Origin of the sequence: Zobellia sp. OII3 (assembly GCF_002211465.1) — a bacterium.
GTDB lineage: Bacteria > Bacteroidota > Bacteroidia > Flavobacteriales > Flavobacteriaceae > Zobellia > Zobellia galactanivorans.
Window position 1 is genome coordinate 1 of the sequence record NZ_MWRZ01000009.1, and the last position, 183,524, is coordinate 183,524.

Annotated in this window: 164 protein-coding genes, 2 tRNA genes, 1 other RNA gene and 1 pseudogene; 92 read left to right on the top strand and 76 right to left on the bottom strand. The window is 43.3% G+C overall.

All coding sequences use genetic code 11. The annotated features are described in order from the left end of the window. The 8 genes from B4Q04_RS22760 to B4Q04_RS18395 all read left to right on the top strand — a co-directional run. A partial coding sequence (locus tag B4Q04_RS22760; RefSeq protein WP_088697672.1) for a beta strand repeat-containing protein occupies window positions 1–2,756 on the top strand: 2,756 nt, incomplete at its 5' end. 60 nt (window positions 2,757–2,816) lie between these two features. Then, a complete protein-coding gene (locus tag B4Q04_RS18365; RefSeq protein WP_088697673.1) occupies window positions 2,817–4,805 on the top strand; it encodes a gliding motility-associated C-terminal domain-containing protein in 1,989 nt (662 codons plus the stop codon). A gap of 50 nt (window positions 4,806–4,855) precedes the next feature. Next, window positions 4,856–5,764 carry a type IX secretion system membrane protein PorP/SprF gene (locus tag B4Q04_RS18370; RefSeq protein WP_231854789.1) on the top strand — a complete coding sequence of 303 codons (909 nt, stop codon included), beginning with the start codon at window positions 4,856–4,858 and terminating at the stop codon, window positions 5,762–5,764. A gap of 61 nt (window positions 5,765–5,825) precedes the next feature. After that, entirely contained in the window at window positions 5,826–12,161 is a 6,336-nt protein-coding gene (locus B4Q04_RS18375; protein ID WP_088697674.1) for a gliding motility-associated C-terminal domain-containing protein, read from the top strand. Between the two features lie 188 nt (window positions 12,162–12,349). Continuing rightward, the gene (gene idi, locus B4Q04_RS18380; protein ID WP_088697750.1) at window positions 12,350–12,895 is read left to right on the top strand and encodes an isopentenyl-diphosphate Delta-isomerase; all 546 of its coding nucleotides are present in this window, start codon (window positions 12,350–12,352) and stop codon (window positions 12,893–12,895) included. After that, the gene (locus B4Q04_RS18385; protein ID WP_013992012.1) at window positions 12,879–13,286 is read left to right on the top strand and encodes a 6-pyruvoyl trahydropterin synthase family protein; all 408 of its coding nucleotides are present in this window, start codon (window positions 12,879–12,881) and stop codon (window positions 13,284–13,286) included. The genes idi and B4Q04_RS18385 overlap by 17 nt, the downstream gene beginning before the upstream one ends. 32 nt (window positions 13,287–13,318) lie before the next feature. Beyond that, window positions 13,319–14,281: a type I phosphomannose isomerase catalytic subunit gene (locus tag B4Q04_RS18390; protein WP_013992011.1), complete on the top strand. Its 963-nt coding sequence runs from the start codon at window positions 13,319–13,321 to the stop codon at window positions 14,279–14,281. Between the two features lie 82 nt (window positions 14,282–14,363). Continuing rightward, window positions 14,364–14,633, top strand: a complete 270-nt coding sequence (locus B4Q04_RS18395; RefSeq protein ID WP_013992010.1) for a hypothetical protein — start codon at window positions 14,364–14,366, stop codon at window positions 14,631–14,633. A gap of 44 nt (window positions 14,634–14,677) precedes the next feature. On the opposite strand, the gene B4Q04_RS18400 is transcribed toward B4Q04_RS18395, so the two are convergent. Continuing rightward, window positions 14,678–15,379 carry a DUF4369 domain-containing protein gene (locus B4Q04_RS18400; protein ID WP_088697675.1) on the bottom strand — a complete coding sequence of 234 codons (702 nt, stop codon included), beginning with the start codon at window positions 15,377–15,379 and terminating at the stop codon, window positions 14,678–14,680. 207 nt (window positions 15,380–15,586) lie between these two features. Between B4Q04_RS18400 and rpiA the strand changes: the two genes are divergently transcribed. The 3 genes from rpiA to B4Q04_RS18415 are packed head-to-tail and all read left to right on the top strand — an operon-like array spanning window position 15,587 to window position 18,853. Beyond that, window positions 15,587–16,261, top strand: coding sequence for a ribose-5-phosphate isomerase RpiA (rpiA, locus tag B4Q04_RS18405; RefSeq protein WP_088697676.1), 675 nt, complete (start codon window positions 15,587–15,589; stop codon window positions 16,259–16,261). A gap of 47 nt (window positions 16,262–16,308) precedes the next feature. Next, window positions 16,309–17,877 carry a protein adenylyltransferase SelO gene (locus B4Q04_RS18410; protein ID WP_088697677.1) on the top strand — a complete coding sequence of 523 codons (1,569 nt, stop codon included), beginning with the start codon at window positions 16,309–16,311 and terminating at the stop codon, window positions 17,875–17,877. Window positions 17,878–17,887: 10 nt separating this feature from the next. Then, entirely contained in the window at window positions 17,888–18,853 is a 966-nt protein-coding gene (locus B4Q04_RS18415; RefSeq protein WP_088697678.1) for an aldo/keto reductase, read from the top strand. A gap of 73 nt (window positions 18,854–18,926) precedes the next feature. On the opposite strand, the gene B4Q04_RS18420 is transcribed toward B4Q04_RS18415, so the two are convergent. The 4 genes from B4Q04_RS18420 to B4Q04_RS18435 all read right to left on the bottom strand — a co-directional run bounded on the left by B4Q04_RS18420 (window position 18,927) and on the right by B4Q04_RS18435 (window position 23,894). Then, window positions 18,927–19,394 (bottom strand): hypothetical protein, encoded by a 468-nt coding sequence (locus tag B4Q04_RS18420; RefSeq protein WP_123772399.1) that lies wholly within the window; start codon window positions 19,392–19,394, stop codon window positions 18,927–18,929. Between the two features lie 71 nt (window positions 19,395–19,465). Beyond that, entirely contained in the window at window positions 19,466–20,782 is a 1,317-nt protein-coding gene (locus B4Q04_RS18425; protein ID WP_088697680.1) for a DUF819 domain-containing protein, read from the bottom strand. Between the two features lie 31 nt (window positions 20,783–20,813). Beyond that, on the bottom strand, window positions 20,814–21,617 hold the full coding sequence (locus tag B4Q04_RS18430; protein WP_088697681.1) for a Cof-type HAD-IIB family hydrolase: 804 nt from the start codon (window positions 21,615–21,617) through the stop codon (window positions 20,814–20,816). A gap of 27 nt (window positions 21,618–21,644) precedes the next feature. Further along, window positions 21,645–23,894, bottom strand: a complete 2,250-nt coding sequence (locus B4Q04_RS18435; RefSeq protein WP_013992002.1) for a penicillin-binding protein 1A — start codon at window positions 23,892–23,894, stop codon at window positions 21,645–21,647. Between the two features lie 104 nt (window positions 23,895–23,998). Here B4Q04_RS18435 and B4Q04_RS18440 point away from each other — a divergent pair, with 104 nt between their 5' ends. Beyond that, window positions 23,999–24,769 carry a S1/P1 nuclease gene (locus tag B4Q04_RS18440; RefSeq protein ID WP_013992001.1) on the top strand — a complete coding sequence of 257 codons (771 nt, stop codon included), beginning with the start codon at window positions 23,999–24,001 and terminating at the stop codon, window positions 24,767–24,769. Between the two features lie 186 nt (window positions 24,770–24,955). Here B4Q04_RS18440 and B4Q04_RS18445 read toward each other — a convergent pair whose 3' ends face one another. Further along, window positions 24,956–25,555 carry an alpha-ketoglutarate-dependent dioxygenase AlkB family protein gene (locus tag B4Q04_RS18445; RefSeq protein WP_013992000.1) on the bottom strand — a complete coding sequence of 200 codons (600 nt, stop codon included), beginning with the start codon at window positions 25,553–25,555 and terminating at the stop codon, window positions 24,956–24,958. Beyond that, window positions 25,555–26,424: an AraC family transcriptional regulator gene (locus B4Q04_RS18450; protein ID WP_013991999.1), complete on the bottom strand. Its 870-nt coding sequence runs from the start codon at window positions 26,422–26,424 to the stop codon at window positions 25,555–25,557. The genes B4Q04_RS18445 and B4Q04_RS18450 overlap by 1 nt, the downstream gene beginning before the upstream one ends. 241 nt (window positions 26,425–26,665) lie before the next feature. Here B4Q04_RS18450 and B4Q04_RS18455 point away from each other — a divergent pair, with 241 nt between their 5' ends. Beyond that, window positions 26,666–27,250: a hypothetical protein gene (locus tag B4Q04_RS18455; RefSeq protein WP_013991998.1), complete on the top strand. Its 585-nt coding sequence runs from the start codon at window positions 26,666–26,668 to the stop codon at window positions 27,248–27,250. Between the two features lie 69 nt (window positions 27,251–27,319). Here the strand turns inward: B4Q04_RS18455 and B4Q04_RS18460 are convergent, their stop codons facing one another. Beyond that, the gene (locus tag B4Q04_RS18460; protein WP_088697682.1) at window positions 27,320–27,673 is read right to left on the bottom strand and encodes a hypothetical protein; all 354 of its coding nucleotides are present in this window, start codon (window positions 27,671–27,673) and stop codon (window positions 27,320–27,322) included. Beyond that, the gene (locus B4Q04_RS18465) at window positions 27,670–28,311 is read right to left on the bottom strand and encodes an MOSC domain-containing protein (protein WP_013991996.1); all 642 of its coding nucleotides are present in this window, start codon (window positions 28,309–28,311) and stop codon (window positions 27,670–27,672) included. Before B4Q04_RS18465 ends, B4Q04_RS18460 begins: the two co-directional genes overlap by 4 nt. A gap of 204 nt (window positions 28,312–28,515) precedes the next feature. On the opposite strand from B4Q04_RS18465, the gene B4Q04_RS18470 reads away from it, so the two are divergent. Beyond that, complete coding sequence (locus B4Q04_RS18470; RefSeq protein WP_013991995.1) at window positions 28,516–30,114, top strand: solute:sodium symporter family transporter; 1,599 nt, start codon at window positions 28,516–28,518, stop codon at window positions 30,112–30,114. A 60-nt stretch (window positions 30,115–30,174) separates the two neighbouring features. Continuing rightward, window positions 30,175–30,984, top strand: coding sequence for an inositol oxygenase family protein (locus tag B4Q04_RS18475; protein ID WP_013991994.1), 810 nt, complete (start codon window positions 30,175–30,177; stop codon window positions 30,982–30,984). Window positions 30,985–31,038: 54 nt separating this feature from the next. On the opposite strand, the gene B4Q04_RS18480 is transcribed toward B4Q04_RS18475, so the two are convergent. Both B4Q04_RS18480 and htpG read right to left on the bottom strand, forming a co-directional pair. Further along, window positions 31,039–31,413, bottom strand: coding sequence for a hypothetical protein (locus B4Q04_RS18480; protein ID WP_013991993.1), 375 nt, complete (start codon window positions 31,411–31,413; stop codon window positions 31,039–31,041). A gap of 535 nt (window positions 31,414–31,948) precedes the next feature. Beyond that, a complete protein-coding gene (htpG, locus tag B4Q04_RS18490; protein WP_013991990.1) occupies window positions 31,949–33,838 on the bottom strand; it encodes a molecular chaperone HtpG in 1,890 nt (629 codons plus the stop codon). 438 nt (window positions 33,839–34,276) lie between these two features. On the opposite strand from htpG, the gene B4Q04_RS18495 reads away from it, so the two are divergent. From B4Q04_RS18495 to B4Q04_RS18510, 4 genes are all read left to right on the top strand, one after another. After that, window positions 34,277–34,933 (top strand): TetR family transcriptional regulator C-terminal domain-containing protein, encoded by a 657-nt coding sequence (locus B4Q04_RS18495; RefSeq protein ID WP_013991989.1) that lies wholly within the window; start codon window positions 34,277–34,279, stop codon window positions 34,931–34,933. Window positions 34,934–34,969: 36 nt separating this feature from the next. Further along, on the top strand, window positions 34,970–36,280 hold the full coding sequence (locus B4Q04_RS18500; RefSeq protein ID WP_088697684.1) for an ABC1 kinase family protein: 1,311 nt from the start codon (window positions 34,970–34,972) through the stop codon (window positions 36,278–36,280). Window positions 36,281–36,388: 108 nt separating this feature from the next. Then, window positions 36,389–37,396: a 3-oxoacyl-ACP synthase III family protein gene (locus B4Q04_RS18505; protein ID WP_013991987.1), complete on the top strand. Its 1,008-nt coding sequence runs from the start codon at window positions 36,389–36,391 to the stop codon at window positions 37,394–37,396. Window positions 37,397–37,616: 220 nt separating this feature from the next. Next, window positions 37,617–37,976, top strand: a complete 360-nt coding sequence (locus B4Q04_RS18510; protein WP_088697685.1) for a CoA-binding protein — start codon at window positions 37,617–37,619, stop codon at window positions 37,974–37,976. Between the two features lie 62 nt (window positions 37,977–38,038). Here B4Q04_RS18510 and B4Q04_RS18515 read toward each other — a convergent pair whose 3' ends face one another. Then, on the bottom strand, window positions 38,039–39,517 hold the full coding sequence (locus B4Q04_RS18515; protein WP_088697686.1) for a sodium:solute symporter: 1,479 nt from the start codon (window positions 39,515–39,517) through the stop codon (window positions 38,039–38,041). Window positions 39,518–39,574: 57 nt separating this feature from the next. Between B4Q04_RS18515 and recR the strand changes: the two genes are divergently transcribed. The 10 genes from recR to ftsY all read left to right on the top strand — a co-directional run bounded on the left by recR (window position 39,575) and on the right by ftsY (window position 46,741). Beyond that, window positions 39,575–40,195, top strand: a complete 621-nt coding sequence (gene recR / locus B4Q04_RS18520; protein ID WP_013991984.1) for a recombination mediator RecR — start codon at window positions 39,575–39,577, stop codon at window positions 40,193–40,195. A gap of 82 nt (window positions 40,196–40,277) precedes the next feature. Further along, complete coding sequence (locus B4Q04_RS18525) at window positions 40,278–41,630, top strand: dihydrolipoamide acetyltransferase family protein (protein ID WP_088697687.1); 1,353 nt, start codon at window positions 40,278–40,280, stop codon at window positions 41,628–41,630. A 293-nt stretch (window positions 41,631–41,923) separates the two neighbouring features. Further along, window positions 41,924–42,700, top strand: a complete 777-nt coding sequence (locus tag B4Q04_RS18530) for a 3'-5' exonuclease (protein ID WP_013991982.1) — start codon at window positions 41,924–41,926, stop codon at window positions 42,698–42,700. A 17-nt stretch (window positions 42,701–42,717) separates the two neighbouring features. Continuing rightward, the gene (locus B4Q04_RS18535) at window positions 42,718–43,329 is read left to right on the top strand and encodes a fumarylacetoacetate hydrolase family protein (protein WP_013991981.1); all 612 of its coding nucleotides are present in this window, start codon (window positions 42,718–42,720) and stop codon (window positions 43,327–43,329) included. After that, window positions 43,329–43,667, top strand: coding sequence for an Hpt domain-containing protein (locus B4Q04_RS18540; protein ID WP_013991980.1), 339 nt, complete (start codon window positions 43,329–43,331; stop codon window positions 43,665–43,667). The genes B4Q04_RS18535 and B4Q04_RS18540 overlap by 1 nt, the downstream gene beginning before the upstream one ends. Further along, entirely contained in the window at window positions 43,667–44,917 is a 1,251-nt protein-coding gene (locus tag B4Q04_RS18545) for a competence/damage-inducible protein A (RefSeq protein ID WP_088697688.1), read from the top strand. Before B4Q04_RS18540 ends, B4Q04_RS18545 begins: the two co-directional genes overlap by 1 nt. A 67-nt stretch (window positions 44,918–44,984) precedes the next feature. Then, the gene (gene rpmB, locus B4Q04_RS18550) at window positions 44,985–45,221 is read left to right on the top strand and encodes a 50S ribosomal protein L28 (RefSeq protein WP_013991978.1); all 237 of its coding nucleotides are present in this window, start codon (window positions 44,985–44,987) and stop codon (window positions 45,219–45,221) included. An 11-nt stretch (window positions 45,222–45,232) separates the two neighbouring features. Continuing rightward, window positions 45,233–45,415: a 50S ribosomal protein L33 gene (gene rpmG / locus B4Q04_RS18555; protein ID WP_013991977.1), complete on the top strand. Its 183-nt coding sequence runs from the start codon at window positions 45,233–45,235 to the stop codon at window positions 45,413–45,415. Window positions 45,416–45,451: 36 nt separating this feature from the next. After that, window positions 45,452–45,604: a DUF4295 domain-containing protein gene (locus tag B4Q04_RS18560; protein WP_013991976.1), complete on the top strand. Its 153-nt coding sequence runs from the start codon at window positions 45,452–45,454 to the stop codon at window positions 45,602–45,604. Window positions 45,605–45,784: 180 nt separating this feature from the next. After that, the gene (gene ftsY, locus B4Q04_RS18565) at window positions 45,785–46,741 is read left to right on the top strand and encodes a signal recognition particle-docking protein FtsY (RefSeq protein ID WP_013991975.1); all 957 of its coding nucleotides are present in this window, start codon (window positions 45,785–45,787) and stop codon (window positions 46,739–46,741) included. Here the strand turns inward: ftsY and B4Q04_RS18570 are convergent. Then, window positions 46,731–47,831 carry a serine hydrolase domain-containing protein gene (locus tag B4Q04_RS18570; RefSeq protein WP_088697689.1) on the bottom strand — a complete coding sequence of 367 codons (1,101 nt, stop codon included), beginning with the start codon at window positions 47,829–47,831 and terminating at the stop codon, window positions 46,731–46,733. The genes ftsY and B4Q04_RS18570 overlap by 11 nt on opposite strands. Before the next feature lie 120 nt (window positions 47,832–47,951). Between B4Q04_RS18570 and rimO the strand changes: the two genes are divergently transcribed. The 4 genes from rimO to B4Q04_RS18590 all read left to right on the top strand — a co-directional run bounded on the left by rimO (window position 47,952) and on the right by B4Q04_RS18590 (window position 53,051). Continuing rightward, entirely contained in the window at window positions 47,952–49,253 is a 1,302-nt protein-coding gene (gene rimO / locus B4Q04_RS18575; RefSeq protein WP_013991973.1) for a 30S ribosomal protein S12 methylthiotransferase RimO, read from the top strand. A gap of 221 nt (window positions 49,254–49,474) precedes the next feature. Further along, entirely contained in the window at window positions 49,475–50,623 is a 1,149-nt protein-coding gene (gene dgoD / locus B4Q04_RS18580) for a galactonate dehydratase (RefSeq protein WP_410543978.1), read from the top strand. Window positions 50,624–50,694: 71 nt separating this feature from the next. Further along, window positions 50,695–52,017: a GntP family permease gene (locus B4Q04_RS18585; protein ID WP_088697691.1), complete on the top strand. Its 1,323-nt coding sequence runs from the start codon at window positions 50,695–50,697 to the stop codon at window positions 52,015–52,017. 35 nt (window positions 52,018–52,052) lie between these two features. Beyond that, window positions 52,053–53,051, top strand: coding sequence for an SMP-30/gluconolactonase/LRE family protein (locus B4Q04_RS18590; RefSeq protein ID WP_088697692.1), 999 nt, complete (start codon window positions 52,053–52,055; stop codon window positions 53,049–53,051). A 70-nt stretch (window positions 53,052–53,121) separates the two neighbouring features. Here B4Q04_RS18590 and B4Q04_RS18595 read toward each other — a convergent pair whose 3' ends face one another. The 9 genes from B4Q04_RS18595 to B4Q04_RS18635 form a co-directional block, all read right to left on the bottom strand. Next, window positions 53,122–53,607 carry a hypothetical protein gene (locus tag B4Q04_RS18595; protein WP_013991969.1) on the bottom strand — a complete coding sequence of 162 codons (486 nt, stop codon included), beginning with the start codon at window positions 53,605–53,607 and terminating at the stop codon, window positions 53,122–53,124. 102 nt (window positions 53,608–53,709) lie between these two features. Further along, window positions 53,710–54,075: a hypothetical protein gene (locus tag B4Q04_RS18600; protein ID WP_088697693.1), complete on the bottom strand. Its 366-nt coding sequence runs from the start codon at window positions 54,073–54,075 to the stop codon at window positions 53,710–53,712. Between the two features lie 44 nt (window positions 54,076–54,119). Then, window positions 54,120–55,580, bottom strand: a complete 1,461-nt coding sequence (locus tag B4Q04_RS18605) for a potassium/proton antiporter (protein ID WP_088697694.1) — start codon at window positions 55,578–55,580, stop codon at window positions 54,120–54,122. Window positions 55,581–55,766: 186 nt separating this feature from the next. Further along, window positions 55,767–56,819 carry an ACR3 family arsenite efflux transporter gene (arsB, locus tag B4Q04_RS18610; protein ID WP_013991966.1) on the bottom strand — a complete coding sequence of 351 codons (1,053 nt, stop codon included), beginning with the start codon at window positions 56,817–56,819 and terminating at the stop codon, window positions 55,767–55,769. Then, the gene (locus B4Q04_RS18615; protein ID WP_088697695.1) at window positions 56,812–57,438 is read right to left on the bottom strand and encodes a low molecular weight phosphatase family protein; all 627 of its coding nucleotides are present in this window, start codon (window positions 57,436–57,438) and stop codon (window positions 56,812–56,814) included. The genes arsB and B4Q04_RS18615 overlap by 8 nt, the downstream gene beginning before the upstream one ends. 35 nt (window positions 57,439–57,473) lie before the next feature. Next, entirely contained in the window at window positions 57,474–57,941 is a 468-nt protein-coding gene (locus B4Q04_RS18620; RefSeq protein ID WP_013991964.1) for a DUF6428 family protein, read from the bottom strand. 50 nt (window positions 57,942–57,991) lie between these two features. After that, on the bottom strand, window positions 57,992–58,321 hold the full coding sequence (locus B4Q04_RS18625; RefSeq protein ID WP_013991963.1) for an ArsR/SmtB family transcription factor: 330 nt from the start codon (window positions 58,319–58,321) through the stop codon (window positions 57,992–57,994). Between the two features lie 98 nt (window positions 58,322–58,419). Continuing rightward, window positions 58,420–59,352 carry a DUF6929 family protein gene (locus tag B4Q04_RS18630; RefSeq protein ID WP_088697696.1) on the bottom strand — a complete coding sequence of 311 codons (933 nt, stop codon included), beginning with the start codon at window positions 59,350–59,352 and terminating at the stop codon, window positions 58,420–58,422. Between the two features lie 161 nt (window positions 59,353–59,513). Further along, the gene (locus tag B4Q04_RS18635) at window positions 59,514–60,023 is read right to left on the bottom strand and encodes a GNAT family N-acetyltransferase (protein WP_013991961.1); all 510 of its coding nucleotides are present in this window, start codon (window positions 60,021–60,023) and stop codon (window positions 59,514–59,516) included. A 210-nt stretch (window positions 60,024–60,233) separates the two neighbouring features. On the opposite strand from B4Q04_RS18635, the gene B4Q04_RS18640 reads away from it, so the two are divergent. Then, a complete protein-coding gene (locus B4Q04_RS18640; protein WP_013991960.1) occupies window positions 60,234–60,839 on the top strand; it encodes a DUF4337 family protein in 606 nt (201 codons plus the stop codon). 34 nt (window positions 60,840–60,873) lie between these two features. Here B4Q04_RS18640 and B4Q04_RS18645 read toward each other — a convergent pair whose 3' ends face one another. Together B4Q04_RS18645 and B4Q04_RS18650 are read right to left on the bottom strand one after the other, a co-directional pair. Then, window positions 60,874–61,920, bottom strand: coding sequence for an MBL fold metallo-hydrolase (locus tag B4Q04_RS18645; RefSeq protein ID WP_088697697.1), 1,047 nt, complete (start codon window positions 61,918–61,920; stop codon window positions 60,874–60,876). A gap of 38 nt (window positions 61,921–61,958) precedes the next feature. Continuing rightward, a complete protein-coding gene (locus B4Q04_RS18650; RefSeq protein WP_088697698.1) occupies window positions 61,959–64,424 on the bottom strand; it encodes a M14 family metallopeptidase in 2,466 nt (821 codons plus the stop codon). 150 nt (window positions 64,425–64,574) lie between these two features. Here B4Q04_RS18650 and bshC point away from each other — a divergent pair, with 150 nt between their 5' ends. Next, window positions 64,575–66,176 carry a bacillithiol biosynthesis cysteine-adding enzyme BshC gene (gene bshC, locus B4Q04_RS18655; RefSeq protein ID WP_088697699.1) on the top strand — a complete coding sequence of 534 codons (1,602 nt, stop codon included), beginning with the start codon at window positions 64,575–64,577 and terminating at the stop codon, window positions 66,174–66,176. Window positions 66,177–66,187: 11 nt separating this feature from the next. On the opposite strand, the gene B4Q04_RS18660 is transcribed toward bshC, so the two are convergent. From B4Q04_RS18660 to B4Q04_RS18670, 3 genes are all read right to left on the bottom strand, one after another. Next, a complete protein-coding gene (locus B4Q04_RS18660) occupies window positions 66,188–66,730 on the bottom strand; it encodes a pyridoxamine 5'-phosphate oxidase family protein (RefSeq protein ID WP_013991956.1) in 543 nt (180 codons plus the stop codon). A gap of 182 nt (window positions 66,731–66,912) precedes the next feature. Further along, window positions 66,913–67,800 (bottom strand): DUF4249 family protein, encoded by an 888-nt coding sequence (locus B4Q04_RS18665; protein ID WP_088697700.1) that lies wholly within the window; start codon window positions 67,798–67,800, stop codon window positions 66,913–66,915. Window positions 67,801–67,803: 3 nt separating this feature from the next. Then, entirely contained in the window at window positions 67,804–70,275 is a 2,472-nt protein-coding gene (locus B4Q04_RS18670) for a TonB-dependent receptor (RefSeq protein ID WP_236631048.1), read from the bottom strand. Between the two features lie 597 nt (window positions 70,276–70,872). Between B4Q04_RS18670 and guaA the strand changes: the two genes are divergently transcribed. From guaA to B4Q04_RS18695, 4 genes are all read left to right on the top strand, one after another. Continuing rightward, window positions 70,873–72,405, top strand: a complete 1,533-nt coding sequence (gene guaA, locus B4Q04_RS18680; RefSeq protein ID WP_013991951.1) for a glutamine-hydrolyzing GMP synthase — start codon at window positions 70,873–70,875, stop codon at window positions 72,403–72,405. Between the two features lie 2 nt (window positions 72,406–72,407). Then, window positions 72,408–74,576 (top strand): LysM peptidoglycan-binding domain-containing protein, encoded by a 2,169-nt coding sequence (locus tag B4Q04_RS18685; protein ID WP_013991950.1) that lies wholly within the window; start codon window positions 72,408–72,410, stop codon window positions 74,574–74,576. A 94-nt stretch (window positions 74,577–74,670) separates the two neighbouring features. After that, window positions 74,671–75,075, top strand: a complete 405-nt coding sequence (locus B4Q04_RS18690) for an OsmC family protein (RefSeq protein ID WP_088697702.1) — start codon at window positions 74,671–74,673, stop codon at window positions 75,073–75,075. Further along, window positions 75,063–75,611 carry a DUF922 domain-containing protein gene (locus B4Q04_RS18695; RefSeq protein ID WP_236631049.1) on the top strand — a complete coding sequence of 183 codons (549 nt, stop codon included), beginning with the start codon at window positions 75,063–75,065 and terminating at the stop codon, window positions 75,609–75,611. Before B4Q04_RS18690 ends, B4Q04_RS18695 begins: the two co-directional genes overlap by 13 nt. A gap of 36 nt (window positions 75,612–75,647) precedes the next feature. Here B4Q04_RS18695 and B4Q04_RS18700 read toward each other — a convergent pair whose 3' ends face one another. From B4Q04_RS18700 to B4Q04_RS18715, 4 genes are all read right to left on the bottom strand, one after another. Further along, a complete protein-coding gene (locus tag B4Q04_RS18700) occupies window positions 75,648–76,178 on the bottom strand; it encodes a hypothetical protein (protein WP_013991947.1) in 531 nt (176 codons plus the stop codon). A gap of 185 nt (window positions 76,179–76,363) precedes the next feature. Continuing rightward, window positions 76,364–76,918 (bottom strand): hypothetical protein, encoded by a 555-nt coding sequence (locus B4Q04_RS18705; protein WP_088697704.1) that lies wholly within the window; start codon window positions 76,916–76,918, stop codon window positions 76,364–76,366. A 41-nt stretch (window positions 76,919–76,959) separates the two neighbouring features. Next, window positions 76,960–77,244, bottom strand: a complete 285-nt coding sequence (locus tag B4Q04_RS18710; RefSeq protein ID WP_013991945.1) for a hypothetical protein — start codon at window positions 77,242–77,244, stop codon at window positions 76,960–76,962. Between the two features lie 36 nt (window positions 77,245–77,280). Beyond that, window positions 77,281–77,931, bottom strand: coding sequence for a hypothetical protein (locus B4Q04_RS18715; RefSeq protein WP_088697705.1), 651 nt, complete (start codon window positions 77,929–77,931; stop codon window positions 77,281–77,283). A gap of 244 nt (window positions 77,932–78,175) precedes the next feature. Between B4Q04_RS18715 and B4Q04_RS18720 the strand changes: the two genes are divergently transcribed. Further along, window positions 78,176–80,254, top strand: coding sequence for a tetratricopeptide repeat protein (locus tag B4Q04_RS18720; RefSeq protein WP_088697706.1), 2,079 nt, complete (start codon window positions 78,176–78,178; stop codon window positions 80,252–80,254). Between the two features lie 7 nt (window positions 80,255–80,261). Then, a complete protein-coding gene (locus tag B4Q04_RS18725) occupies window positions 80,262–81,008 on the top strand; it encodes a LytR/AlgR family response regulator transcription factor (protein WP_013991941.1) in 747 nt (248 codons plus the stop codon). Between the two features lie 34 nt (window positions 81,009–81,042). On the opposite strand, the gene B4Q04_RS18730 is transcribed toward B4Q04_RS18725, so the two are convergent. Next, window positions 81,043–81,912: a hydroxypyruvate isomerase family protein gene (locus B4Q04_RS18730; RefSeq protein ID WP_013991940.1), complete on the bottom strand. Its 870-nt coding sequence runs from the start codon at window positions 81,910–81,912 to the stop codon at window positions 81,043–81,045. A gap of 9 nt (window positions 81,913–81,921) precedes the next feature. After that, window positions 81,922–81,975, bottom strand: a pseudogene (locus tag B4Q04_RS23185) (hypothetical protein); the annotation flags it as partial. Between B4Q04_RS23185 and B4Q04_RS18735 the strand changes: the two are divergent. The 3 genes from B4Q04_RS18735 (at window position 81,962) to yidC (ending at window position 85,849) form a co-directional block, all read left to right on the top strand. Then, the gene (locus B4Q04_RS18735; RefSeq protein ID WP_046287303.1) at window positions 81,962–82,195 is read left to right on the top strand and encodes a DUF3820 family protein; all 234 of its coding nucleotides are present in this window, start codon (window positions 81,962–81,964) and stop codon (window positions 82,193–82,195) included. The pseudogene B4Q04_RS23185 and the gene B4Q04_RS18735 sit on opposite strands and share 14 nt — an antisense overlap. A gap of 58 nt (window positions 82,196–82,253) precedes the next feature. Further along, window positions 82,254–83,870: a CTP synthase gene (locus B4Q04_RS18740; RefSeq protein WP_013991938.1), complete on the top strand. Its 1,617-nt coding sequence runs from the start codon at window positions 82,254–82,256 to the stop codon at window positions 83,868–83,870. A 128-nt stretch (window positions 83,871–83,998) separates the two neighbouring features. Next, a complete protein-coding gene (gene yidC, locus B4Q04_RS18745) occupies window positions 83,999–85,849 on the top strand; it encodes a membrane protein insertase YidC (RefSeq protein ID WP_013991937.1) in 1,851 nt (616 codons plus the stop codon). A gap of 363 nt (window positions 85,850–86,212) precedes the next feature. On the opposite strand, the gene B4Q04_RS18750 is transcribed toward yidC, so the two are convergent. Beyond that, entirely contained in the window at window positions 86,213–87,583 is a 1,371-nt protein-coding gene (locus B4Q04_RS18750; RefSeq protein WP_088697707.1) for a fasciclin domain-containing protein, read from the bottom strand. Between the two features lie 228 nt (window positions 87,584–87,811). On the opposite strand from B4Q04_RS18750, the gene mnmA reads away from it, so the two are divergent. Continuing rightward, window positions 87,812–89,002 carry a tRNA 2-thiouridine(34) synthase MnmA gene (mnmA, locus tag B4Q04_RS18755; protein ID WP_088697708.1) on the top strand — a complete coding sequence of 397 codons (1,191 nt, stop codon included), beginning with the start codon at window positions 87,812–87,814 and terminating at the stop codon, window positions 89,000–89,002. A gap of 24 nt (window positions 89,003–89,026) precedes the next feature. Further along, entirely contained in the window at window positions 89,027–89,968 is a 942-nt protein-coding gene (locus B4Q04_RS18760) for an NAD(P)H-dependent flavin oxidoreductase (protein ID WP_088697709.1), read from the top strand. A gap of 69 nt (window positions 89,969–90,037) precedes the next feature. Here the strand turns inward: B4Q04_RS18760 and B4Q04_RS18765 are convergent, their stop codons facing one another. From B4Q04_RS18765 to B4Q04_RS18815, 11 genes are all read right to left on the bottom strand, one after another. Then, window positions 90,038–93,448 (bottom strand): HEAT repeat domain-containing protein, encoded by a 3,411-nt coding sequence (locus tag B4Q04_RS18765; protein WP_088697710.1) that lies wholly within the window; start codon window positions 93,446–93,448, stop codon window positions 90,038–90,040. A 78-nt stretch (window positions 93,449–93,526) separates the two neighbouring features. Continuing rightward, window positions 93,527–93,751, bottom strand: a complete 225-nt coding sequence (locus tag B4Q04_RS18770) for a putative signal transducing protein (RefSeq protein WP_088697711.1) — start codon at window positions 93,749–93,751, stop codon at window positions 93,527–93,529. Between the two features lie 102 nt (window positions 93,752–93,853). Continuing rightward, window positions 93,854–94,369: a DinB family protein gene (locus tag B4Q04_RS18775; RefSeq protein ID WP_013991931.1), complete on the bottom strand. Its 516-nt coding sequence runs from the start codon at window positions 94,367–94,369 to the stop codon at window positions 93,854–93,856. 25 nt (window positions 94,370–94,394) lie between these two features. Next, complete coding sequence (locus tag B4Q04_RS18780; RefSeq protein ID WP_013991930.1) at window positions 94,395–95,414, bottom strand: DUF3500 domain-containing protein; 1,020 nt, start codon at window positions 95,412–95,414, stop codon at window positions 94,395–94,397. 144 nt (window positions 95,415–95,558) lie between these two features. Further along, entirely contained in the window at window positions 95,559–96,092 is a 534-nt protein-coding gene (locus B4Q04_RS18785; RefSeq protein WP_013991929.1) for a hypothetical protein, read from the bottom strand. 292 nt (window positions 96,093–96,384) lie between these two features. Then, complete coding sequence (locus tag B4Q04_RS18790) at window positions 96,385–97,716, bottom strand: DUF58 domain-containing protein (protein ID WP_088697712.1); 1,332 nt, start codon at window positions 97,714–97,716, stop codon at window positions 96,385–96,387. A 2-nt stretch (window positions 97,717–97,718) separates the two neighbouring features. Continuing rightward, window positions 97,719–98,717 (bottom strand): AAA family ATPase, encoded by a 999-nt coding sequence (locus B4Q04_RS18795; protein WP_013991926.1) that lies wholly within the window; start codon window positions 98,715–98,717, stop codon window positions 97,719–97,721. Beyond that, complete coding sequence (locus tag B4Q04_RS18800; RefSeq protein ID WP_088697713.1) at window positions 98,695–99,918, bottom strand: DUF4350 domain-containing protein; 1,224 nt, start codon at window positions 99,916–99,918, stop codon at window positions 98,695–98,697. The genes B4Q04_RS18795 and B4Q04_RS18800 overlap by 23 nt, the downstream gene beginning before the upstream one ends. Beyond that, window positions 99,911–100,651: a DUF4129 domain-containing protein gene (locus B4Q04_RS18805; protein WP_088697714.1), complete on the bottom strand. Its 741-nt coding sequence runs from the start codon at window positions 100,649–100,651 to the stop codon at window positions 99,911–99,913. The genes B4Q04_RS18800 and B4Q04_RS18805 overlap by 8 nt, the downstream gene beginning before the upstream one ends. A 2-nt stretch (window positions 100,652–100,653) precedes the next feature. Continuing rightward, entirely contained in the window at window positions 100,654–101,526 is an 873-nt protein-coding gene (locus B4Q04_RS18810; RefSeq protein ID WP_088697715.1) for a hypothetical protein, read from the bottom strand. Further along, complete coding sequence (locus tag B4Q04_RS18815) at window positions 101,523–102,482, bottom strand: stage II sporulation protein M (protein WP_088697716.1); 960 nt, start codon at window positions 102,480–102,482, stop codon at window positions 101,523–101,525. Before B4Q04_RS18815 ends, B4Q04_RS18810 begins: the two co-directional genes overlap by 4 nt. A gap of 32 nt (window positions 102,483–102,514) precedes the next feature. Between B4Q04_RS18815 and B4Q04_RS18820 the strand changes: the two genes are divergently transcribed. Together B4Q04_RS18820 and B4Q04_RS18825 are read left to right on the top strand one after the other, a co-directional pair. Beyond that, window positions 102,515–103,231 (top strand): RDD family protein, encoded by a 717-nt coding sequence (locus B4Q04_RS18820; protein WP_013991921.1) that lies wholly within the window; start codon window positions 102,515–102,517, stop codon window positions 103,229–103,231. 60 nt (window positions 103,232–103,291) lie between these two features. After that, window positions 103,292–103,909: a trimeric intracellular cation channel family protein gene (locus B4Q04_RS18825; protein WP_013991920.1), complete on the top strand. Its 618-nt coding sequence runs from the start codon at window positions 103,292–103,294 to the stop codon at window positions 103,907–103,909. 13 nt (window positions 103,910–103,922) lie between these two features. On the opposite strand, the gene B4Q04_RS18830 is transcribed toward B4Q04_RS18825, so the two are convergent. Further along, window positions 103,923–104,636 carry a peptidylprolyl isomerase gene (locus B4Q04_RS18830; RefSeq protein WP_236631050.1) on the bottom strand — a complete coding sequence of 238 codons (714 nt, stop codon included), beginning with the start codon at window positions 104,634–104,636 and terminating at the stop codon, window positions 103,923–103,925. Here B4Q04_RS18830 and B4Q04_RS18835 point away from each other — a divergent pair. Both B4Q04_RS18835 and B4Q04_RS18840 read left to right on the top strand, forming a co-directional pair. Continuing rightward, window positions 104,635–105,279 (top strand): NUDIX hydrolase, encoded by a 645-nt coding sequence (locus B4Q04_RS18835; RefSeq protein ID WP_088697718.1) that lies wholly within the window; start codon window positions 104,635–104,637, stop codon window positions 105,277–105,279. The genes B4Q04_RS18830 and B4Q04_RS18835 overlap by 2 nt on opposite strands. A gap of 25 nt (window positions 105,280–105,304) precedes the next feature. Then, a complete protein-coding gene (locus B4Q04_RS18840; RefSeq protein ID WP_013991917.1) occupies window positions 105,305–106,120 on the top strand; it encodes a lysophospholipid acyltransferase family protein in 816 nt (271 codons plus the stop codon). Here the strand turns inward: B4Q04_RS18840 and B4Q04_RS18845 are convergent. Next, on the bottom strand, window positions 106,117–106,767 hold the full coding sequence (locus tag B4Q04_RS18845) for a hypothetical protein (protein ID WP_013991916.1): 651 nt from the start codon (window positions 106,765–106,767) through the stop codon (window positions 106,117–106,119). The genes B4Q04_RS18840 and B4Q04_RS18845 overlap by 4 nt on opposite strands. A 4-nt stretch (window positions 106,768–106,771) precedes the next feature. Beyond that, complete coding sequence (locus B4Q04_RS18850; protein ID WP_013991915.1) at window positions 106,772–107,266, bottom strand: RNA polymerase sigma factor; 495 nt, start codon at window positions 107,264–107,266, stop codon at window positions 106,772–106,774. A gap of 326 nt (window positions 107,267–107,592) precedes the next feature. On the opposite strand from B4Q04_RS18850, the gene B4Q04_RS18855 reads away from it, so the two are divergent. Then, window positions 107,593–108,918, top strand: a complete 1,326-nt coding sequence (locus B4Q04_RS18855; protein WP_088697719.1) for an NAD(P)/FAD-dependent oxidoreductase — start codon at window positions 107,593–107,595, stop codon at window positions 108,916–108,918. Here the strand turns inward: B4Q04_RS18855 and B4Q04_RS18860 are convergent. Further along, window positions 108,903–110,597 carry a glycoside hydrolase family 13 protein gene (locus B4Q04_RS18860; protein ID WP_088697720.1) on the bottom strand — a complete coding sequence of 565 codons (1,695 nt, stop codon included), beginning with the start codon at window positions 110,595–110,597 and terminating at the stop codon, window positions 108,903–108,905. The genes B4Q04_RS18855 and B4Q04_RS18860 overlap by 16 nt on opposite strands. A 222-nt stretch (window positions 110,598–110,819) precedes the next feature. On the opposite strand from B4Q04_RS18860, the gene B4Q04_RS18865 reads away from it, so the two are divergent. After that, window positions 110,820–111,320 (top strand): hypothetical protein, encoded by a 501-nt coding sequence (locus B4Q04_RS18865; protein ID WP_088697721.1) that lies wholly within the window; start codon window positions 110,820–110,822, stop codon window positions 111,318–111,320. A gap of 12 nt (window positions 111,321–111,332) precedes the next feature. Here the strand turns inward: B4Q04_RS18865 and xerD are convergent, their stop codons facing one another. After that, window positions 111,333–112,229 (bottom strand): site-specific tyrosine recombinase XerD, encoded by an 897-nt coding sequence (xerD, locus tag B4Q04_RS18870; protein ID WP_088697722.1) that lies wholly within the window; start codon window positions 112,227–112,229, stop codon window positions 111,333–111,335. A 243-nt stretch (window positions 112,230–112,472) separates the two neighbouring features. Here xerD and B4Q04_RS18875 point away from each other — a divergent pair, with 243 nt between their 5' ends. The 3 genes from B4Q04_RS18875 (at window position 112,473) to B4Q04_RS18885 (ending at window position 114,268) form a co-directional block, all read left to right on the top strand. Further along, window positions 112,473–113,060 (top strand): porin family protein, encoded by a 588-nt coding sequence (locus B4Q04_RS18875; protein WP_158499711.1) that lies wholly within the window; start codon window positions 112,473–112,475, stop codon window positions 113,058–113,060. A 93-nt stretch (window positions 113,061–113,153) separates the two neighbouring features. Then, complete coding sequence (aroQ, locus tag B4Q04_RS18880; protein WP_013991909.1) at window positions 113,154–113,570, top strand: type II 3-dehydroquinate dehydratase; 417 nt, start codon at window positions 113,154–113,156, stop codon at window positions 113,568–113,570. Between the two features lie 179 nt (window positions 113,571–113,749). Beyond that, on the top strand, window positions 113,750–114,268 hold the full coding sequence (locus B4Q04_RS18885) for an outer membrane beta-barrel protein (RefSeq protein WP_013991908.1): 519 nt from the start codon (window positions 113,750–113,752) through the stop codon (window positions 114,266–114,268). A 17-nt stretch (window positions 114,269–114,285) separates the two neighbouring features. Here the strand turns inward: B4Q04_RS18885 and B4Q04_RS18890 are convergent, their stop codons facing one another. The 5 genes from B4Q04_RS18890 to B4Q04_RS18910 all read right to left on the bottom strand — a co-directional run bounded on the left by B4Q04_RS18890 (window position 114,286) and on the right by B4Q04_RS18910 (window position 118,038). Next, a complete protein-coding gene (locus tag B4Q04_RS18890) occupies window positions 114,286–114,576 on the bottom strand; it encodes a DUF3817 domain-containing protein (RefSeq protein ID WP_013991907.1) in 291 nt (96 codons plus the stop codon). Window positions 114,577–114,679: 103 nt separating this feature from the next. Further along, on the bottom strand, window positions 114,680–116,071 hold the full coding sequence (gene lpdA / locus B4Q04_RS18895; RefSeq protein WP_013991906.1) for a dihydrolipoyl dehydrogenase: 1,392 nt from the start codon (window positions 116,069–116,071) through the stop codon (window positions 114,680–114,682). 164 nt (window positions 116,072–116,235) lie between these two features. Beyond that, complete coding sequence (locus B4Q04_RS18900) at window positions 116,236–116,763, bottom strand: DUF1572 family protein (RefSeq protein ID WP_088697723.1); 528 nt, start codon at window positions 116,761–116,763, stop codon at window positions 116,236–116,238. A 55-nt stretch (window positions 116,764–116,818) separates the two neighbouring features. After that, entirely contained in the window at window positions 116,819–117,322 is a 504-nt protein-coding gene (gene msrB / locus B4Q04_RS18905; RefSeq protein ID WP_013991904.1) for a peptide-methionine (R)-S-oxide reductase MsrB, read from the bottom strand. Window positions 117,323–117,492: 170 nt separating this feature from the next. Then, window positions 117,493–118,038 carry a dihydrolipoamide dehydrogenase gene (locus B4Q04_RS18910; RefSeq protein ID WP_088697724.1) on the bottom strand — a complete coding sequence of 182 codons (546 nt, stop codon included), beginning with the start codon at window positions 118,036–118,038 and terminating at the stop codon, window positions 117,493–117,495. Between the two features lie 197 nt (window positions 118,039–118,235). Between B4Q04_RS18910 and glgB the strand changes: the two genes are divergently transcribed. The 4 genes from glgB (at window position 118,236) to B4Q04_RS18930 (ending at window position 124,877) form a co-directional block, all read left to right on the top strand. After that, the gene (gene glgB / locus B4Q04_RS18915) at window positions 118,236–120,137 is read left to right on the top strand and encodes a 1,4-alpha-glucan branching protein GlgB (protein ID WP_013991901.1); all 1,902 of its coding nucleotides are present in this window, start codon (window positions 118,236–118,238) and stop codon (window positions 120,135–120,137) included. Window positions 120,138–120,237: 100 nt separating this feature from the next. Beyond that, a complete protein-coding gene (locus B4Q04_RS18920; RefSeq protein ID WP_088697725.1) occupies window positions 120,238–122,637 on the top strand; it encodes a glycoside hydrolase family 31 protein in 2,400 nt (799 codons plus the stop codon). Window positions 122,638–122,672: 35 nt separating this feature from the next. Beyond that, window positions 122,673–123,485, top strand: coding sequence for a M48 family metallopeptidase (locus B4Q04_RS18925; RefSeq protein ID WP_013991899.1), 813 nt, complete (start codon window positions 122,673–122,675; stop codon window positions 123,483–123,485). A gap of 66 nt (window positions 123,486–123,551) precedes the next feature. Next, the gene (locus B4Q04_RS18930) at window positions 123,552–124,877 is read left to right on the top strand and encodes an MFS transporter (protein WP_088697726.1); all 1,326 of its coding nucleotides are present in this window, start codon (window positions 123,552–123,554) and stop codon (window positions 124,875–124,877) included. Between the two features lie 43 nt (window positions 124,878–124,920). On the opposite strand, the gene B4Q04_RS18935 is transcribed toward B4Q04_RS18930, so the two are convergent. Genes B4Q04_RS18935 through B4Q04_RS18950 form a run of 4 tightly spaced genes read right to left on the bottom strand, consistent with a single transcriptional unit; the run spans window position 124,921 to window position 127,895 of the window. Beyond that, on the bottom strand, window positions 124,921–125,643 hold the full coding sequence (locus B4Q04_RS18935; protein WP_088697727.1) for a head GIN domain-containing protein: 723 nt from the start codon (window positions 125,641–125,643) through the stop codon (window positions 124,921–124,923). 34 nt (window positions 125,644–125,677) lie between these two features. Further along, window positions 125,678–126,769, bottom strand: a complete 1,092-nt coding sequence (locus B4Q04_RS18940) for a hypothetical protein (RefSeq protein WP_088697728.1) — start codon at window positions 126,767–126,769, stop codon at window positions 125,678–125,680. Beyond that, a complete protein-coding gene (locus B4Q04_RS18945) occupies window positions 126,750–127,307 on the bottom strand; it encodes a hypothetical protein (RefSeq protein WP_088697729.1) in 558 nt (185 codons plus the stop codon). The genes B4Q04_RS18940 and B4Q04_RS18945 overlap by 20 nt, the downstream gene beginning before the upstream one ends. 3 nt (window positions 127,308–127,310) lie before the next feature. Next, window positions 127,311–127,895, bottom strand: coding sequence for an RNA polymerase sigma factor (locus tag B4Q04_RS18950; RefSeq protein WP_013991894.1), 585 nt, complete (start codon window positions 127,893–127,895; stop codon window positions 127,311–127,313). A 202-nt stretch (window positions 127,896–128,097) separates the two neighbouring features. On the opposite strand from B4Q04_RS18950, the gene lon reads away from it, so the two are divergent. Next, the gene (gene lon / locus B4Q04_RS18955; RefSeq protein WP_046287299.1) at window positions 128,098–130,548 is read left to right on the top strand and encodes an endopeptidase La; all 2,451 of its coding nucleotides are present in this window, start codon (window positions 128,098–128,100) and stop codon (window positions 130,546–130,548) included. After that, a complete protein-coding gene (cmk, locus tag B4Q04_RS18960; RefSeq protein WP_088697730.1) occupies window positions 130,548–131,240 on the top strand; it encodes a (d)CMP kinase in 693 nt (230 codons plus the stop codon). The genes lon and cmk overlap by 1 nt, the downstream gene beginning before the upstream one ends. A gap of 54 nt (window positions 131,241–131,294) precedes the next feature. On the opposite strand, the gene B4Q04_RS18965 is transcribed toward cmk, so the two are convergent. Continuing rightward, window positions 131,295–131,675, bottom strand: a complete 381-nt coding sequence (locus B4Q04_RS18965) for a LysM peptidoglycan-binding domain-containing protein (protein WP_013991890.1) — start codon at window positions 131,673–131,675, stop codon at window positions 131,295–131,297. Window positions 131,676–131,945: 270 nt separating this feature from the next. On the opposite strand from B4Q04_RS18965, the gene rpsA reads away from it, so the two are divergent. The 9 genes from rpsA to ppk1 all read left to right on the top strand — a co-directional run bounded on the left by rpsA (window position 131,946) and on the right by ppk1 (window position 140,569). Beyond that, window positions 131,946–133,778 (top strand): 30S ribosomal protein S1, encoded by a 1,833-nt coding sequence (gene rpsA / locus B4Q04_RS18970; protein WP_013991889.1) that lies wholly within the window; start codon window positions 131,946–131,948, stop codon window positions 133,776–133,778. A gap of 230 nt (window positions 133,779–134,008) precedes the next feature. After that, entirely contained in the window at window positions 134,009–134,548 is a 540-nt protein-coding gene (gene pyrR / locus B4Q04_RS18975; protein ID WP_013991888.1) for a bifunctional pyr operon transcriptional regulator/uracil phosphoribosyltransferase PyrR, read from the top strand. Window positions 134,549–134,550: 2 nt separating this feature from the next. After that, on the top strand, window positions 134,551–135,477 hold the full coding sequence (locus B4Q04_RS18980; protein WP_013991887.1) for an aspartate carbamoyltransferase catalytic subunit: 927 nt from the start codon (window positions 134,551–134,553) through the stop codon (window positions 135,475–135,477). A 7-nt stretch (window positions 135,478–135,484) separates the two neighbouring features. Then, entirely contained in the window at window positions 135,485–135,817 is a 333-nt protein-coding gene (locus B4Q04_RS18985) for a hypothetical protein (protein WP_013991886.1), read from the top strand. Further along, entirely contained in the window at window positions 135,814–136,287 is a 474-nt protein-coding gene (locus B4Q04_RS18990; RefSeq protein ID WP_013991885.1) for a DUF3291 domain-containing protein, read from the top strand. The genes B4Q04_RS18985 and B4Q04_RS18990 overlap by 4 nt, the downstream gene beginning before the upstream one ends. A gap of 7 nt (window positions 136,288–136,294) precedes the next feature. Then, window positions 136,295–137,200, top strand: coding sequence for a ribonuclease Z (locus B4Q04_RS18995; protein ID WP_088697731.1), 906 nt, complete (start codon window positions 136,295–136,297; stop codon window positions 137,198–137,200). 69 nt (window positions 137,201–137,269) lie between these two features. Next, the gene (pdxH, locus tag B4Q04_RS19000) at window positions 137,270–137,917 is read left to right on the top strand and encodes a pyridoxamine 5'-phosphate oxidase (protein ID WP_013991883.1); all 648 of its coding nucleotides are present in this window, start codon (window positions 137,270–137,272) and stop codon (window positions 137,915–137,917) included. 60 nt (window positions 137,918–137,977) lie between these two features. Beyond that, window positions 137,978–138,463: a SixA phosphatase family protein gene (locus B4Q04_RS19005; RefSeq protein WP_088697732.1), complete on the top strand. Its 486-nt coding sequence runs from the start codon at window positions 137,978–137,980 to the stop codon at window positions 138,461–138,463. Then, a complete protein-coding gene (ppk1, locus tag B4Q04_RS19010) occupies window positions 138,464–140,569 on the top strand; it encodes a polyphosphate kinase 1 (protein ID WP_013991881.1) in 2,106 nt (701 codons plus the stop codon). A gap of 40 nt (window positions 140,570–140,609) precedes the next feature. On the opposite strand, the gene B4Q04_RS19015 is transcribed toward ppk1, so the two are convergent. Then, complete coding sequence (locus B4Q04_RS19015; protein ID WP_013991880.1) at window positions 140,610–141,191, bottom strand: tRNA-(ms[2]io[6]A)-hydroxylase; 582 nt, start codon at window positions 141,189–141,191, stop codon at window positions 140,610–140,612. 178 nt (window positions 141,192–141,369) lie between these two features. Between B4Q04_RS19015 and B4Q04_RS19020 the strand changes: the two genes are divergently transcribed. From B4Q04_RS19020 to B4Q04_RS19050, 7 genes are read left to right on the top strand one after another with little or no spacing between them, the layout of a single operon-like run. Further along, the gene (locus B4Q04_RS19020) at window positions 141,370–142,227 is read left to right on the top strand and encodes an EboA domain-containing protein (RefSeq protein ID WP_013991879.1); all 858 of its coding nucleotides are present in this window, start codon (window positions 141,370–141,372) and stop codon (window positions 142,225–142,227) included. A 1-nt stretch (window position 142,228) separates the two neighbouring features. Then, window positions 142,229–143,137 carry a TatD family hydrolase gene (locus B4Q04_RS19025; protein WP_013991878.1) on the top strand — a complete coding sequence of 303 codons (909 nt, stop codon included), beginning with the start codon at window positions 142,229–142,231 and terminating at the stop codon, window positions 143,135–143,137. Next, window positions 143,137–144,039, top strand: coding sequence for a UbiA-like protein EboC (gene eboC, locus B4Q04_RS19030; RefSeq protein WP_088697733.1), 903 nt, complete (start codon window positions 143,137–143,139; stop codon window positions 144,037–144,039). The genes B4Q04_RS19025 and eboC overlap by 1 nt, the downstream gene beginning before the upstream one ends. Before the next feature lie 34 nt (window positions 144,040–144,073). Then, window positions 144,074–145,234: a 3-dehydroquinate synthase gene (locus tag B4Q04_RS19035; RefSeq protein WP_088697734.1), complete on the top strand. Its 1,161-nt coding sequence runs from the start codon at window positions 144,074–144,076 to the stop codon at window positions 145,232–145,234. 1 nt (window position 145,235) lies between these two features. Continuing rightward, on the top strand, window positions 145,236–146,429 hold the full coding sequence (gene eboE / locus B4Q04_RS19040) for a metabolite traffic protein EboE (protein WP_088697735.1): 1,194 nt from the start codon (window positions 145,236–145,238) through the stop codon (window positions 146,427–146,429). 3 nt (window positions 146,430–146,432) lie between these two features. Beyond that, window positions 146,433–147,812, top strand: a complete 1,380-nt coding sequence (locus B4Q04_RS19045) for an alkaline phosphatase family protein (RefSeq protein WP_013991874.1) — start codon at window positions 146,433–146,435, stop codon at window positions 147,810–147,812. After that, complete coding sequence (locus B4Q04_RS19050; protein WP_088697736.1) at window positions 147,809–148,171, top strand: transmembrane 220 family protein; 363 nt, start codon at window positions 147,809–147,811, stop codon at window positions 148,169–148,171. Before B4Q04_RS19045 ends, B4Q04_RS19050 begins: the two co-directional genes overlap by 4 nt. Here the strand turns inward: B4Q04_RS19050 and B4Q04_RS19055 are convergent. Beyond that, on the bottom strand, window positions 148,160–149,983 hold the full coding sequence (locus tag B4Q04_RS19055; protein WP_013991872.1) for a DNA polymerase III subunit gamma/tau: 1,824 nt from the start codon (window positions 149,981–149,983) through the stop codon (window positions 148,160–148,162). The genes B4Q04_RS19050 and B4Q04_RS19055 overlap by 12 nt on opposite strands. Before the next feature lie 125 nt (window positions 149,984–150,108). On the opposite strand from B4Q04_RS19055, the gene rnpB reads away from it, so the two are divergent. Then, an RNA gene (gene rnpB / locus B4Q04_RS19060) (RNase P RNA component class A) lies at window positions 150,109–150,418 on the top strand. 9 nt (window positions 150,419–150,427) lie between these two features. Here rnpB and B4Q04_RS19065 read toward each other — a convergent pair. Genes B4Q04_RS19065 through B4Q04_RS19075 form a run of 3 tightly spaced genes read right to left on the bottom strand, consistent with a single transcriptional unit; the run spans window position 150,428 to window position 152,443 of the window. Next, window positions 150,428–150,982: an RsmD family RNA methyltransferase gene (locus B4Q04_RS19065; RefSeq protein ID WP_088697737.1), complete on the bottom strand. Its 555-nt coding sequence runs from the start codon at window positions 150,980–150,982 to the stop codon at window positions 150,428–150,430. After that, window positions 150,982–151,815 (bottom strand): DUF3822 family protein, encoded by an 834-nt coding sequence (locus tag B4Q04_RS19070; protein ID WP_088697738.1) that lies wholly within the window; start codon window positions 151,813–151,815, stop codon window positions 150,982–150,984. The genes B4Q04_RS19065 and B4Q04_RS19070 overlap by 1 nt, the downstream gene beginning before the upstream one ends. Then, window positions 151,790–152,443 (bottom strand): hypothetical protein, encoded by a 654-nt coding sequence (locus B4Q04_RS19075; RefSeq protein ID WP_088697739.1) that lies wholly within the window; start codon window positions 152,441–152,443, stop codon window positions 151,790–151,792. Before B4Q04_RS19075 ends, B4Q04_RS19070 begins: the two co-directional genes overlap by 26 nt. A gap of 101 nt (window positions 152,444–152,544) precedes the next feature. Here B4Q04_RS19075 and B4Q04_RS19080 point away from each other — a divergent pair, with 101 nt between their 5' ends. From B4Q04_RS19080 to B4Q04_RS19105, 6 genes are all read left to right on the top strand, one after another. Beyond that, window positions 152,545–153,984: an ATP-dependent RecD-like DNA helicase gene (locus B4Q04_RS19080; protein ID WP_046287298.1), complete on the top strand. Its 1,440-nt coding sequence runs from the start codon at window positions 152,545–152,547 to the stop codon at window positions 153,982–153,984. Window positions 153,985–154,088: 104 nt separating this feature from the next. Beyond that, the gene (locus tag B4Q04_RS19085) at window positions 154,089–154,658 is read left to right on the top strand and encodes a DUF4126 domain-containing protein (RefSeq protein WP_013991867.1); all 570 of its coding nucleotides are present in this window, start codon (window positions 154,089–154,091) and stop codon (window positions 154,656–154,658) included. A 106-nt stretch (window positions 154,659–154,764) separates the two neighbouring features. Continuing rightward, on the top strand, window positions 154,765–155,478 hold the full coding sequence (gene kdsB / locus B4Q04_RS19090; protein ID WP_201723417.1) for a 3-deoxy-manno-octulosonate cytidylyltransferase: 714 nt from the start codon (window positions 154,765–154,767) through the stop codon (window positions 155,476–155,478). Then, window positions 155,469–156,170 (top strand): HAD family hydrolase, encoded by a 702-nt coding sequence (locus B4Q04_RS19095; RefSeq protein WP_088697741.1) that lies wholly within the window; start codon window positions 155,469–155,471, stop codon window positions 156,168–156,170. The genes kdsB and B4Q04_RS19095 overlap by 10 nt, the downstream gene beginning before the upstream one ends. Window positions 156,171–156,174: 4 nt before the next feature. Continuing rightward, the gene (locus B4Q04_RS19100) at window positions 156,175–157,302 is read left to right on the top strand and encodes an iron-containing alcohol dehydrogenase family protein (RefSeq protein WP_236631051.1); all 1,128 of its coding nucleotides are present in this window, start codon (window positions 156,175–156,177) and stop codon (window positions 157,300–157,302) included. 78 nt (window positions 157,303–157,380) lie between these two features. Further along, window positions 157,381–157,920 carry a 1-acyl-sn-glycerol-3-phosphate acyltransferase gene (locus B4Q04_RS19105; protein ID WP_013991863.1) on the top strand — a complete coding sequence of 180 codons (540 nt, stop codon included), beginning with the start codon at window positions 157,381–157,383 and terminating at the stop codon, window positions 157,918–157,920. A 116-nt stretch (window positions 157,921–158,036) separates the two neighbouring features. On the opposite strand, the gene B4Q04_RS19110 is transcribed toward B4Q04_RS19105, so the two are convergent. The 4 genes from B4Q04_RS19110 to gcvT all read right to left on the bottom strand — a co-directional run bounded on the left by B4Q04_RS19110 (window position 158,037) and on the right by gcvT (window position 161,221). Then, a complete protein-coding gene (locus B4Q04_RS19110) occupies window positions 158,037–158,747 on the bottom strand; it encodes a YebC/PmpR family DNA-binding transcriptional regulator (protein ID WP_013991862.1) in 711 nt (236 codons plus the stop codon). A 150-nt stretch (window positions 158,748–158,897) separates the two neighbouring features. Then, the gene (locus B4Q04_RS19115) at window positions 158,898–159,185 is read right to left on the bottom strand and encodes a 4a-hydroxytetrahydrobiopterin dehydratase (RefSeq protein WP_013991861.1); all 288 of its coding nucleotides are present in this window, start codon (window positions 159,183–159,185) and stop codon (window positions 158,898–158,900) included. Between the two features lie 90 nt (window positions 159,186–159,275). Continuing rightward, a complete protein-coding gene (locus B4Q04_RS19120; protein ID WP_088697742.1) occupies window positions 159,276–160,103 on the bottom strand; it encodes a sugar nucleotide-binding protein in 828 nt (275 codons plus the stop codon). 32 nt (window positions 160,104–160,135) lie between these two features. Further along, window positions 160,136–161,221: a glycine cleavage system aminomethyltransferase GcvT gene (gene gcvT, locus B4Q04_RS19125; RefSeq protein WP_088697743.1), complete on the bottom strand. Its 1,086-nt coding sequence runs from the start codon at window positions 161,219–161,221 to the stop codon at window positions 160,136–160,138. Window positions 161,222–161,363: 142 nt separating this feature from the next. Between gcvT and B4Q04_RS19130 the strand changes: the two genes are divergently transcribed. Then, a complete protein-coding gene (locus tag B4Q04_RS19130) occupies window positions 161,364–162,980 on the top strand; it encodes an aminopeptidase P family protein (protein ID WP_088697753.1) in 1,617 nt (538 codons plus the stop codon). 36 nt (window positions 162,981–163,016) lie between these two features. Here B4Q04_RS19130 and thrC read toward each other — a convergent pair whose 3' ends face one another. The 3 genes from thrC to thrA are packed head-to-tail and all read right to left on the bottom strand — an operon-like array spanning window position 163,017 to window position 167,682. Next, entirely contained in the window at window positions 163,017–164,312 is a 1,296-nt protein-coding gene (gene thrC, locus B4Q04_RS19135; RefSeq protein WP_088697744.1) for a threonine synthase, read from the bottom strand. Further along, window positions 164,312–165,235 (bottom strand): homoserine kinase, encoded by a 924-nt coding sequence (locus B4Q04_RS19140; RefSeq protein WP_088697745.1) that lies wholly within the window; start codon window positions 165,233–165,235, stop codon window positions 164,312–164,314. Before B4Q04_RS19140 ends, thrC begins: the two co-directional genes overlap by 1 nt. Window positions 165,236–165,237: 2 nt before the next feature. Continuing rightward, on the bottom strand, window positions 165,238–167,682 hold the full coding sequence (gene thrA / locus B4Q04_RS19145; RefSeq protein WP_088697746.1) for a bifunctional aspartate kinase/homoserine dehydrogenase I: 2,445 nt from the start codon (window positions 167,680–167,682) through the stop codon (window positions 165,238–165,240). 377 nt (window positions 167,683–168,059) lie between these two features. Here thrA and B4Q04_RS19150 point away from each other — a divergent pair, with 377 nt between their 5' ends. Beyond that, a complete protein-coding gene (locus B4Q04_RS19150) occupies window positions 168,060–169,613 on the top strand; it encodes an NAD(P)H-hydrate dehydratase (protein WP_088697747.1) in 1,554 nt (517 codons plus the stop codon). Window positions 169,614–169,689: 76 nt separating this feature from the next. Here the strand turns inward: B4Q04_RS19150 and B4Q04_RS19155 are convergent, their stop codons facing one another. Both B4Q04_RS19155 and B4Q04_RS19160 read right to left on the bottom strand, forming a co-directional pair. Then, the gene (locus B4Q04_RS19155) at window positions 169,690–170,091 is read right to left on the bottom strand and encodes a hypothetical protein (protein WP_013991853.1); all 402 of its coding nucleotides are present in this window, start codon (window positions 170,089–170,091) and stop codon (window positions 169,690–169,692) included. Between the two features lie 202 nt (window positions 170,092–170,293). Beyond that, entirely contained in the window at window positions 170,294–172,840 is a 2,547-nt protein-coding gene (locus B4Q04_RS19160; protein WP_013991852.1) for an ATP-dependent Clp protease ATP-binding subunit, read from the bottom strand. Between the two features lie 259 nt (window positions 172,841–173,099). On the opposite strand from B4Q04_RS19160, the gene gyrA reads away from it, so the two are divergent. Continuing rightward, window positions 173,100–175,640: a DNA gyrase subunit A gene (gyrA, locus tag B4Q04_RS19165; protein WP_013991851.1), complete on the top strand. Its 2,541-nt coding sequence runs from the start codon at window positions 173,100–173,102 to the stop codon at window positions 175,638–175,640. A gap of 43 nt (window positions 175,641–175,683) precedes the next feature. Next, window positions 175,684–176,946 carry a tetratricopeptide repeat protein gene (locus B4Q04_RS19170; protein WP_013991850.1) on the top strand — a complete coding sequence of 421 codons (1,263 nt, stop codon included), beginning with the start codon at window positions 175,684–175,686 and terminating at the stop codon, window positions 176,944–176,946. Between the two features lie 375 nt (window positions 176,947–177,321). Here B4Q04_RS19170 and B4Q04_RS19175 read toward each other — a convergent pair whose 3' ends face one another. Continuing rightward, window positions 177,322–178,074, bottom strand: a complete 753-nt coding sequence (locus B4Q04_RS19175; protein WP_013991849.1) for a C40 family peptidase — start codon at window positions 178,072–178,074, stop codon at window positions 177,322–177,324. Between the two features lie 24 nt (window positions 178,075–178,098). Further along, a complete protein-coding gene (locus B4Q04_RS19180) occupies window positions 178,099–179,271 on the bottom strand; it encodes an acetyl-CoA C-acyltransferase (RefSeq protein WP_088697748.1) in 1,173 nt (390 codons plus the stop codon). A 120-nt stretch (window positions 179,272–179,391) separates the two neighbouring features. On the opposite strand from B4Q04_RS19180, the gene B4Q04_RS19185 reads away from it, so the two are divergent. From B4Q04_RS19185 to B4Q04_RS19200, 4 genes are all read left to right on the top strand, one after another. After that, window positions 179,392–181,440, top strand: coding sequence for an HD family phosphohydrolase (locus tag B4Q04_RS19185; RefSeq protein WP_013991847.1), 2,049 nt, complete (start codon window positions 179,392–179,394; stop codon window positions 181,438–181,440). Window positions 181,441–181,624: 184 nt separating this feature from the next. Further along, a tRNA-Ser gene (locus tag B4Q04_RS19190) sits at window positions 181,625–181,708 on the top strand. A 34-nt stretch (window positions 181,709–181,742) separates the two neighbouring features. Next, window positions 181,743–181,817, top strand: a tRNA-Pro gene (locus tag B4Q04_RS19195). Between the two features lie 229 nt (window positions 181,818–182,046). Beyond that, window positions 182,047–183,333, top strand: coding sequence for a site-specific integrase (locus tag B4Q04_RS19200; RefSeq protein WP_088697749.1), 1,287 nt, complete (start codon window positions 182,047–182,049; stop codon window positions 183,331–183,333). Window positions 183,334–183,524 lie beyond the last annotated feature (191 nt).

Consider the following 183,524-nt stretch of genomic DNA (forward strand, 5'->3'; position numbering starts at 1 on the left):
CAAGTGCTGGCAACCAGGCCATCACGAACTTGGCCGACCCAACCGCTCCACAGGACGCGGCCACTAAGGCTTATGTCGATGCCTTGGATACGGACGATGCCGATGCTGATCCAAATAATGAGATCCAAGATCTGAGCCTTACGGGGAATATCCTAAAGGTCACGAATAATGCAGGTGCCACGGATATCGATTTGTCCCCATACACGAATACGGATACGCAGGACCTGTCGATTGACGCTACGGGAAAAACGATTTCCTTGGTAGATGGCGGTTCGGTAACGGTCGATACGGATGATGCCGATGCTGATCCAAATAACGAGATACAAGATCTAAGCCTTACGGGAAACATCCTAAAGGTCACGAATAATACGGGTGCCACGGATATCGACTTGTCCTCATACACGAATACGGATACACAGGACCTGTCGATTGACGCTACGGGAAAAACGATTTCCTTGGTAGATGGCGGTTCGGTAACGGTCGATACGGATGATGCCGATGCCGACCCAAATAATGAGATACAAGATCTAAGCCTTACGGGAAACATCCTAAAGGTCACGAATAATACGGGGGCCACGGATATCGACTTGTCCGCATACACGAATACGGATACACAGGACCTGTCGATTGACGCTACGGGAAAAACGATTTCCTTGGTAGATGGCGGTTCGGTAACGGTCGATACGGATGATGCCGATGCTGATCCAAATAATGAGATACAAGATCTAAGCCTTACGGGAAACATCCTAAAGGTCACGAATAATACGGGGGCCACGGATATCGACTTGTCCCCATACACGAATACGGATACACAGGACCTGTCGATTGACGCTACGGGAAAAACGATTTCCTTGGTAGATGGCGGTTCGGTAACGGTCGATACGGATGATGCCGATGCCGACCCAAATAACGAGATACAAGATCTAAGCCTTACGGGAAACATCCTAAAGGTCACGAATAATACGGGTGCCACGGATATCGATTTGTCCGCATACACGAATACGGATACACAGGACCTGTCGATTGACGCTACGGGAAAAACGATTTCCTTGGTAGATGGAGGTTCGGTAACGGTCGATACGGACGATGCCGATGCGGACCCGAACAACGAAATCCAGGCCTTGACCTCTACGGATGGCTCTGTGACCTTGAGCGAGACCGATGGGGACTATGATTTGGAGGTCAACTTTCCGGCCAATAACGATAACAGCGCGACCAACGAACTTACCGATTTAAGCTTGGCAAGTGATATTCTGACGTTGACAAACCCGGCTACTCCTGCGAACCAAGTAGATTTAAGTCCTTATTTAGACAACACCGATAATCAGAATATTGAAGACCTTGCAATTAATACAAGCTCGAATATACTTACTGTTGGTATTGAAAATGGTACAGCGCAAACCGTAGACTTATCACATTTGGACAATCCGGGAACGGACAACCAAAATATTCAAAACTTGACCTTTTCGGGAACAACGTTAACGGTAGGTATCGAAGGCGGTAGTTCTGATACCGTGAGTCTGGCCGCCCTGGCCGATAATCAAAGTATAAAAGGTTCCGGGCTATCGGGAACTACCCTGACCATTGGAATAGAAGATGGTAGTTCTGAGACGGTAAACTTATCGAGCCTGGCAAACACCGATAACCAACAGATCAGCCTATCGGGAAACATCATCACCTTGGCGAATGGCACCAGTGCGGATACTACGGTTGATCTTACCGATTTTAGGGATGATCAAAATTTGGGCAGTGCGGTAGTGGTGCCCAATCAATCCGTAGAGATACAGATAACTGATGGCTCGAATACCACTATCGACATTCGGGATGCCGATGCCGATCCTACAAACGAATTGTCGGACTTAAGCCTGACGGGCTCGACACTCACCCTGACCAATCCGGCCACTTCGGGGAATAGCGTTGACTTGAGCGCTTTGGCCGATCACGACTGGTATGAAGTCGGGGGTACATCTGCTCCAGATGCCATTACCGATGATATTTTCACCGAGGGTAATGTTGCTATTGGAAAAACATCTATAACCAATAATAGGGCTTTAGACGTCGAGGGGAACATTGAGCTTAACGATTATCTGTTTATGAACGGTAAGGAGGTCTTAAGAGATTCCGATACTTGGTTGCGTATAAATCATAACAGTGGATTTACGAACGGAATCCTTACAAATTCTTATTTAAGGGTAGATAACAGGGTAACGATCAATGAAGGTGGTGGAGATTATGATTTCAGGGTAGAAGGTACGTCAGACACCCATTTATTATTTACTGATGGTCTGAGTAATGAAGTAGGTATCGGAACAAATTCACCGGATGCTAAGTTAGATGTAGAAGGTGGAACCGTACGTTTTTCTGATTATGGATCTAATGCTGTAACCGGTAATGCCACATCACTATTAGGTGTTGAGGCAGATGGTGACATTGTTGAAATAAATTCATTAAAGGCCTCAAAGGTTTTCTATCCTCCATCCATTGAAGTAGATGCTTCTACAAACGGTACGGGAAGAACCATAAACTTACACGATCAGTACATAGCTCAATTCGGTTCACCAATGGTAGCTAGTACTTCGGCACCGTCAGCTATTCCAACATATGCGAATAACGAATTGTATTACTATGTCACTTATTACGATACCGCCGTTTTTGCCAATGTTTCGGTCGATGAATTTGGCGTCATGACCTATGATGTTATTGCCCAACCCGCAAGTTACAACTCATTGATAAACGTAGTTTTTGTTGTTAAATAATAAACAAGATAAGCAGTCGATTTGAAAGCGAAATCTACATATAAAAAACTTGTCCTCAGTATGGTTTTTACCTTATTGGGGCTTGTGGTATCTAATGCTCAGTATGTATTACAGGCTCCGCCGGATTCGGCAGAAGAGACCCGAACCAATTTTCGTTGGTATGAGGCACAAGATACGGGTACGGTTCTAAGTACCGAATCGTTTTTGGAAGTAACCGATCAGGGAGTCTATTTCGCGACCTATGATGGTACTTTATGCGGTAAGAACGCGACGAGTTATTTTATTGTGACCAATTGTAATTCCCCTTACAACGAGGTTACACTTGATATCAGTGACAATACGGCCCACCTTTCTCCTGGAGCTTCGGTTAGCTGGACACCTCCTTTGCCGGGTGACCAAAATGCCCCGATGGTGATTGCTACCAAAACACTCGAACGGTATGTTGCCACCATTACCAAGGCGGGAAACGCCAAGAATTTGCCCAGCTTTACCGTAGTCTGTATCGATGAATCGGCCATTCTGGTAGATGATTTGGTTACTGTAGACGAAGACGATTCGGTAATTGTAGATATTTTTGCAAATGATAGTGAGTTGCCGACCGAAGGGAGGCTTACGACTACCAATCCGACAAACGGTACCGTTAATGTTGCTAACAACGGAACACCTAACGACCCCACCGATGATATCGTAACGTATATTCCTAACCCCGATTACAACGGTCCCGATTCTTTTAATTATTCGGTCTGTAATATCTATGGCGATTGTAGTACGGCTACGGTAACGGTCGATGTGCTTCCTATTTTAGATGCTATTGATGATAGCTTTGCAACGACACAAGATGCCCCTATAGCATTGGATATTCTCGGCAATGACAATGACCTTCCTTCCGCAGGAAGCCTAACCTCAACCGACCCTTCCAATGGAACTTTGACCCGCAATGATGGCGGAACCCCCAATGACCTATCGGATGATATATGGAACTATACGCCAAACACAAATTTTAACGGTAGCGATTCGTTTACCTATACCCTTTGCGATACGGTCGGTAATTGTGATACCGCTACGGTAAGCATTTTGGTTACCAACGCTATCGACCTTGATACCGATAACGATGGTATACTTGATAGTTTTGAGGACTTGAATCTAGATGCCGATAACGATCCGGCAACGGACCCCACCGATACCGACAACGATGGTATTCCCGATTATTTGGATATCGATAGTGATAATGACGGAGTCCCCGACAATGTTGAGGCCCAGACTACGCTTGACTATGTGGCGCCAAGCGGAGAGGATTTCAACGGAAATGGGGTTGACGATGCCTATGAAACAAATGGATTATTGGGCATTATCCCGGAAGATACCGACAACGACGGTATTCCCGATTACGTTGATGCCGATAGTGATAATGATAATGTACCTGATAGTATTGAGGCTCATGACCACGATAGAAATGGTATTCCCGATGTAACCTTTATCGGTTCTGATAAGGACCGTGATGGCCTTGATGATGGCTATGAGGGAGAAACCATTATTGATATCGATGTCAATGACGAAATCGACGATCCGTACAATGATCTACTGAATACAGATGGTGATGGGGAGGTCGATTATAGGGATACCGATGATGATGATGATGGTATTCAAAGTAAGGATGAAGACATTAATATTGATGGAAATTACGCCAATGACGATACCGATGGCAACGGAATACCTGAGTACTTAGAGCCTAATGTTGAGGAAGACCCTATTGAAGTGTTTAACGTGGTAACGCCCAATAATGATGGGGCACATGATTTTCTTACGATTACAGGCCTGGAAAAATATCCCGATAATTCCATCCGGATCTATAACAGATGGGGTGTTTTGGTCTATACCACACAGGCTTATAATACCGAGGGCAACGTGTTTGACGGTACCTCCCAAGGAAGGGTGACCGTTGATACCGATAGAAAACTGCCGGTAGGTACCTATTTCTATATTTTAGATTACAAGGATGCTAAAGGGGAGCAGCAATCCCTTTCAGGATATATATACATTAACCGATAGTAGTAACGATGATCCCAAATCTCATAACAACCGCTCGTCAATTTGGTGTAATGCTAGCCCTGCTATTAGTGGCAAGTATTCAAAATGCCATTGCACAACAAGATTCCCAATACACCCAATATATGTACAATACGGTAAGCGTGAACCCCGCCTATGCAGGTTCCCGTGGCCATGTAAGTACGGCTCTTTTGCATCGTTCGCAATGGGTCGGGCTAGATGGGGCGCCAACCACCCAAACGTTTAATCTACATTCGCCTATCGGGTATAGGGGCGTGGGGCTGGGCCTGTCCATAGTAAACGATAAGATCGGTCCCACTTCAGAGACCTATTTTGACATAGATTTTTCATATACGGTATATACTTCTACCGAAGGAAGGTTAAGCTTCGGCCTTAAGGGGAGTGGCCATTTATTGGATGTTCGCTTTTCAGAACTCAACCAGTATACAAGTGATGCAAGTCTCCAGAACGATATCGAAAATAAGTTTTCGCCCAATATAGGGGCAGGGGTCTATTACCACAATGAAAGGTTTTATGCGGGACTTTCCGTACCGCGAATTTTACAGACGCTCCACTTTAAGGATGGGCCTGACCCCTCTACCGCAAAAGAACAGATGAACTTTTATTTGATTACTGGTTACGTGTGGGATCTAAACGATAATGTCAAGTTTAAACCGGCTTTATTGACCAAGTTGGTAACAGGTGCTCCCTTACAGGTAGACGTTTCGGCCAACTTTATGTTTAGCGAAAAGTTTATTCTAGGGGCCGCCTATCGTTGGGATGCCGCGTTTAGTGGTATGGTCGGCTTTAATATTTCGAAAAAATTCTTGATTGGCCTGGCCTATGATCGAGAAGTTACCGAGTTGGGTGCGGCAATCTATAATTCGGGTTCTTTTGAGGCCATCTTGCGATATGACTTTATAAGCACTAAGGGGAATTTAAAATCTCCCCGCTTCTTTTAGGGTTTTACAAAAAACACATCGATTTATAATATCCCGTATATATAACTTAAACGTTTAGTAAATGCGTGTTCGAAGAAAAAGAAATTCCCACTTTTTTGGTGAGTACCTCAGGTATTATAGTTTTCTAATGCTGCTGTTTTTGTCTATGGGGCAGTCCTTATGGGCTCAGCCTTCAAACGATAATAGGGCCAATGCCATTCCCCTTTCCTTAAATAGTTGCTCGGCCGATGCGGCCTATACGACATTAAATGCTACGCCCGATGGCAGTGCGGGTTCTTGCTGGCCCTCGGGACCTAATGCCAATGTATGGTTCAGTTTTGTGGCGAGCGCCACGGGTACCATACAGATCAACTTGGACAGGGGAACCATAACAGGTGACATGACGGGTGATATGCGTTATGCCATGATGGCCCTCTGGGACGCTACGGGTACGACCCAGATTGCTTGTAGTTCATTTGACACCGTTAGCGACGATATTTCGATTTTGGCCAACGGACTTACTCCTGGCGATACCTACCTTTTTTCCGTAGACCGCCATTACGGCACACCATCCGGTGCCGAGACCTTTAAGTTATGTCTTAGCGATACCCCGACCAACGATTACTTGGAAGGGGCCATAAATATCGATTCCTTTATGAACGGGTGTTCCGGGGATGCGGTCTTTTCCACTCTTGGGGCATCCGCTGATCGAAATGCAGGTTCGTGCTGGTATACGGGTCCCCACAGAAATGTTTGGTTCGAGGTTACCGCCCCGGCAACCGGAAATATTGAGGTAAAACTGGATAGGGGCGATGAAAAAGGAACCCTGCAGACCGCTTATTTGGCCTTGTGGGACAGTGATGGTGTTACCGAATTGGCCTGTAATACCCATAGGACGGGCCGTCATTACGATGATATTTCCCTTCTGGCCACGGGACTCACCCCTGGCAACACCTATTATGTGTCGGTCGATAACCGATACATTCACGCCCTCGATACGTTTTCCCTCTGCCTGAGCGATCAGGCAACGAACGATTACTACCAAGGGGCGACCGATATAACGGGCCTAATAGGTACCTGTTCTCCCGATGCGGCCTACACAACATTGGGTGCTACCTTTGATCAAAACACGGCTTCGTGCTGGACAGACTTGGTCAACCACAACAAATGGTTCAGTTTTGTAGCCCCTCCTTCAGGCAAGATCGATATAAGAATGGATAGGGGAGATAGTAAGGGAACCCTTCGCCATGCCTATATGGCGCTTTGGGAAAATGATGCCGTTACCGAATTGGCGTGTACCACCTATTCGGATCCGGAAGATGATTTGAGAATCCGGCACTGGGGCCTTACACCGGGGGAAATCTATTATCTCACGGTCGATAACAGGTATATTACTACGACCGATACCTTTACCCTGTGCCTAGACGCCTTGAACGGTCCCGATACCGATGGCGATGGCGTAGGCGACGTAGTTGATCTAGACGATGATAACGATGGTATTTTAGACACAACGGAAGGTTGTGAAAACACAAACCTGTCCGGCACGGTCGGTATGGGGAATCCTATTACCGATGCTACCTACGCTCTCGTGGGAACCGATGTAAGCTATACGGTTAGCAAAGTTGCAAGTACGAACATATATACCTATGATACGGGCTTGAACGGTCATGGTATCCGAATAGAAGGGCAAGCGGGAGACACGGGAAGTTTGACCTCAACTTATGGCACGCCTATCGAAAATGTCTTTTTTAAGATGACCGATTTCGATAATGGCACCCAATACACCATTGAGGTTTACGATGAGAATAATGTAATGTACGACCTAGATGTGGAGGGTCTCGTGTTGGTCGGCTCGGGTATTACTCAAACAGGAAATACCTTTGTGGCCGGTAGTTTTGATTCGGATGGCAACGATCCGGCAGACGATGTTAACGGGGCCATTTACTTTTATTTTGAAAGACCGGTGAGCCGTATTGTATTGAACTTTGTCCATAGCTCGAACACATCGACACGATTTATACAGCCGACCTTTTGTCTTGCCGATTTTGATAATGACGGTATTTCCGATCACAAAGATTTAGATAGCGACGGCGATGGCATTCCCGATAATGTAGAGGCACAGTCCACTCAGGCATATCAGGCTCCGAACCCTGATGATGAGGCGACATATCGTGCCAATAACGGTGTAAACTCGGCTTACTTAGGGGGTGTTTCACCCGTAAATACCGATACCACGGATAATCCAGATTATTTAGACCTCGATTCCGATAACGAAGGAGGAAACGATACCATGGAGGCGGGTATAACCTTGGCGAACAACGATGTGGATGATGATGGTCTCGATGATGCTATCGATACCGACCTTACGGGCTACACAGATCCGGGAGGCACTATAGACGACCCTACAATCGGCTCGGTTCAACTTCCCGATGAAGACCACGATGTGCATTCAGGCGGTGATGTTGATTTTAGGGATGCTACCGATGATAGACCCGATAACGATGGGGATGGTATTGCAGATGAGGTAGACCTTGATGACGACAACGACGGTATTTTGGATACCGATGAAAATGTTTGTGCCCATATCGTAACAGGGCAAAATGTACGTTCCAATGTAAATACCTTGCAAAATTCCAATGCCGTGCTGGAAGCTGGCGTCAAGTATATTTTGGATATTCAAAATGTATCGGCGGCAGGCATTCTCACCGGGAAAGCTGTCGATGGGCCTTTTGCGGGTCAAACGATCAATATCTATTTGACCAATACAACTAGCGGAGGGGCGACCCTCAATGGGGTAACGGCGGTCTACAATTCCGACTTTACCTATCATCCTGCCAATTCCGCGGCAACGGGAGGTTTGGTAAATAGCGGATTTTATGTTTTTTATGGTATTGTTGATGTGAACGCTAACGGTACATATGAGGATGGCGTTGATGAGCTATTGGGGCCCGTTGACCCCCTGGTTCCGGGTAGTATTCCAATAGCGACTACGAGCGGACCTTTATATTTTTATTATAACGATGGCATATACGGAGACAATTTAGCGAGTGTTGATTACGGCGTAAAAGTCGAGAACTGTGACACCGACGGTGATGGTATCCCGAATATATTTGACCTCGATTCCGATAACGACGGAATCTTTGACGGGGTTGAAGCGGGCCATGGTCAGGTTGATGCCGATACCGATGGTCGAATTGATGGAACCGCCGTTGATTTTGGCAATAACGGGCTGTTCAACGGTATTGAATCCGACGATACACAAGGGGCTACGGTTACGTATACCCTTGCCGAAAGCCCCGATGATACGGATTCTATTCCCAACTATTTGGATTTAGATAGTGATGGCGATGGTATTCCCGATAATGTGGAAGCGCAGACCACCGCGGCCTACCTAGCTCCAAACGGAACCGTAGATGCCAATGGTGTAGATATGGCTTATCCGTCCGGACTTGTTCCTACGAATACCGATGGTGCCGACAATCCCGATTATCTAGATCTTGATTCCGATAATGAAGGTGGAGACGATACTACCGAAGCCCGCATCGTACGCAATGGCTTGGATGTCGATAATGACGGTCTTGACGATGCCCTCGATGCCGATACCTCGGGATATACGGATCCCGGAGGAACTATAGACAACCCGCTAACGGGGCCTCTGGTATTGCCGGACGGGGACAGCGACGCAGGTTCGGGCGGTGATGTGGACTTTAGGGACACTACGGACGATAGGCCCGATAACGATAACGATGGTGTAGTGGATGCCGAAGACTTGGATGATGATAACGATGGCATACTTGATACCGATGAAGGCTGTGGTAATTTTATTATCAACGGCTCTTTTGAACAGGACAATTTTACCGATGCCACTGCTTTTCCCGACGGGTTTACAGGGGCCAATGGAACCTTTATAGGAACCACGTACAATACCAATAGCCTGACCGGATGGACCTATACCCAAAACTTGGATGGTTGGGTCAACGGAGGATCCTTCGGGGCAGGTACGTTTGCTCCGGCCATTGACGGCTCGCAATATTTAGATTTAGTAGGAAACAACAATGTTACCGGTGGGGTTTCGAACGAAATTACACAAGAGGTCACCCTGGTACAAGGGGAAAGTTATACCTTTTCTTTCTACTGGGGCGAAGATATCGCACACTTAAGCGGCCAGACGGTAACCTTGGATTTTGATATTATCGATGCGAACGGTGTGCCTATTTTAGATGAAACCTTGACCACTATCGCTACCGGGGAAGTAGGTGGCCAGGTCGGGCCTAAAAAATGGTTTTATGAAGAACGCACTTTCGTAGCGTCGACCGATGAAATTACGGTACGTTTTTCCGCGCAACCTTTTGCAACGAATGCATCTTCCGGGGCGGCATTGGATCTAGTGAGCCTTAAGTACAGCACACCTACGGATTGTATCGATACCGATAACGATGGTATCCCCGATGCCTTTGATTTGGATAGCGACAATGACGGAATTTATGATGCCGATGAGGCAGGCCACGGGGCCCCACTCTCAAATGGGGTGTTGACCGGTACGGTTGGGGCAGATGGTATTCCCGACAGTGTTCAAGACGACCCCGATAACAGGACCGTGAATTATACGGTTTTAGATTCCGATACCGACGGTAGTATCGATGCACAAGAATTGGATGCCGACAATGATGGCTGTTTTGATGTGGAGGAAGCTGGTTTTACCGATGGCGATGCCGATGGCCTTTTGGGAAGTTCGACCTTAACGGTCGATGCCAACGGATTGGTTACCTCGGCTAGCGATGGCTATACGGCGCCTCAAGATCGTAATGGAAATGGTATTCCCGAATATAGGGAAGCTACATTAAGTCCGGTAATAAGCACCCAACCATCGGAAAGTAGTGTATGTTCGGGGGAAACGGCTTCCTTTTCGGTAGTGGCCACAGACGTAGACCAGTACCAATGGCAAATGTTCGATGGTAGCCATTGGACCGATTTGACCGATGGAGGCCTCTATTCCGGTACGGATACCCATACGCTTGAAATCGCTAACACCACTATAGGTGAGAGCGGAAATCGCTATCGCGTGGTAGTCTCAAATTCCTTGCGGGTTTGTAGTGTTTTAAATTCCGATGAGGCTGTTTTGAACGTTGAGACCACTCCTAGCATAAGCATAGATGATGCCAGTGAAGTTGAAGGTGGTTCCATTGTCTTTCCGGTCACCCTATCAAGCGTGGGCTGCCTTGAACAGGATATAACCCTGACCCTTGCTTTTACGGATGGAACTGCCGATACGGCCGATTATACGAACAATACCGTTCAGATAACCATACCGGCTGGTAGTCTTACGGGAGAAGTGAACGTTCCTACGACCCAAGATGAAATTCTTGAAGACGACGAAACCTTTACAATTTCGATTTTAAGTGTCGATGCAGGAAATGTCGCCGATTTTTCCGATACGGCCATAGGTACCATTTTAGATGATGATTTTACGGATATTGATAGTGATAACGATGGTATTTTAGACAGTGTGGAAGATTTGAACGCCGATGGCGACAACAATCCATCGACCAATCCTACCGATTCGGATGGCGATTCGTTACCCGACTACTTGGATATAGACAGTGATAACGATGGTATACCCGATAATGTGGAGGCCCAGACCACGGCGGCCTACATAGCGCCTAGTCTTGTCGATGCCAATAACAATGGCTTGGACGATGCCTACGAAAACGGTACTGAACTAGGGCTGTACCCTGTAAACACCGATGGCACTGACCAACCTGATTATTTGGACCTGGACAGTGATAATGATCATGTGCCAGATGCCATAGAAGCACACGATAGGGACCATGACGGCATGGCCGATGTTTCGTTTATCGGTTCCGATAAGGATGACGACGGACTTGACGATGGTTATGAAGGTTCGGAAACTATAGACGATGATGTGAACGATGAAATGGATCGTCCATTTGACCGTCTACCGAATGCCGATGGCGACGATGAGTTGGATTATCGGGATACGGACGATGATAATGATGGAATTCCCACCCAGGATGAAGATACCAATGGAGATGGAAACTATGCCAACGACGATCAAAATAATAACGGCGTTCCCGATTACCTGGAGGAACCCTATATTGAGGTAGTGGTCTATAACGTAGTAACGCCCAATGGCGATGGCGCACACGACACATTGACCATTACGGGGCTCGATGTACGGCCGAACAACAACATCCAAATTTATAACCGATGGGGTATCTTAATATTCTCCACTGAATCGTATGGAACAAGGAACAATTATTTTGAAGGATATTCTACGGCCAGGCTTACGTCTGGGAAGGAAGAAAAATTGCCAAATGGGACCTATTTTTATATTTTAAATTATGAAGATACCACTGGAGAGCATAAGACGATTTCAGGCTATATTTACCTGAACTGATACGATTTTTGCAAATGGAATTAAATAAAGGCCCTTGGACTTCGGTTCAGGGGTTTTTTGTTTTTTTTAAGGAGAATTGGGAGATCTATAACCATAATTTATCAAGCTCTTGGTTCGATACTAATGGAAAGGTGCTATTTTTGTGGAGGAAGGAAGTTAGTCGTACCCATCAAAGAAAAACATTGCTATTGAAAGAGGAAGAAGTCATCTTAGTAGACCAAGACAATAACCCGATAGGAACCATGCCTAAAATGGAAGCGCACGAGAAAGCCGTGCTCCATAGGGCATTTTCGGTTTTTGTCATGAACGATAAAGGGGAAACCATGCTACAGCAGAGGGCGGCCCACAAATACCACTCCCCCGAACTTTGGACGAACACCTGTTGCAGTCACCAACGGGTAGGTGAGAGCAATATAGAGGCCGGAAAAAGAAGGTTGCAAGAAGAGATGGGCTTTGTAACGGAACTCAAGGAACTTTTTTCCTTTATCTATAAGGCGCCTTTCGACAATGGCCTTACCGAACATGAGCTAGACCACGTAATGATGGGCAGCTATAACGGTGAGCCAAAGATCAATCCAGATGAGGTGGCCGACTGGAAGTGGATGAAACCCGAGGCCATCAAAAAAGATATAGCCCAAAACCCCGATTTGTACACAGCTTGGTTCAAGATTATTTTTGAAAAGTTCTATGATCATATCGGACAAAACCCAACGGAAGATGAGAGTAAAGGTTAGTAGAAAAGCCCATTTCAATGCGGCCCACCGCCTATATCGTAAAGATTGGAGCGATGAGAAAAATACCCAGGTCTTCGGAAAGTGTAACAACCCCAATTACCATGGACATAACTATGAATTGGTGGTTAGCGTTACAGGCAAAATAGACCCTGAAACGGGTTTTGTAATGGATATGAAGGTCTTAAAAGATTTGATAGCTGAAAAAGTAGAAGACGCCCTAGACCATAAGAACCTTAATATTGAAGTTCCTGAATTTAAAGACCTCAATCCCACAGCTGAAAATATATCCATTATTATTTGGAATAAATTACGGCCCCACATCAATCCAAATCATGATTTGGAAGTCGTGTTATATGAAACCCCTCGAAATTTTGTGACCTATTCCGGTTAAAGCGAAAATTAAACAACTATAAAAAAAACGCTATGTATCCCTTAAAATTCAACCCTATTTTAAAAGAACGCCTTTGGGGCGGCACCAAGCTTAAAGACGTTTTGGGCAAACCTATTGAAAACGATATTACCGGTGAAAGTTGGGAGCTTTCCACCGTGTCGGGAGATATTTCCGTAGTGGCCAATGGAGATTTGGCAGGTACCTCATTACAAGACCTAATAGAAAAAGAGCCCGAGAATGTTTTGGGGAAAAGTGTTTACGATAGGTTCGGAACCGACTTTCCTATCCTTATCAAGTTTATCGATGCCAAACAGGATCTGTCCATTCAATTGCATCCTAATGACGAGTTGGCCAAAAAACGTCACAATTCCTTCGGAAAAACAGAAATGTGGTATGTGATGGATGCCGATGACGACGCCAGCCTTATCGTTGGTTTCAACAAAGATGTTACCAAAGAAGAATATGCCAAAAGTCTCGAAAACGATACCCTATTAGACCTTTTGAACTATGAAAAGGTAAAAGAGGGCGATACCTTTTTTATCAATACCGGAAAGATTCACGCCATAGGTGCAGGTGTATTGTTGGCCGAAATTCAACAGACTTCCGATATTACCTACCGTGTTTTTGATTTCAATAGAAAAGATAAGAACGGAAACCTTAGGGAATTACATACCGAACAGGCATTAGATGCCATTGATTACACCAAAAAAGATGATTTTAAGGTGAAGTATAGTCAAGAGAAGAATACGGTGAACGCCATGGTAGATTGCCCTTATTTCAAAACCGACTTTCTAGACTTGAATGCCGGCTTGACCCAAGATGTTAGCGGCCGCGATTCATTTACTATTTTTATGTGTGTGGGCGGTTCGGCTACCATTGCCAATGAGAACGGTTCGGTAGAATTGAAAAGAGGTGAGACCACCCTTTTGCCCGCGGTTTCGAATACCATAAAAATCACCACCGAGGGGGCTAAGCTCTTGGAAGTGACCATTTAATGCGACAAATTACCTTTGGCTTTGTATATTTTCTGCATAAATTGATTATAAATAGCTTATTTTTGCGTAAAATTTATTAAAAATGGCAAGTGTAAAAGAATTAAAGAAAGATATTAATAATGTCTTGGGAGACATCATTGAAGCGGTATACATTGTAGAAGCTGCCAATGCCGACCAAGAATCGAAAGAGGGAGCCAAGGTTATTGACGAGGCTATCGAAACTTTTGATACCTTGATCCAAAAGGTAAACCAAAGAGGTGTTGACAATAGAAAGAAACACTTAACAGAGGTGCGTCAAGAATTGGAGAAGAAAGCCGGTGCCCTTGTAGAAAAGGTGAACAAATTAGGCTAGACTTTCTAGAAGTTAAATGAAAAAGCCCGCATTTGCGGGCTTTTTTACTTTTTAAGGGTTTCCAAATAGGTTTTTAATTGCTTGCCGTATTTCGATTCCGCGACTTCGGGCGCTAGTGAACCGTAAATGGAATCCAGATACTTTACATTGGCATCGGGAACTTCATTTAAGGCGATGTAAGGCGCTATATAAGAGTCTTTGTTGTTCAGTGCGTAATTCAAGGAAAAGGCATAACTACGCTGCAGGTTGCGGTTGCTCAATCGCTGCATCGAGTCTAATTGTACCGAGTCTAGAACCTTGTTCGGGTCGTTGGCCAATCGAACGATCTCTAAGGTCTTCATATTGAACTTCGACATCATTTGTCGGTATTCTTCCAACTTTTTTTGGGTTTCCGAGCCTTCAATTTTGGCTTTGGTATCAAAGGTGTTCCAAGTCGTGTTGATCGTAATGGTACCCGGTTCACCAAAGAAGGTAATTCGGTCATTGATATCGTTGGCGTCTTTTTTGTCTAAGTAGAGATAGAAAATTTCCGGACTTTCAAGTTCCGTTGTAAAGGAAAAATTGCCGTCACCGTCTATTTGTAGCGAATCTATGGTGGTTAAAACGGAATCGGGCACGTGTTGAAGGTAGAGTGTTCCTTTTTTCAGTCCCTTTACATTTCCGGTAACGTTCATGGTGTTTTCGGTAGGCCCTCCACAAGAAAGCAATAAAAGGATAATAGCACTTAAAAAAAATATGTTCTTCATCGTCGTTTTTTGGTAGCGCAAATATCTGTATTTTTTTTGGTTTCCTTAAGAAGCTATTTTTTAAATCGATGAGTTTTTCTGTAATAGAAGCGTACTTTTGTATCGGTATATCGTAAGAGAACAGTTCGTATTACGACGAATAAGGGTTGAGTTTCTGTAAATAGCTATATACGTTCTTGCCCCTTTAATTTTAATAATACATATTGAATGAATATTGAAAAAGAAAAATGGAATGCTGCCATTGCTTCGGCAGAGTATGTAAAAAACGGAATGCTTGTTGGCTTGGGGTCGGGATCTACCGCCGCTTTTATGATAGCCGAGCTCGGTAAGCGGGTGGCAGGCGGACTCATAATGAAGGGGGTGCCTTCGTCGAATGCGACGGCCCGATTGGCCAAGCAAGCGGGTATATCCTTAATTTCCTTGGAAGATGCGGGAACACTCGACATAAATATTGACGGGGCAGATGAGTTTGATGCTCAATTACGGTTGATAAAAGGTGGGGGAGGTGCCATGCTCCGTGAGAAAATTTTGGCCCATAATTCACGTTTCAACCTGATTATAGCCGATTCGGGAAAAGAAGTCGATCGTTTGGGGAAATTCAAACTTCCTTTGGAAACCATTCCTTTTGCTACCCAAAACATTATGGAAGAACTAGGGAAAATGGACCTGCATCCACAGCTGCGCATGAAAAATGATGAGGTCTATAAGACCGATGAGAACAATTGCATTGTAGATGTCGATATTTTTCAAAAGGATGATCTAGAGGAATTGAACCGGACACTTATCCAAATTCCAGGGGTGGTCGAAACCGGACTCTTCCTGTCTACTACCGATTTGGTATTGATGGGCAAGGGGCAGACGGTTACTTCTTTTAAAAAGTAAGTTTTTCCTATCTTAAGAAGAAATAAGGGGACTATAAAACGAAACGGATGAAATTCAATATACAAGATACCTTCAATAAGGAACTACCGGCCGATCCTATTACTATAAATAGCAGAAGGCAGGTAGAAAGGGCCTGTTTTTCGTACGTGACGCCAAAACATACGGCCCGGCCGTCATTGGTTCACGTGTCCCCTGAAATGGCCGAAGAGCTAGGGCTGTCAGAAGAAGATATCCGAAGTGAAGAATTTCTAAAGGTATTTACGGGCAATACCGTTCTCGACGGAACAGCCCCGTACGCCATGTGTTATGGAGGACATCAGTTCGGCAATTGGGCCGGGCAATTGGGCGATGGAAGGGCCATTAACCTTATGGAAGTGGAACACAACGGAAAACATTGGGCCTTGCAGTTAAAAGGTGCCGGTGAAACCCCGTACTCAAGAACAGCCGATGGCCTAGCGGTTTTACGTTCGTCTATTCGAGAGTATTTATGCAGTGAGGCCATGTACCACCTTGGGGTACCTACAACACGCGCACTGTCATTGGCCTTGTCGGGCGACCAAGTGCTTCGCGATGTGCTTTACAATGGCAATCCTGCCTATGAGAAGGGGGCTATTGTCTGTCGGGTTGCTCCTTCTTTTCTTCGTTTCGGAAACTATCAGATTTTTGCGGCAAGGGAAGATACCGCTACTATGGGAACATTGGTAGATTATACCATAAAACACTTTTTTCCGGAATTGGGGGCGCCTTCCAAAGCAAGCTATGTTCAATTTTTTCAGGCTGTGGCAGATGCTACCCTAGAGATGTTGGTGCACTGGCAACGTGTGGGCTTCGTACACGGTGTGATGAATACCGATAATCTATCTATTCTTGGTTTGACCATCGATTACGGCCCATATGGATGGTTGGAAGGTTATGACCATGGATGGACACCCAATACCACGGACCGCCAGCATAAACGATACCGGTACGGGAACCAGCCCAATATCGGTCTGTGGAACCTATATCAACTGGCCAATGCGATTTTCCCCTTGATCGGGGAAGCCGAACCTTTAGAAGCCGTTTTGGAAGGATTCAAGACGAAGTTCGAGCAGAAATATAGGGATATGATGAAATCTAAGATCGGACTGTATAAAGCAGATGATCTTGACCCACATTTACTCGATGATTTAGAGGAAAACCTACAGCTGACCGAAACCGATATGACTCTGTTCTTTCGGAATTTGGCCAATTTTAAAAAGCAAGTAACAGATTCAGGCGCATTTATGGAAGTGGTGGGAGAGGCCTTCTATGTGCCCGACGAGGTAAGCGGTGAAGTACTCGAAAAATGGAAAGTCTGGTTTGCCACGTATCAGAGTCGTTTGGGCCAAGAAGAACTGTCCGATACGGAACGAAAGCAAAAAATGAACTCCGTAAACCCTAAATACGTGTTGCGTAACTATATGGCGCAATTGGCCATAGATGCTGCCGATAAAGGAGATTATGCCTTGATCGACGAACTGTTCGTACTTTTGAAAAAGCCCTATGACGAACAACCGGAACAAGAAAAATGGTTTGCCAAACGCCCTGATTGGGCAAGAAACAAAGTAGGCTGTTCTATGTTGTCGTGTAGCTCTTAGAATAGAACCAATGACAAAGGAAAAACCTAAAACAGAAATCGGCTTGGGAATGGCCGCTTTGGGCCGCCCGGAATATATCAACATTGATTCTGGCGAAAGGGATAAGTCAGAGTTGGCCTTTCGGGCCAATGCTTTAAAAGTATTGGATGATGCCTATGGAAAAGGAGTGCGTTATTTCGATACCGCCCCGTCTTACGGAAAGGGCGAAGAATTTTTAAAGGCTTGGAACGATGGCCGAAAGCATACAGACGTAGTTTTCGGAACCAAATGGGGCTATACCTATGTCGCCAATTGGCAATTGGGCTATGATGGTCCCCATGAAGTAAAAGAACACTCTCTAGGGAAGCTTACGGAGCAATGGCAGGTTTCTAAAGAACTGCTTCCCGCCTTGCGGTACTATCAAATCCATTCCGCCACTTTTGAAAGTGGGGTACTCGAAAACCAACCGGTGTTGGAAAAGCTATTGGAAATAAAAAGAACGACCGGACTCAAAATCGGTATTTCCACCAGTGGGCCCGATCAAAGGAAGGTCATTGAAAAAGCACTTCAAATAAGCATAAACGGCGATGTGGTCTTTGATAGTTTTCAAGTTACCTTCAATATGCTTGAACAGGCCACTTTGCCCATTCTGCGGAAGGTGCAGGCACAGGGGAAGAAATTGATCATAAAGGAAGCCTTGGCCAACGGTCGCGTATTTTCCAATGAAAGATACCCTCACTACAAATCTCTCTATACGACATTGCAGACCCTGGCCGAACGTTACCAAGTAGGTATTGATGCCATCGCACTTCGTTTTGTGATGGATTATCTTCAACCGGACTATGTGCTAAGCGGAGCGGCCGATATAAATCAATTGGACCAAAATTTAAAGGCGAATACCTTCACATTAGATGAAGAAGAACTAGCGGAACTTACCAAGGCAAAAGTAGATTCTACGGCCTATTGGAAAGAACGCAGTCAGTTGAGTTGGGATTGATGTTTGAATGAATAAGAGGTAAGGGTGATTGTCGATATCTAGTCATTCATAATTATTGGTGTCAATTTGGTTTTTAGTTCTTCATATTTTTTTGTGTAATAACTTCCAGATCTAGTAATTCTTTAGCTTCCTTAAGTTGGGCAATAGCTTGTTCCCTAGTTATTTTTTTATCAGGATTTTTAATCTCTCCCAGTTCCAAAGCTGTTTCATAATCTATCAAAACAGGAAGAAGTCCATATCCTTTAAACTGGGCATACATCTTGTAACCACTTTTTTTGTTTCCGTAAGTCTTTAATTTGTCGATTACGATTGGTTTTCCTGCCAAAGTATGGGATACTCTTTGCCCATTTTGAGAGATATAAGCGAATCCTAGGTCCGAGCTTGGAATACCTAGGGTTAAAGTGTCTCCAATATTGATTTTATATCCGCTTTTTGTTTTATAGTTTTTATACTCTGACTTTTTCGTGAGATTACCGAATTCGGCTGTTTGTGAATATGTAATCGAAACCATAAAAAGCAAAAAGACCGTTAAGTTTCTCATTTTTGTAATGTTGGAGAAAAACATATTTTAAAAACTTAAACTTGAGCTTAAACTTGAGCTTAAACTTGAATTTAAAACGAAGAAGCCACCTCCATCAAATAAGCACACAGCAGTGCTCCACCCGTACCTACAACATAACCAAAAACAGCAAGAAGTACCCCCACGGAAGTTAAGGATGGGTGAAATTCCGCAGCGACAACGGGAGCCGAAGCGGCACCACCTACATTAGCTTGACTACCTACCGCCAAAAAGAAGAAAGGAGCTTTTATGAGTTTGGCGACCAAGATCAATAGAAGGGCGTGAATGGAAATCCAAATAAAACCAATAGCGATCAATCCGGGGTTTTCAAGTACTTTTCCGAGGTCCATTTTCATACCTATGGTCGCTACAAGGAGATAAATGAACATTTGGCCAATTTTGCTGGCACCGGCACCTTCGTAGTTTTTAGCCTTGGTAAAGGATAGGGCTATACCAGCTGCCGTGGCAATAATCACCATCCAAAAGAAACTGGAACCCAAGAAAGACAGAAAGCTTTTTTGGTTGCTTACACTTTCAAAAGAATTCGTCAATATATCGCTAATATTATTTCCAAAGAAATGCGCAATACCCGTGGCGGTAAAGGCAAAAGAGAGCATCATCAAATAATCCGTTAAGGTAGGTACGCGGGAGATTTTTTTGGTAAAGGCAGTGACTTTTACTTTTAAGGTTTCAATGGCGGAGGTATCTGCCTTGAGCCATTTGTCAATTTGTTTGGTACGACCTACACCCATTAGGATAATGCCCATCCAAATATTGGCGACAACAATATCTACCAGCACCATAGCACCATATTTTTCAGGCGTATATTTAAAGATTTCGTACATGGCGGCCTGATTGGCCCCACCACCGATCCAACTGCCGGCAATGGTTGAAAGTCCTCTCCATACCGCATCAAAATCGTTTCCGCCTACGGTATCGGGGGAAAAAATCGATACGATCAAAATGGCAATTGGTCCGCCAATAATAATTCCCACGCTACCCGTTAAGAACATAATCAATGCCTTTGAGCCTAAGTTGGCAATGGCCTTTAAATCGATACTCAAGGTCATTAGCACCAAGGCCGCAGGCAATAGATAGCGACTGGCTACATGGTAAAGTCTTGAGCTGTGGGCAATGATTTCACCCGCCTCGTTTACCGTATGCCACTTTTCTGCAATAATGCCTGTAGAGGCGAGAATACCCGGCAATAGATAACACATGAGTACGGCGGGAACAATGCCGTAGAATTTGCTCCAGAAGCCTTTTTCCTTAGATGAGCCATAAAAAATGAAGCCTAGGCAGAGCGCCAATAATCCAAAAACAACGGTGTCATCGGTTATTAGTGGAGCGGGCAATAACGGTTCGGTCATATGATTTTGGAATGCTTTTTTTCAAATATAATCAAATTACCAGATGCTTTCGAATATAGTGTGCCACACCGTTTTCGGTATTGGGCAGGGTTACCGCATTGGAAATGGCCTTTACTTCCTCCCGGGCGTTACCCACGGCTACCCCACAGCCACTGTTTTGCAGCATTTCAATATCATTGTAATTGTCGCCAAAGGAAATTACATGTTCCAATGATTCATCTTGTCGCAACAACGATTGTATGGCCGATAGTTTAGAAACTGATTTTGGGGCTATTTCGATCAAAGTATCGTTGGAACGATAGAGGTTGAGGTAGGAGCCTAGTTCTTCTTCAAGAATGGGGTACAGGGCGTCGGCATTGGTTTTGGTACTCATGAGCATTATTTTATGGGCCCCCAGTTCGCGGTCTTTCCAATCGGAAAGGGTTTCCGGTGTGGGTCTGAAAACCGGTGTGGTCTTGGTGTACCTGATCTCTTTCTGTACCCGTTCAGAGTCTGTGGGTACATACCATTCGTTCTTGTGGTACAGGCCCAGTTGGGTACCGTTGGCCTTGGCCAACCCGTATATTTCATCAAGGTGGTCCGTGTCGATATGCACCGAAGAAAGTTCTTGGTCGCCATCGAGTATCAGGGCGCCATTGTAACAGATGATAGGTTGGTCTTCTATACCAAGGTCTTGTTGTAAATAAGTCATGGCGCTCGGCATTCTTGCGGAGACCAAGATGATTCTCATTTGCGTTTTTATACGGCGTATTTCGGCAATGGTTAGCTCGGAAACATCACTTTTTGAGGTTAATAAGGTACCATCTAAGTCTGAACAGAGTATTTTGTAATTCAAGGGTTCGGTATTTAAAGTTTGTTGGGTTTAATTTCCTTTTCTAAATTTTTTGGTCTTCTTTTTATCCGGATTTTTAAAGAGACGCTTGAAGAAACCATCGCGTTTTACCGGTTCGCAGTCTAGCATTTCCAAGATGGCCGGATTGGGTCTTTCGAACTGGGCCTTTGTTATTTCGTTATAATACGGATGCTTGTTCATTTCTTGCATCCACTTGGCAAAAATAGGCAATGCCGCGTTGGCCCCTTGTCCTAGACTTGTACTTTTAAACCCGATTTCATGATGGTCGAGTCCCACCCAGGTGACATGCACCAGTTTGGGGGTGATGGCCACGAACCATGCATCTTTGTTGTTTTGGGTGGTTCCGGTTTTTCCGGCAATGGCATTGTTCAATTTATAGGTAGAACGTATTCGGGAAGCCGTACCCCTGTCGATCGTGCCTTTCATCATCTCGATCATAATCTGTCTCGTTTCCTCTGAAAAAGCGGTCTTTCTCGCCCGTTTCGGTTTGAATTCCATTAAAACGGAGTCCTTTTTATCCGTTATTTTTTCGATGAGATAGGGAAGAACGGCCTTGCCATCGTTGACATAACTGGCATAGGCACCGGCCAATTCGTTCAAGTAAATTTCGCCGGTACCCAGGGCTAATGAGGGCTGCTCGGGCAATTTTGAGAAAATACCCATATTTTTGGCCATGGTCAATACATTGCTGATGCCGGCCTTTTCCAAGACCTTTACGGCTACGGTGTTTACCGAATGGCTCAGGGCTTCCTCCATCGAATAGTTGAGGTAGGTTTCGTCTTTTTTTCCGGAGTTGCTGGGCGACCACCCCTTTAGGTTTTCATAGGCCACTTCTTCAGCGGAAAAATAGGTGCAGGGTAAAATGCCCGTTTCAAGTGCTGTGGTATAAACAATGGGTTTAAACGTAGAGCCTACCTGTCGTTTGCTTTGGGCAACATGGTCGAATTTAAAATGTTCGAAATCTATACCCCCGATCCAGGTTTTAACGGCACCGGTCTTTGGGTCAAGGGCCAATGAGCCGGTGTTCAAGAATTTCATGTAATGCGTTATACTATCTATACTGCTGGCTTGAACGGTTTTTTCACCGTCCCAGTCGGTCAAGACCATTTGCTTCTTTTTGCTGAGCGAATCGATGATCTGTCCATGTTCGAGACCCTGCTTTTTTAGTTTTTGGTATATGCCTGATTGCTTGACGACCTTTTCAATCAGCTTTTTGTTGGTACGCCAGGGTGCGTTCTTGCCATAGCTTTTTTCAAAACGGCCTTGAAGCGACTGCATGTGTTCGCGCATGGCCTCTTCGGCCCAGAACTGCATATTGTAATCGAGGGTGGTATAGACTTTTAGTCCCGAGGTGTAAATGTTGTAGTCATGGCCTTCTTCCTTTTGTTTTGCGTTCCATTTGAGCAGTTGCTTTCTTACCTCTTCCCTAAAGTATGGGGCTAGACCGGCATTGTTGTCAAAATCGCGGTAGTCGAGTTTTAGCGGTTTATCGGTAAGGCTATCTTTCTCTTCGTTCGAAAGGTGATGGTTGTTCGCCATGGCCTGAAGTACCAGGTTCCTTCGTTCGAGACTTCTTTCAGGAAATATACGGGGATTATAGCCATAGGTGGCCTTTAGCATTCCGACGAGAACGGCACCTTCTTCTACGTTAAGATCTTTGGCTTGCTTGTTGAAAAATTTAAGGGATGCACTTTCAATGCCAAAAGTATTATCGCCAAAGGAAACGGTATTCAGGTAATGGGTAAGGATCTCTTCCTTGGTGTAGATGTCTTCCAGTCGGGAAGCGATTACCATCTCTTTTATCTTATCGACTACAATATTTGTTTTTTTTCTGTCCCTACGGGGATATAGATTCTTGGCAAGTTGCTGGGTGAGGGTGCTACCGCCACCTGCCGATTGGTCTTGCATAAGTATCGTCTTTACGGCAACACGGCCCAAACTTTGGTAGTCAATGCCCGAATGGTCGTAAAAACGTTCGTCTTCTATCGATACAAGTGCGTTGCGCAGATGTTCCGGAATAGCCTCAAAAGCAATAGGCTGTCTATCGTAAAGGTAAAACTTGCCAATGAGCACACTATCTGCCGTGTATACTTCCGATGCCCTTTGGTACTGAAAGTCCGAAAGCTCTTCCTTGTTAGGAATCGAGCCCCATGCGCCCCAATAAATACTTAGTATGAATACAAAGAAAAACAGCACCAAGGCAAGTGTCGCCAATAAGGTATATCTTAGGAAAGGGGACTTTATTCTTTTTAAAACCAAATCGATAAATTTTAGATGCAATATCAAATTAAAAAATGAAACCCTTGGGCTTCTTAACAATAGATTAAACTCTAATTTTCTACTTTTGTCCGTAAATTTTGTCCATGGGAAAAATAGTATTCTTTTTGTTCTTTATAACCTTCTTTTCTAACGCAAACGAAGGTGAATGGTCTAAAACCGGACACCGGACCGTTGGCGAGGTAGCAGAGCAACACCTTTCAAAAAAAACCAGGAAAGCCCTGAAAAAATTATTGAACGGTAGAGACCTTGCCTATGTATCTACGTTTGGAGATGACATTAAGGCCGACAGAGCCTTCAAAGAATTCAGTGCTTGGCATTACGTAAACATTCCGGATGGAAAGAGGTATTCCGATATCGAGCCCAACAAACATGGCGATATTGTAGTCGGAATACAGAAGTGCGTTGAAATTATAAAAGACCCGAACGCCAAAAGGGAAGATAAGGTGTTTTACCTTAAAATGTTGGTCCACTTGATCGGTGATCTGCATCAGCCCCTACATGTAGGCCGCTTTGAAGATAAAGGGGGAAACGACATTCAGGTGCAATGGTTCAACAAGGGGAGCAACCTTCACAAAGTTTGGGATTCTAACATGATCAACGACTACGGTATGAGCTATACCGAATTGGCTTCAAGCTTGCCCAAACTTTCAAAAAAGCAAATAAAACAGATTCAAGAAGGGACTATTTACGACTGGGTAGGGGAGTCCCAAGATATTGCCCAACAATTGTACGGTTCAGTGGAGGCAGGCGAAAAATTATACTATCGCTATAGTTATGATTGGTGGGGCACCGTTGAAGACCAATTGCAAAAGGGCGGACTGCGTTTGGCCAAGGTCTTGAACGGGCTTTTTTAAAATGTAGTCGACCATTTATCAAAAAAAACTGGAATTCAACGAATGCTTATACCCCGCTCGTCTATTTGAAGTTATATTTATGTAGATGGTTGCGAGGAAATTATTCGGCGCCCGACGTTTAAAGACAGTAACCTTCCCATAGCTAAAGGGCAAAAAAAATCGGTCATTACAAAATGGCCGATTTTTTTATGTGATAATTCTAAAGGTCAGGTTGATACGGGCACCGATAGGTTTCGCCGTTTTCGGTATTTGGTGCAGCCACGCTTCTTGTGTAGGGCCCTTCATCAATAAAAGGCTTCCGTGTTGCAATAAGAGCTTTTGTTTTAAACTTTTGTCCGTTCGGTGTTTTAAGTGGAAGAAACGTTCTTGCCCTAAACTTACCGAAGCAATGATCGGGTGTTTGCCCAATTCTTTTTCATTGTCGGCATGCCACCCGTTGCTATCCTGACCATTGCGGTACAGGTTTAGTAGGCAGGAGGTAAAGCTTGTTTCGGTTTGGGCCTCTACTTTCTTCTTTATTTTTAAAAGGGTATCTGTATATGCATGGGGAAGCATCACCAAATTTGAATATGAATAGGGCTTTCCATTGTTGCCGTACAACGCCGTGAGTCTGGGTTGGGCGTAGCGTTTACCAAATACGGAGATATGGTCTTGCTGCCATGGCGTTTCTTTATAAAGCAAGTCAAAAGAGCTGTCGGCTTCCGACCGTTCCAAGAAATCAGGATAATAGACGATATCACTATCGGGCAGATTTAGGTAGATCTCTTCCGGAACCAGCCTTTTCATTATTTAAGGACCGTTTTCAACTCGTTTCTATACTCCGATGGGTTTTGCCCGGTAAAGGCCTTGAACTGCTTGTTAAAGTGCGAAAAGTTGTTGAACCCGCTTTCGAAACAAACCTCGGTAATACTTAAGGGCTGTTCGGCCAGAAGCTTAGACGCATGTACCAAACGATACTCGTTTACGAACTGAACAAAGGTCTTATTGGTAATCTTTTTAAAGTAACGGCAGAAAGACGGTACCGTCATGCTTACTAGGTTGCTGATTTCATCTAGCGTAATCTCTTCCTTGAAGTTATTCTTCACGTAGTTGAAGACCACATTGATGCGGTCGTTGTCCTTTACTTCGGTCTCCATTGAAAAACCTTCGGCATTGAGAATCTTGAAATCTTTGGAGTTGCCCAGTTCGTTCAGTATGTTCAATATGGAAAGTAAACGCTGAAAATGGGTCTGGTACTCTAAAATCTGCATTTTCTCACCAATCTTTCTTTTGGTCTTTCCGGAAAAGGCAATACCGCCCTTGGCCATTTCAAAAAGGGATTGGATCTTTTTCATCTCGGGAATATCAAAAAAGTCGTTTCCCAAAAAATCCTGCTTCATCTGAATAATGGTCTCACTCTCGTTGCCCGTAAGCTTATCGGTAAAGCCACAATGGGGTAGGTTGCTTCCTATTAATATAAGGTCGCCGTTGGAGTAGTACGAAACATGGCTCCCGATCTGTCTTTTTCCCGATCCACCGTTTACGTGAACCAGCTCTATTTCAGGGTGGTAATGCCAGATGTTGTTTTTGTTGTTCTTGGTCGCATCAAAGCGTTGATACGTGTAAGAATGCCCAAAACTGGGTTCAATAGCCTCAAAAGCAGGTTTTTGATTCATCTACTGGGGTGTTTATATGGCAAAATTAAACAAGGTTGTTTCTTCCTTTCTTTGCAAAATTAACCAAAATATATTCAATATTACCCTTTGGGGTCTTTTAGTATGTAAGCGATGTTAAAATAGCATAGTTATTGGCCAATTGTGGAGTAGTAGGAGCCGAATTACGGCGGTATGTTTGTAGTGTAATATTAAACCAATATTAATCGACCTGTTTCACGACAGGTTACAAAACAACAACGACATGAGAAAAGTAGTAAGAACAGCAGCAATGATCGCATTATTATTCAGCACGACTGTTGGATTAGCGAGTGAGCCTAAACTGAGCGTTGTACCTAATGAAAATGTAAAAAGTTTCGTATACGAGCTTGATTCCCAATCAGGGAGCACGACTATCAAGTTCATCGATGCGGAACAGAACGTTATATTCTTTGAAAAAGTTGAAAAAGGGGCTTATGCCAAGAAATTCGACTTGTCTAACCTTAAAGATGGTCTATATTTCTTTAAATCGGAAGATGAATTAAAGACGATATCGTATACTATCAGCATTGAGGGTAGCACTGTGAAGGTTATCGATAGGAAAGAAAACAGTAAGCCAGTCTTTAGGGTAAAAGACGGTAGAGTGTATTTGAACCTATTGAACCTCGATAAGAAAGACGTTAACATACAAGTTTACGACAGTAGTAACAGATTGGTTTTCTCGGAAAAACGGGAAGATGAAATGACTATTGAAAAAGCATTTGATTTTACCAAGGCCTATTCCGGTGATTATACCGTAGTAGTAAGGGATAGCAAAGAAACCTACTACAAGGAGATATCGGTAAATTAAGATTGTTTAAGTTGAGTTGAGTTAAATTGTCCCTAAGGTGGTTGAGAACCTTAGGGGCTTTTTTTATGGCTATAGGTAGCTGTAGGCCCAGTACATTAGAACAAACTGCAAAGGCAGTCTTGCCCACAATACCCATTTGGGAATGCCGGCTGAAGCCTTTTTTTCTGAAAGCATATAGAAATGTACCAGTAAGAAAACGGCCAACATTAAAATGAGCCCATAAATGGCATAGTTTTTTGAAAAAGGGAAACACACGCCCAGGCCCATACCTATTTCGGCCACACCGCTCAGTTGTACCAAAAGCCTATGATTGGGCAAGTAACGGGGCATGATTGCCATATACACCCTAGGTTTGATAAAGTGCATTATTCCGGCCAATACGTAAATTGCTCCCATTACGTAGAGGTGCCATGTGTAGCTCATGGTTTAGCTTGATATTTCTTCAAACGTTCACGTTTGTACTCTGGCAAGGCTAGGTTGGTCAATGCTAGCTCCAATATTTTCGGGTCTTTTTTGCGCATGAACAAAAGCTGAAAAAAATCCTTTACGGTAAGTTCGTTTGTAGATTGCTCTATCAAAATGAATTGCTCTCCTTTTCTGACTTCCCCTTCTTCAAGAATGCGAACGTAGGTGCCCGGATAGCCATAGTCGATATATTTTTTTAAAATGCCTTGGTCGTTAAACCGGATCCCAAGTTTGTAACAAGGTTCCCTTGGTTGGGAAATTTGAACAAGGGCGCTTCCTATTTTATAGATGTCGCCTATACGAACGATAGATTCGTCAAGTCCGCTTACACTAAGGTTTTCACCGAACATTCCCCATTTCCATTCCAGATCCGGATATAATTTTTTCCAGTAGTCGTAATGGTCTACCGAAAACAGAAAACAGGCCTTATTGATGCCGGCATGGTGCTTTCGGTCAATGACCGAATCTTTGGCTACATCGGTCTTTCCTAAAAATAGGGGTTCTTCTACCGGGGATTTGAATATGCCGGTCTGCTCATTTTTGCCGTTCCATATAACCGTGGTGGGGCGTCCGATATTGGTAGAGATGATTTCCATTGCTTAAAGGTAGAAAACCTATCTGTAAAAATAGAATCGTATCGATTACTTGTTTTTTGTACTTAGAGGAAGGAGTGGAAGAATTTATTTTCGTCTGCGCACACGAAAATTTTGATAATGTGCTAGATTATTCACTTAAATTCTGTTAATTTGACATTCGGTGGCTTATCGCGCCTTATATAAATTAGGATATTACCCCCATTTATGGCATTATTAACATTTTTATTGTTTACAGGATTTGTAGCCTTTTACGCCACTTACAAGCTTAGACGCGACAAGCTGAATACCAAGGACGGATACTTTTTGGGAGGTAGATCGTTGACCGGGGTGGTCATAGCGGGCTCTTTGCTTTTGACCAATATATCTACCGAGCATTTGGTGGGGATGAACGGGTCGGCTTATCGTAATGGGGCAATCATTGTAGCCTGGGAGGTAACTTCGGCCTTGGCCTTGGTCATAGCTGCCCTATATTTTGCGCCGCGCTACCTGAAAATGGGCTTGACCACCATTCCGGAATTTTTGGAAAAACGCTTTGACGGACTCACACGGACCTTAGTGGCCCTTCTTTTGATCATCTCCTTTGTGGCGACCTTGCTGCCCATTGTTCTATACACTGGAGCATTGAATATTGAAGCTATCTTCGATATCTCGGAACTCTTGAACGTGACAACGAGCGAAGGAATATGGATAACGATTTTAATTGTAGGAAGCATTGGTGCGGTCTACGCTATTTTCGGCGGATTGAAAATGGTCGCCTATACCGATACCATTAACGGCTTTGGGCTTTTGGTAGCCGGTCTTCTGGTGCCCACACTGGCCCTATTGGCCATTGGGGACGGAAACATTCTCGAGGGGATGTCGACCGTTTTTAGGCATAGTCCTGAAAAATTCAACGTCATTAGTCACGAATCGGGAGTAGGAGAGGGGGCGCGTTCCGCTATTCTGCCCTTTGAGGTTTTGTTTACGGGCCTTATGGTCAACCAAATCTATTTCTGGACCATGCACCAATCTATTATTCAACGGGTGCTGGGGGCGGTCAATCTAAAGGAAGCCCAAAAAGGACTACTATTTACTGGACTGCTGAAGATATTGGTGCCCTTGGTGATTGTGTTGCCCGGACTTATAGGGTTTTATTATTTCGGAGAGAGCCTGTACGATAATCCAGATAACGTATACCCGCTTTTGGTGAAGAAAGTATTGCCCCTCTGGCTTACGGGCTTTTTTGTTGCCGTAATGATGGGGGCTATCTTAAGTACTTTTAACAGTGCCTTGAACAGTGCCGCCACGGTTTTTAGCCTTGATATATTTAAAAAATACATTCAAAAGGATGCCAATGAGAAGAAGTTGGTGGTCATTGGTAAAAGTACCTCCGCCATTCTCGCTATATTGGCCATTGGCATTGCCCCCTTTGTGGCCAATGCCCCGGATGGGCTGTACCAGTTGCTACAACAGCTGAACGGTATATTCTTTATTCCTATAGCCAGTGTGATCATTGCGGGTTTCCTTTTTCCGAGAGTAACGGCTGCTGGCGCCAAGGCAGGCCTTGGCTTTGGTCTGTTGTTCTACGTGTTTATGTATTATGTGCTTGAGGTCAACCTTCATTTTATCCATATTTGGGGTATTGAATTCGTTCTGAATATCGCCATTATGCACATTGTATCGGCCTTAACCCAAAAAGAAGAAAAGTTTATTATGAAAGACGCGGGCGTGTTAAACCTAAAACCATGGAGGTTTGCCAAGCCCTTTAGTTTCTTTCTTATACTGTTTACGATTATTTTGTACCTTGTTTTAGGCAATGTCTAGCACATAATCGAGATAGAAAGAGTACTGTAACAGAGTGAGTTTAATGCTAAATTTTTAAAAATGGAAAAAACGTTCAGGGATTATGAGGCTGTAGACGTATCGGCCGCTGTGAAAGAGCATTACAGGAAAATGCGGAAGAATCAGACTGTTGATTATGTTCAGCGTATGCAAAAGAAATATTTGACATATGATAAACCTATGGATCTATGGGAAGCCATGGGCCATTTAAATAAGTTGATCGATGTGAGCGATCCCGATTTGGATCTACCTAACGTACAGCACTTGATTCAGAGCGCCGAGGCCATTAGGGAAGACAATCGCCCCGATTGGATGCAGCTGACAGGGCTCATTCACGATTTAGGGAAGATAATGTTCCTTTGGGGCAGTGATGAAGATGGTACAAGCCAAGACGAGCAATGGGGTACCGTTGGCGATGTATTTGTGGTCGGTTGTAAATTGCCCGATACCTGTGTCTATCCCGAATTTAACGAATTGAATCCCGATATGGCCGATGACCGTTACAATACCCCTACAGGTATTTACCAAGAAGGTTGCGGACTTGACAAGCTAAACCTTGCCTGGGGGCATGATGAATATCTTTATCAGGTGCTTTCAAACCATAAGGAAAACACATTGCCCAAAGAAGCCATGGTCATGGTCCGGTACCACTCCTTTTACCCTTGGCATACCGGAGGAAGCTATAAGGAACTCTTGAATGAAGGGGATAAGGAGTATTTAGAACTGATTAAAGATTTCAATAAATACGACCTTTACACCAAATGCCAAAAAATATACGATTTGGAAGAGGTGCGCGAATATTACCAGCCCATAGCTGAAAAATACTTGGGTAAGGGACCTATTTTCTGGTAGGTCCATAATTATATACAATAGCAATGGTCATTCAACCTAGGGGCGGAATGGCCGTTACCTTTTTATTTCAAGTACTTTGATGATGACGGTGTTCTCTCCGATATTTTCAAGGTCGTGAATTGTTTCCTTTTTGCTACAGGTCCAATAGAATTGATCGCCTTGGTCAAAGCGTAAAAGCCCGATCTGCCCATTGACATTTCTTGAAACCAAGAGTCCGTCTGTAAAGCACGTACAGCTATAATCGTTAGCGTGTTTTCTAAAGGGGGTTCTTTCCCCGGGCTTTAAAATTATCTCGCTTAAAACAAGTTCGTCATTTTCAAAAAGGGTATCGCCAATTTTCGTACTGAAGGTATTCTGTTTAATTTCATTCAGTTTCTTTTTGTCCCAAGAGTCAAAATTGCCCTTGGGGTTTAGTTCTGTTAGTACCATACAAAGTAAGATTTAGATAAGTAATAGGTTTTCGTTAGAGATTATGGGGCACTCTATAGATGTAAAATGTTTGTTGAGGTTCAGTGAGATTGAGTTTCGCAAAAGACAACGATTGCAAAGAATGCTTAGGCTCTTGCTGCGTTTGCACCTGCTTTGGCCATAAAATAAACCAAAGTTTGCTTCAAAGATTCGTATTGAAAAAGGCTAGACGGGGCGAATGCATCTTGCCGACCTAAAATAGAAATGGGTCGAAAGATTTTGGGCTTGGCCCTTTTGTTATTTTTTGGGGTTTTCCAAAAGTCTGATGGCCAAGGTGTTTCTTGCAATTTAAAAGTTTTCATTCTTTATATTCTTCTTTTAGCGGCACCTATAGTAGGTATTTTTTCTTTGATTCTTTTATAGAGATAGACTTCAAAATCTTGGGTTTTTTTGGGGCCTATTTCAAATTTTTGGGGAAGATATGAATTTTAACAAGAAAAAACGCCCGATTGCGATACTCTGCAATCGGGCGTTTTTGTAAGTGTATAATTTGGTGTTACTTCACCATTTCGTAACTGCGTTTGATAAAGTTTGTCAATTCCTCACCTTTTAATAATCCTTTTGAAAGCCGTGCCAAATCTATGGATTGATTGATCAACCGTTCGCGTTTTTTGGCGGTTTTGGTGTTCAATATCTCACCTACGAGCGGGTGATTGGTGTTTACGATAAGGTTGTACATATCGGGCATTGACCCCATAGCGAACATACCGCCACCACCGGTCTGCTGCATTTCTTTCATACGGCGCATAAATTCCGGCTCGGTAATGATAAAGGGTGAAGCATCACTGTCCATAGCCTCAAGTTGAACGGTATAGCTCTTATCGGTAATTACCTCTTCAAGATTCTTTTTAAGGGTCTCCTTTTCCTCGTCCGATAATTTAGAGATTTGGGCATCCTCTTTTTTGATCAGGTTGTCCAAATGGTCGGCATCTACACGGGCAAATGAAAGTTTCTCTTTTGAGGTTTCCAATTTTTGCATCAAATGGGCAATGATTGGGGAATCCATCAAGAGTACCTCATAACCTTTTGCCTTTGCAGCTTCAATATAACTGTGTTGGGCAACCTTGTCGGAGGCATAAAGAACAACGAGTTTATCGTCTTTATCGGTTTGATTTTCCTTTATTTTTTCCTGTAGTTCCTCAAAAGTATAGTAGGCACCGTCTACAGTAGGATACAGTGCAAATTTGTCAGCTTTTTCAAAGAATTTGTCCTCACTGAGCATTCCGTATTCAATAACGATCTTGATGTCGTTCCACTTTTGCTCAAATTCCTCGCGGTTGTTCTTGAACAATGAATTCAGCTTATCGGCGACCTTTCTCGTTATGTACGAAGAAATTTTCTTGACGGCACCGTCGGCTTGTAGGTATGATCTGGAAACGTTCAAAGGAATGTCGGGCGAATCGATTACACCGCGAAGCATGGTCAAGAACTCGGGCACGATGCCTTCAACGTTATCGGTAACAAAAACCTGGTTTTGGTACAACTGAATGCGGTCTTTCTGTACATTGAGGTCGTTGGTCAACTTAGGGAAGTATAAAATACCGGTAAGGTTGAAGGGGTAGTCTACGTTCAGGTGAATGTTGAACAAGGGTTCTTCGAATTGCATTGGGTACAACTCGCGGTAGAACTCTTTATAGTCTTTGTCCTCTAGGTCGGCGGGCTGCTTGGTCCAAGCCGGATTAGGGTTGTTGATGATATTGTCTACTTCTTGGGTAGGTGCGGGATCGTCTTCCTTGGCACCTTCCGGTTTGGGTAAAGTTTCCGTTTTTGTACCGAACTTGATCGGTATCGGCATGAACTTATTGTACTTGTTTAGAAGTTGGTTGATGCGGCTGTCTTCCAAAAACTCGGTCGAGTCTTCCGCAATGTGTAGGATGATTTCCGTACCGCGTTCTTGTCGGCTGCCGGGCTCCAAGGTAAAATTGGGTGATCCATCACAGCTCCAGTGTACCGCCTCGGCATCTTCCTTAAAGCTTTTGGTGTTGATCTCAACCTTGTCGGCTACCATAAAGGCCGAATAAAAACCTAAACCGAAATGACCTATAATTCCGGTTTCCTTGGCGCCGTCCTCATATTTGTTCAAGAATTCCTCGGCACCTGAAAAAGCAAGCTCGTTGATATATTTCTTGACCTCGTCCTCGGTCATACCGATACCCTGGTCTATAACGTGTATTTTTTTTCCTTCCTTATCGACCTTTATTTCGATCATCGGGTTGCCGTACTCTACCTTGGCCTCGCCTATAGAGGTCAGGTGCTTCAGTTTAAGTGTTGCATCGGTCGCGTTCGACACCAGCTCCCTTAAGAAGATTTCGTGGTCACTGTACAAAAATTTCTTGATCAGCGGAAAGATATTTTCCACCGAAACGTTGATTTTACCTGTTGCCATATACTATAATTTTAATAAGGTACTCGCCGTAGCTTGACCTATAGTTTAATATTTGTTTTGGTTCTTGAGCATAAAGGAACCACAGTAGTAATTACCTAGATGGTGCCTGTCAAAAAAAATACCACATACGGTAAGAGTGACAAACTGGCGCATTCCACTCTTCCATACTTTGAAGAAATGGCATAATTGTCTTTTTGTTTAATTATTTTTGGAAATAGTTAAACATTTTGTATATTTGGTCATGGATGTGATTAAGATTGCTATGAGAAAGAGCGTTTTAGTTTGGATCACGTTTAAATTAATTATTGTTAGGTTGTTTAAGAGCGTGTTTTCTTCGGAAAGCACGTTTTTTAAATTAGAGTAGAATAAGAATTGGTATACCCTTAACAGTAGTTAAAGCTTTTAAGGCGTAACTTTATGTAATAAAATTCAAGAATCGTGGCTAAGACAAAGACAAATAAAATTACGGAAGATCGCATCATTGAACTCTATATGGACTACGTTCTCGAGCATGAGGCAGTACCGAAATCGATATACAAGTTCTGTAAGGAAAACAAAATTGCCGAAACCGATTTCTATGCGTTTTTTGGTTCGGTGGAAGCCCTGCAGAAAGCAATATGGAGCAAATTTTACGCCCATACCGAAGCACTTTTGAACAAGAACGACGAATACGAAAGCTTTACGAACAAGGAAAAGATGTTGACCTTCTTCTTTACCTTTTTTGAGCTGTTGAGCCTAAACCGAAGCTATGTGCTGCTTACTTTGACCGAACATCGGAATGCACTCAAGAATTTGGCACAGTTGAAAGATTTACGGCACTTGGTGAAGGGTTTCGCTACTGGTTTGATCGATGAGGCCAATTCGGAGAAAAGCTCCAAGATCACAAAGTACAATCCGAAGATATTTTCTGAAGGGGCGTGGTTGCAGTTTCTGTTCGTATTGAAGTTTTGGATGGGTGACAGTTCCCCTGGTTTCGAAAAAACCGATATGGCCATTGAGAAATCCATCAATACCGTTTTCGACATCTTTGATCATACGCCATTGGAAAATATAATCGATTTCGGCAAATTCTTATATAAGGAAACCATGGCATAGCCGGGTGGTTTATTATTCTCGCCTTAACAACAACATATGAAGACACTTGATAGTATACTCACGGGGAAGATAGAAAGAGCAGGCAAACTGGTTAAGACGGGTGTAAAGATCGGTGGAAACTATGTGAAGTACTACGGAAAAAAATTGGTCAACCCCGAGCTGGGGAAAGACGAACTCAACGAAAACAATGCCGAAGATATCTATGACGGGCTTAAAAGCCTCAAGGGTAGTGCATTGAAGGTGGCCCAGATGTTGAGTATGGAAAAAAACTTACTGCCGAGGGCCTATGTCGACAAGTTTTCGCTATCTCAATTTTCGGTGCCACCACTGTCGGCACCACTGGTCAGAAAAACGTTTAAGAAATATCTGGGCAAGTACCCTGAAGAACTTTTCGATACCTTTGAAAAAGATAGTGTGAACGCGGCCAGCATCGGTCAAGTGCATAAGGCTACCAAAGATGGCAAAGCCTTGGCGGTCAAGATACAGTATCCCGGTGTGGCCGAGAGTATTTCAAGTGATTTGGCCTTGGTAAAGCCCATAGCCATCAGAATGTTCAACTTGCAGGGGAAAGATTCGGATAAGTATTTTAAGGAAGTAGAGAACAAGCTAATCGAGGAGACCGACTATCTGCGCGAAATTGAACAAAGTATAGAAATTACCGAGAGATGCTCGGCCATCAAGAACCTTAAATTTCCTAAATACTATAAAGAACTTTCCAGTGAGCGTATTATCACCATGGATTGGATGCAGGGGCGGCACCTAAGTGAATTTACCAACAAGGAATTTGATCCGGAAGTCGGTAATAGTATAGGTCAGACTCTCTGGGATTTCTATATGTTCCAAATACACGGTTTGAGGAAGGTTCATGCCGATCCACATCCCGGTAACTTTTTGGTAAGCGAAGACCATACTTTGATCGCTATAGATTTCGGGTGTATTAAAGAGGTGCCCAAGGAGTTTTATGTACCTTATTTTGAGTTGGCGCAAAAACAGAACATTGAAAATGATACGGTTTTTATGGAAAAGCTGTACGAGTTGGAAATATTGACGGAAACCGATTCACCCGAAGAATTGAAATTTTTTAAGGCTCTCTTTAAAGAAATGCTTTCGCTTTTTACCTCGCCATTCAATGAGGAGTATTTTGATTTTGGTTCCAATGATTTTTGGGAAAAAATAGCCGATTTGAGCGAACGCTATTCGAAAGACAGTCAAATACGGAAAATGAACGGGAATAGGGGGTCTAAGCACTTTCTTTATATGAACCGGACTTTCTTCGGTCTTTACAATCTTCTCCATGACCTTAACGCGAAAATCGAGGTCAATAGCTTTAAGCGGTACTTATCTTAAATATCGGAAGATCAAAATCATCTTATAATTTTTGCATATCTTAGAAATTTACGGGTTACTTTGCAATACGGTGAAAGCGTTTGCTTTTAAATTTTTAAAAAATCTTCTATGTATAATTCAAAAATAACGGGACTAGGATATTTTGTGCCCGAAAACGTAGTGACCAATGACGACTTGGCCAAGGTAATGGATACCAATGATGAATGGATCCAAGAACGTACGGGTATAAAAGAGAGAAGGCATGTGCTCAAAGGTACCGATACCACGACCACAATGGGTGTTAAAGCGGCAAAAATAGCTATTGAACGGGCCGGTATCGACAAAGATGATATCGATTTTATTGTTTTTGCCACCTTGAGTCCCGATTATTATTTTCCTGGTCCCGGTGTACTGGTACAGCGCGATTTAGGTATAAAGACCGTGGGGGCCTTAGATGTTAGGAATCAATGTTCCGGCTTTATCTATGCCTTAAGTGTTGCCGATCAGTATATTAAGAGTGGTATGTACAAAAATGTCTTGGTTATCGGTTCGGAACTGCATAGCCATGGTCTTGATATGACTACTCGAGGTAGGGGTGTTTCGGTGATTTTCGGTGATGGTGCGGGTGCCGCCGTGCTCAGTAGGGAAGAGGATAATTCAAAAGGTATTCTTTCTACACATTTGCACAGTGAAGGCCAACATGCCGAAGAGCTTTCCTTGATAGCACCGGGTATGGGTAAGCGCTGGGTTACCGATATCATTGAAGATAACGACCCAAATGATGAGTCTTATTTTCCGTATATGAACGGACAGTTCGTATTTAAAAATGCGGTGGTACGGTTCAGTGAGGTAATTATGGAAGGCTTGAAGACTAACGGGCTGGCCCCTGAGGATATTGATATGCTTGTGCCGCATCAGGCCAATTTGCGTATTTCCCAGTTTATTCAAAAGAAATTCAAACTCTCTGATGATCAGGTGTATAACAACATCATGAAATATGGCAATACTACTGCCGCATCCATTCCTATAGCCCTTACCGAGGCATGGGAAAAAGGAAAGGTCAAAGAAGGCGATTTGGTGGTCTTGGCAGCTTTCGGTAGCGGCTTCACTTGGGGCAGTGTTATCATCAAATGGTAAGTAAATAGAAATTTACGGCACACACAAAACCCCGATGTCTCCATCGGGGTTTCTGTCGTTGATGCTGCTATACTAAACACTAACCATTAACTATAAACATATAGCTTTATCACCGACCAATATTATTGAAAGGTTATAAACATCATAACGACTTTTAATAAGACGCACAAATGTTACAAAGGTTACAACATGTATTAAACTTTAACATCATATTTAACATATGAAAACTACCCTGGTATTCGGAGCCTCGCTCAAAACGAATCGTTACAGTAATCTGGCGGTAAATCGCCTAGTAGACCATAACATCAAAATAGAAGCATTCGGCCTTCGAAAAGGTAAAATCAGGGGTATACAAATAAAGACCAATTTAAGCGAAATTCAAAACATTCACACCATTACTTTGTATATCGGCCCAGCGCGCCAGCCTGAATATATCGATAAAATCTTACAAATAAACCCGAAACGCGTAATATTTAATCCGGGCACTGAAAACCCTGAGTTTTACAAAATACTGGAATCCAAAGGGATTGAAGTGGTCGTGGCCTGCACCTTGGTCTTGTTGGCGACAGGTCAATATTAAATATCCGACAAATGGGGTGTCCGATTTTTCGGATGAAACTTTAACATTTCATAATTTGATATTTAATCGATTTTAATAGAGTCATTTCTTTTGCGAATGGCCCAGAGTCCTAAAAATGTCAGTAATCCGTTCAAGGGTAATAGTTCATAACCTACTTGGTATCCTCCCAGGTAGTCCGCCGGTAAATTGGCTAGGCCTAAGATGCATAGAACGGAGAGTAAGGCTATGAGCCATACATAGTTGTCCTTAATGGCGAACTTGGTGAGTATTCCAAAGGTAAATAAGCCCAGTAAAGGGCCGTAGGTGTAGGTCGCGACCGTCAATAGTCCGTCAATAACATTGCGGTCTAGAATGTATTTGAAGAGTATAACGGTTACGATTAAAAGAAGGCTCATGCCAACGTGGGTGGTCTTTCGAATTCGGTTCTGATCTTTTTCTTCTTTTTCGTCAATGTTTAAAAAATCTACGCAGAACGAGGTGGTCAAAGAGGTCAGTGCACTATCGGCGCTGCTATAGGCCGCGGCAATGAGTCCGAGCATAAAGGTGATGGCCACAACGCTGCCCAGGCCGCTATTCAGTGCGATTTCAGGAAAAAGAAGGTCGGACTTCGGTTGGCCGTCCATTAAGGGGGTGGCAATGTTGAATTTGGCGGCATAGATGAACAATAGCGCCCCTAGCAAGAGAAAGACAAAGTTTACGATAACCAATACAACGCTAAAGGAAATCATGTTTTTTTGTGCGTCCTTAAGCGATTTGCAGGTGAGGTTCTTTTGCATCATATCTTGGTCAAGACCCGTCATACAAATGGTAATGAACATTCCGCCAAAAAATGACTTCAGAAAGTGGTTCTTGTCAAAGAAACTATCGGTAAACAGGATTTTGTTGTATTGTTTTAGCTCTTCCGAAGCTAAAAATTCAGTAAATCCCCAATCTAGCTTTTGATTGATAAAATAGATGCTCAAGCCTACTGATAAGAGCATGAATGCCGTCTGAAGGGTGTCGGTCCATACAATGGTTTTGATTCCTCCCCTAAAGGTGTATGTCCATATGAGTAGAATAGATAGGATTACCGTGATCTCAAAAGGAACGCCAAGCTCGTCAAAAACGAATTGCTGTAAAACTATGGCTACCAGAAAGAGCCTGAAAGCTGCCCCGAGAACCCTAGATATAAAGAAGGATACGGCCCCGACCTTGTAACTGACCGTTCCAAAACGTTTTTTTAGATATTCATAAATGGAGGTTACGTTAAGTTGGTAGTATATGGGGAGCAGTACAAAGGCGATAACGAAATATCCGGCCAAATAACCAAAGACCACCTGCATATAGCTGAATTCGGAGGTCTCTACCCAACCAGGTACCGATATAAAGGTTACACCTGAGAGTGAGGCCCCTACCATACCGAAGGCTACCAAGTACCAAGGTGATGATTTGCCGGCTTTGAAAAAGTCAACGTTCGAGTCGTTTTTCCCCGTAAAGTAAGATATGAGCAAAAGCAAAAGAAAATAAACACCGATCAAGATGAGAATGTGGGTGGCGGTCATGTAATAAAATTTCAAACCAAAGTACAAAAAGTAAAAATAGTACGTAATTTTGTAATCATGGATTTTTCATCAAAGCTTCTGGAAAATGCGGTATACGAAATGTCACAGTTGCCGGGTATCGGTAAACGTACGGCGCTTCGGTTGGTACTACATTTGTTGAAACAACCGGGCGAACAGACCGAAAGATTATCCAATGCCTTGCTGCATTTGCGAAATGACATTAAGTTTTGTGAAAATTGCCATAATATTTCAGATGTGGCACTTTGTGAAATTTGTGCCAACCCCAAGCGGGATAGAAGCCTGGTTTGCGTTGTAGAGGATATCAGGGATGTAATGGCTATTGAGAATACCAGTCAATACAGGGGGCTATACCATGTTCTTGGTGGAAAAATATCGCCTATGGAAGGTGTAGGTCCCCAAGACCTTACCATTGCCTCTTTGGTGGAAAAGACCAAAAAAGGAGAGGTAAAGGAGCTTATTTTTGCCTTGAGCTCTACTATGGAAGGCGATACGACCAATTTTTATATTTACAAGCAATTGAAGGGACTTGATGTCAGTACTTCTACCATTGCCCGGGGGATCGCCGTGGGTGATGAACTTGAGTATGCCGATGAGGTCACGCTGGGGCGAAGTATTTTAAATAGAATTCCCTTTGAAGGTTCCTTGAAGGCGAATTAAAAATGTTGGAAATTTAACAAATAGGTGCTTTTTTTGGTATTTTTGCGACCAAAATAGCTTAAAAGCAGTATAAAATAAGAATATGTCAAAGTTTGAACTGAAATTACCGAGAATGGGTGAGAGTGTTGCCGAGGCAACGTTGACCTCTTGGTTGAAAGAAGTTGGGGATACTATTGAATTGGACGAGCCTATTTTTGAAATAGCCACCGACAAGGTGGATTCGGAGGTTCCTAGTGAGGTGGAAGGTGTTTTGGTAGAAAGGTTCTTTGAGGTAGACGACGTGATCAAGGTTGGGGAAACGGTTGCGATAATCGAGACCGAACAGTCGGCCAATACGGAAGCTGTGGTTGTCGATAAGACGAGCGATAAAGCAGAGGAATCTGCGGCTATGGTAGAGGAGACGGTAAAAGTGGCCAAGGAAGTGGCCAGTGCACCTGTCCATCAAGCTCCAAAGGCCGTATCGGGAGAGCGCTTTTACTCACCCTTGGTGAAAAATATAGCGAAACAAGAAGGTATCTCAATGGACGAACTCGATACCATTAAAGGTACGGGTAACGATGGAAGGGTCACCAAAAACGATATTCTCGATTATTTAAAGAACGGTAGGGTAAAAGCTGAAGAGCCTGCTGCTGCGGTCGCTACAGAGGTAAAAAAAGAAGCCCCTTCAGTGAATTCGGTGCAAGCGGTAAAAGAGCCGGTTGCGGCGGCTACCATAAAGCAATCCGTTGATGCGGAGGTCATTCCCATGTCGCGTATGGGGAAATTGATAGCCAAGCATATGGCCGAGAGCGTGTCGACTTCGGCGCATGTACAGAGTTTTATCGAGGTAGATGTGACCAATATCGTAAACTGGCGTAACAAGGTTAAGGCAGATTTTGAGAAAAGGGAAGGTGAAAAACTGACGTTTACCCCCATCTTTATGGAAGCTGTGGCCAAGGCATTGAAAAAGTATCCCATGATGAACATATCTGTAGATGGCGATACGGTTATCAAAAAGAAAAATATAAACATTGGTATGGCTGCGGCCCTGCCGGACGGTAACCTTATCGTTCCGGTCATAAAAAATGCCGACCAATTGAATTTGGTAGGTATGGCCAAGGTGGTGAACGATTTGGCCTTTAGGTCAAAAACGAATAAATTAAAACCCGATGAGGTGCAAGACGGTACCTATACGGTAACCAATGTCGGAACCTTTGGCAGTGTGTTCGGTACGCCTATTATCAATCAGCCGCAGGTAGGTATTTTGGCCTTGGGGGCGATTCGGAAGATTCCGTCGGTAATAGAGACCGCTGAAGGTGATTTTATAGGGATTCGCAGTAAGATGTACCTTTCCCATAGCTATGATCATAGGGTGGTAAACGGGGCCTTGGGCAGTATGTTCGCCAAGGCGGTGGCCGACTACTTGGAAGGTTGGGATGTAGATAGGGAAATCTAGTGTATTGAAGTCTTGTCGGTTGGTTCTGGGGCTATCTGTGCTATGGGCGGTCCGGGTGTCCGCAAGAAGATGGCCTTAAAATGATGCGGTACGGTCCGTGGCTTGTGATTTGTATTCCGGGTGAGGTGTAGGGTAAATCCTTGTATTTGATTTGTACATATCTGTAACTCGCTTGTTTGTGTGGTAATTGTCGGCCTTTCCGGCTATAGCGGTCCTTAATCGGGCAAGAAAACCGAAGATATATTTTCTCTAAGCTCGTTAAAGATTATATTTGCTTAAAAAATTGCAAAAACATGGAGCTTAATCTTACGCGTCCCATTTGTTTTTTTGATTTGGAAACTACGGGTACCAATGTTGCCAAAGACCGAATTGTAGAAATATCTGTGTTGAAAGTATACCCTAACGGGAATAAGGAAAGCAAGACTTGGTTGGTAAACCCTGAAATGCAAATACCGGACGAGGTCGTCGCCATACACGGTATTTCAAATGAAAAGGTGGCCAATGAGCCTACTTTTAAGGAGTTGTCCAAGACCATTTACGCGATGATAAAGGACTGTGATTTGGGCGGATTCAATTCTGATCGTTTCGACATTCCCTTATTGGCAGAAGAAATGCTTCGGGCCGAAATCGACTTCGATATGAAAAGTATGGTCTCGATAGATGTGCAGACTATTTTCCATAAGATGGAAAAGCGTACCCTTGCCGCGGCCTATAAATTCTATTGCGGGAAGGATTTGACCGATGCGCATAGTGCGGAGGCCGATACCCAGGCTACCTATGAGGTGCTTTTGTCGCAGCTAGATCGATACCCCGAGCTTGAGAACAACGTAAAAAAATTAGCTGAATTTTCCACGCATCGGCAGTTTGCCGACTTTGCCGGCTTTTTGGGCTATGATGAAGATGGTGTTGAGGTGTTTGCCTTTGGTAAGCATAAGGGTAGGAGGGTGTTGGATGTTCTTGAAAAAGAGCCGGGCTATTTTGGGTGGATTCTTAATGCCGACTTTCCCCTGTATACCAAAAAGGTATTAACGCAGATCAAATTGAGCCAACTGAACAATAAACTAGGGTAAGGCTTAAATCGGTACACATGAAACTTATTTGTATAGGGAGGAACTATGCTGCGCACATTGCCGAATTGGCCAATGAACGCCCTGAAGAACCGGTGGTGTTTATCAAACCCGATTCCGCAATCCTGCCCAAAGAACAAGATTTTTATATCCCTGAATTCTCTAACGATGTCCATTACGAGGTTGAAGTATTGGTCAAGATCAACAAGGTGGGCAAGCATATCAATGAAAAGTTTGCGCATAAATATTATAGTGAAGTAGGCTTAGGTATTGATTTTACGGCTAGGGACCTGCAATCAAAACTGAAGGAAAAAGGCCTGCCGTGGGAAAAGGCAAAGGGGTTTGACGGAGCAGCCGTTATAGGTGAATGGCTTCCGAAAACCGATTTTGAAGATTTGAACCGTATAAATTTTTCGCTGTTCAAAAATGGTAAAGAAGTACAAAAGGGAAATACAAGTCTCATGCTCTGGAAGATAGATGAACTTGTGGCTTATGTTTCCCGGTTTTTTATGTTAAAAAAAGGCGATATAATTTTTACCGGAACGCCTTCCGGTGTTGGAAGAATTGAAGCAAATGATTACCTTTCGGGTGTTCTTGAAGGGCATGAGCTTTTTCATTTAAAAGTAAAATGATGATTTACAATCTTGATAAAATCAATGAGATGGCTGAAGGGGATGAGGATTTCATCAACTCTGTAATTTCAGTATTTTTAGAAGAAGTGCCACAAGATCTAGAGGATCTTGAGATTGCACTGAACGATCAAAACCATGACCAAGTATATAAATTGGCCCATAAAATTAAGCCTAATGTGGATCTTTTGGGGATGGAGCAGACCCGTGCCGCTGCATTGCAAATAGAGACCTTAGGTAAGGCCGGGGCAAATATTTCGGAGATACAGGAGGTCTTTCCCTTGCTAAAAAAAGATATACACCAAGTCGTATCGGAGTTGAAGAAAGATTTTAGTATTTGATGTTTGCCGAAATCATTACCATTGGCGACGAAATCCTAATCGGTCAGATTGTCGATACCAATTCAGCCTTTATTTCTAAGGAGCTGAATAAAATCGGGGTCTCGGTATATCAGATTACTTCGGTTCAAGACGATAGGGAACATATTCTTCAGGCTCTTGAAGAGGCCAAGGGTAGGGCTCAGGTGGTTATCATGACCGGAGGGCTCGGGCCGACCAAAGATGATATTACCAAGCACACCCTTTGTGAGTTTTTTAATGATACCTTGGTGGAAGACGCGGGTGTGCTAGCCCACGTGGAAGAACTTTTTGAAAAGTATATTTCATCTACTCCTATATCCGATATGAACAGGATGCAGGCCTTGGTGCCTTCTAAGGCGACCGTGCTTCACAATGCGCTCGGTACGGCACCGGGAATGTGGTTTAAGGATGAAGGTGTGGCCTTTGTTTCCTTGCCGGGGGTACCCTATGAAATGGAGAATTTGATAGTAAATCAGGTCATTCCTAAAATCATTAAGGATTTTGAGCGCCCATACATCCTGCATAAGACCATAGTAACTTATGGCTTGGGAGAAAGTGCCATTGCCGAGAGATTGGAGCAGTGGGAAGACCATCTTCCCCCCTTTGTCAAACTGGCCTATCTGCCCAATTTGGGGAAAGTCAGGTTGCGCTTAAGTGCTAAAGGGCCAGATAAACAGGTCTTGGTCGATGCGGTAGAGAAGGAGGCTCAAAAACTGCCGGCACTCATAGGCGACATCATGTATGGAACCGAAGACGAGGAAACCTTGGAAGAATTGGTGGCCAAGACCTTAACGGGCAAAGGCCTGACCTTGGCTACGGCGGAAAGCTTCACCGGAGGAAAGATCGCAGGGCAACTGACGGCCTTGCCGGGGGCTTCAGCCTACTTTAAGGGCAGTGTCGTGAGTTATGCCACGGAAACAAAGATAAACGTTCTAAAGGTGCCCAAGGATGTAGTGGATAGATATTCCGTGGTCAGTGCCGAGGTGGCCGAGGCCATGGCCAAAAACGTAAGAAGTTTGTTAAAAACCGATTATGCCATAGCAACCACAGGTAACGCCGGCCCGACAAAAGGGGATTCGGATGCCGAGGTCGGAACGGTCTTTTTGGCCATTGCAACACCGACAGGTGTTCACGCCCAAAAATTCAATATGGGCAACCATAGAAATCGTATTGTGGAGAAGTCGGTAAACAAGGCTTTAGAGCTGTTACAAAAAGAAATTTCAAAAATCTGAAATATTCTTTTGTCCATCCCATAAAAATGATATAAATTTGCACCCTGTTTAAAGAAAAATCAGCGCGATGTCAAAAGTTTGTGAAATTACGGGAAAGAGAGCGATGTTCGGTAACAATGTATCGTTCTCTATCAATAAGACCAGAAGAAGGTTTAATGTCAATCTTTCTAAGAAACGTTTTTATATTCCCGAAGAAGACCGATGGGTAACTTTGAAGGTTTCAGCAAAAGCGTTGAAAATTATCAACAAAAGGGGTATTTCTGCGGTTTTGAAAGAAGCGAAGGCAGAAGGATTGGTAAAATAAGCTAGAATACGATGGCAAAGAAAGGAAATAGAATACAGGTTATTTTGGAATGCACCGAACATAAAGATTCGGGCATGCCAGGTACTTCAAGGTATATCACTACCAAGAACAAAAAGAACACTCCCGAAAGAATGGAGATTAAAAAGTTCAATCCTATTTTAAAGAGGATGACAATCCATAAGGAGATTAAATAAGTTTTCGTATCAACGGGGACATAAAAGAAATTAGTCATGGCAAAGAAGACGGTAGCAAGTTTACAGACAAGTTCAAAAAGATTGACAAAAGCCATTAAAATGGTGAAATCGGCAAAAAGTGGTTCTTACACTTTTGTTGAATCCGTTATGACCCCAGAAGCGGTCAACGAATGGTTGTCTAAAAAGTAAGATACTTTTATAGTATGATGAAGCCTCTTCGTAAAGAAGGGGCTTTTTTTGTTGCTCCTATACCGAGATGAGAAAAGCCCCCGTTTAAACATGGATCGTTTTAAAGCCATGGTAGTGCCAATTAAAGTAAAAACTTCCGCCTTACTTTCTTATCTTTGAGCCTATTAATACAAAGAAAACATGAGTTTGTTCAAGAATATATTTTCTTCAAAGAAAAAGGAAAGCCTTGACAAGGGCTTGGAGAAATCTAAAACTTCCTTTCTCTCTAAGCTTAGCAAAGCGGTTGCCGGTAAGTCTAAAGTAGATGACGATGTACTCGATAACCTAGAGGAAGTTCTTGTTTCTTCCGATGTCGGGGTTACCACGACCTTAAAAATTATTGACCGCATCGAGGCTCGTGTCGCCAAGGATAAGTATATGGGTACCGACGAGCTCAATACTATTCTTCGCGAAGAAATATCCGGTCTTCTTTCCGAGACCAATTTGGGGAACCAAACCGAATTTTCAGTACCACAAGATAAAAGGCCCTATGTCATTATGGTGGTAGGTGTAAACGGCGTGGGGAAGACCACGACCATTGGTAAGTTGGCCTATCAGTTTAAGAAGCAGGGCTTAAAAGTGGTTTTAGGTGCAGCCGATACCTTCCGTGCTGCGGCCATCGATCAATTACAGGTGTGGGCCGATCGTGTTGACGTTCCCATCGTAAAACAAAAAATGGGCAGTGATCCGGCTTCTGTCGCTTTCGATACCTTGAGTTCGGCCGTCAAGCAAGATGCCGATGTCGTGATTATCGATACGGCAGGACGACTTCATAATAAGGTGAACTTGATGAACGAGTTGACGAAGGTCAAACGGGTAATGCAAAAAGTGGTCGATAATACACCCCATGACGTTTTGTTGGTGCTCGATGGTTCAACCGGGCAGAATGCTTTCGAGCAGGCCAAACAATTCACCAAGGCCACTGAAGTAACCTCGTTGGCGGTTACCAAATTAGACGGTACCGCAAAAGGCGGTGTGGTCATCGGTATCTCCGATCAATTTCAAATTCCCGTCAAGTATATTGGCGTCGGAGAGGGAATTGAAGACCTGCAGGTGTTCAACAAGCATGAATTTGTAGACTCCTTCTTTAAGGTATAACGGCGTTTAATTTAGCCCACAGTTCATTATCGAAGCTTGAGAGTCCTAATTGGTTTTCCCCAGCACTTTCGCCGCACCTAACAATAACCAGACCTTGGCTGGGAACGACGTAGATTTTCTGGTCGTTGGCACCTAGGGCCGCAAATAGGTCGGAGGGGGCATTGGGTATCAGTTCGCTCGATACCACTTCTTGGGAGGTCGTACCCATATAACTTTGTTTTCCGTTTAACCACCACAAATAGCCATAGCTTTTATTCAGTTCTTGGGAGGTATCGGTCATTTGGTCGAAGTAGGTTTTGCTTACGATCGAACTCCCGTCCCAACTCCCTTTGTTCAGGGCGAGTAGTCCGAAGCGTGCCATGCTTCGGGTGGTACTGTTGTATAGGTTCAAGCCTAGGGCTTTGGTCCAATTTCCCCGCATTCCGATACGGTCTTCAAGTTTGGTTTTTCCATAGCTCTGAAAGTCCATTCCCGTACTTTGGGTCAGAATATTTTGAAGAACGATAAAACCGCCCTGATGGTAGGCCCAACGGGTGCCGGCATCTGCAGTATACTCCAAACAACTTGGGGTGGTACAGACCCACGGTATGTAGTCGCCCACATGGTCGGTCAAGCCGGTGGTCATGCTTAAATGGTGCTGTACGGTAATCAGGTTTTCCTTTTCTATAGGTAGTGAAGTCCAATTCGTTCCGAGATAATCGGAGGTTTTGTCGGTAATATGGAGCAGGCCTTCCTCTTGTGCAATACCGGTGATGGTCGCCGTCAGGCTCTTGGCGGCGGAGAACCAGGTCCATTGGCTATCGGCCGTATGGCCATTGAAGTATTTTTCAAGAACGATACGGCCGTCTTTCAAAACCATAAAACCCTTGGTCCGGTTTACGTCTAAATACTCATATAGACTTTCTATTTCCGTTTCGTTCCAAGCGAGTTGGGCAGGGGTGAGTGTATCCCAAGTGGTACTTGAAATGGCTGGGAAATACATGCCCTGTGGAACTGGGTCGATTTCGACTTCGGATTCTACCTTGTCGTAGGAACAACTAAAAAGAAACAGTAAAAGGAAGCTTAATACAGAGTTGGTGATATATTTCATGACCTCGATTTCTTATAGGACGTCAAATGGCTATTAAAGTTTAACGCAATTCAACAAGAAATCGTACCAAAAGGAAGCTGTTCGTTCATCTTGTTGTATTTTTGCGGTCAATTTCCAATTATGAGAACAAAATCGCAGAAGCAGAATAAAATCAATGTAGTTACTTTGGGATGCTCGAAAAACGTGTATGATTCCGAAGTGCTCATGGGGCAGTTGCGTGCCAACGAAAAGGAAGTGGTTCATGAGGAGGAAGGTAATGTTGTTGTAATAAATACTTGCGGCTTTATCGCCAATGCAAAAGAGGAAAGTGTCAATACGATTCTGGAATATGTTCAGAAGAAGGAGGCCGGTGAAGTAGATAAGGTATTCGTGACCGGATGCCTAAGTGAACGCTATAAGCCCGATTTGCAAAAGGAAATTCCGAATGTAGACGAGTATTTCGGCACCAGTGAACTTCCTAATTTGTTGAAGGCCCTTGGCGCCGATTATAAGCACGAGCTTATAGGGGAGCGTTTGACGACCACACCAAAAAACTACGCCTATTTAAAAATTGCCGAAGGTTGTGATCGACCTTGTTCGTTCTGTGCCATTCCTATTATGAGGGGTAAGCATAAGAGTACGCCCATTGAAGACTTGGTGACCGAAGCTGAAAAGTTGGCCGCCAAGGGTGTCAAGGAACTGATTCTCATTGCGCAAGACTTGACCTATTACGGTCTTGACCTCTATAAAAAGCGCAACTTGGCCGAGCTATTGCAAGCTTTGGTAAAAGTTGAAGGTATTGAGTGGATCCGATTGCATTATGCCTTCCCGACGGGCTTTCCTTTAGATGTTCTTGACGTAATGAAGGAAGAACCTAAGATCTGTAATTACTTGGATATTCCCCTGCAGCATATTTCAGATTCCATCCTAAAAAGTATGCGTCGCGGTACAACACAGGCCAAAACGACAAAGTTGCTAAAAGAATTTAGGGCGGCGGTACCTGAAATGGCCATTCGTACCACTTTGATCGTGGGTTACCCTGGGGAAACCGAAGAAGATTTCCAAACCCTAAAAGAATGGGTGGCCGAAATGCGCTTCGAGCGATTGGGCTGCTTTACCTATAGCCATGAAGAGAATACCCACGCCTATACCTTAGAAGATGATGTTCCCGAAGAGGTCAAGCAAGAAAGGGCTAACGAGATCATGGAGCTGCAATCACAAATTTCATGGGAGTTGAACCAAGAAAAAATCGGACAGACCTTCCGTTGTATTATTGACCGCAAAGAAGGAACGTACTTTGTCGGACGAACGGAATTCGATTCCCCTGATGTAGATAACGAAGTCCTTATTGATGCTTCAAAATACTATCTGAAACAGGGAGAGTTTGCAAATATAAAAATAACCGATGCCGCAGATTTCGATCTTTACGGCGAGCCGGTATAATGATATGTCCTAGAAGTAGGGACTTTTTTGAAAAGAATTGAAAACCTGTCTTGAACGAGACAGGTTTTTTTATGGCCCGGTCTCTGGGCTTATTTTTAAACGTACTAATTACACTTCAATATTATTCACTACTTTAGGGGAAACCAATCGTAACGGTGAGAACTGCTGCTTATGGTGAGATAAAAATAACCCTAGAACTTTAGTTGAATAGTATGGATGACTTGCGAATCGAAAAAATAGAACTTTTTAAAGTACCGCCACGTTGGCTTTTTCTCAAAATAACCACGAAAAGCGGAATCATAGGTTGGGGAGAGCCGGTTGTAGAAGGCAAGGCCGCTACGGTCGAAGCCTGTGTTAACGAATTGTCACAGTACTTTATCGGTCGTTCGGCCAATGATATAGAAGATATTTGGCAGACGCTTTATGGGGGTGGTTTCTACCGCGGCGGGCCTATTCTTATGAGCGCCATTTCAGGGATAGACCAAGCACTTTGGGATATAAAAGGCAAGCACCTTGGTGTTCCGGTATACGATCTTTTAGGGGGGGCGGTACGGAAGAAAATGAAAATGTACTGCTGGATAGGAGGGGATCATCCCGAAGTTGTTCTAGAGCAGGCAAGGGAAAAAGTAGAGCAAGGCTACAAAGCCGTAAAAATGAATGCTACGGGAGCCTTTGCATGGATCGATTCCTTACAGAAAATTAAGACTGTGGCCGATAATATCCGATTGCTTCGGGAGGAGTTTGGCGATACTTTGGATATTGGACTCGATTTTCACGGAAGAATACACAAAGGTATGGTCAAACGTCTGATCGACGAACTGGCGCCTTACAACCCTATGTTTATCGAGGAACCGGTGTTGAGCGAGAATAATGAAGCCTTTGATCATATTTATCCGTATACCAGTATTCCAATAGCAACCGGCGAACGTATGTTTTCCCGTTGGGATTTTAAGGAACTTTTGCATAGGGGAACGGTAGATATCATTCAGCCCGATTTAAGCCATGCCGGGGGAATCTCGGAAGTGCGCAGAATCGCGGCCATGGCGGAAGCTTACGACGTAGCCTTGGCGCCACATTGCCCCTTGGGCCCAGTAGCGCTTGCCTCATGCCTGCATGTTGATTTCAATTCCATAAATGCGGTAATCCAAGAAAGTAGTTTGGGTATTCATTACAACAAAGGTTTTGATCTGTTGGATTATATGGACAACCCCGAAGTGTTCGATGTAAAGGATGGCTATATAGAACTCCTGAAAAAACCGGGCCTTGGGGTAGAAATCAACGAAGAGAAGTTGAGGGAAGGCCAGAAAATTGGTCATAACTGGGCCAATCCTGTCTGGAGAAATGAAGACGGTAGTTTTGCCGAATGGTAAGAAATAATAACTTAAATATCAGTTTTAGAATGATTTAGTACTTAAATTAATCCAACTTTAACCAACCACCTATGCTTTATCTTGTAGCTTTAATTTGTGCCCTGACCTTTATAATCATGGGCATTGTCCGATGGAAAATCCATCCGTTTTTTGTGCTTTTACTGGCTGCCATTGGCTACGGATTCATCACCGGAATGGGCGTAGAGGCTATTATAGACTCCGTAAACAACGGTTTTGGTAGCATCATGGGCAAAATCGGACTTATTATTTTCTTTGGTGTGGCCATAGGCACCGTACTCGAAAAATCAGGAGGGGCTATGGTCATTGCTACGCGTATGATCCAGCTTATTGGCGAGAAATCCATTCACTTGGCCATGATGCTAACCGGCTATCTTCTTTCAATTCCCGTTTTTGCCGATAGTGCCTTTATTATTATGAATTCATTGAACAAGGCCCTTTCCGAAAAGGCCAAGGTTTCTTATGCCGGTACTACCGCGGCCTTGGCATTGGGCCTGACCGCCACCCACGTCATGGTACCGCCGACACCCGGACCAATTGCCGCGGCCGGTATTTTGAATGCGGAATTGGGGAGTGTTATATTATGGGGATTGATCGTTAGCTCCTTGTCTTTGGTTAGCTGCTATTTTTTTGCGACCAAAATAGCTTCCAAAGTACATGTGCCCATCCGGATGGAAGTTGCTCCCGATGTGGTACATCGACCCAAATTATCGCTTTCCCTGTTGTGTATTATAGTACCGATTATTCTGATCGTTTTAAAATCGATTTTTGATTACCCCGAACTTCGTATGACAGGCATGGCGGTATATCCGGTCATTGCTTTTTTGGGTACTCCTGTAATAGCATTGCTGATAGGGGTGGCTTTGTCTTTATTGCTTCCTGAGAAATTAGATGCCCAAGTCTATTCAGCAACAGGTTGGTTGGGCGATTCGTTGCGTATTGCGGCACCTATTATTTTAATTACGGGCGCAGGGGGCATTTTTGGTGCCATGCTTCAAAACTCGGGTTTCGCCGAGTTGATTACCGAAAGCTTTTCGGGTATGTCCATAGGTTTATTTTTTCCTTTTTTGTTGGCAGCTTGTTTGAAGACTACCCAAGGTTCCTCTACCGTGGCCTTGATAACAACGGCTTCCATTGTCGCACCTATGATGCCCGCCTTGGGCCTAGATGAAACTTTTATGAAAACGATGACGGTTTTGGCCATTGGGGCCGGTTCTACCGTAGTTTCACACGCCAACGATAGCTTCTTTTGGGTGTTTACCACATTAACGGGAATGGATGTCAAGCAAGGAAACCAGATACAGACGGTTGGAACCTTGGTATTAGGTACCTCGGCCATGACCTTGATATTCTGTATTTCACAACTCATGGGCTAGGTTTCAGGGGATAATCGATTTTAAATAAATTGGACATGAAAAAAATTTTTGTAATTGTTTTAGTGATGGGGCTTCACACCGCACTTGTTTCACAAGAAAGGGAAGACCGTTTTTCTGTTGAAATTCTAGATAGTGAGGCATTACAGCTTATAGATGCGAATGCCAAAATTGAAGTTATAGGAAGTGGGTTTACATGGACGGAAGGCCCCTTGTGGATTGCGGATGGCGATTACCTCCTGTTTTCCGACATCCCGAACAATACCGTGTTTAAGATCGATGCCTTAGGAAATACTAGCGAATACCTCAAGCCGTCAGGTTATTTGGGTAAAAGCGATTACGGGGCGGAGCCTGGTTCGAACGGATTGCTGTTGAGCCCGAAAGGAGAGCTTGTGTTGATGCAGCACGGGGAACGACGGGTAGCCAAAATGAAAAGTGGGTTGAACGCTCCTAAGGCAGATTACGAAGCAATTGCCGATTCATTTGAAGGAAAGCGCTTTAACAGCCCGAATGACGGTGTTTTCGATGCCGAGGGGAATCTCTATTTTACCGATCCGCCATATGGGTTGCCCCAACAGATGGACGACCCCCAAAAAGAACTCGATTTTCAAGGGGTGTATTGTTTGAAAAACACAGGGGAAATCGTTTTGGTAGATAAATTATCAAGACCGAATGGCATTGCGGTAAGTCCCGATGCTTCCAAATTGTACGTGGCGGTTTCCAATCCCGAACACGCCGTATGGTACCAGTACGATATTTTAGCGACGGGAAGGGTCGAAAACAAAAGGATTTTTTACGACTTAACCCCAATGGTAGGTCAGGAAGGGCAACAAGGCCTGCCCGATGGTATGAAAATGCACAGCAAAGGCTATCTGTTTGCTACGGGACCCGGTGGGGTTTGGATTTTTAATGAATCGGGAAAACCGGTGGCCAAAATCCATACCGGTGAAAAAACGGCGAATTGTGCTTTCGGAAAAGGTGAAAAAATACTCTACCTGACGGCCGATGATTATATATTTAAGGTTTCGCTTAAATAAAACGTGATATCTATTTATACAAAAGCCCCCCGGAACGTCGGGGGGCTTCGTAGTTGGGAATACTTGCGGGCTATACTAAGTCATTGACTATTTTGGCCCATTTTTCGGCGGTTTGCAGCTCTCCGTTCAGTTGTAGGTTATTATGGCTGTTGAAAAGCTCAAAAACGACATTGCGACGGTCGGCCGGACGGGTAGTGAAAACCAGTTCGATTCGTTCGATGACCTGCTCTACCTTTCCTTTATTTCGGAACGTCTTTCCAATTCTAGAGGCTTTGCATGACTTTACGTCTTTCAGGTCTACCGAAAGTTTTTCAGAGGCGTCCCTTTCTTCCTTATAGAAAAAAACAACCTTTTTATTGGTGTCCATTCCTATTATAAAATCGCCCAAATACTCGTGTTCGTGTATTTTGCAGTTTTCTTGTTCCGCAAAATCGCTTAGGGAACGGAGCATTGCTTTTTCTTTTTTCTTGACACTTCTGGTAACCAAAACAAAGGGGATTACACATACTAATACGGATATGGCCCCGACAAGGGACGTACCTAAATCTAAATTCATTTTTTTAAGTTTTTAAATGGATAAATGGGGCAGTGCGTGGAGCAAGCCCGATGGTAATGGGTCAAATCAAAGATTTGACATGGGGTACTTAAAAAAAAGGATTTACCAGAAGTAATGAAAAGGGAATATCATATCCGATTTTCGATAAGAAATAAGCAAGTTTCTCGAAAAACGGGTGTATTGGGTGAGTTTGCTTTCAAAGGTGCGCTCACTGGCTTTGAAATAGCCCGAAAACTTGTCCGGACCTTCAAGCCAATCAGCGGAGTTGCTCGATGGGTTGTCTATCGTTGTTTCCGATTCGGAGGTATGGCAGTAAAGTTTGGCCGATACCGTAGAGATAGATTCCTTATGGGCATGGCCCGGGTTTTCTACCGAAAGGGTCTGATCGGTATTTAGCCCCATGCCGATGGCACAGCAATAAATTGCCGTCAGCACAAATAAACCAAATACCTTTTTAACCGATTTCATTCGGCAAAGGTAAAACTATATTGGTTTGTAGATGTTAAAAAAAACTAATGATTTAGGCATTCTTGAACAGCGTTCAATCCTTCCATGTTGTCGGAAAGTACGACCAAGGTATCGCCTTGTTGAATTTCGGTGGTCCCTTTGGGGGTAATGTAAACATCGTCTCGTTTGATCATGGCAATGATGGCGTTCTTGGGAAAGTTTAAATCGACGATTTTTTTGTTGACCGAAGAGCATTGGGCCCCAATGGTGATTTCCTTCATGACCGCCTTGGGTATTTCGGCGAGGAACTTCTCTTTTTCGTAAATACGCTTGGCCTTTTCGGGAAGGCCAACGTGTAGCCATTTTGCAACAATGGCCAAGGTCGTACCTTGTATAAGGACCGAGGTCACCGAAATAAAGAAAACGATATTGAAAATGATATGCGCCTTGTCGATGCCCGCCAATAGGGGGTAGGTGGCAAACACGATGGGTACGGCTCCCCGAAGACCTACCCATGAAATATAGAAGCGCCTACGGAGTTTCATTTTAATGAACATTAGGCTAATGAATACACCTATAGGTCTCGCTATAAAAATCAAGAACAGTGAGATGGTGAGGCCGATGCCGATATAAGGTACCACATGACTGGGGAAGACCAAAAGCCCTAGTGTAAGGAAGAGCACGATCTGCATCAGCCAGGCCAGACCATCGAACATACGAAAGATGGTTTTTTTGTGGATGAGATCTTGATTCCCCAAATAAACGGCGCAAATATAGATGGCCAAAAACCCGTTTCCTCCTATAAAATCGGTTGCCGAAAAGGTAATAAACATCATGGTGATGACCAGTACGGGGTAAAGCCCTTCAAAATCTAATCTTATCTTGTTGATGACCAGCTTGCTCAACTTGCCAAAACCGAAACCTGCCGCGCCACCAAGAATCATCTGTTGTAAAAACAAGGGAACTATAGAGGCCAGTCCTTGATTTTGGTTCACGACCAAGGAAAGAAAGGCAATGGTAAGTACATAGGCCATGGGGTCGTTACTGCCACTTTCGAGTTCCAGGGTCGGTCTAAGGTTGGTTTTGAGGGCGAGGCTTTTTCCCCGTAGAATAGAGAAAACCGCAGCGGCGTCGGTAGAGGAGACTATGGAGCCTAGTAGTAAACTTTCATAAATGGTAAAATCGGTGACATAGTATACAAATACACCTAATGAGACCGCGGTGAGCAATACGCCCAGGGTCGAAAGCAAGATACCTTCTTTGAGAATGGGCTTTACGGCAGGCCAACTGGTATCAAGGCCTCCCGCGAACAAAATAAAATTCAGCGAAACCACACCGATGAATTGGGCGATTTTGGGATCGTCGAATACAATACCACCTATGCCCTCCGATCCGGCCAACATTCCGATGCCCAGGAAAAGTAGCAAGGTAGGTACCCCAAATTTGTACGAGGTTTTACCTACGACAATACTAATAAAGAGTAATAAAGAGCCAATTAAGACAATATTTTCGATAGTAAGATTCATTCGCTTTGCATGCTTAAAAAATATCTGTGCAAGATATTGTTTCTAGGTAAGGAAATCAATCAAAAATAGCGGCGAGTTACCATTAATATCAATAAAAATTGGCTTGAAATAATGTAAAAATGCCATTACCATCGTGAAGCCATGAACTTGGTTCGCTAACAATGGTAATGGCACATCCGAAAGGATCTATGAAACTACGTTTTCGGTTTTTTTATAATACTTCTTTCGCAGCCAAAACGAAACCCGAACCAGCAAAATAAGGGCGGGAACTTCTACCAAGGGCCCGATAACCCCGGCAAAGGCCTGGCCTGAATTTAATCCGAAGACGGCTATGGCAACCGCAATGGCCAGTTCAAAGTTGTTTCCGGCGGCGGTAAAGGCCACGGAAGTGGTTTTGTCATATGTGGCCCCCGTGGCTTTTGTAACGAAGAAACCTATGATAAACATAAGCGCAAAATAAATGAGCAAGGGTACGGCAATGATGAGTACATCCATAGGAATTTCAACGATCAGCTCGCCTTTTAAGGAAAACATGACCACGATGGTAAACAGAAGGGCGATCAAGGTCATGGGAGATACGGTAGGGATAAACTTTTTTGAGTACCATTCCTCTCCTTTTAAACGTACGAGAATAGAGCGGCTCAATATGCCCAGAACGAAGGGTATGCCTAGGTATATGGCAACACTTTCGGCAATGGTGGCAATTGAAATGTCAACAATGGCCCCGTCAAAACCAAAATAGGGGGGTAGTACGGTAATAAAGATATAGGCATAAAAACTATAGGCGAACACCTGAAAGATACTGTTCAGTGCCACAAGTCCGGCCCCATATTCACTACTGCCATCGGCGAGGTCGTTCCAAACCAGTACCATGGCGATGCACCGTGCCAAGCCGATCAAAATTAGCCCGACCATATATTCCGGATAATCTTGAAGAAAGGTAATGGCCAGCAAAAACATAAGAACGGGCCCTATGATCCAGTTGAGTACCAATGAAATGGATAAAATCTTGATATTTCTAAAAACCTTGGGGAGTAGGGCGTAATTTACCTTGGCCAAGGGCGGGTACATCATTAGGATGAGGCCGATGGCAATAGGTATATTGGTCGTTCCACTGCTTGCGGAATTTATCAGGTCGGGAAGCTGGGGAAAAAAATTGCCGATAGCGACACCGAGTATCATGGCGGCAAATATCCAAAGCGTGAGGTAGCTATCTAAAAAACTTAACTTTTTAGCCATTTTTAGGGGTTATTTTTGAGAAAACAAAAAACAGTTCGGTAGCAATTTGAATACTCCTTTCATGGTACTTTTCTGCCTGCTGTGGGGTGTTGTCGAAAACTTTTGGGTCTTCGAATGTGATGGGAATCCGTTTTTCGGCACCCGCAATAAATGGGCAGCCACCATCGGCCTGACTGCAGGTCATAATGGCCGCAAAATTGGATTGGGGGTTAAAATCGTCATCCAAGGTTTTTGAAAAACAAATAACAGGATGCTCGTTGGGGGCATATTTAATGCTGTAAACGGGATTTTTGTCATCGGATCTTCTTACCACATCGAAACCGGTATTGCCCAGTGTTTCGGCCGCCATGGGAAACAAAGCCGTGGCTTCCGTTCCTCCGGAATAGCAAAAAACGTTCTTGATATTGAAATGATAGGCCATGGCCTGTGCCCAGACTTGCGAAAGGTGGCTTCTGCGAGAGTTGTGGGTGCAAATAAAATTCAGGCGTATGGTTTCATCGGCATCTACCTTGCCCTGGATAAAATCGATTAGGGGTTGCAATACCGTTTTTCGCGCATCGGAAATAGAACCCGTTTGCAGGGAGGCAATGGTGTTCTCAATTTTTTCAAAAGTTTTCATTAAAATATGTTTAGTTGGAAATTTAGGAGAAACGCTTAACAACACCCGCTTTTAGGGTCACAAGAACTCCCTTGTCCCAAGTCGGAAAATTGTAGTTTCGGTTTTTCGGTAGGAATGCCACAGTTTTCCTTGGCCAAGCAATCCGTTTGTTTGGTCGTTAACAAGAAGTTGGTGCCGTCAAAATCCAAACCGAATTTGCCGATGGTATCCCCTTGGTATTCGACCTCGATTTCAAGGTCACCTATGCCCAAGGTCTTTTCGGAAAGCTCAATAATGTGCAATAGTTTTTCAGGGTGTAGTCTGTGGTCGTAGTCGTTGGCGTTCCAGAGTTGAAAATTTACGACCTCTTCGTTGCGCACGGTGCCCCCGCAATCTATAAAGTGTTTGGTGATTTTACCTATTTCCGTTACGTGAAAGTGGCTCGGTACCAATTCCCCATTGGGAAGTTGAAAGGCTATTTTCTCTAATTTAGAAAGTTCTGATTTGATTTCTGATAGTTTCATAATCTATTTTTTATTTATTGTAATTTTACGATTAAGCAGTTCAAATTTTTTTAGCAACAATTTGATTTTGGAAGGTCTTGATCCAAGAATTTGAACATGACTTCCTTCATTTGGGTCCAGTTTTCCTTATGGATGCAATAACAAACGCTGGTTCCTTCAACGGTGCCTTTTATAAGGCCTAGGTTCTTGAGTTCTTTCAAATGCTGTGAAATGGTCGGTTGTGCCAATCCTATTTCATTTACCAGGTCGCCACAGACACAGGCGTTTATTTTAAATAAATGTTCAAGTATGGCTACCCGTGCCGGATGCCCGAAAACCTTTGCATAGAGTGCAATCTCATTTTGAAGGTCTGTGAATATTTCGGTTTTGGCGAGTCCCATACTTTTGTATTTGTATATTGCAATATTACGATTAATAAAAGTACGGAATTAAGTTCGGGGCGATTTTAACAGAATTTTTATTTTCAAAGGTGTTACGGTTAAATTTTCAAAAGGCAGTTGAGTCGTATGGAATTCCCTTTGTCGTCATCGGTAACCAAGGAGAGTCTCAGCTTGCCATCGGGAGTTTTTTCGGCCACGGTGACCGATTCTACTTTTAGGGGAGTGTCGTTGTTCGGTATGGCCGCAACTCCGTATTTTTTCGAAAAAGTATTGTTGACAATAGGAATGGCCCCGATAAAGCTTCCTGCAATCTGGCCATCGTTATAGGCTGTTCCTGTTTTTTCTACGGATGCGGTAAAGAGAACTAGGTTTTCCTCTTCCAAGATAGTGGCTCCTGAAAAGCCTGACTCAAAACCATCGATCTGCGGTAGTTTATAAACTAGGGCCTGAGGTTTGGAAAAAGTTTTTCTTCCTTCCAAATAATCGAGCAAATCGGAATAATCAAAGATGAAAATTACGTTTTTGCCCCTATTGAAGAGATAAATATTCTCATGGTAGAGGGCTACGCCCTCAATGTTCAGGTGGGCGCCATCTAGGGCGTGGTGCTTTCTTAAATGGTCGTAGAATTCCGAAACCTGATAGGTACTTACATTGATACTATCGTTTAAGGTAATGTGCAAAAAAATATCCCTTTCAGGAGATTTTGCCCCAGAACCAAAAGCTAGAATCTCGTTTTCGTTAACACTTTCCAAGGCTTCAAAATCGGGTTTTTTAACCTTGTCGAGCCTATTTCCGTCTAAGAGCTCCGTGGAATAGATGAGCGATTTGTCAAGTACGCGTCCGTCTTCGTCGACCTTGAAGAGGTAGGGGGAGTCGTCACCTATTACGAAAAATTTGTCACCGGCCTTTGTGATGCCGGACGCGCTAGGTACATTTTCGAGTAAGGTGGTATCTATGACTTCTAGTTCCAGAAGAGGCCTGTTGCAGGTGGTCGCAATAGTTAGGAGTAAGGAAATAAAGGCTATTTTCATTAGCTATGTTTCTTGGTGAAAATGGAAATATCAGTCTACATAACTAATGGCCCATCTGGGTTCACCTTTTTGTTATCCGGGCAAATTTAGCTATTTGTATAAAAACAATACCCCTTCGGGCAAGGGTTTGATCGATCTATCTTGCAATTGCGGAACGGAACTTACTTGTTTTTGATATGATAGAACAACAATTCGACCGAGTCACCTGGCAAACGTATGGTTCCGTTTTGGCGAAGGCCAAGTTTAGAGAGTAATCGTTGTGAAGCTTTGTTATCTATTCTCGTAATGGCGGATAGCTCTTCAAGGTGAAAGATGTTGAAAGCCATTTCTTTTAGCTTGAGTGCGGCTTCAAAGGCATATCCTTTTTTCGCATATTCGGGTAGAAAAGCAAACCCGATATCGATACAGGGTAGGCCATCCCGTTTGTATAGACCGCAAGATCCGACTTTGGCGCCATCGGAGGTTCGAATTACGGTATAGTTGCCATAACCTAGCTTTTCGAACTGAGGCCTTATTTTGGTATTGATATAGGTTTGGGCATCGTTTACCGTATATACCTTTCTATCGCCAATATATTTGATCCAACCTGGGGAATTAAAGAGTTCATGGATAAAGATTGCGTCTTCCACGGTGGTCGGTTTTAAGTTTAATCTTTCGGTGTTAAATGCCATGGTAGTTTTGTAGGAATAAAGTGTAAAAAATGAACGTTTTTTAATTCGTTGTTTTTTCTTTTTTCTTGGTATCGGTGTATTTTTGTTAAATTTCCTTGGTGGGTTCTGGTCCGTGCCGTCCCAAAGTGCTTTTTTTTCGTATAACCTTTAGAGAGGAGTAGGTTTAAATCGAAACTCCCATTAAACCAAATCGATATAGAATACCGAATAATGTCTAAAAGTAGTAAAATTGAGAGTAGAGGGGGGGTGATTATCATGATTATAGTGGCATTATTGGCCGTTATGGAGGTGGTAAATAGCAAGTTGGAAGAAAAGATTGCCAGCTCTAATTACAAGTATGTCAGTTATTCAAATTGGTACAATGCAAAGAGTATCAAGCAGATATTAAAAGAAAACCAGCGAGATTATCTAGAATCGTTGCGGAGTGCAGGTCTGGTGGAAGATGAGAAAATGGATCAGCTAGATTTCAGGATAGAGATGACCAACGACCTGATCCGCAAATACGAAGAGGAAAAAACCGAAATACTATTGGGTTCCGATAATATTCCCCGTTCGGCCTGGTCGCAAGACCTTGATGGTGAAATGGGAAAAATAGTTGGGCTCCGCGCTTGGGAGGAGGTAGGTATCTCCAATCGAAAGCTAGTGGCGCAAATCGATATCGGAATACTTTTTCTTCAGATCAGTATTCTCTTTGGTGTTCTAGGCATGATCATTCATGATAACCGTAGATTGCAAGAGGTCTTTACAGGGCTGATGATAGCCTCGGGCTTTATAGGGCTTGCGGTCAGTATATACGGGTATTATTCCCTATTGTAAATCATTTTTTTTAATGAATTCGCCCTAGCACGGATTACCTGATGGGCCACCATGCTTCGGTTTGGGTCTCCGATAAAGTATAGGGCACTCCTAACTTGGGGAAGGTGACCTCCAAACCTTTTTCCTTGGCCGTATTTTTAAAGATTGTGGCAGGTTCTGTCCAGTCGTGTTGCGCCAAGGCGAATCCCGCCCAGTGTACGGGCATGGCTTTTTTTACTTGTGCGTCAAGTGCCGCCTGAACGCTTTCTTCGGGAAACATATGGATCTGTCGCCATTTTTCATTGTATTGTCCCGCTTCCATAAAGCCAAAATCGAAGGGCCCCAGCTTTCTTCCGATCGTTTTAAAGTGATTGCCATAGCCACCGTCACCACTGAACCAAATATTGAGATTTTCTGATTTAAAGGCCCATCCGCCCCAAAGTGATTTGGCCCTATCGGTCAGTCCCCTTCCCGAGAAGTGCCTGCTTGGGGTAAAGGTGATTTGAATGTCGGCATAGGAGGTGTTGTTCCACCAGTCGAATTCCGTAATTAGGCCAGGGTCTATGCCCCAAGCGATCAAATGGCGTTTGACGCCAAGGGCTACATAATAGTTTTTGGTCTTGTTTTTTAATTTTTGAATGCTGTCATAATCGAGGTGGTCATAATGATCATGGCTTAGTAGCATCAGGTCGATTTCTGGGAAATCGTCGATGAGCGCCAATGCGTTTTCTGAAAAGCGTTTGGTCTTGAACGGGGCGATAGGGGATGCATTGGGGCCCAACATAGGATCTATTAATATAGTCTTGGCGTTCATCCGTATCAAAAGGGCCGAATGTCCGTACCAAATGTAGTTGAAGTCGGCGCCTTCCCGTAAAAAGGATGCTTTGTTGAACGGGGCTATGGGGAGGGGCGTGGCAGGTTCCCTTTTTTCTTTGTCGGTAAACTGTCGGTATAGAAGTTTGGGTATGTCCCAAAAGCTGATGGACATTCCTGTGTCTTCCAGGTTTTGAAACTTGCCTTCTTTCCAGTTTTCCGATTGACCGTACCGCTTAATGAGGGTGTCGGTCAATTGGCCACCAAATTGTTTTCTAAAGTTTTTCAAGTAGTCGTATTGAGGGAGTCAATATAATCATTTCGGGGCTAATCGACCATGAAAAGGGCATTGGAAAAGAGGAGTTTCCCGTTTTCCCAAAAACCTCTGAACAAGGGGTTGTCTACCATGTAGACCAACTGTCCCGAGCCATATTTTTCTACTCCGAAGACCAATGTTTCGGCAATTTTTTGTTGGGCATCGCTACCGGCAAAACCGGCTACGGGTTCAATGTTGTTGCCGTCGAGATAGGCTACGGTGCCTTTGTTGAGGTATGCATAGGCATCGCCCCCCAGTTTAAGGCTAAAGTAAATGTCGTCATACCCATAGGCCAAAGGGTGTGTGTTGTTTATTCTGGTTTTGAAAATGGCCCCTGTTATTTCATTCTTGATTTGCTCCCTTTGATCATGGTCATAGACCGGTATGGGGGCTATGCTGTCTTTCTTGATGTTTTTGGGCTTGAGCTGAAGCGTTTTGTCTTTTGCAAAATCTTTTAGGGCACTTCCCATTGCTATTAATTTACCGCCATCCCTTACCCATTGTTTGAGGCTTTTCATTCGGGCTGGGTTTAAAAATTGACTGTACGGCTTACCGCTGGGCAGGATCAAAATGTCGTATTCGGAAAGATCAACGGTATTGAAGTAGTCGCTATTGAGCACGCTTACCGGGTACTGTAGCTGTTGTTCGAAAAAATACCAGATTTCACCAAAGTTCAGGGTAGAGGTGGGCTTGCCCGAAAGCAGTGCCACCTTTGCCTTTTTTAGGGGCTGTACCGAATGCGAACCAAAATCTTTTCCCCCGTCAACAAAACCGGTAGAGGTAGGGTATATCACCTTTTGGTGCCTTAAGGCTTTGGATCGTAAGCTGTCCAAGAAATCCGGAAGGTTTTTATTGTCCGATTTGGTAATGATAAGAGTGCCTCGGTCGTAAGAAACACCATCCATAACAAAGGGGTTTTGGGCATAACGGACCTTAATATTGCTATTGAGCAGGTCGGCCAAGAATCGGGCATCGCTAAAGCTGTTCCATTTTATAAGAAAGGCGTACGACTTGCTTGAGAGTTCTTCTAAGTTTAGGGCATCGAATTTGTTCCGGTCCGTTGTGGTTTGTGCGGCAACCTTGGTTTCCGAAGCAATGGCATTAAGTCCATAGGCATAGGGCAAAGACCATGCGGTAATATCATAGGTCAGGGAGTCGCTCAATTTTGTATTGGGTTCAAAGAGTACTTTTACCAGGGTTCCCTTTTTTTGATCGGAATTGACTACTAAGGCATTATTGTCGATTTTTACCGAGCCGTTCTTGCCTAAAACATAGTTGAAACCCTTTGCGGTCTTGTCGGTGGCCCATCCGTATTCGATTTCGTGCTTGGTCAGTAATTCGGTCAAGGCCTTCAGTTTGTCGGGGTTGCCGTTCAGTACATAACTTTTGTACTTAAAGTCCTTGGGCTGGTAGAATTTTTTGAATTCTTGGTTTAAGCGAACCGCGTTCTGTGATGCGATTTCAAGGGTCGATAGTCCCGTGGTATGGTGGTGAAGGATCCTGTCCTTCAAGGTTAACGTATCGCCTGTTCCTGTTCGTACGCCTAGGCCCGCGCTACCGCTACCGCCTTGTTCGTACGTCATGCCGATACTTCCGTTGTAGGTAGGGAAGGTATCTCCATAGCTTGGGTACAATAGGTCGAAGACTTCCTTGGTAAAATAAAACCATCCGTTCGCATCAAAATATTTTGCGTGGTTTTTGCCTACGGTCGTTTGAAATTCCCGCTGAAAATCGGTAATCACTTCGTGAAAAGGTTCCGCCGCGGGGGCGAAATAATACGGACTGTCCACACCTTGTTCGTGGAAATCGACGTGTACATGTGGCAGCCATTTGTTGTAGACCTTTATACGTTGCCTGCTCTCAATTTGTGTAAGCCATGCCCAATCTCGGTTCAGGTCGAACATATAGTGGTTGGGCCTACCGTTTAGCCAAGGTTCGTGATGCTCCGCACTGTTGGGGTCTATGGTGTAGGGCGAATTTTTATATTGATTGTACCAGTTTACATATCGATCGCGACCGTCAGGGTTGACACATGGGTCTATAATGACCAAGGTGTTTTCTAAATATTCCTCTTTCTGGGTCAATAGTTCGTACACGGTTTTCATAGAGGCTTCCGTGCTTACGCTTTCATTGCCGTGTACGTTATAGCTCATCCATACGATAGCAATGTTGGGCTCCCCTTTTCCTTCGGTGTTCTTTAGGTGTTCCAGCCTGATTTTTTCACGGCTTTTCATGTTCTTGGCCGTTGATATATAGGCCAAGATCAGCGGTCTGCCTTCGTTGGTTTCCCCGTAATTTTCAAGTTGTACGCGAGAGGGATCGTTTTCCGCGAGATACGAATAATAGTCGACTACACGGTGATGTGGGGTAAATCGCGTACCCAGCTCATAACCTAAAAAATCTGACGGAGCCTTTAAATTCTGTGCATGAGAGCTTAGACAGGTGCAAATGAACAAGAGGGAAATGAAAAATCTCATATAGCGAATGTTTCCTAAGGATGCTATCAAAGCTACTGATTATTGGCCGTATATGGTAAGTTTTTCCATTAGTGGTACGAAAAACAGGTTGAAGTAATTAACGTATTTTTAGGAAGCCGCATTGGCGAAGAGTTTTATATTTACACCCTTATGGAAATTGACTGTTTACCTTTTTACAAAACCGGCTATTTTACCGAATTTATTTGCGATTATCTTGCTGAAGAACCGCAGGTGCGAAATTTTTACCATCGGTTTCCGAACCTGGATAATTTTGAGGCCCAAATAGCCGAGAAGGCGACGAGTTTTCCCGATGGGAACAGGGAAGTGCTCTATGAGGCGCTCCAAAAACAGTACAAGGGTTTCGAGGTTACCGATGCGACCCGAACACATCTTAAAAAATTAAAGGAACCTATTACTTTTACCGTGGTGACCGGGCATCAGTTGAATCTTTTTACCGGGCCATTGTACTTTCTTTACAAGATCGTTTCTACCATAAACCTGACAAAGGAGCTTAAAACGGCCTATCCGAAATATAACTTTGTTCCCGTCTATTGGATGGCTACGGAGGACCATGATTTTGAGGAAATCAACTACTTTAACTTCCGAGGGAAAAAATTAAAATGGAACAGAACGGCCTCGGGCGCCGTAGGGCATTTAGATACGAAGGGCCTTGATGAAATTTTTGAGGCATTTTCAAATCAAATAGGCAACAGTGCCAATGCCAAGGCGCTAAAGGAGCTATTTAGAAAATCGTATTTGGGGCATAATAATTTGGCCGAGGCCACGCGCTATTTGGCAAATGAACTCTTTGGAAAGGAAGGTCTGGTCATTGTGGATGGCGATGATAGAAATTTAAAAAGCCTTTTGCTTCCTTATGCCGAGAAAGATATCTTCGACCAATTGGCCTATAAAAAGGTTTCGGAAACCATAACAGGCTTTGAGGCCCTTGATAAAAAATATGGGGTACAGGTCAATCCGCGTGAAATCAACTATTTCTATCTGAAAGACGGACTCCGTGAACGTATCGTAGAACAGAACGGGGCTTATTTCGTAAACGATACCGAAATCCGTTTTACAAAGGAAGAACTACAAAAAGAATTAAAAGCGTATCCTGAGCGGTTCTCGCCCAATGTCATTGCGCGTCCCTTATATCAGGAAGTTATTTTGCCTAATCTTTGTTATATCGGGGGAGGAGGGGAAATAGCCTATTGGCTGGAACTCAAGACTATGTTCGAGGCCATGCAGGTGCCGTTCCCGGTTTTGTTGCTTAGGAATTCGGCCTTGGTGATTAGCGACAAACAAAAGGGAAAGCTTGAAAAAATGAATCTTTCGGTAGCCGATATTTTTTTAAGGCAAAGCAGTTTTATCAATAAAAAAATAAGGGAAATATCGAATATCGATATCGACTTTACGCCTCAAAAACAATATTTGGAAGAGCAGTTCAAGGCCATGTACGATTTGGCCGAACAGACCGATGCTTCTTTTCTAGGCGCCGTAAAGGCCCAGGAAGTAAAGCAAAAGAAAGGCCTTGAAAATCTTGAAAAACGATTGCTGCAAGCGCAAAAACGCAAGCTAAAAGACCATGTCATGCGCATGACGGAAATCCAAAACGAACTCTTTCCGAATAAATCATTGCAAGAGCGTAACGTGAACTTTTCTGAACTATATCTCGAACTGGGCGAAGATTTGATTCCGATGCTCTTAGAGGCTTTAAAGCCTTTGCAACTGGAGTTTACGGTCATTAAGGTGTAGCCCTTGAAGGCTTAAGGAGCCAAGAATTTTCCGGACCAAGATCCATCGGTTTTTGAAAACAGTACCCTTATATGCTTAGGTTGCCTCACTTTGAGGTATTCAATACTCGTAGGCTCGATTTTTATGGCGCAGAAGTAATGCTCGTTTAGGTATTCTACGGATCCAGGGTTTTCGATAGGGCTTCCGGGGGCTAGGTGGGTGGTGTAGTCTTTTTTGTTGCTATCCGGCACGGTACTCCAATAGGTTTTTAATAAGTCGGTATCCGTAATTATCGATGCCTTTCCTTTTAAACCAATCTGCAATAGGTTCTTTGGGTGGTAGAACAACAAGCTTACGGTTCCGTTTTTTTCTATATCCTTGACTTTTTGCGAGCGCCTATCCGTATAAAACACCACATCTAGATTGTCGTTGAAGTGCCTAAAGACCACGGTCCGTTGGCTCGGGTGGTCCGATTCATCGGTAGTGGCCAGTGTAAAAAAACGAAACGGATGTCCTATTTCGGTTATTCCTTTTTTTATTTCGTCTAGGGTTTCATCCCAGTAAATAGAGGTCATGGGCGTGCTTTTGAATAAAAGTAGAAAAAACTTTTAAAAAGAGGTAGGGTATTTCATGAGTAGGGTGTTATTAATAAAAAATGCTATGAAAAAGTTTATTAATTAAACCGTTTCATGTGTTTAGGTTGGTTTTTTTGATTTTGATGAAAAGTCCGGGTTTGGTATCCCGGACTTTTACTTTTTTAAGGGGTCGTCGCTAATTCGTATTCAATTACTTTTTCGGTAAGTTGGTAACCGGCAAAAACGCCTATACCACCATCACCCTCAATATTGTTAGGCGCTATGCTGTATTCTACGAAGGGGTTGCCGTCGTTGAAGTCATTTAGAAAGGATGCGCGCAGGTTCGAATAAAGTATTTCTTCAACATTTGTTACTTGCAGGGTTATTTTTACGCTGACCGCCTCATCTGGAAAACCGTATGAAAAAGTAGCGTACCGGCTTATGGTCTCTCCATCGCCAATGGCATCGGTTAAAAAGCTGTTTAATTCAAAATCCAAAGGAAAGTAACTGACTTGTTCACCTTCTTTTAATTCTGCCGTGGCACCTATGATGTAGTGGTTTTTCTCGTTGGCGAAATCTTGAAAAGCTATATCCAGAATATAATCTTGGTAAAACTCATTTTTTTCGCCTAGCGTTATCTTTTCCGTAATTGAGGGTATTTTTTTAGGGATGTGGCAGGTTGAGGTAAAGTCCTTGCCTTTGGCGGAAACCTGTAGAAAATATGTGCCGCCTTCGATTACATCAAACGCTGTGGCCGCTACTTGGTAATTTTTTCTCTCGGGATTATAGGTGAGTTCGACCGCATTGTTTTCTTCGTCACTAATAACGACCCGTGCATCTTTGATGATGAATTTTTCGATATCGGCCAAGGGGTCGTTCGAGTCTATGGGCGTTCCTACCGCGGCTGTGGTGGTCGATACATGGACGGAAAGTAAGGTGTCTGCGGGCGAGATGTAACCTACGATATAAGTGCGGTCTTCTTCATTGAGCAGTTCGTCTGCGTCTACCGGATCTTGACATGCACTACACAGCAAAGCCAATACGAAACTTATTTGAATGTACTTGCTCATGGTTTAGAATTTAAAGGTGTAATTGATCGACGGGATTAATATGAGTACCGATGTCCGGGTCAATTGTTTTTCGATTGGGGCATCGGGGTCGTAACTGTCATTGTCTTTATTGTCGATGGTATAGATGAACGGATTCTTTCTAGCATAGGCATTGTATAGGGAAAAGCCCCAAATACGCTCTCGGTCTTTCTTTTTCTTTTTGTGGAATTGTACCCCGAGATCTAACCGATGGCTGGTCTCTCCGCGAAAATTGTTGCGTTGGGTGGTGAAATTTTCCATTCCCGTATAGTTGTTGTAAACCCCGGTGTTGATAATAGGGAAGTCAACAGGGTTGGCAATGTGCTGTTGGTTGGGCAAGGTGTAGTTGTTTCCGGTCGATAGTACCCATGTTCCCGATAGGGTGATTTTTTCGTTCGGCTTATAAATACCTACTAAGGATATATCGTGCCTACGGTCGTAACGGTCGTAGAATTTTTGGCCCAAATTCAATTCATCGAACTGTCGTTCAGACCATGATAAGGTATAGCCGAGCCAGCCTGTGAGCGGGCCTGTTTGTTTTCTAAGGAGTATTTCGGCCCCGTAGGCCCAACCTTGTCCTGAAGTAATGTTTTCCTCCCAGTTGCTGTTTTTTCCCGTCTCGAGGTCGTCGATAGCTAAAAAGGAGGCCCCTTCCTTGTAGGCGATAACGTCATCCAAGGTCTTGTAATAGCCTTCGAGGGTAATTGAATAGTCTTTGTCGAAGAAGTCTTTGGCAACGCCCACAGCGAAATGCTGCGAGGTCTGGGGCTTTATGTTGTCGGTAGATGAGACCCATAAATCCGTTGGCAGTCCTATGCCCGAGCTCGATAAGAGGTGGATGTACTGGTTCATTCGCGAATATGAAGCCTTAAAGGCAAGGTCGGTTTTCATGTTGTAAGACAATGCCAGTCTAGGTTCGGGATTTACATAGTGCTTGTCCTTATAGTTGAAATAACTCAGTCTGAGTCCAGGGGATAGGCTTAATTTATCGGTCAATTTCCAATCGTCCTCTACGTAAACTGCGCCTTCAAAAGAGTTCAGTTCTTGTTCTTTGTCGATGTTAGGGTTAAATTCATCTTTGAGCAACAGCCGTTGTGGTGTAAAGTTGTGTATGGTGGCGTTGGCCCCAAATCGAATGGTGTGTTGGCTGTTGGGGTAATAATCAAAATCGGTCTTTAACGTATAGTCGTTAATGCCCGAGCTGCTCTTGAACTCGTACTTCTGGTCTTCAAAATCTTCCTCTATCAATATTTTGAACTTGTAATTGCTGAAAATCAACGAGGTATTGGAGAACAGCTTATTGTTGAATTGGTGGTTCCAGCGAAGGGTAGAGGTAATATTTCCCCATTGTAACCGTGATTTGTCCCTGTCCCCATCTTCATAGACACTGTTGTCGTAGAATTTGTCCTGTCCGAAATAGTTGCTCCAGAACAATTTGTCCTTTGGGCTGAAGATGTGATGGATCTTAAAATTAAAATCGGTAAAGTAATACCCTGTTCTATTGCCCTTTTCACTATCAATAAAGGGGCGGGCCATAATATCTGCATAGGTGCGCCGGCCACTGGCAATAAAAGAGGTCTTTCCTTTATTAATGGGCCCCTCGAGCAAAGCCGAAGACGAGATAAGGCCAATATTTACCTTACCGGAAAGCTTCTCTTTGTTTCCGTCTTTCATATCCAATTTGATGACAGAGGACAGCCGCCCTCCAAAGCGTGCCGGAAAACCACCTTTGAACGCTTCTACCGATTTTATGGCATCACCGTTAAAGACCGAGAAAAAGCCAAATAGGTGGTTGGAGTTGTAAACAACGGCATCGTCTAAGATAATTAGGTTTTGGTCGGGCGTGCCTCCTCGGACAAAGAAACCGGAACTACCTTCCGATCCCCCTTGAATACCCGGCATCAGTTGCAGGGTCTTCATTGCGTCTTTTTCGCCCAGTAGTGCCGGTATGTCTTGGATGTCGGCAGGGTTGATCTGCACTTTGCTCATTTGGGTGACCTTACTTTCCTTTATCCTTTCATCGGCGGTAACCACTACTTCCTCAAGATTTTGGGTAGATGGTTTCAGGGCTATGGATAGTATCTGGTCTTCCGATAAGTTGATTTGCCGTTTTTCGTTTCCGTACCCGATATATGAAATGATGACTTCGTGATTTCCTTCGGGAAGGGTCAAAGAGAAAAAACCATAGTCATTTGTAGTGGTGCCCAGTTTTAATTCGGGCACATATACGGAAACGCCCAAGAGATGTTCGCCGCTGCCACTTTCGGTAACATATCCGCTAATGGTGTATTTCTCTTTGTCTTGGTCAGGGGGTAGATAGTTGTTCTTGATAACGAAGGCTAGCCTTCGATTTTTATGAATGCCATTTTCGACCGGGGAAGGAGGGTGGCTTGTTTTGGCATGGCCTTGTTGAAAAAGAACTAGAAAAAATGAGGTAAAGCAGATTGCTTTTTTCAAGATATGTTCGTTTTTTGATTGATGGAAATACTACTTTTAAACACTGATGAAATGTTTTTGTAGTGGTAAATTCTTACGCAAGAAAGTTATTATCTTTAAGGCAGGCTGTTAATGAAACGATAAATAATTTGGCGTACAAAATGGCTCTTATAAGGAAAAGGTTTTTTGGGAGGGATGAAGTGGCGGGCTTTCGTTTTAGGAGGAAAAATGATCTTGATTTACCTGTTTTAATACAATTTAACATTTTGTAGGAATAAATTTAAAGATTTAAAAACCAGTTATTTGATTGTTTTTATATGAAGTTTTAAATTATGATTTGTGTTTTTGCTTTAAATTTGATTTTTGAAACGAAATCCTAGGGAGATTCATTGAAAAAATATTGTAAATGGACTCCTTTAAAAAAATGTAAGATTGAAATAAATCATTTTTTTTATGGTCTCGATCGGGTGTTTTTTGGGAAATGCCCCTTTGTTTTTTGTGATGGTTTGGGGTGTGTTTCAAGGTCGTACCCGATTTATTAAAGACGATTGTTAAAAAACGGATTATAATTATCACAAAAGAGTCTTTTCGAGAAAGTGGAATTTCCTATTTTTGGCCATGCAAAACAACGTCCTTATACTCGATTTCGGTTCTCAGTACACACAACTCATTGCTAGAAGGGTTAGAGAACTCAATATTTTCTGTGAAATAAAGCCTTATAACAAGCTTCCTGATGATTTATCGTCGTACAAAGCGGTAATCTTATCGGGGTCGCCCTTTTCGGTACGTGCCGATGATGCGCCACATCCCGATTTGTCGCAAATCAGGGGCAAAAAGCCGCTATTGGCCGTTTGTTACGGGGCCCAATACCTTGCCCATTTCGGCGGGGGTAATGTTGCGCCTTCCAATACAAGGGAGTATGGTCGGGCAAATCTGTCGTATATAAAACCTGATGAAGCTTTCTTTGAAGGGGTTTCGGAAGGGAGTCAAGTGTGGATGAGCCATAGTGATACCATTCAGAAGCTCCCGGAAAAAGGAGTGGTCTTGGCCAGTACGCACGATGTAGAACATGCTGCGTATAAGATTGAAGACGAGAGTACTTACGCCATACAGTTCCACCCAGAGGTTTATCATTCCAAAGATGGAAAGAAAATATTGGAAAACTTTTTGGTGAACATCGCCGGCCTTGAACAAACTTGGACCCCGGATGCATTTGTAGATATGACCGTTTCCGAGTTGAAACAAAAAATAGGAGACGACAAGGTAGTGCTTGGTTTGTCGGGTGGGGTTGATTCTACCGTGGCGGCAGTGCTTCTGCACAAGGCTATCGGAAAGAACCTGTATTGCATATTCGTAAATAACGGCCTGTTGAGAAAGAACGAATTTCAAGATGTTCTGGATCAATACGAACATATGGGGTTGAACGTTAAAGGGGTTGATGCTTCGGCACGCTTTTTGGATGCCCTTGCAGGGGAAAGCGATCCTGAAAAGAAACGAAAGATTATCGGAAAGGTGTTTATCGATGTGTTCGATGATGAGGCCCACTTGGTGAAAGATGTAAAATGGTTGGCGCAGGGTACCATATACCCTGATGTTATTGAATCGGTTTCGGCAACGGGAGGTCCGTCCGCAACCATCAAAAGCCACCACAATGTAGGGGGCTTGCCTGATTTTATGAAACTCGAGGTGGTGGAGCCGCTAAAAATGTTGTTTAAGGATGAAGTCCGAAGGGTCGGTAAGAGTATGGGTATCGATGATGAGCGTCTAGGGCGCCATCCCTTCCCAGGACCAGGATTGGCCATTCGTATACTAGGGGATATAACCCGGGAGAAGGTGGCCATTTTGCAAGAAGTAGACCATATTTTTATCCAAGGATTACGCGATTGGGGACTTTATGACAAGGTTTGGCAGGCCGGGGCCATGCTTTTGCCCGTAAATAGTGTAGGCGTAATGGGAGATGAGCGTACTTATGAAAAATGCGTAGCTTTGCGGGCTGTAGAAAGTACCGATGGTATGACCGCCGACTGGGTGAATTTGCCATACGAGTTCTTGCAAAAGACGTCAAACGATATTATCAACAAAGTGCCGGGCGTGAACAGGGTCGTATATGACATAAGTTCAAAACCGCCCGCAACCATTGAATGGGAATAGATATGAATCAGTTTTTAAAAATAGGCTTTACGCTTCTATTATTCGTTTTTGTGGGCTGTAAGGCTTCTGCGCAGAAGTTTACTACACATGCCGTAAAAAAGGGTGAGACCTTGGTGAGTATCGCCAAACAATATCGTGTGGATACCGAAACCATCCTTAAGCTGAACAAAGAGATAAAAGATGGCGACAATTTAAGGGTCAATACCATCTTGGTCATTCCAAAAGACGGTAAGGCTAAGGCCGTTGCGGAACAGTCTACCGTAAAAACGGCAAGTAGTTCGGTGCAAAACAATAAGGGGGAGACCCAAGAAGAGCCCATTGGTTTTACTTCTTATACCGTAAAGAAAAGGGAGACCCTTTATAGTATCGCAAAGCGATTTCATATTGGTACGGAAGACATCAAAAAGTACAATCCTGAGCTGTATTCTTCGCAGTTGAAGCGAAAAATGACTTTAAAAATTCCTAAATACAAAAGGGTGAAACCCGAAGATGTTTTGGAAATCAATGAAGACGATTTTGAAACGTACACGGTATTGCCCAAGGAGACAAGGTGGAGCATCGCCTATAAATACGGAATTACCGTAGATAGTATGGAGGTCTTGAACCCGGAACTTTCAAAGGCTAACGACTATTTGGCGGTAGGGCAAGAGCTAAAGCTTCCTAAAATAGCAGGTAGTACGGTCGAGAACCAAGAAACACAATTGTATTTGTCCTATACCGTTCCACCAAAAATGAATTTCTTCCAACTGGAACAAAAATTCGGGGTAAAGTCCGATGAGGTGGTTCGTTTGAATCCTGAGATTCAGGAAAGGGGCGGACTCAAAGAAGGTATGGTCATCCGTATTCCCCAGAAAAAAATAGCAAGTGGCGAAATCAATACGGAGAACTACAACTTTTACGAGGTAAAGCCGAAGCAAACAGAATTTTCGCTTACCCGTAAATTCGGTATTAGTTACAAGGAGCTTTTAGAGTTGAACCCAGACTTGGCCCAAGGATTGAAAGCAGGTATGGTCTTGAAATTGCCGAAAGACCAGAAGGGCGATTTTGAAATACGCAATTCCTTGGTTCTTGATAAGATCAATCTCATTGACAGTATTAATGTTCAAAACAGGCCTAAGCTCATGTTTCTTTTACCTTTTAGGTTAGACAAGCTCGATTTGTCCGATAAGGATCGTGTGGCGAATACTATCGATAAACGAAATAGTCTAAAATACAGTTTGGGTCTTTATTCAGGGGCCTTGGTGGCATTAGACTCCATTGCCGACCTAGGGGTATCGGTAGACGTGAAAACATTCGATAACCAATTGAGCCTTGAGAAGACCAAGGAAATCTTACAGAAAGAAAACCTGGCTTCGTACAGTGCGATTGTCGGACCTTTGGATGTGCCATCCTTAAAAGAGGCCGCGGTTCGCGCGGGTGGTAAACGAGTGCCGCTTGTAGCGCCCATACCGGCAAAGAGTGATTTAAGTCTTGCGAACGTGTTTTTCTCCTATACTTCTGAAGAATTGTTGCGGGAGCGGATGATAGGCTATACCCTGGAAAAGCGTACCGATCAGCATATAATTGTTATAGCCGACGATAAAAACCAAGGGGTCAAAGGTCAATTATTGGCCACCTTTGCCGATGCCGATACGTTGAAAGTGACCCAAGAGGAGAAAAACATCGGGATCAATATTGATAAACTGACCCGATTATTAAGTGATAAAACCGAAAACTGGGTATTTGTTGAGACCGATAATTTCAAGTTGGTTTCCAGTGTAACCTCTATTTTGAATTCATTGAATACCGAAGAGGTTAAAGTGCGCATGTTTACCACGGATAAGAATAGTGCCTTCGATAACGAGGTGATCAGTAATGCCCACTTGTCGAATCTTCGTTTTACCTATCCGTCAGTGTACAAGGCTGTGTCTGCCGATGCTTTTTTCAAGCGCTATGAAAAGCGCTTTGGAAGTGCTCCGGATCGTTATGCCGTTCGCGGTTTTGACCTAACCTTTGATCTTTTGCTTCGGTTGGCCTATAAGAACAATCTTATGGAGGCTTCAAAAACGGTGGGAGAGACCGAGTACTCGGGAAACAAGTTTGATTATGAGCGCAATGGTGCTTCTGGTTATTTTAACCGATCTTCATATATCCTTACCATGGAAGACCTTCGTATAAAGGAAGCGGAATAAAATTCGGGGCAACCCCGAATTTTATTTCTTTTTTGAAAGTCGTATCGCTAACTTGGGGCGAGCATTTTTACGAATTATAACCCCTTGTTTGATTATGACTTCAAAAGTTACCTATAACGGAGATTTAAGAACTACATGTGAGCACCTGCGGTCAGGTGATTCTTTTATTACGGATGCCCCTGTGGACAATAATGGTCTGGGCCAAGCTTTTTCGCCTACCGATACCGTTGCTACCGGTTTGGGGAGTTGTATGATTACCATGATGGGTATTAAGGCCAAAGGCTTGGAGGTCGACCTTAAGGGGTCTACTGTCGACATCAAGAAGCATATGGCCGCCGGACCAAGACGGATTTCAAAAATTGAAGCTAAATTGGTTTTGCCTTCCAATGTGTCCGACAAGAACCGGAAGATATTGGAGAATACCGCATTGACATGTCCTGTGCTTTACAGTTTACATCCAGATATAGAAAAGGCAATTACATTTCATTGGGAGCTTTAAAACACTTTGTTTGGGCAGTATGTCTTCTGGGTTTCGGTATGGTCTTTTCCCAAGAGGAGGAGGTAATCGTCTGGGATGCGGATAGAAAACTTCAGTGGTCCGATTTTAAGGGGAGTTATTTTAAGACCGAATGGGCCGCCGCAACTACGGCCAGTGGAATTAGTTATTCGTTTACGTCTTTTACAAAAGAAGGGCGGCTGTATCTTGATTTTGTGGTACAAAGCGAGTTTTATCCCAAAAAATCATGGTATCGCCCAGAATTGTGCGATTCTATTATTCTGGGGCACGAGCAATTGCATTTTGATATATCGGAACTCTATGCCCGGAAAATGCGAAAACGACTGGCGCAGACCCAATTTACAATGAATGCCAAGGCTGAGGTTCGGGCCATTTATAGGGCCATCTTAAAAGAGTTGGGCAACTTTCAGAACAAATATGATCGGGAAACCAATTTTTCCAGAAATTTAGAAAAGCAAGTACTCTGGAATAGGCGGATCAAAGCCGCCCTAAAAGAAGAAAAGCCTTCCCGTAATTAAATATGGGAAGGCTTTTTTATGGTATGCTTAGGGTTTCTAGAACCTGAACGATACGCCCAAGGTCAAAAAAGAAGACCCGTAACCGGCTTCTGCAAAACCTGCAAAACTATCTGAAAAATACCAGCGTCCACCGACAAAAGCGCTAGCGCCCGGTCTGCTGTTTAGATCGCTGTAATTGTCACCGCTATAAATACGCATTGAGGCCATAACCCCACCGTAAACGTCGAGATTGTCAATGTCGAAACCAGTGTAATGATAGGCTCCGCGGGCACCTATGGTTGTGTATGACCAGCTATAATCATAATTGTCAAAGGAGCTGTTATAAGTAAACCTCTTGTAGCCAAGGTAGCCTCCAAGACTTATAACACCGGGGCCGGGCATGTCCCAAACACCTCTTTCGTAGCTGGCGCTAAATACAGGGCTTTCCGTAGAGGTATTGTATCCTCCGTAATAGCCGCCTAAACCTATACCGGCATTGATTACATTCGAGCCTACTTCAAATTCTTGGGCCGATGCAAACTGTACTAAAAAAGTAAATACTGCTAATAGGGTAATCGATTTTCTCATTTTTAATTATGTTTAATGAAGTCGTTATTTTAAAAGCGCTGGCGTAAAATTACGTACATATTTTTAATATATTTTCCTTCTCTTTATTATTTAGTGGAAAAGAAGGGGGGCGCTTCAGGTCTGAGGGAAAAAGAATAAGGAGGCATTGGTGGACTTCCTCGCAATTTGTTTTTGTTGGCGGGAGGTCAATCCCACTTTACGGTTCCGTTCATGGTCAAGACGGCATCGGTTTTTGTGTTGATGACCGTGGTTTCTGAAAACAACACCTCTTTTTTGTCAAAATCTATACGGTAATCCGAACCACAATCGGTAAAACTGCCAAAGTTCGGGCTGGCGCAGGCGTGCTTGTATTCGGTACCGTCTACGGTTATATTCATCGATAGGGATCGGCTTGCGCTACTGGTAGGTGCCTCGCCAAGATCTAAGCCTATAATGATAAAATTGTTTTTCAGGTCGCTGGGAATAGGGCCGTTTTCATCTATTTTGGTGTTGTTGTCGGTCAAGATTATGGTTTTGGCATGTCCGGTCAGGTCAGAACGGCCAATAGCGATATGTCCGACTTGTAACGATGAACCTATGTTGCCGGTTTCTTCTCCGGATAGTTGTATCGTTCCATAGGTCTTGGGTGTGTCGGTTTCGCCGGTCTCTTCGGAATTGCTGCTGCAGGCTACCGTTAAGCTTAGGCCGAGCAAAAGTAGGTTGGTGCGGTAATGGTTCAAGTTCAGTCTGGTATATTTCATTGGTGTGGTAGGGTTTTGGTTAAGTTTGGATTAAGAGGGTTTTAATTGTCCGCATCGCAATTTGCCGAATAGAATTCTAGCTGTGCCTTTTGTTCTGCACTTATAAAGTCTTTACAGGTTTTCAGGATCTTGGCTACGTCCGACTTTATTTCCTCACAGTCCCTGTCCTGTTTATCCCATTTTTCGTCAATGTCTTCAATTAGGTTGACACAATCAAGTGCCTTTTGTGTATCGCTAAGCTCGTCTATGGTGTCTTTAACGTTGCAGTTGCTCAAGGTAACTAGGCTCAAAAAAAGCATTGTAAAAAGGAGTGATGGTTTTTTCATGGTTCTTGGATGTTTTTTTAGGTTTTAAGGTCGGTTCTAATTATTGGTGATGGTGTATTTGTAGTTTTTAAAGGTGCCGTCGGTAACTACATAGGTTTTTCCTGTGTCTTTATTCTTTCCTGAAAAACTGAATTCTCCGGATAGGAGCTGCTTCTCGTGGTCTATTGAGGTGATTTTGATGTAGACTTTCTCCAAGACATCAAGCGTTGAACTCGTGTTGTCATTGTCATCGGTGTCTATGTTTTCCGAATAAGCGGCTAAAGCGCCTCCGACCAATACATCTTCTACAATGGTGTTCCATTCCGAACCTGATTTTACTGAATTGAAATCCTTGCCAAAAATAGACAGTAAGATATATTGGGCTTTTTTTAGGCCTAATTCGACATCAAAACCTGAAATCTGTAAAAAATAGTACCCCTTGTTTATAGAGACACCTGCGCCTGTCAGTTCTAAAAAATCAGGGGTGGCGAAGTTGCTTTCATTTACCTTGGCGGTCATAGTTCCTATGATTTCCTGGACTTCCTCTTCTTCCTCTTCTTTTTCATTTTCTTTTCCCGTGTCGACTGCTTCAAATTCATCTGCGAGGTCTTCGGTAAGCTCGTTGATGGGGTGGTTGTCACATCCAACGGCCAGAAAGGACATAAGGGTAATGACAAGGATGATTCGGTTGTAGTGATGGTTTCTCATAGTGGCAATACGTTGTTGGGTTTGACGGGGTGAAAATAGGAAGAAGTGGTGTGGCTTCCGATTTGCATTTATTAAGCGTGATGCTAGGTATGGTATGTGTCGGTTTTTTTGCTATAATCGTAATAGCTTCGTTTTTTTATGTACAGACCTCAAAAAGAACAAATTATCACAATATTTACGGCCTTTGGTAGTGCATACTTCATTGAAACTGTTAAATTTGAGGCGTTATACATGACTTGTGCATATGCCCTTACCCAGAATAAAAGTGCTTACCGTATTGCTCTTATTGTCTTTGTTTGGTGTACATGCACAACGGCCCAAGATCGATAGCTTGAGCTTGCTTTTGAAGGGGCATTTGAAGCAAGATACGCTTCGATTGAATATCTTGAATGAATTGGCCTATACCTATTACTCCGTAGACCCTGCGGCCGGGATTGCTCGGTCGACCGAAGCCATAGAATTGGGGCATAAACTGCAAAATCATCCGGGAATCGCAACCGCGTATGCCTACCAAGGGCATAATTATAGCGCCTTGGGCCAAGACTCTTTGGCCTTGGCCTCTTACGACAAGGCTATGGAGGTCAGAAGGCGTATGGGCGATCTTCAGGGGCTTGCCCGATTGATATACAATAAGGGTCTGGTTTATTTTAATGAATCTGACTATGCCCGGGCAAATGATAATAACCGAAGGGCCTATGAGGTTTTTGAGAAGGCAAAGGATAGTTTTTTGATGGCTAAAATGCTCAATAGTATAGGTATTAATCATATGTACCTCTCCCAGTATCCCGAAGCCCTGAAAAGTTACCTTGATGCCAAACGTATTTATGAAGACCTAGGGTTGACCGAAGATCGACAATACGCTTCCATCCTAAGTAATATCGGACTATTGTATGCTCGGTTGGAAAAATTTGGGCTAGCTGAAGAATTCCAGAAAAAGGCCCTTTTGTTTTTTGAAAAGAATGATTTTCAGGAAGGTGTAGCCAATGCCCTTACCAATCTTGGGAGGGTGTACAACGATACCGGAAATTCTGAAAAAGCCATTGAAAGTTATAAGCAGGCCCATGATATCATGGAAAAGAACAAAAATGAAAGAGGGGTGGCCAGTGCTTTGACCAACATGGGTATTGCATATTCTGAAATAGGCCAATATGCTGAGGCGGTACCATATTTTGAAAAGACCCAGAAGATTTATGAAAAGTTGAAGAATACCAATAACTTGGCTATTGTTCATCGGTATCTAGGAGATTGCTATGCCTTGGGGGCGCATAAAAATTTGAAACGGGCCGAAGAAAATTACCAAGCCTCTTTTCAATATGCGAAAGGTGCGGGTAGTGTAAACCTGCAGTTCAATGCCCTAGAACAGTTGGCTTCCTTGCAAAGTGAAATGGGAAATTATAAAGGGGCTTATAAAAACAAGACCGAGGCCGTGGTCTTGCGCGATAGTTTTGCTTCGGTAGAAAAGAAAGAAGAAATAGCGCTTCTCGAGGCCGAGTATGAGTATGAAAAGGAAAAGTCGGCACTTCAGACGGCCCATGAGAAAAAACAGGCTGTTTCCAAAATGGAAATGGAACGTCAAGAACTGATGATCGGGGGCTTGACAATAGGGGCATCGTTGATCGTTGTTTTTCTTGTAGTGGCTTTTCAATTGTATAAGAAAAGGGAGAAGGTGTTGTCTGAAAAGAAGATTTCGGAGTTCAAGACCAGGGTTGCCGAAACCGAACTGAAGGCGTTGCGTTCTCAAATGAATCCGCATTTTATATTCAATGCCATGAATTCCATAAGTGATTATATGGCCAAGAATGATTTGGAGACCGCTAATGGTTTTCTGGTAAAATTCTCCAAATTGATCAGGGCTATTTTAGAAAGCTCTGAGAAAAAATGGATATCCTTGGAGGAAGACCTTGAGCTTATGGAATTGTATTTGCAGATTGAAGCATTGCGTTTAAAAGATAAATTTGGGTACTCTTTTCATATAGGGGAGCAGGTTGATGTGGGGAACACCATGGTGCCGCCTTTAATTTTGCAGCCTTTTATAGAGAACAGTATTTGGCATGGCATGGCCCCAAAAGAAACTATCGGGCAAATTGACGTATCCATAAAGTGTCAAGATCGGTTTTTGGTCTGTACGGTAGATGATGATGGGGTAGGGCGACAGAAAAACGTGGCTACCCATAATGGGAAGACTTCAATGGGGTTAAAGATTACCAAAAACAGACTGGATATTATCAATCAGTTGAAAAAGGAAAACGGAAGCATTCGCGTATTCGATAAAAAAGAAGGAGTGCGAGTAGAGCTGAAATTGCCTTTGGAACTTCAATTTTAAAGATTTTATGTTGAGAGCGATTATTATAGATGACGAAAAGCACTGTCAAGACCGCTTATTCTCATTGTTGGGTGCTCATGGCGCTATACAGGTGGAAAGTATGGTTTCTTCCTTTGATGAAGGGGTGGTAGCTATAAAAAAACATAACCCTCAAGTGGTATTCTTAGATGTACAATTGCACGATAGGACCGGATTTGAGCTACTTCAAGAATTGCCCCATGTGAATTTTGAGGTCATTTTTACCACCGGATACGATACGTACGCCTTAGAGGCCTTTAAGTTCTCCGCCCTCGATTATTTGTTGAAGCCCATTGCGGAAGACGACTTGCATGTCGCCCTAGAGAAACTAAGGGAGAAAATTTCCCTACAGGAAATCTCTAAAAAAATGGAAGTGCTATTTTATAACCTCGACAATCAAAAAGCCAGTAATTTCCGAAAAATAGCCGTGCCTACGGTAGACGGACTTTCAATGATCGCGATAACCGATATTGTCCGCTGTCAATCGGATGTGAATTATACCCACTTGTTTTTAAAGGCCGATAGAAAACTTACCGTGGCCAAGACCCTAAAATATTTTGAAGCCCTTCTTGAAAAACACCATTTTTATAGAACGCACCAATCGCATCTGGTCAACTTAAGCTGTGTGGATAAGTATGTAAAGGGAAAAGGAGGCTATGCCCTTATGAACGATGGTTCGCACATAGAGGTGGCGGTACGCAGAAAAGAAGACTTTTTGAAGAAATTAATGGGATAAAAAAAACCTTCCCGAAGGAAGGTTTAGCGATTTTTTAAACGTCGCAAATGGTGACGCCTTCTTTAAGGGCCGCGATTTTATCGTCCCAGGTCGGTATAAATTCTTGGGCAACATAGCCTTTGAAGCCGGTTGCTAAAATAGCCTTCATGATGGCAGGATAAAAGAGCTCTTGCGTATCGTTGATTTCGTTTCGGCCAGGATTTCCACCAGTGTGGTAGTGTCCGAAATATTGGTGATAGTCTTGAATATTGCGAATGATGTCTCCTTCCATAATTTGCATATGGTAGATGTCATAAAGCAGTTTAAAGTTTTCCGAACCGATGGCCTTGCATAATTCAACACCCCATGCGCTGGTATCGCACATGTAATCAGGGTGGTTTACCTTAGAGTTGAGTAGTTCCATTTGTAGCACTACACCGTGCTTTTCGGCAATGGGCATTATTTTTTTTAGTCCTTCCGCGCAGTTCTTTAATCCTTCTGCGTCGTCCATGCCGTTTCTGTTTCCGCTAAAGCAGATCAAGTTGGTGTAACCGGCTTCGGCCACTTTTGGAATATGTTGGGAGTAATCGGCAATAAGTTCGGCATGAAGGGAAGGGTCGTTCCATCCTTTTTCAATACCAAATCCGGCACCCCAGCACATAGAGGCGTGAATACCGTATTTTTTCATCAAGGGCCAATCTTCAGGTCCGGTAAGGTCCATAGCCTTTATACCGAGTTGATTCAGGCTTTTTAGAAAATCTTCCATGGGAATGCCCTTGTAGCACCAGCGGCAAACGCTATGGTTGATATTTCCTTTTAATTCTGTACTTTCAGCACTTGCGGGAGCCATAGCATTTGTAGTTTTGCAGGCCACCAGTCCAACTGAGGCAGCGGCCGATGTACCGATAAATTTTCGTCGTTTCATAATTTCTTGCTATTGTGCTAAAATAAAGATAAAATATTTAGTTTTGAAAATGAATGTAGCTCCCGATAGAGAAAAATTGTTAGAATTGGCACATTATAGGATGCCTTTCGGAAAGTTTAAGGGCAGATATCTGGTAAATCTTCCGGAGCCATATTTGATATGGTATCAACAAAAGGGATTTCCTGAAGGAAAATTGGGAAATCTGTTAAAATCCATGCTGGAAATTAAGGTTAATGGACTAGAGCCGTTAATTCGGAAGATTCAAAAAGATTTTCCTAGGTAATACCTATGATTTCACGGTGCAATTTATATCTTTGTGCCCCGTAACAAAGAACACCAATATGTCGCAGACAAAGTATATTTTCGTTACGGGAGGTGTTACTTCTTCTCTAGGGAAAGGTATTATAGCCGCATCGCTCGCCAAATTGCTACAGGCTCGTGGCTACAAGACCACTATTCAAAAATTAGACCCGTATATCAATGTTGATCCGGGAACCTTGAACCCATACGAACATGGCGAATGCTATGTAACGGATGATGGGGCCGAGACCGATCTTGACCTTGGTCATTACGAACGTTTCTTGAACGTGAAGACGTCTCAGGCCAATAACGTTACCACGGGGAGGATCTACCAGAGTGTGATCGAAAAAGAACGTAGGGGGGAATTTTTGGGCAAGACCGTTCAAGTAGTACCTCATATTACCAATGAAATCAAACGACGTGTACAGCTTTTGGGCAATAGTGGCGAATACGATATTGTCATTACCGAAATAGGCGGTACCGTGGGCGATATAGAATCATTGCCTTATATCGAATCGGTAAGGCAGTTGTTGTGGGAATTGGGAGATAGCAATGCCATTGTTATACATCTTACCTTGGTGCCCTATCTTTCCGCAGCCGGTGAGTTAAAGACCAAGCCTACACAGCACTCCGTAAAAACCTTGATGGAAAGCGGTATCAAGGCCGATGTTTTGGTGTGCCGTACCGAACACGAGATTTCAGATGAGATCAAAGATAAATTGGCGCTTTTCTGCAATGTAAAAAGGGAAGCGGTTATACAATCCATTGATGCATCGACCATTTACGACGTTCCGTTGTTAATGCAAGAAGAGGGGTTGGATACCGTAGTACTCAAGAAACTGGCACTGCGCGACGATATAGAACCGGACCTTACCCAATGGAAAGAGTTTTTAGGGCAGCATAAAAATCCGAAAAACGAAGTCAATATCGGTTTGATCGGTAAGTATGTTGAACTTCAAGATTCGTATAAGTCCATTTTAGAGGCTTTTATACATGCAGGGGCAGTGAACGAGGTTAGGGTGAACGTAAAGTCCATTCATTCGGAACACCTCTCCGAAAAAAGTTTGCAGAAAAAATTAAAGGACCTAGACGGTATTCTTGTGGCACCAGGTTTTGGTGAACGGGGTATAGAAGGTAAGATCAAGGCGGTTCAACATGCCCGCGAAAACAATATTCCTTTCTTGGGAATCTGTTTGGGTATGCAAATGGCGGTCATTGAATATGCGCGCAACGTTTTGGGCCTTAAGGATGCCAATTCTACCGAAATGGACGAAAACACCCCAAATCCTGTTATTAATTTAATGGAGGAGCAAAAAACGGTAACCAATAAGGGGGGGACTATGAGATTAGGGGCCTGGGACTGTGAACTTCTTGAGGGCAGTTTGGTCAAAAAGGTATATAACGGTGCCGAAAGTATCTCCGAAAGACATCGTCACCGCTATGAATTTAATAGTGATTACAAGGCGCAACTTGAGGCAAAGGGACTTAAGGCTACGGGTATCAACAAAAAAACCAATTTGGTGGAAATTGTCGAAATACCTGAGCATCCATGGTTTATCGGTGTGCAATATCATCCTGAATATAAAAGTACGGTCGCAAGTCCGCACCCGCTTTTCGTTGGCTTTGTAAAGGCAGCATTAGCGCATAAAACGCAATAAAACAATGCCAGTATGGCATAAAATGCGGTTTTGGACATATATTTGCAAATTGACTGGACCAAACCCTAGTATTTGGCACTGCGATTCAATATGTAACCATCGTGGGTAGTCTAAAAACAATTAATTAGATGGAAGAAAAGAAAGTAGACATCAATTCCATAATCGGTTTTGTGCTGATTTTTGGGATACTGATATTTATGTTTTATCAGAATAGGCCTACTCCCGAAGAGCTCGAGGCCCAAAAAGCTCAAGAGGAACAGGTAGTGGAGAAAGTTGAAAACGACGTTCAGTCGGTAGCGGTAGATGCCCCGGCCGAAATCAACCTTCAAGATTCTACGGCTATTGCCAATTATCAGGGTAAAATAGGTGCATTCGGGTATACGACCCCTTCCGATAAGGTTACTGAACTGGACAACGAACTGCTTTCGTTGAAAATCAGTAACAAGGGTGGGCAGATTATCGAAGCCCGAATGAAGCAATACCATACGTACGACTCTATTCCGGTTTATTTGGTACACGAAGGCAACGCGTCTTTCGGACTTGATTTTACTACCACCGATAACCGCGTACTCAACACCAAGGATTTGTACTTTGTACCGTCGTTGAGCGAAAGTAACGGTAATAAGGTACTCTCCATGAAGGCCAAGGCAGGTCCTTCGCAGTTCTTGGAATTCCGGTACGAAATGAAAAAAGGCGACTACCTCGTTGATTTCACCATTCGCTCACAAGGTCTGAACGGTATCATCGACAGTAGCAAGCCCGTTGAGCTGAGCTGGAAACTTAAAGGTATCAGGCACAGTAAAAGTGTGGAATACGAAAATAGGTACACCGAGCTGACCTATAACCACGACGATGGAAAAATAGATTACTTGTCGCTTACCAGTGACGACGAGGAAACGGAGGAAGATGTAAAGTGGATATCGTACCGCCAACATTTCTTCAGTTCGATCCTGGCCACCAAAAACAATTTTAAAACAGCTGACCTTACTTCGCGTAATTTAGTGGAGGAAGAGAGCAAAGACACCCAGTTCACCAAATTGTTCGGTGCTACCGTGCCATTGGAGCTTACCGCCGGCGAGCTGGCGCATAATATGTTCTGGTATTACGGCCCTACCGACGTAAAGGTATTAAGTCAATATAAAGAGTTGGGTCTTGATGATTCCATTCCTTTCGGATGGGGTATTTTTGGGTGGTTGAACCGATATCTGTTCACTCCCTTCTATTCGTTCTTGAGCTCTTTCTTGCCCTTTGGTGTAGCCATTGTGGTGATGACCATATTGGTTCGGTTGGCGATGTCGCCCGTAACCTACAAGTCGTACTTGTCACAGGCAAAAATGAAGGTGTTGAAGCCCGAGTTGGCAGAGCTAGGGGAGAAGTACAAAGATAACGCCATGAAGAAGCAACAAGAGACCATGAAGCTTTATGGTAAGGCAGGTGTAAGCCCGATGAGCGGTTGTATTCCCGCATTATTGCAAATGCCGATTTTTTACGCCTTGTTCATGTTTTTCCCGACCTCTTTCGCCTTGCGTCAAAAACCATTTTTATGGGCGGACGATTTATCGTCATATGACGTAGTGGCCAATTTGCCTTTCCATATTCCGTTTTATGGGGATCACGTTAGTTTGTTTCCGATTTTGGCCTCTATTGCCATATTCTTCTATATGACGATGACCACAGGTCAGAACATGCCGCAACAACCAGGTATGCCTAACATGAAGTTTATCATGTATCTGATGCCGGTTATGATGTTGTTCTTCTTTAACAACTATGCAAGTGGATTGAGTTTGTACTACTTTGTTTCGAACTTGATTACCATTGGTATTATGTTGGTCATCAAGAATTTCATTTTGGACGATGCGAAAATCCATGCGCAAATTCAAGAGAACAAAAAGAAGCCTAAAAAGGAAAACAAGTTTCAGCGAAGAATGCGCGAAATGATGGAGCAGGCCGAAGAACAAAAGAAAACCGGTAAGAAGTAATCGACTGACTTCAGTATCGCTTATTTATAAAACAAAAAACCCTGACATTTCTGTCGGGGTTTTTTTTAGCATTCAGTTAGTTTGGTAAGATTTGGGACTCCAAAGATGCGCCATAACTACAGTTAAAAAAAAATAGAGTTGTCAAGTGGCTGTTTTTGTATGCTAACTCAGTAGGGCTTGTTGTCTGATTTGTTTAAAATCAAAATCATCGATAGAAAGTCTTTTTTAAAGTCCTTCATCTGACGGGTTTAAGAATGGAAAGTTGAAAGACCGTTAGTTGTAAACTGATATTTGAACTACGGATACGAACAAAAAAAAGCCGCTGAATTCAGCGGCTTTACTCTTATAATGGATAATTGAATATTATTCTTCGGTGGTACTGGGCAGTAAAACGGTATCTACGGCATGAATTACACCGTTCATGGCCTGAACATCGGCCTTGACAATATTGATTCCTGAATTTCCGGCACCGTCCGTTATGGTAAACGAATCATTGGCGGCGGTAAAGGTGAGGGCGTCCCCTTGTAGGGTTGCTGGCGAAACCAGTCCGTCACTTAAATCCCCAGAAACAATATTGGCCTCTGCTATGACGTGGTGTGTTAAGACCGCGGTCAGATCTTCTCCCTCAGGTACTTCGGCTAGTGCCGCAAAAGCACTGTTTACCGGAGCAAAGACGGTAAAGGGTGTATCTTCCGTGGTAGAGCTGAGTATGCTTACGAAATCGGGTTGTCCCTCGGCAGTAAGTACGCTCACTAAAGTTGAGAAGTTTTCACTGTCAGCAGTGGCAAAAGTAACAATGGTAGGTAAATCGATTACCATATCCACTGCGTGTATAATACCGTTGGTGGTTACTACATCGCTGATGATTACTTGGCTTGTTCCGTTCAATACAACGCCGTCATCGGTATTTACATAAATGCTCAGATTATCTCCATCTTCATTTGCCGCTACAGTATTTGCATAGCTGTTACTTAAGTCACCGGCAGCAAGGGCCGCACCCATAATAACATGGTTTGAAAGGATGTCGTTCAAAGCATTCTCGTTCAGGTTCTCAAATGCGGTAAATGCATCGTTGGTCGGGGCGAATACGGTAAACTTTTCCTCAGTATCACTTAATAGGTCGGTAAACACGGTGTTGTTGTCCGCCGTCAATGCCGCAACCAAGTCCGTAAAGGCACCGTTATAAGTGGCATGGTCTACAATGTTCGGTAGGCCTATTACCATGTCTACTACATGTATGGTTCCGTTAGAGGCCTCAATGTCGGCCGTGGTTACTGATGAACCATTAATGGTCACCCCATCTTCAATATTGACGTAGAGACTGAGGTTTTTACCATCAACCCCTGCGGTAGAAGAGGAAGTGTAGTAGGTAGATTCTAAATCGGCGGCTTTTACGTTGCCACTTACTACGTGATTCAAAAGAACCTGTCTTAGGGTTTCTTCGGGAATATCGTCTAACGAAGCGAAATTGTTATCGCTCAAAAAAGCCTGAAAGGCCGCATCGGTCGGGGCGAAAACTGTAAAGGGGCCATCTCCTTGGAGGGTAGAAACCAAATCGGCTTCGCCAAGGGCTTCCACTAAAATAGAAAGATTGGGGTCGGTAATGGCGATATCTACAATATCGGTCTCGGGTTCCATGGGAACAACGGGGGCGTTGTCATCGTCGCTACAAGAGACGAACATTACTACGGTAAAGGCTAAGCCTAATAAGCTTTTAAAATTGTTGAGAGTCATAATACATATATTAAATGTTCATATTAAATGGACAGAATACAATACCCTATGTATCATCCTTACCCACTTCCTTAAGTTAAATCTGATGCAATTTAAGCTAAAAATATAGTTTTGTTTAACTTTATTGAACAAAAGTTGAACACTTTTAAGTTTAAGGGAATGCTAAAATTGGATTTGAAAAGGTGGAATCCGTGTTTATTGACTAATTTTGTCCTCTTATTTATTATCATGAAAAAAGTAGTTGTAGGCCTCTCGGGAGGGGTGGATTCAAGTGTAACGGCATACCTCTTGAAAGAGCAGGGGTATGAGGTTATAGGCTTGTTTATGAAGAATTGGCACGATGATTCGGTTACTATTTCGGAAGAATGCCCGTGGTTGGAAGATAGTAACGATGCTTTGATCGTGGCCGAAAAGTTGGGGATACCTTTTCAGACCGTAGATTTAAGCGTTCAGTATAAGGAACGGATCGTAGATTATATGTTCGCGGAATATGAAAAAGGACGTACCCCAAATCCTGATGTGCTCTGCAACCGTGAAATAAAATTCGATGTATTCATGGATATTGCCTTGCAACTGGGTGCCGATTACGTAGCTACGGGCCACTATTGCAGAAAGGGAATCATTAAGAATGAAGATGGTTCGGAAACCTACCAACTTTTGGCAGGTGTCGACGGGAACAAAGACCAGTCCTATTTTCTGTGTCAGCTTTCCCAGGAGCAATTGTCAAAAACCTTGTTTCCCATTGGGGATTTGAACAAGCCGGAAGTTCGACAGATCGCGGCTGATAATAATTTGATTACGGCCGATAAAAAAGATTCACAGGGACTTTGTTTTATAGGAAAGGTGCGTTTGCCGGAATTTCTTCAACAAAAATTGAAGCCTAAAAAAGGGGTTATTGTTGAAGTGCCGTCGGATGTTTCCCAATACCAAAAAGAACGGCCCCAGTTTGAAAGCAAACAGGCGGAACTAGCCTTTTATTCCGAAAAGCCTATATACAGCGTTTCAGACGGTAAGGTGGTAGGCGAACATCAAGGGGCACATTATTTCACCAAGGGGCAGCGTAAAGGTCTTGATGTTGGGGGAACCAAAGAACCCCTGTTCGTAATCGATACCGATGTGGACGAAAACGTGATTTATACGGGGCAGGGTAAATCGCACCCCGGTCTGTACAGAAGGACCCTCTTTATAACCGATGAAGAATTGCATTGGGTGCGTACCGATTTGGCGCTGAACGATGGTGAAACACTTGAGGTAATGGCCCGAATTCGATATCGTCAACCCTTGCAGAAAGCAAGCTTGTATAAAGTCGATGGAGGATTGTATGTAGATTTCGAGGAAAAGCAATCCGCAATTACCGAAGGTCAGTTTGCGGCATGGTACCTAGGCGATGAACTTATTGGGTCGGGAGTAATTTCATAAAGGAAATTTTTCAATACTATATCGATGCAAAATAGAATTACGGAACTCTTCGGAATTAAATACCCGATCGTTCAGGCGGGAATGATATGGACTAGCGGCTGGCGATTGGCTTCTGCCGTTTCCAATGCCGGTGGATTGGGCTTGATCGGTGCCGGTAGCATGTATCCGGAAGTATTAAGGGATCATATAGAAAAATGTCAAAAGGCAAGCGATAAGCCTTTTGGTATCAATGTACCGATGCTCTATCCTGATTTGGGGCGATTGATGGATATTATCGTTGAACTTGGGGTGAAAATTGTTTTTACTTCGGCCGGAAACCCGAAAACATGGACATCCTACTTAAAAGAAAAAGGAATTACGGTAGTTCATGTGGTCAGTAGCCTAAAGTTCGCCCTAAAGGCCCAAGAAGCCGGTGTAGACGCTATTGTGGCCGAAGGTTTTGAGGCCGGGGGGCATAATGGTCGCGATGAGACGACTACCTTGACCTTGATTCCGGCGGTAAAGGAAAAAATAGACATCCCTATCATTGCCGCCGGTGGAATAGCTACGGGTGCCGGCATGCTCGCTACTATGGTCTTGGGTGCCGATGGGGTACAAGTAGGGAGTAGGTTTGTTGCCAGTGATGAAGCTTCATCCCATTTGTTGTTCAAGCAAAAAGTAGTGGAGGCCGGCGAGGGCGATACCCAGCTTACCTTGAAGGAATTGGCCCCGGTACGGCTTATAAAGAACAAGTTTTATAAAGATGTAGAGCAGGCTTACGCCAATGGGGCTACAAAGGAAGATCTAAGGGAACTCCTGGGAAGGGCGCGTGCCAAAAGGGGCATCTTTGAAGGTGATTTGGAAGAAGGGGAGCTCGAGATAGGCCAAGTGGCTTCGCTTATTCACGATATTAAACCGGCGGCCCGCATTGTAAGTGACTTGATGTCGGAATTTGAAAAGGCCAAACAGGGGGTGTCTTTCCTTTAATAAAAACCGTATCGAAAAATAAGAACAAAAAAAATCCCTCCAGAATCGGAGGGATTTTTTTGTTGGTCTTTAACCTTGTTTGAGATTGGCAAGGTACTCTATCAAGTTTCGCAATTCCCTTTTCGATATCAATCGGCCCATAGGCGGCATGGCCGATGGCATGTTTTCACGTTTGGCTATACGTGATATAGGGATGTCCAAAGGTTCGGCTTCCGATGTTCTCAAAGTAATTTCCTCATCGGTTTCGGCTTCGAGAATGCCGCTAATTTTTTGTCCGTCTTTTAAGGTCAGGGAAACGCTACCGTATCCTGGGGCCAATCGTGCACTTGGTTCAATAAGTGCTTCTAAGATTTGCTCCCTGCTTAGAATGTTTCCTATGTTTTCAAGGGAAGGCCCTACGTCGCCACCGGCACTGCCAATAGCGTGACATCGGGTACATTGTGCGGTAGGGTTTTTGTTGAATACGTTCCGGCCATCCCTATAATTGCCGCCGACCAAGGTTTCTTTAAAGGCGTCAATAGTGTTGCCGTTTTCCTTGAGTGGTGTTAGTTCCGCGATTAAAGTTTCGCTTCCAGTGGCTTCAACGGCCTCGATAAGGTCGAGAATAACACTTTGTTTAAGGCGGTCAGCCCTGGCTTCTTGTATCAATCCTTTTAAAACATCACCACTCTTCTCGATGGGAAGTTCTCCTAAAACACTCAATAGCTGCTGCTGTTCGCGAACAGACCCCTTTTTGAAAATGGGATTGATGATGTTCGGTAAGTTCCCTTTTGAGATATCCATTTTAGTCATCAGGCTTATGGCCGTGGTGCGAACATTTTTATCGTCATCTTTCATGCCGTATTGCATGGCGGTTTCAATTTTCTCGTAGTTCAATGTGCCCAAGGCCTTTAAGATTTCAGACCTGACCTTTGGTGATTTGTCCTTTTTCATGATAGCGAAAAGGGCGTCGTTATGGGTGTCGATTCCTAGGTTTGCCAAAGTATTGGTAATGCCGATAAGTATTTCGGTATCGCTATCTTCAAGAAAATCGGGAATGTCTTTTTCTATCTTTTGCTTTACGCTGTTCGGGTCTCTCTTGATTTCGCCTCGAAAGCGACCGTCTACGCGGTCAAGGACCGAAGGTTCTGCCCATGTGCCAATCGTAGCCAAGGCTTCACCTCTTAAAACGTTCGACCTATTCTTGTCTTTGGCGAAGGCGATAAGGTTTTCCAATTCCTTTTCACCACCAACACGAAGGGCGGCATTGATTGCCCTACGCATTAAGGGTTCTGAATTGAACTTTTCTACGGCAAGCATATTCGCAAGGGCGGGAAGCGCCGCTTCAATAGACCAGTCGTCGTTAATGGCCCTCGCAGCTTCCGTTACAATGTATTCGTCCTCATCGTTCAAGAATTGGGCGACCGCGGGGTCTTGGAGCCGGCGTAAAACGAGAACGGCGGCAATTCTAAGGCTTCGGTTCGGGTTATGCGCCAAAGGGATGATGGATTCGGTTTTTCCGATTCGGGATAGGGCCAGAACGGCCGCATGTCTCAAATAAACATCTTCATCGTTATTCGTTACAATAAGGTCAAGCAAGGGTTGTACGGCAGCGTCGGCCTTTGTTCTTCCCAAAGCTTGGGCGGCAAAGAACTGTACCCTAGGGTTGGTATGCTTTAATAGTCCGATTAATTTTGAAGTAGCTCCCGTATATCGTACATCACCTAAAATTTTTGCGGCTTGGGCAATGATTTCAGGGTCCTTATCGGATAAAAGGTTGACTAGGGGCTCGGCTTCGGCGGCTTTTGTATCGGCCATTTGGCCAATGCCCCAAATTGCGTGGATCCGGGCAAATTGATTGGGGCTTTCGGCAGCGACCTGTTTCAGTGCCTTATATCCTTTTGCGCCGTTCTTTGCCAATTGAAATTGGGCTTTTTTCCTGATGCGCATATCGCCGTATGAAAGCAATTTGACCAGTTCTTCGATTGATTGGACTTCGTAGTCGAGGGTCATAAGGCGCTTGGTCTCCTGACGTTCTTTTTCAAGGTCGTTTTTAGAAGCGTTCACATCGAGCTTCCAGACCCGGCCATAATTTTTGGTGCCCCATCCGGTAATCCAGTCCGCAAGGTACATGGCGCCATCGGGGCCAAACTGGACTCCTGTAGGTAGAACGCCGCTCAAGATACTTTTATCGGTATTGAGTTCAAAACTGGCTCCTTTGGGTTTTAGGTCAAAGGCCCAGATATTGGAACGATCCGGGTTGCCCACAAATTCGACCAAAAAGAACTTGTTCAGCCAATCTTTACCTAGGGCGGTACCTGGGTTATAGGTCATACCCGTAGGTCCGTTGTGGAAATTCTGTATAGGGGGAACAATGTATGCCGCTTGTCCTTCCCAGCGGGGAGTGAATAGCTTTTCGTCCATCCAAACCTTATATCCGTTGTTCTTGGGGTCGGTATACTTGCCGTATTGCCAGTTGGAGCGCCATCCCGAATCGGAACCTTCCACGAGGTGTACAAGGCGTTCGCTTTCACCGGCGTGGTCGCCATCGTTATCGGAGGAGATAATATTTCCGTAGGCATCGAATACAAATTCGTGGGTGTTTCTCAATCCCCTGGCGAATACCTCAAAATTACTTCCGTCAGGGTTGCAGCGTACAATAACACCTTGGTTCGGGTATTTGAACTTTTGGCCGTCGGCAGTGGTAAGGTTGGCGCCAATATCACCTATGCCCCAGTAAATCTTGCCGTCGGGGCCTTCAATGGCCCCTGACATACCATGGGCGGCAAAACCTATATGAACGGCGAAACCGTGGGCAAGGGAGGTTTTTTCGTCAAGGATCAAATCGTCGTTCGTATCGGTCAAGCGCCACATATCGGGCCCTACTCCTACAAAGACATCGTTGTCGCGTACTAAAAGTGCTCCGGCAACATCGGTAATCTCCTCGTTAAAATCTTCCAATATTCGGGTAGACCTATCGGCGATACCGTTATTGTTGCTGTCTTCCAGCATCCATACTTCGTCTTTTTCAACAGCAAGATCTTTCCAGTCATGGCTGCCATCTTCGTTAAGGTCTGGAAACCATTCGTTCTCCTCACTTTTTTCAGGGGCGAAGGTTTCGTGTAAAAACTTGCGACGATCCTCTACCGACTGCAATGAAATTGAAGCGGTCATCCAATCTTGGTGTCCCCGGATATCGAATTCCGAGTTTTTTTGTCGATTGGTACGGGTGAGGTAAACTCTGCCCTCATCGTCAATTTGCATGGCAATGGGGTCGGGAGCGAGAGAATCGGAAGCCCATAGGCTCAATTCGAGTCCCTCTGCTATTTGGGGGTTAATACTTTCCCTGATCTGTTTTGCCCGGCTTACTTCGGTAAGTGAATCTTCAACGATTACCAAGGGCGTTTCCTTTGGTTTTTTCGGTGTGGATTCGCAGGAACAGAATAAGGTGAAAAGAAGCGCGAACGCGACGAATTGGGGGAGTTTGGTGTTGATTGTCATTGTTGTTATGTATTCATTGGTATGGAGCCGATAAAAATAGGGAATAATGAATACAGAAAGCAATGTTGCCCCGTTTTTTTACTCAGCCGATACGGCCTTGGCAATACGCATGGCCTGTTCTTTTTCGTCTTCGCGGACGTAGAGCTCTAGCGCGCCATCCATATTGGCCGCGAACCCTGCCAAACGGGCGGATTTCGATTCGTCCTTGATGATCGGCACTATACCGACTTCATTCAATTTTCCTTCAATTAATTGTGCCGTAAAACGGTTTCCGGAGTAGATTTTAACATCATTCGTGTTCATAGCATTGTTTTTATAACAATATGAAGTTATGGTGTTATTCCAAATTTGACCCCCCTTAAAACGTTAATTTTTAGTCATATGAAACATGATAAAAGCAGGAGTCTAGTGTTTAGGGGGAATAAGGACGCTTTTTGTTACCAGTAACTGACCGACATGGCGTTGGCTGTGTTCGGCGGCGTGAAATAACAGGCCTAGGGTCGTTGAAGGAAGCTTTTTTCTTCCTACCGAACGCACTTCCCTTAAGGTATCCTCGTCTAAGGTCTTAAACAAAGATAGGGCCTCTTGGGTCTTCTCCTGAAAAGCGGAAACCAGTTGTGTGACAGTACGTCCTTCGTCGGCTTGGCCTTCTTTGGAGAGATAGCTAAACTGCTCTTCCGATAAGCTTTCGGCCCGGGCATAGCTCATCATACGGTCGAGTACACCGGTAATGTGCTGCAAATGAAAACCTACCGAAGCGCGACCGGCAACTTTGGTCCATAATTTGTCTTGTGGGAAATCGATCAGGTAGCGTTCTATTTCCTCGCAAGATTGTAACAGGGCGTGTGCCGCGGGTTGTAGTAGTGCGGGTATTTCCGGAATAGGGCCGCGAAGCCAGACTTCAGGTTTTGGGTTTTGCATCTTCTCAAAATTTAGGATCCGAGGTTTAATGGCTGTGCTCGTAGTGCCGTTTTAAAATATCTTGGCCGAAATCATTGGTCAGGTCGCGGACTACGGTGTGCACATGGTTGGCATTGTTTTGGGTATTGTCGTATTCTATAAGTATGGTTGGTCCGTAAATACGGTAATAGTGTCCTTTTCCGGGTTTTAGGCTTCCGGCCCAGCTAAAGGAAAGCGTGTTGATGCCGGCCTCTTCAATTTTGGACTTTAGCGATTTTGAAAACTTGGCTTCGTAGTTGCCCAAATAGAGGTCCAATAGGTTTAGGAAGAGGTTTTTTTGCGCTTTGGATAAATCGGTGAACGAAATTCCGCTAGGCTCTGGTTGAGATACGGTTCTTTGGTTACCGGTGATTATTTCGTAGGGTGCCTTTTCGGAAAACAGGGCTTGGGCAAGTTGTTGTTCTGATAAGGAGTGAACAAATGAAAACCCCATTTCGGTCTCCTTTTGAAGCACTTGTTTTCCCTTGGATTTTCCGTGCGGCACGATGCCCGGATTGGAGCCCATAAAGGAAGGTGTGGCCGACAGGATGGTTCCTTTGGAAGCTACAAAGTTCAACGATAGGTGATGTCCTTCAAAACGCCAGCCCCAAAAGTCCTTGGCTGTGGGGTTTCCGAAAATGCAAAAATGGTAGTTAAGGGCATCCCGCATCGGGGATCCATCGGGCATAGTGAGTTGCTTCTTTTCGATGACGGCCAAAACGTCTTCAAGGGCCATGATCTCAGAGGTTTTACGTAAGCCTTCCTTACTTAGCGATGTTTTTAACAAGGCCAGGGCGGCCTCTTTTTGAACCGGGTCAAAGTCTTTGAAGGTGGGGCCTTTTCTTTCTAGGGGTATATAATTGAAATTGAAACGTTCGTCATCGCTTAGTTTGAACTGGGCTTCTTGGCGTAGTTCATCGGTCAATGAAAGAAGAAAGGTTTCCGCTAGCGTATGTAGTTCTTGGGCTTGTCCTATTTGAAAAGCAACCAGGGCAAGCAGCGATACTAGGTTTTGTTTGACGGTCATGGTTTTTGTCTGGCTAAAAGGTGCTGGTATCCCCTAAATTTAGGGAACTCAATTGAATTGGCGGACAGACTCGACCTAAAACTTGCTATAGTGTGCTTTTTGTGAAGAAAGCCAATATTGAAAAGCTGTTAAAATAGTAGAAAACTAATAAAGATTGTAGTTCAAAAGACTTAATGTCGGTTTTTGAACAAGGTTTAATTCGTCTGTATATCCCGCCTTTTTGAAAATTCGGAGTAGCTTACCGTAGTCGTTACCGCTGGTTATCAGCTTTAGTTGGTATTCATCACATTTGATGACGACCTGGGTCTCCGTAATCTTGTGTTCCGATGGGTATACTTTAAAATAGCGCGAGATGCTACTAGGGATGCCCAATTTGAGTAAAATATGCATGGGCGATAAGCAGAATGTATCAATGGTTTCCTTTCCTCTGATCAAGCTAATTGAGCGTATTTCGTCTTTCAGCAAGGGGATGATGTTGTCGTTGCCATCAAAATTCCCTACTATCATAACCCCTTTAGGTAGGATTTCTAAATTGCATTGGGTCTGACATAATAAAAGATCGGTTTTGTAATCTTTGTTTTTGAAATCGACAAGACGAAACCTATACTTTGGTTTTTTATCTGAAAAATTTACGATGTTCTTTGATGATTTCGCAAATCGTGGAAGTGTTTCTTTCATTCCTGTTCTAGTAGGTTTGGTTCGTCGTATAGTTTTTCTCTGTGGTATTCCGCATACCGTGGGGGGGGGGCAATTTACAGAATAATACCATAATTTTTGCCGTGGTATTTCGTCTAGAGGTATAAACTAAGGTTATTAGGTGTGCATTTTGTCGATGATATATAAGCAGAATAAGGGTTGACAAATTGCTGTTTTTCCTCCAAAAAGTTATCAACAGAATTTTTGGGGATAAACTGTTGAAATCTTATGAAAAATTTATTTGTAAAATCAATTTAATTGAAAACCTTAAGTTTTATAGAAGTCCGCGTGCCTTGATCTCTAAATAGGTGTTAATAGTGTTGACGGTAAGCTTTTCAGGTCGCGTAAGAATAGTCTGTATTCCGTATTTTTGAAGTTCTTTTTGCATCAGTCGTTTTTCGAGCGAGAATTTTTCGGCAATGGTTTTATGGTAGATGCCCTGAAGGTCTTCTGCCTCTTTTGATATGAGTTCTTCCAGTTCGGTGTTCTCAAAAAATATGACCACAAGAAGGTGTTTTTTGGCAATGGCCACTAAAAAGGGAAGTTGCCTTTTCAGGGCGGATATGTGTTCAAAGTTGGTGTACAAGAGCAGTAAACTGCGTTGGTTGACATTGCGTTTTATATGGGCATACAGCATGCCGTAATCGGCATCGGTAAATTCGGTATTGATGTGGTAAAGCTTTTCAAGTATAGTGTTGAGGTGGGTAATTTTCTGAATTGCCGGAACAAAGGATTCTATTTTCTTTGAAAAAGTGATCATGCCCGTTTTGTCGTTTCGTTTTAGGGCAACATTTGAAAAGGCCAAAGCGGAGTTGATGGCATAATCTAAGAGTTTTAGGCCGTTAAAGGGCATTTTCATGACACGTCCGGTGTCAATAACGGAATAGATAGGTTGTGAGCGTTCATCTTGGTATTGATTGACCATCAACTGGTTGTTTTTGGCGGTGGCCTTCCAGTTTACGGTCCTGTAATCGTCACCTGGAACGTATTCCTTGATTTGCTCAAATTCTTGGGTGTGCCCGATCCGACGTATCTTTTTGAGTCCCACTTCCGTGAGGCGGTTGTTCATGGCCAAGAAATCGTACTGCTGCATCTGAATGATGCTGGGATAGACCGGCACCATTTGATCATTTTGAAATACGAATCTTCGTTTGATGATCCTAAGTGGGGAAGAAGCATAGATGTTCAGGTGGCCGAACACATATTCGCCGCGTTCAACGGGGCGTACAGTGTATCGGTGTTCTCGTTTTTCGCCTTTTTTTAATTGTGTTCGGTATTCAAAATCACGTTTTTGGAACTGTATCGGAAGCTCGTCTATGATAGATAGGTAGGAGGTGAAAGGGTAGAGGTTTTCAAATTGTATGGTGATGGGGTTTTCGTCGCTGTTCGATAGCTTTTTGGGAAGTGTCCGCAGGCCCCGGATAGCTTTGGGGACGGAGTAGAGCAGGTACAGGTCAAAGAGCAGTAGGGCCGCCAATAGCATGGTCAAAAGCCAGGCAATGGGGTAAAGTACGGGAAGCCAATAGCTCATGATAAAGCAGGCGGCAAGTAGGGCGATATACCGAAAGAAAACGTTATGTATGTAGAGCGATCTTAAAAACTGCATATTTACCTCGGGATTTCCACCGACTCGGTTATCATTTGTACCACGCTTTCGGTGGTCATGCCTTCCATTTCGCGTTCAGGCGTTAGAATGACCCGGTGGTTGAGTACGGGTACAAGTGCTTTTTTGACATCTTCTGGTGTTACAAAATCCCTTCCATTGATCGCGGCAAAGGCCTTGGCCGCATTTAAAGTGGCAATCGACGCCCTAGGCGAGCCGCCTAAATATAAATGGGGGTGGTTTCTCGTTTTGGTGATAATGTCCGCAATATATTTGATAACCTTTTCCTCGACGATAACCTCTTGGATCTTGTTTTTGTATTCGTTCAGTTCATCGGGGCTCACTACACCATTGATTGTTTCTTTGGCTATGGCTCCTTTTCGTTCATGGTGGCTCTTAATGATCAAGACCTCTTCTTCCAGAGAAGGATAATCTACCTTTATTTTAAACAGAAATCGGTCTAGTTGTGCTTCGGGAAGGGCATAGGTGCCTTCTTGTTCAATGGGGTTTTGGGTGGCCAATACCATAAAGGGCCGATCCATTTTATAGGTCTGGCCGTCCATGGTAATCTGCCTTTCCTCCATGGTCTCGAACATGGCGGCTTGGGTTTTGGCAGGGGCACGGTTGATTTCGTCGATCAAAACGATATTTGAAAATATAGGACCTTTTTTGTATTCGAATTCCGACTGTTTTACATTGAAAATGGAGGTGCCGAGAATGTCACTGGGCATTAGGTCAGGGGTAAACTGGATCCGGCTAAAATCGGTTTTCAGGGTTTTGGCAAAGAGTTTGGCCGTAACCGTCTTGGCAATCCCGGGCACCCCTTCTATAAGGACGTGGCCGTCTACCAAAAGTGATACGATCAAAAGTTCTATAAAATTATCTTGTCCGATAATGACTTTTGAGAGTTCTTTTTTTATTTGTTCAACAGCGTTTTTCAGTTCGTCTAACGGAATTCGGTTGTTGAAGTGGAGTTCTTCGTTAGGGTCGTGCGTTTCTTCCATGTGCTTTGTTTTTGAATTTTTCTATAGCCGTATTCAATTGTTGTAATTCGGTGTCGGTCAGGTTCGCTTTGGCTTCCACCTGATCTATAAGCGAAAAAAGCGAAGCGATCTCATCTTGGGTATGGTGGCTTCGTGAGGCCAAGTTTTTAAAGAAATCGTCTGTCCTTTCCGCAGTATTCAGATAAAAATGTGACCGAAGGTATTCTAAAAAATGGACGATCTTAAGTTGTGCAATTTGTTTTCGTTCCCCTTTTTCAAAATACATGTCGGCGATGGTGCGGGTAAAGGCCAGGGTTTGGTTTTTGAGGGGGGTGACGATAGGTATGGCCCTTTGTTTGCGCTTTCCTTCAAAAAATACGTACATGACGACTCCTATCAATACGAGATAATAGGCCCATTTAAATTCCTTGGTGCTCAAAAAAACGTGCATGGGAGACGTGTAGACCGCTTTTCCGGCTTTATGATGGTTGTCTATGTAAATGGTACGGGTGTCGTCTAGGTAAGAGAGTAGGCCCGCCGTATACTGTTTGTTGTCGTCCTTTAAGATAAAATAATTGGTAAAGGCTTTGGGGAATGTGCTGAGCACGATTTCTCCTTTGCCATAAGCTATTTTGATGACGTTGCCGAAGCCCGGGGTTTCGGTATTGTTCTCGTTGGAAACCGTACCTAAGACGGTTGTGATTTCGTTTTTGTACGCATCGAAATAGGTGGCGTAATCGTCTTTTTTAAAGGGATATGCGTTTTCTGGTTTTAGATTGGGGTTGACCAGTTTGTGCCGATATGAACGTATATTCCCAAACTCATTAAAAAGGCTTGCCGTATTAAGGTTGAGGGTGTCTAAAAGTGTCTGCTCAAAATTTTCCGAAGCAATGAAAAGGGTATTCCCATGGGTGGTCCAATCTAAAAGGGCGAAGAGTTCGGTATCGCCAAAATTGACGGAGTTGTTTACGAAAAAGTAGGTGCCCGAAGCTTCTTTGTTCGTCGATAGAAACTCAAAGGGCGATAGGTTTACCTGCTGTATCCGATCTTGGAAAAGACCTTGCATCACATCGTTCAAGACATAGGTGCCGTAGGGTATTTTGTGCTTGGCTACATAGGAGTCGCTCCAGTTTATCTCTTTAGGCCGGTTGTATTGGAAAAGCATCAGCAGTACCAAGGTGCCAACGGCAATAATGATGTATTTAAGGCCTTTTTTATCCATTTTTTTGTACCGATTTTTCTATGGATAAAAATGTTTGCCTTGCCCTTTGGTATCCTGTTTCGTCTATGGGGAAATCACCATACCATGTAAAATTGTACAAACGGGTGATATGGGTGAACGGATCTTTGAGGTCTGATTTTGATATTTCCCGTAGGTAGTCGTCATTGGTTTTCTGGGGTTCCCAGGCAATCAGTTCTTTTTCGCTCATCAATTTGAGCAGGTGTAGGTAGGAATAGCGCACCGCCAGTCGAAAATCATTTTTTGAGAGGGCCTGTTGTATAAGGTCGTGGATGTTCTCGTTTTTAATGATATGTTCCTCTTCGGAAATCGAAACCAGGGATTGGTTTTTTTGGGCCTCTTGAAGGGCCCTTGCATTGATGTTAAGAAAAAAACGTATCAGAATATAGATCAATAGGCCTAAAAGTAAATAGGGAGCAAGCCGTATGAGTCCCGCCAGAATGCCCGAGGCTTTTCCAACGCCGAAAATAAGCTCCAGTGTTCGAAGCATTAGATTACCGAGCCAACTTTTAAAATCGTCCCACCAAGTGGCTTCGGCTTCAAAGGTTTCGTAATTGAACGCCTTGTCATTTTGGTAAGGAAGCAAATCGGCATCACTGATTTTTTTGACCTTCAGTGGCTCGGAGTCGTACGAAATCTTCAGTGAGTCCTGCGGTGTGACAAAGGCCATGGAACAACACAGGGCAAAACAAAAAAAGAAAAACGTTTTTGGCATATTTATTCTTCGAAGGTTCGGCCGAGATTTTTTATACGTTCATAGGTGCCGGTAAAGTTCTTTTTTTCGTTCAGGTCAAAATAGATCAAAACGCCTGCCACAACGGATATGATATTCAAAAGAAATTGGGCAAGTATACTCATACTGCCCAAAGCGATGGATATCGGGTCGGCGACCCCAAAATTTTCGACGTCTATTTCACCTGATAATATTCCCATTTTGGCATAGTTGTAAATTGTACCGGGCAAGGCAAAGGCATAGCCGGTAACCATAACGATAATGCCTACCACGAAGAGCGAGGCAAAGGTGATCCACCAGTAATCCTTGACCAGTTTGAAACTGTCGCTAAAAGCGTCTGAAACTCCTTTGTTTTCAAAGGCGAGTAGGCAAAATGATAAAGATAGGGGCACGTACACGTAGATACCGGGTATAAGGCAGAAAAGAAAACCGAATCCTGCACAGATAGCTACTAAAAACCCTAGTCCGATAAACTTCCAAAACGAGTCGTAAACGTTTTGCTTTATTTCATCAAAATCGATATTGCCCTCGTTCTTAATGTATGACTTAATATAGAAAATGGTGGTGGCCTGTGCCATTATGTACGAAGTGATCAGGGCAATGAGAAAGGCGAGCGTAACGGTGAAGAAAAGAAAGGGAACACCCATTGAAGAGGAGAGGGCGTCATTTCTCTGAATAAAATCCCCTGTTTGGTACAGGTAAAATCCGTAGCAAATGATCATGGCCACAAGATAGGGGCCGACCAGTTTGAAGAAAGTAGTGAAAAATGATTTGAAATCGTTTCTCAAAAAAGCAAAGGTGTCGGATAAGATTTGGCCCATCTCCCGTTGTTTTTTGAACTCTATGTATTGTTTCATGGATTTGGTCTTTTATGCAGTCGTATAGGGTATATAACGTAGTAAAATAAAATTAGTGCCAAAGAGGCCAAAATAATGCAAATGGCAAGAAAGTCGGGCATTTCGGTATGTCGGGTGACAAAACCTTCGAGAAAGCCCGCTATGATAAAGAAGGGGATTGTACTCACCATAATTTTCAGTCCGTTGCGAACCCCTCTTTTAAACGATTCAATTCGCGTGTAGGTCCCCGGAAAAAGAATGCCATTGGCCAATACAAGTCCGGCGCAACCGGCAATGATGATGACCGATATTTCTATGGTGCCGTGAATCCAAATGGTACGTACCGATTCCCATAACAATCCTTTTTCGTAAAAAAAGTACTGAAAGCTGCCTAGCATAATACCATTATGCATCATAATATACAAGGTGCCTATTCCTAGCATAATACCGTAGGCAAAGGCCATAAGGGCCACGCGTATATTGTTGATGGTGATGCCCAAGAACATGTTGAATTCGCCCATTTGCTTGTAGACCGCCATAGGGTCGCCCTTTTCAATATTTTCGAGCGTCATGTTTACATAGGCATCGCCTAATATCGATCTTACAAAAGTACCTTCGTTGGCCGCGGAAAAGGCTCCGACCATACTAAAGAACAGAAACACCAAAAAAGAAATGCGTAACTCCCTTTGGTGGTAGAAGAACATTTTCGGAAATTCCGTTTTCCAGAATTCGAGTATTCGATTTTTGGGTTCGCGTTTGGTCTTGTAAATCTTTTGATGGGCCTGGGAGGCCAGATTGTTTAAATAGAGCTCTGTGTTGCTTCCCGGATAAAAAGTTTTGGCGTAGCTGAGGTGGTCGGTGATCTCTATATAAAGATCGGACAATTTATCGGGCGTCAACTTCGTTTTGTTGGTCAGGGTACTTTCAAAAGTAGCCCATTTGTCTTTATTTTGTTTTACAAAGGCGGCCTCGCGCATTAACGTTTGGTTTATACCAAAGAAACGAAACTATGGAACAATTTCAAATAGAAACGGCCCAAAATATAACCATAAACCAGAATACCGCACACCTCGGGGAACGTATGTTGGCCTACCTCGTTGATAGTTTTGTTATCATCGCTTATACCGTACTTGCTGTTGTAATGTTGCTTGCCATGGATTTGGATTTCAATGATATGTGGGCCCTATATCTACTTTTGAGCCTGCCCGCATTTTTGTATTATGTGCTCCTTGAAACTTTTACCGATGGGCGCACCGTAGGAAAGGCCCTTATGAAGATCCGAGTGGTAAAGTTAGATGGTTCAAAGCCCGGTTTTTCCAGTTATTTCGTTCGGTGGATCTTAAGGATTATTGATGTGGTGCTCAGCTCGGGCGGTGTTGCCGTTCTTACCATTCTGTTTCGGGGCAATGGTCAGCGTGTTGGGGATATAGCCGCCGGTACCACCGTAATCAGTGAAAAAAAACGAATTTCGTTAAGCGATACCCTGCTACGTGACCTGCCTGAGGATTATACCCCACAATTTCCCCAAGTGACGGTATTTAAAGATAGCGAGATGCAAACGATTAAAGAGCTTTACGAATCGGCAAAACGGAAGGGAAATCATAATGTAATCGTATCTTTGAGCGATCAAATTAAAAAGGTGGCACAAATTACGACCGATATGAAACCTATTGATTTTGTAGATGTAGTGGTCAAGGATTACAGCTACTACACTCAGCAACTCTAGAAATGGTAATAGCTTTTGTCTGGGGGTGAACGGAATTGACTCAGAAATACCCTGTAATGCATGTTTTATTTTCTAATTGATATTTTGGGCACCATAGCTTTTGCTATTTCCGGGGTCTTGGTGGCCATGGACAAAAAACTCGACTTGTTCGGAATTTTTATCGTAGCCTTCGTTACCGCGGTGGGTGGTGGTACCCTTCGTGATGTGCTCATTGGCAATACGCCCGTACTTTGGATGCGTGAGCCTATCTACATTACCGTAATTACCGGGGCGGTCATCTTTTCGGTTATTTTTGTTCGCCAATTGAAATACTTAAGAAAAACCCTGTTCTTATTCGATACAATAGGCATAGGCCTTTTTACGATGTTGGGTATAGAAAAAGGCTTGGCAATAGATCTCTTGCCCGTAATGTGTATAGCTTTGGGTACCATTACCGCGTGTTTTGGGGGTGTTATTCGCGATATGCTTTGCAATGAAATTCCGGTCATTTTCAGAAGGAAGGAAATATATGCTACCGCCTGTATTTTGGGGGGAATCAGTTATTTTGTTTTGGTACTGTTGCCCTTTGACGGTGCCTATGCCTATGTTGCGGCCATCCTGATTATCATTGTTACCCGATTATTGGCGGTTAAATTCGGTATAGCACTGCCCAATATTTACAGGAAAATCGAAAGCTAAGTTGCTGAACGGACTATTCTATGACCTCTGCTTTTTGAATGTAAATGTTCTGTGAGGGCCAATCGCCATCACCGGTTTCTACTTGGTTAATGGCATCCACCACGTCCATGCCCTGTATGACTTTTCCAAAGGGTGTAAAGTCGCCGTCTAGATGGTATGAGCCCGGGTCGGTGACCACGATAAAGAATTCGTAGGGCGATGCCAACATATGTGGGTTGTCTATTTCACTACTCGGCATTGAAATAGTTCCCCTGTGGTGGCGGTGGCCTTTTCGTGTGTCTGGAGGTAAAAGATACCGTCCGATCTTACTTCTTTTTTGCCCTGTTAACCTATCGTCCGAGTTGCCGCCTTGAATAATGAAATTCTTCACCACCCGATGAAATTGGGTGTTGTCGAAATACCCTTTGCGTGCGAGGTATATAAAATTGGCCTTGTGGTAGGGAACATTATCGTAAAGCTGCACCGTAAAGCTGCCGAAACGGGTAGTTATTTTTACTTTGTCGGCTTTTAGGTCTTTTTGGTAATTGAAGAAAAAATCGATGGCATTGTCTTCGGTGAGCACAAATTCCTCTTCTTTTTTCGTTTCGGAAGTGTCTACGGTTACCGAATCTTTTTTGCTTGCTGTCCGGGTCGGGGGCGTTTTTACCTTTTCTTTAGGATTTTCCCTACATGAGGCCAGAAAAATAAGTAGTAATATTGTTACTGTAAAAGAACTTTTAATTGTCATGAATTTTGATGATTTCTCCATACGAATACCAAAAATAAAGAATCTACCCTTACCCGGTGAAGCTTCGCATTTAAAAATGGCCCCTCAATTTAGGCTGGAAGACTTGCAGGCCGCCCGTAAAAAGTCGGCAAACACCAAAAAAGCTGCCGTTATGGCGCTTTTCTATCCTGATGAGGTCAACTTGACCCGCTTTTTGCTTATTTTGAGAAAGAGCCATCCAAAGGATGTGCACTCCAACCAAATCGGTTTTCCTGGCGGACAGGTAGAGGAAAATGATAGGGATATGAGGGCTACGGCATTGCGGGAAACCTATGAGGAAGTAGGCGTAAACCCGAATCATATTGAAATTGTAAAATCGCTTACCGAAATTTACATTCCGCCCAGTAATTTTGAGGTTCGACCCTATATGGGGCTCTACACGCGTCCCGAGCCTTTTACCAAGCAAGATACCGAGGTAGAGGAATTGGTAGAGGTCCGTTTGGCCGATTTTATGGACGACGCCAATGTTTTTACCGAAAACCTTACTACTTCCTATGCGACCGATGTGCCCGTACCTGCCTTTAAATTAAATGGTTATACGGTTTGGGGAGCTACCGGAATGATGCTAAGTGAAATCAAGACCTTGTTACAACAGGTTTTATAGGGGTAAATTCGTATTTTTGCAATCTATGGGCATATTCAAAGAAAATCCGTTCGGGCATATTTTATTTCTGAAAAAATGGCTTATTCGTGTTTTGGGACTTATGACCCACTCGCGATACAAGCGCTTTAACAGTCTTGATGTCGAAGGTTCTGAGATCATTCGGTCGTTACCTGACAAGAACGTTCTTTTTGTAAGTAACCACCAGACCTATTTTGCCGATGTAGTGGCTATGTTCCACGTATTCAATGCAAGTCTCAAGGGCCGCGATAATAACATCAAGAACGTGGGCTATATTTGGCAACCCAAGTTGAACATGTACTATGTGGCCGCTGCCGAAACCATGAAGAAAAGTCTTTTGACCAAGATTTTTGCCTATGCAGGGTCTGTAAGTGTAGAGCGGACTTGGCGTTCAGAAGGTAAGGATGTAAAAAGGCAGGTGAAAATGAGCGATATTTCCAATATAGGAAAAGCCTTGAACGACGGTTGGGTTATTACCTTCCCACAAGGTACTACCACGCCTTGGAAACCCCTGAGAAAAGGTACCGCACACATCATCAAAAAATATAGGCCCGTTGTCGTTCCCGTAGTTATTGACGGGTTTAGACGTTCCTTCGATAAAAAAGGACTCCGGATCAAGAAAAAGGGAATTCTACAGTCTATGGTTATCAAGGAACCCTTGGATATCGATTACGAGAACGAATCTTTCGACTCCATCATCGAAAAATTGGAGTATGCCATTGAACAGCACCCATCGTTTTTAAAGGTTATTTCCAAGGAAGACCTCATGGCCTACGAAGAAGAGAACGAACTCCGAAGGTTCCGTAATCGGCATAAAGTTTAGATTTCAAGTCTTTTTAGTTCTTTGTAGTTGCGCTTGAGCTTGCGCAAGAGTAGTCCGTAGAGCAAAAAGTATACCCCGCCGAAAAACGCTATCATGACTACGCCTATAATCGCCATTGATACCATTAGGGTGGTCTTTAACTTTTCAGGGGAAACGTCTTTGGTATTTGCGGCCATTTCCGAAAAGTTATCCATAAAACTATCGTTGAGATAGATGCCTATGATTACCAGGCCTATAAATATGAGTATGGTGGATAATGAGAAAATTACGTAATATTTTACCGTTCTTCGGGTTTTGATAATTTTTCGCATCAGACCCTTGGCACTATCGAGAACCGATATTTCCTTATATCTTTTGTAAAAGAGGAAAACGAAGTAGAATACTACCAGGTAGTAGATGACGGTCATGGCGACGAAGCATTGGTCTACAATGGTGTTATCGTAAATGCTCATACTTTTCCTAAAGGAAGGAATCAGGTACAGTAAATTGGGTAATATGATTTCTAGGATGCTGATAATCAGTATCCATTTAACAATGGAAGAGGATTTCTTCCATGTCATTTTATGTATTTCGTTATAGGTCAACTTAGGAAGCTGGTCGTTCTTCTTTTGCCAGTCTTTCTTTAAAAGTTCCAGTTCGTCCATCATATCCTTAAGGATTCAATATCGTTCTTAATTTTGTCTTGATCCTATTCATCTTCACTCGTGCATTTACCTCGCTGATACCGAGGGTTTCACTTATTTCGCGATAGTCTTTGTCTTCTAGGTATAGAAAGACCAAGGCCTTGTCTATATCGCCTAGTTGCTTTACCGCCTTGTACATGAGCTTTAACTGTTCTTCTTCCGTACTGTCGTATTCGTCGGCTTTTATCTTAAAGATTACGGACTCATAATCTTGGGTCTGAACACGTCTTTTCGACTTTCGGTACAGGGTAATTGCCGTATTCAACGCTACACGGTACATCCACGTACTGAATTTCGATTCGCCCCTGAATTTAGGGTATGCTTTCCAGAGCTGTATCGTAATTTCTTGAAACAGGTCTTTATGCGAATCCCTATCATGGGTATACAATGTGCAAACCTTGTGAACAATGTTTTGATTGTTCTCAAGCTCCGTAACAAATTGATGTTCCAGTTCTTTGTTCACTCCAAGTTGGTAGGTTGTTAGACTATTAGTAGCACTAAAGGATTAATTGTTACAGCGTCAATTTGGTTATTTTAAGCTGTGATTGAAGATATTGTTTTTGAAAATGGAATCAAGATCATTGATTTTTAAGGTGATATGATACTGTCAAGTGGATATGATTAATTTTAGAGATTACAATTTTGAATTTTAGTTAAAGTTAAATAAACTTTATTTCACTACATAGTGAAATGAAATTTCTTACGTTTTAATTTGTCCTAAAGGAATAAAACCTGTGGTTTGCCCGTGGGGTAAGTATTGAATGATTAATTTTGCCCATATTTTGGAATATGTCAGATATAGATGCACTTAACATCCCTAAATTGAGTCTACCGCGTATCGTAATTGTTGGTGGTGGTTTCGGGGGAGTGGCCTTGGCCAAGAAATTGAGCAAAAAAAAAGAAGTGCAAGTCGTGCTTCTTGACAAAAACAACTACCATACGTTTCAACCCTTGCTGTATCAGGTTTCCACGGGAGGGCTTGAGCCTGACTCCATAGCTTATCCGATCCGGAAGATTTTACAAGACTACAGCAACTTTTACTTTCGCTTGGCCGAAGTACAGCAAGTGAGGCCCGAATCAAAGGTTATCGTTACCAATATCGGTCAGTTGTCCTATGATTATTTGGTCATTGCCGCAGGTTCTACCACTAATTTTTTTGGCAATACCGAAATTGAGCTCAACGGTATGGCCATGAAGACCATTCCGCAATCGTTGAACCTTAGGAGTCTTATACTCGAGAATTTTGAACAAGCACTATTGACCGATGATTTGCATGAGCGCGATGCGTTGATGAATTTCGTAATCGTAGGGGGCGGACCTACGGGAGTGGAGCTGGCCGGTGCCTTGGCCGAAATCAAGAAAGGGATCCTTCCTAAAGATTATCCGGATCTAGATACCCGTAGGGCGCAGATCAACCTCGTGCAATCGGGGGACCGGATATTGAAGGGAATGAGCGATAATGCTTCGAAAAAGGCAGAGGATTTTCTAGAAAGCCTTGGGGTCAATATCTGGAAAAACACACGGGTTACCACTTATGATGGTAAAACGGCTTTGACAAAAACGGAACTGAAGTTTGAAGCGGCCACTTTGGTGTGGGCCGCCGGGGTAAAAGGCGTGCCTATCGCCGGGCTGGATGCCAAGGAAATTCTAGCGGGCGGCAACCGTTTAAAGGTTAATGAGTTTAATCAAGTGATCGGTCATGATCGTATTTTTGCCATTGGCGATATAGCTTGTATGCAGACAGACGCTACCCCTCAAGGGCACCCGATGATGGCGCAGCCTGCCATTCAACAGGGGCGTAACCTGGGTGAAAACCTATTGCGTTTGGTTCATGACGAAGCCATGGAGCCTTTTGTGTATAAAGACAAGGGTAGCATGGCCACGGTAGGTCGAAACAAGGCCGTGGTGGATCTAAAACATTATAAGTTTCAAGGGGTTTTTGCCTGGTTCGTATGGATGTTCATACACCTCTTTTTTCTTATCGGGTTTAGAAACAGGGTAGTGGTTTTTGTAAACTGGGTCTACAATTATGTACGCTTTGATAGGGAGGCACGATTGATCATACGTCCCTATCAGCGTGATTATTCTTTGTTCAAAAATCAAAAGACCTTATAGATCGAAGCTTGATAAGGGGCTAGTTCAAAATTGTTTCCGATTTGGGTGTTTTCGGCCTGATTGTTCGAAATGATGAGGCGTGCCTTTTCAAATGAAAATTCATTTATGCTTACCGAACTGGGTTCGGTTGAAAAGTTGAGGAGGACTAAAAATTGTTCCCCTTGCCATTCCCGGGCATAAGCATATACCTTTTCGTTGTCTTTAAGCAATAAGCGGTAGGTGCCATAGACTAGTCCGAGATGGTCTTTTCGCACTTGAACCATGTTCCTGAAGTAATTGAGTACCGAGTCTTTATCCGATTCTTGTGTTGCAACGTTGATACCTTCCTTGTAATTTTCATTCACCTTTAACCAAGGTTTTTTTACGGTAAAGCCCGAATGGGGCTCGGTATTCCATTGCATGGGAGTTCGGGCATTGTCCCTTCCGGCATCTTTTTCGTTTTTGATAAAAGCTTCCAGGTCACCGCCGGACTTTTTTATGCTTTCGTAGCGGGTCAGGGTGTTAATGTCTTGATAGTCGGTTATACGGTCAAATTTTATGTTGGTCATTCCTATTTCCTCTCCATACAAAAAATAGGGCGTTCCGCGCATTGAGAGCAGAAAGGTTTGTAATAGGGTGGCCGAGTGTTTCCAATGCGCCTTAGAGTCGCTTCCCCAACGGCTGACACTGCGGGGGAAATCGTGGTTGTTTAAGTAAAGGCTTCCCCATCCTTTTTTGACAAAGACTTCGTCCCATTCCGTGAATATCCGTTTAAATTCGGTGAGTTTCCAAGGTTCTTTTCTCATCTTAAAGGTCTCCCCGGGTTCACGGTCAAGGCCCATAAGGTCAAAATGAAAGAACATATTGAGTTCGTTTCGGTCTTCGTCAACAAAGTCCAAGGCCTGTTCTTTTCGAACACCGGGAGCCTCGCCAACCGTCATGACATCATACTTGCTCAAAACTTTTTCATTCATTTCCTGCAGGTACTCGTGCAAGTGGGGGCCTTCGGCGTAGTACGGAATAAAATCGCCCTTGTACTTTTCAGGAAGCTCGGGGTAATCGGTGTCTTTTGAAATGGTTGAAATCACATCCATACGGAAACCGTCTATGCCTTTGTCGAACCAAAATTTCATAAGGTCGTAGACTTCTTCCCTTACTTTGGGGTTTTCCCATTTGAGGTCGGGTTGTTTGGCCGAGTAGTAGTGTAGGTAATATGAATCGCTAGGTACGTCATACTTCCACGCATTGCTGTCTATGTCAAAATAACTAAAACGTTTTGGGGGAGTGCCTTTTTCGGCGGGCCACCAATGATAGTAGTCGCGGTAAGGGTTGTCTCTTGATTTTCGCGATTCAACAAACCATTGATGTTCATCGCTACTGTGGTTTACAACAAGGTCCATGGCCAGGCGTAGGTCCCTTTTTTTCATTTCGGACATAAGCTCGTCCATGTCTTCCATGGTTCCGAACTCGCCCATAATATCCCTATAGTTTGAAATATCATAGCCGTTATCGTCGTTGGGGGAAGTGTAAACGGGATTCAGCCAAATGATATCGACACCTAGGCTTTTTATATAATCGAGTCTTTTAATGATGCCCTGTAGGTCGCCAATACCGTTACCGGTGGTATCTTGAAAACTTCTTGGGTAGATTTGATAGACTATACCTTCTTTCCACCATTTTCGTTCGGTGTTTTCGTACATGTGCTTTATTTATTTTTTAAATATAGAACTTGTAGATTCAATAAAAGAGGGGGTAGGCGTATGGGGCTAAACTACAACGTTTTCGGTTTATAAATTTCCTGTAAAACAGCGTTTAAAGTGAAAATGAGGTGCTTTTTTGGGCTTCACCCAAAGGTTAAAATTGTCAAAATCAGCCATTTTTGGCCCGGGGTATGCTTATATTTATAATGACAAAACCAAGCTATGATTACATTGATCAGAATTGCATTCATATTTTTTATTGTAGCCATTGGAAAGTGTCAAACTCCCGAAAAGACACTACAGGGTGTTGAACCCCTTACGGAAAATTCGAACTTCAATACAAGTGCATATTCTTATCCGGTTTTTATGGATAATGAAATGCACTCGGAGTTTTTGATAGGCTATGAATTTGACGAAAAATTCATGGTTGAGCTACAGAATTACTATGACACCTATAGGACCTTTGATGTTCAAAAGGTATCGGTGAGACTAAAAAATTATGTTAGCGATAGGCTGTACTTCGTAAACGGGGCTGCAATGGAACGGGAATTGGATAAGCATGGTGCAAATGCACCCAGGCCACGTTATATCATGACGAACGGTGTTGGCTACGACATCAATAAAAATGTGATGATGGAAGTTAATCACGATTTGAACTTCAATAAATCGAATATAGGTACTTACGGAATGCCGAGTTTGTTGTCGATAAAAAGCAAAATTTAATTTTAATGCCCTCTACTTTCTCGGGTGGTATTTGTTCATGACATCGGTCAGGTGTGTGCGGTCTACATGTACGTACACCTCGGTAGTGGTAATACTTTCGTGCCCCAACATCTGTTGAATGGCCCTTAGATCGGCCCCGTTTTGTAAGAGGTGCGTGGCAAATGAATGTCTGAAAGTATGGGGGCTAATGCTTTTTTTTAGGTCTATTTTTACCGCCAGTTGTTTGATGATGGTAAAGACCATAGCACGGGTAAGCTGTCGCCCCCTACGGTTTAGGAAAAGGATGTCTTCAAACCCCTTTTGAATGTTTTGGTGAACCCGTATCTCCTTTCTGTAAATAGTAATGTATTTTTTGTTGACGGGGCTAATCGGAACAAAACGCTGTTTGTCTCCTTTACCTGTCACCTTTATGAAGTCTTCCTCAAAAAACAGGTCAGAGATTTTAAGGTTGATTAGTTCCGATACCCTGAGTCCGCACCCGTAGAGTGTTTCGAGCATGGCACGATTCCGCTCGCCTTCGGGTTTTGAAAGGTCTATTGCTTCGATTAGGGCGTTGATCTCATCTTCCGATAGGGTATCCGGTAGTTTGCGTCCTATCTTGGGTGATTCGATCAGGTCCATCGGATTGTCGTTCCTATAGTCTTCAAAAACCAAATAGTTGAAAAAACTTTTGAGTCCTGATATAATACGTGCCTGTGACCTTGGGTTCATGGTCTTCGCCACCTGATAGACGAACTGCTGTAAAACTTCCTTTTTGATTTTTACAGGGCTATCGCTTAAGGAACTCGCATCTAGAAAACCCATGAGCTTGGTAATGTCCAAAGTGTAGTTGGTAATCGAGTTTTTCGATAGGCCCCGTTCTATTTTTAGGTAATGTTGGTAGTCTTGAAGCGCTTCATGCCAATTCATAGGGTAAAGTTAACCATTGCAGGGTTTACGGCAATCCGTTTTTTATAAGGGGATGTAAAAATTAAAATCAAAAAATGAGCTAAATAACTGACAGTATATAAAGTTTTCTATCTTTGGTTACGATATAATAACGAACCAATGCTAGTTTTCGTTGTTGTTGCCTTGGTCTTAAAGTCTGTTTTTTTTTGTAAAAATAAGGGGTGACGACTAATGAAAATAGCGTTCACAAAAACCATTGTAATCATGAAAATTAAGTTTTGCGCTATTCTGGCGTTAGTTTTTTTTGGAGTACAAAGTAGCGTTGCACAAACCGTAATTCAGGGTACCGGCCCGTCGGGAGGAATGAATACAGGAGATATTTCCTTCGGGGGAAAAACCGGAATCAATTTCACCACATGGCGTGGTAGTGAGTTCGATGGCATTTCGGCCAGGGTGGGGGCTTATGTCGGAGGTGTGGTAGAAATACCTGTTATGGATGATTTTTATGTGCAGCCAGAGTTGTTATTTTCTTTACAAGGTGCCGATTTAGGGCCTTCCAATGCCAATTTGGTCTATTTGCAAATACCGGTTATGGGAAAATACCATATTACCGATGAAATAGCGGTAGAGCTGGGGCCTCAAGTAGGTTTGCTCTTGGCGGATAACTGGGAAGAGGACCTTCAGTCACAAGATACCGAGTCTCTTGAATTGGGCTTGAACATAGGGGGCGGTTACCGAATGGATGAAAATTTCTATTTTCAGCTTAGAATAGGTCTAGGGCTTTCCAAAGTATTGGAAATTACCAAAGCCTATAATGCCGGAGTGTCGATAGGGGCCGTATACTTCCTGTAATTGACAAGACCCATATAAATATAACGGCCGCCTAAAGCGGCCGTTTTTCATTGTCCGGAGTAAAAATCACATTAAAAAGTTTATTTTTGGAATATGAAATTAATCATTATCAACGGCCCTAACCTGAATCTGTTGGGCAAGCGCGAACCAGAGGTATACGGTAACAAAACTTTTGAAGATTATTTTGCTGATTTACAGTTTAAGTTCAAAGACGTTCAGCTCGAATATTTTCAATCGAATATAGAAGGGGAACTTATTGGGAAAATACAGGAAGTAGGTTTTTCTTATGACGGTATTGTCTTGAATGCCGCAGCCTATACGCACACTTCCGTAGGTATTGGCGATGCTATAAAGGCGGTTACGACACCTGTGGTGGAGGTCCATATTTCCAATACCCATAAGCGCGAAGAATTTAGGCACGTATCTTACATCTCGCCCGTTGCAAAAGGGGTGATTCTTGGCTTTGGTCTTCAGAGCTATGATTTGGCCATTCAGAGTTTTTTAAAATAGCCTAATGGCTTGTTCAGACCTGTTTTAGGCAGTTTTTTGGTTTAAGGGAAACTTATTTGAAAGCGTTTCATCGTTTGTCGCACATCGATTTTTGGTTTGTTGTTGCAACAAAAGGATAAAAACCTTCGTTTAGCCTCTAGCTTATAAAGCGATCCAAACAAACCAAATCTTAAATTGCCATGATCAAATCTTTTTGTTTATTCCTGACCCTGACTTTTTCCTGTATTTCACTATTTGCCCAAGAAGGCTTTAAAATCGGGGCACAAGCTGGTATGCCGCTTGGAGAGTACAACGATTATGTTAGTGTTGTTATCGGTGCCGATGTAGGCTATATGTGGGCTCCGAACAAAGTATTTGACTTAGGGGTAAAAGCAGGTATCATTCACGGCTTTGCCGAAACGTTTACGGGGCAGAATGTTACTATTGACTACCCTAGCGTTCAGTTTTTACCACTTGCGGCTTCGATTAGATTGTGGCCGGCAAAAACTTTTTCTATTGGAGGGGATATTGGAAATGCCTTTGGTTTGAACAAAGGAAACGATGGCGGATTTTACTACCGACCACAAATAGGTTTCCAAGTCGGGCCAACATCGGAACTCAACTTTTCGTACACAGGTATCACGATAAATGATAGTACCTGGTCTACCATTACCATGGGCTTTGTCTATACCTTTTTATCTGCAAGACATTTCAGGTAATTCGGCGGAAGGGAATTTTATGCCAATGTAGCGTCTTCGTTCAAGTACTTTTTTTCCACATAGAAAGTGGCAAAGGGAAGGAGGGAAGCTACAAGTAGGATGATTCCTTTTTTGAGGCTCCATTTTTTTTCCATCCAAAGAACAACCGCCAAAATGATATAGGCGATGAACAATGCGCCGTGTGCATACCCTACATATTTGTTGGGCATGGGTAAATCTGCCAAATATTTTAACGGCATGGTAACGGCGAATAGGGCCAAATAAGAGATACCTTCTAAAATAGCTATAACCCGAAAAAAACTTAGCATACGGAATGGATTTTTTAAATAAGTTCGTTTAAAGATGTAATAATGGGCCTATGAGACGTGTTCGACACGGTCTTATAGGCCCATTGGTAATTTATTCTGTCTATTACAGGTGTATCACCTCGTCGTAGGCGGCAGCTACAGCTTCCATAACGGCTTCACTCATTGTTGGGTGAGGGTGTACCGCTTTTAAGATTTCATGGCCGGTAGTTTCAAGTTTTCTGGCTACAACGGCTTCGGCGATCATATCGGTTACACCGGCACCGATCATGTGGCATCCTAACCACTCACCATATTTGGCGTCAAAAATAACTTTTACGAAACCATCAGGAGTACCAGCTGCTTTTGCTTTACCACTGGCCGAGAAAGGAAATTTACCAACTTTGATATCCAATCCTTTTTCCCTTGCTTGTTTTTCGGTAAGACCTACGGATGCAATCTCGGGAGAACAATATGTACATCCGGGAATGTTGCCGTAATCTAAAGGCTCAACATGCATATCGGCAATCTTTTCAACACAAAGAATACCTTCGGCAGAGGCAACGTGAGCCAAGGCCTGACCTGGGGTTACGTCGCCAATAGCGTAGTAACCTGGTATGTTGGTCTGGTAGTAATTGTTTACTAATATTTTGTCTCTGTCGGTAGAAATGCCAACATTCTCAAGACCTATGTTTTCGATATTGGTTTTGATACCAACGGCGGAAAGAACGATATCGGCCTCTATAACCTCTTCGCCTTTAGCCGTTTTTACGGTTGCTTTTATGCCGTCACCGGAAGTGTCAACAGAAGTAACCTCTGCAGAGGTTTTTATTTTTATGCCCGATTTCTTTAGGCTGCGCTCTAATTGTTTTGAGATATCCTCGTCTTCAACAGGAACAATGTTGGGTAGATATTCTACTACGGTTACCTCCGTACCCATGGCGTTATAGAAATAGGCGAATTCAATACCGATGGCACCACTACCTACAACAACCATTGATTTTGGTTGTTCTTTTAAGGTCATAGCCTCGCGATACCCAATAATTTTTTTACCATCTTGGGGTAAACTAGGTAATTCGCGGCTACGGGCACCCGTAGCAATGATAATGTGATCGGCACTGTATTCGGTTTCTTTGCCATCGGCATCTTTAACAGAAACCTTTTTGCCGGCCTTTAAGGTACCATAGCCTTTGATGACTTCGATTTTGTTCTTCTTCATCAAGAACTGAACACCTTTGCTCATACCTTCGGCAACGCCTCGGCTTCTCTTTACTACGGCATCAAAATCCTTATCTACATTTTCAGCGGAAAGGCCGTAATCTTCCGCGTGTTTTAGATAATTAAAAACCTGAGCCGATTTCAATAATGCCTTGGTAGGTATACAACCCCAATTCAAACAAACACCACCTAAACTTTCTTTCTCGATAATGGCCGTTTTAAAACCTAATTGTGAGGCTCTAATGGCGGTAACATATCCTCCAGGTCCGCTACCCAAAACAATAACATCGAAATTGCTCATATTTTTTATTTTTTTGCTGTTCTAAATTTAAAAGCCCGCCTTAGCTAAGCAGGTGCAAAAGTACAAAACCAAACGGAAAGATTAATACGAAAATTGAAGTCTAGTGCTAAAAAGGACAAGTTTGGTATAGTGTAAAACCAACATTTTGTGGTGTGCGTAACAGCTTAGTTGTTGAACATGGTTCTGTTGAACTGCTCCGAGCCGCCTTTGGGAATGGAAAGGGAAACCCAGTTTTCGCCCTTTCGTATTTTTGCCAGTAATACAATTTGCCCTACATGGCCACTATAATGGGCCAGTTGCCTATGTATGGCTTCAACGATGCTGTGGCTTTCGTTTCTTATTTTTATCGGATGGTCGAAATTTTCCGGAGACACGGAGTCCAAGGCGTTAAAAAGGCATTGCCATCCCGCTTCCCAGGCGATCGACATTTCGCTTTTGGTCATGTAGGGGGCTTCGAATTCGCTTTCGCGATTGCGCCACGATTTTTCCCCGTCCTCGGTGAGAAAGTTGGTCCACCTACTGAGCATGTTGCCCACCATGTGTTTGACGATCTGTGAAATGCAGTTGGAGTGTTCGCTAGGCTGCCATAAGAGGTCTTCGTCGGATAGCTGGGCAAAGGTTTTGTCGCCCATGCCCTTATATTTCCGAAATTCAGAAATGGCGCTGTTTAAAAAGTGTTCTTGATAGCTCATATCGTCATTTGTCTTTGTGCCATAGCATCCTATGATCTATATGCTACCTTTGGTGTCAATCTTTTTTGGCGGGAACAAAATCGAGGGCCACGCCGTTAACGCAATGTCTTAGTCCCGTTGGTTCCGGTCCATCCTCAAAAACATGTCCTAAATGGCCTCCGCAGGTCGCGCAATGTTCCTCGGTTCGTTTGTAACCGATTTTGTAATCTACGTCATAGGCAACGTTTCCTTTTATTTCTTCGTAAAAACTGGGCCAACCCGTACCTGATTTGAACTTGGTACTACTCTTGAACAGCTCGGTACCGCAGGCCGCGCATACATAGGTGCCTTCTTCTTTGTTCTCCAACAAATCGCTGCTGAAGGGATTTTCGGTTGCCGCCTTTCGTAGAACATAGAATTCGGCTTCGGTCAATTCCTTTTGCCATTCCGCTTCCGTTTTTACAACGCTAAAACGCTGTTCTTTTTTTGGGGCGGTCTGCCCGGCGGTTTCTTTTTTTTGACTGTTGCCCTTGCATCCGATAAATACGAGGCAGAGTCCGAAAATTATATTTTTATACATGGTATCCGTGATATTAAGATGTTAGGGCTTAGACGGGCCATACGGCTCTTCCTTTCAAATTTAATGGTATTTGCCTTAAGTTTTAGGGTCGATTTTCGTTTCCTTGCCAAAAAGTAAAACCCCGTACTTTTTAGAACGGGGCTTGTTTTTTCTGAAATGGGGGAAGCGCTTTACTTCAAGGACATTTTTTTAACATCCTCTTCGGTAAGGCCAAGGCTGCCCATTACGGCGGTGATACTGCTTTTATCCATTTTGGCGGCCGCTTGTCCGGGAACGATCACGAACCTAAAAATCTGTCCTTGGGTAATATCGGTGCTCAGGTCGGAAAGGTCGAAGTTTCCTGTGATAAGGATCTCTACGTCTTTTGTGGTGTGCCCCGGTACAAATTGAATACTGCCCTCTTCATAAAAGAAGGTCTGTGGGATTAAATTCCAAACATCATTTAAATTGCCGTCTTCAAATTCAACCGTTCTATCGTATTGGTATACGAGCACGGCGTCGTTTGGTAAGACTTCGAAACTGGTGAAATCTTCAAAGACGAGAATGGTTTCGTATAAATTGTTTTCGGCGATATAGTTAAAATCTACATCGTCTACTTCAAAAACTTGGGCTTCACGGCCATCAAGTCCGTCATATCCTCGAGGACCTGTTGGGCCTTCACATGAAATAAAGAATAGGGTAACAAATGTGCCGAGTAAAAGAAGTGTTTTTTTCATAATTCCGTAATTTAATAAGATGAGCCATATTGGCAGAATGTAAAAGATGTTTTCAAAAAGTGTTCCACTTTTTATATTATTCGTATCTTTTTATTTGTAACATTGAATTATCGATTCAAAGTTAATCGACAATAAGCTAAAGCTTTTTTTGTAAAGTTGCTTAGATTTGTCTTAACTACCTAAAATATTTGAACACTATGCCGCAAGTTACCGTTTTCAGTCTTTTTTCCGAATTTGATATTGATCTTTTTAAGTCGGGAAAGCATTTTAGATTGTACGAAAAATTAGGTTCCCACCTTGTAGAATTTGAAGGGGTCAAAGGAACTTATTTTGCCGTTTGGGCGCCATCGGCACGCTCGGTATCCGTTATCGGGAACTTCAATGATTGGGATGATGAAAAGCATATGCTCAACGTTCGTTGGGACGGGAGTGGTATTTGGGAAGGTTTTATACCCGATATAGGGGTGGGTGAACTTTACAAGTACAAGATCTATTCGAACAATCATGGGGCCGTTACGGAAAAGGCCGATCCTTTTGCCCGTTATTGTGAACACCCGCCTAAAACCGCTTCTATCGTATGGGAGCAAGACTACCAGTGGAAGGATAAGAAATGGATGGAGAACGTACGAAAGAAAAAAAATGCGCTAGATGCCCCGTTTTCGGTATACGAAGTGCATTTAGGTTCTTGGAAACGCGATAAGGACGGAAATTTTCTCACTTACGGGCAAATGGCCAAAGACTTAGTGGCCTATGTTAAGGAAATGGGCTTTACCCATATTGAATTCATGCCGATAATGGAGTACCCGTACGATCCTTCATGGGGCTATCAGTTAACGGGATATTTTGCGCCGACTTCAAGATTCGGTGACCCTGAAGGCTTTAAATTATTGGTAGATGCATTGCACCAAGCTGAAATAGGAGTGATATTGGATTGGGTTCCTTCTCATTTTCCTGAGGATGCACATGGCCTTGGTTTCTTTGATGGGTCGCATTTGTATGAACATCCAGATAGAAGAAGGGGCTACCATCCCGATTGGAAGAGTTTGATCTTTAATTATGGAAGAAACGAGGTGCGGGCCTTTTTGATCAGTAACGCCCTGTTTTGGTTGGATCACTACCATGCCGACGCCTTACGTGTCGATGCGGTGGCTTCTATGCTCTATCTTGATTACTCTCGTGAGGAAGGGGAATGGGAGCCGAATATGTACGGAAATAACGAAAACCTTGAGGCCTTGTCTTTCATTAGGGAATTTAATGAGGCAGTTTACGGCAGTTTTCCCGATGTGCAGACCATTGCCGAAGAATCAACGGCATTTTCAGGGGTGTCAAAACCCGTAATGTACGGAGGCCTTGGTTTTGGTATGAAGTGGATGATGGGGTGGATGCACGATACCTTGGAATATTTTAAAAAAGAATCGATATACCGAAAACACCACCAGAACGATCTTACGTTCAGTATGACCTATGCCTTTACCGAAAACTTTATGCTACCCTTTTCGCACGATGAGGTGGTGTATGGCAAACAATCGTTGGTGTATCGTATGCCAGGTGATGAATGGCAGCGTTTTGCCAATCTGCGTTTGATGTTCGGTTATATGTTTACGCACCCGGGTACGAACCTTATTTTTATGGGGGGCGAATTTGGGCAGACCAGCGAGTGGAACTTTCAAAAGGGGTTAGATTGGCATCTTACCCAGTACAAAGTGCATTCGGGCGTACAAGAATTGATAAAAGATCTGAACAAGGTGTATAGGGACTTTCCGGCCCTGTACCAAAAACAGTTCAGTCCCGATGGTTTTCAGTGGATCGATTACGGAGACCATGAAAACTCGGTGTTGACCTATATTCGACGGGGGCATGACACCAAAGACGATATATTCATCGCCTGTAATTTTACCCCGGTTCTAAGGGAAAACTACAGGGTGGGTATACCCAAATCTTCTGGAAAGTTGAAAGTTATTTTGAACAGTGATGACGAAAAGTACGGTGGGTCGGGCGTTCAGCCCAATATATCGGCCATTCAGAAAAAGGTTTGGCACGGGCGTGAACAATCGGTAGAAATGACCATTCCGCCATTGGGGATTGTTATTTTTCAATAGTCGGGCCTATTATAATGATAATAGTTCGTAAATGGATGTAAAATCATTTCGTTATTAAGGTTTAAAGTCTTTTTTTTGTTAGTCTTTAAATACTCAATACATGATAACCAATACTGAGCTAGAATATAAAGGGAATCTCTATCCAAATCATATTGTAGATTATGTGAGGGATAAAGATAAATTCTATTTTACCACTGAAAACGGAGTGGTCTTAGAAATTACCGTAATTCAAGATAGAACGATCAGGTTCAGATATGCTACCGAGCATGCCTTTCAACCTGATTTTTCATATGCGGTAGATCCTAACGCAAGTCGGGGATACAGTCATCTCGATTGTACGGAGAACCAAACGGAATATATTATTGAGACCGCAAGGCTCAAGGTGCTTGTAGATAAGAAAACCTTACGTACCCAAGTATCGGATCTCAAGGGTAATATCATCAATGAAGACGAATTGGGTTTTCATTGGGAGGAGAACTACGAATACGGGGGCAACACCGTTAAAATGAGCAAGATCACCCAAAATACCGAAAGCTTTTACGGTATGGGCGATAAGGCTACGCACAGTAACCTTAAGGGGAAAAGGGTTTGTAACTGGGTTACCGATCAATATGCTTACGGTAAAGACCAAGATCCACTTTACAAAGCGATACCGTTTTACATTGGCCTACATAATGGCCAATCGTATGGTATTTTCTTTGACAACAGTTTCAGAACCGATTTCGATTTTGCCCATGAACGTCGTTCCACTACCAGTTTCTGGGCCGATGGGGGAGAAATGAACTACTATTTCTTCTATGGCCCCGAAATGCACAAAGTGGTCAAGGCCTATACAAACCTGACCGGGGCGCCAGAGCTTCCTCCTTTATGGGCTATGGGCTATCACCAGTCAAAATGGAGCTATTTTCCAGAGAGTAACGTAAAAGATATAGCCAAGCAGTTCAGGGATCTTAAAATTCCCTGTGATGCCATTTATTTGGATATCGATTATATGGATGGATTTAGGTGTTTTACTTGGGACAAGACCAGGTTTCCCGATCCGAAACGTATGATCAATGAACTTAGCGAAGATGGGTTTAAGACGGTGGTCATGATCGATCCGGGTATTAAAATAGATAAAGACTACTGGGTATACCAGGAAGCGGTTGAAAACGATTACTTCTGTAAGCGTGCCGATGGCCCAAGAATGAAAGGTAAGGTTTGGCCAGGGGAATGTAACTTCCCTGATTTTACCAATCCTGAAGTTCGCGAGTGGTGGGCCGAACTCTATAAAGAATTTATGGCCGAGATAGGCGTTCATGCCGTTTGGAACGACATGAACGAACCTGCGGTTATGGAGGTGCCTACAAAGACAGCTCCGCTCGATACCCGTCATGATTACGACGGCCACCCCAGTAGCCATAGGAAGGCCCATAATGTTTATGGAATGCAAATGGTAAGGGCGACCTACGAAGGGGTCAAAAGATATGTATACCCCAAACGGCCTTTGGTCATCACTAGGGCCGCTTATTCGGGTACACAGCGTTTTGCCTCGACATGGACGGGAGATAATGTAGCTACGTGGGAACATTTGTGGATCGCCAATGTACAGATGCAACGAATGTGTATGAGTGGTTATTCCTTTGTTGGGTCCGATATAGGGGGCTTTGCCGAGCAACCCAACGGCGAACTTTTTGCCCGATGGATCCAATTGGGTATTTTCCACCCCTTCTGTAGGGTACACTCCAGTGGGGATCACGGCGACCAGGAACCTTGGTCGTTTGGAAAGGAAATCACCGATATTGTTAGAAAGTTCATCGAATTGAGGTACGAATTATTGCCTTATCTCTACACGATGTTCTGGAGGTACTCAAAAGAAGGCACCCCGATGTTGCTTCCTATCGTATGTTACGACCAAGAAGATACACAGACCCATTTCAGAACCGATGAGTTTATTTTTGGGGAGCAGATTTTGGTCTGCCCGATTCAAGAGCCCAATGCAAAAGGACGAAGAATGTACATTCCTCGTGGCAATTGGTATAATTTTTGGAACGATGAGGTCGTAGAGGGTGGAAAAGAAAAATGGGTCGTTGCCGACATCGATAAGATACCCTTGTTCATAAAGGCCGGGGCCATTATTCCAAAATACCCTGTACAGCAGTATGTGGGCGAGCTTGAGATCGAAGAGCTGGTATTGGATGTTTATTTTGCGGAAGGGGCCGAAAACTCTACCGTTTATGAAGATGCAGGTGATGGTTATGCTTACGAAAACGGAAAATATAGCTTGAGAAACTTTAAGCTTTTAGGTAAGACAAATGAATTGACCATTCAACAATTTAAGGATGGGGCCTTCATTACAAGCTATGAAACGTTTAAGATCAAGTTACACGGACTCCCGTTCAAAATAGGAGAGGTTCAGCTCGACAACGAAAAAGTGGCTATTGAAGACGTTATGCCGAATGGGGGGAATATTATAATCGTAAACAAAGACTTTACTCAATTGCGTATTACCGCAAAATAAGATTTTTGTATTTTACGGATCTAAACACGACCATAATGAGAAAGATAATTTTAGTTTTTGCCCTGTTTTTAGGGGTAGCAGCTTGTAAAACGAATCCGTTTACAGGTAAAAAAGTATTGAATTTTTATCCAAACAGTCAAATTTTTCCGACTGCATTTGCCCAGTATGATCAATTCTTGACGGAAAACAAGGTGGTAGAGAATACGGCCGATGCTAAAATGATCACGAAGGTAGGCCAGCGCATATCGTCTGCTGCGGAAAGATGGTTGACCGCCAATGGTTATTCGGGTTATCTCAAAGATTATCAATGGGAGTATAACCTAGTAAATGACGAAACGGTCAATGCTTGGTGTATGCCCGGCGGGAAAATTGTTTTTTATACCGGTATCTTGCCCATTTGTAAGGGAGAGGCAGGTATTGCCGTGGTAATGGGTCATGAGGTGGCTCATGCCTTGGCCGATCACGGGGCACAGCGTATGAGTGCCGGTACATTGCAGCAATTGGGCGCTGTGGCCGGTAGCGTCGCCATACAAGACCCTGAAAAAAGAGATATGTTCAATCAAGCTTATGCTGTTGGTTCCCAAGTGGGGGTGATGTTGCCTTTTAGTCGAAGCCATGAAACCGAAGCGGACCGTATCGGTCTACAGATTATGGCCATTGCAGGGTATGACCCCGCAGAAGCTGCTGAACTGTGGAAGCGAATGAAGGCCAACAGTGGGGGAGAGGCTCCACCTGAGTTTATGAGTACCCACCCGTCGAACGATACAAGGATCAATAACCTTACGGAATGGGCGCCAGCGGCCAGGGCCGAGGCCAAGAAGTTTGGGGTAACCTCGTTTCAAAAGTAAATAATTGCAATTATTGTATATTTAAAACCGTTCTTAAAAAGGAACGGTTTTTTTATTGATACCATTATGCCAAAAACTATCCTTCCAAAAGGAAGTAAAAAACTCCTGAATGCTTGGGCTTTCTATGATTGGGCCAATTCAGTTTACAACCTGGTAATCTCATCTGCCATATTTCCTATCTTTTATGGGGCACTCACTTTGGTGAAAGACGAAGACGGTAAAGTGCTTGACGACACGGTCCGTTTCTTGGGCATCGATTTTAATAACGATACTTTGATCAGTTATGTGACGGCAGCCGCATTTTTGATGGTCTCCTTTTTGAGCCCGCTTTTAAGTGGGATAGCAGATTATGTAGGGAACAAGAAAATGTTCATGAAATTCTTTTGCTATTTGGGGGCCTTCTCGTCTATCGGACTTTATTGGTTTAATATGGACCACCTTTGGTTTGGTTTGCTGTGTTATTTTATGGCATTGATCGGTTTTTGGTCGAGCTTGGTATTCTATAACTCGTATCTGCCCGATATTGCTTTTCCCGAACAGCAAGATGCCATTAGTGCCAAAGGGTATTCTTTGGGCTATATCGGTAGTGTATTGCTTTTGGTTATTTGTTTGGCGATGATCTTAAAGTTTGACACCTTCGGTTTTGAGGATGAATCTACACCGACCCGGCTTTCATTTGTACTGACCGGTTTATGGTGGATCGGTTTTAGTCAGTATACCTACTACCACTTGCCAAAAGGAAATAAAAAGGAAAATTTTACCAAGGATATTCTGTTCAACGGGTTTAAGGAATTGAAATTGATTTGGTCAAAGATCAAGGCCAATATACCGTTAAAAAGGTATTTGGGGGCATTTTTTGTATACAGTATGGCCGTGCAGACCATTATGTTGGTGGCTACGTATTTTGGTATAGAAGAACTTGATTGGGGCAAGACCGATTCCACTACGGGACTCATTGTGAGTATTTTGCTGATTCAAATCGTTGCGGTTTTAGGGGCTTACGTAACCTCACGTTGTTCAACGCGTTTTGGGAATATCAATACATTGATTGTATTAAATGTTATTTGGATCATCATTTGCGTTTTTGCCTATACGATTACGACGCCGATGGAATTTTATATCACGGCTTCGGCCGTTGGTCTTGTGATGGGGGGTATACAGTCCCTTTCTAGGTCAACCTATTCTAAGCTCTTGCCGGAAGACGCGGTAGATACCACTTCTTATTTTAGCTTTTACGATGTCTCCGAAAAAATAGGGATTGTTATCGGGATGTTGAGCTATGGGTACATTGCACAGCTTACGGGAAGCATTAGGTATTCAATTATTTTCTTGGGACTGTTTTTTCTAGTGGGGATGATTCTCTTGACACGGGTCAATAAAAAAGCCTCTTAAAAAGAGGCTTGATCGATGACTGTTATACTCGTTTTTTGATGTGTTATTCTTTTGAAATGTCGCCCGACCCCGATACTTTGCTGTCTACCTTTTTCGGGTTGCCGCGATAGCTGATATCTCCCGAGCCTGAAACCCTTGCCTTTAATTTTTCATTGGCCGTGACCTTGATATCGGCCGATCCCGAAACCGTGGCTTCCACGATATCGGCCTCCAGCTCGTAGGCCTTGATGTCGCCCGAACCTGAAATACTGGCTTCAAAATGATGGGTGTTTCCTGAGAGGTTCATATCGCCGGACCCCGACATGGTGGCGGTCAGGGTATCCGTATCTACGTCAAGGGTAATGTCGCCTGAACCCGACATCGATGTTTTGAGTTGAGGTGTCTTTAGGGGGATATGGCCTACAATGTCGCCCGAACCCGATAGACTTAGGGCGTCTATACTTTCTACCGGCACTTTTATCTGTATGCTTTTATTGCGTAAAGAAGGTTTTAGGTTTACACCGCGTTCAACCTTGATGACCAGCTTGCCGTGATCTACTTTTGTAATGATATGTTTCAATAGGTTTTCTTCGCCTTTGATGGTCAGTTCGCCCTCGCTTCCGCTTACGAGGTCAACATCGAACCAGCCCGATACGGCAATGGCGTCATAGTTGCCGACCGTGCGTTCTATGCTGACCATGTGGCCGTTGCCCTTAACGCTCTTGCCCCATTGTGCCGAGCAGGAAAAACTTATGAAGGCTACACTTACTAAGATTAAATTTTTCATGACTTTCTGTTTTAAATATGATTTTGATGATGTGTTAATTTCTAAAGAATGAGATGCCTCCGTAGTCGCTCACGACAGAAAGCGAATTAGTTCCCTGTGACGAGCCGTGAAAGCCCTTGTAATAGGTGCTTGTGTTTTTTTCTTCCCTGATATTGATTTCAAAATCGTCTATACCGCTCACTCCGGCATATGAGGTTTTGATTTCAAAATTAAATCGATAATCGGGGGCATAGCCAATTTTTATGCTGGTATAATCGGCCCTGATCTCTACGTTGCCCGCATCTTCCGATAAACGGCCTATTTTTAGGGAACCATAGTCGGCCGAAATATCGAGGTTGCCGTGAACGCTTCCTAATTGTACATTGATGTAATCTCCCGAACCTTGTACGTTTTTGACTTCGCCTATTTCAATCTTACCGTAATTACTCGAATATTGCAGGTTTTCCATTTGTTCGACCGAACTATTGGTGTAATCGGCACTTATGGTCAGGTTTCCGGCTTTCGCTATATTGAACCCCGAGTAATCTGCCGATATTTTTCCGCTGTTTATATATGAAATAGTTGATTTAGAGGTGTAATCAAAATTCAATTGGTTGTTCCGGCCCCTGAGCTCTCCGATATCCAAGCGGCCATAATCGCAACTTATTTTGGCGTGTCCGTCTATTCGGTCGAGGTTTATGCTGCCATAGTCGTTGTCAAGGTCTACACTGCTCTTTATCGGTAGCTTGATCGTGTAGTTGATCTGCATGTTTACATTGCTGCTTTTTCCCCAGCTCCAACCCCAGCTACTTTTGTGGTCGTTAAATATGGTCCTTGCCGAGACAACACTATTGCTGGCGTCGAAATCGACGGAAATTTGGTCTAATTTTTCTTGGGCCTTTTCATCGTTGTTACTGCTCGTTTTGATATGTACCTCTATGAGGATGCGGTTCTCGTTCCAAGAAGTGATATTAAGGTTTCCGTAGCTGTTGTTGACCTCCAAGAGGGCATCGCTGTTGACCTCAAATTCTTTCTTGATGGTCTTTTCCTTGGTGTAGCGCCCCTTGAGCTTGCCCTCGTGGGGAAACAAGTAGAGGGGTAGGGTCAAAAACAAAAGGACTAAGGTTTTATATTGTTGTGCTGTCATCGTATTTTTTTAAATTTTTAATAGTTTCAATGGTGTCGAGAACATCTTCCAAAAGATTGATGCGGGTCTGGAAATTGGTAATCATGGCGCTTAGAATGGCCTTGCTATTGCCCCCATTGATAAGGTCTTCTTCCAGTTGTTTGTAATCGGCTTCCAATTTATTGAGCTGAACCATAGTGTCATCTACGATTTTCTTTGTTTCGGGGGAGGTTTCGTTTTGTAGCTCGTTTACCTGCTCTTCGATCAGGCTGGCGAAATAAAATCCGGTTCTTGAAATCTCCGGTGATATTTTGGCCACTTTTTCCTCTAAGGAGGGCTCGGGCCGAAAAAGGCCTATTCCGAGCGCAAGGAGTACCAGTAAACAGGCGGCAATGCCCATGGGCCTGTACCATGTTCTTTTTTGGGTCTTCAAACTGATCGAACCCTTTTGGGCGTTCAATTTTTGAAGAAACCTCAGTTCATGGCCTGCTGCCGGGGTTTCATGGTCAAATGAACCGTTCAGGTGTTCAAAAAGGTGGTCTATATTATCTTTTTTCATAGGTCAAGCTTGTATCAATTTATTTCTAAGGCTTTCTTTGGCCCTTGAAATAGTCGTTCTGCAATTGGCATAACTCATATTCATTATTTCGCAAATCTCCTCATAATCATAACCTTCAATAAGATATAAGGTCAAAGAAATTCGATAGTTGTCTTTAAGCCGCTTCATGGTTTCCATCACTTTTTGAGCCTTCAGTTCCGTAAACTCATGGGGGCCGCTAGCATCTACTTCATTGTCTTCGACCTTGTGTAACACATCTTCCAGGGCAACCTCGTTCTTTTTTGAACGTTTTCTGTAATGGTAGATACTGTTGTTGATTACAATCCGTTTTAACCAAGAACCAAATGTGACCTCACCTTTGAATGTGTGCAGTTTCGTGAACGCGTTCAAAAACGATTCCTGCATAATGTCTTCGGCTTCATCGCTTTGTTTTATAATCCGCAAAGCCGTATTGTACATGGCTTTGTAATAGCGGTTATAAACTTCAAGCTGGGCACTTTGGTTCCCGTCAAGACACTGTTGTAACAATGTATCGATATGTTCTCTTTGTTGGCTCAAAAAGTGAATGGTTTCTTTATAGATGATCATAAGGTATGGATTGTTACAGTTTGTCATAAAAATAATTTCGCCGTGGTTTTTTCGGTCTGGCATAAGAATTGACCATTATGGAGCGATAGAAAAGGCGCTAGGCTTTGTTTGGCCAATAGGTAAGGCGCTTTTGATGAATATGATGTAAATAGATAACTAAGGGTTCTGTCAATAAAATGACAGAATGACCGCAATTGATACTATGGGAGATTCTAAATTCACGAATTTTGACAATATGTCGCTACAGTCCATCGATGAAGATGCTGAGCTAATACCACTTTTGACCTCTGAGGATGAAGAGGAAATGAGCAACGAGGTGTTGCCGGAAACACTTCCGATACTTCCGCTTCGTAACACGGTACTCTTTCCTGGGGTGGTTATTCCTATTACTGCGGGAAGGGATAGTTCGATCAACTTGATCAAAGATGCGAACAACGGTTCGAAGGTAATAGGTGTGGTGTCGCAAAAAGATAAGGATACCGAAAAACCCACCGTTAACGATATTAATGTATTGGGTACGGTGGCACGGATCCTAAGGGTGCTCAAAATGCCCGATGGGAATACGACCGTAATCTTACAAGGGAAAAAGCGTTTTGAAGTGGCCGAGGTATTAACCGAGAAGCCATATATAACCGCTACCGTTAGGGAAACCTCGGAAGAGAGACCTGATCATAACGATCCCGAATTTTTGGCGATTATAGAGTCGATCAAAGATTTGGCGCTTCGTATTATTCGCGATAATCCCAATATCCCGAGTGAAGCTTCTTTCGCTATAAAGAACATTCAAAGCAATTCGTTCTTGATCAATTTTGTTTCGAGCAACTTGAACCTCAATGTAGACGATAAGCAAGAACTTCTTGAAATCAACAACCTACAAGAGCGTGCCCTTGCCACCTTAAAGCATATGAACCTTGAGCTACAGAAATTGGAGCTCAAGAACGATATTCAATCGAAGGTGCGTAACGATATGGACCAACAACAGCGCGAATATTTCTTGCATCAGCAAATGAAGACCATTCAGGAAGAATTGGGAGGGGTTTCACATGATGATGAAATCTTCGAGATGCGCAAGAAGGCCAAAAAGAAAAAGTGGGATGATAAGGTCAAGGAGCATTTTGATAAGGAATTGTCAAAGATGCAACGAATGAATCCGCAAGTGGCGGAATATTCGATCCAAAGAAACTATTTAGACCTGTTTTTGGATTTGCCTTGGAATGAGTTTTCAAAGGATAAATTCGATTTGAAAAGGGCCCAGCGAATATTGGACCGTGATCATTACGGATTGGAAGATGTCAAACAAAGGATTATCGAGTATCTGGCGGTTCTAAAATTGAGGAATGATATGAAATCCCCCATATTATGTCTTTACGGCCCTCCTGGGGTGGGTAAGACCTCTTTGGGGAAATCGGTTGCCGAAGCTTTGGGACGTGAATACGTAAGGATATCCTTGGGTGGATTAAGGGATGAAGCGGAAATACGCGGACACCGAAAAACCTATATCGGGGCCATGCCCGGTAGGATCGTACAAAGCCTTAAAAAGGCGGGTACTTCCAACCCGGTCTTTATTCTTGATGAGATAGATAAACTCTCTAGTAGTCATCAAGGCGACCCGTCGTCTGCCATGTTGGAAGTTTTGGATCCGGAGCAGAACAATGAGTTTTACGACAATTTCCTTGAAATGGGCTACGACTTGTCAAAAGTAATGTTCATTGCCACGGCCAACAACTTGTCTACCATTCAACCCGCACTTCGTGATCGAATGGAGATAATAAACGTTACGGGCTATACCATTGAGGAAAAAGTGGAAATTGCCAAACGACATTTGCTTCCGAAGCAATTGAAGGAACACGGTCTTACTTCAAAAGACCTGACGATAGGCAAGCCGCAATTGGAGAAGATCGTTGAAGGGTATACGCGTGAATCGGGTGTACGTTCATTAGAGAAACAGATTGCCAAAATGGTGCGCTATGCGGCCAAGAATATCGCCATTGAAGAAGAGTACGAGGTAAAGGTTACCAATGCGATTGTTGAAAAGGTATTGGGGCCTGCCCGCTTGGAACGCGATAAGTACGAGAATAACGATATTGCAGGGGTTGTAACCGGCCTTGCGTGGACAAGTGTTGGAGGGGATATTCTTTTTATCGAATCCATTCTGTCAAAAGGAAAGGGCGCCTTGAACATTACCGGTAATTTGGGTAAGGTGATGAAGGAATCGGCAACGATCGCTATGGAATATATTAAATCGAATGCCGAAAGATTTGGCATCGATTCAGAAGTGTTCGATAAGTACAATGTGCATATTCACGTGCCGGAAGGGGCTACCCCAAAAGACGGGCCAAGTGCCGGTGTAACCATGTTGACCTCACTGGTTTCATTGTTTACACAAAAGAAAGTGAAGAAGAGCCTGGCCATGACCGGGGAGATTACGCTTCGTGGCAAGGTCTTGCCAGTGGGGGGTATCAAAGAAAAAATCCTAGCGGCCAAACGGGCCAGAATCAAGGAGATTATTCTTTGCAAAGACAACGAAAAGGATATCTTGGAAATAAAAAAAGAGTATCTTAAGGGTCTCAAATTCCATTATGTTACCGATATGCACGAAGTAATAGATATTGCTATTACAGGGCAAAAGGTTAAGAATGCTAAAAAACTCTAATGTCTAAGATTACGATTGCCATCGATGGCTTTTCTTCTACCGGTAAAAGTACCTTGGCCAAACAATTGGCCAAGGCCCTAGGTTATGTTTATGTAGATACAGGGGCCATGTACAGGGCGGTAACCTTGTTCGCCATGCGTAACGGTTTTATAGGTGGTGAAAGCGAAAAACTGGAAGATTTGGTACAATTGCTTCCCAAAATAAAATTGCGGTTCGAACCCAATGAAACATTGGGGTTCTCGGAAATGTACCTTAACGGGGAAAACATCGAGAAACAGATACGTACGCTCGAGGTCTCTAATTATGTGAGCCGAGTAGCGGAAATTGAACAGGTGCGCTACAAACTGGTAGAGATGCAAAAGGAGATGGGCAAGGAAAAAGGCGTGGTTATGGACGGTAGGGATATCGGTACCGTGGTCTTTCCCGATGCCGAGCTCAAGGTCTTTATGACCGCATCGCCCCAGGCACGTGCTACCCGTAGGTACAAGGAGCTGTTGGATAGGGGGGAGAAGGTCTCTTACGAAGAAGTACTCGAAAATGTACAGAAACGGGATTACATCGACTCCAACCGTGAGTTTTCCCCACTGCGGAAAGCCGATGATGCCATTGAGTTCGACAATAGCGATATGGGCTTGAAAGAACAGTTCGAGCGCTTGTTGAGCATAGCCAGGCGTTTTATAGAAAGAGCATAAAAAAACCTGTCAGATTTGTTTCTGACAGGTTTTTTATTTTCCTTCGGTTTATCCTTAGATATTCGGAATAACAAGAACTTGATCTGGGTGAATTACATCAGGATTGTCAAGTACGCCCGTATTGGCCGCAAAGATTTGCTTGTACTTCATTGGGTCACCATAATATTGCTTGGCAATTTTGCTCAAAGATTCGCCGCTTTTGACGGTATGTCTGTGGTAGACCGAAGTATCGGAAACCGTAATATTCGCCTGTACGTCAGAAGGATTTTCACCGCCCAATTGCTTGATTTTGTCCCATAATAGGTTTTTTTCGTATTGGGTTCCGGCTTCTCCTTTTATCTTTAAAACGCCGCTTTCTTCCTTAACGTCGCCATTCTTTATACCTAGTTGCTCACCAAGATTTAAAACCTCTTGATATTTTGCTTTAACACTCATAATTGATTTCTTTTTTCTAATGGTTAATATTTGAATTTCTAAGATAACGATAAATCCAGTGTTTTATGTATAAAATGGTATAAAATATGGCTTAAACGGGAATGCTTGGGCCTAAGGGTTGGTAGACTAATAAAAAAGATGTATTTTTGCACACCTTTTTTGCAAAGTCATCAAGAGAAAAAAGGATAGATAAAAAATTGACATATAACAACTTCTACGATCATTGTTTAACTCTTGTGACGTCGTGGAATACAAATTGAACATCAGCAAATGGCTGAAGAAAAAACAACAGCTCAGGTAGAAGAAACTGCCGAAGCAAAACAAGAAGTAAAAGAACAAGCTCCGAAACAAGATCCAAAAGAATTTTTGGAAAATTTTGATTGGGACAAGTACGAAGAAGGTATCGAACGAGTAGATGACTCTAAATTAGAGGAATTTGAAAAGTTGGTAGCTGAAAACTTCGTAGACACTGCCGATGAAGAGGTAGTTGAAGGTAAAGTCGTCTATTTGACCGACCGTGAGGCGATCATAGACATCAATGCCAAATCTGAAGGTGTTATTTCGTTGAACGAATTCCGTTACAACCCAAACTTAAAAGTGGGTGATAAGGTTGAAGTTCTTATCGATATACGTGAAGATAAAAGTGGCCAATTGGTACTTTCGCACAGAAAGGCCAGAACTATTATGGCTTGGGACCGTGTGAATGCGGCCCACGATAAAGAAGAAATTGTTAGTGGTTTCGTTAAGTGTAGAACTAAAGGTGGTATGATCGTTGATGTTTTTGGCATCGAAGCGTTCTTGCCAGGTTCTCAAATCGATGTGAAGCCTATTCGTGACTACGATCAATACGTAGGTAAGACAATGGAATTCAAAGTGGTTAAGATCAACCACGAATTCAAGAACGTTGTAGTATCTCACAAAGCCTTGATCGAAGCCGATATCGAAGAGCAGAAGAAAGAAATCATCAGCCAATTGGAAAAAGGACAGGTGTTAGAAGGTGTTGTGAAAAACATCACTTCTTACGGTGTGTTCGTTGACCTTGGTGGTGTTGATGGTTTGGTGCACATTACCGACCTTTCTTGGAGCCGTATCAACCACCCGAACGAGGTTGTGGAATTGGATCAGAAAATCAACGTTGTTATACTTGATTTTGATGAGAACAAATCTAGAATCCAGTTGGGTATGAAGCAATTGGAGAAACATCCTTGGGATGCCTTGAGCGACGAAATCAAAATTGGAGACAAAGTAAAAGGTAAAGTAGTTGTAATCGCTGATTACGGTGCGTTTATCGAGGTTGTTGAAGGTGTTGAAGGTTTGATCCACGTTTCTGAAATGTCATGGTCTACGCACTTGCGTTCTGCCCAAGACTTCGTAAACGTTGGTGATGAGGTCGAAGCTGTGGTATTGACATTAGATCGTGAGGATCGTAAAATGTCTCTTGGTATCAAGCAATTGACGCCAGACCCATGGACTGATATTACTACGAAATACCCTGTTGGTTCAAGACACACAGGTATCGTAAGAAACTTTACCAACTTCGGCGTTTTTGTTGAAATGGAAGAAGGTATCGACGGTTTGATCTACATTTCTGACCTTTCTTGGACGAAGAAAATCAAGCACCCTTCTGAATTTGTATCCGTTGGAGACAAAATGGAGGTTGAGGTATTGGAGTTGGATGTTGAAGGTCGTAAGCTTAGCTTAGGTCACAAACAGACAACTGAAAACCCATGGGATAAGTATGAGGCTGAATTTGCAGTCGGAACTTCTCACACGGCGGCCATTACCGATATCGTTGATAAAGGTGCTACCATCGACTTTAACGAAGACATTACGGCATTTGTACCGCAACGTCACTTGGAAAAAGAAGACGGAAGCAAGCTTGGTAAAGGCGAAGAGGCTGAATTCAAGATTATTGAGTTCAACAAAGACTTTAAAAGGGTTGTTGCAAGCCACACCGCTATTTTCCGTGAAGAAGAGCAGCGTAACATCAAAGCCGCTCAGAAGAAAGCTGCTGCAGCTGCAGACGAGGCTAAACCTACTTTAGGTGATGCTAACGAGCAATTGCAAGCTTTGAAAGATAAGATGGAAGGTAAGACTAAATAAGTCTTTTCACTTATAGATTACAGATCTCCGTAGCCCAATGGGTTGCGGAGATTTTTTTTTGATTTATTTTTGGGTTAACCACTTCATTAGGCACGAGTTGTGGCTTTGTAAGGCTAAAAAGGGCGGAAAAAGAAGCTTCATATGTGAAAAGAAAAACCGATACATTTGTAAAGACTCTTTTTTTCTAACTAGAAATCGCTATTTTTGTCAAGCTAAACCAACAAAGCAGTATGGGGCAAAAAGTACTTCTTTCTGAAAAAGAAATAAACATCATACTCCATCGTTTGGCATGTCAACTCCTCGAAAATCACCTTGATTTTAAAGACACCGTACTCATAGGTATACAGCCTAGGGGCACCTTCGTGGCGGAAAGATTGACCAAAATATTGAAGGAGGAATATGGTGTAAAGGAAATTAAATCAGGTTTTCTTGATATTACCTTCTATAGGGACGATTTTAGGAGGGGCGATAAGACCTTGGAGGCAACCAAGACCAAAATCGACTTTTTGGTCGAAGATAAAAAGGTCGTCCTTATTGATGATGTTCTGTATACCGGGCGGAGTATTCGTTCGGCCCTTACGGCCATCCAGTCTTTCGGCAGGCCTTCGGAAATAGAGTTGTTGACCCTTATCGATAGACGGTTCAGTAGGCACTTGCCTATTCAGCCCAATTACAGGGGGCGTCAAGTCGATGCTATCAACGATGAAAAAGTTAAGGTGCTCTGGAAGGAGAACGACGGTGAAGACGTGATATATTTGATAAATAAATAACAATGGCGGAACTGAGTGTAAAACACTTATTAGGAATCAAATATCTAAATGAAAAAGATATTCATCTCATATTTGAGACCGCCGATCATTTTAAAGAGGTAATCAACCGTTCCATCAAAAAAGTACCGTCACTACGTGACATTACCATTGCCAATATCTTTTTTGAGAACAGTACGCGAACCAAATTATCTTTTGAACTTGCCGAAAAAAGATTGTCGGCGGATGTCATTAACTTTTCGGCGGGCCAATCATCGGTAAAAAAAGGGGAAACCCTTATAGATACCGTTAACAATATTCTTTCGATGAAGGTCGACATGGTGGTCATGCGCCATCCGAACCCCGGGGCGGGCATTTTTTTGTCCAAACACGTGAACGCGAGTATTGTAAATGCGGGTGACGGGGCCCATGAGCACCCGACACAGGCATTGTTGGACTCTTACTCCATTCGTGAAAAACTCGGTGATGTGGCAGGTAAGAAAGTTGTTATTGTTGGTGATATTCTTCACTCTAGGGTGGCCCTGTCAAATATTTTTGCCTTAAAATTGCAAGGTGCCGAGGTTAAGGTCTGTGGCCCTAAGACTTTGCTGCCCAAATATATTGAGTCGCTTGGGGTAAGTGTAGAGACCGATTTGAGAAAGGCGCTTGAATGGTGCGACGTGGCCAATATGCTGCGCATACAGAACGAGCGTTTGGATATCAGCTACTTCCCCACCACTAGGGAGTATACCCAACAGTTCGGGGTAAACAAGAAAATGCTCGATAGTTTAGATAAGGAAATCGTTATTATGCATCCCGGACCAATTAATAGGGGAGTGGAAATTACGAGCGATGTGGCCGATTCAAAACAAAGTATTATCTTGAACCAAGTAGAAAATGGTGTAGCGGTTCGTATGGCAGTGATTTATTTGTTAGCTTCAAAAATTAAATGATATAAGTATGATTTTCGATTCAGACGGTTCAACCACCATCGTTTTTCAAGAAAATACCACACTTTCAGTTTTTTTGAAAAACCTAAAAGATGCTTATCCTAAGATTAAGAACGATAATATAATTGTTAACCTTTTTTCCTTTTCAAAGTTGAATGCCGGCGATGTTCTAGAGTTTCTGCAGATATCTGAAGCGCATAGAAAATCGAAAAAATCATTTGTACTGGTCACCGATAAGGTGTCGTACGAAGAAGTGCCCGATAAGATTATTGTTGTGCCCACTATTCAAGAGGCGCACGATATCATTGAAATGGAAGAAATAGAAAGAGATCTAGATTTATGAGTGACTATCACCTATCTCAAGTAAACATCGCAAGAATGCTTGCACCTATCGACAGCCCGGTAATGGCCGATTTTGTCAAAGATTTGGATCGTATCAACGGTATTGCCGATAAGAGTACGGGGTTTATTTGGAGATTAAAGGGTGATGAAAACAACGCAACGGCCTTGCGGGTCTTTGAAGATGATTTCTTGATCATCAATATGTCCGTTTGGGAATCCAAGGAAGCCTTGTTCAATTTTACGTACGCCTCACAACATGCCGGTGTGCTCAAGCGAAAAAAGGAATGGTTTCACAGTATGGCCGATATGCATATGTGCCTTTGGTATATAGAAAAAGGACATGTGCCTACGCCCGAAGAGGCAAAACAACGCTTAAACTATCTTAATACACACGGCGAGTCTCCGTACGCCTTTAGTTTTAAAGGGCAATTTTCAGCTGAAGACGCTTTGAAATATTCGCCCAAGAACTAACAACAAAATGAAATTGCACATTCTAGGTTGCTACGCAGCCACCCCGAGAACCTTGACCAACCCCACTTCACAGGTACTCGAAATAGGGAACCACATGTTTCTCATCGATTGCGGGGAAGGAACACAGGTGCAATTGCGCAAACTTAAGCTCAAATTTTCCCGCATCAACCATATTTTTATTTCGCACTTGCACGGCGACCACTTTTTTGGCCTGCCCGGATTGGTCTCTACTTTTAGGCTGTTGGGCAGGGAGAAGGAATTACATATTTACGGCCCCAAAGGTATCAAGGACGCCATTACGCTCTTATTAAAGTTGGGTGATTCGTGGACAAACTACCATATCCATTTTCATGAACTGACAAGTGCCGGACCCGAAGTTATTTTTGAGGATGACAAGGTAAGTGTAGAGACCGTTCCCTTGACCCATAGGGTGTATACCAATGGTTTTCTTTTTAAGGAAAAATTGGGCGAGCGAAAGCTGAGTGTAGAAGCCGTAGCTAAGTATAAGGTCGATAAGGCCTATTTTCAAAATATTAAAAATGGGCGCGATGTAACCATGGACGACGGTACCGTTTTGCCGAATGCCTTGTTGAGCTTTGATCCGCCGAAACCCAAGAGTTATGCCTATTGTAGCGATACGGCCTACAAGCCTGATATTGTGGGGCAAATTGACCATGCTACGGCACTGTACCACGAATCTACTTTCTTGGAGTCTGAGGCCGACTTGGCGGTAAAAACCGAGCATAGTACGGCCAAGCAAGCGGCAGCAATCGCGAAATCGGCCCATGTAGAACGACTTATTTTGGGGCATTATTCTACACGTTACAAATCGATCGGGCTTTTTAGGCAGGAAGCCTCGGAAGTCTTCCCTGATGTAGAACTTGCCGATGATGGTAAGTTTTTTGAGTTTTAGTATCCTTCCTATTTTTGCGTTAAAAATCTTTTGCTGAACTTTGGTTGAATAGATTTCAGTAATAAGATTATGCAAAAAGATTTAGGTGATTATCGTAAGTCATACGAAAAAAGTGCCCTTTTAGAAGGCGCTATTTCGGAAAACCCCATGGAGCTCTTTCAAAAATGGTTTCATGAAACCGAGGCTTCGGAAGGTGTAGATGAACCCAATGCCATGACGGTATCTACAATTGGTTTGGATGGCTTTCCGAAGAGCAGGGTGGTGTTGTTGAAGAAGTTCACTTACGAAGGCTTTATATTTTACACCAACTATAATAGCGAAAAGGGAAAGGCCATTGCGGCCAACCCGAATGTATGTGTATCCTTTTTTTGGCCGAATATGGAAAGGCAGGTCATTATAAAGGGAAAGGCCGAAAAAATTGCAAAAAATTTATCGGACGGTTATTTTGAGTCACGTCCTGACGGAAGTAAACTAGGGGCCTTGGTTTCAGATCAAAGTTCGGTTATTCCTTCCCGGGAAATCTTGGAAACCAAGTTGAAGGCACTCGAACGCGAGTACGAAAACAAAGAGATTCTTAGGCCCGAACACTGGGGTGGATACTTGGTCAGGCCCCAATCGATTGAGTTTTGGCAAGGTAGGCCCAATCGTTTACACGACCGTATAAGGTATGTGTTGGTGGATCAACTGGATTGGAAAATGGAGCGTTTGGCTCCCTAAAAGCAGAGAGACATGTAAGGGGCGATGTCAAAACATTTTTAAACTTTAAATTTTGGTTAAATGAAAACATTGGTATTGGTCAGACACGGCAAATCTTCATGGGATTATTCAGTAGGCGATAGGGATCGCCCCTTACAGGAAAGAGGGATTAGAGACGCCCTTAAGGTGTCTTCCGCCTTTAAGCCACAAGCCGTAAAAATCGATAAGGTTTTCTCAAGCCCCGCCAATAGGGCTTTGCATACTTGTATGATTTTTATGAGGCAATTGGGCCTGCCCTTGGCCAAAGTGGAGATTACTGACGAGCTTTATGACTTTTCAGGTGAGTCGGTCTTTGATTTTGTCGAAAAGCTTGATGATGCCCTTGATTCCGTTTTGGTCTTCGGGCATAATCATGCCTTTACCTATGTTGCCAATTCTTTGGGAAATACCTATATTGACAACGTTTCTACTAGTGGACTGGTACACCTTGATTTTAATGTGGATTTTTGGAAATCGGTTCAAAAAGGAACAACTAAACAGACAATTTTTCCCAAAGACCTTAGATAGATGATTAAAACAAAAACGAAATATATAAATCGAGAAATCAGTTGGTTACGATTTAATGAAAGGGTGCTTCAAGAATGTGAGGATGAAAATGTGCCCCTGATCGAACGACTTCGGTTTTTGGGTATTTTCTCTAACAACCTCGATGAGTTCTTCAAGGTACGCTACGCTACGGTAAAGCGAATTTTTGAGGCAGGAAAGTCGGGAAAGAGTGTTTTGGGAGGAGAAAAGGCCAAAGATTTGTTGGAAGAGATCACCAAATTCGTAATCGAACAGCAACGTAAGAGTGTTGAGATTCTTAAGAAGATAGAAAACGAACTGGAGGAACAGGATATCTTTTTGTTGAATGAAAATGAACTCACTGAGAAGCAAGGGGAGTTCGTTAGAAAGTACTTCATCCAAAAGGTGAGTCCTCAATTGATGACCATAATTCTCAACGACTTGGCTGAGTTTCCGATGTTAAAGGATACGGCGGCATACTTGGCCATTAAAATGGTATTAAAGAGCGATGATCGTACCAAGCGAACCTATGAGAAGAAGGAGAAACGGTATGCGCTTATAGAAATTCCGAAGGGAATAGACCGTTTTGTGGTGCTTCCCAAAGAGGGCAATAAGAACTATATTATTATTCTAGACGATGTCATTCGGTATTGTATGGACAGCGTTTTTCCGATGTTCGATTATAAGTCCATATCATCTCACATGATCAAGATTACCAGAGATGCCGAGCTTGATATCGATAACGACTTGAGTAAAAGTTTTATAGAGAAGATATACTCAAGTGTAGAGCATAGGAAAATCAGTGATCCCGTACGTTTCGTCTACGATAAGAATATAGAGACCGATACCCTTGATTTTCTTAAGGATAAAATGGGAATCGAAGATGCCGATAGTGTTATACCTGGCGGTCGCTACCACAATAAAAGGGACTATATGGGCTTTCCTAGTTTGGGAAGGGAAGATCTTATGTACGAGAAAATAGCACCCTTACCCGTAAAAGGATTGCCTTTGGAAGGTAGTTTGCTTGAAAAGATAGCAGAGAAGGACTATCTGCAGTACACGCCCTACCACACCTTTTCCTATGTGCTTAAGTTTTTAAGGGAAGCGGCATTGGACCCTAAGGTAAAGACCATCAAGATTACCGTTTATCGCCTGGCCAACGATTCTCAAGTGGCGGCTTGCCTTTCCAACGCAGTGAAGAACGGAAAGCAGGTGACCTTGCAGATAGAGTTGCGCGCTCGCTTTGATGAACAAGCCAACATTAGGTATGCCGAAGAATTACAGGCAGAAGGTGTAAAACTGATTTTTGGTGTACCAGGCCTGAAAGTGCATAGTAAAATTTGTATGATCGAGCGGGAGGAAAACGGACTCATAAAGCGTTACGGTTTTATCAGTACCGGAAACTTCAACGAGTCTACGGCCCGTATCTATACCGATTATACCTTGTTTACGGCAAACGAACCTATTTTAAAGGAGTTGAACAAGGTTTTCGATTTCTTTGAAACAACATATAAAATCAATAAATACAGGCACTTGATCGTGTCTCCCCACTATACTAAAAGTTTCTTTAAAAAGCTGATTCAGAAAGAGATAAATAACGCAAAAGAGGGTAAAGAGGCGTATATCAAGATCAAGATGAACAGTTTTACGTCGTACAAGATGATCGATATGTTGTACAAGGCTAGTAATGCCGGCGTTAAAATTCAACTGATCGTACGGGGTATCTGTTGTCTGATACCGGGCATAAAGGGTATGAGCGAGAATATCGAGGCCATCAGTATAGTGGATAAGTTTTTAGAGCATCCGCGTTTGTTTATTTTCTGTAATGATGGGGATCCGAGGGTGTTTATTTCTTCGGCCGATTTTATGACGCGTAACCTAGAGAATAGGGTAGAGGTAGGGTGTCCTATCTATGATGAAGATGTAAAAAATGAGCTGATCGATACTTTTGAGATATCGTGGAACGATAATGTAAAGGCCAGGGTGTTCAATGAGGCCCAAGATAATGCCTATCGTGTGAACAATAAACCGAAACTAAGGTCGCAGTTCGCTATGTACGACTATTACAGGGATAAATTAGGTTCTGATATACCTACTACAACGGAGTAAAAAAAAGCCTCTGCTATAACGTATATGGCAGAGGTTGGTCTTAACCGTGGATACTTTCTTTTTTTCCGAGGTCTTTCATGATCTCGGCTTCGTAATCTAATAGGGCCTGCCATTTTTGGTCAACTTCGGCACGGTCACCGTATTGACGTGCAAATTTAAGGAACATCGTATAGTGGCCGGCTTCGCTTACCATTAATTTGTGATAAAACTCGGCCAGTTCCTTGTCTTCGAGTTCTTCGGAAAGCAACCTGAAACGTTCGCAACTTCGGGCTTCTATCAAGGCGGCATATAAAAGCCGGTGTACCAATTGATGGGTACGACTACCTCCTTTTGGGAAAAATTGCGTCAATTTATTCACATATTCGTCCTTTCTGTCGCGACCCAAAACCTGGCCACGGGCAATAATGCGGTCGTGTACCATTTTAAAGTGGGCCATCTCTTCGCGGGAAAGTGCGATCATTTCTTCTACCAATTCGGTATATTCGGGAAAACCTATGATCAACGATATGGCCGTGCTCGCTGCCTTTTGTTCGCAATAGGCATGGTCGGTCAGTATTTCATCGATATTTTTCTCAACAATATTCACCCATCTTGGGTCGGTCGGTAGCTTTAGGCCTAGCATAATTCAATTTTTCGTAAAATTAGCAAGAATCTTTGTAAAGTATAACTAGAATTTAGCATCTAAAATATCAAGTTTCCCCTAAAGAATAATTAGTTTTGTGATTAGTTGTTTTTTATGGAGCCAAATCACATAAAGAACAGGGTTGTTACCACTTGTCAAGAAACCCGAAAAACAGATTATGAAATTTACCAAATTAGACCAAGGACTAAGGTCTTTGCTGAATAGCAATCTAGACCCTGAAACGAAATCATGGTTACATTCAAAGTTAGAGTTAATTGTAGGTTCGAGTTCCGCTAAGGAACTTTATATGACCTATAGTTTATTGGCCAGTAAAATAGATGCGAACAAAGCTTTGCAACTGGGCTCCGATACCGATGAAGTAACCGCGTATCTGCGAACACAAAATGCAAGCACCCTAGAGATAGCGAGAATCTATCTCTTGATAGAGGTGCTGAAAGCCGATGCTGCTTTTTTTACGCCAAAAGTGGCCAACCTGATCCAGGTGGCCGATACGGGCGAACTCGAGACGTTTTTAAAGTATTTGATGCTTTTGCCCGACGCCGAAAACTACAAGCAAACGGCAGTGGAGGCTTTGCGAACCAATATAGCTACGATTTTTGAGGCTATTAGCATGCAGAACCCCTATCCTGCAAAATACTTCAACGATCAGCAATGGAACCAAATGTACTTGAAAGCGGCTTTTATGCAATTGGATCTTTCCAATATTTTGAGTATTGATGAGCGTGCCAATAAAGATTTGGCCCGTATTATATCGGATTATGCCCATGAACGATGGGCGGCTTCCCGAGAAATCGAACCCTTGTTCTGGAGGCCTGTAGCGGCATTTTTAGACGACAATCTCCTAAAGGATATGCAAGGCCTGTTCACAAGTGACAATCCTGTAGAAAACAAGGTGGCGGCACTGTGTTGTTATAATTCCGAAGTGCCGAAGGCCAAAGAATTATTGGCACACTACCCTCAATTGCAGTCAGAAGTGGCGAATGAAAAAATTACCTGGAATAATATAAAAGCTTAATATGGAAGATAAAATGATGATAATCGACCCGCATGTGCATATGTCATCGCGGACTACGGATGATTATGAAGCTATGGCCGCGGCCGGAGTAGTGGCTATAATAGAACCTTCGTTCTGGTTGGGCCAACCAAGAACACAAGTAGGCTCTTTTCAAGATTATTACAGTAGCCTGGTCGGTTGGGAGCCTTTTAGGGCAAGCCAATTTGGTATTCAACATTATTGCACCATAGGGCTGAATTCAAAAGAGGCCAATAACGAGGCCTTGGCAGAACAGGTCATAGAGCTTTTGCCCTTGTATGTACATAAGCAAAATGTGGTGGCTATTGGTGAAATCGGTTATGACGATCAAACCCCGGCAGAAGACAAGTATTTTCGCCTGCAATTGGAAATGGCCAAAGAACTGGGTATGGTCGTTCAGGTACATACGCCACACCGTGATAAAAAAGCCGGTACGTTAAAAAGTATGGAGGTTTGTTTGGAACATGGCCTTGATCCCTCTAAGGTGGTTATTGACCATAACAACGAAGAAACCGTAAAGGATGTGCTTGATAGAGGTTTTATCGCTGCGTTTACCATTTACCCCAAAACCAAAATGGGCAACGAACGCATGGTAGAGGTCGTTAAAAAATATGGCAGTGACAATATTATTGTCGATAGCTCTGCAGATTGGGGCGTTAGTGATCCTTTGGCCGTACCGAAGACCGCTAACCTTATGTTGAAAAGAGGTATAGCCCGTGAGGACGTGGTAAAGACTTGCTACCAAAATGCCTTGGATATCTTTGGTTCCAATGGTAAAATGAAGGAAGAGCATTGGTTGAACCCTAAGGGAATCAATCAGGCCCAGCTTTTTAATGATAATAGCGTTTTGAGGGGGCAAGAACCTCGAATAGATTCAGACCAGATTACATAATGAATCGCACGTTTCTTGGCTATGCTCGCTTGGCAAGACCAGCTAATTTGCCTACGGCCGCGGCCGATATATTGGCCGGTGTGGCTATTGGGGGTGTTTTTGTAGGGGGTGTTCAAAGCGATTTTATAGGGTCTAGTGTTTTCCTGAATGTCGTGTATTTGGTATTCTCGTCCGTCTTTCTTTATGCCGGAGGGGTAATCCTTAACGATGTTTTTGATTTTAAGCTCGATAAGGTCGAACGGCCCGAACGGCCTATACCTAGTGGTGTAGTGCCATTGCGTTCGGCCGCCATATATGGAGGGCTTACTTTGACCATCGGCGTAGGACTGGCCTTTTTGGTTTCCCAGCTGTCGGGTATCGTAGCCTTGGCACTGGCTTTGGCCATTTTGCTATACGATGCGGTCGCTAAAAGATATGATTTCTTCGGGCCCTTGAGTATGGGGCTATGCAGGGGGGTAAACTTGCTGTTGGGTATGTCCGTTCTGGGCAACTTCGATTATTGGTTTATGGCCCTCATCCCTATCGTTTATATATTTGCCATTACCCTCATAAGTAGGGGGGAAGTACACGGAAAAAACAAAAACCATATCGTATTGGCAGGCGTGCTTTATGCTACGGTTGTTTTGGCTGTGGCATCCATAGCCTTTTTGAATACGGATGCCCGTATATTTCCGTTATTGTTTTTGGTATTGTTTGCGTTCACGGTTTTTAGGCCTTTGATAAAGGCATATACCGTTAACTCTCCCGAGAATATCAAAAAAGCCGTTATGGCGGGAGTCATAGCGCTAATTTTACTCGATTCGTCTATCGCCGTTGCATTTTCCGATTGGTGGTACGGATTGTGCATATTAGCATTACTGCCCGTTTCAATGGGCTTGTCTAAATTATTTGCCGTTACCTAAGGTCAATTTATTATTGACGTTCAAAAGAAATACAATGTTTAAAACTATAGAGCAGAAGTTTGAGGTTTCCTATCGATATGGCCTCTATTTTACAGAAAACCTTTTTGGGACTACGAATACCCTGTTCAGGGATATTATAAAAGAATACAAAAACGAGCCCGTAAAACTGCTTTTTGTAATTGATGATGGCGTAGCGCTTGCCCATCCACAACTTGTAAAGAGCATAGAGACCTACTGCCAGAACTACCAAGAAAACTTGGTGCATATGAAAAGTATGGTGGTTCAAGGGGGCGAGGCGTGTAAGAACGATCAAGGTCAGGTCGAAGATATTCTAAAGGCCGTTAGTGAGTATGCCATTTGCCGCCATTCTTTTGTTGTGGTTATAGGTGGGGGTGCCGTTATAGATATGACGGGATATGCCGCCGCTATAGCGCATAGAGGGGTGAAATTGATTCGAATACCAACGACCGTGCTTTCCCAAGATGATTCTGCCGTGGGGGTAAAGAATAGCGTAAATGCCTTCGGAAAGAAGAATTTTATAGGAACCTTTGCGCCTCCTTATGCTATTATTAACGATACGGACTTCCTTAAGACTTTAGAGCAACGCGATTGGATTGCCGGTATTTCTGAAGCCTTAAAAGTGGCATTGATCAAAGATGCCGTCTTTTTTGAATACTTAGAGAAAAACGCACACCTCTTGCGCGATAGAAATATGGAAGCCATGCAATATACCATTTATAGGTGTGCCGAAATGCATATGCACCATATCGCCCAAGGAGGGGATCCTTTTGAAAGCGGATCGTCCCGACCTCTTGATTTCGGACATTGGGCGGCCCATAAATTGGAATATATGACCAATTACGCGCTTCGCCATGGTGAGGCCGTTGCAAAAGGTATTGTTTTGGATGTGGCTTATGCCCATTTGATCGGTCTGATAAACGAAGCCGACTTAAACCGCATTGTACGCGTCTTTCAGAACATTGGTTTCGACTTGAGTTTTCCGTTGGCTTCCGCGAAGGAGGTAGACGAACTGCTTAACGGAATTGAGGAATTTAGGGAACACTTGGGCGGTGAGCTTACGATTACCCTGATTTCGGATATCGGTGTAAAACACGACGTTCATGAAATTGACCGGGAGGTCATGAAAAAAGCATTGGACGTAGTAAACGAAATTTCTAAACTTAAAGTAGAGTAGCTTGCGCATAGATAATAATTTTCAACTTACGTATTGTACCAATATCCATCCCGGATTCGATTGGAAGACCACTTTTGATAGTCTTAAAGAACACGTTCCACAGATAAGGGGCAAAGTGTCTCCCGATAAGCCTTTTGGCTTGGGCTTACGGTTGTCTAATAAGGCGAGTGAGGAGCTCGATATGGATGGAAACCTAGAGGAGTTTAAGCAATGGATGGCCGAAAACCAGGTATATGTTTTTACCATGAACGGTTTTCCTTATGGGAACTTTCATAATGAGCGGGTCAAAGACGATGTTCATGCACCCGATTGGACGACACCGGAACGCCTCACCTATACCGAACGAATGTTCGATCAGTTGGCGGCCTTGCTTCCTGATGGTATTTCAGGGGGAATTTCCACTTCTCCCGTTAGTTATAAATATTGGCATGCTACGGAAGACGCTGTGAAATCGGCTTTTGAAACCGGGGCGAAAAATATGATAGAGGTGGCCATGCATCTCAATGAAATAGAGCGGCAGACCGGAAAATATTTGCATCTTGATATAGAACCTGAGCCCGACGGAATGTTGGAGAACAGTGACGAGGTGCTAGGCTTTTTTGCAGATTATCTTTTGCCTATCGGTACATCGGTAATTGTCGAAAAGCTCGGGGTCGATGTGGAAACGGCCGAAAAAATGATACGTCGTCACCTAACCGTATGCTACGATATCTGTCATTTTTCATTGGCTTTTGAGGAGCCGACCGATACCTTTGAAAAATTCGCTGAAGCGGGAATAGTTATCGGGAAAATACAGGTAAGTGCCGCTTTGAAGATTCTGTCGAACCCTTCGGGGAACGATGAAATATGGAAGGCTTTGACGCTTTTTGATGAGCCTACCTATCTCCATCAGGTTACCGAGAAAATTGGGGGAAAGGTGGTAACCTATAACGACCTACCTATTGTTCTTAAGGATAAAAAGGAATTTCAAGAATTGCGGGCGCATTTTCATGTGCCTATATTTTTAGAACGTTTTGGTGCGTTGGATTCGACCCAAGACCATATTCTAAAGGTGATGGAGTATGTAAAGAAGCATCCCGTTTCAGAACATTTGGAAATAGAGACCTATACTTGGGATGTGCTTCCGGCGGCTTTAAAAAAAGACCTTTCAGAGTCTATCATTAGGGAAATCGATTGGTTTGTAGAAAAGTTTTAGAAGATGAAAAAAACGCTAGTGATCAATGTTGTGGGCCTTACCCAACGTCTTATCGGGGAGCATACCCCCTTTATTGAGTCTTTTTTAAAAAAAGGCAAGTCGGCCTATATCAGTCCTGTTTTACCGGCGGTAACTTGTTCGGTCCAGTCTACCTATCTGACCGGGAAAACCCCGTCTGAACACGGTGTAGTGGGGAATGGCTGGTATTTTAAAGAGGAATGCGAGGTGAAATTCTGGCGTCAATCGAATAAATTGGTGCAGAGCGAAAAGCTTTGGGACGAGTTAAAAAGGGAAGATGAACATTTTACCTGTGCCAACCATTTCTGGTGGTATAATATGTACTCTAATGTAGATTATAGTTTAACGCCACGGCCCAATTACTTGGCGGATGGGCGAAAGATTCCCGATGTGTATTCGTATCCCCCTGAACTGAGGGATACCTTGCAGGAAGAGTTGGGTACCTTCCCTTTATTCCAATTTTGGGGGCCGAAAACTTCCATTAAATCGAGTAAATGGATTGCCGATGCAGCCATACGTACCGATGAGATGCATAACCCGACCCTGTCATTGGTTTACCTTCCACATTTAGATTACAATTTGCAACGTCACGGCCTTGATTTTACCAAGATCAAAAAGGACCTTAAGGAAATAGATGGGGTGGTGGAGCAGTTGGTGACGCATTTTCAACAGCGCAATGCACGTATTGTATTGCTATCTGAATATGGTATTACCGATGTGAGCAATCCTATTCATTTGAACAGGATCCTGCGTTCCAAAGGCTATATCGCCATACGGGAAGAACGCGGATTGGAGTTGTTGGATGCCGGGCAGAGCAAGGCCTTTGCGGTAGCGGACCACCAAATAGCCCATGTTTATTTGAACGACCCTTCGGTAAAGTTGGAAGTTAAGGCTTTGTTGGAGTCGGTTTCGGGGGTAGAAATGGTATTGACAGGGGAAGAATTGCAAAAGGTCAATTTACAACATGAACGTTGTGGAGACCTTGTGGTTGTGGCCGATGCGGACTCATGGTTTACCTACTATTTTTGGTTAGATGATGCTAAGGCTCCCGACTATGCGCGTATGGTGGATATTCATAAAAAACCGGGTTATGATCCAGTGGAAATGTTGACGGACCCTAAGGATAAATTGGTGATGGCCAAGGTTATCGGTAAATTATTGAAGAAGAAATTGGGATTCAGGACGGTAATGAACATTATACCCTTGGATGCCACCTTGGTAAAGGGGTCGCATGGTAGGATTCCGGAAGATAAGGCTGATTTTCCTATTTTGGTTACCGATCAGATCAACGCTACTTTCGACGATGCTATTGAAGCGACCGATGTATACCAGATCTTAAAAAACCATGTAACCGAAGATATATGAGGTATTTTTTTAAACTACTCGGCTTCGTGTTTACGGCCTTGTTTCTATGGTCGGCCTATGTTCAGAATAACGACCCCGATGCCTTTTTATGGTATGGTATTTATGGCCTTGCCGCGATAGCTTCGCTATTGTTCGCTATGGATAGGTTGAAATTTTCCGTGGCGGCTGTCTTGGGAATGCTTTATTTGATAGGAGCCATTGTTTCTTGGCCCGAAAAATTTGAAGGTTTTACCATTGGTGAAGGTAATATCGTAAATATTGAAAGAGGCCGGGAAGCTTGTGGTCTACTGATTGTGGCCTTGGTTATGTTCACTTATATGTGGCGCGAACGGTATGTAAAAAGACGATTAAAGGTCTAGGTCAAAAGTTTGGCGCAGCAAATCTATGGCTGGGTTTTTCTCCCGTAATTTTTGATATTTTTCTTCTGGGGTAAACGCGAACTTTTTTGCTACGGTTTCGTTTACGGTTATTTTTAGTTCAATAAAGTAGTTGTTGAGTTTTTTTCTCAGATACTCCATCAGGTCGTATTGCTCTCGCTCAATCTCCTTTTTCATAGTGCCGTTGGGAAGCTCGATCCAAATGGTTTTTTCTTGAAGTAGTTTCGGTACATCGGCATTGAGGTTGGAAGCTAATATTTTCTTGCCCTCCAAATCGATTTTATCGACAAAATCGGCCCAGTGCTTCTGCATTTCCTCTTCGGTAAATGGGTCTTTGGGTAGCTTACTTTCGTCAATGGTCTCGTCTTTTCGGCTTAGCTCGTGCTCTTTTTTGATCTTTAAGCTTGAAAGGGAGAGTCCTGATACCCTTTTGCCGCCACCGATATTGAGTTTTTTTATCGGAGGTGTTTCCGGTTGGGGTTCGGTTTCGGGCTTGGGTTCTACCACAGCATCCGAACTCGGAACTTCTTTCGGGCTTTCTTGGGGCCGATAATGGGTTTGCTCTTCCTTGTTCTTTGCTTCTACGGGGGTAGGGGGCGCTGCTGGCGATTGTTCTTGGGCGGTGCTTTCCTTTGGTTTTTTTTGTAGGGCATTGTTCCCCTTAAAAAAAGAAGCGGGAGCGATAAAGTCAGGGCTAGGGCCTGTTAAGATGTCGTGTTCAGAATTTTTTTTTTCAGCCTCAAAATCAATTGAGGCTAATTTCATCAGGGTAAGTTCTACCAGCAGCCGCTGGTTCTTACTGGTCTTGTACTTGAGGTCGCAATCGTTGGCAATGTTCAAGGCTTGCAATAGGAAGCGGTTAGAGGTCTTCTTTGATTGCTCTAGATAGTTCTGTTTGGCTACGTCGCCAACTTCTAGCAGGTTTATGGTGTCTTGGTGCTGACATACCATAAGGTCCCTGAAATGCGAAGCAAGGCCACTGATAAAGTGATGGCCGTCAAAACCTAGTGACAAGGTTTTGTTGAATAAAAGCAATAATTGGGGAATGTTGTGTTCTAAAATCAAATCGGTTGCCGAGAAATAGGTGTCGTAGTCAAGAACGTTAAGGTTCTCTGTAACGGCTTTTCTCGTCAATTCCTTTCCTGAAAAACTAACGACCCTGTCAAAAATGGAGAGGGCGTCCCTCATGGCACCGTCCGCTTTTTGGGCTATAATGTGCAAGGCGTCGTCATCTGCAACAATGCCTTGGTTTTCGGCTATGTATTTTAGGTATTCGGCGGCGTCTTTGACGGTAATTCGCTTGAAATCAAAAATTTGACAACGCGAAAGTATCGTAGGTATAATTTTGTGCTTCTCTGTGGTCGCCAAAATGAAAATGGCGTGTTTTGGTGGCTCTTCCAGGGTTTTTAGAAAAGCGTTGAAAGCCGATTGCGAGAGCATATGCACCTCATCGATGATATATACTTTGTATTTACCGACTTGGGGCGGGATACGTACCTGGTCGATAAGGTTACGGATATCGTCTACCGAGTTGTTCGAAGCGGCATCGAGCTCAAAAATATTGAAGGCAAAATCTTCACCTTCACGTTCGGTACCATCTGAATTGATCTGTTTGGCCAAAATACGCGCACAGGTAGTTTTACCAACTCCCCTAGGGCCACAGAATAAAAGGGCCTGTGCCAAATGATTGTGTTCAATGGCATTGGTGAGGGTATTGGTAATGGCCTGTTGTCCCACAACATCCCTAAATGTCTGGGGTCTATATTTACGTGCCGATACAATAAAGGGTTCCAAAAGAAACTACGGTTTAGAATTTACGTTCACTCGAATGTGCAAATATAAAAATAGGATTGGTAAGAGGGTTTTATTTCGACAAGATAAAGTCTTTATTTATCAACAATTGTTCTAATTTTGCAGGTTGAGCAGGTCGCCTTATCGCTGCCGTGAAAACGGGAGAGGAAAGTCCGGACACCATAGTGCAGCATAGCGGGTAACGCCCGTCGTCCGTTTAACGGAAAGGACAAGTGCAGCAGAAAGTATGTACAGGTAATGCTGTAGTGAAACCAGGTAAACTCTATGCGGTGAAACGCCATGTAAATCGGTGCTTGAGGGTTGCACGCCCGAGCCGAAGGGTAGGCGGTTAGAGGCCAGCAGTAATGTTGGTACTAGATAAATGATAGGGAAGTCCCTCGGGGCTTGACAGAATCCGGCTTATGGCCTGCTTTTTTTATTTTTGGTTTAGAGGGTGACTGGTTCGGGCCAGGCAAAAAAGCTAAAAATGCTACCTCCGTACTTTCTTTTTTCCACAAAATGTTCAAGATGTGATAGGTCCATGTGGCTCGAGTGCTCAATGATGAGTAGTCCGTTGTCTAGCAATAGGCCGTTTTCGAATACCTTTTGGGGAATTTTTTCAAAGGACTCTATAGGAAGGTCATAAGGAGGGTCGGCAAATATGATGGTCGCCTTTTCCCGCGATTTTTCAAGATAGGTAAAAACATCGCTTTTAAATGCGGCAATGCCCATCTCAAGAGTGTCGGAGGTATCGTTGATAAATTTCACACAGCCATAATCGGCGTCTACCGCACTTATGTTTTTGGTGCCCCGGGAGGCGAATTCATAGCTGATATTTCCGGTGCCCGAAAAAAGATCTACTACGGTGAGCTCGTCAAAATAATAGCGGTTGTTCAAAATATTGAACAAGGCTTCCTTGGCCATATCCGTGGTTGGTCGAACCGGAAGTTTTTTGGGGGCGCTTATTCGCTTGCCCTTATGTGTGCCTGAAATGATGCGCATTAAAAAGCGTTTATAACGGTGAAATCTATGGTCTCTTCTTTAGAGTTTAAATGGGGGTGCTCAGAGAAGGAAGGGAAAAATATCGAGACGTTCTTTGCGTAATTGTAGCAAAGCGTGTAGATGTCATCGCCTTCTTCGATCTGGCCGAAAAGCTTTATGAAGACCGACTCGGTATCGAGTTCAAGTTGCTCTAAGGTAAAAAGCAGGTAGTATAAAAAGTCTTCTTTGGTGATGAACGTAAAACTGTTGTAGAGTAAAAGTTTCTTTCCGGAGATTATGGTGACATCCATCTGTTGTTCCGAGATAAGAACATAACAGGTGGGCTCTTTTGAAGCCATATGGGGGTTCATCAGTGATTCTACTAATACGGTTCCGTTATGCTTAAAAGTAAATTCGCCGAAAAGGTCGTAAATGTAATTGTTGATGTTTACAAAAGGAACATAGACATTGATGATATCAAAGCTATCGAGTTCATCATAGGCCAAGTGGTCATTGGCCAGTATTTTGGTGTTGAACTTTAGGTAGTTGGCCAGTTCTTCTTCGTTGAACAAGGGTTTGGGTACTAGGCTAAAGAGAGTGTTGCGGTGGACTACCACAACTTCTGAATACCGGTCTTGTTCTATTTTGTGGGTGGAGAAGAGAAGTTTTAAGCGCTTTAATACCTCGTAGGGCGTCAATCTTTTGGCAAAGACTACGCTCTCGGCACTTACAATGGAATTTTCTACAGTATTGAGGACACAAAAAGAAAGTCCATTCAAGCTAACTTGAATGGACAGTTTTTTGAAATCTTCCACTAGTTCTCCAGTGTTATTTTTTGTCTCCTTTTTTGTCATATATAGGGGGCCAGTTTCCGCTGGTACTGACTTCGTCTAAAGATCCAACTTTGATAAAAGGTCCGTTTACTTCTTCAACGCCAACTTCGGCTTTTTCTTTCTTAAGGAGGGTTTCAGGCTGGTCGTACAATACAACGGCCTTGTCGACCTTGGCTTCAAAAACAGGGGCTTTATAGTTTCCTTTGGAAAGGATCGAAGCTTTCATTTCGAATTTTTCACCACCTTTTGCGAAAGGTACTTCCATTAAGGTTTTGTAACGGTTGTCACTTTTGAAAAGTGAATCTTTAACCGATACCGTACCTAGGGTATCTACAATTCTCACTTCTTTAAGCATGTCGATGCCGTAGGTCTTATCGAATTCCATATAAGATGAATCTCTCTGCTGGGTGATAGTATAATGTGCAGTATCGATAAACTTGATCAAACTGTTAAAGTCGTTAGCGTATTTTCTGTTGACTGTCTTGTAGGCCTCCTGCGCGTTTCTAATGTCTTTCAATTTGGCGATAACCTGCCCGAAACGTTCTTCCTTCACTTTATTGAATTCGATGGGCCCTGTAACTGATTGGTATATAAGGTATCCCAAACCTATACAAGCTATCCACAGTACAATTTGAATTATGGTCTTCATTTCTTAAGTGTTAATTATATTTTAGTGGTTGTCACAAATCTACAATTTTTTTTCAATCGCAAAAGTTTTTCGCCCAAAAATCCTGTTTATATTTGAGGTCTATGACAATGTTGACCGATGCATCTTTTTATAAAATTCTAAAGGAAAAATTTCCACACGAACCTACGCTGAAGCAGGCCATAGCCTTAGAAAAGTTGGCCATCTTTATACTTTCAAAGCGAAAGGAGGACGTATTTCTTCTAAAAGGCTTTGCGGGTACGGGTAAAACCACCCTGGTCGGCACCTTGGTCAACAGCCTGTGGAAAACCACTATGAAAGCCGTACTTATGGCCCCGACGGGGCGTGCGGCCAAGGTAATGTCAAACTACGCCAATACGCAATCCTTTACGATCCATAGAAAGATATACTTCCCTAAGAAACAGGGGGGTGGGGGGATACAGTTCGTCTTGGCGCCCAACAAGCACCGCAACACTATCTTTATCGTTGATGAAGCGTCTATGATACCCGATGCACCTACCGATTCAAAGCTCTTTGGTAACGGTTCTTTGTTAGATGACCTGATACAGTTCGTGTATTCAGGACATAACTGTAAACTTATTTTAATCGGTGATACCGCCCAGTTGCCGCCGGTGCATTTAGATTTGAGTCCGGCCTTGGATCCCGATAAACTGGCCTTGAATTATAATAAGGAAGTGATACGATTGGAACTTGACGAGGTGGTGCGCCAAGCTGAAAATTCCGGAATTTTGGTTAACGCCACCCTGCTTCGTGAACAATTACAAGGAAGTTTCTTTGAAAATTTCCAATTTCACCTCGATAACTATAAGGATATCGTCAGGCTCGTTGACGGATATGAGATACAGGAAGCCATTGACAACAGTTATTCGGAAAATGGAAAGGAAGAGACCGCATTTATCGTGCGCTCCAATAAAAGGGCCAACCTCTACAATGAAAACATTCGCAGTCGCATCTTGTTTCTAGAGAACGAGTTGGCGGTGGGTGATTATATGATGGTGGTCAAAAACAACTATTTTTGGCTGAGTCCGAATACGGAGGCAGGTTTTATTGCCAATGGGGATATCATAGAGGTGCTTGAAATTTTTGCCATTAAGGAACTGTACGGCTTCCGGTTTGCCGAAGTGAAGGTGCAAATGGTAGATTATCCTAATCAGAAACCTTTTGAAACGGTACTTCTGTTAGATACCATAAAGGCCGAAACACCTTCGTTGCCCTATGAAGAGGGCAATAGGTTGTATCAGGAGGTAATGAAGGATTACGCCAACGAAAGTTCAAAGTACAAGAAGTTTTTGGGAGTAAAGAACAATAAGTATTTTAATGCGCTACAGGTCAAGTTTTCCTATGCCATCACCTGCCATAAGTCACAGGGGGGGCAGTGGAATACGGTTTTCGTGGAGCAGCCCTACTTGCCGAACGGTGTGGATAAAGAGTATTTACGTTGGTTGTATACGGCTGTTACAAGGGCCAAAAAACAATTGTACCTTATCGGATTTAAGGACGATTTTTTTGTTGATTCGGAATAGGCTAAATTCGTCTTGGTAAAGCGCTAGTTTTAAATCGGTTTGCCGCTGAAGGGGAGGCCTTGGCTTAGCGGGTCGAATGGCGGAATGAAATAATTTTAGTTGAGATGACATCAGATACCATTATCAGTATTTTTTTAGGGGTAGGCTTGGCCGCTTCGGTAGGCTTTCGTGTATTCTTGCCGCTTTTTGCCTTGAGTCTGGCCTCGTACACCGGGGTCTGGGAGTTGAATGAGAGCTGGCAGTGGATCGGTAGTTTAGCGGCTTTGATTACGCTGGGCGTCGCCACGTTTGTGGAAATTTTCGCCTACTTTATCCCTTGGGTAGATAATGTTTTAGATAGCTTTGCGGTACCTTTGGCCGCTATTGCGGGTACAGCTGTAATGGTGTCTACCGTGGCAGATCTTGATCCCGTGGTTACTTGGTCTTTGGCCATAATAGCCGGTGGCGGTACCGCTACGGCCATTAAAGGGGCAGGGGCGACCAGTAGATTGGCTTCGACGGCTACCACCGGAGGATTGGGAAATCCCTTGGTTTCGACGGTAGAGACGGGTACCGCCTTAGTCGTGACCACGGCCTCTATATTCGCTCCTATTTTGGCCGCATTTTTGGTGGTTATCATTTTAGCTTTGATTTTTAGGATCTATAGAAAACTAAGGCCTAGGACAAAAAGATAGATACTGTTTGAGCGGTAAGCTTATGCAAACGGATGTTTTGGCCGTAGGCATGAAGTATAAAATATGTAGTTAACGATAATACTATAGTAAAGTGAAGATAATAGCCATGATACCGGCCCGTTATGCCGCATCGCGATTTCCGGCAAAGTTGATGCAGGACCTTTCGGGTAAGCCGGTTATATTACGAACATATGAAGCTGCGCTAAAAACCATGCTTTTCGACGAGGTATTCGTTGTAACCGATAGCGATGTTATTTACAATACCATTATAAGTGCCGGTGGCCAAGCCTTAATGAGCCAAAAAGAGCATGACTGTGGTAGTGACCGTATTGCCGAGGCCGTTACCGATATGGATGTTGATATCATTGTCAATGTTCAGGGGGATGAACCTTTTACCGATCGCGAGAGCCTGGCAGGGGTATTGGAGGTGTTTAAGCAGGATCCCGATAAAGAAATCGACTTAGCTTCGTTAATGGTACGTATTACCGATGAAGAGGAAATAAGCAACCCTAATACGGTCAAGGTTATAGTCGACAACCGAAATTTTGCATTGTATTTTTCACGTTCGCCTATTCCTTATCCTAGAAATAAAGATATAGAGAGCATATATTATAAGCACAAAGGTATCTATGCCTTTAGAAAACGGGCCTTGATGGACTTTCAAAGGTTGCCGATGCTGCCCTTGGAGGCCATAGAAAAGATCGAGGCCATACGTTATTTGGAATACGGCAAAAAAATTAAGATGGTGGAAACCACGGTTTCCGGAATAGAAATCGATACCCCTGAAGATTTGAAAAGAGCACAACAGGCATGGAAGTAGACTATAGTAATATTAAGGTCGTCGGTTTTGATGCCGATGATACGCTATGGGTAAATGAAACCTATTTTAGGGAGGCCGAAACAAAGTTTGGCAAGCTTCTCGAAGGGTACGAAACCATGAATACCATTGATCAAGAGTTGTTCAGAATGGAAATCAAAAACCTTGAGCTTTACGGTTACGGGGTTAAGGGATTTATGCTTTCAATGGTAGAATCGGCATTGGAACTGTCGAACAATAAGGTTTCGCAGGCAACGATCGGCGAAATCTTGAATATTGGCAAAGAGATGCTAAGGCAACCTGTAGAATTGTTAGAGGGCGTAAGGGAAGTTTTACGTAAATTGAGCGGAAATTATCGGTTAATAGTACTGACCAAAGGAGACTTATTGGATCAAGAACGCAAATTGGAACGATCGGGACTTTCTGAATTTTTTCAACATGTGGAGGTTTTGAGCGATAAAAAAGAAGAAAACTATCTACATTTGTTGAACCATTTGCAGATCGATGTAAACGAATTTCTTATGATCGGAAACTCTTTGAAATCGGATGTTCTTCCCCTTGTGAATATTGGGGCCCAGGCGGTTCACGTTCCTTTTCATACCACCTGGCAGCACGAAGAGGTCAAAGTAAATGAGGATGATTATAAATATCTGAAAATAAATAGATTGACAGATATTTTGGGGTATTTGAAATAAGACTATGGAGGTTAAAAAAGATATGGGGCGTAAGCCCGAAACAATTAGTGTGAATACTGAATATAAGAATTTTCCAATGGTACCCAGGGTGGTATTCGGAAGGGGGAGTTTTGATCAATTGGGAGCTATTTTAATGCCGAGAAGGAAGCATTCCGAAGCACCGTTTATTTTTTTGGTCGATGATGTTTTTGAGAATACCGAATTGGCCAAAAGAATCCCTTTAATTTTTAATGATCAGATTATTTTTATTTCGGCGGAAGAAGAGCCGAAAACGACCCAGGTAGATGTCTTGGTCGATAAAATCAAGGCCGAATTCGGGGAATTGCCTTCCGGTATCGTCGGAATCGGTGGCGGAACATTGCTTGACTTGGCAAAGGCCGTGGCCATCTTGCTAACGAACAACGGTAGTTCTTCTGACTATCAAGGTTGGGATTTGGTTCATAAACCTGCCGTTTTCCATGCCGGAATACCTACCATAAGCGGTACGGGTGCCGAGGTTTCTAGAACTACCGTACTCTTGGGGCCCGAAAAGAAATTAGGAATCAATTCCGATCATACCACTTTTGACCAAGTGCTTTTAGATCCCGATTTGACCCAAGGGGTCAGCAAAGAGCAGTGGTTCTATACGGGTATGGATTGTTATATCCACTGTATCGAGTCATTGACGGGAACTTACCTGAACGCCTTTAGCCAAAGTTATGGCGAAAAGGCCTTGGAACTCTGTAAAGAAGTCTATTTAGGGAGTTTATCCCCTGAAGAATCGCGTGATAAATTAATGATGGCATCATGGCACGGGGGTATGAGCATAGCCTATTCACAGGTGGGTGTAGCCCATGCGATGAGTTACGGTCTCGGCTATTTGTTGGGGGTTAAACATGGTATTGGCAATTGTTTGGTGTTTCAACACTTGGAGGAGTTTTATCCTGAAGGCGTGGCCCTTTTTCACGAAATGAGGCAAAAGCACGATATAGCATTGCCGCAAGGGGTTTGTGCCAACCTAAGTGATGCCGATTTTGAGACAATGATTTCCGTTGCCATGAATATGGTTCCCTTATGGGAAAACGCCTTAGGTAAGAACTGGCGGGAAACCATTACTCCTGAAAAGTTGAGGTCTATTTATGAAAAAATATAACTTTCCTGCCGCTTAAGGGAAAGTGGTCATGGCATTTTGATGCCTATCCGTATTTTTCTTTAATTTAAAGTTTCCTCTATGCAAAGATTGGCCCGTTTTATTTATTTCAAGCTGATGGGCTGGAAGATGGTCGGTACATTTCCAGGTCATTTAGACAAGTTTGTCATCGCCGTTGTTCCACATACCAGTTATGTCGATTTTTTTCTCGGTTTGTTGATACGGAAAATATGGAATGAACCTATCAATTTTGTCGGTAAAAAAAGTCTCTTTGCCTTTCCTTTCGGTTTTATATTTAGGAAGTTGGGAGGAGAGCCCATTGATCGTAGTAAGAATAACGATATGGTTTCGGCCACAGTAAAGGTATTCCAAGAGCGGAAGAAATTTAGATTGACCATTGCTCCTGAAGGTACCCGGAAAAAAGTGGATAAATGGAAAACCGGGTTTTATTATATCGCCAAAGGAGCCCAAGTGCCCGTTGTGCTGGTGGCCTTTGATTTTGGTAAAAAACAGGTCAAGATTTCAGAACCTTTGTATACTACCGATGATAAAGACGCCGATTTTAAGGTTTATGAAGACTTCTTTAAAGGTGTAGTCGGAAAGATACCACGGCAGCCATAAGGTGTGTTAAGGAAGAAAAGTTTTTTTCGCATCATACAAACTTAGGTTTACCCTATTAAAAAAGCGGCCTATCGGACCGCTTTTTTAATATGTGAAATAACTTTCGTTATCGAATGCTATTCTTGCATTGTATGATAGACGTTCTGAACATCGTCGTCTTCCTCTATTTTTTCTAAAAGCTTCTCGACATCGGCAGCTTCTTCCTCTGAAAGCTGCTTGGTTACTTGTGGAATGCGCTCGAATCCGGAGGATAAGATTTCAATCTCCCTGTTTTCCAGTTCTTTTTGAATGGCTCCAAAGCTTTCAAAAGGGGCGTAGATCAAAATACCGTCATCATCTACAAAAACCTCTTCCGCTCCAAAATCAATAAGTTCCAGTTCCAGTTCTTCGGGATCGATGCCTTCTGCAGGAATCCTGAAATTGCAAGTGTGGTCAAACATAAATTCTACAGAACCCGATGTGCCCAAACTTCCATCACATTTATTGAAATAGCTTCTGATATTGGCAACGGTTCGGGTGTTGTTATCGGTAGCGGTCTCGATGAGGATCGCTATACCATGGGGTGCGTAACCTTCGAACAATACTTCTTTGTAATCGCCTAGACTCTTATCGGAGGCTCTTTTAATGGCGCGCTCAATATTGTCCTTGGGCATGTTTACCGACTTGGCGTTCTGGATGACCGCCCTAAGTCTTGAATTGGAGTCCGGATCCGGTCCTCCTTCTTTTACAGCTATTACAATATCCTTTCCAATGCGAGTAAAGGCCTTTGACATAGCTGACCATCGCTTCATTTTACGTGCTTTTCGAAACTCAAAAGCTCTTCCCATAATCTGTAACTAAATATTTGTTGAAGGTAGCAAATTTAATAAAATTGACAACGGGTGCAAGTACTTGGCCCTCACCATTTCAAAAGAAGTTTGTATAAGGGGCGTTTTTGAACCGTACAGGAATATTATTTTGTCAAATAGGGCTACCTTTTATTCACTTTCAATAATCGCTTCAATGCTATGCGCCAACTTAAAATCTTTTTCCGTAAGGCCCCCTACATCGTGGGTGTTCAGTCGAATGTGCAATGAATTGTAAACGTTGCTCCAGTCGGGGTGGTGCCCTTGGGCCTCGCATTCAAAGGCAATACGCGTCATTACCGAAAAAGTTTCTTTGAAGTCCTTGAATTCGAACGAGGTTTCAATGGCGCCATTGGCGTAATCCCAACCGTCAAGCTTGGCAAGTTGGCTCTCGATTTCTTGTTCAGATAATTTTTTCATAGGTGTGTTGCTGTATTTGCGTGGTTACGAAAACCTGAAATTAATCATTTCAAATTTCTTCGGGGGTAAAAAATACCCTTATTGTGAGTTCTAGCGCATCACATGGTGGTCTATGATATCTTGATAGCTAAACTGTAGGTTTTTAGGGAGTTTGTTGTCTCGGGGCAATACGGCGAGATATCGTTCGTCGTTAGTGGTGAATACCCGCTTGTAGATCGGGGTGAAATCACCGATGCGCTCTACGATTTCCTTTGTGAAATCTTCGTGGTGCACAAGGTCGTTACTGCCAAGATGAAAGATACCTCTTTTATTTCTGTTGATGAGGTAATGGATCTGTTGGGTGAGTTTGTCGTCGTTGGTTACGTTCAAGACCAGATTGGGAAAAACTTCAACAGGCGCATTGTCCCAAATATATTTTTTGATATCCTTTACCCGTGGAGAACTATTGCCGAAAACCATGGGTATACGCAGTATGCCCATTTTTTTTGGGGGAAGCCTAAGGAGCATATTTTCGATTTTGATCTTCAATCGTCCGTATACACTCTCCGAAAGCGTTTTGTCGTGCTCGTAGGAAGGGTATTTGCTATAGGCGTCAAACACATTGGCAGAAGAGAGGAAGTATAGGCAACAATCGTTTTCCTTTACGTATTCGACAAGGTGCCGATGGGCCACGATTTGCGAGGCAAAATTTCCCCTGACGGCCGATACGATTACTTTTGGGCCTACCTTTTCCAGAATTTCATGAACGTCATCCTCTTCCATATTGTATTTGAAGAACTGTTTGTTGCCTTCAAATGATCGTCTGGCCGAATTATACGTGCCGTAGGTGTCAAAATAGTTGCATAGCTCTTTGTATATGGCATGGCCCAAAAAACCACTGGCTCCTAAAATGAGAATTTTTTTACTTCCGTCGTCCATCTTTCTCCCTCTCTCTTATGTGTCTGTGCCGCTTATCCTCTGTAAAAAGGCGGCTTTACAATAGTGGCCGGTACCGCATTTTTTCTGATTTGAATGTGTATTTTACTGCCTGCTTCCGCAAATACGCTAGGAACGTAACCTAGGCCTATACCCTTGCCCAACGAAGGGGACATGGTACCGGAGGTTACAATCCCAATAGTCTTTCCTTGTCCGTCCACTATGTCGTACCCCTGTCTTGGTATCCCTCTTTCGTCAAGTTCAAATCCGATCAACTTGCGTTCTGGGGCATGCGCCTTTATTTTGGCCAAGGCTTCGCTGTTTACAAAATCTTTGGTGAACTTGGTGATCCAACCCAATCCGGCTTCAAACGGAGAGGTGCTGTCGTCAATATCGTTACCATATAGGCAATAGCCCATTTCAAGACGTAGGGTGTCACGAGCGGCAAGACCTATGGGTTTGATGTCGTAGGCGGCTCCTGCTTCAAAAACCTTGTCCCATACTTGTTGTACCTCGCTGTTCTTGCAATAGATTTCGAATCCGCCCGATCCGGTATAACCGGTAGCCGAAATAATGACATTGTCGATTCCCGCAAAATCGCCTACCACAAAATTGTAGAACTTGATGCTGGCCAAATCGACCGATGTCAGCGATTGCATCGCTTCAACAGCTTTGGGCCCTTGGATGGCCAAAAGTGAAAATTCGTCAGAAATATTGCGCATGGTAGCGCCTATTTCTTCATTGTATTTTGATATATGTGCCCAGTCTTTTTCAATGTTCGAAGCGTTGACTACCAAAAGGTAGGTTTCTTCCTTTATGCGATATACGATAAGATCATCGACAATACCACCTGTTTCATTCGGGAGGCAGCTGTATTGTGCTTTTCCAAGGGTAAGTTTAGAGGCATCGTTAGACGATACTTTTTGAATAAGGTCTAGGGCTTTCGGGCCCTCGATCAAAAACTCTCCCATATGGGAAACATCAAAAACACCCACACCTTTGCGAACGGTCTCGTGTTCTACATTTATGCCTTCATAAGAAACAGGCATATTGTATCCGGCAAAGGGTACCATTTTTGCACCTAAGGCTTCATGGGTCTGGGTCAACGCAGTATTTTTCATCGTACTTCTTTATTTAGGCTTACAAAGCTATTGAAATATTTAACTATTGTATAATTGCGGTTTGATATGTTTTGCATAATCTTTGTAAATTACCCCAAGCATTGTTTCAATGCGAAAAGATCAAACCTCTAAAAAATACAAAATGGTAAGACTACTTTATGTAATGGTAGCGATATGTATGGCTCCTTTGTCCAGCATGGCCCAAGACGAACCTTCCGATTTCCTTTCGGCCGATTTTCACAAGAACAGAAGGGAAGCGGTCCGAAAAATGATGCCCGCCAATAGTGTGGCCGTTTTTTTTGCCAACGCCGTTAGAAATCGTGCCAATGATGTAGATTATGTCTACCATCAAGACCCCAATTTTTATTACCTGACAGGCTATAAGGAGCCGAACTCGGTCTTGCTTATTTTTTCGGAAGATCAAAAAGATGCCAATGGAGAAGTGTACAATGAGACACTTTATGTACAGGAGCGCGACCCGAGGGCCGAGCAATGGAACGGAAAACGTCTGGGAATAGAAGGGGCTAAAAGTAAATTGGGTTTCAAATCGGTCTTTAACGGTAGTGCGTTCAAACAAGTGGCCGTCGACTTTAAAAAGTTCGATAAGGTGCTGTTCTTTGATTTTAAGAACGATTATCGCGATTCAAGGGACGGGGCGGATCTCTTCGATTTGATACAAACCTTCAAGGAAAAAACCAATTATCCGGCCGATTACGATGGCTCAAAAGAGCGGTTTTATTCGATGATTACCGCTACGGATGTTGAGAACAGTGCCAATGTGGCCCAAGTTTTGGGGCGTTATTTGAACCGGGACGAAAAGTTGCAGGAAGATGAACTTTTAAGTGGATTTGTAAATGCCGGGGACGATAAGTTGCGAAATGAAATAAAGCAAAAGGTTTCCCTAAAGCTCGATGCCCATAATTTGGATTCCTCTACGTTGGGCGAGATTATGGCGACTTTACGCGAGACCAAACTTGAGGAAGAAATGGCGCTCTTGAAAAAAGCCATAGAGATTTCGGCAGTGGGGCAGGTAGAGGTGATGAAGGCCATGCACCCGAACATGTCGGAAACCGAAATCCAAGGGGTGCACGAATATGTCTATAAGAAATACGGTGCGGAATACGAAGGGTATCCTTCTATTGTAGGAGGAGGCAATAATGGGTGTATTTTGCATTACATAGAAAACAACAAACCTCAGGTAGGCAATGATTTGGTGTTGATGGATCTAGGCGCCGAATACCGGGGCTACACGGCCGATGTTACCCGAACCCTACCGGCTAACGGAAAGTTTACCAAGGAACAAAAACAGATATACGATATTGTATATGAAGCTCAGGAAGCGGGTATTAAGGCCAGTGTAGTCGGTGCCCCCTTCCAGGCCCCGGGGCAAGCCGCGAGTAAAGTGGTTACCGAAGGTCTGATGAAACTGGGTATAATCAAAAAGGAAGAAGAGGCCCGTGTTTATTTTCCCCATGGTACTTCGCATTATTTAGGTTTAGATGTACATGATGCCGGAACCTATAGACCTTTTCAGGAGAATACGGTAATTACGGTAGAGCCGGGTATCTATATTCCCGAAGGAAGTGCTTGTGATGAAAAATGGTGGGGTATAGCGGTACGGATAGAAGATGATATCCTAATAACGAAAGACGGGCCGGTAAACCTATCGGCCATGGCGCCTAGAAAGGCAGAGGACATAGAAAAAGTTATGAAGCAACCGAGTCCGTTGGACAAATTTGAGCTTCCGAAGCTGAACTAATAAAAAAGCCCCTAAAATTATTTAGGGGCTTTTTTATTAGCGGTTCAATAGATACTGTTTGAGCTCGTCGTATTCCTTTATGGAAAGGGACTTCTTTTCTTTGTCCATTACCTGTTTGATCTGTTCGGGAATATCGACCGACCGACCGATGGTGTCTTCCACCACATCCAAAAATTTTACGGGATGTGCGGTCTCTAAAAAGATACCGTAACAATCGGGATGCGTTTCTTGGTATTTCTTCAGCCCTAAATAACCGACAGCCCCATGGGGGTCGGTAATATAGCCGCTTTTAGCGTATACTTTTTTCATGGTTTCCCTGGTTTCCGCATCGGAGAAGGCATACGAAGAGAGGTTTTTCTGTAACGCTTCAAAATTATCTTGGTACAAATGTCTGATGCGAATGAAATTACTTGGGTCGCCCACATCCATGGCATTTGAGATGGTTGGTGTAGAGGGTTTTGGGGTGTATTCCTTCGTTCTCATGAACTCGGGCACGGTGTCGTTAACATTGGTGGCGGCAATAAAGTGTTTTACGGGCATGCCTAGACGTTGGGCTACCATACCGGCACAGATGTTTCCGAAGTTACCGCTGGGGATGGAGAAAACGATTTCCTTTCCCTTTGCTTTCGCTTGTTTATAGGCAAACAGAAAATAGAACAATTGGGGCAGCCAGCGCGCCACATTGATGGAATTGGCCGATGTCAATTGCATTTTTTCCAGAAGGTCTCCGTCTAAGAAAGCGGTCTTTACCATTTTTTGACAGTCGTCAAAGGTGCCGTCTACTCTAAGGGCGGTTATATTCTGGCCCAAGGTGGTCAGCTGTCGTTCTTGAATATCGCTTACTTTTCCGTTCGGGTAGAGAATGACCACACGAACGCCTTCCACACCTAAAAAACCATTGGCAACGGCGCCACCGGTGTCACCTGAAGTGGCTACCAATACGGTTACATCTTGCTTTTCCCCTTCTGAAAAATAGCCAAGGCAATTGGCCATAAAGCGTGCGCCGACATCTTTAAAGGCCATGGTGGGACCGTGAAAAAGTTCTAAGGTCGATACGTTTTCCTCAATTTCAACTACCGGAAAGTCAAAGTCAAGGACCTTGGCAATAATTTCGCGGAGCCTGTCGTTGGGAATTTCATCGGATACAAATTGGTGAATGGCATTGAATGCAATTTCATGATCGGTCAAATCTTCGATATGTTCAAAGAAACGCGCGGGAAGGGGCTCTATCCGCTCAGGAAAATACAGTCCTTTATCGGGAGCGATTCCTTTGATTACCGCATCTTTAAACGAAACTTCGGGGGCTTTTTTATTTAGGCTATAAAAATTCATTACTGTAGGGTCTTTATTCCTTCACGGTTAATTTTAGAGACGTGAACATCGTAATCGATACCAATGTTCTTGTATACATTTTTCATGGCGGCCGCAACTTCGTTTGCCATAGCTTCACCTTTGCTGAACGCAAAAATAGAAGGCCCGGAACCCGATATGCCGCAACCTAGGGCACCTGCATTTAAAGCTTCGCTTTTTACTTGGTCAAAACCAGGAATCAATATGGAGCGGATGGGCTCGACGATATGGTCGACCAAGGAACGTCCGATGAGGTCGTAATCTTCAGTGAATAGGCCGGCTATGAGCCCGCCTACGTTGCCCCACTGCTTAATGCCGTCGGCCAAGGTGATATTGGTTTTCAGTATTTTTCGCGAATCAGATGTCTTTACTTCTATTTGTGGGTGGATTACCGTAGCGTACAATTCGGAAGGCGTGTGAATAGGTATAATGTCCAAGGGGGCGTAACTGCGCACCAGGGTAAAGCCTCCAAATAGGGCCGGGGCTACATTGTCGGCATGGGCGACGCCACTTGCCAACCGTTCGCCTTCCATAGAAAACTGAACCAGTTCAAGGGTAGAAAACGGCCTGCCCAATAGCTCGTTCATGGCCCAAACGGCCCCTGTTGAACTCGCTGCGCTGCTGCCGATTCCGCTTCCGGCCTTTATCTTTTTGTAGATTTCGATTTCAAATCCACCTTCGTAGTCGCCTTTTTCCAAAAGAGCCAAGCCTGCTACACCGGCCACATTGCGCTCAGTTTCCATGGGGAGGTCTTGGCCTTCTAATTTAGTGATCCTTAAGCCTTTTTCCGAGGTTTTTCGAACCACCATGGTATCGCCAACGTTATCTAGGGCCACACCGAGTACATCAAATCCGCAGGAGACATTGGCAATCGTTGCCGGACAGAATATTTTAATTTCTTCCATAATTAGAAATTTCCGATTCTAATGATATCGGCAAAAATGCCTGAGGCGGTAACGTCGGCCCCTGCACCGGCCCCTTTGATGATCATAGGCTGGTTAGGGTAGCGCTCCGTATAAAAAAGAACGATATTGTCACTGCCTTCCAAGTTGTAAAAGTCGTGTCCCTTAGGGATGGCCTGAAGGCCTACACTGGCTTTTCCGTTTTCGAATTGGGCCACATACTTTAATTTGCTATCGGCGTCTTGGGCCTCTTTGTACATCTTTTGAAAATCGTCTTCATGCTTGATCAACGAAGCGAAGAAATCTTCATTGTTCGTAGTGTCAAGGCTTTCTTGAGGTAAGAACGATTTGTTTTCAATATCGCCGATCTCTAATTGGTTTCCGCTTTCACGGGCCAAGATCAAGATTTTTCGCATCACATCAACACCGCTCAAATCTATCTTTGGATCCGGTTCGGTATAACCTTCTTGCTGGGCTTGTTTCACGATATCGTGAAAAGTGGTCTTGTCGTTGAAGTTGTTGAAAACAAAGTTCAGGCTTCCGGATAGAACCGCTTGTATCTTAAGGATTTTGTCGCCCGAGGCGATCAAATGTTTTAATGTATCTATAATCGGAAGTCCGGCCCCTACATTGGTCTCGAATAAGAAAGGGGCATTGTAGGTTCGCGCAAGCGACTTTAGTTCTTGGTAATTTTCATAGGCCGAAGAACAGGCGATCTTGTTACAGGTAACTACCGAAATGCTGTTGCCCAAATAGGCGTTGTAGGTTTTGGAAACCTCCTCGCTTGCCGTATTATCTACGAAAATGCTGTTGCGGTAATTGAGCTCGTTGACTTTTTTCATGAACTCGACCTTGTCGGCCTTTTGTCCGGCGGCCAGTTCCGCTTCCCAATTTTTAAGGGGAATACCGTTTTCGTCAAAAACCATGGTGCGCGAATTCGACATGCCAATGACGCGTATGTTCAATTTTAGGTTTTCTTTTAAAAACTTCTTTTGTTGGTAGATCTGCTTCAATAATTTAGATCCTACGTTACCCACACCCATTACGAAGAGGTTGAGCTGTTTGATGTTTTCTTCAAAAAATTCTTCGTGAAGGGCGTTGAGGGCTTTTTTAACGTCTTCTTTCTTGATAACGGCCGAAATGTTCCGCTCCGAAGCGCCCTGTGCAATGACACGTAGGTTTACGTTGTTCTTGCCTAAAGTGCTGAACATTTTACCGCTCAGGCCTTGATGGCTTTTCATATTGTCGCCGACCAGTGCTATGATGGCCAAATTTTTTTCCGCAATTACGGGCTTTATCTTTCCGCGTTCTATTTCGTATTCAAAAGCAGTATTCACCACTTCGGTGGCCCTGTCGATATCATCGGCCGAAACACCTACGCAGATAGAGTGTTCCGAAGACGCCTGGGTAATAAGCACTACGCTTATTTCTGATAGGGAAAGCACTTCAAAGAAGCGTTTTGATATACCGGGAATACCTACCATTCCAGGACCTTCAAGAGATAATAGGGCAATATTTTCTACATGGCTGATACCACGCACCGTCTTGCCTTTTTCGTTTTTGTTCTTGGTGATTAAGGTTCCGGAATTATCGGGTTCAAATGTATTTTTAATTACGATGGATATACCTTTGGCCAATACCGGTTGAATGGTTGGGGGGTATAAGACCTTGGCGCCAAAATGCGATAGCTCCATGGCTTCTTCGTACGATATGTGCGGAATGGCCTTGGCCTGTTTTACGATTTTTGGGTTGGCCGTAAACATACCGCTAACATCCGTCCATATTTCCAAGAACTCGGCATTGATGGCCGCAGCTACAATAGCGGCCGTATAATCTGAACCTCCACGGCCTAAGGTGGTAGAGTTGCCGTTTTCCGAGGAAGCGATAAAACCTCCCATAACAATGACTTGGTGGTCGTCTTTATCGAAGAACTTCACGCAGTTGTCATTGGTCAGGTCGAAATTGACCGCGGCCTTACCGTTTATGTCATTGGTCTTGATCAGTTCCCTGCTATCGATATAAGCGGAATTTAAATCCTCTTGAATAAAATATTCGTTGATGATATAAGATGATAGAAGTTCCCCGTAGCTTACGATCTTATCGGAAAGACGAGGAGTGATTTCCCCAATGAGAAAAGCACCTTCGAGTAGGGTTTCTAAAGTGTTGATTTCACTTTTGACCTTGCTTAGTACCTTGCTTTGGGCGCTTACGTGAATAAGTGACTTGGCCGTATCCAAGTGTCGGTCTTCGATTTCTTTTAAAATAGATTTATAACCTTGGTCTTGGGCAGAGGCTTGTTGTGCCGCATTGAGCAAGAGGTCGGTAACACCACCGAAAGCAGATACCACAACAATAGTTTTTTTGGCATCTGATTGGGATACGATATTTTTTACTAATGATATGTTGGAGGCGTTGGCTACGGATGTGCCGCCGAATTTTAAAACTTTCATGTTAGAGGAAATTAACTCTTAAAAATAGATTGGGTGCGAAATAACGCGATAACGAACTGATATGTTTTTGCCTACCCCAAAGGGGTGGTGGTGCCAAATGTGTTGATAGAACCATTGGTCGTGAAGAAAAGTTCAGTTGATATGTTTGCGATATGCTGGTACATTGTAAAAATGAAAGCATCAAAAGTAGTACTTTTGGACTCTTAATCAAATTTTTGTTGCTAGTTATTGGGCCATAATGTTAATTACTTACATTATTGAAAATTTTGTGAGATTTTCGCATAAAATTATAGCTATTGCATCATTGTTTGAGCGGCGAGCTAACAAGTGGAAACCATATACATACTTAACAACCAGATAATTCTACAATCGTATACATGAAAATTTTCTCAGCAAAACAAATCTATGAAGCCGATAAGGCTACGATAAAAAAGAACGGTATAAGCAGTGATGAATTGATGGAAGGCGTTGCCGTTCAACTTTTCAATTGGTTGCACTATAGAATTCAGGGTGCCCCGGTCAAAATTCACCTCTTCTGTGGTATCGGTAATAATGGAGGGGATGGTATTGCCTTAGCGAGGCACTTACTAGAACACGGTTATAATATTGAGGTGTACGTTGTGAATTATAGCAAGAAACGGTCCGATGATTTTTTAGTGAACCTAGACCGTTTGAAAGACCGGAAAGTATGGCCCGAGTTTTTGGAGGAAAGCTCCGTTTTGCCTGAAATAGGGCGGGATGATATTGTGGTGGATGCCATTTTTGGTATTGGCCTGAACCGTGCTCCCGATACTTGGGTGGTAAAATTGTTCGACCATATCCGGCAATCGGAAGCCTTTGTGCTTTCTGTTGATATTCCGTCAGGATTGTTCACCGATAAGGTGCCCCACGACGAAAATGCGGTGATAAGGGCGAACCATACCCTAAGTTTTCAAGTGCCGAAATTGGTGTTTTTCTTGCCTGAAACTGGTGTCTTTACCGAGCAATGGGAGGTTTTGGATATTGGTATTGATCCCGAATTCTTAACGAATACGGAAACGGATTATGAGTTGATAGGGAAGAACGAAATGCTTCCCGTCTATATCCCCAGGGAAAAATTTTCGCATAAGGGAAGTCATGGACACGGACTTATTGTCGGGGGAAGCTATGGTAAGGTCGGTGCGGTGCATTTGGCTTCTAAGGCATGTTTGTATGCAGGTAGCGGCTTGGTAACGGCCTATGTTCCCAAATGTGGCTATGTGCCCCTGCAGACGAATTTCCCCGAAGCCATGGTCATAACCGATGTCGATGAAGAAGTTATATCTAAAATCGAGTTTGATATTGACCCTACGGTAATCGGTATCGGTGTTGGAATGGGGAAAGATAAACGTAGTGTGCAGGCTCTCGATGATTTTTTGAATAGCAATAAAAAACCCTTGGTAATTGATGCCGATGCCTTGAACATACTTGCAGAAAACAGGCATTTGTTGGATAAAATCCCCGCGCAAAGCGTATTGACCCCCCATCCAAAAGAATTGGAAAGGTTGATCGGTACTTGGAAGGATGATTTTGATAAATTGGATAAGGCAAAAGCATTTTCAAAGAAATACGACTGTGTTTTGGTGATCAAAGGCTCGCATACCATTACCCTCTATGATGAAAAGGGATATATCAACACTACTGGGAACCCAGGTATGGGAACCGGTGGAACGGGGGACCTGTTGACCGGTATGGTAACGGGACTTATAGCTCAGGGATACAATCCGCTTAACGCCGCTGTTTTTGGGGTGTACCTACATGGAAGGGCAGGGGATATAGCCGTTGAAAAAACGGGATATCAGGCATTGACCGCTAGTGCGGTTGCCGAAAGTATCGGTGCGGCCTTTATCGACTTGTTTGCCGTACCTGAAAATAGGCCTCGCCCGAACGAAAACGATACGGCCCAGGAATAAGGAAATGTTTCATAGACATAAAAAAACTCAAGACTTTAAAAAATCTTGAGTTTTTTTATACCAATTGATAGGTGTACTATTTAGCTTTTGCGCGACGCTTTACCCAAGCTACCGCATTGTCATATTCAATAAAGAATTTCATGGGTTTTTTATAGAATAGCTTTTCGATCTTGAAATTATGCATGTCTATTTCCTTTACCGATACTATGGCAAATGCCTTCAGGTTGTCCAATTGACGTAGATACGTATATATAGTTGGGTCTACGGCATACGATTTTTTCCTTAGGCTGATGTAGCCGAAGTTTTTATCCCTGAAATGAATTTCTGAAATGCCTATGATTTGATATACTCTTTCTAAAGTGAGTGTAGCGCCTTCATCGAACAGCGAAACCATATGGTTTTCGTAAACTTGTATTTTTCCAACATCTAATTGATACTCCCTGACTATAACAGTCTTTTTTGGTCGCCTCACTTTCATTTTAAATTTATTATAATGTCCTGTGACGAATGTAGATGTATCGTTATCTATTGAGAAAAATAATAGATTAAAAGCGTAAATATCGTTTATAGTGCTGTTGTTGAAGCTTTATTGTACTGGGTTCTTGGGGTCTAATTCTTTGTAAAAGAAAAAAGGGAGCCCATATAATAGGCTCCCTTGATAGAATTTATGGCGGTAAAAATTAGGTATTCGAAGACTTTTCCGCTTTTTTGATTTCTATGGTAAGTTCCTCTTTTTTCTCGTCGAGGTCCATGATAATACTATCGCCATCTTCAAGTTTTGAGTTTACGATCTCTTCGGCCAGTGCATCTTCAATATATTTTTGAATAGCCCTTTTTAAAGGTCTGGCGCCATATTGTTTATCAAAACCCTTGTCGGCAATGTAGTCTTTGGCTTTATCGGTTAATTTTAAATCGTAGCCGATATCCTTAATTCTAGCAAAAAGCTTTTTAAGTTCAATATCTATGATTTTGTGGATGTCTTCTCTTTCAAGTGCATTAAATACGATCACATCGTCGATCCTGTTCAAGAATTCGGGTGCGAAGGCCTTTTTAAGGGCACCTTCTATAACACTCTTTTGGTGACTGTCTTCTTGGGACTTCATGGCCGATGTGCCGAAGCCGATACCTTGTCCGAAATCTTTTAGTTTTCTCGCGCCAATGTTTGAGGTCATAATGATAATAGAGTTTCTAAAATCAATTTTCCTGCCCAAACTATCGGTAAGGTAGCCGTCGTCTAGCACTTGTAGCAACATATTGAATACATCGGGATGTGCTTTTTCTACTTCATCTAGAAGAATAACGGAGTAAGGCTTGCGTCTTACCTTTTCGGTCAACTGACCGCCTTCTTCGTAGCCTACATATCCTGGAGGTGCTCCTACCAATCGGGAAATGGCGAATTTTTCCATGTATTCGCTCATATCGATACGGATCAAGGCATCTTCAGAGTCAAAAAGTTCCTTGGCCAGTACTTTGGCCAATTGGGTTTTGCCTACCCCGGTCTGACCTAGGAAGATGAACGAACCAATAGGCTTGTTCGGATCTTTCAGTCCGGCCCGGTTTCTTTGAATGGCCTTGGCTACTTTTGCTACCGCCTCGTCTTGACCGATTACGTTCGATTTGATCAAGTTGGGCAGTTCGGCAAGTTTGTTGCTTTCCGTTTGTGCAATTCGGTTTACGGGTATGCCGCTCATCATGGAAACCACGTCGGCCACATTGTCTTCCGTTACCGTTTCTTTATGAAGCTTACTGTCTTCTTCCCATTTTTCTTGAGCGGTAGCTAAGTCTTTTTCAAGACGTTTCTCGTCATCGCGCAATTTAGCGGCCTCTTCGTATTTCTGTTTTTTGACCACGCTGTTCTTTAGCTCGCGAACATCTTCAAGTTGTTTTTCGAGTTCAAGGATCTGCTTGGGTACATCCATGTTAACGATGTGGACGCGAGAACCTGCTTCGTCAAGGGCATCAATGGCCTTGTCCGGTAAGAATCGGTCCGTCATATAACGGTTCGTAAGCTTAACACAGGCTATGATAGCTTCGTCAGTGTAGTTTACGTTATGGTGGTCTTCGTATTTCCCTTTGATGTTGTGAAGAATTTCAATGGTTTCCTCAACCGTAGTCGGTTCAACGATTACCTTTTGAAACCGTCTTTCGAGCGCCCCGTCTTTTTCAATGTACTGTCGGTACTCATCTAGGGTAGTGGCACCTATACATTGGATTTCGCCTCGGGCCAATGCCGGTTTGAACATGTTGGAGGCATCTAAACTGCCCGTAGCACCACCTGCACCTACAATGGTGTGTATCTCGTCAATGAAAAGGATGACATCGTCATTCTTTTCAAGTTCGTTCATTACCGCCTTCATGCGCTCTTCGAACTGGCCACGGTATTTTGTGCCGGCTACCAAAGACGCCAGATCAAGGGTCACCACCCTTTTGTTGTATAGGATACGGGAAACCTTCTTGTTGATGATCCTTAAGGCCAAGCCTTCGGCAATGGCACTTTTACCGACACCGGGCTCTCCGATCAAAAGCGGGTTGTTTTTCTTTCTTCTACTTAGTATTTGGGAAACACGTTCAATTTCCTTGTCCCTTCCCACAACGGGGTCTAGCTTGTTTTCCTCGGCCATGAGTGTAAGGTCGCGGCCAAAGTTGTCCAGTACGGGGGTTTTTGATTTTTTGTTTCCTTTTGGTCCTGCCGTAGTGCCAAAACTTCCTTCTTTTCCTTCGTTGTCGTCGCTATCGCTCGGAAACGATTCGGAAGTTGGGGCGTCTACAATATCGTCGTCGCTTGTAATCATAAATTTAAACTGTTCCTTTACACCGTCGTAATCTACTTTCAACTTGTGAAGCAGTTTCGTGGTGGGGTCATTTTCGTTCCTTAGAATGCACAATAGCAAATGGGCCGTATTGATCGAGGAGCTCTGGAAAAGCTTGGCTTCTAAAAATGTGGTTTTTAGGGCACGCTCCGCCTGTCTCGTCAAGTGCAAGTTCTTTTTATCTTTTTGTAAGTTGTTCGGGTTTGGATTGGAGGGGCTGAGAATTTCGACCTTTCGCCTGAGGTGATCTAAATCCACCTCCATAGCGTCAAGAATGCTAATTGCCTTGCCGTTACCATCCCGCAAAAGCCCCAGCATCAAGTGCTCGGTACCAATGAAATCATGGCCCAACCGCAGCGCTTCTTCTTTGCTGTAAGCAATTACGTCTTTTACCCTCGGTGAAAAATTATCATCCATAAAATTATCCTTTCATCTATAAAATTAGTAAAACTATACCAATCTAACGCAAATAGTGTACCTAATATTAGAGAAAGTATTCTTAAATAAGAAAAAATGGGCAGGTCTTGGGGATAAGCGGTAAATCAAGCTGTAGGCTTGGGTCTTGTAAAAAGTGTTGATAAATTATTTAATAAAGAAGGCGGTATGTGCTTTAAAGGCTATCATTTTATGTATATTGGCATGTTTTTTTTAACTAAAATAATTCTAGGATTTAAAAATGGCAGAAGGAGAAAAATTGATTCCGATTAACATTGAAGAGGAAATGAAATCTGCTTACATCGACTACTCGATGTCGGTCATTGTGTCACGTGCTTTACCTGATGTCAGGGACGGTCTAAAACCGGTTCACAGAAGGGTTCTTTACGGGATGTACGAACTAGGGGTTCGTTCCTCTAGCGCACACAAAAAATCTGCGCGTATCGTGGGTGAGGTTCTGGGTAAGTACCACCCTCACGGTGATACATCGGTATATGACTCTATGGTGCGTATGGCCCAGGAGTGGAGTTTGCGTTACATGCTCGTAGATGGGCAGGGTAACTTTGGATCGGTAGATGGCGATAGCCCTGCGGCAATGCGTTATACCGAGGCCAGAATGCGAAAAATAGCCGATGACATGTTGGCGGATATCGATAAGGATACCGTCGACCATCAGTTGAACTTTGATGATTCTTTACAAGAGCCTACAGTGCTTCCTACGCGAGTGCCCAATCTTTTGGTGAACGGTGCTTCGGGTATTGCCGTAGGTATGGCTACCAATATGCCTCCCCACAACCTTTCGGAAGTGGTAGATGGTACGGTGGCCTATATTGAAAACAACGATATAGAGGTCGATGAGATCATGACCCATATCAAGGCCCCCGATTTTCCTACCGGTGGTGTCATTTACGGTTATGATGGGGTAAAGGAAGCCTTTCATACCGGAAGGGGAAGGATCAAGATCAGGGCCAAGGCCATTGTTGAAGAGGTTCAGGGTAGGGAGTGTATTATCGTAACCGAAATACCTTACCAGATCAACAAGGCCGATATGATCAAGAAAACGGCCGATTTGATCAACGAAAAGAAAATCGATGGAATATCGAGTATCCGTGATGAGTCCGATAGAAACGGAATGCGTATCGTTTATATTTTAAAACGTGATGCTATTCCTAATATCGTACTTAATACATTGTACAAATACACGGCATTGCAATCTTCCTTCAGTGTCAACAATATTGCACTGGTAAACGGTAGGCCTAGGTTGCTGAACGTAAAGGAAATGATCCATTATTTCGTCGAGCACCGTCACGAAGTGGTGGTAAGGCGAACCAAGTTTGAACTTAAAAAAGCGGAAGATCGTGCCCACATCTTAGAGGGCTTGATCATTGCTTCCGATAATATCGATGAGGTAATTGCCATTATCAGGGCATCGTCCAATGCGGATGAAGCCAGGACCAACCTGATGGAACGCTTTAAGCTGACCGAAATACAGGCAAAGGCAATCGTTGAAATGAGACTCCGTCAGTTAACGGGTCTTGAGCAGGATAAATTACGCTCCGAATACGAAGAAATTCTTGAGACCATAGCGGACCTTAAGGATATCTTGGCCAGAAAAGAGCGAAGAATGGAAATCATCAAAGAAGAACTTCTTGAGATAAAGGATAAGTATGGTGATGAGCGTCGTTCCGAAATCAATTTGGCCGGAGGGGATTTGAGTATCGAAGATATGATTCCTGATGAGCAAGTGGTTATTACCATTTCGCATGCCGGATATATTAAGAGAACACCCGTTTCCGAATATAAAACACAAAATAGGGGCGGTGTTGGTCAAAAGGCTTCCTCTACGAGGAATGAGGATTTCTTGGAATACCTCTTCGTGGGAACCAATCACCAATACATGCTCTTCTTTACCCAGAAAGGAAAATGTTTCTGGATGCGTGTCTATGAAATTCCGGAAGGAAGCAGGACTTCAAAAGGTAGGGCTATACAGAACCTTATCAATATAGAACAAGATGATAACGTCAAGGCCTTTATTTGTACACAAGACCTTAAGGACGAAGAATACGTAAACAGTCATTATGTGATCATGGCCACCAAGAAAGGTGTGGTCAAGAAAACGAGCTTGGAGCAATACTCGCGCCCACGACAAAATGGTATTAATGCTATCGGTATTCGTGAAGACGATGAGTTGCTAGAAGCAAAATTGACTACGGGAACCAGTCAGATCTTCCTTGGTTTGAAATCAGGTAAAGCCATCCGTTTTGAAGAAAGCAAGACTCGCCCAATGGGTAGAAATGCTTCAGGGGTGCGTGGTATTACCTTGGCAGACGATAAAGACGAGGTTATCGGTATGGTATCCGTACACGATATGGAAGACAATATCTTGGTCGTTTCCGAGAACGGTTACGGAAAACGGTCGAATATTGATGATTACCGAATCACCAACAGAGGTGGTAAGGGGGTCAAGACCATTTCCATTACGGAAAAAACCGGAGGCCTTGTAGCTATAAAGAACGTTTCAGATTCAGATGACCTAATGATCATTAACAAGTCGGGTATAGCCATTCGTATGAGTGTTGAAGACCTACGTGTTATGGGTAGGGCTACCCAAGGGGTGCGTCTCATCAACCTGAAGGGCAATGATTCCATTGCCGCCGTGGCCAAAGTAATGAAGGATGAAGATGACCTTTCGGAAAGCGATGTCCTTGATATCGACGTAGATGCAGAAGAAGGTGGCACGGCTCTTGATAATGATGGAGGGGGAGAAACAACAGAAGAATAGATTTGAACTATAATTATAACGCTAATACTTAATTAAATTGAAAATGAAACGTAGATTTTTAATAGTTGCGAGCCTTTGTTTTTGCATGGCGGGATTCGCACAGAAGAACGAAATAAAAGCAGCCGAAAAGGCGATGAAGGCCGGCGATGCAGCATCTGCTAAAAGTGCCCTTGAAGCGGTTTCTGGATCTATCTCCGGAGCCGATGTAAAATTACAGGCCCAATACTACTTCGTAAGTGGTAAGGCTTATGCCGATTTGGCTAAAAAAGGTGATGGCAGTGCTTTTCAAAAAGCGGCCGATGCCTTTCAAAAAGTCTTGAAGATCGAGGAAGAAAGCGGAAAGAAAAAATATTCTGCCGAAACCCAGCAGCATATGTCGGCCTTGAGTGCCGATTTGGTCAACTCTGCGGTTGAGGATAACGGTAACAAGAAATTCAAGGAAGCTGCCGAGAAATTGTATACCAGCTATAAAATTAGCCCTAAGGATACCTCTTACCTTTATTATGCGGCCAGTAGCGCTGTAAACGGAGGTCACTACGAAGAGGCCTTGAAGTATTACAACGAGCTTCAGGAGATAGGATACGATGGTAGCGGTGTTGTCTACAAAGCTACAAATGTAGAGACCGGTCAGGAAGAGGAAATGGACAAGACCCAGAGAGACCTAATGGTAAAATCTGGAACTTACAAAGATCCCAAAGATGAAAAAACACCATCTAAAAAGGCTGAAATCGTTAAAAACACCGCTTTGATCTATACTCAGTTGGGTCAAGACGATAAAGCATTGGAAGCTTACAAAGTGGCAAGGGCCAACGATCCCAAAGATGTGAACTTGATCTTGAACGAGGCCAACCTATACTACAAGATGGGTGATAAGGACAGGTTTAAGGAATTGATGGCCGAAGCGGCAGCTGTGGCTCCCGATAATCCAGATTTGCACTACAACATAGGTGTAATCAACATGGAGCAAGGTAACTTGGAAGAAGCAAGGGCTTCGTACAAAAAGGCATTGGAAATCAATCCTGGTTATACCAACGCTCAATTGAACCTTTCTACAACCTATGTAAACGAGGGTAACGGTCTTATCGATGAGATGAACTCATTGGGTAACTCTAAGAAGGATATCGCTCGTTACGACGAATTGAAAGAGAAAAAAGATCAGCTTTTTAAAGAAGGAGCTAACATCTTGGAAGACGCTTTAAAAACTAATCCTGATAACCAAGGTATTTTGACCCAATTGAAAAATATCTATGGAGCTATGGGTGACAATGAAAACTTCATGAGAATCAAAAAGATTCTTGGCGAGTAATCGTTGAAGCGATACAATATCTAAAATCCCCCAAGGAATTTCCTTGGGGGATTTTTTGTTTACAAAGTTTTCTTCGGAATGGGGAGTGTGTCGATTCATGTAACGGGAAGGGGGGTGAAATAGGATTAGGTTCGTTTTTATGGTCGATTCCTAAAATGGGGGAGAAGCAGGTATTTTAAGATAAAGGTTGTCTGTTAGACTTTTGTAATAACGACCTCTCGTTTTATGGAAAAGGTGTAATCCAGTAGATAGATCTTCATCGGTCGACCGATAGGGCTGTTGAAACTAGGAGGTGCAAAACCCCAAAGAGCGAAGAGGTTGTTCCTCTGAGGTAATTTCGCGCTAGAAAATCCGATTCTTTAGTATAGGAAAAGGCTAGATGATCTTTTTAATGACCCTTAGTTTGTGGGAGTAGCTACCGTTCTCCGCATTGAAAATTCCGGTGTGGTCGATACGGTCTATACGGACCTTTCCGTCTACGTGAATGATATAATTGTTTTCCATGATAATGCCTACATGGTAGATCTCGCCATCGGAATTGTCGAAAAACGCCAGATCGCCCGCTTCGGTTTCTTCGATAAAGCTTAGGGGGTTTCCTTGTTTGGCTTGCTGGTCGGCCTTTCGCAATAAGCGATAACCATTGATTTTATAGACCATTTGGGTAAACCCGGCCGCATCTATGCCGAAGGGGGTTTTTCCGCCCCAAAGATAAGGGGCGTTGAGGTAGAGCAAGGCGGTTTGTATGAGTTGGGTTTTGTCTTTTTGTTGACCGGTAGATTTACCGTCGAAGGTATGGGAGAGTACCGCGCAATTGCCGGTAGACGAACCAAGGATGACCGGTAGCAGCACTGAGTTTTCGGTTTCTACAAAGGAGATCAGGTCGGAACTGTAGCCTACCTTGTCTGAAGATTCTATATGGTTATAGGTCTCTTCCGAGATCAAGGTCATCTGATGATTGCTCACCCATCCTTCAAATTTATCAAAGGCCACACGAATGCGGCTCCATGCTTTTCTTCGTTCTAAGACTTTGAAGTGTTCGCCATAGACCAATTGTGAAACCATTTCTGAGGTTTCATCGGCATTTGCGCGAACGGAGACTATACTTAGGGGACAAATTCCGTATTGCATAAGACTGGTTGGTTCGGGTATGGATTATCGTTCTACGATTATTGCAGAAGCGCCACCTCCGCCATTACATATTGCGGCAGCCCCTATTTTGGCATTGTTTTGTTCCAAGACGTTGAGAAGTGTAACGAGAATACGTGCCCCTGAACAGCCCAATGGATGCCCTAGGGATACCGCTCCGCCGTTTACGTTCACCTTGTCGTCCGTGAGTCCCAATAACTTCATATTGGCCAGTCCGACCACTGAAAAGGCTTCGTTGAACTCGAAAAAGTCGATATCGTTGATCGATATACCCGATTTGGCGATGGCCTTCGGAAGGGCCTTTGCCGGTGCGGTGGTAAACCATTTGGGTTCTTGTGCGGCATCGGCATAGCTTTTTATGGTTGCCAAGGGTGTGAGTCCGAGTTCTTTTGCCTTGTCAGCACTCATGAGTACCAAGGCGGCGGCGCCGTCGTTTATCGTGGAAGCGTTCGCGGCGGTTACCGTACCATCTTTGGAGAAGGCGGGGCGTAAGGCCGGAATTTTGTCCATTCTAACATTCTTGAACTCTTCGTCCTCGGAAATAATTATAGGTTCCCCACGGCGTTGCGGTACTTCAACGGGAGTCACCTCGTTGTTGAATTTTCCGTTTTTCCATGCGTTTGCCGATCGTTCGTACGATTGTATGGCAAATTTATCTTGGTCTTCCCTAGAGAATTGGTATTCGGTTGCACAGGCGTCTGCACAGACTCCCATGGCCTGTTGGTCGTATGCGTCGACAAGACCGTCTTTTTGCATTCCGTCCTCTAGGGTCGCGGGACCGAATTTTTGACCGTTTCTCATATGAACGTAATGAGGTATAAGGCTCATGTTTTCCATTCCTCCGGCAACGGCAATGGAAATATCGCCCAAGGCGATTGCCTGAGCGGCCAGCATGACCGATTTCATACCTGAGGCACAGACTTTGTTGATGGTAGTGCAGGGTACCGAATCAGGAATGTCCGCAAAGATAGCGGCCTGTCGGGCAGGTGCTTGGCCCGTGCCTGCTTGAACTACATTGCCCATAAAAACTTCTTCTACCGAATTGGGGGCAAGATTTATTTTGGCGAGTGCCGCCTTGATGGCCACGGCGCCCAACTTAGGGGCCGGAATGGTCGATAACCCCCCCATAAAGCTGCCAATTGGAGTTCTTGAGGCAGATACAATAACTACATCGTTCATAATTATACAAGAATTTCTGTTTCGCAAAACTAAGAAATTAATAGGCAACGTTTTTCGTTGTTGCCAGAAAAGCCTTCGGTAAGTTTATTATTTTCTATTTTTGACTCATATACTAAGCTCATGCGCAAATTTTTGGACAAACTTTTTAAGAACCAATCCCTCCTGTATAAGTACTTTCTGTATTTGGTTTCGGTGGCATGTATTGTTTTTTTCTTTCCTAAGGGAGGAAAGTTCAAGTATGAGTTTCAAAAAGGAAAGCCGTGGCAGTATGAAAATCTCTACGCACCTTTTGATTTTTCCATACAGAAAAGTGCCGAGGATATTGAAAAGGAGAAAAACGAACTGTTGAACAACCAAATCGATTATTACCGATTTGATGAAACGGTAGAAGACACCGTCTTGAAGGTGTACAATAAAAAGTTCACTTCCGTATTCAATGAAGAAAGATATAGTGCAAGTGCCCGTGAAGCCTTGTATTCGGCGGGGAAGGATATTTTAAGGCGCTTGTACAAAACCGGTGTTTTGGAAAAGTTGAACGGAAAGGTGGAAAAACAACGCCTTTACCTGGTAAAAAACAATGAAGCCGAAAGTGTACCGCTCAATAGTCTGGTCCGGATAAAGAATTTACGGCCCGTATTGAAAAGAATACTTCGAGAGAAGGACCTTTCCATGTACGAACAGGAATATCAAGGCCTTTTTCTTGATTTGGTAAGGCCCAATGTGACATATGATAAAAACCTCTCGGAGAAGGCCCTGAACGAAGCCTTGTCGAATATCTCGCACACGCGGGGTACCGTAGATGAGGGGAAACTCATAATAGCTCGGGGTGAAGTGGTAGAGGCCGAGAACCTGAATATCTTAAACTCCCTGAAGACCGAGTACGAGTCTGAGTTATGGACTTCCAATAATTACTATTTTATTTTATTCGGATATACCGTGCTTGTAGCCTTGGTGCTGATGATGCTGTTTCTGTTTTTAAAGAAGTACAGAAGGGAGAATTTCGATAACAATACCAAGGTTACCTTTATATTCTTCAATATTCTTTTTATGGTCTTGGTCACGACCATGGTGGTCAAATATAACGAGGCCTATGTATTCGTGGTTCCGATATGTATTTTGCCCCTGATTCTCAAAACCTTTTTCGATGCCCGTTTAGGACTGTTCGTTCATGTCTTGACGGTGCTTATACTCGGTTTTGTGGTGCCCAATAGCTTTGAGTACATTTTTTTACAGATCATTGTTGGTATTGTTACCATTTTAACGGTATCGGAACTTTATAAGAGGGCCAATCTTTTTATATCGGTCGGTCAGATTACCCTGATCTACGTGGTGGGGTATTTGGCGTTCCACATTATACACGAAGGTAATTTAGACAATATACAGTGGTTTACTTTAGGACTTTTCTTTTTAAATGGAATGATCACCCTTTTTGTACAGCCTTTGATCTATGTGTACGAAAAGGTGTTTGGATTGGTTTCCGACGTTTCCCTATTAGAGTTGTCCGATACCAATTCGAAGTTGTTGAAAGAACTGTCGAACAAGGCGCCAGGTACGTTTCACCATTCTTTACAGGTAGCCAACCTAGCGGAAGCCGCAGCCAATGAAATTGGGGCGAATGCCATGTTGGTGAGGGTGGGGGCCCTCTACCATGATATAGGCAAAATGTTGCACCCTACCTATTTTACCGAAAACCAGATTACGAACGTGAATCCCCATGACGAACTTTCGCCCAAAGACAGTGGAAAAATTATAATCAACCATGTGATCGACGGTATTGAGTTGGCCAGGAAGAACAACTTGCCCGATCGGGTAATCGATTTTATCAGGTCTCACCACGGTACAACTTTGGTCTATTACTTTTTTAAGAAGCAACAAGAGCTAGAGGAAGACGTAGACGAATCTTTTTTCAGGTATCCTGGTCCTATACCCTTTTCAAAGGAAACGGCCATTCTGATGATGGCCGATTCGGTAGAGGCGGCATCAAAGAGTTTAAAAAACCCTACTTCGGGAATAATAGAAGAATTTGTAGATAAAATTATAGCGGGACAAATGGCCGCGGGACAATTTTTAAATGCCAATATCACCTTCAAGGAGATAGAAGCCATAAAAAAGATTTTTAAGCAGAAGTTGATCAATATTTATCACCTTCGAGTGGAATATCCTGAATAATAGGGTGGTATGACGGATTGAAAGTCCAGGTTTTTTTATTTTTGAAAGGAAGATAATGGTCGTGATAAAACTTCTTGAAAAAAATGTAAAAAATAGTTGCGATCTCGAATTCTAAGCGGTACATTTGCAACCGCAATTTTAGTCATGGAGACGTGCTAAAATAAGTTCTTTGAAGAAATTATTAGGAGAGGTGCCGGAGTGGTAACGGAGCAGATTGCTAATCTGTCGACGCGTAAGTGTCGCATGGGTTCGAGTCCCATTCTCTCCGCAATTTTCTTTGTAATAATAGATAACCGAATTATCGGGGTGTAGCGTAGCCCGGTTATCGCGCCTGCTTTGGGAGCAGGAGGTCGCAGGTTCGAATCCTGCCACCCCGACGAACCTAGAAATAGGTAGAAGTAAAAACACTGTTAATCAATTGATTAACAGTGTTTTTTTTATTTTTAGGGATATCAAAACAAAACAATTATACCCAAGGAACACGTCAACAATTCGGTTAACAAATTAATTTTTTAAAAAGTGTTGACCGAATTGTTGAAATTCCTCTGTGTAGGCTAAATAAATGTATCTTTAAGTGATTTGACTTTCGTCTGATAACAATATTTAATGTTAACAAAAAGACGAAATTATGAAAACATCTTCTTCATTCAGTATTCTGTTTTGGGTAAGCTTATCCAGAACAAAAACATTAAGGCATCTCTTTACGCAAGAATTACGGTAAATGGCGAACGAGCTACTATCAGTCTAAAACGAAAAGTTTTAGTGTCTGATTGGGATGTCCATAAAAACAGAGCTCGGGGAACAAACCAAAAATCCAGAATCCTCAACAGTTATTTAGATGAAACTTATAATCATCTATTTAAATGCTACCGTGATTTAATGAATGAGCATAAATTGATTACCGCACAGGTAGTTAAAGCTCGATACTTCGGTAATGACGAGAATAATCGCTCGATTATTGATATTATAAATTACCATAATGAGGATATGGTAAACAAATTAAAGTGGGGGACTCAAAAAAATTACTACACAACACAAAGTTATATCTCCAAATTTCTATCGAAATTCTATAAGACCACAGACCTTTATTTAAGGGAACTTGATTATCACTTTATCATTAAGTTCGAGAAATATCTTCGAGACTATGTACCAGAAGACCATCAAAAACCGATGGGCAATAATACCGTAATGAAGCATATAGAGCGTTTTAGAAAGATGATAAACTTATCGTTGAAATTGGGGTGGATTGAACGTGACCCATTTATCAACTTTAACGCAAAATTCATTAAAAATGAAAGAGGCTTCTTAAGTCTTGAAGAGCTTCAAGGGATAGAAAATAAACAGTTTAGCATTCACAGATTGGAATTGGTAAAGGATTTATTTGTATTTAGTTGCTATACCAGCTTAAGTTATATCGATGTTATCCAATTGACTGTGGATAATATCTGTATAGGAATAGATGGCGAACTTTGGATTTATTACAAACGGGAAAAAACGACAAAACCAATCCGAATACCTTTGTTGCCAAAAGCACTACAAGTTATTGAGAAATATAAGAGCAATCGAAAATCCATTCCGCAAGGAAGTATATTTCCAAAAATATCCAATCAAAAACTAAATTCTTATTTAAAAGAAATTGCTGACGTCTGTGGTATTAAAAAGAACCTCACTTTCCATATTGCTCGACATACGTTTGCCACAACGGTCACATTAAGTAATGGGATGCCCATTGAGACTGTTTCAAAACTGTTGGGTCATTCCCGAATATCCACAACTCAAATTTATGCAAAAGTCATTGAAAGAAAAGTTAGTTATGATATGCAAAAATTAAGAGCTCAATTCAATAAGATAGAAAATGAGCCTATCTCAAAAGCAGCATCACAAAATTCATAATTTCTTAAAGAAAAAAACAATGGAACTATCGATAATAAAAAGAAGTGATTTAAACTTTTTTTGGATCGAAAGATAGGGCTACGGACATTTGTGTTACCACACGCAAATACCATAGCCCATGTACAAAGTACTTGACAAAGATACCATAGAATTGGAGATAGTCCCACATATACCTTTACCGAAAAGGGGTT

Excerpts from the sequence above, each read along its gene's own strand:
- aroQ (WP_013991909.1), top strand. The coding sequence starts at position 113,154 with ATGAAATTAATCATTATCAACGGCCCTAACCTGAATCTGTTGGGCAAG.
- B4Q04_RS19095 (WP_088697741.1), top strand. The coding sequence starts at position 155,469 with ATGGAAGTAGACTATAGTAATATTAAGGTCGTCGGTTTTGATGCCGAT.
- B4Q04_RS18665 (WP_088697700.1), bottom strand. The coding sequence starts at position 67,800 with ATGAGCAAGTACATTCAAATAAGTTTCGTATTGGCTTTGCTGTGTAGT.
- B4Q04_RS18720 (WP_088697706.1), top strand. The coding sequence starts at position 78,176 with ATGCCCTTACCCAGAATAAAAGTGCTTACCGTATTGCTCTTATTGTCT.
- B4Q04_RS19005 (WP_088697732.1), top strand. The coding sequence starts at position 137,978 with ATGAAAACATTGGTATTGGTCAGACACGGCAAATCTTCATGGGATTAT.
- B4Q04_RS18460 (WP_088697682.1), bottom strand. The coding sequence starts at position 27,673 with ATGAGCTACACATGGCACCTCTACGTAATGGGAGCAATTTACGTATTG.
- B4Q04_RS19110 (WP_013991862.1), bottom strand. The coding sequence starts at position 158,747 with ATGGGAAGAGCTTTTGAGTTTCGAAAAGCACGTAAAATGAAGCGATGG.
- B4Q04_RS18625 (WP_013991963.1), bottom strand. The coding sequence starts at position 58,321 with ATGGGACTCGCCAAAACCGAAATATTCACAGACCTTCAAAATGAGATT.
- B4Q04_RS19100 (WP_236631051.1), top strand. The coding sequence starts at position 156,175 with ATGGAGGTTAAAAAAGATATGGGGCGTAAGCCCGAAACAATTAGTGTG.
- B4Q04_RS18950 (WP_013991894.1), bottom strand. The coding sequence starts at position 127,895 with ATGATCATCTATAAAGAAACCATTCACTTTTTGAGCCAACAAAGAGAA.
- B4Q04_RS19075 (WP_088697739.1), bottom strand. The coding sequence starts at position 152,443 with ATGAAGACCATAATTCAAATTGTACTGTGGATAGCTTGTATAGGTTTG.
- B4Q04_RS18980 (WP_013991887.1), top strand. The coding sequence starts at position 134,551 with ATGGCGGAACTGAGTGTAAAACACTTATTAGGAATCAAATATCTAAAT.
- B4Q04_RS19035 (WP_088697734.1), top strand. The coding sequence starts at position 144,074 with ATGTTTAAAACTATAGAGCAGAAGTTTGAGGTTTCCTATCGATATGGC.
- B4Q04_RS18690 (WP_088697702.1), top strand. The coding sequence starts at position 74,671 with ATGACTTCAAAAGTTACCTATAACGGAGATTTAAGAACTACATGTGAG.
- B4Q04_RS18415 (WP_088697678.1), top strand. The coding sequence starts at position 17,888 with ATGACAAAGGAAAAACCTAAAACAGAAATCGGCTTGGGAATGGCCGCT.
- B4Q04_RS18965 (WP_013991890.1), bottom strand. The coding sequence starts at position 131,675 with ATGAGTGTTAAAGCAAAATATCAAGAGGTTTTAAATCTTGGTGAGCAA.
- B4Q04_RS18940 (WP_088697728.1), bottom strand. The coding sequence starts at position 126,769 with ATGACAGCACAACAATATAAAACCTTAGTCCTTTTGTTTTTGACCCTA.
- B4Q04_RS18525 (WP_088697687.1), top strand. The coding sequence starts at position 40,278 with ATGTCAAAGTTTGAACTGAAATTACCGAGAATGGGTGAGAGTGTTGCC.
- B4Q04_RS18820 (WP_013991921.1), top strand. The coding sequence starts at position 102,515 with ATGGAACAATTTCAAATAGAAACGGCCCAAAATATAACCATAAACCAG.
- gcvT (WP_088697743.1), bottom strand. The coding sequence starts at position 161,221 with ATGAAAAATACTGCGTTGACCCAGACCCATGAAGCCTTAGGTGCAAAA.
- B4Q04_RS18605 (WP_088697694.1), bottom strand. The coding sequence starts at position 55,580 with ATGAATCTTACTATCGAAAATATTGTCTTAATTGGCTCTTTATTACTC.
- B4Q04_RS18440 (WP_013992001.1), top strand. The coding sequence starts at position 23,999 with ATGGGAAAAATAGTATTCTTTTTGTTCTTTATAACCTTCTTTTCTAAC.
- B4Q04_RS18620 (WP_013991964.1), bottom strand. The coding sequence starts at position 57,941 with ATGAAACTATCAGAAATCAAATCAGAACTTTCTAAATTAGAGAAAATA.
- B4Q04_RS18995 (WP_088697731.1), top strand. The coding sequence starts at position 136,295 with ATGAAATTGCACATTCTAGGTTGCTACGCAGCCACCCCGAGAACCTTG.
- B4Q04_RS19065 (WP_088697737.1), bottom strand. The coding sequence starts at position 150,982 with ATGCGCATCATTTCAGGCACACATAAGGGCAAGCGAATAAGCGCCCCC.
- eboC (WP_088697733.1), top strand. The coding sequence starts at position 143,137 with ATGAATCGCACGTTTCTTGGCTATGCTCGCTTGGCAAGACCAGCTAAT.
- cmk (WP_088697730.1), top strand. The coding sequence starts at position 130,548 with ATGTCTAAGATTACGATTGCCATCGATGGCTTTTCTTCTACCGGTAAA.
- B4Q04_RS18795 (WP_013991926.1), bottom strand. The coding sequence starts at position 98,717 with ATGGAAGAAACGCACGACCCTAACGAAGAACTCCACTTCAACAACCGA.
- rpmB (WP_013991978.1), top strand. The coding sequence starts at position 44,985 with ATGTCAAAAGTTTGTGAAATTACGGGAAAGAGAGCGATGTTCGGTAAC.
- B4Q04_RS18805 (WP_088697714.1), bottom strand. The coding sequence starts at position 100,651 with ATGCCAAAAACGTTTTTCTTTTTTTGTTTTGCCCTGTGTTGTTCCATG.
- glgB (WP_013991901.1), top strand. The coding sequence starts at position 118,236 with ATGCCGCAAGTTACCGTTTTCAGTCTTTTTTCCGAATTTGATATTGAT.
- rpsA (WP_013991889.1), top strand. The coding sequence starts at position 131,946 with ATGGCTGAAGAAAAAACAACAGCTCAGGTAGAAGAAACTGCCGAAGCA.
- B4Q04_RS19045 (WP_013991874.1), top strand. The coding sequence starts at position 146,433 with ATGAAAAAAACGCTAGTGATCAATGTTGTGGGCCTTACCCAACGTCTT.
- B4Q04_RS18545 (WP_088697688.1), top strand. The coding sequence starts at position 43,667 with ATGTTTGCCGAAATCATTACCATTGGCGACGAAATCCTAATCGGTCAG.
- B4Q04_RS19050 (WP_088697736.1), top strand. The coding sequence starts at position 147,809 with ATGAGGTATTTTTTTAAACTACTCGGCTTCGTGTTTACGGCCTTGTTT.
- B4Q04_RS18425 (WP_088697680.1), bottom strand. The coding sequence starts at position 20,782 with ATGACCGAACCGTTATTGCCCGCTCCACTAATAACCGATGACACCGTT.
- B4Q04_RS18840 (WP_013991917.1), top strand. The coding sequence starts at position 105,305 with ATGGGCATATTCAAAGAAAATCCGTTCGGGCATATTTTATTTCTGAAA.
- B4Q04_RS19105 (WP_013991863.1), top strand. The coding sequence starts at position 157,381 with ATGCAAAGATTGGCCCGTTTTATTTATTTCAAGCTGATGGGCTGGAAG.
- B4Q04_RS18760 (WP_088697709.1), top strand. The coding sequence starts at position 89,027 with ATGCAAAATAGAATTACGGAACTCTTCGGAATTAAATACCCGATCGTT.
- B4Q04_RS18910 (WP_088697724.1), bottom strand. The coding sequence starts at position 118,038 with ATGAAAAAAACACTTCTTTTACTCGGCACATTTGTTACCCTATTCTTT.
- B4Q04_RS18505 (WP_013991987.1), top strand. The coding sequence starts at position 36,389 with ATGTATAATTCAAAAATAACGGGACTAGGATATTTTGTGCCCGAAAAC.
- B4Q04_RS18900 (WP_088697723.1), bottom strand. The coding sequence starts at position 116,763 with ATGAGCTATCAAGAACACTTTTTAAACAGCGCCATTTCTGAATTTCGG.
- B4Q04_RS18615 (WP_088697695.1), bottom strand. The coding sequence starts at position 57,438 with ATGAAAACTTTTGAAAAAATTGAGAACACCATTGCCTCCCTGCAAACG.
- B4Q04_RS18730 (WP_013991940.1), bottom strand. The coding sequence starts at position 81,912 with ATGAAACGACGAAAATTTATCGGTACATCGGCCGCTGCCTCAGTTGGA.
- B4Q04_RS18860 (WP_088697720.1), bottom strand. The coding sequence starts at position 110,597 with ATGTACGAAAACACCGAACGAAAATGGTGGAAAGAAGGTATAGTCTAT.
- lon (WP_046287299.1), top strand. The coding sequence starts at position 128,098 with ATGGGAGATTCTAAATTCACGAATTTTGACAATATGTCGCTACAGTCC.
- B4Q04_RS18775 (WP_013991931.1), bottom strand. The coding sequence starts at position 94,369 with ATGCAAAACCCAAAACCTGAAGTCTGGCTTCGCGGCCCTATTCCGGAA.
- B4Q04_RS18370 (WP_231854789.1), top strand. The coding sequence starts at position 4,856 with ATGCTAGCCCTGCTATTAGTGGCAAGTATTCAAAATGCCATTGCACAA.
- B4Q04_RS18475 (WP_013991994.1), top strand. The coding sequence starts at position 30,175 with ATGGAAAAAACGTTCAGGGATTATGAGGCTGTAGACGTATCGGCCGCT.
- B4Q04_RS18710 (WP_013991945.1), bottom strand. The coding sequence starts at position 77,244 with ATGAAAAAACCATCACTCCTTTTTACAATGCTTTTTTTGAGCCTAGTT.
- xerD (WP_088697722.1), bottom strand. The coding sequence starts at position 112,229 with ATGAATTGGCATGAAGCGCTTCAAGACTACCAACATTACCTAAAAATA.
- B4Q04_RS18500 (WP_088697684.1), top strand. The coding sequence starts at position 34,970 with ATGAAGACACTTGATAGTATACTCACGGGGAAGATAGAAAGAGCAGGC.
- B4Q04_RS19120 (WP_088697742.1), bottom strand. The coding sequence starts at position 160,103 with ATGGACGACGGAAGTAAAAAAATTCTCATTTTAGGAGCCAGTGGTTTT.
- B4Q04_RS18455 (WP_013991998.1), top strand. The coding sequence starts at position 26,666 with ATGAGAAAAGTAGTAAGAACAGCAGCAATGATCGCATTATTATTCAGC.
- B4Q04_RS18890 (WP_013991907.1), bottom strand. The coding sequence starts at position 114,576 with ATGCTAAGTTTTTTTCGGGTTATAGCTATTTTAGAAGGTATCTCTTAT.
- arsB (WP_013991966.1), bottom strand. The coding sequence starts at position 56,819 with ATGGCTAAAAAGTTAAGTTTTTTAGATAGCTACCTCACGCTTTGGATA.
- B4Q04_RS18385 (WP_013992012.1), top strand. The coding sequence starts at position 12,879 with ATGAGAGTAAAGGTTAGTAGAAAAGCCCATTTCAATGCGGCCCACCGC.
- B4Q04_RS18935 (WP_088697727.1), bottom strand. The coding sequence starts at position 125,643 with ATGAAAAATTTAATCTTAGTAAGTGTAGCCTTCATAAGTTTTTCCTGC.
- B4Q04_RS18510 (WP_088697685.1), top strand. The coding sequence starts at position 37,617 with ATGAAAACTACCCTGGTATTCGGAGCCTCGCTCAAAACGAATCGTTAC.
- gyrA (WP_013991851.1), top strand. The coding sequence starts at position 173,100 with ATGGCAGAAGGAGAAAAATTGATTCCGATTAACATTGAAGAGGAAATG.
- B4Q04_RS18800 (WP_088697713.1), bottom strand. The coding sequence starts at position 99,918 with ATGGATAAAAAAGGCCTTAAATACATCATTATTGCCGTTGGCACCTTG.
- B4Q04_RS18825 (WP_013991920.1), top strand. The coding sequence starts at position 103,292 with ATGTTTTATTTTCTAATTGATATTTTGGGCACCATAGCTTTTGCTATT.
- thrA (WP_088697746.1), bottom strand. The coding sequence starts at position 167,682 with ATGAAAGTTTTAAAATTCGGCGGCACATCCGTAGCCAACGCCTCCAAC.
- B4Q04_RS18715 (WP_088697705.1), bottom strand. The coding sequence starts at position 77,931 with ATGAGAAACCATCACTACAACCGAATCATCCTTGTCATTACCCTTATG.
- B4Q04_RS18780 (WP_013991930.1), bottom strand. The coding sequence starts at position 95,414 with ATGACCGTCAAACAAAACCTAGTATCGCTGCTTGCCCTGGTTGCTTTT.
- ftsY (WP_013991975.1), top strand. The coding sequence starts at position 45,785 with ATGAGTTTGTTCAAGAATATATTTTCTTCAAAGAAAAAGGAAAGCCTT.
- B4Q04_RS19015 (WP_013991880.1), bottom strand. The coding sequence starts at position 141,191 with ATGCTAGGCCTAAAGCTACCGACCGACCCAAGATGGGTGAATATTGTT.
- B4Q04_RS18530 (WP_013991982.1), top strand. The coding sequence starts at position 41,924 with ATGGAGCTTAATCTTACGCGTCCCATTTGTTTTTTTGATTTGGAAACT.
- B4Q04_RS18785 (WP_013991929.1), bottom strand. The coding sequence starts at position 96,092 with ATGAAAGAAACACTTCCACGATTTGCGAAATCATCAAAGAACATCGTA.
- B4Q04_RS18535 (WP_013991981.1), top strand. The coding sequence starts at position 42,718 with ATGAAACTTATTTGTATAGGGAGGAACTATGCTGCGCACATTGCCGAA.
- B4Q04_RS19130 (WP_088697753.1), top strand. The coding sequence starts at position 161,364 with ATGGTAAGACTACTTTATGTAATGGTAGCGATATGTATGGCTCCTTTG.
- B4Q04_RS18450 (WP_013991999.1), bottom strand. The coding sequence starts at position 26,424 with ATGAATCAAAAACCTGCTTTTGAGGCTATTGAACCCAGTTTTGGGCAT.
- B4Q04_RS18685 (WP_013991950.1), top strand. The coding sequence starts at position 72,408 with ATGAATCAGTTTTTAAAAATAGGCTTTACGCTTCTATTATTCGTTTTT.
- recR (WP_013991984.1), top strand. The coding sequence starts at position 39,575 with ATGGATTTTTCATCAAAGCTTCTGGAAAATGCGGTATACGAAATGTCA.
- pdxH (WP_013991883.1), top strand. The coding sequence starts at position 137,270 with ATGCAAAAAGATTTAGGTGATTATCGTAAGTCATACGAAAAAAGTGCC.
- B4Q04_RS19070 (WP_088697738.1), bottom strand. The coding sequence starts at position 151,815 with ATGACAAAAAAGGAGACAAAAAATAACACTGGAGAACTAGTGGAAGAT.
- B4Q04_RS18855 (WP_088697719.1), top strand. The coding sequence starts at position 107,593 with ATGTCAGATATAGATGCACTTAACATCCCTAAATTGAGTCTACCGCGT.
- B4Q04_RS18400 (WP_088697675.1), bottom strand. The coding sequence starts at position 15,379 with ATGAAGAACATATTTTTTTTAAGTGCTATTATCCTTTTATTGCTTTCT.
- B4Q04_RS18480 (WP_013991993.1), bottom strand. The coding sequence starts at position 31,413 with ATGGTACTAACAGAACTAAACCCCAAGGGCAATTTTGACTCTTGGGAC.
- B4Q04_RS18770 (WP_088697711.1), bottom strand. The coding sequence starts at position 93,751 with ATGAACACGAATGATGTTAAAATCTACTCCGGAAACCGTTTTACGGCA.
- B4Q04_RS19020 (WP_013991879.1), top strand. The coding sequence starts at position 141,370 with ATGAAATTTACCAAATTAGACCAAGGACTAAGGTCTTTGCTGAATAGC.
- yidC (WP_013991937.1), top strand. The coding sequence starts at position 83,999 with ATGGAAGAAAAGAAAGTAGACATCAATTCCATAATCGGTTTTGTGCTG.
- B4Q04_RS18410 (WP_088697677.1), top strand. The coding sequence starts at position 16,309 with ATGAAATTCAATATACAAGATACCTTCAATAAGGAACTACCGGCCGAT.
- msrB (WP_013991904.1), bottom strand. The coding sequence starts at position 117,322 with ATGTATAAAAATATAATTTTCGGACTCTGCCTCGTATTTATCGGATGC.
- B4Q04_RS18600 (WP_088697693.1), bottom strand. The coding sequence starts at position 54,075 with ATGAAATCGGTTAAAAAGGTATTTGGTTTATTTGTGCTGACGGCAATT.
- B4Q04_RS18630 (WP_088697696.1), bottom strand. The coding sequence starts at position 59,352 with ATGAAAATAGCCTTTATTTCCTTACTCCTAACTATTGCGACCACCTGC.
- kdsB (WP_201723417.1), top strand. The coding sequence starts at position 154,765 with ATGATACCGGCCCGTTATGCCGCATCGCGATTTCCGGCAAAGTTGATG.
- mnmA (WP_088697708.1), top strand. The coding sequence starts at position 87,812 with ATGAAAAAAGTAGTTGTAGGCCTCTCGGGAGGGGTGGATTCAAGTGTA.
- B4Q04_RS18735 (WP_046287303.1), top strand. The coding sequence starts at position 81,962 with ATGAATGTAGCTCCCGATAGAGAAAAATTGTTAGAATTGGCACATTAT.
- rpiA (WP_088697676.1), top strand. The coding sequence starts at position 15,587 with ATGAATATTGAAAAAGAAAAATGGAATGCTGCCATTGCTTCGGCAGAG.
- B4Q04_RS18465 (WP_013991996.1), bottom strand. The coding sequence starts at position 28,311 with ATGGAAATCATCTCTACCAATATCGGACGCCCCACCACGGTTATATGG.
- B4Q04_RS19170 (WP_013991850.1), top strand. The coding sequence starts at position 175,684 with ATGAAACGTAGATTTTTAATAGTTGCGAGCCTTTGTTTTTGCATGGCG.
- B4Q04_RS18790 (WP_088697712.1), bottom strand. The coding sequence starts at position 97,716 with ATGCAGTTTTTAAGATCGCTCTACATACATAACGTTTTCTTTCGGTAT.
- htpG (WP_013991990.1), bottom strand. The coding sequence starts at position 33,838 with ATGGCAACAGGTAAAATCAACGTTTCGGTGGAAAATATCTTTCCGCTG.
- B4Q04_RS19150 (WP_088697747.1), top strand. The coding sequence starts at position 168,060 with ATGAAAATTTTCTCAGCAAAACAAATCTATGAAGCCGATAAGGCTACG.
- B4Q04_RS19080 (WP_046287298.1), top strand. The coding sequence starts at position 152,545 with ATGACAATGTTGACCGATGCATCTTTTTATAAAATTCTAAAGGAAAAA.
- B4Q04_RS18660 (WP_013991956.1), bottom strand. The coding sequence starts at position 66,730 with ATGACCTCTATTTACTGGGATGAAACCCTAGACGAAATAAAAAAAGGA.
- B4Q04_RS19085 (WP_013991867.1), top strand. The coding sequence starts at position 154,089 with ATGACATCAGATACCATTATCAGTATTTTTTTAGGGGTAGGCTTGGCC.
- guaA (WP_013991951.1), top strand. The coding sequence starts at position 70,873 with ATGCAAAACAACGTCCTTATACTCGATTTCGGTTCTCAGTACACACAA.
- B4Q04_RS18470 (WP_013991995.1), top strand. The coding sequence starts at position 28,516 with ATGGCATTATTAACATTTTTATTGTTTACAGGATTTGTAGCCTTTTAC.
- B4Q04_RS18865 (WP_088697721.1), top strand. The coding sequence starts at position 110,820 with ATGATTACATTGATCAGAATTGCATTCATATTTTTTATTGTAGCCATT.
- B4Q04_RS18740 (WP_013991938.1), top strand. The coding sequence starts at position 82,254 with ATGTCGCAGACAAAGTATATTTTCGTTACGGGAGGTGTTACTTCTTCT.
- B4Q04_RS18885 (WP_013991908.1), top strand. The coding sequence starts at position 113,750 with ATGATCAAATCTTTTTGTTTATTCCTGACCCTGACTTTTTCCTGTATT.
- bshC (WP_088697699.1), top strand. The coding sequence starts at position 64,575 with ATGGAAATTGACTGTTTACCTTTTTACAAAACCGGCTATTTTACCGAA.
- B4Q04_RS19200 (WP_088697749.1), top strand. The coding sequence starts at position 182,047 with ATGTTAACAAAAAGACGAAATTATGAAAACATCTTCTTCATTCAGTAT.
- B4Q04_RS18445 (WP_013992000.1), bottom strand. The coding sequence starts at position 25,555 with ATGAAAAGGCTGGTTCCGGAAGAGATCTACCTAAATCTGCCCGATAGT.
- B4Q04_RS19180 (WP_088697748.1), bottom strand. The coding sequence starts at position 179,271 with ATGAACGATGTAGTTATTGTATCTGCCTCAAGAACTCCAATTGGCAGC.
- B4Q04_RS18515 (WP_088697686.1), bottom strand. The coding sequence starts at position 39,517 with ATGACCGCCACCCACATTCTCATCTTGATCGGTGTTTATTTTCTTTTG.
- B4Q04_RS19175 (WP_013991849.1), bottom strand. The coding sequence starts at position 178,074 with ATGCAATACGGAATTTGTCCCCTAAGTATAGTCTCCGTTCGCGCAAAT.
- B4Q04_RS18920 (WP_088697725.1), top strand. The coding sequence starts at position 120,238 with ATGATAACCAATACTGAGCTAGAATATAAAGGGAATCTCTATCCAAAT.
- B4Q04_RS18875 (WP_158499711.1), top strand. The coding sequence starts at position 112,473 with ATGAAAATTAAGTTTTGCGCTATTCTGGCGTTAGTTTTTTTTGGAGTA.
- B4Q04_RS18725 (WP_013991941.1), top strand. The coding sequence starts at position 80,262 with ATGTTGAGAGCGATTATTATAGATGACGAAAAGCACTGTCAAGACCGC.
- B4Q04_RS18585 (WP_088697691.1), top strand. The coding sequence starts at position 50,695 with ATGCTTTATCTTGTAGCTTTAATTTGTGCCCTGACCTTTATAATCATG.
- B4Q04_RS19185 (WP_013991847.1), top strand. The coding sequence starts at position 179,392 with ATGCGCAAATTTTTGGACAAACTTTTTAAGAACCAATCCCTCCTGTAT.
- B4Q04_RS18750 (WP_088697707.1), bottom strand. The coding sequence starts at position 87,583 with ATGACTCTCAACAATTTTAAAAGCTTATTAGGCTTAGCCTTTACCGTA.
- B4Q04_RS18560 (WP_013991976.1), top strand. The coding sequence starts at position 45,452 with ATGGCAAAGAAGACGGTAGCAAGTTTACAGACAAGTTCAAAAAGATTG.
- B4Q04_RS18815 (WP_088697716.1), bottom strand. The coding sequence starts at position 102,482 with ATGCGCGAGGCCGCCTTTGTAAAACAAAATAAAGACAAATGGGCTACT.
- thrC (WP_088697744.1), bottom strand. The coding sequence starts at position 164,312 with ATGAATTTTTATAGCCTAAATAAAAAAGCCCCCGAAGTTTCGTTTAAA.
- B4Q04_RS18595 (WP_013991969.1), bottom strand. The coding sequence starts at position 53,607 with ATGAATTTAGATTTAGGTACGTCCCTTGTCGGGGCCATATCCGTATTA.
- B4Q04_RS19025 (WP_013991878.1), top strand. The coding sequence starts at position 142,229 with ATGGAAGATAAAATGATGATAATCGACCCGCATGTGCATATGTCATCG.
- B4Q04_RS19155 (WP_013991853.1), bottom strand. The coding sequence starts at position 170,091 with ATGAAAGTGAGGCGACCAAAAAAGACTGTTATAGTCAGGGAGTATCAA.
- rpmG (WP_013991977.1), top strand. The coding sequence starts at position 45,233 with ATGGCAAAGAAAGGAAATAGAATACAGGTTATTTTGGAATGCACCGAA.
- B4Q04_RS18650 (WP_088697698.1), bottom strand. The coding sequence starts at position 64,424 with ATGAGATTTTTCATTTCCCTCTTGTTCATTTGCACCTGTCTAAGCTCT.
- B4Q04_RS18945 (WP_088697729.1), bottom strand. The coding sequence starts at position 127,307 with ATGAAAAAAGATAATATAGACCACCTTTTTGAACACCTGAACGGTTCA.
- B4Q04_RS18985 (WP_013991886.1), top strand. The coding sequence starts at position 135,485 with ATGATTTTCGATTCAGACGGTTCAACCACCATCGTTTTTCAAGAAAAT.
- B4Q04_RS18375 (WP_088697674.1), top strand. The coding sequence starts at position 5,826 with ATGCGTGTTCGAAGAAAAAGAAATTCCCACTTTTTTGGTGAGTACCTC.
- B4Q04_RS18570 (WP_088697689.1), bottom strand. The coding sequence starts at position 47,831 with ATGAAATATATCACCAACTCTGTATTAAGCTTCCTTTTACTGTTTCTT.
- B4Q04_RS18830 (WP_236631050.1), bottom strand. The coding sequence starts at position 104,636 with ATGACAATTAAAAGTTCTTTTACAGTAACAATATTACTACTTATTTTT.
- B4Q04_RS18365 (WP_088697673.1), top strand. The coding sequence starts at position 2,817 with ATGGTTTTTACCTTATTGGGGCTTGTGGTATCTAATGCTCAGTATGTA.
- B4Q04_RS18395 (WP_013992010.1), top strand. The coding sequence starts at position 14,364 with ATGGCAAGTGTAAAAGAATTAAAGAAAGATATTAATAATGTCTTGGGA.
- pyrR (WP_013991888.1), top strand. The coding sequence starts at position 134,009 with ATGGGGCAAAAAGTACTTCTTTCTGAAAAAGAAATAAACATCATACTC.
- B4Q04_RS18835 (WP_088697718.1), top strand. The coding sequence starts at position 104,635 with ATGAATTTTGATGATTTCTCCATACGAATACCAAAAATAAAGAATCTA.
- B4Q04_RS18925 (WP_013991899.1), top strand. The coding sequence starts at position 122,673 with ATGAGAAAGATAATTTTAGTTTTTGCCCTGTTTTTAGGGGTAGCAGCT.
- B4Q04_RS18635 (WP_013991961.1), bottom strand. The coding sequence starts at position 60,023 with ATGGCATTTAACACCGAAAGATTAAACTTAAAACCGACCACCGTGGAA.
- B4Q04_RS18845 (WP_013991916.1), bottom strand. The coding sequence starts at position 106,767 with ATGATGGACGAACTGGAACTTTTAAAGAAAGACTGGCAAAAGAAGAAC.
- B4Q04_RS18990 (WP_013991885.1), top strand. The coding sequence starts at position 135,814 with ATGAGTGACTATCACCTATCTCAAGTAAACATCGCAAGAATGCTTGCA.
- rimO (WP_013991973.1), top strand. The coding sequence starts at position 47,952 with ATGAGAACAAAATCGCAGAAGCAGAATAAAATCAATGTAGTTACTTTG.
- lpdA (WP_013991906.1), bottom strand. The coding sequence starts at position 116,071 with ATGAGCAATTTCGATGTTATTGTTTTGGGTAGCGGACCTGGAGGATAT.
- ppk1 (WP_013991881.1), top strand. The coding sequence starts at position 138,464 with ATGATTAAAACAAAAACGAAATATATAAATCGAGAAATCAGTTGGTTA.
- B4Q04_RS18705 (WP_088697704.1), bottom strand. The coding sequence starts at position 76,918 with ATGAAATATACCAGACTGAACTTGAACCATTACCGCACCAACCTACTT.
- B4Q04_RS19115 (WP_013991861.1), bottom strand. The coding sequence starts at position 159,185 with ATGAAAAAATTATCTGAACAAGAAATCGAGAGCCAACTTGCCAAGCTT.
- B4Q04_RS18700 (WP_013991947.1), bottom strand. The coding sequence starts at position 76,178 with ATGAGAAAATCGATTACCCTATTAGCAGTATTTACTTTTTTAGTACAG.
- B4Q04_RS19140 (WP_088697745.1), bottom strand. The coding sequence starts at position 165,235 with ATGGAAGAAATTAAAATATTCTGTCCGGCAACGATTGCCAATGTCTCC.
- B4Q04_RS18810 (WP_088697715.1), bottom strand. The coding sequence starts at position 101,526 with ATGAAACAATACATAGAGTTCAAAAAACAACGGGAGATGGGCCAAATC.
- B4Q04_RS18420 (WP_123772399.1), bottom strand. The coding sequence starts at position 19,394 with ATGAGAAACTTAACGGTCTTTTTGCTTTTTATGGTTTCGATTACATAT.
- B4Q04_RS18930 (WP_088697726.1), top strand. The coding sequence starts at position 123,552 with ATGCCAAAAACTATCCTTCCAAAAGGAAGTAAAAAACTCCTGAATGCT.
- B4Q04_RS18765 (WP_088697710.1), bottom strand. The coding sequence starts at position 93,448 with ATGACAATCAACACCAAACTCCCCCAATTCGTCGCGTTCGCGCTTCTT.
- B4Q04_RS18390 (WP_013992011.1), top strand. The coding sequence starts at position 13,319 with ATGTATCCCTTAAAATTCAACCCTATTTTAAAAGAACGCCTTTGGGGC.
- B4Q04_RS18640 (WP_013991960.1), top strand. The coding sequence starts at position 60,234 with ATGTCTAAAAGTAGTAAAATTGAGAGTAGAGGGGGGGTGATTATCATG.
- B4Q04_RS18590 (WP_088697692.1), top strand. The coding sequence starts at position 52,053 with ATGAAAAAAATTTTTGTAATTGTTTTAGTGATGGGGCTTCACACCGCA.
- B4Q04_RS19160 (WP_013991852.1), bottom strand. The coding sequence starts at position 172,840 with ATGGATGATAATTTTTCACCGAGGGTAAAAGACGTAATTGCTTACAGC.
- B4Q04_RS18540 (WP_013991980.1), top strand. The coding sequence starts at position 43,329 with ATGATTTACAATCTTGATAAAATCAATGAGATGGCTGAAGGGGATGAG.